Annotated in this window: 195 protein-coding genes, 4 tRNA genes, 3 rRNA genes, 1 other RNA gene and 1 other annotated feature (2 of these 204 running past the window's edge); of the genes, 159 read left to right on the forward strand and 44 right to left on the reverse strand. The window is 42.3% G+C overall.

The features are described 5' to 3' along the window. Positions 1–94: the 3' portion of an IbrB-like domain-containing protein gene (locus ENLAB_RS12040; RefSeq protein ID WP_077453646.1), read on the forward strand. The gene continues 440 nt to the left of window position 1, outside the view; the window shows 94 of its 534 coding nt (coding positions 441–534); its start codon lies off the left edge, out of view; the stop codon is at positions 92–94. 37 nt (positions 95–131) lie between these two features. Here ENLAB_RS12040 and ENLAB_RS12045 read toward each other — a convergent pair whose 3' ends face one another. The 4 genes from ENLAB_RS12045 to ENLAB_RS12060 all read right to left on the reverse strand — a co-directional run bounded on the left by ENLAB_RS12045 (position 132) and on the right by ENLAB_RS12060 (position 4,625). Next, positions 132–284, reverse strand: a complete 153-nt coding sequence (locus ENLAB_RS12045; RefSeq protein ID WP_175632043.1) for a hypothetical protein — start codon at positions 282–284, stop codon at positions 132–134. A 500-nt stretch (positions 285–784) separates the two neighbouring features. Beyond that, on the reverse strand, positions 785–1,651 hold the full coding sequence (locus ENLAB_RS12050) for a LysR family transcriptional regulator (protein WP_144771910.1): 867 nt from the start codon (positions 1,649–1,651) through the stop codon (positions 785–787). A 419-nt stretch (positions 1,652–2,070) separates the two neighbouring features. Next, positions 2,071–3,582: an AcpB/EbpR/MafR family transcriptional regulator gene (locus tag ENLAB_RS12055; RefSeq protein ID WP_244351240.1), complete on the reverse strand. Its 1,512-nt coding sequence runs from the start codon at positions 3,580–3,582 to the stop codon at positions 2,071–2,073. 467 nt (positions 3,583–4,049) lie between these two features. After that, the gene (locus ENLAB_RS12060; RefSeq protein WP_081119030.1) at positions 4,050–4,625 is read right to left on the reverse strand and encodes a recombinase family protein; all 576 of its coding nucleotides are present in this window, start codon (positions 4,623–4,625) and stop codon (positions 4,050–4,052) included. Between the two features lie 406 nt (positions 4,626–5,031). Between ENLAB_RS12060 and ENLAB_RS12065 the strand changes: the two genes are divergently transcribed. Beyond that, a complete protein-coding gene (locus ENLAB_RS12065; protein WP_244351242.1) occupies positions 5,032–6,522 on the forward strand; it encodes an AcpB/EbpR/MafR family transcriptional regulator in 1,491 nt (496 codons plus the stop codon). Positions 6,523–6,732: 210 nt separating this feature from the next. On the opposite strand, the gene ENLAB_RS12070 is transcribed toward ENLAB_RS12065, so the two are convergent. Then, positions 6,733–6,936: a hypothetical protein gene (locus ENLAB_RS12070; RefSeq protein ID WP_244351245.1), complete on the reverse strand. Its 204-nt coding sequence runs from the start codon at positions 6,934–6,936 to the stop codon at positions 6,733–6,735. A gap of 658 nt (positions 6,937–7,594) precedes the next feature. Here ENLAB_RS12070 and ENLAB_RS12075 point away from each other — a divergent pair. The 13 genes from ENLAB_RS12075 to ENLAB_RS12135 all read left to right on the forward strand — a co-directional run bounded on the left by ENLAB_RS12075 (position 7,595) and on the right by ENLAB_RS12135 (position 22,569). After that, positions 7,595–11,203, forward strand: coding sequence for an immunoglobulin-like domain-containing protein (locus ENLAB_RS12075; RefSeq protein ID WP_244351270.1), 3,609 nt, complete (start codon positions 7,595–7,597; stop codon positions 11,201–11,203). A 76-nt stretch (positions 11,204–11,279) separates the two neighbouring features. Then, a complete protein-coding gene (locus ENLAB_RS12080; RefSeq protein WP_244351304.1) occupies positions 11,280–11,774 on the forward strand; it encodes a DUF4352 domain-containing protein in 495 nt (164 codons plus the stop codon). Then, complete coding sequence (locus ENLAB_RS12085) at positions 11,771–13,024, forward strand: nucleotide sugar dehydrogenase (RefSeq protein WP_244351305.1); 1,254 nt, start codon at positions 11,771–11,773, stop codon at positions 13,022–13,024. Before ENLAB_RS12080 ends, ENLAB_RS12085 begins: the two co-directional genes overlap by 4 nt. A 40-nt stretch (positions 13,025–13,064) precedes the next feature. Further along, positions 13,065–13,799 (forward strand): YveK family protein, encoded by a 735-nt coding sequence (locus ENLAB_RS12090; RefSeq protein WP_081119034.1) that lies wholly within the window; start codon positions 13,065–13,067, stop codon positions 13,797–13,799. Further along, positions 13,799–14,440, forward strand: a complete 642-nt coding sequence (locus ENLAB_RS12095) for a CpsD/CapB family tyrosine-protein kinase (RefSeq protein WP_081119035.1) — start codon at positions 13,799–13,801, stop codon at positions 14,438–14,440. Before ENLAB_RS12090 ends, ENLAB_RS12095 begins: the two co-directional genes overlap by 1 nt. Before the next feature lie 13 nt (positions 14,441–14,453). Further along, positions 14,454–15,101: a sugar transferase gene (locus tag ENLAB_RS12100; protein WP_140966643.1), complete on the forward strand. Its 648-nt coding sequence runs from the start codon at positions 14,454–14,456 to the stop codon at positions 15,099–15,101. Next, entirely contained in the window at positions 15,101–15,847 is a 747-nt protein-coding gene (locus ENLAB_RS12105; protein ID WP_195265224.1) for a WecB/TagA/CpsF family glycosyltransferase, read from the forward strand. The genes ENLAB_RS12100 and ENLAB_RS12105 overlap by 1 nt, the downstream gene beginning before the upstream one ends. Then, positions 15,844–17,097 (forward strand): O-antigen ligase family protein, encoded by a 1,254-nt coding sequence (locus ENLAB_RS12110; RefSeq protein ID WP_200126077.1) that lies wholly within the window; start codon positions 15,844–15,846, stop codon positions 17,095–17,097. Before ENLAB_RS12105 ends, ENLAB_RS12110 begins: the two co-directional genes overlap by 4 nt. Before the next feature lie 8 nt (positions 17,098–17,105). Then, a complete protein-coding gene (locus ENLAB_RS12115; protein ID WP_244351306.1) occupies positions 17,106–18,521 on the forward strand; it encodes a lipopolysaccharide biosynthesis protein in 1,416 nt (471 codons plus the stop codon). After that, positions 18,518–19,549 (forward strand): glycosyltransferase family 4 protein, encoded by a 1,032-nt coding sequence (locus tag ENLAB_RS12120; RefSeq protein ID WP_244351307.1) that lies wholly within the window; start codon positions 18,518–18,520, stop codon positions 19,547–19,549. Before ENLAB_RS12115 ends, ENLAB_RS12120 begins: the two co-directional genes overlap by 4 nt. A gap of 31 nt (positions 19,550–19,580) precedes the next feature. Continuing rightward, entirely contained in the window at positions 19,581–20,678 is a 1,098-nt protein-coding gene (gene wecB, locus ENLAB_RS12125) for a non-hydrolyzing UDP-N-acetylglucosamine 2-epimerase (protein ID WP_140966639.1), read from the forward strand. 14 nt (positions 20,679–20,692) lie between these two features. Continuing rightward, complete coding sequence (locus ENLAB_RS12130; protein WP_081119042.1) at positions 20,693–22,153, forward strand: AcpB/EbpR/MafR family transcriptional regulator; 1,461 nt, start codon at positions 20,693–20,695, stop codon at positions 22,151–22,153. 53 nt (positions 22,154–22,206) lie between these two features. After that, on the forward strand, positions 22,207–22,569 hold the full coding sequence (locus ENLAB_RS12135) for a DUF7006 family protein (protein WP_077453629.1): 363 nt from the start codon (positions 22,207–22,209) through the stop codon (positions 22,567–22,569). A gap of 160 nt (positions 22,570–22,729) precedes the next feature. Here the strand turns inward: ENLAB_RS12135 and ENLAB_RS12140 are convergent, their stop codons facing one another. Continuing rightward, entirely contained in the window at positions 22,730–24,217 is a 1,488-nt protein-coding gene (locus tag ENLAB_RS12140; RefSeq protein ID WP_244351309.1) for an AcpB/EbpR/MafR family transcriptional regulator, read from the reverse strand. A 397-nt stretch (positions 24,218–24,614) separates the two neighbouring features. On the opposite strand from ENLAB_RS12140, the gene ENLAB_RS12145 reads away from it, so the two are divergent. Then, entirely contained in the window at positions 24,615–24,998 is a 384-nt protein-coding gene (locus ENLAB_RS12145; protein ID WP_077453627.1) for a DUF7006 family protein, read from the forward strand. A gap of 137 nt (positions 24,999–25,135) precedes the next feature. Here the strand turns inward: ENLAB_RS12145 and ENLAB_RS12150 are convergent, their stop codons facing one another. Continuing rightward, on the reverse strand, positions 25,136–26,644 hold the full coding sequence (locus ENLAB_RS12150) for an AcpB/EbpR/MafR family transcriptional regulator (protein WP_244351311.1): 1,509 nt from the start codon (positions 26,642–26,644) through the stop codon (positions 25,136–25,138). A 198-nt stretch (positions 26,645–26,842) separates the two neighbouring features. Between ENLAB_RS12150 and ENLAB_RS12155 the strand changes: the two genes are divergently transcribed. The 6 genes from ENLAB_RS12155 to ENLAB_RS12180 all read left to right on the forward strand — a co-directional run bounded on the left by ENLAB_RS12155 (position 26,843) and on the right by ENLAB_RS12180 (position 37,877). Then, positions 26,843–29,254: a VWA domain-containing protein gene (locus ENLAB_RS12155; protein ID WP_244351313.1), complete on the forward strand. Its 2,412-nt coding sequence runs from the start codon at positions 26,843–26,845 to the stop codon at positions 29,252–29,254. A gap of 393 nt (positions 29,255–29,647) precedes the next feature. Further along, positions 29,648–31,102, forward strand: coding sequence for a helix-turn-helix domain-containing protein (locus ENLAB_RS12160; protein WP_244351315.1), 1,455 nt, complete (start codon positions 29,648–29,650; stop codon positions 31,100–31,102). Between the two features lie 44 nt (positions 31,103–31,146). Further along, on the forward strand, positions 31,147–31,467 hold the full coding sequence (locus ENLAB_RS12165) for a cell wall protein (protein ID WP_216682276.1): 321 nt from the start codon (positions 31,147–31,149) through the stop codon (positions 31,465–31,467). A 149-nt stretch (positions 31,468–31,616) separates the two neighbouring features. Then, complete coding sequence (locus ENLAB_RS12170; RefSeq protein WP_244351318.1) at positions 31,617–32,396, forward strand: WxL domain-containing protein; 780 nt, start codon at positions 31,617–31,619, stop codon at positions 32,394–32,396. Between the two features lie 169 nt (positions 32,397–32,565). After that, positions 32,566–33,615: a WxLIP family cell surface protein gene (locus ENLAB_RS12175; RefSeq protein ID WP_244351321.1), complete on the forward strand. Its 1,050-nt coding sequence runs from the start codon at positions 32,566–32,568 to the stop codon at positions 33,613–33,615. Between the two features lie 23 nt (positions 33,616–33,638). Continuing rightward, positions 33,639–37,877, forward strand: a complete 4,239-nt coding sequence (locus ENLAB_RS12180; protein WP_244351322.1) for a WxL domain-containing protein — start codon at positions 33,639–33,641, stop codon at positions 37,875–37,877. 112 nt (positions 37,878–37,989) lie between these two features. Here the strand turns inward: ENLAB_RS12180 and ENLAB_RS12185 are convergent, their stop codons facing one another. From ENLAB_RS12185 to ENLAB_RS12195, 3 genes are all read right to left on the reverse strand, one after another. Continuing rightward, positions 37,990–39,492, reverse strand: coding sequence for an AcpB/EbpR/MafR family transcriptional regulator (locus ENLAB_RS12185; protein ID WP_140966592.1), 1,503 nt, complete (start codon positions 39,490–39,492; stop codon positions 37,990–37,992). A gap of 205 nt (positions 39,493–39,697) precedes the next feature. Beyond that, positions 39,698–41,482 carry an ABC transporter ATP-binding protein gene (locus ENLAB_RS12190; protein WP_081119047.1) on the reverse strand — a complete coding sequence of 595 codons (1,785 nt, stop codon included), beginning with the start codon at positions 41,480–41,482 and terminating at the stop codon, positions 39,698–39,700. Then, on the reverse strand, positions 41,475–43,208 hold the full coding sequence (locus ENLAB_RS12195) for an ABC transporter ATP-binding protein (RefSeq protein WP_244351324.1): 1,734 nt from the start codon (positions 43,206–43,208) through the stop codon (positions 41,475–41,477). Before ENLAB_RS12195 ends, ENLAB_RS12190 begins: the two co-directional genes overlap by 8 nt. A 105-nt stretch (positions 43,209–43,313) precedes the next feature. Between ENLAB_RS12195 and ENLAB_RS12200 the strand changes: the two genes are divergently transcribed. The 10 genes from ENLAB_RS12200 (at position 43,314) to ENLAB_RS12245 (ending at position 51,822) form a co-directional block, all read left to right on the forward strand. Then, a complete protein-coding gene (locus tag ENLAB_RS12200; protein WP_200126222.1) occupies positions 43,314–44,117 on the forward strand; it encodes a MerR family transcriptional regulator in 804 nt (267 codons plus the stop codon). Between the two features lie 205 nt (positions 44,118–44,322). Next, positions 44,323–44,958, forward strand: coding sequence for a YczE/YyaS/YitT family protein (locus ENLAB_RS12205; protein ID WP_010748831.1), 636 nt, complete (start codon positions 44,323–44,325; stop codon positions 44,956–44,958). A gap of 139 nt (positions 44,959–45,097) precedes the next feature. Beyond that, the gene (locus tag ENLAB_RS12210; protein WP_194194860.1) at positions 45,098–46,465 is read left to right on the forward strand and encodes an RsmB/NOP family class I SAM-dependent RNA methyltransferase; all 1,368 of its coding nucleotides are present in this window, start codon (positions 45,098–45,100) and stop codon (positions 46,463–46,465) included. Positions 46,466–46,533: 68 nt separating this feature from the next. Next, a complete protein-coding gene (locus ENLAB_RS12215) occupies positions 46,534–46,869 on the forward strand; it encodes a hypothetical protein (RefSeq protein WP_005227636.1) in 336 nt (111 codons plus the stop codon). Between the two features lie 131 nt (positions 46,870–47,000). Continuing rightward, entirely contained in the window at positions 47,001–47,507 is a 507-nt protein-coding gene (gene tadA, locus ENLAB_RS12220) for a tRNA adenosine(34) deaminase TadA (RefSeq protein WP_081119050.1), read from the forward strand. 29 nt (positions 47,508–47,536) lie between these two features. Beyond that, positions 47,537–47,623: signal recognition particle sRNA small type (gene ffs, locus ENLAB_RS12225), an RNA gene on the forward strand. A 698-nt stretch (positions 47,624–48,321) separates the two neighbouring features. Then, positions 48,322–49,704 carry a bifunctional metallophosphatase/5'-nucleotidase gene (locus ENLAB_RS12230; RefSeq protein ID WP_200126055.1) on the forward strand — a complete coding sequence of 461 codons (1,383 nt, stop codon included), beginning with the start codon at positions 48,322–48,324 and terminating at the stop codon, positions 49,702–49,704. 90 nt (positions 49,705–49,794) lie between these two features. After that, positions 49,795–50,415 (forward strand): YutD family protein, encoded by a 621-nt coding sequence (locus tag ENLAB_RS12235; protein ID WP_015509029.1) that lies wholly within the window; start codon positions 49,795–49,797, stop codon positions 50,413–50,415. 1 nt (position 50,416) lies between these two features. Beyond that, a complete protein-coding gene (locus tag ENLAB_RS12240; RefSeq protein WP_061053784.1) occupies positions 50,417–51,187 on the forward strand; it encodes a TIGR01457 family HAD-type hydrolase in 771 nt (256 codons plus the stop codon). Continuing rightward, positions 51,184–51,822 carry a TIGR01906 family membrane protein gene (locus ENLAB_RS12245; protein WP_074536563.1) on the forward strand — a complete coding sequence of 213 codons (639 nt, stop codon included), beginning with the start codon at positions 51,184–51,186 and terminating at the stop codon, positions 51,820–51,822. Before ENLAB_RS12240 ends, ENLAB_RS12245 begins: the two co-directional genes overlap by 4 nt. Before the next feature lie 55 nt (positions 51,823–51,877). On the opposite strand, the gene ENLAB_RS12250 is transcribed toward ENLAB_RS12245, so the two are convergent. From ENLAB_RS12250 to ENLAB_RS12260, 3 genes are all read right to left on the reverse strand, one after another. Then, the gene (locus tag ENLAB_RS12250) at positions 51,878–52,387 is read right to left on the reverse strand and encodes a phosphatidylglycerophosphatase A family protein (protein ID WP_244351327.1); all 510 of its coding nucleotides are present in this window, start codon (positions 52,385–52,387) and stop codon (positions 51,878–51,880) included. A gap of 124 nt (positions 52,388–52,511) precedes the next feature. Next, entirely contained in the window at positions 52,512–53,117 is a 606-nt protein-coding gene (yqeK, locus tag ENLAB_RS12255) for a bis(5'-nucleosyl)-tetraphosphatase (symmetrical) YqeK (protein WP_081119054.1), read from the reverse strand. Positions 53,118–53,122: 5 nt separating this feature from the next. Continuing rightward, positions 53,123–54,100, reverse strand: coding sequence for an NAD(P)/FAD-dependent oxidoreductase (locus ENLAB_RS12260; RefSeq protein ID WP_081119055.1), 978 nt, complete (start codon positions 54,098–54,100; stop codon positions 53,123–53,125). A gap of 140 nt (positions 54,101–54,240) precedes the next feature. Between ENLAB_RS12260 and ENLAB_RS12265 the strand changes: the two genes are divergently transcribed. Continuing rightward, the gene (locus tag ENLAB_RS12265) at positions 54,241–54,828 is read left to right on the forward strand and encodes a peptidylprolyl isomerase (RefSeq protein WP_005227659.1); all 588 of its coding nucleotides are present in this window, start codon (positions 54,241–54,243) and stop codon (positions 54,826–54,828) included. Positions 54,829–54,918: 90 nt separating this feature from the next. Here the strand turns inward: ENLAB_RS12265 and ENLAB_RS12270 are convergent, their stop codons facing one another. Beyond that, positions 54,919–56,100 (reverse strand): MalY/PatB family protein, encoded by a 1,182-nt coding sequence (locus ENLAB_RS12270; RefSeq protein ID WP_081119056.1) that lies wholly within the window; start codon positions 56,098–56,100, stop codon positions 54,919–54,921. A 93-nt stretch (positions 56,101–56,193) separates the two neighbouring features. Between ENLAB_RS12270 and ENLAB_RS12275 the strand changes: the two genes are divergently transcribed. The 7 genes from ENLAB_RS12275 (at position 56,194) to ENLAB_RS12305 (ending at position 63,374) form a co-directional block, all read left to right on the forward strand. After that, a complete protein-coding gene (locus tag ENLAB_RS12275; protein ID WP_008378090.1) occupies positions 56,194–56,574 on the forward strand; it encodes a CvfD/Ygs/GSP13 family RNA-binding post-transcriptional regulator in 381 nt (126 codons plus the stop codon). A 67-nt stretch (positions 56,575–56,641) separates the two neighbouring features. Beyond that, the gene (locus tag ENLAB_RS12280; RefSeq protein ID WP_034871858.1) at positions 56,642–57,004 is read left to right on the forward strand and encodes a hypothetical protein; all 363 of its coding nucleotides are present in this window, start codon (positions 56,642–56,644) and stop codon (positions 57,002–57,004) included. A 566-nt stretch (positions 57,005–57,570) separates the two neighbouring features. Beyond that, positions 57,571–59,130: ribosomal RNA gene (locus tag ENLAB_RS12285) — 16S ribosomal RNA — on the forward strand. A gap of 228 nt (positions 59,131–59,358) precedes the next feature. Beyond that, a 23S ribosomal RNA gene (locus ENLAB_RS12290) occupies positions 59,359–62,273 on the forward strand. 81 nt (positions 62,274–62,354) lie between these two features. Beyond that, a 5S ribosomal RNA gene (gene rrf, locus ENLAB_RS12295) occupies positions 62,355–62,470 on the forward strand. The 16S, 23S and 5S rRNA genes sit together here with 1 tRNA gene alongside, the layout of an rRNA operon. Positions 62,471–62,481: 11 nt before the next feature. Then, positions 62,482–62,555: transfer RNA gene (locus tag ENLAB_RS12300), tRNA-Asn, on the forward strand. Between the two features lie 168 nt (positions 62,556–62,723). Beyond that, positions 62,724–63,374, forward strand: coding sequence for an HAD hydrolase-like protein (locus tag ENLAB_RS12305; RefSeq protein WP_142962922.1), 651 nt, complete (start codon positions 62,724–62,726; stop codon positions 63,372–63,374). A gap of 48 nt (positions 63,375–63,422) precedes the next feature. Here the strand turns inward: ENLAB_RS12305 and ENLAB_RS12310 are convergent, their stop codons facing one another. After that, complete coding sequence (locus tag ENLAB_RS12310) at positions 63,423–63,779, reverse strand: iron-sulfur cluster biosynthesis family protein (protein ID WP_015509034.1); 357 nt, start codon at positions 63,777–63,779, stop codon at positions 63,423–63,425. 391 nt (positions 63,780–64,170) lie between these two features. Between ENLAB_RS12310 and ENLAB_RS12315 the strand changes: the two genes are divergently transcribed. Together ENLAB_RS12315 and ENLAB_RS12320 are read left to right on the forward strand one after the other, a co-directional pair. Next, complete coding sequence (locus ENLAB_RS12315; protein WP_005237544.1) at positions 64,171–64,605, forward strand: universal stress protein; 435 nt, start codon at positions 64,171–64,173, stop codon at positions 64,603–64,605. Positions 64,606–64,963: 358 nt separating this feature from the next. Then, entirely contained in the window at positions 64,964–65,203 is a 240-nt protein-coding gene (locus ENLAB_RS12320; RefSeq protein WP_096742256.1) for a hypothetical protein, read from the forward strand. 95 nt (positions 65,204–65,298) lie between these two features. On the opposite strand, the gene ENLAB_RS12325 is transcribed toward ENLAB_RS12320, so the two are convergent. Next, positions 65,299–65,371, reverse strand: a tRNA-Thr gene (locus ENLAB_RS12325). 194 nt (positions 65,372–65,565) lie between these two features. Here ENLAB_RS12325 and ENLAB_RS12330 point away from each other — a divergent pair. Next, positions 65,566–65,639 (forward strand) — tRNA-Asn (locus tag ENLAB_RS12330). Between the two features lie 92 nt (positions 65,640–65,731). Here ENLAB_RS12330 and ENLAB_RS12335 read toward each other — a convergent pair. Together ENLAB_RS12335 and ENLAB_RS12340 are read right to left on the reverse strand one after the other, a co-directional pair. Continuing rightward, complete coding sequence (locus ENLAB_RS12335; protein ID WP_220426771.1) at positions 65,732–67,120, reverse strand: hypothetical protein; 1,389 nt, start codon at positions 67,118–67,120, stop codon at positions 65,732–65,734. Then, a complete protein-coding gene (locus tag ENLAB_RS12340; protein WP_005225133.1) occupies positions 67,117–67,506 on the reverse strand; it encodes a GntR family transcriptional regulator in 390 nt (129 codons plus the stop codon). Before ENLAB_RS12340 ends, ENLAB_RS12335 begins: the two co-directional genes overlap by 4 nt. 163 nt (positions 67,507–67,669) lie before the next feature. On the opposite strand from ENLAB_RS12340, the gene ENLAB_RS12345 reads away from it, so the two are divergent. The 6 genes from ENLAB_RS12345 to ENLAB_RS12370 all read left to right on the forward strand — a co-directional run bounded on the left by ENLAB_RS12345 (position 67,670) and on the right by ENLAB_RS12370 (position 74,427). After that, entirely contained in the window at positions 67,670–68,686 is a 1,017-nt protein-coding gene (locus tag ENLAB_RS12345) for an acyltransferase family protein (protein WP_244351329.1), read from the forward strand. Positions 68,687–68,805: 119 nt separating this feature from the next. After that, positions 68,806–70,134: a C1 family peptidase gene (locus tag ENLAB_RS12350; RefSeq protein ID WP_005225135.1), complete on the forward strand. Its 1,329-nt coding sequence runs from the start codon at positions 68,806–68,808 to the stop codon at positions 70,132–70,134. Between the two features lie 345 nt (positions 70,135–70,479). Then, positions 70,480–71,868 (forward strand): L-cystine transporter, encoded by a 1,389-nt coding sequence (locus ENLAB_RS12355; RefSeq protein WP_008377011.1) that lies wholly within the window; start codon positions 70,480–70,482, stop codon positions 71,866–71,868. 158 nt (positions 71,869–72,026) lie between these two features. Beyond that, positions 72,027–72,806 carry a tyrosine-protein phosphatase gene (locus ENLAB_RS12360; protein WP_077454043.1) on the forward strand — a complete coding sequence of 260 codons (780 nt, stop codon included), beginning with the start codon at positions 72,027–72,029 and terminating at the stop codon, positions 72,804–72,806. A gap of 16 nt (positions 72,807–72,822) precedes the next feature. Then, complete coding sequence (locus ENLAB_RS12365) at positions 72,823–73,653, forward strand: fructosamine kinase family protein (RefSeq protein ID WP_144771803.1); 831 nt, start codon at positions 72,823–72,825, stop codon at positions 73,651–73,653. Between the two features lie 15 nt (positions 73,654–73,668). Beyond that, positions 73,669–74,427: an acyl-ACP thioesterase domain-containing protein gene (locus ENLAB_RS12370; RefSeq protein WP_244351332.1), complete on the forward strand. Its 759-nt coding sequence runs from the start codon at positions 73,669–73,671 to the stop codon at positions 74,425–74,427. A 50-nt stretch (positions 74,428–74,477) separates the two neighbouring features. On the opposite strand, the gene ENLAB_RS12375 is transcribed toward ENLAB_RS12370, so the two are convergent. Next, entirely contained in the window at positions 74,478–75,446 is a 969-nt protein-coding gene (locus tag ENLAB_RS12375; RefSeq protein WP_086293338.1) for an asparaginase, read from the reverse strand. 88 nt (positions 75,447–75,534) lie between these two features. On the opposite strand from ENLAB_RS12375, the gene ENLAB_RS12380 reads away from it, so the two are divergent. The 3 genes from ENLAB_RS12380 (at position 75,535) to ENLAB_RS12390 (ending at position 77,859) form a co-directional block, all read left to right on the forward strand. Further along, positions 75,535–76,365, forward strand: coding sequence for a DUF72 domain-containing protein (locus ENLAB_RS12380; protein ID WP_244351335.1), 831 nt, complete (start codon positions 75,535–75,537; stop codon positions 76,363–76,365). 8 nt (positions 76,366–76,373) lie between these two features. Then, complete coding sequence (locus ENLAB_RS12385) at positions 76,374–77,234, forward strand: Cof-type HAD-IIB family hydrolase (protein ID WP_244351338.1); 861 nt, start codon at positions 76,374–76,376, stop codon at positions 77,232–77,234. Between the two features lie 94 nt (positions 77,235–77,328). Beyond that, the gene (locus tag ENLAB_RS12390; protein ID WP_220426768.1) at positions 77,329–77,859 is read left to right on the forward strand and encodes a pyrophosphohydrolase domain-containing protein; all 531 of its coding nucleotides are present in this window, start codon (positions 77,329–77,331) and stop codon (positions 77,857–77,859) included. Between the two features lie 71 nt (positions 77,860–77,930). Here the strand turns inward: ENLAB_RS12390 and ENLAB_RS12395 are convergent, their stop codons facing one another. Further along, entirely contained in the window at positions 77,931–79,280 is a 1,350-nt protein-coding gene (locus ENLAB_RS12395) for an aspartate kinase (RefSeq protein ID WP_077454038.1), read from the reverse strand. 358 nt (positions 79,281–79,638) lie between these two features. On the opposite strand from ENLAB_RS12395, the gene ezrA reads away from it, so the two are divergent. The 10 genes from ezrA to ENLAB_RS12445 all read left to right on the forward strand — a co-directional run bounded on the left by ezrA (position 79,639) and on the right by ENLAB_RS12445 (position 91,999). Further along, complete coding sequence (ezrA, locus tag ENLAB_RS12400; protein WP_194195695.1) at positions 79,639–81,360, forward strand: septation ring formation regulator EzrA; 1,722 nt, start codon at positions 79,639–79,641, stop codon at positions 81,358–81,360. Between the two features lie 185 nt (positions 81,361–81,545). Further along, the gene (locus ENLAB_RS12405) at positions 81,546–82,688 is read left to right on the forward strand and encodes a cysteine desulfurase family protein (protein ID WP_220426767.1); all 1,143 of its coding nucleotides are present in this window, start codon (positions 81,546–81,548) and stop codon (positions 82,686–82,688) included. A 47-nt stretch (positions 82,689–82,735) separates the two neighbouring features. Then, positions 82,736–83,944, forward strand: coding sequence for a tRNA uracil 4-sulfurtransferase ThiI (thiI, locus tag ENLAB_RS12410; RefSeq protein ID WP_042890128.1), 1,209 nt, complete (start codon positions 82,736–82,738; stop codon positions 83,942–83,944). Between the two features lie 153 nt (positions 83,945–84,097). Further along, positions 84,098–84,751 (forward strand): redox-sensing transcriptional repressor Rex, encoded by a 654-nt coding sequence (locus ENLAB_RS12415; protein ID WP_005237525.1) that lies wholly within the window; start codon positions 84,098–84,100, stop codon positions 84,749–84,751. Positions 84,752–84,816: 65 nt separating this feature from the next. Next, on the forward strand, positions 84,817–85,308 hold the full coding sequence (tpx, locus tag ENLAB_RS12420) for a thiol peroxidase (RefSeq protein ID WP_008377033.1): 492 nt from the start codon (positions 84,817–84,819) through the stop codon (positions 85,306–85,308). A gap of 57 nt (positions 85,309–85,365) precedes the next feature. Further along, positions 85,366–85,600 (forward strand) — a binding site (T-box leader). A gap of 448 nt (positions 85,601–86,048) precedes the next feature. Further along, positions 86,049–88,694, forward strand: a complete 2,646-nt coding sequence (locus tag ENLAB_RS12425) for a valine--tRNA ligase (protein ID WP_244351341.1) — start codon at positions 86,049–86,051, stop codon at positions 88,692–88,694. Positions 88,695–88,842: 148 nt separating this feature from the next. Continuing rightward, entirely contained in the window at positions 88,843–90,156 is a 1,314-nt protein-coding gene (locus ENLAB_RS12430; protein WP_086293326.1) for a bifunctional folylpolyglutamate synthase/dihydrofolate synthase, read from the forward strand. Then, the gene (locus ENLAB_RS12435) at positions 90,149–90,823 is read left to right on the forward strand and encodes an HAD family hydrolase (protein ID WP_077454034.1); all 675 of its coding nucleotides are present in this window, start codon (positions 90,149–90,151) and stop codon (positions 90,821–90,823) included. The genes ENLAB_RS12430 and ENLAB_RS12435 overlap by 8 nt, the downstream gene beginning before the upstream one ends. 82 nt (positions 90,824–90,905) lie before the next feature. Beyond that, entirely contained in the window at positions 90,906–91,598 is a 693-nt protein-coding gene (gene radC, locus ENLAB_RS12440; protein ID WP_140966238.1) for a RadC family protein, read from the forward strand. Between the two features lie 200 nt (positions 91,599–91,798). Continuing rightward, the gene (locus ENLAB_RS12445; RefSeq protein WP_005225155.1) at positions 91,799–91,999 is read left to right on the forward strand and encodes a cold-shock protein; all 201 of its coding nucleotides are present in this window, start codon (positions 91,799–91,801) and stop codon (positions 91,997–91,999) included. A 55-nt stretch (positions 92,000–92,054) separates the two neighbouring features. Here the strand turns inward: ENLAB_RS12445 and ENLAB_RS12450 are convergent, their stop codons facing one another. Continuing rightward, the gene (locus tag ENLAB_RS12450) at positions 92,055–92,393 is read right to left on the reverse strand and encodes a helix-turn-helix domain-containing protein (RefSeq protein WP_244351343.1); all 339 of its coding nucleotides are present in this window, start codon (positions 92,391–92,393) and stop codon (positions 92,055–92,057) included. A 159-nt stretch (positions 92,394–92,552) separates the two neighbouring features. Here ENLAB_RS12450 and ENLAB_RS12455 point away from each other — a divergent pair, with 159 nt between their 5' ends. The 6 genes from ENLAB_RS12455 to ENLAB_RS12480 are packed head-to-tail and all read left to right on the forward strand — an operon-like array spanning position 92,553 to position 100,062. Then, positions 92,553–92,807 (forward strand): helix-turn-helix transcriptional regulator, encoded by a 255-nt coding sequence (locus tag ENLAB_RS12455; protein WP_244351345.1) that lies wholly within the window; start codon positions 92,553–92,555, stop codon positions 92,805–92,807. Positions 92,808–92,819: 12 nt separating this feature from the next. Then, positions 92,820–93,782, forward strand: a complete 963-nt coding sequence (locus tag ENLAB_RS12460) for an ABC transporter permease (RefSeq protein WP_439711699.1) — start codon at positions 92,820–92,822, stop codon at positions 93,780–93,782. 10 nt (positions 93,783–93,792) lie between these two features. Further along, positions 93,793–94,686: a carbohydrate ABC transporter permease gene (locus ENLAB_RS12465; RefSeq protein WP_244351349.1), complete on the forward strand. Its 894-nt coding sequence runs from the start codon at positions 93,793–93,795 to the stop codon at positions 94,684–94,686. Between the two features lie 39 nt (positions 94,687–94,725). Then, positions 94,726–95,328 carry a DUF624 domain-containing protein gene (locus ENLAB_RS12470; protein WP_244351352.1) on the forward strand — a complete coding sequence of 201 codons (603 nt, stop codon included), beginning with the start codon at positions 94,726–94,728 and terminating at the stop codon, positions 95,326–95,328. Positions 95,329–95,367: 39 nt separating this feature from the next. After that, positions 95,368–96,915, forward strand: a complete 1,548-nt coding sequence (locus ENLAB_RS12475; RefSeq protein WP_244351354.1) for an extracellular solute-binding protein — start codon at positions 95,368–95,370, stop codon at positions 96,913–96,915. 57 nt (positions 96,916–96,972) lie between these two features. Further along, positions 96,973–100,062: an alpha-mannosidase gene (locus ENLAB_RS12480; RefSeq protein WP_244351356.1), complete on the forward strand. Its 3,090-nt coding sequence runs from the start codon at positions 96,973–96,975 to the stop codon at positions 100,060–100,062. 100 nt (positions 100,063–100,162) lie between these two features. Here the strand turns inward: ENLAB_RS12480 and rnjA are convergent, their stop codons facing one another. Continuing rightward, positions 100,163–101,842, reverse strand: a complete 1,680-nt coding sequence (gene rnjA / locus ENLAB_RS12485; RefSeq protein ID WP_244351358.1) for a ribonuclease J1 — start codon at positions 101,840–101,842, stop codon at positions 100,163–100,165. 1 nt (position 101,843) lies between these two features. Further along, positions 101,844–102,056, reverse strand: coding sequence for a DNA-directed RNA polymerase subunit epsilon (locus ENLAB_RS12490; protein WP_244351360.1), 213 nt, complete (start codon positions 102,054–102,056; stop codon positions 101,844–101,846). A gap of 401 nt (positions 102,057–102,457) precedes the next feature. On the opposite strand from ENLAB_RS12490, the gene ENLAB_RS12495 reads away from it, so the two are divergent. The 3 genes from ENLAB_RS12495 (at position 102,458) to ENLAB_RS12505 (ending at position 106,601) form a co-directional block, all read left to right on the forward strand. Beyond that, positions 102,458–104,191, forward strand: a complete 1,734-nt coding sequence (locus ENLAB_RS12495; RefSeq protein ID WP_010747462.1) for an ABC transporter ATP-binding protein — start codon at positions 102,458–102,460, stop codon at positions 104,189–104,191. Beyond that, positions 104,188–105,945: an ABC transporter ATP-binding protein gene (locus ENLAB_RS12500; protein WP_005225159.1), complete on the forward strand. Its 1,758-nt coding sequence runs from the start codon at positions 104,188–104,190 to the stop codon at positions 105,943–105,945. Before ENLAB_RS12495 ends, ENLAB_RS12500 begins: the two co-directional genes overlap by 4 nt. A 62-nt stretch (positions 105,946–106,007) precedes the next feature. After that, entirely contained in the window at positions 106,008–106,601 is a 594-nt protein-coding gene (locus ENLAB_RS12505) for a gamma carbonic anhydrase family protein (RefSeq protein ID WP_439711689.1), read from the forward strand. Between the two features lie 61 nt (positions 106,602–106,662). On the opposite strand, the gene clpP is transcribed toward ENLAB_RS12505, so the two are convergent. Then, positions 106,663–107,253: an ATP-dependent Clp endopeptidase proteolytic subunit ClpP gene (gene clpP, locus ENLAB_RS12510; RefSeq protein WP_005225161.1), complete on the reverse strand. Its 591-nt coding sequence runs from the start codon at positions 107,251–107,253 to the stop codon at positions 106,663–106,665. A gap of 175 nt (positions 107,254–107,428) precedes the next feature. Between clpP and ENLAB_RS12515 the strand changes: the two genes are divergently transcribed. The 6 genes from ENLAB_RS12515 to glnA all read left to right on the forward strand — a co-directional run bounded on the left by ENLAB_RS12515 (position 107,429) and on the right by glnA (position 113,146). Next, the gene (locus ENLAB_RS12515) at positions 107,429–107,947 is read left to right on the forward strand and encodes a hypothetical protein (RefSeq protein ID WP_244351362.1); all 519 of its coding nucleotides are present in this window, start codon (positions 107,429–107,431) and stop codon (positions 107,945–107,947) included. Positions 107,948–108,170: 223 nt separating this feature from the next. Beyond that, positions 108,171–108,920 (forward strand): glycerophosphodiester phosphodiesterase, encoded by a 750-nt coding sequence (locus ENLAB_RS12520; protein WP_016611940.1) that lies wholly within the window; start codon positions 108,171–108,173, stop codon positions 108,918–108,920. Beyond that, positions 108,917–109,834, forward strand: coding sequence for a tRNA (adenosine(37)-N6)-dimethylallyltransferase MiaA (gene miaA, locus ENLAB_RS12525; RefSeq protein ID WP_244351364.1), 918 nt, complete (start codon positions 108,917–108,919; stop codon positions 109,832–109,834). Before ENLAB_RS12520 ends, miaA begins: the two co-directional genes overlap by 4 nt. Further along, positions 109,831–111,075 (forward strand): GTPase HflX, encoded by a 1,245-nt coding sequence (gene hflX, locus ENLAB_RS12530; RefSeq protein WP_005225165.1) that lies wholly within the window; start codon positions 109,831–109,833, stop codon positions 111,073–111,075. The genes miaA and hflX overlap by 4 nt, the downstream gene beginning before the upstream one ends. A gap of 290 nt (positions 111,076–111,365) precedes the next feature. Beyond that, entirely contained in the window at positions 111,366–111,746 is a 381-nt protein-coding gene (locus tag ENLAB_RS12535) for a MerR family transcriptional regulator (RefSeq protein ID WP_005225166.1), read from the forward strand. A gap of 59 nt (positions 111,747–111,805) precedes the next feature. Then, positions 111,806–113,146, forward strand: coding sequence for a type I glutamate--ammonia ligase (gene glnA, locus ENLAB_RS12540; RefSeq protein WP_005225167.1), 1,341 nt, complete (start codon positions 111,806–111,808; stop codon positions 113,144–113,146). 321 nt (positions 113,147–113,467) lie between these two features. Here glnA and ENLAB_RS12545 read toward each other — a convergent pair whose 3' ends face one another. After that, positions 113,468–113,857, reverse strand: a complete 390-nt coding sequence (locus ENLAB_RS12545) for a DUF1093 domain-containing protein (protein WP_005237494.1) — start codon at positions 113,855–113,857, stop codon at positions 113,468–113,470. 234 nt (positions 113,858–114,091) lie between these two features. Here ENLAB_RS12545 and ENLAB_RS12550 point away from each other — a divergent pair, with 234 nt between their 5' ends. Then, entirely contained in the window at positions 114,092–114,694 is a 603-nt protein-coding gene (locus ENLAB_RS12550; protein ID WP_016611944.1) for a LysM peptidoglycan-binding domain-containing protein, read from the forward strand. A 124-nt stretch (positions 114,695–114,818) separates the two neighbouring features. On the opposite strand, the gene ENLAB_RS12555 is transcribed toward ENLAB_RS12550, so the two are convergent. Further along, positions 114,819–115,982, reverse strand: coding sequence for an epoxide hydrolase family protein (locus ENLAB_RS12555; RefSeq protein WP_244351366.1), 1,164 nt, complete (start codon positions 115,980–115,982; stop codon positions 114,819–114,821). A gap of 228 nt (positions 115,983–116,210) precedes the next feature. On the opposite strand from ENLAB_RS12555, the gene nagB reads away from it, so the two are divergent. Then, a complete protein-coding gene (gene nagB, locus ENLAB_RS12560) occupies positions 116,211–116,912 on the forward strand; it encodes a glucosamine-6-phosphate deaminase (protein WP_005225171.1) in 702 nt (233 codons plus the stop codon). A gap of 231 nt (positions 116,913–117,143) precedes the next feature. Next, positions 117,144–117,854 carry an MgtC/SapB family protein gene (locus ENLAB_RS12565; protein ID WP_008377072.1) on the forward strand — a complete coding sequence of 237 codons (711 nt, stop codon included), beginning with the start codon at positions 117,144–117,146 and terminating at the stop codon, positions 117,852–117,854. Between the two features lie 79 nt (positions 117,855–117,933). Here the strand turns inward: ENLAB_RS12565 and ENLAB_RS12570 are convergent, their stop codons facing one another. The 3 genes from ENLAB_RS12570 to ENLAB_RS12580 form a co-directional block, all read right to left on the reverse strand. After that, positions 117,934–119,106, reverse strand: a complete 1,173-nt coding sequence (locus tag ENLAB_RS12570) for a glycoside hydrolase family 5 protein (RefSeq protein WP_244351368.1) — start codon at positions 119,104–119,106, stop codon at positions 117,934–117,936. Position 119,107: 1 nt separating this feature from the next. After that, positions 119,108–120,316, reverse strand: coding sequence for an MFS transporter (locus ENLAB_RS12575; protein WP_244351369.1), 1,209 nt, complete (start codon positions 120,314–120,316; stop codon positions 119,108–119,110). A gap of 254 nt (positions 120,317–120,570) precedes the next feature. Next, positions 120,571–121,470, reverse strand: coding sequence for a helix-turn-helix domain-containing protein (locus ENLAB_RS12580; RefSeq protein ID WP_244351370.1), 900 nt, complete (start codon positions 121,468–121,470; stop codon positions 120,571–120,573). Positions 121,471–121,669: 199 nt separating this feature from the next. On the opposite strand from ENLAB_RS12580, the gene ENLAB_RS12585 reads away from it, so the two are divergent. Further along, positions 121,670–123,340 carry a glycoside hydrolase family 43 protein gene (locus tag ENLAB_RS12585; RefSeq protein WP_244351371.1) on the forward strand — a complete coding sequence of 557 codons (1,671 nt, stop codon included), beginning with the start codon at positions 121,670–121,672 and terminating at the stop codon, positions 123,338–123,340. A 131-nt stretch (positions 123,341–123,471) separates the two neighbouring features. Here ENLAB_RS12585 and ENLAB_RS12590 read toward each other — a convergent pair whose 3' ends face one another. Next, positions 123,472–124,287 carry a DUF92 domain-containing protein gene (locus ENLAB_RS12590; RefSeq protein WP_244351372.1) on the reverse strand — a complete coding sequence of 272 codons (816 nt, stop codon included), beginning with the start codon at positions 124,285–124,287 and terminating at the stop codon, positions 123,472–123,474. A gap of 136 nt (positions 124,288–124,423) precedes the next feature. Between ENLAB_RS12590 and ENLAB_RS12595 the strand changes: the two genes are divergently transcribed. The 6 genes from ENLAB_RS12595 to ENLAB_RS12620 all read left to right on the forward strand — a co-directional run bounded on the left by ENLAB_RS12595 (position 124,424) and on the right by ENLAB_RS12620 (position 132,503). After that, a complete protein-coding gene (locus ENLAB_RS12595; protein WP_223080499.1) occupies positions 124,424–125,731 on the forward strand; it encodes an NAD(P)/FAD-dependent oxidoreductase in 1,308 nt (435 codons plus the stop codon). Further along, a complete protein-coding gene (locus ENLAB_RS12600; protein WP_244351374.1) occupies positions 125,721–127,163 on the forward strand; it encodes an AcpB/EbpR/MafR family transcriptional regulator in 1,443 nt (480 codons plus the stop codon). Before ENLAB_RS12595 ends, ENLAB_RS12600 begins: the two co-directional genes overlap by 11 nt. 131 nt (positions 127,164–127,294) lie before the next feature. Next, positions 127,295–128,815, forward strand: a complete 1,521-nt coding sequence (glpK, locus tag ENLAB_RS12605; RefSeq protein WP_086293308.1) for a glycerol kinase GlpK — start codon at positions 127,295–127,297, stop codon at positions 128,813–128,815. A gap of 3 nt (positions 128,816–128,818) precedes the next feature. Next, positions 128,819–130,648, forward strand: coding sequence for a type 1 glycerol-3-phosphate oxidase (glpO, locus tag ENLAB_RS12610; protein ID WP_244351376.1), 1,830 nt, complete (start codon positions 128,819–128,821; stop codon positions 130,646–130,648). Further along, positions 130,641–131,357 (forward strand): MIP/aquaporin family protein, encoded by a 717-nt coding sequence (locus ENLAB_RS12615; RefSeq protein ID WP_005225178.1) that lies wholly within the window; start codon positions 130,641–130,643, stop codon positions 131,355–131,357. Before glpO ends, ENLAB_RS12615 begins: the two co-directional genes overlap by 8 nt. Positions 131,358–131,447: 90 nt before the next feature. After that, positions 131,448–132,503 (forward strand): alpha/beta hydrolase, encoded by a 1,056-nt coding sequence (locus tag ENLAB_RS12620; RefSeq protein WP_244351379.1) that lies wholly within the window; start codon positions 131,448–131,450, stop codon positions 132,501–132,503. A 59-nt stretch (positions 132,504–132,562) separates the two neighbouring features. Here the strand turns inward: ENLAB_RS12620 and nrdF are convergent, their stop codons facing one another. From nrdF to nrdH, 3 genes are all read right to left on the reverse strand, one after another. After that, positions 132,563–133,528: a class 1b ribonucleoside-diphosphate reductase subunit beta gene (gene nrdF / locus ENLAB_RS12625; protein ID WP_005225180.1), complete on the reverse strand. Its 966-nt coding sequence runs from the start codon at positions 133,526–133,528 to the stop codon at positions 132,563–132,565. Positions 133,529–133,625: 97 nt separating this feature from the next. Continuing rightward, entirely contained in the window at positions 133,626–135,785 is a 2,160-nt protein-coding gene (gene nrdE / locus ENLAB_RS12630) for a class 1b ribonucleoside-diphosphate reductase subunit alpha (protein ID WP_008377092.1), read from the reverse strand. A gap of 97 nt (positions 135,786–135,882) precedes the next feature. Next, positions 135,883–136,107 carry a glutaredoxin-like protein NrdH gene (gene nrdH, locus ENLAB_RS12635; protein ID WP_005225182.1) on the reverse strand — a complete coding sequence of 75 codons (225 nt, stop codon included), beginning with the start codon at positions 136,105–136,107 and terminating at the stop codon, positions 135,883–135,885. Positions 136,108–136,464: 357 nt separating this feature from the next. On the opposite strand from nrdH, the gene ENLAB_RS12640 reads away from it, so the two are divergent. The 25 genes from ENLAB_RS12640 (at position 136,465) to hisIE (ending at position 162,993) form a co-directional block, all read left to right on the forward strand. Further along, complete coding sequence (locus ENLAB_RS12640; RefSeq protein WP_142962983.1) at positions 136,465–136,935, forward strand: FeoA family protein; 471 nt, start codon at positions 136,465–136,467, stop codon at positions 136,933–136,935. Beyond that, entirely contained in the window at positions 136,932–139,070 is a 2,139-nt protein-coding gene (gene feoB, locus ENLAB_RS12645) for a ferrous iron transport protein B (protein WP_244351382.1), read from the forward strand. The genes ENLAB_RS12640 and feoB overlap by 4 nt, the downstream gene beginning before the upstream one ends. Then, positions 139,067–139,198, forward strand: a complete 132-nt coding sequence (locus ENLAB_RS12650; RefSeq protein ID WP_005237465.1) for a hypothetical protein — start codon at positions 139,067–139,069, stop codon at positions 139,196–139,198. Before feoB ends, ENLAB_RS12650 begins: the two co-directional genes overlap by 4 nt. A gap of 429 nt (positions 139,199–139,627) precedes the next feature. Beyond that, positions 139,628–140,074: a PTS sugar transporter subunit IIA gene (locus ENLAB_RS12655; RefSeq protein WP_016620574.1), complete on the forward strand. Its 447-nt coding sequence runs from the start codon at positions 139,628–139,630 to the stop codon at positions 140,072–140,074. A 1-nt stretch (position 140,075) separates the two neighbouring features. Then, positions 140,076–140,441, forward strand: a complete 366-nt coding sequence (locus tag ENLAB_RS12660) for a PTS sugar transporter subunit IIB (RefSeq protein WP_005237463.1) — start codon at positions 140,076–140,078, stop codon at positions 140,439–140,441. 25 nt (positions 140,442–140,466) lie between these two features. Then, on the forward strand, positions 140,467–141,753 hold the full coding sequence (locus tag ENLAB_RS12665) for a PTS ascorbate transporter subunit IIC (RefSeq protein WP_016610457.1): 1,287 nt from the start codon (positions 140,467–140,469) through the stop codon (positions 141,751–141,753). Positions 141,754–141,777: 24 nt separating this feature from the next. After that, entirely contained in the window at positions 141,778–142,443 is a 666-nt protein-coding gene (locus ENLAB_RS12670; RefSeq protein WP_369522118.1) for an SIS domain-containing protein, read from the forward strand. Further along, complete coding sequence (gene dapA / locus ENLAB_RS12675; protein WP_244351387.1) at positions 142,440–143,345, forward strand: 4-hydroxy-tetrahydrodipicolinate synthase; 906 nt, start codon at positions 142,440–142,442, stop codon at positions 143,343–143,345. The genes ENLAB_RS12670 and dapA overlap by 4 nt, the downstream gene beginning before the upstream one ends. 23 nt (positions 143,346–143,368) lie before the next feature. After that, positions 143,369–145,510: a BglG family transcription antiterminator gene (locus ENLAB_RS12680; protein WP_244351388.1), complete on the forward strand. Its 2,142-nt coding sequence runs from the start codon at positions 143,369–143,371 to the stop codon at positions 145,508–145,510. Positions 145,511–145,812: 302 nt separating this feature from the next. Beyond that, complete coding sequence (locus ENLAB_RS12685; RefSeq protein ID WP_244351390.1) at positions 145,813–147,081, forward strand: CapA family protein; 1,269 nt, start codon at positions 145,813–145,815, stop codon at positions 147,079–147,081. Positions 147,082–147,333: 252 nt separating this feature from the next. Continuing rightward, positions 147,334–147,948, forward strand: a complete 615-nt coding sequence (locus tag ENLAB_RS12690) for a helix-turn-helix domain-containing protein (RefSeq protein WP_244351392.1) — start codon at positions 147,334–147,336, stop codon at positions 147,946–147,948. Positions 147,949–148,223: 275 nt separating this feature from the next. Beyond that, positions 148,224–148,880 (forward strand): HAD family hydrolase, encoded by a 657-nt coding sequence (locus ENLAB_RS12695; protein ID WP_244351427.1) that lies wholly within the window; start codon positions 148,224–148,226, stop codon positions 148,878–148,880. 553 nt (positions 148,881–149,433) lie between these two features. Next, positions 149,434–149,817 (forward strand): DUF7006 family protein, encoded by a 384-nt coding sequence (locus ENLAB_RS12700; protein ID WP_077454012.1) that lies wholly within the window; start codon positions 149,434–149,436, stop codon positions 149,815–149,817. A gap of 249 nt (positions 149,818–150,066) precedes the next feature. Next, the gene (locus ENLAB_RS12705) at positions 150,067–150,909 is read left to right on the forward strand and encodes a Cof-type HAD-IIB family hydrolase (RefSeq protein ID WP_081119070.1); all 843 of its coding nucleotides are present in this window, start codon (positions 150,067–150,069) and stop codon (positions 150,907–150,909) included. Between the two features lie 314 nt (positions 150,910–151,223). Next, positions 151,224–152,030 carry a MurR/RpiR family transcriptional regulator gene (locus tag ENLAB_RS12710; RefSeq protein WP_077454010.1) on the forward strand — a complete coding sequence of 269 codons (807 nt, stop codon included), beginning with the start codon at positions 151,224–151,226 and terminating at the stop codon, positions 152,028–152,030. Continuing rightward, positions 152,020–153,465 (forward strand): glycoside hydrolase family 1 protein, encoded by a 1,446-nt coding sequence (locus ENLAB_RS12715; protein ID WP_244351448.1) that lies wholly within the window; start codon positions 152,020–152,022, stop codon positions 153,463–153,465. The genes ENLAB_RS12710 and ENLAB_RS12715 overlap by 11 nt, the downstream gene beginning before the upstream one ends. 88 nt (positions 153,466–153,553) lie before the next feature. Then, entirely contained in the window at positions 153,554–155,392 is a 1,839-nt protein-coding gene (locus tag ENLAB_RS12720) for a glucose PTS transporter subunit IIA (RefSeq protein ID WP_244351453.1), read from the forward strand. Between the two features lie 286 nt (positions 155,393–155,678). After that, positions 155,679–157,238 (forward strand): ATP phosphoribosyltransferase, encoded by a 1,560-nt coding sequence (hisG, locus tag ENLAB_RS12725; protein ID WP_244351455.1) that lies wholly within the window; start codon positions 155,679–155,681, stop codon positions 157,236–157,238. Then, positions 157,235–158,515, forward strand: coding sequence for a histidinol dehydrogenase (gene hisD, locus ENLAB_RS12730; RefSeq protein ID WP_142962992.1), 1,281 nt, complete (start codon positions 157,235–157,237; stop codon positions 158,513–158,515). Before hisG ends, hisD begins: the two co-directional genes overlap by 4 nt. Continuing rightward, positions 158,512–159,570 (forward strand): histidinol-phosphate transaminase, encoded by a 1,059-nt coding sequence (gene hisC / locus ENLAB_RS12735; protein WP_244351457.1) that lies wholly within the window; start codon positions 158,512–158,514, stop codon positions 159,568–159,570. Before hisD ends, hisC begins: the two co-directional genes overlap by 4 nt. Continuing rightward, positions 159,567–160,160 (forward strand): imidazoleglycerol-phosphate dehydratase HisB, encoded by a 594-nt coding sequence (gene hisB / locus ENLAB_RS12740; RefSeq protein WP_244351460.1) that lies wholly within the window; start codon positions 159,567–159,569, stop codon positions 160,158–160,160. Before hisC ends, hisB begins: the two co-directional genes overlap by 4 nt. A gap of 67 nt (positions 160,161–160,227) precedes the next feature. Continuing rightward, on the forward strand, positions 160,228–160,851 hold the full coding sequence (gene hisH / locus ENLAB_RS12745) for an imidazole glycerol phosphate synthase subunit HisH (protein WP_244351462.1): 624 nt from the start codon (positions 160,228–160,230) through the stop codon (positions 160,849–160,851). Beyond that, positions 160,848–161,567: a 1-(5-phosphoribosyl)-5-[(5-phosphoribosylamino)methylideneamino]imidazole-4-carboxamide isomerase gene (gene hisA, locus ENLAB_RS12750; protein ID WP_244351465.1), complete on the forward strand. Its 720-nt coding sequence runs from the start codon at positions 160,848–160,850 to the stop codon at positions 161,565–161,567. Before hisH ends, hisA begins: the two co-directional genes overlap by 4 nt. Then, positions 161,564–162,322: an imidazole glycerol phosphate synthase subunit HisF gene (hisF, locus tag ENLAB_RS12755; protein WP_142962996.1), complete on the forward strand. Its 759-nt coding sequence runs from the start codon at positions 161,564–161,566 to the stop codon at positions 162,320–162,322. The genes hisA and hisF overlap by 4 nt, the downstream gene beginning before the upstream one ends. A gap of 38 nt (positions 162,323–162,360) precedes the next feature. Further along, positions 162,361–162,993, forward strand: a complete 633-nt coding sequence (hisIE, locus tag ENLAB_RS12760) for a bifunctional phosphoribosyl-AMP cyclohydrolase/phosphoribosyl-ATP diphosphatase HisIE (RefSeq protein WP_244351467.1) — start codon at positions 162,361–162,363, stop codon at positions 162,991–162,993. A gap of 130 nt (positions 162,994–163,123) precedes the next feature. Here hisIE and ENLAB_RS12765 read toward each other — a convergent pair whose 3' ends face one another. Then, entirely contained in the window at positions 163,124–163,573 is a 450-nt protein-coding gene (locus ENLAB_RS12765; RefSeq protein WP_244351468.1) for a DUF305 domain-containing protein, read from the reverse strand. A 258-nt stretch (positions 163,574–163,831) separates the two neighbouring features. On the opposite strand from ENLAB_RS12765, the gene ENLAB_RS12770 reads away from it, so the two are divergent. From ENLAB_RS12770 to ENLAB_RS12795, 6 genes are all read left to right on the forward strand, one after another. Further along, positions 163,832–164,308 carry a YehS family protein gene (locus ENLAB_RS12770; protein WP_244351469.1) on the forward strand — a complete coding sequence of 159 codons (477 nt, stop codon included), beginning with the start codon at positions 163,832–163,834 and terminating at the stop codon, positions 164,306–164,308. A gap of 291 nt (positions 164,309–164,599) precedes the next feature. After that, a complete protein-coding gene (locus ENLAB_RS12775) occupies positions 164,600–166,087 on the forward strand; it encodes a helix-turn-helix domain-containing protein (protein WP_077453997.1) in 1,488 nt (495 codons plus the stop codon). Between the two features lie 304 nt (positions 166,088–166,391). After that, complete coding sequence (locus tag ENLAB_RS12780) at positions 166,392–166,772, forward strand: DUF7006 family protein (RefSeq protein ID WP_077453996.1); 381 nt, start codon at positions 166,392–166,394, stop codon at positions 166,770–166,772. Positions 166,773–166,886: 114 nt separating this feature from the next. After that, on the forward strand, positions 166,887–167,240 hold the full coding sequence (locus tag ENLAB_RS12785; protein ID WP_077453995.1) for a RidA family protein: 354 nt from the start codon (positions 166,887–166,889) through the stop codon (positions 167,238–167,240). A gap of 529 nt (positions 167,241–167,769) precedes the next feature. Beyond that, complete coding sequence (locus tag ENLAB_RS12790) at positions 167,770–172,638, forward strand: mucin-binding protein (RefSeq protein ID WP_244351472.1); 4,869 nt, start codon at positions 167,770–167,772, stop codon at positions 172,636–172,638. Positions 172,639–172,889: 251 nt separating this feature from the next. Further along, positions 172,890–173,678 (forward strand): MerR family transcriptional regulator, encoded by a 789-nt coding sequence (locus ENLAB_RS12795; protein ID WP_244351475.1) that lies wholly within the window; start codon positions 172,890–172,892, stop codon positions 173,676–173,678. Between the two features lie 89 nt (positions 173,679–173,767). Here the strand turns inward: ENLAB_RS12795 and ENLAB_RS12800 are convergent, their stop codons facing one another. Continuing rightward, on the reverse strand, positions 173,768–176,389 hold the full coding sequence (locus tag ENLAB_RS12800) for an HAD-IC family P-type ATPase (RefSeq protein ID WP_244351478.1): 2,622 nt from the start codon (positions 176,387–176,389) through the stop codon (positions 173,768–173,770). A gap of 222 nt (positions 176,390–176,611) precedes the next feature. Then, on the reverse strand, positions 176,612–176,932 hold the full coding sequence (locus ENLAB_RS12805) for a DMT family transporter (RefSeq protein WP_077453606.1): 321 nt from the start codon (positions 176,930–176,932) through the stop codon (positions 176,612–176,614). Positions 176,933–177,431: 499 nt separating this feature from the next. Here ENLAB_RS12805 and ENLAB_RS12810 point away from each other — a divergent pair, with 499 nt between their 5' ends. From ENLAB_RS12810 to ENLAB_RS12835, 6 genes are all read left to right on the forward strand, one after another. After that, positions 177,432–178,862 carry a helix-turn-helix domain-containing protein gene (locus ENLAB_RS12810; protein ID WP_244351480.1) on the forward strand — a complete coding sequence of 477 codons (1,431 nt, stop codon included), beginning with the start codon at positions 177,432–177,434 and terminating at the stop codon, positions 178,860–178,862. Beyond that, positions 178,852–179,193, forward strand: a complete 342-nt coding sequence (locus ENLAB_RS12815; protein WP_061053836.1) for a hypothetical protein — start codon at positions 178,852–178,854, stop codon at positions 179,191–179,193. Before ENLAB_RS12810 ends, ENLAB_RS12815 begins: the two co-directional genes overlap by 11 nt. A gap of 85 nt (positions 179,194–179,278) precedes the next feature. Further along, positions 179,279–182,845 carry a Spy0128 family protein gene (locus ENLAB_RS12820; protein WP_244351481.1) on the forward strand — a complete coding sequence of 1,189 codons (3,567 nt, stop codon included), beginning with the start codon at positions 179,279–179,281 and terminating at the stop codon, positions 182,843–182,845. Positions 182,846–183,051: 206 nt separating this feature from the next. Continuing rightward, the gene (locus ENLAB_RS12825) at positions 183,052–183,675 is read left to right on the forward strand and encodes an NAD(P)H-dependent oxidoreductase (protein ID WP_077453601.1); all 624 of its coding nucleotides are present in this window, start codon (positions 183,052–183,054) and stop codon (positions 183,673–183,675) included. 179 nt (positions 183,676–183,854) lie between these two features. After that, positions 183,855–184,445, forward strand: a complete 591-nt coding sequence (locus ENLAB_RS12830; protein WP_077453600.1) for a nucleotidyltransferase family protein — start codon at positions 183,855–183,857, stop codon at positions 184,443–184,445. Positions 184,446–184,769: 324 nt separating this feature from the next. After that, a complete protein-coding gene (locus tag ENLAB_RS12835; protein WP_244351482.1) occupies positions 184,770–185,198 on the forward strand; it encodes a GNAT family N-acetyltransferase in 429 nt (142 codons plus the stop codon). An 84-nt stretch (positions 185,199–185,282) separates the two neighbouring features. On the opposite strand, the gene ENLAB_RS12840 is transcribed toward ENLAB_RS12835, so the two are convergent. Then, positions 185,283–186,110: a LysR family transcriptional regulator gene (locus ENLAB_RS12840; protein ID WP_244351483.1), complete on the reverse strand. Its 828-nt coding sequence runs from the start codon at positions 186,108–186,110 to the stop codon at positions 185,283–185,285. Positions 186,111–186,260: 150 nt separating this feature from the next. Between ENLAB_RS12840 and ENLAB_RS12845 the strand changes: the two genes are divergently transcribed. From ENLAB_RS12845 to ENLAB_RS12865, 5 genes are all read left to right on the forward strand, one after another. Next, entirely contained in the window at positions 186,261–187,229 is a 969-nt protein-coding gene (locus tag ENLAB_RS12845; protein WP_244351484.1) for a TDT family transporter, read from the forward strand. Positions 187,230–187,322: 93 nt separating this feature from the next. Continuing rightward, positions 187,323–188,282, forward strand: a complete 960-nt coding sequence (locus tag ENLAB_RS12850) for an L-lactate dehydrogenase (RefSeq protein ID WP_077453596.1) — start codon at positions 187,323–187,325, stop codon at positions 188,280–188,282. Positions 188,283–188,601: 319 nt separating this feature from the next. Further along, entirely contained in the window at positions 188,602–189,678 is a 1,077-nt protein-coding gene (locus ENLAB_RS12855; RefSeq protein ID WP_142963006.1) for an ABC transporter permease, read from the forward strand. Between the two features lie 5 nt (positions 189,679–189,683). Continuing rightward, positions 189,684–190,385 (forward strand): ABC transporter ATP-binding protein, encoded by a 702-nt coding sequence (locus ENLAB_RS12860; protein WP_077453594.1) that lies wholly within the window; start codon positions 189,684–189,686, stop codon positions 190,383–190,385. A 47-nt stretch (positions 190,386–190,432) separates the two neighbouring features. Continuing rightward, entirely contained in the window at positions 190,433–191,071 is a 639-nt protein-coding gene (locus ENLAB_RS12865; protein ID WP_244351485.1) for a TetR family transcriptional regulator, read from the forward strand. Positions 191,072–191,186: 115 nt separating this feature from the next. On the opposite strand, the gene ENLAB_RS12870 is transcribed toward ENLAB_RS12865, so the two are convergent. After that, positions 191,187–192,614 carry an APC family permease gene (locus ENLAB_RS12870; protein ID WP_005225272.1) on the reverse strand — a complete coding sequence of 476 codons (1,428 nt, stop codon included), beginning with the start codon at positions 192,612–192,614 and terminating at the stop codon, positions 191,187–191,189. A gap of 560 nt (positions 192,615–193,174) precedes the next feature. Next, positions 193,175–193,714 (reverse strand): hypothetical protein, encoded by a 540-nt coding sequence (locus tag ENLAB_RS12875; protein ID WP_244351487.1) that lies wholly within the window; start codon positions 193,712–193,714, stop codon positions 193,175–193,177. Between the two features lie 140 nt (positions 193,715–193,854). Here ENLAB_RS12875 and ENLAB_RS12880 point away from each other — a divergent pair, with 140 nt between their 5' ends. The 9 genes from ENLAB_RS12880 to ENLAB_RS12920 all read left to right on the forward strand — a co-directional run bounded on the left by ENLAB_RS12880 (position 193,855) and on the right by ENLAB_RS12920 (position 204,571). Beyond that, the gene (locus tag ENLAB_RS12880) at positions 193,855–196,332 is read left to right on the forward strand and encodes a vitamin B12-dependent ribonucleotide reductase (protein WP_244351490.1); all 2,478 of its coding nucleotides are present in this window, start codon (positions 193,855–193,857) and stop codon (positions 196,330–196,332) included. Between the two features lie 85 nt (positions 196,333–196,417). Further along, positions 196,418–196,807, forward strand: coding sequence for a DUF4430 domain-containing protein (locus ENLAB_RS12885; RefSeq protein WP_077453591.1), 390 nt, complete (start codon positions 196,418–196,420; stop codon positions 196,805–196,807). 319 nt (positions 196,808–197,126) lie between these two features. After that, positions 197,127–199,901, forward strand: a complete 2,775-nt coding sequence (locus ENLAB_RS12890; RefSeq protein WP_244351492.1) for a sigma-54-dependent transcriptional regulator — start codon at positions 197,127–197,129, stop codon at positions 199,899–199,901. Between the two features lie 83 nt (positions 199,902–199,984). Further along, positions 199,985–200,404 (forward strand): PTS sugar transporter subunit IIA, encoded by a 420-nt coding sequence (locus ENLAB_RS12895; protein WP_077453604.1) that lies wholly within the window; start codon positions 199,985–199,987, stop codon positions 200,402–200,404. A 10-nt stretch (positions 200,405–200,414) separates the two neighbouring features. Continuing rightward, complete coding sequence (locus tag ENLAB_RS12900; protein ID WP_077453589.1) at positions 200,415–200,885, forward strand: PTS sugar transporter subunit IIB; 471 nt, start codon at positions 200,415–200,417, stop codon at positions 200,883–200,885. A gap of 17 nt (positions 200,886–200,902) precedes the next feature. Further along, entirely contained in the window at positions 200,903–201,688 is a 786-nt protein-coding gene (locus ENLAB_RS12905; protein ID WP_074536862.1) for a PTS mannose/fructose/sorbose/N-acetylgalactosamine transporter subunit IIC, read from the forward strand. Then, entirely contained in the window at positions 201,675–202,493 is an 819-nt protein-coding gene (locus ENLAB_RS12910) for a PTS system mannose/fructose/sorbose family transporter subunit IID (protein WP_244353427.1), read from the forward strand. Before ENLAB_RS12905 ends, ENLAB_RS12910 begins: the two co-directional genes overlap by 14 nt. 12 nt (positions 202,494–202,505) lie before the next feature. Next, positions 202,506–203,555 carry an SIS domain-containing protein gene (locus ENLAB_RS12915; RefSeq protein ID WP_244351495.1) on the forward strand — a complete coding sequence of 350 codons (1,050 nt, stop codon included), beginning with the start codon at positions 202,506–202,508 and terminating at the stop codon, positions 203,553–203,555. Between the two features lie 11 nt (positions 203,556–203,566). Next, positions 203,567–204,571, forward strand: coding sequence for an SIS domain-containing protein (locus tag ENLAB_RS12920; RefSeq protein ID WP_244351499.1), 1,005 nt, complete (start codon positions 203,567–203,569; stop codon positions 204,569–204,571). 689 nt (positions 204,572–205,260) lie between these two features. Here the strand turns inward: ENLAB_RS12920 and ENLAB_RS12925 are convergent. Further along, a tRNA-Lys gene (locus ENLAB_RS12925) sits at positions 205,261–205,333 on the reverse strand. Positions 205,334–205,601: 268 nt separating this feature from the next. Between ENLAB_RS12925 and ENLAB_RS12930 the strand changes: the two genes are divergently transcribed. The 10 genes from ENLAB_RS12930 (at position 205,602) to ENLAB_RS12975 (ending at position 216,412) form a co-directional block, all read left to right on the forward strand. Next, a complete protein-coding gene (locus ENLAB_RS12930) occupies positions 205,602–206,168 on the forward strand; it encodes a DUF1836 domain-containing protein (RefSeq protein WP_034872437.1) in 567 nt (188 codons plus the stop codon). Further along, complete coding sequence (locus ENLAB_RS12935) at positions 206,161–207,021, forward strand: DegV family protein (RefSeq protein ID WP_140965716.1); 861 nt, start codon at positions 206,161–206,163, stop codon at positions 207,019–207,021. The genes ENLAB_RS12930 and ENLAB_RS12935 overlap by 8 nt, the downstream gene beginning before the upstream one ends. A gap of 132 nt (positions 207,022–207,153) precedes the next feature. Further along, a complete protein-coding gene (yycF, locus tag ENLAB_RS12940; protein WP_010747607.1) occupies positions 207,154–207,858 on the forward strand; it encodes a response regulator YycF in 705 nt (234 codons plus the stop codon). 3 nt (positions 207,859–207,861) lie between these two features. Further along, entirely contained in the window at positions 207,862–209,703 is a 1,842-nt protein-coding gene (gene walK, locus ENLAB_RS12945) for a cell wall metabolism sensor histidine kinase WalK (protein WP_077453585.1), read from the forward strand. Further along, positions 209,700–211,010 carry a YycH family regulatory protein gene (locus tag ENLAB_RS12950; RefSeq protein WP_200125972.1) on the forward strand — a complete coding sequence of 437 codons (1,311 nt, stop codon included), beginning with the start codon at positions 209,700–209,702 and terminating at the stop codon, positions 211,008–211,010. Before walK ends, ENLAB_RS12950 begins: the two co-directional genes overlap by 4 nt. After that, complete coding sequence (locus ENLAB_RS12955) at positions 211,011–211,865, forward strand: two-component system regulatory protein YycI (protein WP_194193935.1); 855 nt, start codon at positions 211,011–211,013, stop codon at positions 211,863–211,865. It abuts the gene before it with no gap. Positions 211,866–211,920: 55 nt separating this feature from the next. Continuing rightward, positions 211,921–212,727 (forward strand): MBL fold metallo-hydrolase, encoded by an 807-nt coding sequence (locus ENLAB_RS12960; RefSeq protein ID WP_005231151.1) that lies wholly within the window; start codon positions 211,921–211,923, stop codon positions 212,725–212,727. Positions 212,728–212,770: 43 nt separating this feature from the next. Next, positions 212,771–213,508 (forward strand): MurR/RpiR family transcriptional regulator, encoded by a 738-nt coding sequence (locus tag ENLAB_RS12965; protein ID WP_010747610.1) that lies wholly within the window; start codon positions 212,771–212,773, stop codon positions 213,506–213,508. A 155-nt stretch (positions 213,509–213,663) separates the two neighbouring features. Then, complete coding sequence (locus tag ENLAB_RS12970) at positions 213,664–214,956, forward strand: PTS sugar transporter subunit IIC (RefSeq protein ID WP_005225288.1); 1,293 nt, start codon at positions 213,664–213,666, stop codon at positions 214,954–214,956. 25 nt (positions 214,957–214,981) lie between these two features. Next, on the forward strand, positions 214,982–216,412 hold the full coding sequence (locus ENLAB_RS12975) for a 6-phospho-beta-glucosidase (protein ID WP_216682812.1): 1,431 nt from the start codon (positions 214,982–214,984) through the stop codon (positions 216,410–216,412). 42 nt (positions 216,413–216,454) lie between these two features. Here ENLAB_RS12975 and ENLAB_RS12980 read toward each other — a convergent pair whose 3' ends face one another. After that, positions 216,455–217,099 (reverse strand): CPBP family intramembrane glutamic endopeptidase, encoded by a 645-nt coding sequence (locus ENLAB_RS12980; protein ID WP_005225290.1) that lies wholly within the window; start codon positions 217,097–217,099, stop codon positions 216,455–216,457. Between the two features lie 218 nt (positions 217,100–217,317). Between ENLAB_RS12980 and groES the strand changes: the two genes are divergently transcribed. After that, positions 217,318–217,602, forward strand: a complete 285-nt coding sequence (gene groES, locus ENLAB_RS12985; protein ID WP_005225291.1) for a co-chaperone GroES — start codon at positions 217,318–217,320, stop codon at positions 217,600–217,602. A 31-nt stretch (positions 217,603–217,633) separates the two neighbouring features. Continuing rightward, on the forward strand, positions 217,634–219,262 hold the full coding sequence (gene groL / locus ENLAB_RS12990; RefSeq protein WP_005237384.1) for a chaperonin GroEL: 1,629 nt from the start codon (positions 217,634–217,636) through the stop codon (positions 219,260–219,262). Positions 219,263–219,468: 206 nt separating this feature from the next. Here groL and ENLAB_RS12995 read toward each other — a convergent pair whose 3' ends face one another. Next, positions 219,469–219,666, reverse strand: coding sequence for a hypothetical protein (locus ENLAB_RS12995; RefSeq protein WP_016610551.1), 198 nt, complete (start codon positions 219,664–219,666; stop codon positions 219,469–219,471). Positions 219,667–220,065: 399 nt separating this feature from the next. Here ENLAB_RS12995 and ENLAB_RS13000 point away from each other — a divergent pair, with 399 nt between their 5' ends. The 3 genes from ENLAB_RS13000 (at position 220,066) to ENLAB_RS13010 (ending at position 222,736) form a co-directional block, all read left to right on the forward strand. Beyond that, positions 220,066–220,812, forward strand: a complete 747-nt coding sequence (locus tag ENLAB_RS13000) for a YcjF family protein (protein ID WP_142963159.1) — start codon at positions 220,066–220,068, stop codon at positions 220,810–220,812. 98 nt (positions 220,813–220,910) lie between these two features. Next, positions 220,911–221,417 carry a hypothetical protein gene (locus ENLAB_RS13005; RefSeq protein ID WP_142963158.1) on the forward strand — a complete coding sequence of 169 codons (507 nt, stop codon included), beginning with the start codon at positions 220,911–220,913 and terminating at the stop codon, positions 221,415–221,417. After that, the gene (locus ENLAB_RS13010) at positions 221,417–222,736 is read left to right on the forward strand and encodes a glycosyltransferase family 2 protein (protein WP_015509139.1); all 1,320 of its coding nucleotides are present in this window, start codon (positions 221,417–221,419) and stop codon (positions 222,734–222,736) included. Before ENLAB_RS13005 ends, ENLAB_RS13010 begins: the two co-directional genes overlap by 1 nt. 65 nt (positions 222,737–222,801) lie before the next feature. Here ENLAB_RS13010 and ENLAB_RS13015 read toward each other — a convergent pair whose 3' ends face one another. Further along, positions 222,802–223,500 carry a GntR family transcriptional regulator gene (locus ENLAB_RS13015; protein WP_034868333.1) on the reverse strand — a complete coding sequence of 233 codons (699 nt, stop codon included), beginning with the start codon at positions 223,498–223,500 and terminating at the stop codon, positions 222,802–222,804. Between the two features lie 199 nt (positions 223,501–223,699). Between ENLAB_RS13015 and ENLAB_RS13020 the strand changes: the two genes are divergently transcribed. The 4 genes from ENLAB_RS13020 to ENLAB_RS13035 all read left to right on the forward strand — a co-directional run bounded on the left by ENLAB_RS13020 (position 223,700) and on the right by ENLAB_RS13035 (position 227,387). After that, entirely contained in the window at positions 223,700–225,079 is a 1,380-nt protein-coding gene (locus ENLAB_RS13020) for a glycoside hydrolase family 1 protein (RefSeq protein WP_244351501.1), read from the forward strand. Between the two features lie 11 nt (positions 225,080–225,090). After that, complete coding sequence (locus ENLAB_RS13025; protein ID WP_005225308.1) at positions 225,091–226,404, forward strand: PTS sugar transporter subunit IIC; 1,314 nt, start codon at positions 225,091–225,093, stop codon at positions 226,402–226,404. 152 nt (positions 226,405–226,556) lie between these two features. Continuing rightward, on the forward strand, positions 226,557–226,856 hold the full coding sequence (locus tag ENLAB_RS13030; RefSeq protein ID WP_195266012.1) for a MazG-like family protein: 300 nt from the start codon (positions 226,557–226,559) through the stop codon (positions 226,854–226,856). Positions 226,857–226,928: 72 nt separating this feature from the next. Then, positions 226,929–227,387: a GNAT family N-acetyltransferase gene (locus tag ENLAB_RS13035; protein ID WP_081118375.1), complete on the forward strand. Its 459-nt coding sequence runs from the start codon at positions 226,929–226,931 to the stop codon at positions 227,385–227,387. A gap of 345 nt (positions 227,388–227,732) precedes the next feature. On the opposite strand, the gene ENLAB_RS13040 is transcribed toward ENLAB_RS13035, so the two are convergent. Next, complete coding sequence (locus ENLAB_RS13040; RefSeq protein WP_170920126.1) at positions 227,733–227,873, reverse strand: hypothetical protein; 141 nt, start codon at positions 227,871–227,873, stop codon at positions 227,733–227,735. 612 nt (positions 227,874–228,485) lie between these two features. Between ENLAB_RS13040 and ENLAB_RS13045 the strand changes: the two genes are divergently transcribed. Beyond that, positions 228,486–230,129, forward strand: coding sequence for a C40 family peptidase (locus ENLAB_RS13045; protein WP_077453567.1), 1,644 nt, complete (start codon positions 228,486–228,488; stop codon positions 230,127–230,129). A 245-nt stretch (positions 230,130–230,374) separates the two neighbouring features. Continuing rightward, positions 230,375–230,686, forward strand: the 5' portion of a protein-coding gene (locus ENLAB_RS13050) for an oleate hydratase (protein ID WP_008377255.1). It continues 1,461 nt past the right edge of the window; 312 of the gene's 1,773 nt are visible here — the first part of the coding sequence; its start codon is at positions 230,375–230,377; its stop codon lies off the right edge, out of view.

Consider the following 230,686-nt stretch of genomic DNA (forward strand, 5'->3'; position numbering starts at 1 on the left):
CTCAGGATTAAAAAGCGCCTTTTCCAACCATGAATTCAGCAAGTCTTGGATTGAGTTTGAAAAAAGATATTACAAAGGAAAAAAAGAAACCTAGAAGAGCAAAAAAGCTATCTATGGAAGATAGCAATTGATCAATAATTTTTTTTGAATTTTGTATAGGTGTTTTTTACAACGATCACGATCAGATTGACCACCATCGACAAACAAAGTGTCCCTAAGAGAATGGCTAGGATCACACCTAATGTGTCTCTTAGAAAGCTGAAGATCGCTTCAACGATAAACATGGTTTTCTCCTCCTTTTCTCAGCGTCTATCTTTTCAGACAATTGCAAAAATAGGCTCGTTTTTCAATAGCTACCTGCTACTGAAAAATACAGTCGAGCGGTTTACACGTCCAGCGTTTTTGTTCATTGTGTCTTTCCAAAGTAGAGTATACTTTGGAAAGGACAAAAGAGAGTTTCTGTTTTTTACAATCGGTGAAAAATTCTGAAATTTAAGAGTAGCCTTTCTTTTCAGATTCTTATCAATGGTATGAATAATCGTATCAATTTGTATAAAAAAAGTAAAATGATAACACAGATTAAAATTGAGAAAAAGCTATGATTTCATCATTTTATGAGAGTCAGAAATATCCAAAACCTTGCTGTACAACGTCTTTGATTCCATTAGACATTGTACAGCTTGTTTCTTTTCTACAGTGTTGATCCTTTCAAAATAACTACACTTGATTCAAGAAAAAGCAAACGTGCATAAAAAGTCAATGATACATAATCTCCTTTAGATAACTAGAGCAAACGTTTTTTTAATTCAAAGACAAATTCTTTTGTAATACTGGGAGAATGCATTAGGGATTTTTTTGAAAGCAATCCGATCGACATACGAGTATTTGCTAAAGGATTCGCTAAGATTTTTATTCCAGCGTGGGTCTGATCAACGATAGAGCGAGGCACTAAACTGCAATAACCAGTTTGTTCGATCAAGTAAGGAATCGTACTGATATTGTTGACATATTCCCAATGGATCGATGGCACGCAACTGGCAAGATAGCTTTCAACTTTTTTATGTGCTAGGCTGTCATCGTTAAAACGATAGAAGTGACAGCCTTCGAAATCAGCTGGTTTATTGATCGTTAACGGATTGTGGATCGATGTGATGCAGCAAAGCTCTTCTTGGAACAATTCTTCGTAAACAAAATTTTCCTCGTGAGGAAGTGAGCATAGTGCGACATCAATACGATTTTCTTTTACTGCTTTGGCTAATTCCATTGTGGTTCCCACAAGAATCTCGAATTTCACTTTTGGGTATTGCTGAGCAAACATATGGAGCAGTTCTGGCAAAATGGAAATGTCATAGGGCTGAACGATCCCCATCCGTATAGATGAGTCGATCATACTTGAAGCGTTGTGCAACTGTTCTTTTACCTGCTCCCATTGGGCGATCAGTCCAGGGACTTCCTGCTTCAACAATTCGCCTTCCAATGTTAGTACATTGCTTTTCCCTTCTAAAAATAACGCCACTTCTAACTCTGTTTCTAACTTTTTGATATGATTGGTAACCGTTGATTGGGCATAGTTTAGTTTGGCAGCAGCCTTCGTAAAAGTCCCTTCTTCGACGATCGTTTTAAAGGATTGCAGCTCTTTGATAAAATCCACATTTGTTCCCCTTTCTTTTCTCAAATTATACAAAAAAAGGAAAGTGAAATAATTTCTTTTTTTTATCGTAAATCAAAAAAATAGATATAAAAGTTCTTTCAAATATGTGTAGTATTCAGGGGTAAGTCTTTTTATTTTTGGTGACCGTTACTATAACGAATCCTGGAAATAAGTGAGAGGTTGTTTCCATTAAAAAAGGCAGGCAATGGAACCAGCGACTACTTAGATGGCTTCTAGTGATGAGATACCAGGAGCAACACATCGATAAGTTACTGATATAAAGGAATGTGAGGAACCGGGTTTTTGCTTTTCCTGTAGGCAAAACGCAAGCGAAGAGGGGGCAGCAGCACTTGCTTCTTGAACTTCCAAATGAAAGAAGGAAACTGGCGGCTGGCTTTAGTAAAGCGCCGTCAGTTTCCTTACGGTAAATAATCGGGGATGATCTTTGTCTGAACCAATTGTTCAATCGTTTTATGAATGATCATCCAGTCAGATAGACTTGGTACATTCGAAATTCGCAATTGCTGAAAGTGGGGATTACTTTTCAAGTGTAAGTCAAAATTGCTGACGATCAAATCAATTTCCTGATGGATCAATTCATGGGTATCAGGAGTCACTTCGAAAAAGTAACTGACTTCAGTCTGATCATTTTTGAATAGCTCCGCTGATGCGGCTAAGAAAGCATCTAATCCAGCGCCACCTTGAAAAGCAAAGGCCACTTTACGTTGTTTTTTTTGCGGAGTACTAGGTGCCAGTTCGCTTAATAAGGTCAATGTAACTGCGATATGCTCCAAGTGAGTAAAGGAGAAGAAGGCGCTTTGGTCATTGAATTGTTTCAACCACTTATTCCAAGCGAGGTACTCTGTCTTAAAGGTCGATTCAACAAAGGTTTTGATTTGTGGATCAGCAAATTCATAGTTGGCAGAAATCATCGATAACAAGCGGAGGTTCACTAGATAAGAGATGATTTTCTGAGAGACTGCAGAGGAAATAGGTTGTTGGCCTTTTTTTAAAAACAGAACAATTTCCGCAATGATTTCCGGTTTCTCTGTATGGTGAAAAATGTATTTGGCTGCATCTTCTTCAGTAACATCCAATGTACTATAAGACAGACAGTGGAGTGTAGTGAGGAAGAGCCAAAGTAGTTCTTGTTTTGGTAAGTGAATGATCCGGTATTTTTTTAAATAATACTCGTTCAATACTTGCGAGAAAATGCTAAAGCGTTCTTTTTCCAATAGGTTACGCTCTAAAGAAGGCGGCAAGTTCAAAAAGTAAGAATAGCGCCATCTGCGTTTGGCGATACTTAACCACAGGGCCAGTCGATAATGACTATAATGTAACTCTTTCTTGTTGGCTTCCTTGGCTTTTTGGACCAGAAGACGTGCATCCGCCGGGCTATCTTTATCTAAAATCGTGCTGTCACCATAAGCGGAGAAAAAGACAAACAGACAAAAACGAATATCGGCTTCAGTACCAATAAAGTCAAGTTGATTCGTAGCGATCGTCACAGAATAGGTTTGTAAAGACTTGTTCATGTAGCTGATGGTTCGCAACAAGTGACTACGAGAATAGCCAAATTCGATCGTTGCTCGATGAATGGAGTATTTTTTGTTATCAATGATACTCGACATGATTTTAAACTCGAGTGTTTCCATGCTTAAAAGCTGAATCGCTAAATTGATTGAGGCATTTGGTGCATACTTGATTGAAACGATGTTACTTTCAGAAAAGTTGATTTTAATCAGTTCTTCTGGCAAGCTATCGCTTAAAGCATTGAGTTCTTTCGTGATTGTCGGCATAGATAGACCCAGCAACGTTGCCAATTCTTGCGGATGATAACCGGTTGGTGCTGCATTTAGCATCTGTAAAATTTTTACTTGACGGGAAAATGACTTGTCTCGATGCAAATTGATTGATAAATTTTCTAACATTGATATCACCACCTCTTTTGAAATCTTATGGAAGCAATCAGTGCCGAATGTAAATTACGTTGGTTTTAAGTAGATTATATAATACTCTACGTCAATCAAGAAGCTTTATCCTTTGAAACTTAATAGAACCAGATTTAACAAGCGCTACTTATACGTAAAACACCCTTCAATTAACGAAGAAGTGTCCTTCGAAAAGAACGGTACCTGTTTCGGTGCATCTTAGCTTAGGTTCGGGAGAGGACAAATCATCGGAAGTTCCTCTAGAAAAGAGAGCAAAAGAAAAAGCAATGAAGAAGAATAAAGGAAACAATCTGCTAGACGAAAAAAAGCACCGGACGAAGAACTGTAAGTGTCCCTCAAAGCTAACTTAAGATGTTATCTTTGAAGGATCAAACAAATCAGCAAGATCCGTCTGGTGCTTTTTGTTACGGGGAATCTAGGGTCATTAGCAAAATCAGAGCACCTATTCATGAAAGGTGGTTGTTGTTTTCTAAACGAAGATAGCGATAGAAAGTCGATCGTTTTATTCCAGTTTGGGCACAAATATCAACGACAGTTCGACCTTCCTTCTGATAAAGATTCAGGGCGTACTGAATCAGTTTAGGGTCGATTCGTGGACGCCCACCAATATTTCCTCTGGCTCTAGCAGAATCTAGCCCTTCTTTGGTTCGCTCCACAATAATGTCTCGTTCAAATTGACTGAAGGCTTGGAAAACCGTCATCATCAGTTTTCCTTGAGGGGTCTGTGTATCAAAATTTTCTTTGATACTAATCACTTTTACTCCTTTTCTTTCGAAAAAATAGACGAGATCAATCAAGTCTTTGGTGCTCCGACCAAGCCGTGAAAAGCTTTCAATAATAATTTTGTCATTTTCTTTCACTCGCTTTTTTAGTTTGTTTAATTCCGGTCGATTTGTGCGAATGCCGCTAATTTTTTCAGTATAAATTTTGTGGCATTCATATCGTTCAAGCAAGTCTAGTTGACGAGAAAGATCCTGCTGTCTTGTAGATACGCGAGCGTATCCATAAACCATATTTGACATACAATTTCCTCCATTTAAAAATAAGTCTACCTAGAGAATACCTCGTTTGTTCACTTAAGTATACAACCTAAAACCAACGTATTATGAATAAAAGAAAAAGGGTAGTTTTTTTCTGTAAGCAAATAATGTACTATAGAGAGGAAACCTGCGGCGTTGAACGAGGCAGTTCTCAGTCGCTATGGAAACAACGCTTGAGATGTTAGGAAACACAGTGATTCAGGAAATCATCTGAATAAGGTAGATAAACCTATAAGAGCTCCGTTTGACTCCTTTCGATGCAACAGATTCTGAAAGTTACACACTGGTGCAATACCTTTTTCGAGGCATGTGTTAGCCAATCATTTTTAGAGTTAAGACATTTTGAAAGAAAATCGTTAGACAAACTATCGCTTACAAGGAGGGGAACATGAGAGAATTGCAGTTAAGTTTTATGCTGAACAAAACGACCGTTCGCTGGCTTCAAATTTTAAATGCGTTTGAGCGTGAACGTACTTGTTCAATCGCAAGCTTTGCGAACAAACTTGATGTAACTCAACGGACGATCAGCTCTGATATCAAGGAACTGAAAGCCTATTTGCAGGATGCAGCCAAGTTTGTGCATGTGGCTAATGGTTATCATTTTATGGAAACGAACCCGAAAGTATACTTGACCAAAAAAAGAGCGCTGGTTGCAAAAGAAGGTATGTATCAAATTTTAGAAGCAATCTTTCATGGTCAACTTTGTTCTGTTGAAGAGTGGGCACAGCGCTTGTATGTATCAGAAAGCACGATGCGGCGTTATTTGAATAGTGCTTCCCTCACGTTGAGAAAGTATGGTTTAGAGTTGGTGCTACAACCAGTTAATTTGAGTGGAGCAGAAGCGAATATTCGTAAATTTTTCAAAGATTTTTATTATGAATCAGATGTTACTCCTCATACTCTGCTTCCACCTAAAGAGCTGATTGCGGTAGTCAGTGAGACGTTTTCAGAAGTGCCAACTGATGTAGTGAACACGGGTGTTGCTCCTAGTGATTTTTATTATAGTTTGTATATTACAATCAAGCGTTATCAGTCTGGAAAGACCATCCAACTTCCTACTCATTTGGCTGAGATAGTCAAAGACCACACGGCATTTACCGTAATGAAAGACTTAGCACCTAAAATCGAAGCCCTTTACCAGGTGAGACTACCACAAGAAGAATTGGTGTGGCTTTATCTAGTCACGGTGATGAAGCGTACATTGACTGAGCCCGTAAAAGAACAGCAGTTCATTGCATTGTTTGCACTTTATCCTGAACTACAGGCGCTAAGTCAACACTTTGTTCAAGAATGGGGCATCCCATTTAATGATCCCCAACTAATCGAGACGATGATTCACGCCTTTTTGTTATCTAAGAAAATCAATGATCAACTAGCGCCCATTTTGAATCGCTTGCTGACGGAAGTAAAAAATGAGCCCCTAAAGCATAGCTACGTCGCCTATCAAAAAAATCTTGTATTTTTGAAGCAGAATCAAGCAATTCTTGGGGTCAGTAAGGAGTACCTGTCTGATATCTGTGCAGCGCTTACCTTGTATAGTGAGGCGCTCAAGGAACTCTATTATCAAAAGGTCAACCGAATCGCATTGACATTAGAAGGCGACCTTTACACCTGTCACGCTATCCGCGCACGCTTTTTGCGCTATGTTGGCAATGATCATTACGTGTTTTTCCCAAAAATCAATGAATTGACGACTGCCTATTTGAAGGAAAATGCTATCGATCTCGTGGTAACGAATTATAGTGAATACCTATCAGAGTTCATCTTATCCACGGACTATCTCTTACTTAAAACAATCCCGGATCATCAAGATTGGCTAAGAGTGATTGAAAAAATCGATCCTCAGTTGGGGCAAGCATTAAGTGCAACCCCAAGTTAAGTCAAGTGTATACTTTGAATGCAATCAGTGAAGCTATTGCTAGCAGAAATGCTCATGAAAGCAGAATACCTATTAAGCTAAAAAGCCACAACCGTTGAGAAAAATGGTTGTGGCTTTTTTCTCTTAATAAGCAAGGAAGGAATTTCCTTCACTCCTCTTAAAAAAAAGATGGACGCTTCTGAGATGAAGTAGCTTGATCCACGAAAACTCTTACTGTTCATTTGCCAGTTTAGCAAAAATCGCTTCAAAGGATTTGAATGTGTCATTATCTAGTTGGCAAAGCCACAAAAGGTAGCTTTTTTCTTTAAAAGTCCACTCTATTGAAGGGTAAGAGGCAATTAAGGTATGGTATTTCTCCCGTTGTTCACTGGTAGCTAATAGCCACCGCTTCTCAAAAATTTGCTTATCTTCCATATAGCTATCCCCCAAAAAGAAACGTTGCCTGAAACTTCACTAACGGGCAACGTAAATCTAATGATACGCAGATCTCTAATTATTATACCAAGGAAAAATGAATTTTTTTAGAAGATGTGTAAAATTACAACGAATTTCTTTTATTTTGCTTTTTTTGGGACATTTTTTATAGAAAAGAAGCATTCTGTTGAAGAGAACTGTTGTTAACAATGTTTCTGATACTAAGAAGAATTAGTAGGCAGAAACATTGTATCCATCTTAATGAGTCAAGTGGTTTCAGGTAATAACAAAAATGGACGATCCTTTTTAAAGAATAAGGAATCGTCTTTTTTTATAACGCTTTTTTTTGCACAAACTTTCAAAATGCCTTATTTGAAAAGAAAATGAAAATCAATTTATTCATACAGGTTTGCAAATCTTGATTTATCTATTGATGTTCAACCATGTTAAATTTAACCTCGTCAAAAGCAATAAACTTTCGTCAAAAAAACATCATATTTTAGTTCTTATTTAGGTATTTAGAGAGTTTGCTTCGAATAGGTTGTTCCAATAAGGACTAAGACTGATATTTTTCGAGGGAGTAAGAAAGGGTGACTGGTAAAAACGTGAAATGAATCTTTAAAGTACAAGAGAAAGAATAGAGAAAAAGGAGTTACTTATGAATAACAAATTTAGTAAAAAAGTCACAGGTTTATTGTTGATCAGTCATTTAACATTATCGGCGCTGCCAATAAATGCGATGGCGACAGAAAAAGCTTCCGATTCCTTAGAAGCTCCTCAAGAGAGAGTAGAAGCACCCAATCTATTATCGGATGGTGAAACGACGCAAGACTTAGGCAATGAGATCACCGCGACCAATGATCAAGAAAATCAGGAAACCGATAGTTCTTCTATTGAAAGTGAAGAAGCTCAAACAGAAGCATCTACTGAGAACTCTTCAGAAAATAATGAAGCTGCAGAAAATGAGGAACAAACAGACGCATCAAATGGAGAAAATTCCGAAAATAGTTCTGATGACTCATCGGAAAACGCTGCCGAAACTCGTTCAACAAGGGCAAGTGTCCAAGTAACGTCTGATGCTGAATTACGGACAGCATTAGCCAATGCGACCGTTACACAAATCAGCTTAGCCAATAACATCACGATGACTAGTAGTGTGACATGGACAGGGACGACCAAAACGATTGAAGGGAATGGTCATACGTTAACCTTCGGGAATAATGTTCGGTTGTATGGAAATACGGTGAATCAAGGATTAAGTATCAGAAATGTGAGAATCGTAGCCCATGCAACAAATACGATCTATCAAAATAGAACGTCCAGTGTTTCCTTTACAAACGTTACTCATGAAAATAGTCATGCAACAGGGCGTTTACTCTATTTAGCCGCTAGCAATTCTTCAGCTAATTTCTTTGGCGAAAACCGATTAGATGCAGGTTCCTTGATTTGGGCTACTTCGAATGTCCGGATGAATATCGGCAGTGGTGCTTCTGTAGTTGCAAATAACAACGGAACAGCTCGTGCGATTTATCTTGCAAGTGGTGGTCGAATTGATTTAGGTGAAGGCAGCTTATTAGATGTTACTCAAAACAATCCTTCAAATACAGCAAAAGCAGTCTTGATCGAAGGAAGTGCCTCAAGCGTAGTAGTTAATTCGAATGCAACGTTTAAGATCACAAGTGCACCAAATACGCAAAAAACACAAGAAGCCTTGGGATTACGAGGTGCTTTGACCGTATTATCTGGGGGAACACTGGATGTCGTGGGAAGAAGCACGTATTCAACGGTAAACGTTGGACAATCAAGCACTTTCCATGAAGGATCAAATGTTCGAATCCAAAACAATCATACCAATGGAACCGCAATTGGGTCCTATCCAGGAACAACGAACTACACGATTCACTCATCGACAGGAATGCAAACTTGGAGAAGATCAGCTGATTTTTCAGGAGAGCCCAGCTTTAATTATCCAGAGTTTAGACAAGGTTCTTTCTCACTAAATACTTATACGAACAAACAAGTTACTTCGCGAATTGAATCCAATGACTCAATCTTCAACGCAACATTCAATAGTTCTCAAATCGGAAAAATCGCTTTTGGTGACTTTGTGGATACCGCAACGATTCAACAAACGACCATTGACGACTTAACCACAAGCTCAACGCACATTACGGGACGAGCTGAGCCAAATGCCGATTTAGCAGTCACTATTGAAGGACAAGGAAGTTTGACGGGACGCGTTGCAAGTGATGGAACTTATCAATTTGCGATTCCGAACGCACCGTTAGCAGTTGGAACAAAAGTGACTGTTACCGCAACGGCCAATGGTATCCAATCGGTTGCAGAAACAGTTGTAGAAGATAGTGAAAAAGAAACGATTGCCGAAACAACGATTTCCGATCTAAATACTGACTCCACAAGTGTGACGGGAACGGCTGAGCCGAATGCTGAGATTACGATCAAAGCCGGTGACACGATCATTGCGAATGGACGAGTGGGTAGTGATGGTATCTATGCATTGACGATTGAGAAACAACAAGCTGGTACGGTAGTCACCGCCCAAGCAACCTTAAATGGCATTTCATCAAATATTGCGGAAACCATGGTTGAGCGCGCAACGATCGCCGAAACAACGTTGAATCAAGTGACAACCACAGACACGACTGTTAGTGGAACAGCCGAACCAGATGCACATGTGGAAATTACTATAGGCGATTCTGAAACGAAAAATGCCACTGTTGACAGTGAGGGCAATTTTGAAGTAGAGATTGATCAACAAGCAGCGGGAACAATTATTACTGCTCAAGCAAGCATTGACGGATTGCAATCAAATATTGCTTCAACGATCGTTGTCACTGATCCAGCAAACACCGAAGGCACGATCACACCAGATACCTACAATGTTTCTTCTGGCGATCAATTCCTGAGAGGAACGTATACCGGTGATGTTGCTTCTGCCCGTGTGTATGTAAATGGGTCATCCGTTCGTGGTGGGAATTTTGCTGATGGTTCGTTCGAATTCTTTATCGGCAATCGCATCCAATCCGTAGATGATGTCGTAGAAATCGAAGCCTTGGATCAATATGGCAAAGTACTTGATCGGACAACTGTTGAATTGACTAGAGATTTGGCTGGTACGATCACACCGGATCAATACCGAGTTGGTGAAACCATGATTACAGGGACCTTTACGGGTGATGTCAACTTTGCCCGTTTAGTGATCAATGGCACGCCTTCTAATGCATGGGGTGGTACCTTCAATGCCGATGGCACCTTCTCGTTTTATGTAGCGAACCTTGGGATCAAAGCGGGCGACAAAGTTGAGATCCAAGCGCTGAATCGTCAAATCAATGGCAACACGGAAGCCATCGAAGTGCTAGAAACCAAAGAAGTAACAGTGATTGATCAACTTCAAGGGACGATCACACCAGATAAATACAATTACACTGATACCACGATTACGGGAACCTTTACGGGGGATATCAATTTTGCCAACTTGGTGATTGATGGACAATCGGTAGGTAACTGGGGTGGTACCTTCAATAAAGAGACGGGTCGCTTTGAATTCTTTGTTCACGCACAATTTAGAGACCAGATCAGAACAGCAGCGAAAGTTGAATTACAAACTTACCATCGTGAAACAGTCGATGGACAAACGATTGATCATAAGCTGGTGTTGCAGCCGGTAGAAATCGTCAAAGCAACAGGTTCGATTCAACCAGCAGCCTTCAAAGTGACAGATAGTGAAATTACCGGAACCTTTACTGGTAATGTGAATTTCGCCAACTTGATCGTTGATGGGCGTTCAGTTTCATGGGGTGGTACCTTTAACACAACAGACCAAACCTTTACTTACTTTGTCAATCAAGATACACGTAATTTAATTCGCGATGCGGAAACAGTTGAATTGGTTGCTTACCATCGGGAGGTTGTTAATGGCCGTCCAGTGGACACCGAATTGGATCGCAGTGTAGTCACTATCGATAAAGAATTTATTGGTACGATTACACCAGACCCATACAAGCTGGGTGACAGAACCATTACGGGAACCTATACAGGAGATGACATCAACTTTGGACGACTTGAAATTGATGGCATGATTCTGTGGGTAAGTGGTTTTGCGGATGGCACGTTTACCGCTTATTTGAACCAAGAACAAGCCAACCGCGTGACGAAAGACAGCAAGATGACGATCCATGCATTGCATCGCTTTGCTGACCTAAGCACACGAGAAATCGCACAAGCAACCGTTTCGATCACAGAATAAGAAACAAAAACTACGAGAGACCCTTGTACCTTGCCTGTTGCAAGGGTCTCTTCATTGATAGAAAGAGAGAAAGCAAATGAACATGAAGAAAAAAATCGTTACCTTCTTTAGCCTTGCCCTTATGGGGAGTTTTTTAGCGGCTTGCTCGACGGATGACCAAGCAAAGACGGATACTACCCAAGGCAGCGAACCGATTGAACAAATCACGGACCAAAGCAATGCCGAGCCGCAATCGATCATTGGTGGATTAAAGATCATCATCGACAAACAAGAAATCAATCAAAAGAAAACAGAAGATGGGGAACAAGTTTTACATACATTTACCATCACAGCAGAAAATATGGGGTCAGTTGCCGCAGGGGTAGGTTCAATTGATTTCCTGCTAGAAACCGAGGATGGGGAACTTCTTGAACTTGATCATACTATGGCGATGTTTGGCAATGAGATCGCTGTAGGTGAAACCATCACTGGACAAGTTTCCTTTGCTTTAGAAGAAGGGCAAGTGGCGAAAAAATTGATTTATAAGCCTGGAGAAGAACAATTGGCAGAATGGGATGTTAAGAGCGAATGAAGGTAAACGTTATTGGATTGGGGTATATCGGGTTGCCCACAGCACTTACTTTTGCAAACCATGGGATTGAAGTCGTTGGGGTTGATGTGTCAGAAACAGTCGTTCAATCACTTCAAGCCGGTCAGGCACCAATCGAAGAACCCGACATTGATCGCTATCTAGCACAAGCTTTAGCTAAAAAGACATTCAAGGCACAGTTGGTACCAGAAAAAGCGGATGTCTTTATTATTGCCGTACCAACGCCAAATATCGCCGATCAATTTGGTAGTTGCGACTTGTCCTACGTCAAAGCGGCGATGGCTGCTATCCTACCCTATCTTGAACAAGGCAACACTGTCATTGTTGAATCGACCATTCAACCTCGCACGATGGAGGACATCGTTGGACCGTTTTTTGAAGCAGCAGGCTATATCATTGGAGAAGAACTCTATTTGTTGCATTGCCCAGAACGAGTTTTGCCAGGGAAAATCTTTGAAGAGCTGGTGATGAACAACCGAATCATTGGTGGCATGACGAGCGCTTGTACCCAACAAGGCAAACGCATTTATCAGACCTTCGTCAAAGGAAACGTGCTGGAGACTTCTGCAAGTATCGCTGAGCTATCGAAATTGATGGAAAACACCTATCGGGACCTGAACATTGCACTAGCCAATGAATTGGTCCAAATTGGGGATCGCCTAAACATTGATGCACTCCAAGTGATTGCGTTAGCCAATCAGCATCCACGGGTCAATATCCATCAACCAGGACCTGGTGTCGGAGGCCATTGCTTAGCGGTTGATCCATATTTTGTGGTTGCGGCAGCACCTGAAGACGCAAAGTTGATTCAGTTGGGGCGGATGATCAATACAGAGATGCCTGAATTCATTATAAAAAAAGTCGAAGAGATTTTAGCAATCCATGGCGGAAACAAGATCGCGGTCTTAGGGTTGGCTTATAAAGGTAATATTGACGATGCCAGAGAAAGTCCGGCAATTGAGATCGCCAAAAGACTGAAACAAAAGAAAGCACTGCAAGTCACCACTTATGACCCCTATGTCGCCACTTCTGATGTTGCACATCTCGAAGTAGCACTAACAGACAGTGATCTGGCATTGATCCTCTGTGACCATGATGCTTTTAAAGACATAGCGCCAGCCGCCATTCAAGCGATGAAACAAAAAATCGTTTTTGACACGAAAAATATTGTGACAGATAAAACGAGGTTCGATGCTGCCTATTCTCTTGGGGCATTACCAAGCGCCCAGTAAATGGTTTGATTGCTATTTATGTTATTGAAAGGGAAAACCAATGAATAAAGAAATAAACACAAAAAAATTGAAGCAAGTTTTTCAGCAAAGAATAGGCTGGATCCTCATGATCATTAGTGTTCCCTTACTAGCGATGTTGCTTTATCTAACCCTGTTTGCTGAACCCATTTATCAAAAAAGTGCACAGTTGCTGATTAGTCAGTCAGAAACGGCAGCTGGCAATCGTCTGGAAAACCAGACGATTCAGGCAGACCTTCAGCTCGTCAGTACCTATAGCACCATCATCATGAGTCCTCGCATCTTAAATGAAGTCAGTGAGGCGCTAGAGGGAAGCTATGATGTGGCTGAACTGTCAGAGATTTTGAGTGTATCGAATGCCACTAACTCGCAGATCATTGAGATCAATGCCTACCATCAAAGTCCGAAGATCGCAGCGAAGATCGCCAATACGACCGCAAATGTTTTTAGTGAAGAGATCCCTAAGATCATGAACATTGATAATGTCACGATTTTGGCAGAAGGAGCCGTTTTACCGCAAGAAACGCCAGCTCGTCCAAACAAATTTTTGTTGTACAGTTTGACCGCTTTTTTAAGTCTTCTTTTCGCTTTTACGTATGTGTTCCTCCTGTTGGTTTTTGAGCGCAGTTTTGCTTCAAATACTGAAATCGAAGAGGTCTTAGGGGTAAAAGTCATCGGTGAGATAAGCAAAGAAAAACGAGTTGCTTCGTTTAAAACCATCCAGTCGAGAAGCCTTAGAGGAAGGAAGCGTGTGTGATGCGTAGCATGAAGGAAAATTACTCCATCATCAGCGAACAAGTAAAATTGATTCGCGAAAATGTCGACTATTTATGCCAACAACAAGATGCCCAAACGATTTTGATTACTTCAGGAGAAAGCGGTACGGGAAAATCCACGGTCTCAGCAAATTTGGCGGTCGCCTATGCCCAAAAAGGCAACCGAACCTTATTGATTGATGCGGATCTGCGTAAGCCCACCCAACATCATTTGTTTTCACAAGAAATGCATGTGGGTTTGTCCAATTATATTCGACGGGCTGTCTCCATCGAAAGCTGTGTCCAACAAGTGATTTTAGAAGATTGCGAATTTTCAATCATTACTAGTGGAGCTATCATGTCAAATCCCAATGATCTGCTCGCTTCTTCGAAAATGACCGCAGCTTTGCAAGAGGTCAAACAACTATACGATGTGGTCATTATTGATACACCACCAGTCAATGTCGTTTCTGATGCCTTGATCTTAGCCAAGAAAGTTGATGGTGTACTTTTAGTTGTTCATGCGGATAAAACGAACAAGCAATCCGCAAAAAATGCCGTCAAAAAACTGCGCCTTGTCAACGCAAACATCTTAGGTGTCGTCGTGAATGGCACGGATACAGCCGAAAATTACTATTATTAAGGAGGGGAACTTTGTGGAAAGACCCGCTTTAGACAAACAGCCAACAGTTCGGGTTACTGGCTATGTACGTTGGAAACGATCAATAGAAACCATCTTTAGCTTGGGCTTATTAGTCATCCTTAGCCCGCTGTTACTGCTGATTTGTATAGGGATCAAATTTTCTAACTGGCACGCACCGATCATTTTTAAGCAAGTCCGTGTTGGGAAAAATGAGTCCACGTTTGTGATGTACAAATTTCGAACGATGGTACCTGATGCCGATCAATTATTAGGACAGTATCTTGATAAAAACGAAATTGAAGGGGCCATGTTTAAACTAAAAAAAGATCCACGAGTGACGCGGCTAGGCCGTTTGTTGAGAAAAACGAGTCTTGATGAATTGCCCCAACTGATCAATGTCTTGAAAGGGGAGATGGCACTGATTGGTCCCCGTCCTCCTTTAGAAAGAGAAGTCATCAGCTATTCAGAAAAAGACAAGCAACGATTGTCTGTCACACCCGGTTGCACAGGGTTGTGGCAAGTCAGTGGACGAAACGAATTAAGCTTTCAGGAGATGGTCGCATTGGATCTTTATTACATCAATAACCTAAGCTGGTTATTGGACTTGAAAATTATTATGAAAACGATTGGCGTTGTTTTCTTACCCAAAGGAGCATTCTAATGGAGCAACAAACACGTGTGTCACTTTTAGGAAGCAATCTAGATTCTCTAAGTTTTCAAGAAACCATTTCTAAAATCGAGGCAATGATCGAACAAGGGGGCCCCGCACAACATGTTTCAATTAACGCGGGAAAAATAAACTTGATGCGCAATGATCCCTCGTTGCGATCGATCGTCAATCGGGCAGCTTTGATCACGGCTGATGGCCAGTCGATTGTCTGGGCAGCGAAATATTTAGGTTGTCCTGTACCAGAAAGGGTAACGGGCATCGATCTTTTTCGCGAACTCGTCAAGCTAGCAGCAGAAAAAGGCTGGCGGCCTTATTACTTAGGAGCAACTGCGGAAGTCGTAGAAGCCGTCGTCAAACATGACCAACAGCTTTATCCCGACCTCAACATAGCGGGTTTTCACCATGGTTATTTTTCCGAAGACGAATCATTGTATGTGGCAAAAGAGATTGCACGGACGCAACCAGACTTGCTGTTTGTCGCTTTTTCTAGTCCGCAAAAAGAGATTTGGCTCGATACATTCAGCGAAGTATTGCAAGTGCCCTTTGCGATGGGGGTTGGCGGCAGCTTTGATATCGTCGCAGGCAAAACCAAACGGGCACCTTTGTGGATGCAGCGGGCAGGGTTGGAATGGTTTTATCGCTTTGCTCAAGAGCCAGTTAGGATGTTTGATCGCTATATCATAGGAAATTTGCGCTTTTTACAGTATGTGTGGGGAGAAAAAAGAAGAAACGCATGAAATCAAAACAGCAAAGCCATCACCGCTTCTTTCTGGGGATTGTGGCCATTTTTCCGATAATCGACGTCTTAAACGGTTTATTTCTAAGTCTGGGCATTCCTTTTCCCGTTGGCGTGTTCTACCGTCTGCTGTTCTTTTTGTTCTTAGTGATTATGATCGTGACAGAAAAGATTCCCCTTAGCTACTATACGTATTTAACGTATGGGTTTATCGCTGTGACACTTACGCTTTTTCTGTTACAAGCGCTTTTTTTGGAGTACAGCTGGCAATGGGTGATTGAGGATCTATCGGTGTATATCAAATACCTCTTATGGGTACTGATTCCTTATTATGTCTATCAACGAAAAAACGACTTCTCCAAACTGCACTATGACAGCTTGTTTATTTTTATTAGTGTCTGCTTCACCTTGGGGCTACTGATTCCCTATTTTTTAGGGTTAGGCTACCAAACTTATGACAATTCTGATGCTGGGTATAAAGGCTATTTCTTTGCCAATAATGATACGAGCTTTGCCTTTATTGTTTCCATCACCTTTACAGTCCAGGCACTAATTGTTTCGATCAAAGAACAGACCCATAAGTTTTCGTTGTTTTTGGCTAGTTTATTCGCTGGAAATTTCGTCTGTTTGGTCTTGGTCGGTACGAAAACCGGCGTGTTTTATGGTGTCGGTGTCTTGTTCTATCTTTTAATCCGATTGGTGCTAGGTATTGATCGTAAAGCATTCCTGCAACAACTGTTTATCTGGTTTATGAGTTTTATGACGATTGCTTGGCTGCTTATTCAAGGACTACCATTGCTGATCCAAGCCGTCGAAGGAACCTATCTACGCATGGTGTATTTTTATCATCTTTTCGATGGAGACTTGATCCGCTTATTTTCTAGTTCAAGAAGTGATTTTTTGATTGGTGGGATGAACGCCTTCTTAAATGATGAGGCTCGTCACTTTACCATGATTTTTGGCCAAGGCTTTGAATACCGGTTGGCCCACTTTGGTCGTCTTGGCTTAATTGAAATGGACTTCTTCGACACCCTTTTCGGGCAAGGCCTACTAGGAATAGCGTTATTGCTGCTGATGCTCGCCTATTTTGTTTACTTAGCCTTTCAGCCGAAAAAGCGATCGGTTTATAGCTTTGCCTTGATCGTGGTGCTTTTTTATAGTTTTTTTGCTGGGCATGTTTTGTATTCGGCATTGTCTTCCACCTTTTTAGGATTGATTTGTGGAGGCATTATTTTAACAGAGAAAGAGTGAACAACTGATTGAAAAAATTACTTTTGAGGCTGGGCTTCTTCTCCCTCGGTTCGTTAGGTTCGGCGGTTTTAAACCTGGTCCTTTTGCCCGTAACGACCAGCTTTTTGACACCCGCAGAATATGGGAAGACCAGTATGTTTTTCCTGGCACAGACCTTTTTGATATACGTGATCTATCTCGGCTTCGACCAAGCCTTCACGAGGGAATACCATGACCACGAAAACAAACGCGAGTTGCTGCAACAAGCGATGCTCGTCCCGTTGCTCGGATCGCTGATCTTCCAGCTGATCCTAGTGGTTTTTGCCGCACCGTTTTCGCAGCTTTTGTTTGAATCTCCACAGTACACCCGTGCGATTTATTTATTTGCTCTCTCGTCGGGATTACTGATTTTTGAACGGTTTCTTTTATTAACGGTTCGAATGCAAAACAAAGCGATCCAGTTCTCCGTTTACAGTATTTTGGTGAAATTCATGGTCTTGTTCATCACGTTGCTGTTTCTCTTTTTTGGTCCGCCGACGTTCATTACGGTGGTCTATGGCATGCTTCTAGGACAAATCATCGGTGATTGTCTGTTGGTTCTGGCAAACCTGGCGCTTTTTAGACCGCTCATTCGCCAAATCGATCGCAACCTGATCAAGAAGCTAAGTCGTTTTGGCTTGCCAACCGTGGTCGGTACGTTTCTCTATAGCCTATTAATGATTATCGACAAAATGATGCTGCGCTATTTTGCTGATTTTGCCGCTTTGGGGATCTATACGGCGGCATTTAAAGTGGCAAGTGCCTTGATGATTCTACAAGTTAGTTTTGCCAATTTTTGGATTCCCACCTCCTATGAATGGTTCAAAAAAGGCAAACCATTGATTTATTACGAACGAGTCAGTCACTTTATCATGTTCGTCTTGGCGATTTTCTTTTTACTGATGGTCTTTTTCAAAGAAACGATCGTCATCTTATTGTCGCAAGACTACTTAGAGGCCCAGTACTTGTTTCCCTTGTTATGTTTTTATCCCTTGATGATGACGATCAGTGAAACGACCAATCTCGGGATCGTTTTTTATAAGAAAAGTCATTTGAATATTGCTGCCTCTTTGCTGGCGGTCTTAGCCGCATCCCTTGGTCATCTCCTACTCGTACCGACAATTGGCGCCACAGGAGCGGCTTGTGCTACGGCATTAGGGTACTTGGTCTTCTTTTTTGCCCGTACATATTTTTCGATGACCTATTGGCAGGGATTCTCAGTCAAACGCCAAATCAGCCTTTCGATCATGCTGTATTGCTTTGCGCTGTTTACGGCATTCAATCGGACTCTTTGGCTGGAAAAGAGCCTCGTTTTGCTGCTGATGCTCTTCGTCGTTGTTCTTTATCGCAAGGAACTAAAGCAGGTAACTAGATTTGTACAAGAAAGGAAAATCAACAAAGCATGAATATCTTACTTATCGGTCCAGATCCAGCAGCAAAAGGGGGGATCGCAACGGTCATTCATAATTTCCAAAAAGCACAAGCGCCAGAGGACGTGCGTTTCATCATTCATACGACCTGGTCGGAAAAAGGAAAATATTGGACGCAGTTCAAAGCGTTTCTTACCTTTCGTCGGCATATCAAAAAAGAAAGGTGCCAGATCCTTCATTTCCACGTCGCGCAAAAGGGCAGTTTCTATCGCAAGAGTTTGCTGTTGTTGCTAGCACCAAAACATTGCAAGACGATTTTTCATATGCATGCTTCGCAATTTGATCAGTTTTATCAAAACAGTCCTTCATGGGCAAAGTGGTGGATCCGTTTTACGTTATCACGGGTAGATCAGCTTGTAGTACTAAGTAGCAGCTGGGCAGCATTCTACCAAACAATTACGGATACCTCGATCGAGGTCTTGCCAAATGCCGTAGAGGTGCCGGAGGAATCCGTTTATGACCCCACCGCAAAATGGGTCATTACTCTTGGCAGGATCGGGCAAAGAAAAGGCAGTTTTGATCTGTTGGCAGTTGCCAAAGCAATGGCTATTTCCTTCCCTGAGGTTCGCTTTATGTTGTTTGGGGATCAAGAAAATCAACAAGTTGCCCAGCAGCTCCAAGAAGAAGCCCTGACCAATGTGTTCTTAAATGAGTGGGTAGCAACCGATGCGTTACCAGCTGTTTTTCGCAAGGCTGCCGTCCATTTTCTCCCTTCTTATCACGAAGGCTTGCCGATGGCGATTTTAGAAACCATGGCAGCAGGCATCCCCAATGTAGCGACCAATGTCGGGGGAATCCCGGAGTTGATCCACTCAGGTGAAAATGGCTACCTAGTAGCTGCCGGTGATACTCAAGCAATGATCGAGACATTGAGTGAACTGTTACAAAACGAGGAACGACGAACGAATCTCAGTCAACAGGCCAGAGAAACGATCAAAAAAAACTATGCCTTAACGGCGTATATGAAGCGCTGGCATAAGATCTACAAAAAGCAACTTGATTAATACACAAATTGCTGAAAAAAGGAGAAGTAAGATGCAAAAAATAAAGGTATTATCTATTTTTGGTACACGACCCGAAGCAATCAAAATGGCACCGGTCATCAAGAAACTAGCAAACGATCCACGATTTCTATCGAAGATCATCGTGACAGGGCAACACCGAGAAATGCTTGAGCAAACATTAGCGGCGTTTGAGCTGACTCCTGATTACGACTTGGCTATCATGCGAGAAAATCAAACCTTGACCAGTATCACCAGTCGTATTCTAGAAGGTCTCGAAGGTATTTTTCAATCAGAAGAACCAGACGTGGTGTTGGTTCATGGCGATACGACGACGGCAGTCGCAGCTGCGCTGGCCGCTTTTTATCAGCAGATCTTGATTGGTCATGTGGAGGCGGGGCTGCGAACAGGTAACAAGAATGATCCGTTTCCGGAAGAAATGAATCGCCGGTTGATTGATCAACTAGCGGATTTTCTCTTTGCACCGACGGATCAAAGCCGTGCCAATCTCTTAAAAGAAAGCCACCCACAAGACCGTATTGTAGTCACGGGCAATACGTCCATCGACGCTTTGTACCATACGTTGGCACAAAAAAAAGAGCGAAAACCAATCAGAGAGAAAAAAAACCTCTTAGTTACGATGCATCGACGAGAAAACATTGGGCAACCCATGGAACAAGTCTTTCGTGCACTAAAACGCATCGCTGTTGCTTATCCAGATCTGACGATCGTCTTTCCCATGCATAAAAATCCCCGCGTCCGTACACTTGCCCAGCACTATTTAGAAGGGCAGCAAAACATTCAACTGATTGAACCATTGGATGCCCCTGCATTCTATCAGTTACTGGCAGGCAGCTACCTTGTTTTGACCGATTCAGGAGGGATTCAAGAAGAAGCACCCTCCTTGGGTATCCCCGTCTTGATCGTACGTGAAACGACGGAACGCCCAGAAGGGGTGGTAGCAGGGACTTTGAAACTGATTGGCACTCAAGAAGACCGTGTGTATTCAGAAATCGTTCATTTATTGTCAGATAAGGCAGCGTACAAACAAATGGCACAAGCCAAGAATCCCTATGGAGACGGGCAAGCGAGCGAGCGGATCGTAGCTGAATTAAAAAGTTATTTCGAGTAGAGGAAGGCGAATCTATGAGACAATTCCAATCATCTTTTGTCATTAGTAAAACGACGCTAAGGTGGCTACATCTGCTAGAACACATGGAGCATGCCTCTCACGTACCAATTCGTGGGTTGTCAAAAGTGATCAAAAGCTCTAGTCGAACCATTATTGAAGATCTACAAAATATAAAAGATTACTTCGAAGCCTCGATTGAAATGGAGACGACAAATAGTGGGTATCAGTTACAAATTATTGATGCAGAGAGCTACTTAGAAAAAAAGCGGAATTTAATCAGTAATGAACCGTTGTTTCGCATCTTTGAGAGCATTTTCTTAGGTGAAATATTGACAATCAATGAATGGTCAGACATTTTGTTTATTTCTCCTGCCACACTGATGCGTTATTTCAGAAAGATTGATCCCATTTTAGCGCAATATCAATTGACGTTGAACAAAACCACCGTCGATCTCGTGGGAGCAGAAGTCAATATCCGGCACTTTTTTCTGAATTTTTTTTATGAATCCGACAGTACTCCTCATACCGTATTTCCACCGTTGATTATTCATGAGATCGGTCTAAATTTAAAAAAAGAAGAATTCGACAGCAATTTCTCTAATCTCGCCTTTGAGGAAATCAGTTACATGCTATATATCATTTTAGAAAGAACCTCTCATGGGCATTACGTCACGATCGATCCAGCCATCGTAAAACAGTTTCGCAAAGAGTATTATCTCGAGCTGAAAAATTTAAAGACGATGCTGTCGCATCATTTACAAACAACGATCGCCGAAAAAGAAATCATCTACTTTTATGCTTTATCTATGGGGAAGCGGACTGTGTTTGATATTGAGATGGAAAGAAATTTTTGCAACAAGCTAGGCAGAGATTCTCAGATCCTGCAATTAACCCAACGCTATCTAAAGGAAGTAGTGGTACCGCCCTATGCGTTTGAATACAGCACGGTTTTGATTCATTCCTTTTTTGCTACAGTCTTACTAAAGAACAAACTTTCCCCGGTCTTGAATAAAGTGATTCCAGATTTGATTTCATTTGTTAAAAAACAATTTCCCGAAGAGATGGCACAAAACACCACGTTTTTACAAAAGCAATTCAAGCATCTAAAAGGCTTGTCTTTAGAAATGATCGTGGATATCAGCGCAGTCTTAACGATTCACATGGACTGTGTCAAAGAATTGTACTGGGGAAAGCCCAAAAAAATCGCATTTCTATTGGAAGGAAATCAATTTATTTCTCAACGGATTCAAGTCACAGCACGTAAGTATCTTGGCAGCTACCAAAAACTCTATTTTCCTAATGTGTTAGATATTAATCCTGGCTATTTTGAAGCGAACCAATTTGATATTATCGTTACCAATTATAACGAGCATATGTCGAATTTTTCTTGTTCAGGAGTCTATTTATTATTCAATAAAATCCCGAACTCAACTGATTGGCGCAGACTCATGTCACTGATCGATTTTAAACTTTAGCCCTTGTCTATGTGCAAAAATATATTCAGATGAAAGATAGGAATGATGCAATCATGATGAAAAAAGGACATGTGACACCAGAAGCCTATTTGAAAAATTATAGTGAGCTTTGTTACTTACAGGAATATCCTTTGATCAAACAGGTGTGCACCGAGTTGCAGACACGATTCAAAGAAATTTGTTATACAAAATACGAGAATGTTCTCCAACAAATCGCTGATTTGTTAGAGATCGATGCTCAGTTACAAATGTTTTTAGATTTTTTTCGACATGATTTTTTTAAGGAAATCGAATTAGCCGAAGAAGAGATCGTCGAAATGATCAAAAAAGACAAAAATGTTTATTACAGACAAATGGCAGGGATTGGGACGAATCAAAAAGCGCCACATGGCTTGATTTATCTCAGCGAAAAATAGTAAAGATAGACTCTGATCGATCAAGACGGTCAGAGTTTAAATAATATATATCATCGTGTTTGATTGATTTGGAAAAAAGTTAGCATCGTTTGGTATAACTGATTATCTGAAGAGCGTTATGTTGTATACGTATATAGGAAGAAAAATCTAGCGATCTGACTTACACATTGTCTAATACAACCAAACGCAAGATTCGTGGATTGATTTGCTTAAGTAGTCGATTCCAATCGGTAGCGTCAGGAAATGACTTCAACAACACGCATTCCACTTCAAGCAAAAACTCTGTGGTGTATTCGGAATAGTTGGTGACCAGTAGATCGATGTTCTTTTCTTGGAGATATTCTGGCGATAATTCGCCGGCGTCAGGATAATAAAGCGTATGAAAAGGTGCCAAGTATTTTCGGATGATACTTTCCGCATATTCACAAGCATACTCATTTCCTTCGAAAATGATCGCGATCGTTCGTTGCCGCCCCCAATTTTCTTCTTTGATCGCTTCCATATGCAGCGTCAGACTGACGCAAATATCATCTAGGTAAGTCGGATCGTAGAATCGTTTGACAAGTTCATGATGGCTTAAAAAAAATTGGTTTTTTTGGTATTCATCAGTGAATTTTTCCTTGACGAATTGCGTTAAATCATCGATGGAGACATTCATTGTTGGAGAGAGTAGCTCTCTTAATTTCAGTCGGATGAAAAAGCTCTCTAACCATACTAAGTCCTTACTTTCATCAAATGATGAGCCACGAGTTTCTTTATAAAAGTCATGGGCTAGTTGTTTGATTTCAGGCCATTGTTCGCAAACAAGCTCACTTGTTAGTAGGGCAGGTTGGTTGATTTTTTGCCGACAAATCAGACAGATAAATAAAAAGATGACTTCTTCTTCAGGAAACGTACAATCAAAGAAACGTTCAATAATGGCATGTAAAGATTCTAATTGAAAAAATGGCTTGCTTTGGTCGTAAAAGTTTTTCAGCTCTGCAGAAAGATGGACCTGTAAGCCATTTTTGTTGCGTTCAATAGCGATATAGAGAATATAAGAGAAATAGGAAAAGGCGGAAGCCAGTTGGGTTTTATCCTGCCAGCATCGAGTTATTTCTATCACAGTATTTTGCACGTCAATCGAGGGGAACAGTGTGTTTACGTTAATCGCTGATTCATAATAAAAAACAAAAAAGAACTGGCGAACGTTGATTTCCGAACCAATCAATACGACGGGATTTGTGGCGATTTGCAAGTGAAAAGGTGCTAAGTAAGTATTGATTTTTTTAAAGTAATTCAACAGTGCTTGCTCGGATAAGTTTAATGCGAGACTCCAATCAAGTAAAGAATACTTTTCGTTGAAAAAAAAGCTTTCTAGCAGTTGAAAAATGGGTTCGTCTTTGACAAGAAACTGTTTTTGCTTTAAATAACCGTCGGGATCAATTTCTTCAATGGAATAACCAAATTTTGTTGAGTGAATCGCAAGAGAATCTTTGAAGAACTCGCGGAGCGTTTGAATATCAGTGATTAGGGTTCGCTTGCTGCTTTGGGTGATCGTTGCTAGGCCTTTTAAGCTATAAGTATCATTTTTTTCAAATTCACTCAGTAACTGTATTTTTCGAATCAATGATCGATTTCTGAAAAACTTTAATTGAAATTTTTTCATGAAAACCTCTCCTCTAAAAATAGGTGGTAGGTGAAAAAGGGCTTTTTTTTTGTTGCTTTACATATGAAATTTCGTCTCTCTCCTACTGAATAAAAGATGAAGAAACATCATTCTAGTGAAAAATTTCACCGGCTGGTGAAATTTATTATTTTTTTTCACGGACATTTGGCGCTATAGTAATCATATAAATCGTTTCTTGAGCCAATCGCTAGTAAAAAAGGCAAGATTTTTATCGAAACTAAGAGCCAGCGCATGTTAACCAAGTTTTTTGCTTTAGAAGTTAGTCATAAAATGTTCGCTCTAAAGGTAAATACGTAAAATGGAATGCAATGGTTGAAAATAGAGGAAACTTAGTAAAAATGTTTTCTATGAAAGCAAGAACAAAGGAGAAGAAGGTATGCAGGCGAGAAAAATATACAATGCAACAGACTATTTGGCATATTTCCAAAAAGAACTCAATCAAAGAGAGGTGTTTCAACACTTTCCTAAAATATATGTATATTTCCAAGAACTTTCGGAAACGTTTCTAGCTGTGTTTAATAAAAAGTACGAGAATCTTTTTGTTCAGTGGGCCAAACTATTAGCGATCGATGCGCAACTTCAAATTTTATTAGAGCTTTGCAATCATGGGAAAGATGACTTAGTCACTGATCTAGGCCTAACTGAGGAAGAGATCATTGCCATGATTCGGAAAGAGCATCGCTTTTTCTATCGTGAAATCACAGGACTGAAAGTCACTCAAAAACCCAAAGTCGGTTTGATTTATATGAGTGAAGAATAATCGTCTTTCTATTCGTCAAGAAATTCATTTTTTTGTATTCACGAAATAAATTGCGAGAAACAACTAACGGCTAAGTAGCTTTTGAGGAAGCTACTTAGCCGTTTTTGGGCTGATTTTAGGAAGTATCCAATCCTGGGCTATTTTCGCAATACGCCCTCGATGGCTTGGTGGATCGCTAATAGGTCTGGCAAGGTGATCTGTGCATTGATCAATATTACCGGTATTTCTGCCGATGTTGCGGTCAATGGTGATGTACTGATACAAAGATCATAATCATCGTCTTCAAAGTGATCCCGCAGATCGAGGTTATAGAAACCTTGAAAAGGGGTTTGGATCAACTCCTTAATTGCTAAAGAAAGTGCGAAAGGCAGGTCCGTTTCTAACTTGATTCGAATGACTTGCTGAAAGCGAGCTGGAGGTAAAATCAGCGTCCAGGCTGTTGCTACATACAAAGCCAGTCCTTTGCGTTTTTCCAAATCCTCGTGATAGACTTTTAGATAAGCTAGCAATTGTTCGGAATGCAGTTGCAAATTCGGAAAATGTTCGGTAAGGAACTGAGCTGTGTTATAGCCCGCTAGCGTATGAACAGTTTCGCCAAACAGTTCGACGGATAATATCCCATTCAGGATCGTATTCAAAATGACTTGTTTACGTGGTTGGGAAATGACCATCTTTTCAGCTGGTGAAGTCATTGAAGCCAGTGCTTTTTGAATCGTAGTAAGTTGCTGGTCACTCGTTTTTTTCGAAGGAAAATAACAATTCAGTTGCTCCTCTGGAAACGTTCGCTCTAGATTGGACATCAGCCACAAAAAGCAAAACTGACATTCTTTTTCATTCAGAAAAAAGTGAGTCATTAACTCCTGTGACAGTTGGGTAAAAATCGGTGTTTCTGGATTCGTTGATTGTTGAAATAAGGTCAAGTCTAAGCCCTTTAATGGTGGTTGGAGCTGTAACTTTTCTTCGGCAATCGTTTGACCTTGGCGGAAACGCAAACAGATTACGGCTAGTATATAGGTCGTCTGTTTCAATTCAATCGTGTTAAAAGGTATGTGATTGTTGCGATAGAAAGCTCGAGCGATTTCCTCACATTTGCTTTGAGAGAGATGATTGAAAGGCCAATCAACACCTGAAAAAGTACGCCAAAAGAAGGCGACCATAAAATAGCGAATGCGTGCTTCATCACCATTCAGCTGTACATTTCCTTTGGATTTTTTTAATGTAAAGCCTAAAGGTGCCAAGAGATTCTCCAGCTCATAGACTCTTTTGCGCACAGTAGACTCCGAGAAAAAATAATCGTTAGCAAATTGAACCACATTAATCTCATTATGCAGGAGCAATGTTTCTAATAATTGAAAAAAAGGATTCTTTGCTAGTAGTTGTCGTAACAGATGTTTATAGTCTGTTTTGTTTCCGTTAAATTTATATCCAGCTCCATGTTTGGCCAGTAAGATGGGGTGTTTTTCCTCGGCATTTTGCTCAAGCTGTTTTGTTAACGCTATGAAACTTTTTTGGATTGAGCGGCGATCAAGAGCAAGGGTGGCACTGATTTCTTCAATTGGGACAAAACGTTTTTGTAAATACAAGAAACGCAATAAATCGAGGTCTTTTTTCAGACTACTCCCCAAAAAAGTGTAGAATCGTTCCATCAAAGGACCTCCTATCTCCTTACATTATTGGTGATTCATCTTCATCATAGCATAAAAAAGGATATTTTTTTGTATAGGAAATTGACATTTTTTTGTCTCTTTTCAGGGCTGGGATGCTCTATACTGTGGTCTGGTAAAAGAATAAGCTTTTGCGCTAGCAAACGGAAGAAATGATTGGAAATAAGAGGAGTGATAGAAATGGAAGAAAAAAAAGGTTGGTTCCAACAAAACAGTCGCTTATTACTGATCCTATGTACTTTTATATTGAGTATGATCAGTGTCAGCGCGAAAGCGGCGACCTATGATTTTGACTATCAGGAGAACCAAGCGGGGCACTACCTTACCCACGGTACGGCTGCTGGAGATACCTACAATTATGATTATGGAAATGCACCTGGAGTCGAGTTTGATAGTGAGAATTATGTCAATTATGATGATCAGGCGTATTTAAAGAAAAGTGTGCAAGAAGTTGCAGGAAATCAAGGATTGTTTGACGTCACCCTTGATGTTAAAGGAAACCAAACGAACAATGCGGTTGATTTAGTTTTAGTAGTCGATTTTTCTTCTTCTATGACTGGAGAAAAATTGAATAATGCGTTGTTAGGCTTGCAACAATTTGGCACGGAATTGGCAGACTCATTAGCAAATGGCTCTATTCGAATCGGGATCGTGGCCTATAATCGCTATGTTTACTCCACGAATGGTTTTTCAACAGATATCAATTACTTAGAACAGTTTCTACGTCAAACCGCAGAGTCCCATTCCGGAACATTCATGCAAAAAGGGTTATTAGAAGGTGAGCGGCTCTTGCTGGAGGAAAGTCGTCCAGAAGCTGAAAAACTTTTTATCCATATTGGTGATAATAGTGCCAATCGTAGTTATCTTCCTGTAGAGGGAGCGACTACCTATCCTAACACGGGGGAGATCACAGACTATAACGGTTATCACACCCAAAGCTATGTCAAAGATTTTCAAACTGATAATTCTGCGTATCATACGACAAGTTCATCTTCTTCGGATCCTCTTGCAATCCCTGTCAGTACTTCGGTAGTGACAGACGCGACTTTAGGCACGATCGTCGCGATCAAGGAAGCGGGCTTTCCAATGTATTCGGTAGCTACTGCTCCGTCTTCTCGCGGGGAATACATTGGTCGAAACTTAGCTACATCATCAGGGAATTATTTAACGATAGATGAAAATCTGGTTGGCTTAGGTTCAGCGTTGACGGAAATCGCAAATAAAATCGATAAGACAATCTCCAGTGGTACGATCACTGACCCAATGGGTGCAGGAATCTTGCTACAAGGTGCAGGTAGTTTTGATTCCGATAACTATCAACTGGTTGGGTGGCGAAAAGATGAACAAGGAACTTGGGTCGAAGCACCTGACCTAGTGGCAAATGTGCAAGTAGCAGAAGCCGATCAAACCATCACTGTCAGCAATCTTGCTTTGGGTGAGAACGAGCGAGTTACATTGACCTATCAAATCCGCCTTGATACTGAAGACTCTTCATTCCAAGGAGAAACGTGGGTTCTATGTAACGGTCGTACCACATTAGTGCCGGAAGTAGACGGAGAAGCAGTAGATTTTCCAATCCCATCGATTAAAGCGCCAGTGGTTTCGATAAATGTCCTTAAGAAGTGGGTCAATGTTTCTGCCGCCGAGATTCCAGAGCAGATCGAATACCAAGTGCAACGAATGACCACCACCTCGGAACAAGGTTGGCAAATTTCCGATCCACTGACCTTGAGCAAGGAAGACGATTTCCAAGTCACCCTCAGTGAGGTTCCTGTTAATGGTCAACAACTCGTGTTACCCAAATACAATAATCAGGGAGAAGACTTCAGTTATACAGTGACGGAAATCAATGTTCCTGAAGACTTTGAAAGTACGGTTACTAACGATGGTGAAACGATTATTCTAACTAATACCAAGAAAGAGACCGAACCAAGCACAACGGAACCAAGCACAACAGAACCAAGCACAACAGAACCAAGCACAACAGAACCAAGCACAACAGAACCAAGCACAACGGAACCAAGCACAACAGAGCCAAGCACAACAGAACCAAGCACAACAGAACCAAGTACAACGGAACCAAGTACAACGGAGCCAAGCACAACGGAACCAAGTACAACGGAACCAAGTACAACAGAACCAAGCACAACAGAACCAAGCACAACGGAGCCAAGTACAACAGAACCAAGTACAACAGAACCAAGTACAACAGAACCAAGCACAACGGAACCAAGCACAACAGAACCAAGTACGACGGAACCAAGTACAACGGAACCAAGCACAACGGAACCAAGCACAACAGAACCAAGCACAACGGAACCAAGCACAACCGAACCAAGTACGACGGAACCAAGCATAACAGAACCAAGCACAACAGAACCAAGTACCACCGAATCAAATAATGATCATTCATCAACGAGCCAAACGAGTCAATCCAGTGATCAGGTCGGTGGTTCAGTGACTACCACCACTTCTAGTCAAAATAATGGGGGTGTGCTTCCGCAAACGAATGAAAAACGTGCTGCCTGGTTAGTGGTTTTAGGAACGATCATTGTAAGTGGCGTAGCTGTAAGTATTTTCAAAAAACAATAGAACGTAGTGCTAACTTATAATTCTAGATAAACAGCTAGACGAGTGTCTAGCTGTTTTTTTGCGTAAAAAAACCACCACTGAATGCAACTATTTAAAAGGAATATTCTTGCTAGACATACAGTCAGAAAAAAAGATTAGTCACGCATTAAATGAGTTGCTAGCAGTCACATATAAAATAACTAATAGTATTTAACTGTAAGAGACAAGAATCGAAGGGAATTTAAGGAGAAGTCAATCTTTTTGCACCCTTGTGTGCAAATGCTGGTTAAAAAATAGGTGGTAATTTTGTTAGAATCAAACAAGAAACATTGCAATGATTCGAAGGTAGAGCAAAGGAGGGAGACTCAATTTGATTATCAATGGATAGGAAACTTACTAAAGGAGATTTAGCACGTGAACAGTCTTACATTCCAATTAGTAACGAGCTCAGTCAATCGAAGAAGTCTCATTCTTTTGGCACACATGGAAAATGAACACGTTTTAAGTGTCAAGCAGCTTTCAGAAAAAGCAAGTATTTCCCGTCGAACCGTTTTGACCGATCTAAAAGCAATTCGTGCATTTTTTGGAGACACGATCTCTCTTAATGGGACACATCAAGGAATGAAGTTAGTGATCAACGATCATGATGAGTATGATAAAAAACGACGTTCCTATTATGAAAAAGAACCACTTATTTTATTAGTACAGGCTTTTTATGCAGGCCAGACGTTTCCTTTTCTAGCTTGGATTCGTGCCATGCACATTTCGGAATCTACGGCAAATCGACTTTTAAAAAAATTGCAAATGATTCTTGATGACTACGAACTGGTAGTAACAAAGTCTTCGATTGGTTTAGTAGGAGAAGAAATCAATCAGCGGAAATTTTTCTGGGATTTTTATTGTGAAACGCATTATTTTGACTTGCCACCAATCGATCACCAACTTCAAGAAGCTCTTATATTACGAATTGAGCAAGAAGTGGACATCATATCAAAGAAAAAAGTCATTAGTATTATCCGTTTATCTTTTCAGCGATCGACTTATGGCACATTGACTTTTGATAGCGAAATTAAGGCACTGGCGCAACAAGATCCACTTTATTTAGCGATCAACGAGACGATCCAAGAAAGTGGTAGTCTGCAAACGATAGCAAGAAAACGTATTTCTGAAGAGGCTTGCTTTATTTATTTAATGCTATACGCTCAATGGACACTTCGTGGTAAAACAAGGATTCCCCTGAGCAGTATTTTGACAAAGAGTACTCACTTTAACCAATTATTTGTTCATTTTTTGGAGCTGCACCATTCTTATCTTGAAAAACCTTGTTCTAACCAACAAATCGTTGAAGATTTTTTAGTACGTCAGTATGCAAAAGTTGGCTTAGCACCTACTTTTTTAAAGAATTCGGATAGTACAAATCATTTCGTGTGTTCTTTGCCATTCAATCTGTATGAGCCGTTGATCGCATTTATGGAAGTAAATGCGATTCCACATTATTTCGAAAATCGATTTTTCTCTGACTTTTGTTGTTCCTTCGTTCTGTACCTTTTTGGCAATCAATTGATCCGGATTTCTCGAAAAATCGTGGTGTTGCTTGCCAATAATTATGTGATTGATGAATGGATTTGTAGTATCTTTGAGCATCATTTTAGTGGTCGAATGGAAGTCCTGTATGAAGAACAGTTGTCGTTCAAACAAATCAATCAGCTTGATTGCGATACTTTGATCACTAACATCGTTCCGTTTGAATACACCATTGAAAAGCAGCCACAAATCTTTTTTCTACCTAAATACATTGGTTATAAGGAAACGATTAAGATAGTCGTTTCAATCTTAAATGAAGAACTACAGGATTTTTTCTGTGTCTAGCGAAAGTTCTTTTAAAAGGAAGCGTGGCAGGGAAAGGGGGAGTAATGAAGCTTTATAGACTCAGTTATCTTGTTGTATTGTCACTGATAGTATGTTGTTTGTTTCGTGTTGATCCGGTGTATGCCAAGGAAATTGTTACTAGCCGAACAGAAGGGGTCATCCGCTTTATTGGGGATAATAACAAAGAGTCCAATCCAAAGCCGCCGGCAGGTGAATGGCTACCACCTGGAGAAGAAGAAGGAGGTGGAAAAATCGAGGATCTTCCGCAATTAAATAGTCAACAAAGGGAAGTTTATTGGATCGGGGTGCTATTCGTTAGTGTTAGTGTAGGAATTTACGTGAAAAAACAAAGACTCTCCATTTGAAGACAAGAAAATAAGCTGTACTAGAGAATGAAGTCATTCTGAAATTTAAAGTAGGCACAATGGGGTTTAGTCACTCAAATGCATTTCCTATTGGGTTGAAAAGAAATCCGGACCACGCATCAATTAGAAAAAAGAAGAGGAGTATTAGTATGAAACGTATGAATTTAGTAACAATCGGCGTTATGAGTATCACCGTTCTATCTGGAGGAGTGACAGCTTTAGCAACATCAGTCATCCAAGGGATTACGGAAAATGAAGTAGAGTTCATTGCAGGGGACGATGAAGAGATCGATGTTGAATTACCTGAAAAAGAACCGGAAGTAGAAATCGATCCGATTGATCCAGATGTAAAAGGACCCTTTACTCTTGTTCATGTGCCAAAGCGTTTTGATTTTGGTACACAAGCAATCAGCACAGAACATGGGGCAGCGGCGATGCTTGCAGAGATGGAACGTTTGTCTGATGGTACAGGAACCGTTCCATATGTTTCTTTTGCTCAAGTATTGGACACTCGTGGGGAGCATAATGGCTGGACATTAAATGTTGATTTGGATCAATTCATGAGTACAGATGCTAGTTCTAGCCATCTATTACGGGGAGCCTATATTGAATTACGAGATCCGCAGATTCGCTCAAATGCTCTAGATCCTGAGACTTTTCCAAGCGCACCGATCGATCAGTTAAATCGTCAAATCATTGATGCTGGAAGTGAAGACAACACATTGATGACTGCTGCGGAGGGACAAGGAGCCGGAGTTTCGACAGTTCAGTGGGGAAACCAAACACTTCTGAATCAGAAGCATGAGGCTGGAGAAAGTGACATTCTGAATGAAGCAATTTGGCTTCATGTGCCAAAGGGAGCAAACCCTCAAGCGACTACTTATAAGGCGACTTTGACGTGGAATTTAAGTGCTACGCCAGAAAATTAATCGGTTCTGCTAAAAAGCAGTGCATCGAAGCTTCGTTTCGATGAAAAAACTCAGAAAATCACAATAGGTTTCTCTATTAAAACATTCTTGAACGGGAAATAGGAAAGTGGTTCAGGTAATAGGCAGGAGGCGCGTATTTCCTGCCTATTATGGAAGGAGCGGTTCAGTTATGAAAGGATATAACAAAAAATCAAGAATATCTAAGCAAGTGATGGGGATTGCTTTCCTGTTGTTTTTATTCATTGGCGCGCCCGGTATGAGTGGAGCAACAACACAATCGGAACTACCATTTCATGTAGTCCCAAATTTGCCACAAAGCCAACTAGCTGACGGAAACAGTGGTTACTTTGATCTGGAAATGGCACCAGGTACGAGTGATTTATTAGGTTTGACGATTCAAAACCATTCGACAGATGACATTGTGATTGAAGTTTCTGCACATACAGCTTTTACTAACGGAAATGGAGTTGTTGAATATGGCAAAGATGCGACTGAGCCAGATCCAACTTTGCTTCATTCACTAGCTGATCTGATCGATTCACCAGGTGAAATCACACTGTCAGCCAATGAAAAAAAGACGATCGAATTACCAATACATATGCCAGAAGCAGCCTTTGCTGGGAGTTTAGTTGGCGGTTTACGTATCCGTGAGGTGATAGCAGAAAACACCGATTCAGAGGTAGAGGGTGTTGCGATTCAAAATCGGTTTGCCTATATCTTAGGAGTCGTAGTGCGGAATGAGTCTTCCCTCATTGAACCAGAGCTTGCCTTGCTAGACGTCTTTCCTGGTCAAGTGAATTACCGAAATGCATTTCGGGCGACGTTACAAAATCCACAGCCGCGTTTCCTGAATCAGTTAGAGGTAGTGGCGACAGTGCGGCGAGCAGATCAGGAAGAAATTTTGTACGAGGCACAGCGAGAAGGAATGCAAATGGCACCAAACTCGCATTTTCATTTCCCCGTTTCCTTAGCTGGAGATCGCTTTTATAGTGGAGAATATGTAATGTCTTTGACGGCACGATCAGAGGGTGAGGAGTGGTCATGGGAGTATCCCTTTACGGTTGAAGCAGATGTTGCAAAGCATTTGAATCGTGAGGATGTTACCCTTGATCCTGAGGCAAATTGGTGGCTAATCAGCACATTTGGTTTAGTAATGGTCCTTCTTGGAACGATCATTTGGCTGTTATGGAAAAACAAAAAGCCGAGAACGGATACATAAGAAGCGAAAAAGGAGAGCTAGGAATGAAAAAGAAAAGCTTGGAACACTTGCTTCAATGGAGCCTTATTTTGATGTTGATTTGCTTGCCGAATGAGCCTTTCCTCATTGCTTTTGCTGAGACAGGAGAATCCGAGTTGGTGCAAACATTGGAGGAAAGCTCGCTGCTTGAGGAAATTGGCACACGCTCATTGCTCCCACAAGCGACTTTTGAGTTCAAGCAACCAAGATTTTCTGGTACTTTGGGCAACCCCCTCTTACTTGAATTGGTCAGTGATCTAGCGGTGGAAGAAGTGGTCCTAGAATTACCTCCAGAGCTTGAGGTGCTAACAGAGGAGCAACCATCAGAAAAAACAGTAATAAAAAAGGATACTAATCATTGGCAAATCAAGACAAGTCAAAGGCAGCAATCATTTGCTGTTCCGATCATTGCCAAACAGACGGGACGTTTTGTCGTAACAAGTGGAGGAGCAGAAGCCCTGGTCGAAATAAAGGCAGCAAATGATTCGAAAGAAGATACCCAAGAAGATACCCAAAAAGAGGTCGTGGAAACTGGCACTCTTGCATCTCAAGGGACAGATACCGGTGTTTCCGAGCAATCTGGAAGTAGTATAGAAAGCCCTCAAGATTTTTTAGAAGAAGCCGCAAGTGATGCCAGATCAAGTTCTTTTGACGGATCGGTTGTTGAAGTTGCTAGCATGGCCGAGTTCATGAGTGCCTTACAAAATCCAACTGTTTCGATTATTTCTTTGCAAGCGGATCTTACTCAATCTGCTAACAATGTGATGAATATCAATCGCTCCATCATGATTCAAGGAAACGGCCACACGCTGACGTTCAATAATAATAATGCTTATTTTCGCCTAACCACTGTAAACGAAGAAACGACTTTCCGTTTAGAAAATCTGAGCTATCATAAAACAGGAAATACTGCTTTGATCCAAACGACCAATATTTTAAGCCGCGATTGGGTCGTTGAGGTAGCGAATGTTGAAGAAGTCGCTACGAACCGTTCTCCGTTTATTTTGGCTCGAGAAGCAAAAGTTCATTTTACCGGTGGGATCAATCGTTTTGAAGCAATGACTATGGATTCAGATACTTTATTTAATCTCAAAGAAGTGGAAGCAAGCAACCAAGCACAAGTAATCATCAATAAGCCGAATATGTGGATTTTTTATACTGCACCAGATATTTCAGATCCTAGATTGTTGATTGATGAGGGAGCTCAAGTAACTATTGTGACGCAACAAGGGGCCGCGAATACTATCGACCTTCGCGGAGACAACGGAAAAGTCATACTCGACCACAACGCACACTTAGACATTCAAAGCCCCGGTGCCGCTACGAATGCCACGAATGAAGCAAATAATGCCCTTATTCTTTCTGGGAAAAATCCGACTTTTATTGCGGCAGAAAACGCTGTTTTTTCGATCAATGTTACGGAAAGAAAACGAGGACTTGCGCTTACTGGCGATCAGCCAGAATTGAGCATCCAGTCTCGTGCGGATGTATCGATCAAAACAGTGAATGCGAATGCCATACTTTTGAATGGAGGCACGCCATCCATGACGATCACTGGTGATAGAACGTTCCTCCGTGTCACGAATGAGTTTGCTGCAGAGGCTAATGCGATCGACATACGTGGAGATAATGGCGCCTTTTCCATTAGTGAAGAAGGATCGCTTTTCATACAAAGTCAAGGTGCAACGATCGAAGCTTCTAATAATCAAAATAATGCGATTATGATGAGTGGTGCCAATCCAAAGATGATTGTTAGTGAGGCTGCCTTCGTACAGATTGAAGCAACACAAAGGAGACGTGGCTTATTTTTGACAGGGGATAATCCTCACCTGGTGATTCAGTCTGGTTCAAAAGCAAACCTAACGGCAGGAAATGCTAATGCATTGCGAGTCGACGGAAAAAATGCCGATGTCACCATCACTGGACAAGATACTCATGTGTCGATTTCCAGCAAAATTACCGCAGCAGAAGGAGCAGCCTCTTTTGTTTTAACGACTCCAGCGAATGCCTCAGAATCAGGGGTGCTTATGGTCAGTGATTCAGCAGTATTGGAAGTCGAGAGTATTGACTCAAGTGCAATAAATGTCACTAGTCTGGGCTTTACCTTTGAGGTTCAAAGCAATGGGAAATTAATAACTAGCAGTCAATATGCTAATGGGGATCACGCGACGATCCGATTTTTATATTATGGTTTGGTAACTTTTCATGTGACCGATGGTGGTACAGTGAATGTCTTTAAAACAGGTGGCAGCGCTCCTTTGATTCGAATTCCTAGTGGAGGAAATTCGTTTGAAATATCGGATGGAGGCATCGTCGATCTTTATAATCCAGGTACAGGTACTCCTAGTGACGGCAATGTTGCTGGGGGAAACCAAGGGATTTTCTATGCAAGGGGTATCTATGAAAATGGCTCGGAAAATAATTTTTCGATCGTGGGTGTTAATAGTAAGTTTATGTGTGTAGCTAAGAGTGGTCCTGGGATTGATATGCACACTTATTTCAATTCAACGATTTATGTTGAACAAGGGTATTTTCAAGTGGAAGGACACACAAGTACGCCGAATGGAGGTGTCTTTCGTTCAGGAAATCTTTCTGTCATCTTGAACGATCCAGTCTTTTTTGATTTCCGTAACGAGCGCTTCGATGGTGGAAACATCTTCAGTGTCTCCAATCTATCAACATTAACTGCCACTAATAGTGATTTAGCTGTCTGGAGAAATGGTTCGAATCTTTCCGGTGATCCAGATTTAAACTTTCCAACCCTTGATTTTGCTTTTTCAGGTACTGATTTTGGTACATTGGGAGTGACGAATCAGCCAGATATACTGAATCTGGAGACTTTTGGAGACAAAGGATTGACAAACTATTCTCGAGTCAGTTCGAATAATGCACGCTGGGCGATTGCAGATGCTTTACGAGTTCCGACAAATGCCGATAAAAAAATCCATGGTAGAGTTAGTATCCCGGTTGGTTTTGATGGCACTCGCCCAGCGTGGGACAATGAAGCGAAAGTGACTGTAGAAATTGAAACTACTGCTGGTCACAAAGAGCGAGTCACGGCTAGTACGGTTGGACACACAGAGGAAAACCCCGGAATCAGTATTTATGGGGAAGAAGCGCAAGGAGGCGTTTTTGAAATTTCTTTAGCGGCGCCTTTGGAAGCAGGAACGACGGTTCGAATTGTAGCAGTCGAACTAACAAGTGGAGAGTTGACAGAAGGTGCGCTGAATCTAATTTTAGTCGGTCCTGTTGAAGTCTTTCCGATTATTCCCCCAACGCCCGCGGTTGTTTCTTCTTTGACACTTCTTGAAGAATCGACTGAACTACATGGCTATACAGAGGATAGAGAGGTTCAAATAAGCGCAACGCATAATGGCGTGTGGTTCAATACAGAGATGGCTGATATCGATGAAAATGGCCGATTTATCATTGACTTAAGTAGTCGTCAGCTAAAAGATGGAGATGAGATCCAAGTATTTCTGAAAGATTCTGTCGGTTCGGCGAAAGCAGCTGGTGTTCAGCATCCACCTGTCACAAATGATCAGACTGGCAATCAGAATCCTCCTTCAGAATTGTCCTTTCGTGATGCAGTTTTCCCCGCTGCTACAACGATCAAAATTGTAAAATCCGGTCCATTTCCGCCAGTTGATCCATTAGAACCAGAGATGGAAGTAGAGCCAGACAATCCTCCGCTCCTTCCTGATAACCAAGGAATGATCAGTCTTGATTTTGTCTCTCAGTTTCAATTTGGTCAAGTACCGATTCGTAGTACCAAAGGAACCTATTATGCGTTGCCTCAACAAATCAGTCAGGAAGGGACAAGTGACACCGCCGACCGACCGAACTATGTGCAGATTACTGATCAGCGTAAGCTATTGGCAGAAACGAGCTGGCGTTTAGCGGCGACATTTGATTCACAAGGGTTCCGCAATGAGGATAATGATCATTTAATTGGTGCGCAAATCAATTTACACAATCAATACCTTGCGACTGCTTCGACCAATGCTGATGCTAATATGCCAGAGCTTGCTGTGGCTGATGATGGTACCATAACTTTATTGCCCGGGGAAGCTCAGCTGCTGCTAACCGGTGGAAGCCGGAGTACTGGGACATGGATCTATCGTTTCGGCGATCAAGAGACGGCAGCTACCAGTGTTGAATTGGAAGTTCCGGCTGGTGCCAATCCAAAGACAGGGCGGTATCGGGCAACGATCGAATGGTCTTTGAGTAGTGTACCTGAGTGAAAAAATATCGGTACACCAATAGTGCTGTTTCAAGCATCAGAGGATTAAAAATATCCAACGACTGCCATAAGTTAGCTGTTTAAACTAACTCAGGGCAGTCGTCTTAGTATGCTTAGCCGTTTTTTGATTTACTAGGTGCGATTTTTTTGACATCTTGCAGAGTAAAATTATGGATGATTTTTGGGTTGATGGTTTTCAAAAAACTGTTCCAGTCTTCTGCATCTGGAATCGATTTGATTAGGAGGCACTCGACATCCAACAGATAGTCTTCAAGGTATTCAGCGTAATTCGTTACGACAAGATCAACCTTATTTCGTTCAACATAGTCCAAAGAAAATTCACAGGAATCAGGAAAATGCAGTGTATGGTAGCGCCCAAAATATTTGACAGCAAATGCATTAATATGAAGACAGATCAAAGCATCACCTTCTAAGAGAAAGGCGATCCGTCTAGGCGTGCCCCAATACTTTTCCTTCAAGCCTTCAAAATATAAGGTGAAACGGGCGCTGATTGCTTCTGTTGCAAAAATAGACTGGTTGAGAAGAAACTGTTTATTTTCCTCATACTCCACTGGGTATTGATTTTGAGCGTAGACCGTGATTTCTTCCATACTTCGATTATAGGTCGGAGAAATCAGTTGTTTGATTTTTTCTGTAATGAAGAAAGAGTGCAGAAAAACGAAATCGCGTGTCTTTTCATGGTCTGATATTTGTTGGAGCTGGCAAAACTGGGTCGTTAGCCCTTTTAACTCAGGCCAATGATCAAAGCGGTTGACGAATGAAATCTCAGCAAGATAGTTTTTTATGCCACGGTTGCTTGCCACAAGTGCAAAAAGATAGACCAACTCATCTAATGGTAAAGTCAAGGAGAAGGTGGTTTGTATACGCTGATTGAGACGTTGGAACTCTTGGAAGAATTCATCTGCTAAGACGATTCTTTTTAAATCTTCCGATAAAGCAACGGATTCCCCAGCTTGATAGCGTTCAAGGATAATATACAACCAATAACTGATATACCAAAAGGAAGAGGTGTTGTTGGTTTCACCACGAATCGTTTGAAAAAAATCTAAGACAATATTTTGGACAGCAATCGTTGGGCGAACGGTATGAGGGGTAGCGTCAGACTCGTAATAAAAGGTATGAAAGAATTTGCGAATATCTGTTTCTGATCCAATGAGGCGGAAATTTTTATGATCGACTGACAATTGAAAGGGAACCAGTGCTTTTTCAAAAAGTGATAAATAGCGCAAAAGTGAACTTTCAGAAACGTAAAAATACGCTGCCCATTCAGAAACGGACCGATACTCTCCTTTAAATTGATGCTCGAGAATAGCGAATAATGGTTCATTTTGAAGGAGTGCTCGTTTTAGTTCAATGTATTCTTTCGGCCGAACTTCATGAAAAGAATAGCCATTCGGGGTGGACTCGATCATCATCGTATCCCCAAAATAGCTCCTCAACTCCTCAATATCATAAATGATCGTGCGCCGAGAACGCTGCACAGCTTCTGACAACTCACGATTGGAAAGGGTCTTGTGTCGTTCCAAAAGATTTAATAGTTTCAACCAGCGATTTGTAGTAGCAGAGGTAATAAATGCCATTTGAAAATTTTTCATGATCAGCACTCCCATATGGTCTGTTTGATGGATCGTTTCTCACGTCTGATTATCAGATATTGGTAGGAGCAACGCAAGGGAAATGATTTTCTGGAGACCTATCATGGGCGATTCTTGAGAATGAACAGAAGTTCATTTTGCAATATAAGTAAAAGGGACAGTGCAGCGATTTGTTTTCAAAATCGTTGCATTGTCCCTTTTTTCATCAAGCAGTTGCAAACTGGCTGTTATATAGTTGGGCGTAAAGTGACTCTTGTGCCAGCAATTCTGTATGGGAACCTTTTTCGACGACAGAGCCGTCTTTCATTACTAAGATCAAGTCGGCATTTTTGATGGTAGAAAGACGATGGGCGATGATAAAGCTGGTTCGTCCTTGGGTCAAACGATCCATCGCCGTTTGGATCATTTGTTCCGTCCGTGTGTCGACACTGGAGGTGGCTTCATCAAGGATCAGGATCGTTGGGTCTGCTAAAATCGCCCGGGCGATCGTCAATAATTGTTGTTGTCCTTGAGACAGTTCGCTTTCGGAGCCAATGACGGTATCATAACCGTTGGGCAGGGTCCGCACGAAGTGGTCGCATTGGGCGGCTTTGGCGGCAGCCAAGATGTCTTCTCGAGTGGCATCGGGATTGCCATAAGCGATATTTTCAGCGATGGTTCCTTGGAACAGCCACGTATCTTGCAGCACCATACCGAATTTTTTCCGTACTGCCGGTGCCGAAAAGGACATCATGTCTTGATCGTCCAGCAAGATCTTCCCACCATTCAATGGATAAAAGCGCATCAAAAGATTGATCATGGTGGTTTTTCCAGCACCTGTTGGTCCGACGATCGCGACCGTTTGTTTTGGTTTGACGGAAAATTCGACGTTTTCCATCAGGAGTTTTTCCTTGTTGTAGCCAAAGGAGACGTGTTGAAAATCGATTTTTCCTTTGATGGTTTGTGGAACTGGCAGTTGCTGGGTCGCTGTTTCTTCTTCAGGATAATCAAGGATCTCAAAAATTCGTTCGAGAGATGCTAAGGCACTTTGCAAGGTATTCATAATATAAGAAGCTTGCGTGATCGGTTCAGACACTTGGTTGATGTATTGCAGATAGGCTTGTACGAGACCAATGGATAATTGCCCTTGCAACACCATCAGACCACCAACGACGGCACTTAAGATAAAGCCAATTTGATTGATAAAGCGCACGAAAGGATTGATCGCTGCACTGACGAACTGTGCTTTTCGAAAGGCTTTAAATTGGGCTTCGCTCAATTCCGCCATTTCCGCTTCAACGGCAACTTGCTGGTTGTAGGATTTGATCAGCGGATTTGCGGTATAAAACTCTTCCGCACGACTGCTGACAGCACCTAATGTTTCTTGGTTTTTGGTAAAGTAGCTCAAGTTTTTTCGTGCGAGAACGGTAGTCACAAAAGCACTCAAAAGCAAAATCAGGACCACACCGATCGTCAGTAATGGGCTGAGATAAAGCATGGCGATCAAGCCGAAGGTAATGCTGATAGTTGCCGTGATCAACTGCATCAAACCGACTTGCAAGACTTCGGATACTTTATCTAAATCGAGAATCACTCGGCTTAAAATATCGCCAGTATGATGTTTGTCGTAAAAACTGATAGGCAGGCGATTGAATTTGTCACTGATTTGTTTGCGTAAAGTCAAGGTCAGGGTTTCACTGACACTGGCCATCGTATACTCTTGCAGCAAGGAAAAGAGACTGATCAAAAGCCACGTTCCCGCTAATAGGACGACTGGACCTAAAATACTTTGCCAAAAATCATTGATCTGCCAGCCTTCTTGTTGAAACAAGGCAATCAGATTATCCAGTCCACGCCCCAAGATCAAAGGGGCGATGGACATCAGTAAGGAAAAGAACAAGGCGGAAGCGATAATCAGTAGAAAGCGGGCTTTTTGTTCCATCAGCAAACGCAGCAAACGTCGGCTTGTATGTTTCATGTTTTTTGGTGTATCCATTGTTTGTTTACTCATCCTTCATTCCTCCCATTCCTTGAGATGAGGCAAACTCTTGATAAGTTTGGCAATTGCGTAATAATTCTTCGTGGGTTCCTTTACCGACCATTTTGCCGTTATCCAAGACAATGATTTGATCGGCATTTTTGACGGTCGATACCCGTTGAGCCACGATAATGACGGCGGCATGTTTCGTGTATTCTTTCAATGCACGCCGCAAGTTGGCGTCTGTTTGATAATCCAAAGCAGAAAAGCTGTCGTCAAAGAAGTAGATTTCTGCGGGCTTTGTCAGCGCTCGGGCAATACTCAATCGTTGCTTTTGACCGCCAGAGAAATTGCTGCCTTTTTGAGCAACTGGACTTTCATAACCTTCAGGCAAGCCTTCGATAAATGACTTGGCTTGAGCAACTTCAGCAGCTTTTGCCATCGCCTCATGGGTTGCTGGACGATTGCCGAAACGCAGGGTTTCTTGAATCGTGCCGCTAAGCAAGAGCGCCTTTTGCGGGACATAACTAATTTGGTCCCGTAATTCGGCTTGTGAGATCTCTTTGATGTTGCGGTCAAAAAGCGTGATCGAACCAGCAGTCACATCTTTGAAACGCAACAGCGCTTTGGCGATGGTGCTTTTGCCAGAGCCAGTTCCGCCAACGATTGCTGTCGTTTTGCCTCGGTGGATCTCAAAGCTGATATCTTCTAAGACAGGTTCTTCGGCGCCTTCATACGTAAATTGCACCTGATTGAAAGCGGCGATCGTTTCTGACTCGGCGGTCTTGTTTAAGGTTTGGTCACCGTCGATCAAATCAATTGGTTCTTCTAATACTTCTTCGATCCGTTGCAAGGAAGTCAAGCCTTTAGGTACCATCACGATCACCATCGCTGCCATGGTCAAAAACCAAAGACTCAGGATCGTGTATTCGATGATGGCAGTAATACTACCAATAGCAAGGTGGCCCTGCAGACTTTGATAGCCGCCGTAGACAAGGATGGTCGAAATAGAGAGTCCCATTACTAAATTGACGGTCGGATTCAAGACAGCAAAGAGGCGATTGACTTGGATCATGGTTTTCGCATATTCCGTCAAGGTTTGATCTGTCCGTGCTTTTTCGTAAGCTGCTTTGTCGAATGCTCGAATCACCCGAGCGCCGGTAAAGGTTTCTCGTAAGATCCGCATCATTTTATCGACTAGCTTTTGCGTGATTTGTGATAATGGGATCGCTTTGCGGATCACTCCATAAGCGATCAATGAAAAACATAGGATCGCTACGATTGGGACCCAAATCATCCGTAAAGAGACGGTGCCGGTTAGAAAAATCGAAGCTGCGACGATCATTGGGGCTGGCAAAATCATTTGCAGCGCCATCATCAAAATTTGTTGGATGTTGTTGATGTCGCTGGTGGTACGTGCCAGCAAAGTGGGCGTACCATAGCCATCAACAGCGGATACAGAGAGTTCCTGTGTTTTTTTGAAAAGGCGCATCCGCAAAAAATGCCCGAATTTTCCTGAAAGGTGGGCAGATAAATAACTACCGCCTACCGAGACGATCACGGTGCCGATGGCAATGGCAAACATCCACCAGCCATTGTGCCAAATGGCTGTCGTGTCGACTTTCAAGATCCCTTCATCAATGATTTTTGCCAAAAAATACGGCAACAGGAGTGTGCCGAAGGATTGGACCAGCATCAAAAGAAATAAACTGAAAAAGAAGCGTCGTTCTTCTTTATAAAATAACTGTAATTGTTTCATGATTTCCCTCCAAAAATGTTGTTCTATGGTAGAATAAACTGTAACGTAACGTTACAGTCAAGCAAGGAGTGAAATTTTTTGAAAAAACAATTGACCATCAGTGAGATGTCCGCTTATGCCGGTGTGAGTCGGCGTACATTGATTTATTATGATCAGATCGATCTGTTCAAACCTCATTCAATAGGTGCCAATGGCTATCGCTATTACGGCTTTGAACAATGCCTTGAGTTAGACGTGATTTTGATGTTGCGTTCTTTAGACATGCCCTTGCAAGACATTCGCCAATTTTTGAAAAACCGCAACCCGGAATACACGCAAAAGGAACTTGTGGAACGGCGAGGAGAAGTCCGTGACAAAATCGCAGCGCTACAAGAATTGGAACGAACTTTTGATCGCTATATTCAACGCTATGAAAAAGTACAGGAAGCTGATTTTGAGACCTTTACGATAGCGCATCATAAAGCAGAGGCGTTTATCGTTTCTGAAGAGATCGCCGGCGATGATCCAGAATCTGCTTATCAAGTGTACGCTCGTTTTTATCCATTAGTGGATTATAAAGATGCCTTCAGTGGCTACCCCATTGGCTTTTTAAGTGCCGGAACGACGTTGGAGGATCAGACTTTTCACGCATCTCCTTATCGGGCATTGATCTTGATTCCCCAAGATCGGCTACATCTCTATCCGGAAAAGCTGATTATCACCCGTCCCGCTGGTACATATGTTTCTGGGTTTGTCAGTGAAGGAGAGGAACAAATTGCCGCTTTTACCCACCGCATCCGAGCCTTTCTAAAAGAGAAGCAGTTGAAGATCGATGGCGATGTTTGGGAATTGTTATGGCAAGATGAAGTCTTTACCACACAAAAAGACTTGCAGATATTTGAAGTGATGGTTCCAGTGAAGCCAGAGTAGTGGAACGTGCAACCTTAGTATGAAGGAAACGAAAATCAAAATACTTAATAACAATGGTTGTTGCCACTGGCTTTTCAATAGAAGCAAAGGAGATGACTAAGGCAGATCCCTTCCCTACAAAGGGCCCTGTGAAGCGTTGAAATTCCCATTTTCCTTTTTTCTCGTTATACTTGAAAGAACAGATGAGAAAAAAGGAGAAATTTTAATGAAAAAAGAAACAGGATTACGCTCGCTGTATGCGTTGATTGGTGTCGCCATTTTAGGATTTGGGGCGGCATTGCTGCGGGTCGGCGGAGTGGGGCTAGACCCATACACGGCAGCCAATATCGGTGTCGGTGAGTTGCTAGGGTTATCCCTTGGGGTCTATCAATTGATGATCAATATCGCTGTCCTAGTATTGATTTTTATCTTTGGCCGTCGCCATATCGGTATCGGCACGGTCATCAATATGGTGCTCACAGGATTCTTCATCGACTTTTATACCAATGTTTTTGATTGGTTATCCGTCGGTCCGAATAATTGGTGGCAGCAAGGTTTGTTCTTGTTGATCGGGATTATCTTCTTTACCTTCGGAGCTTCATTTTATATGTCAGCGAATTTGGGCAGCGCCCCCTATGACGCGATCGCCCCAACCATCGTCGATCAGACGAAAGCTAATTATCGAGTGGTGCGGGTGATTCAAGACGTTGCCTTTGCCTTGATTGGACTCTTTACAGGCGGACCAATCGGGATCGGAACCTTCATCAGTGCCTTTTTAGTAGGCCCACTGATCAAATTCTGGGACAACCGTGTCTCTCAGCCATTCATCGAAAGCAGTGTCAAAAAAGCGATTTTTAAATAAAAAAGGTCTGCAGCAAAGAGAAGTCGAAGCGATTTAGTCGCCCACTTCACTCAGCTGCAGTTTTTTTGCCATTTGATCAAGGAATTCTTGCATAATTGCTTCTCAGTCGCTAGAATAAAAAAGCCGAGGAGGGGTAAGTATGCAATTACCAACACCATTTATTGAAAAATACCAACGGTTGTTAGGAGAAGAAGCACCAGCTTTTTTTACCGCTTTGACCGATAATCAGCCAGTCAAAGGCTTTCGCTTGAATGTTGCCAAGCCGCACGCACAAGCGATGCTGGCAAAATATGGACCAGCCGCTGTACCCGCCCCCTATGCAGAAGCTGCTTATATTGGCGAAGTCAAAGGCCGTTCACTGCTCCATCAAGCTGGCTATGTCTACAGCCAAGAACCTAGTGCGATGATCGTAGCAACGATCGCAGCCGCTCAACCAGGGGAGCGGGTCTTAGATTTATGTGCGGCACCAGGGGGCAAAACAACGCAGCTGGCAAGCCAATTACAAGGAAAAGGGCTGCTTGTAGCAAATGAGATTTTCCCCAAGCGTGCCAAAATCTTATCAGAAAATGTGGAGCGTTGGGGCTTTCCAAATGTAGTCGTCACCAATCAGGCGCCGCAAGAATTGAGCCGCCATTTTCCTCAGTTTTTTGACAAGATCGTGGTGGACGCCCCATGTTCTGGTGAAGGGATGTTTCGTAAAGATCCCGTCGCCTTAGAAGAATGGCAAGCAGATACACCTGAGCAGTGTGCGATCAGGCAAAAAGACATTTTGGCACAAGCCGTTGCGATGCTAAAACCGGGGGGCCAGCTGATCTATTCCACCTGTACCTTTGCCCCAGAAGAAAACGAAGCGATGATGGCTTGGTTAATGGAGGAGTATCCCTTCGCGATCGAAGCGATCGACTTGGACAATGTATCTCATGGGCGCAGCGAGTGGGGAGAGGCACCAGGGATTGAGAAAACGATCCGCTTATGGCCGCATTTAAACCAAGGAGAAGGTCATTTCGCTGCGAAATTGACCTCCCAAGCAGAAGCAGCGCCAGTGAAAAAGAAGAAAAAAGGCAAAGGAGCGACAGCTAAGAGCCCATTAGATGCAGCGACTCAAAAGTTGTGGCAAGCCTTTCGCAAGGGTTTTCCTTTTTTACAGGCACTGAATGCGACGCCACAGCTGCTAGGTGAAAACCTCTGGCTCGTTCCTGAAGAAATGCCTTCTTTAAAAGGGATCAAGTTTATGCGCCCAGGTTTGCATGTCGGCGTCGTTAAGAAGAATCGGATCGAACCAAGTTATGCGTTGGCATTGGCGATCCATGCAGAAGAAGGGGCACCGATAGTGCCGATCACTTTGCCGCAATGGCAACAGTATGTGGCAGGTGAAACCTTGAGCGTGTCAGGAAATGCTGGGTGGGTGATTTTGACAGTCGATGAGATCCCCGTCGGTTTTGGAAAACAAGTCCAAGGAACCGTGAAAAACTTCTTTCCTAAAGGATTAAGATTCAAAGCGATTTAAACGAAATAGTGTTTTTATTTCAGTCCTCGTGCTATGATGGAAGTAGCAAAATAAGGGAGCTGATCGATATGAAAACATCATCAAAAGTAACGATTGGATTAAGCATTGCAGCGATCGCTGGGATCACTACTGCCGTCGTTGTATCAGACAAAGTATTCAATAAAGTACGCTTCGCTTGCAACCGACACAAAGTAAAGAAATTTGTCGATGACAAATTCAACGGCAATGAAAAATTGCTGGATGTCGTAGACGGCTTGTCTGACAATGAATTGGATTCGTTGTTAGGTGTGATGAAAAAAGTCAATGAGGGCCGCAACAAAATCTCTGTTTACGGAGACAATATCAAAGATTCGACAGAACATGTCAAAGACAAGTTGACGAGCTTTGTTGATTCCGTCTTTTAAGCCAATCATTCCATTTGAAACTCGCAGGGACATCGGTCTTTGCGAGTTTTTCTCGTCTTTCTAAGCGTTTTTCGTTATACTAACAAGGAAATGCACGAAATGGTGCGAGGTAGAGGAGTGAAAGAGAAGTCGTGGAAAAAACAAGTACCTTGACTGCCGAGGAAAAAGCCTTTTTTATGGAAGAAGCAATCAAAGAAGCCCGAAAAGCAGAAGGTTTGGCAGAAGTACCGATCGGTGCTGTTGTCGTCTTGGATGGCAAAGTCATTGGTCGTGGGCACAATCTACGAGAAACGCAGCAACAAGCCGCAGCGCATGCGGAGATGTTTGCGATCGAAGAAGCCTGTCGCACGGTCGGAAGTTGGCGCTTAGAACAAGCGCAGCTGTTTGTGACCTTGGAACCATGCCCGATGTGCAGTGGAGCGATGTTATTGGCACGGGTGGAAGAAGTGTATTTTGGTGCCTACGATCCCAAAGGCGGCACTGCCGGTACATTGATGAATCTATTGGAAGATGAGCGCTTCAACCATTGGTCCTATGTGGAAGGCGGCATTTTAGAAGAAGCATGTGGACAGCTGCTAACAGATTTTTTCCGAGCATTACGAGAAAAGAAAAAACAAAAAAAGGCTGGCAATCTCTAACGAAATACGTTATACTAAGTTTTGCCGAAAGGCTAGGACAATGGAGGTCTTGTGAAGCGTGTCAGATCCGGAAGGAAGCAGCACTAAGCAGGATTCTCCATGTGTCTGATTGAAAAACTGCTTGTTTAGAAGAAAGCAGTAGTACTAAATGAATCGATGACCATTCAAACCTGAGACAGACTGTCTTAGGTTTTTTTATTTTTTAAATTCTTTGTGAAACCAAGGGCTGTTCTAATTGTATTCTGCTTTAAATTTAGGCAATCGATAGCAGCTCTTAGAGGGGTAAGTTGTATTTTTGATACAAAGGCTTTATTCCTGTTGAGAACCTTACTCTGATAACTTTTCCGTTGGCGATTTTTATACTCTCAAAAACTAATAATGGTACATATCATAGGGGTGAATGATGATAGAGAATATCTTTTTTTTTGCTCTCAAAGAATCAGTAGTTCTGACGAACTGAAACATGGATTACCTCCTCTTGGTATTCGATAGAATCTTCGTTTCAAGAACTCTTCATTTTCGCTTCAACGAATTGCCGTGGCCGTGTTATCGATAGAACTTCCCCAAATTAATCAGAAAAAATCGCTTTCCTTTTTACAGTTAGAAAAGTGATTTTTTCTTTTGAACAACTGTCACTGCAACTGTTTCTTTTTTATAAAAAGTCACCATTCTTTTCCAAGCATTCCAATGGTTTCCCAGAGATTTTATGCTATGCTTATTTTGTAGAGAATTCCGTCGTCTTTCTGCTGGCAATCCTTGATGCCAAGAGAAATGGATAGTGATTTCAGGCGACGTATTTGAAAAGAGGCGCACAATGGAGAAAATTACGATTATCCATACGAACGATCTGCATTCCCACCTAGAACATTGGCCGAAGATGCGGCGTTATTTGGATCAAAGAAAACGAGAAGCGGATACGACCGAAGAGACAGTGATCGCGGTCGACTTAGGCGACTTTGTCGATCGCTGGCATCCTTTGACAGAAGCAACTGACGGCAAGGCGAATGTCGATTTGATGAATCAAGGACATTACGATGCGGTGACGATTGGGAACAATGAGGGAGTCGGCAATCCCAAAGAGGTCTTGCAACATCTGTATGACCAAGCAGAATTTCCTGTCATTTTAGGCAATTTATTTGATAAACAGGATTTGCGTCCACCCAAATGGGCACAAGAATACAAAATCATGGAAAGCAATCAAGGCGCCAAAATCGGCTTGATCGCTTTTACGGCACCTTTTCCGCTAACATATGCCCCCAACGGTTGGGACATTCGCGAACCCTTGGAGATTTTGCCTTCATTGGTGCAGCATTTGCGCCCCGAGGTCGATTTGCTGGTCTTGATGAGCCATCTAGGCATCAATGCTGACCGCCAGATTGCGAGGGACTTTCCAGAGTTAGATGTTATTTTAGGTTCCCACACGCACCATTTGTTTGAAAAGGGCGAAGTCATCAATGGGGTCCAAATTGGCGCAGCTGGCAAGTTTGGTTTTAACATTGGCGAAGTCGAAGTGGTCTTAGATGATCACCACCGCCCAATCAAGCATCGCGCCCGTGTGATTCCGACCGATTCGTTGGTGGCTTTTCCGCAAGATGAGGAAGAGATCGCCGAATATCTATCGATCGGTCATCGCTTGTTGCGGGCAAATCAGGTGGCAGAAATTCCAGCAGCGTTTACGAGGGATTGGCAAAGTCAACATTCCTTGGTTCGGGAGGCGCTTTTGGCATTATGTGCCAAAGGACAGACGGAGGCCGCCATCTTAAATACGGGGCTATTTTTAGATGATTTGCCGCAAGGACGGGTCGATCAAGATCAGCTGCACACGATTTTGCCTCATCCGATGCATTTGATTCGGGTGACGCTGCAAGGCGCGGATGTCATTCGATTGGTCTTAGAGATGGAAAAAAATCGCAACTTTTTGCGCAATTTCCCAATTATGGGAATGGGTTTTCGAGGGAAGATTTTTGGTGAACTGGTTTATGAAGGCATCCGCTTTGATGAAAAAAACCACCAAGTATTGTGGAAACAAGAGCCCGTCGATCCTGCTCAAAGCTACACGTTGACCCTTGTGGATCACTACTTGTTTATTCCGTTTTTCCCGACGATCGAGATTGCTGGAACCGTTGAGTTTCTTTTTCCAGACTTTATTCGCACAGTGGTCGGAGATTACCTGAGTCAGAAATACCCCATTCAGTAGTTCGTCACTTCTCCAGCTGGTTTTTGCGAGAAAACCGCGACTATCATTGGGGAATAAAACAAGGTATAATAAACAGCAGGTGGTGAAAAAATGACCGAAAAACAAACGATCACAGATGAAATGACATCTGTACTAGAAGAAATTATTGAAGAACCAGCGAAACAACCGCAAAAAGGCGAGTTGGTGACTTTGTTAAATGATGAAGAATTAATGATTGGCAATCGACAATACAAACTGGTCATGGATTATCGTGAAGGCTTCAATCCAGAAAAGCTTGGCGAGCGTTACAGTGAAGTGTTGGCACGTTATGACTATATCGTAGGGGATTGGGGTTATGAGCAGCTGCGTTTGAAAGGCTTTTTTGAAAAAGATAACCGCAAAGCATTACCCGATCAGCGTATTGACATGCTGGAAGATTATTTGTATGAGTATTGCAACTTCGGTTGTGCCTATTTTGTGATCCAACGAGTTGGCGGCAAGAAAGAAAAAAGTACCTCCCGCCGACGCAAGAAAAAGCCAACCCAAAACAATCAAAATCAAAATACACAACAAAACGCCCATATAGAAGAAAAGCGTGACACAGTACCGCAGAAAAAAAGCAAACCAACGATCAAAAATCGTAAACCAAAAGAAAAGAACGTCAAAAAAACCGAAACAACTACGGTGAAAAAAGGCAAAAAAGAGTTTACGATTCGACAAAGGGAAGAATAAGATGAAATATAAAGGCTATTTGATTGATTTAGACGGCACGATTTACTTAGGAAAAGAGCCGATCCCTGCTGGGAAACGCTTCGTAGAGTCCTTACAAGAAAAAGGACTGCCCTATTTATTTGTGACCAATAATACGACCCGCAGTCCCGAAGTCGTGGCGCAGCGATTGGCGGATGAATTTTCGATCCATGTGGCACCAGAAACGATCTATACCGCAAGCTTGGCAACGATCGATTTTATGAAAGACCATGGCAAAGGCCGCAAAGTGTTTGTGATCGGCGAAGCGGGGTTGATCGATTTGATCTTAGCTGCTGGGTTTGAGTGGGAAGAAACCAATCCGGATTATGTCGTGGTTGGTTTAGACAACCATGTGACCTATGAAAAATTTGTTTTAGCAACGTTAGCGATCCAAAAAGGAGCTACCTTTATCGGGACCAATCCAGACAAAAATATCCCGACGGAAAGAGGCTTGTTGCCAGGTGCGGGTTCACTGATTGCAATGGTGGAGACTGCCACCCAAACGCAACCGATTTTTATTGGCAAACCAGAAGCCATCATTATGGAAAAAGCGGTGGCACACATCGGCTTATCAAAAGAAGAGGTCTTGATGGTGGGGGACAATTATGAAACGGATATTCGCTCGGGGATCCAAAACGGGATCGATTCTTTGCTCGTATTATCTGGCTTTACCCCGAAAGCGGCAGTTCCGACATTACCAGTAGCACCAACCTATGTGGTTGATTCTTTAGATGAGTGGGATTTTGAACAATGAAAAAACAAGTGTGGCTTGAACGCTTAGGATTTGTCTGCTTGTTTTTGTTTTTGGTCAGTCTAGCGATCACCCTAACGATCAATTTTCGACCGTTATATTGGTTTGATGTCGATCACTTGAATCTGCTGGATTATACCTCGCTAACAAGAGAAGAGTTGTTGAAGAACTATGGCTTATTGTTAGATTTTCTAAACAATCCCTTTGCAAGTACGCTCGCCTTGCCCGATTTTCCAATGTCTGAAGCTGGCGCTGGGCATTTTTACGATGTGAAGCAGTTGTTTCTATTAAATTATGCTGTGATGATCGTCACGGTGCTGCCGAGTATCTGGTTCGTCAATCGGTTACGGCAAAAACAACAGCAATGGCGCTTGATTCGTCCCTTTCAATGGGGGATGATTTTGCCGCTGATTTTCGGGTTTTTGATGGCTGTCGGCTTTGACCGCTTTTTCGTTACGTTCCATGAGATTTTCTTCAGTAACGACGATTGGCTCTTTAATCCAGCCACCGATCCGATCATTAACGTGCTGCCAGAAACGTTTTTCATGCATTGCTTTATTCTCTTTTTCGTCTTGATTGAAGTCTTCTTTTTTGCCTTCTATTGGTGGGGGAAACGAGGCTTGAAAAAAACAGCGTAATGAAAAAAGATCAACGATCCACTTCCTTTGAGAGAGGTGAATCGTTGGTCTTTTTTTATTGCGTAATGTAATGAGATTTACTTGGGTGTTGATGGGCTAAGCGACTTGCGGCAGAAGCGGCGATGGCACCTACGATATCATCTAAAAAGGTGTGAACGCGGGGACCGTCGTGCTTGTTCAGTTCTTTCAAAATGCCTGGTTTGACTTTATCAATGTATCCGTAGTTAGTAAAGCCGATGGAGCCGTACACGTTGACGATGGATAGTGCGAGGATCTCATCGATCCCATAAAGCCCTTCGTCTTCTTTGACGATTTCTTGCAGTGGATGCAGCAGTTGATTTTCTTCTGCCAAAATATCTAACTGAACACCCGTTAAAATCGTGTTGTGGACTTCCCGCTTGCTTAAGACAGCGTTGACGCTTTCGATACACATCTCCAAGGTGATGCCTTCAATGTAGTCTTTTTGCAAAAACACCACCAATTCGCCGATGTCTTGCAGTGAGACACCGCGGTCGGCCAACAATTCTCTTGCTTTGTCTTCAAGTGTTTTGCTTTCTAATACCATATAGTTCCCCTCCATGTAAAAATAGTTTATTCAAAAGTCAACATGCGACTGATGGATTGCAATCATAAGTTGTGCCCTATTCCAGTTGCAGCCCATGCCGTTTGGGTTTAGTCCCTTCTGACATTTAGGTGTTTGCTAATTTTGCTTTGGCTGCCACTGCCCAAGGATGGGGGACCACTAAGTCACCGGCAAAGAGCCAGTCCATATAATAGCCAGCGGCAGATTCCAAGGAATCATCGAGGCGCTCTAATAAACCGGTTAAAAAAGGTGCTTGATCTTTGCGATCCCATTTGATTTTGTCGGCTAAAAAAACGATCAGATCGAGACGACTATATTGGGCCTTTAAGGTGGTATGACAGCTGATGGCGGACAGAATCTCTGGGTCAGACACCTGAAAAACCGTTTTTGCCAACAAAGCGGATTGCTGCTGATGCAGCAAAAAAGGTGCTTGCCGCTCCGCGTCTAAGATCGGTTCGCCTACCGCTATCTGCAAGGCGATTCGCTGGTCATTAGGGATGACGACGCTGACATCGTGCAGCAGTCCTGACAAGTAAGCTTTGTCCGCGTTGACTTGAAACCGTTCTGCCAATCCTTTGGCTTCTTGGGCAACGGCTAGATTGTAGCCCGCCGTTTCGGCATGATCGAAGGCTTCCAGATACTGAACCATTTGCTCAGTGAGGGTCTTCCCCTGTAAAGGGAGAGTATAGGTGGCAAGACCAACTTGTTTCATCTCAGCTACTCCTTAAAAAGACTCGTACTGTGGGCGGGTTGCGTCCGCGTTTTGGGATCAATGTAATGGAGTGCATTGTTCACCGCAGTTGGGGCTTCACCGAAACCAGTAGCGATCAGGTCGACTTTTCCATCGTATAAAACGACATCCCCACAGCCATAGATCCCAGGAACAGACGTGCTCATATCTGAAGAGACGAAGACTCCTTGGCGGCTGCTTTTCATGCCCCAATCCTTGATGTTCAATGTGGAAGAAAAACCGTAATTGACGATCAAAGCATCCAATGAAAGGCTGACCGTTTCATCACCCTTGACTTGCTGCAACGAGACACCAGTCAAACGTTGCTCTCCTTGGAGCTCTTGAATCACATAAGGAGTCAAAATGTTGACGGCAGAAGATTGTAATTTGCTGACGCTATGTTCATGAGCACGAAATTCAGGACGGCGATGGATCAAGTAGACTTCACTAGCGATCGGCTCCAGCATCAATGCCCAATCGATGGCAGAATCGCCGCCACCGGCGATCGCTACTTTGCGTCCGGCATACTTCATCAAATCGGTGACAAAATAGTCTAAGCCGTATCCTTCAAACCGCTCGCTTTCTGGCAAAGTCAGTTTGCGCGGCTGGAAGGAGCCGTTTCCTAAAGCCAAAATCACGGCTTTCGAGTAATGGATTCCTTTGTCGGTGGTGACTTCGATATAGTCTTCTTGTTTTTCGACCGACAAGACGGTTTCTTCTAAACAATATTGGTGATTGAAGGTCGTCAACTGTTTTTCCAGGTTTTGGACAAGATCGCCCGCTTTGATTTTCGGATAACCTGGGATATCGTAGATGTATTTTTCTGGGTATAAAGTAGCAAGCTGACCGCCTAATTGCGGCAAGCTGTCGATAATCTTAGTTTTGGCGTTACGCATGCCGGCATAGAAAGCAGAAAACATCCCGCTAGGTCCGGCGCCGATAATCGTTATATCAAAAATATCCATGTTATTCCTCTTTTCTAACCACGTTGGGGTGAAGCGTGTTCGTGTTGTACGAATAGCTTCATTATAGCAAAAATTATCCAAACTAGCATTTTTTCAATTTTCTGCTATCATGGATTTATGAGAGAGAAGGAGGAGTTAATGTGTCTGAATTTCCACAGTTAGCATTAGAAAAACAAACTGGCCATAAAGCAGTCATCAAAACCAATCGTGGGGATGTAGTTGTACAATTGTTCCCAGAATTGGCACCAAAAACAGTCAAAAACTTCGTTGAATTAGCGAAAAAAGGGTATTACGATGGGATCATCTTCCACCGTGTCATTCCTGATTTTATGATTCAAGGTGGCGATCCAACTGGTACAGGAATGGGCGGCGAAAGCATCTATGGCGGCAGCTTTGAAGATGAATTTTCAAAAGAATTGTTCAATCTTCGTGGCGCTTTATCCATGGCAAACGCTGGTCCGAATACTAACGGCAGCCAGTTTTTCATCGTAAACAATCAAAATGTTCCTAGCAACATGTTAGGTCAATTAGAAGGTGCTGGTTATCCAGCTGAAATCATCGAAGCGTATCAAGCAGGTGGTACTCCTTGGTTAGATTTCCGTCACACAGTCTTTGGTCATGTGATCGAAGGAATGTCAGTCGTTGATGAAATCGCTGGCGTGCAACGGGGACCACAAGATCGTCCAGTGCATGATGTAGTGATCGAAACGATCGAAATCAGCGAATAAAACAAAAGAACCCCAAAGCAGTTTCAACGGTCATCCACAAGGAGATCGTTGAAATGGAAGCTTTAGGGTTCTTTTTTTCATAAGAAAGAGTTAACCGATCGGTTGGTCTTTAAACGCAGCGGCGATTTGATTGAGTGCTTTTTCTAATAGCTCTTTAGGACAGGCAAAGTTCAGCCGCATATGGTGACTGCCGTGGGGACCAAAGATATTTCCTTGATTCAATACGACATTGGCTTCTTTAATCAGTTTTCTTTGTAGCTGATTATCCGTTAGGCCATAGGCAGAAAAATCCAGCCAGATCAAATAAGTACCTTCGGGCTTTTGAAACGTCACTGCTGGGAGTTGTTCAGTCAAAAAGTCGCAGACAAAGGTGCGATTTGCTTCTAAGTAGGACAATAGTTCTTCTAACCATGCTTCAGATTCACGATACGCTGCTTCAGTAGCGACCAAACCAAACGTATTGATTTCCCCTTGAACGTTACGTTCCTGTGTTTTTGCAAATTGGCTGCGCAAGGTTTGGTCTTTGATAAATACCATCGAATTTTTGATCCCAGCTAAATTAAAGGTCTTGGTTGCTGAAGTCAAAATGATCGAAAAATCGGCAAAGCTTGGCTCGACTGTTTGGAAAGAGACAAAGTGATTTGGCGCAAAAACGATGTCTTGATGGATCTCATCACTGACAACGACCACCTGGTGCTTTTGACAAATACGGCCGATCGTCAGCAGTTCTTCTTTTGACCACACGCGACCGCCAGGATTATGAGGATTACATAGAAGAAACAATTTTACCTTCTTTTCGATGATGGTTTGTTCCATCGCCTCAAAATCGATGACGAAGTGGCCATCTTTTTCCAGTAACGGTTCTTGAATTAAGGTACGCTGATTGTTTTTGACAACCTGGGCAAAGGGATGGTAGACCGGATCGTGGATCAGTACGGCATCTCCTTCTTGGGTGTAACTTTGGATCGCCAGGGCAATACTAGGGACGACACCGCTATTAAAAAGAATCGCTTCTTTATTGATGGTATAGCCATGACGTCTTTGCTGCCAATCAATGATGGAATCAAGCAGCGAATCAGGAACGATGGAATAGCCATAGATCCCTTGGGCAACTGCTTTTTCTAACGCTTTTTTCACAGGTTCTGGTGCCAGAAAATCCATATCCGCTACCCAAAGTGGCAGCAGGTTTTCTTCCTTGTAGGTTTTTGCAATGGTGTCCCATTTAACGCTATTGGTGTTTAAGCGGGGATGGACTTTGTCAAAATTGATCATGCGTTTCCCTCCTATATTGTGTAACGTTGTTTCTGATGCTTCAAATCTACCACTAGTTCAAGTATAATGAAAGTGGAAAAGAGAGGAAAGACTATGAATTATCAAATCGGGAACATTATAGAAGGAACAGTCACTGGGATTCAACCCTATGGTGCATTTGTTTCGTTAGATAAAGAAACGCAAGGCTTGATCCATGTTTCAGAGATCCAATCCGGGTTTACTAAAAATATCCATGAAGTCTTACAGATCGGCCAAAAAATCCGTGTACAAATCATTGATATTGACGAATACAGCCAAAAGATCAGTTTGTCCCGCCGTACATTGGAAACAAGTTTTGTTCAGCCACCCTTTAAGCGTAAACGCTACTTTACAAATAAGAATAAGCGGATTGGTTTCCGTACGGTTGGAGAAGCTTTACCAGTGTGGGTGAAAGAAGCTAAAGAAATGTTAGAAAAAGAAAACAGCAACAGATAATCGTGCATATTTTCTGAAAATGTGCTAAAATTAGTTTACAAACAGATGAATAACTGAGGTGGGTATTTTGGGATCCAAAAAAGTAGCGGGTACAGTTATGATGCACTTAGCAAATGGTTCGAAACGATTTTTGATGCAAATACACGAAGGCACTGCGGAATTAGCGTCAACGGATTTTTCTGAAGATAAAACCGGCTTGGCTACGATCTTACAATTGTTTAAAGACCGTATCCACCTTGATGTGACAGCGATCGAACTCGTTGAACTCACAAATGGCAACATTGATACGCAAAACATTCCTTTATTTGTTTTTGAAACACAAGAAGCAGGACAAACGCAACAGCTGCCAGAAGGGTATGCGTGGGAAGAGCCTAATATCTTTCGTAAGATCATCGAAGACTATAAGATTGAAGGCGTTCCGTTCTTTTAGCACCTGTATACTAGTGAAAAGACTGAAGACCGTTATGACGGTCTTTTTTTATTGAAAACTTTTTGTAAATAAAATGAAATATTTCCTTGACCTGAGTCAAGAAGAATGGTAAATTAGTCAACGTTGGCAAATGAGTCAGCGGGTCAAAAATGCTTTTGAAAAAACTTCAAAAAAAGACTTGACCAAAAATGAAACAGATGATATTATAACGAAGTCGCAATTTTAAAACAGTTAATCAATGTTGATACATCAATAAAATTAATTGGAAAAAGTTGTTGACAAATAACAAATCATTTGTTATTCTAATAAAGTCGCTGAGACAGCCGCTACGAAGTTGAAAAACAACGAGCGAAAAAAGCTTTTGAAAAAAGAGTTGACAATCAAACGTCGCTCTGATATGATATAAAAGTTGCTAACACAGCACGGTAGACCTTTGAAAACTGAACAAAGCAAGCAAACGAACCAATGTGTAGGACGTTTCAATTTATTGAAACAAATACATGCAAGCAATAGCTAGCAAAGTTAATTTTTATGAGCTTAATGACCATCTGGTCATTCAAACAAATCATTATGAGAGTTTGATCCTGGCTCAGGACGAACGCTGGCGGCGTGCCTAATACATGCAAGTCGAACGCTTTTTCTTTCACCGGAGCTTGCTCCATCGAAAGAAAAAGAGTGGCGAACGGGTGAGTAACACGTGGGTAACCTGCCCATCAGAAGGGGATAACACTTGGAAACAGGTGCTAATACCGTATAACACTATTTTCCGCATGGAAGAAAGTTGAAAGGCGCTTTTGCGTCACTGATGGATGGACCCGCGGTGCATTAGCTAGTTGGTGAGGTAACGGCTCACCAAGGCAACGATGCATAGCCGACCTGAGAGGGTGATCGGCCACACTGGGACTGAGACACGGCCCAGACTCCTACGGGAGGCAGCAGTAGGGAATCTTCGGCAATGGACGAAAGTCTGACCGAGCAACGCCGCGTGAGTGAAGAAGGTTTTCGGATCGTAAAACTCTGTTGTTAGAGAAGAACAAGGATGAGAGTAAAATGTTCATCCCTTGACGGTATCTAACCAGAAAGCCACGGCTAACTACGTGCCAGCAGCCGCGGTAATACGTAGGTGGCAAGCGTTGTCCGGATTTATTGGGCGTAAAGCGAGCGCAGGCGGTTTCTTAAGTCTGATGTGAAAGCCCCCGGCTCAACCGGGGAGGGTCATTGGAAACTGGGAGACTTGAGTGCAGAAGAGGAGAGTGGAATTCCATGTGTAGCGGTGAAATGCGTAGATATATGGAGGAACACCAGTGGCGAAGGCGGCTCTCTGGTCTGTAACTGACGCTGAGGCTCGAAAGCGTGGGGAGCGAACAGGATTAGATACCCTGGTAGTCCACGCCGTAAACGATGAGTGCTAAGTGTTGGAGGGTTTCCGCCCTTCAGTGCTGCAGCAAACGCATTAAGCACTCCGCCTGGGGAGTACGACCGCAAGGTTGAAACTCAAAGGAATTGACGGGGGCCCGCACAAGCGGTGGAGCATGTGGTTTAATTCGAAGCAACGCGAAGAACCTTACCAGGTCTTGACATCCTTTGACCACTCTAGAGATAGAGCTTCCCCTTCGGGGGCAAAGTGACAGGTGGTGCATGGTTGTCGTCAGCTCGTGTCGTGAGATGTTGGGTTAAGTCCCGCAACGAGCGCAACCCTTATTGTTAGTTGCCATCATTTAGTTGGGCACTCTAGCGAGACTGCCGGTGACAAACCGGAGGAAGGTGGGGATGACGTCAAATCATCATGCCCCTTATGACCTGGGCTACACACGTGCTACAATGGGAAGTACAACGAGTTGCGAAGTCGCGAGGCTAAGCTAATCTCTTAAAGCTTCTCTCAGTTCGGATTGTAGGCTGCAACTCGCCTACATGAAGCCGGAATCGCTAGTAATCGCGGATCAGCACGCCGCGGTGAATACGTTCCCGGGCCTTGTACACACCGCCCGTCACACCACGAGAGTTTGTAACACCCGAAGTCGGTGAGGTAACCTTTTTGGAGCCAGCCGCCTAAGGTGGGATAGATGATTGGGGTGAAGTCGTAACAAGGTAGCCGTATCGGAAGGTGCGGCTGGATCACCTCCTTTCTAAGGAATATTTCGGAAGACTACACATCGTTTGCCTTTGTTCAGTTTTGAGAGGTTTACTCTCAAACAAAATTTGTTCATTGAAAACTGGATATCGAAGAAAAATCAAAACAAGTAACACACACCGAGTTGAAATGTTAAAAGAGTTTTTTAATAAGTTCAACGCTTATTTTCTTGAGCAACCTTCTATCGCTAGAAGAAGTACTCAAAACCGACCGTAAGGTCAAAGGTTAAGTGAATAAGGGCGCACGGTGGATGCCTTGGCACTAGGAGCCGATGAAGGACGGGACTAACACCGATATGCTTTGGGGAGCTGTAAGTAAGCTATGATCCAGAGATTTCCGAATGGGGGAACCCAGCATCTTTTATAGGATGTTACGTCTGCGTGAATACATAGCGCAGTCGAGGTAGACGCAGAGAACTGAAACATCTAAGTACCTGCAGGAAGAGAAAGAAAATTCGATTCCCTGAGTAGCGGCGAGCGAAACGGGAAAAGCCCAAACCAACAAGCTTGCTTGTTGGGGTTGTAGGACTCCGATATGGTAGTCTATTCAGATAGTCGAAATACTTGGAAAAGTATGTCAAAGAGGGTAAAAACCCCGTAGGCGAAATTTGGATAACACCTAGGAGGATCCTGAGTACGGCGGAACACGAGGAATTCCGTCGGAATCCGGGAGGACCATCTCCCAAGGCTAAATACTCCCTAGTGACCGATAGTGAACCAGTACCGTGAGGGAAAGGTGAAAAGCACCCCGGAAGGGGAGTGAAATAGATCCTGAAACCGTGTGCCTACAACAAGTTAGAGCCCGTTAATGGGTGATAGCGTGCCTTTTGTAGAATGAACCGGCGAGTTACGATAGCATGCGAGGTTAAGTTGAAGAGACGGAGCCGCAGCGAAAGCGAGTCTGAATAGGGCGAATGAGTATGTTGTCGTAGACCCGAAACCATGTGATCTACCCATGTCCAGGTTGAAGGTGCGGTAAAACGCACTGGAGGACCGAACCCACGTACGTTGAAAAGTGCGGGGATGAGGTGTGGGTAGCGGAGAAATTCCAAACGAACTTGGAGATAGCTGGTTCTCTCCGAAATAGCTTTAGGGCTAGCCTCGGAATTGAGAATGATGGAGGTAGAGCACTGTTTGGACTAGGGGCCCATCTCGGGTTACCGAATTCAGATAAACTCCGAATGCCATTCATTCATATCCGGGAGTCAGACTGTGAGTGATAAGATCCATAGTCGAAAGGGAAACAGCCCAGACCACCAGCTAAGGTCCCCAAATAACTATTAAGTGGAAAAGGATGTGGGGTTGCACAGACAACTAGGATGTTGGCTTAGAAGCAGCCACCATTTAAAGAGTGCGTAATAGCTCACTAGTCGAGTGACCCTGCGCCGAAAATGTACCGGGGCTAAATAGTTTACCGAAGCTGTGGAGTGCACCATCAGGTGCATTGGTAGGAGAGCGTTCTAAGGGCGTTGAAGGTAGATCGTGAGGACTACTGGAGCGCTTAGAAGTGAGAATGCCGGTATGAGTAGCGAAAGACAGGTGAGAATCCTGTCCACCGAATGACTAAGGTTTCCTGGGGAAGGCTCGTCCGCCCAGGGTTAGTCGGGACCTAAGCCGAGGCCGACAGGCGTAGGCGATGGACAACAGGTTGATATTCCTGTACCCGTTGTTTTTGTTTGAGCAATGGAGGGACGCAGGAGGCTAAGAAGTGCAGACTGATGGATATGTCTGTTCAAGCAGTAAGTCTTGGTAGGAGTCAAATGCTTCTACCTATACGGACAAGCTGTGATGAGGAGGGAAATAATAGTACCGAAGCTTCTGATGTCACACTGCCAAGAAAAGCTTCTAGTGAGAAAACAACGGCCCGTACCGCAAACCGACACAGGTAGTCGAGGAGAGAATCCTAAGGTGAGCGAGAGAACTCTCGTTAAGGAACTCGGCAAAATGACCCCGTAACTTCGGGAGAAGGGGTGCTGCTCTAACGAGCAGCCGCAGTGAATAGGCCCAAGCGACTGTTTATCAAAAACACAGGTCTCTGCAAAATCGAAAGATGACGTATAGGGGCTGACGCCTGCCCGGTGCTGGAAGGTTAAGAGGAGTGCTTAGCGTAAGCGAAGGTACGAATTGAAGCCCCAGTAAACGGCGGCCGTAACTATAACGGTCCTAAGGTAGCGAAATTCCTTGTCGGGTAAGTTCCGACCCGCACGAAAGGCGTAACGATTTGGGCACTGTCTCAACGAGAGACTCGGTGAAATTTTAGTACCTGTGAAGATGCAGGTTACCCGCGACAGGACGGAAAGACCCCATGGAGCTTTACTGTAGTTTGATATTGAGTGTCTGTACCGCATGTACAGGATAGGTAGGAGCCGTAGAGATCGGGACGCCAGTTTCGATGGAGGCAATGGTGGGATACTACCCTTGCGTTATGGCCACTCTAACCCGCAGCCCTTATCGGGCTGGGAGACAGTGTCAGATGGGCAGTTTGACTGGGGCGGTCGCCTCCTAAAAGGTAACGGAGGCGCCCAAAGGTTCCCTCAGAATGGTTGGAAATCATTCGAAGAGTGTAAAGGCAGAAGGGAGCTTGACTGCGAGAGCTACAACTCGAGCAGGGACGAAAGTCGGGCTTAGTGATCCGGTGGTTCCGCATGGAAGGGCCATCGCTCAACGGATAAAAGCTACCCTGGGGATAACAGGCTTATCTCCCCCAAGAGTCCACATCGACGGGGAGGTTTGGCACCTCGATGTCGGCTCGTCGCATCCTGGGGCTGTAGTCGGTCCCAAGGGTTGGGCTGTTCGCCCATTAAAGCGGCACGCGAGCTGGGTTCAGAACGTCGTGAGACAGTTCGGTCCCTATCCGTCGCGGGCGTTGGAAATTTGAGAGGAGCTGTCCTTAGTACGAGAGGACCGGGATGGACTTACCGCTGGTGTACCAGTTGTCTCGCCAGAGGCATCGCTGGGTAGCTATGTAGGGAAGGGATAAACGCTGAAAGCATCTAAGTGTGAAGCCCACCTCAAGATGAGATTTCCCATTTCTTTAAGAAAGTAAGATCCCTGAGAGATGATCAGGTAGATAGGTCAGAAGTGGAAGGCCAGTGATGGTTGGAGCGGACTGATACTAATCGATCGAGGACTTAACCAAAAAGAAAAAGCACGTAAACTCGGAAGAGTTTTGATTTCTTCGATCCAGTTTTGAGTGAGCAACACTTACTCAATTGAATAGTGTGGTGGCGATAGCAAGAAGGATACACCTGTAACCATGCCGAACACAGAAGTTAAGCTTCTTAGCGCCGATTGTAGTGAAGGGTTTCCCTTTGTGAGAGTAGGACGTCGCCACGCATTTCAATTTTTCCGGCATAGCTCAGTTGGTAGTAGCGCATGACTGTTAATCATGATGTCGTAGGTTCGAGTCCTACTGCCGGAGTTGCTTGATAGCATCTGCTATCTTTTTTTTTCGCATAAAATGAGAAAATAAAGACGTTGCCTTTGGTGGGGCAGCGTCTTTTTTATTTAGATGAGATCAGAACGAAAAGGAAGAAGTGTTGCTTGTACTGTTGTTTTTTTCTATACTATGAGAAAAGGAGACGATGGCGTGAGAAAAAAAGTACTTTTTGATTTAGATGGAACGATCATTGATTCAAGTGAAGGAATCTATGGATCGATTCAATATGCGATGGAAAAGATGGGAAAAGAGCAATTAGCGCAAGACATACTACGGAGTTTTGTGGGACCGCCTTTGATTGAATCCTTCCGTGGCTTGGGCTTCGATGAAGCAGCTGCCCAGCAAGCTGTTGCCTTTTACCGTGAAAATTATCGTCAAGCGGGTATGTTTCAAGTCCAACCATATCCGTTGATCGAAGAAACATTGCAGGAGCTGGCGCAGGAGCACGATTTGTATATCGCTACGTCGAAACCAGAAGTTTTTGCAAAAGAGATCCTGACCCATCTCAAGTATGATGGCTATTTCAAAGGAATCTATGGGGCGGATCTTGAGAATAAACGTGGCGAAAAAGCGGCGGTTATCCGCTACGCACTTACTGAGATCGAAAAGGAGCAAAAAGCGCAGCAAACCATCATGATCGGCGACCGTGAGCATGATATTTTAGGTGCAAAAGAAAACCAGTTACCGGCAATCGGCGTTTTATATGGTTTTGGGTCAAAAGAAGAATTGCTTGATGCTGGTGCGATCGCTTTAGCCGCTGAGACACAAGAACTCTTAGCGTTGATTCCAGATTCATTATAGAGAAAAAGAGCTAACAAGCACCTTACAAGGCGTTTGTCAGCTCTTTTGTTACGCATTCGTTTGTTTCAACTGTGGAGAGGATTCCAATAAAAGATTGGTATCCAAATAGCCGCTTTCGTTTTTCAAAATCAAGGTTCCTGAAGTTGGGTGAACATCTAGAATCAGATGACCAGTCAAGAACATTTGATCATAGGTTGATGTAAAGAAAGTAAACTGATTGCTTGAGACTAACTCATTGTATGGGTCTAGCGGTTCATCGATCGGTGTGATCAAAAAACGTTCGCCGATCATACAGCATCCAGCTGCTGAAGAAAATTGGTTCGATCCGTCATTACTCGTCAGAATATATAAGTCGTGTCCTTCTGGAAAGCGAGCAGCGGCAGTAGGGGTAATATGTAAGTCCATTTTGCATGATCTCCTTTTTGAAACGAATGAGCAACAAGCTGTTTCGTTTCGATATTTGTTGATAAACCAAGTGTATCACTCCTCTCAGGGATGTGACAGCAACTTGCTTTTCAACCAACCCAGCTTAAAGTTTTAGCAAGAAAAAGGCGATAATACCGATTATCAGCAAGAAAAGCCCTAAATACAAGAGCATAGTGACTGCAGCATGGAAAAAAGAGCGCATTTCTTTCACCTCGAATCATTGTTCTCCTTATTTTACTGCATAATTGCGGAACCAAGTAAGGACCTTCACAAATCTTAAAGGAAGTTTTAGGTCTCTTAAGAGTAGATCTCGTCATTTTTGTAACGCTTCCATTTTTTGTGGTAAAATAAAGAAAAGGAGGCGATTTGGATGTTACGTAATTCTCAAAATGTACTTGTTGCCTTAGATGGGTCGGATCAGTCAGAAAAAGCGTTCCAAGAAGCACTCGCGATTTGTCGTAGGAACAAAGCCAAATTGTATGTCCTCTCTGTTATCAACAATGCTGAGTTATCCACAAGTGCCTATGCTTTTGCGAAAATTTTTGATCAAGAAAAATTACGTGTGGAAACGGATATGTTGAAAAAAATCTATGATGCCAATCAACATGGGGTGGAAGATGTTGAGGTGATCGTTGAAGTCGGCGATCCAAAACGTTTTATCATTCATGCAGCGACTGAATTGTATCCAATTGATTTGATCGTTATCGGTGCAACTGGTAAAGGCACATTGACCCGAGCTGTCGTGGGCTCAACCACCGATTATGTCGTCAATCATTCGAAATGTACGGTGCTGGTCGTGAAGTAAAAATTTAAATTAAACGGAAAAAATATGTTATTTTTTAAGTTAGCACCAGGCATCTCCTTTCAAAAAAATTCAGTTTAGTTGAAAAATCTGCTCTCTTAGCTTTAGGAGAGCGGGTTTTTTGTTGTAAAAAAGAAGTGCCTAAAACTGAGCTGTGAGTAACGATTGAAAACCCATTTTAATCTTTTTAACAAATAATAACTATGTAAATTGAACAATTTTGACCATTAGAAGAGAAAGCTTGTTACACTTTTCATAAGCAAAGGCTTTAGGAAAAGTATTGAAGAGAGGGGCTGATAATTTACTGAGTTTCCACGATTCAGCTGGTTGCAAGTGTTCTATCATTGGAAAGGAGAATGAAATGAAACGTGTTGCAGAAAACTATTTGGTTGTTTTTTCGATTCTTTTGCTGATTATATGGTTAGGCTTGATTCAAGTGAAGGAATATTCGCAAGAAGTAGTCCTGTCGATCATTTACTTTATTAATCTATATACGCTCTTGTTTAAATTTAAAGATGCAGCGAGGATGGTGAAAGCCGTTGTATCTGTCCTACTATTGGGTTTTACGATCTTATTTCTTTTGTATATCGCAGGGAATTAGGGGCAATACGAATGATTAAGTTAAGAAAATATCGCTATATTTGGGGAATTAGATGCACAAAAAAAGACAACGTCCGACAAACGCTGTCCTACCAAAGCCACTTGACGGGCTTGAACCGTCGACCTCATCCTTACCATGGATGCGCTCTACCAACTGAGCTAAAGCGGCGTGTTATTTAACACAAGATATAGAATACCGTAAAGGCGCTACTTTGTCAATGAAATTTTCGGATATTTCTTGAGAAAAACACTTTGCGGGAAGGGAAGTTTCTAAAAGGGGATTTTCTTGAAAAAAAGGAACAAAAAATTGATTTTTGCTCTTGCTAAATTATCTGACTATTTGGTATAGTACAGATAGATTCTTCCGGCATAGCTCAGTTGGTAGTAGCGCATGACTGTTAATCATGATGTCGTAGGTTCGAGTCCTACTGCCGGAGTATCAAAAACGACCTTCTTTTTGGAAGGTCGTTTTTTTTTGATTGTGGATAGCCTGGAGATAATGGGTTCCCCAGTTTTTTCTCCAGAACTCTCACTTCGCTGAGGAAATCTTCTGTACTAGTTCCTCATATAAGTCCGTCGTTTCGGCGGCTTTTTTATTTGTGTAAAAAACGGTTGGGCCATCCTTGGTGGTGACTTTTAAAATAGGTATCGAGTTTATGTCCACGAACATTCTGGCTGGTTCACCGGCAACGGTAAACTTACCGATTTGGTAACTGGCGGTTCCTACACCCATGGTACGAACACGAGGCGATGGCAAAGCTTCGATCAATTCCACCGTTTCTATATCTGCCAAAGAGACCGTTGTTTTCCCGGTCATTGGTGCATCAAAGGTGACTTCTTGTCCTTGCACTTCGCCGGTGATCGCATCAGGAGCGAAATCTAAGCGGTACATTGGAATGATGGTACCGACCATTAACACAAGTAAGAAGACAGCGGTGATACCTGCGACGATTTGTCCGCTGCGTTTGCCTAGATTGATGCCGATATTCATCCCAACACGGTCAGGAACGAACAGTCGCGCATCATTAGGATTGATGTAAAAACCATATCGCCAGTAAGCATCTTCGCCATAATAGCGCGGTTGTGCTGCTGGTTCTAAGAGCTGATCTTGTTTTTTACGCAGATCTAGCAACAAGAAGAAGGTAAAGACGATCAAGAAAACAACCAAAACAACAAAGAGCACTAAGAGGATAGTACTGAATGCTCCAGTCGCGGACATGGATGCCAGCGGGACAGTCAACAAGAGCAGCGTAATGGTACAAGTGACAGCGATCAATAAGGACCAATAGCGCTTTGTTAAATCATTGATGTGCTGGTCGATAGCTGAATCACCACTGATCCCACGAACGGGTAAGCGGCTGATGATCACCCAGAGATAGACGAACAGCGCAAAAATTGCTAAGGAGACGCCGCCCATCAAGTATCCTGTAGAAAGATCAGGCAACTGCCATGCTTGGTACAAACTGATCATTAACAAAATCCCCGCAGGAACGAGGCTATACCACGGCAACATCCGTTTATTTTTGGCTTGAACGAGTTTGGTATCGATCCGAATCGGATCGATGGGTAGTTCCCATCCATTGGCAAGGATCAATTGCCGCATTTTCCCGATGTAATGCACTTGCACCAGGTAAGCTGTTCCCAGCAAAGCGGCCATATAAAGCCAGAACAGGGTAAGGATGATGGAGTCAGATAAATTGAACAAAAAAAGGAGACTTGCTACACTAAATGTACCAACGATTTGTAAGATACGCTTGCGAAATTCTGTGATCAAGCTGTGGACGCTAGGATCATCCAGATGCTCAGGAGCAAGGGTATTTTCGAGTAAAACATTTTTGTGGGGTTTACTGATCAAGCGTAAACCAAAGGCGGTCGTCCCACAGAGGACAAGAGCAATAATGAAAAAAAGATAGGTCATTTGCATTCATTCCTTTCAGGAAATTGGTCCAGCAGTTGTTGAACATCCGTTAAAAGCGCTTGCTTGCTTTTGCCGTGTAAGAGAGCGGTTGCTAGCTGCAGCTGCAAGTTTTGGCGATACTCCGCTTCTTGTCCAGAAGTAAACGGTGGTGGCGCGGCAACGGCGGTTCCTTTGCGGCGATCTGTGACTAACAAGCCTTCTTCTTTGAGGGAATTGTAGGCTTTTGAGATCGTCATGGTATTGATGCCGATCTCTTCGGCTAATTGACGGACGGATGGCAGCAATTCGCCAGCGGATAAATCGCCTTTTGCGATACCGACAATGATCTGTTCCCGCAACTGCTGGTAGATCGGTTGGTTGCTTTGGGTTTGAATATCAAATATCATCGAAAACAGCTCCTTTGTATTATATATATTAATACAAAACATACAAAATAGCAACTGGTAATCAAATGAACAAGAATCGTTAGGAAAAAGTAAATAGCTTGTTACAGTTCTGTTTCATGGATCAGGTATCCTTTGACAGATACAACTTAGAGGAGGAACTTTTATGAGCCAATCGCAAAGAACGGCTTACTTTGATAATGCAAAATTTTTACTGATGATCTTGGTCGTCTTCAGTCACTTACTACAGCCTTTTATTGGCGATCAGAAGTTTTATCATGACCTATATTATTTTATCTTCACTTTCCATATGCCAGCTTTTGTTTTTCTGGCTGGGTACTTTGCCAAACCGTTGACGAAGGGACACAAGCTTCGTGAGCTGATGAAAAAGTTCTTGCTGCCTTATGTCTTCTTTCAGGTGTTTTACACCGTCTATTACTGGTTGATCGGTCTAAGGGAGTCGTTAAAAATCCAACTGTTGAATCCGCAATGGGCACTTTGGTTTTTGCTTAGCATGTTCTTTTGGCAGCTCTCCTTGTTGGTCTTTCAAAAAATGTCCAAAAAGCAGGCGATCTTGCTGAGTATCGGCTTGAGTATCTTCGCTGGCTACGTGCCGTTTTTAAATCAAGTGTTGACCTTGCAGCGGACCTTTGTCTTTTTGCCGTTTTTCATCATCGGGTTATATTTTCCCAAAAATGAGATGCGCTTTTTATTGAAACCAAAGATTCGGACCATCAGTTTGCTTTTCTTACCGATCATCTACACCTTTATCGCGTTTTTTCATGGGATGAACAAGTACATGGTTTTTGGTTCCAAGCCCTATGACGATTACTTGAGCTATCCGTTGTTTGGCGGTCCCTTGCGTGCGGTCTTTTTCGTGATCGGGCTGATGGGGATCATCGGCTTTCTGAGCCTCGTGCCCAGAGAGCACTTGTTTTTTACGAAGTGGGGCAAAAACACTCTGCTGGTCTATCTTTTACAAGGGATCTTCATCAAGGGCTTGCGGGCATTAGCGATCACCGACTTGAATCTATCGGTTTTAGGCTTTGTGACGTTGGTGTTAGCCAGTGTTTTACTGACGATCTTGCTAGCCAGTCGCCCGATCCGCTTCCTGTATGCACGATTTGAACGAGGACTATCCTTTGTTTTACTTGGCTTTTTGCTTTTGATGCTCACCCTTTAAATCCTTGATACGAGCAACCGCTCTTAGAAAGATGATCCTTTCATTTTTCTAGGAGCGGTTGTTATTTGAGAGGCAGAGGCGTAAAATGGAAGGAACGGAAAGTGAAAGGATGAAGAAATATGTCAGAAATTTCAAAAAAGACCACCGCTGCCTTTGCGCAAGCGTATCAAGACAACAATAAACAAACGGCACTACAACGAAGTGTGGTGAAAAATGGGATCACCGCTTCTGCAGAAAACGTGTCAGCAAAAGTCAACAATGTGCCGGTTTTCTCAGTCGATGTGACAACAGGGAAAGTCTCAAACCAAAAACAATCAGGTCGCTGCTGGATGTTTGCCGCATTGAATACATTCCGTCATAAGATGCTGAATGATTTCAATTTAAAAGAATTTGAATTGTCGCAAAACCATACCTTCTTTTGGGACAAATACGAAAAAGCCAACTATTTCTATGAAAATATTTTAGCAACTGCCAACGAGCCTTTGACAAGTCGCAAAGTTGCTTTCTTGTTGCAAACCCCACAACAAGATGGTGGGCAATGGGACATGATCGTTTCGATTTTCCAAAAATATGGTGTCGTGCCAAAAACAGTCATGCCAGAAAGCAGCAACTCTTCTAATTCTCGTGACCTAAACAATTACTTAAACAAAAAACTGCGTAAAGATGCGGTTGCTTTGCGTCAGCTAGTAGCCGAAGGCAAAACAGCTGAAGACATCCAAACAGCCAAAGAAGCGATGTTGGAAGACATTTATCGTTTCTTAGCGACTTCTTTAGGCACACCGCCAGAAACCTTTGATTTTGAATACCGTGATGAAGACAAAAATTATCACATTGATCGCAACTTAACACCACAAAGCTTTTATGAAAAATATGTTGGTGTTGACCTTGACGATTATGTCAGCATCATCAACGCACCAACTGCCGACAAACCTTACAATCAATCGTATACCGTAGAAATGCTCGGCAACGTGGTTGGCGGCAAAGAAGTCAAATACTTGAACGTCGATATGCCGACCTTCAAAAAATTAGCGATCGCTCAATTGGAACAAGGGGAGTCCGTGTGGTTCGGTTGTGATGTCGGTCAATCTTCTACCAGAGATACTGGGATCATGGCATTAGATGCCTATGATATTAACGACTTATTTGATATCGACTTTACGATGACCAAAGCAGAACGCTTAGATTTTGGCGAAAGCTTAATGACCCATGCGATGGTCTTGACTGGCGTTGACTTGATTGACGGCGAATCAACCAAATGGAAAGTCGAAAACAGCTGGGGGGAAAAAGTCGGAACGAATGGCTTCTTCGTCATGAGCGATGCATGGATGGATGAATACACCTATCAAATCGTGGTTCGCAAAGAATTCCTGACAGCTGAACAATTGGCTGCCTTTGAAGCAGAACCAACGGTCTTAGCACCTTGGGACCCAATGGGGGCATTGGCGTAAGTCAGCAATTTCTATTGACCTCTTGAATATTCTCTGAATTTTTTCAAAAAGACGAAATGAAAAAATAACGAACCAGTTGCCGCAATCCAACCGTTAGGAAAGCAGAAATCCTAGCAGCAGGGGGGTGTGGCAACGGTTCTTTTTTTATTTTCTGACAAAAAAGCGGTACCATCGCAGAAAACTGGAAACTTATTTATTGTAAGATGAAGCAAACTTCTTTAAAATGGAATAGTCACTAATGATGCCACACGTCTCATTAGAGTGAACTGTTGAAGAATGGTCACTGGGAACCTTTACTTCCTCTGACAGACTTTGTCATGTTTATTGAACAAAAGGAGGATTCAAATGACAAATCTGTTAACTATTATTGTTGTTCTACTTTTTGCTGCCCTTATTTATGGGTTCTACTTATTGCAAAAGCGTCACCTGAAGTTTTCAACGCGGGTCTTTGCGGCGTTGTTCGTCGGGATCGTTTTTGGTGGTGTGCTGCAGCTGATTTTTGGGACAGGCTCTGACGTTGTCACGCAAGCTCTTGACTGGATCACGATGGTCGGTAGTGGCTATGTGGCCCTCTTGCAAATGCTGATCATGCCCTTGATCTTCGTTTCGATCGTTGGTGCTTTCACCAAGATGAAAGAAAGCGAAAAAATCAAGAAGATCAGTTTTACGGTTCTTGCAACTTTGCTAGGGACAACGGCGATCGCTGCCTTGATCGGGATCGTGATGGTCATGGTCTTTGGTCTTGACGGTGCCAGCTTTACCGAAGGGGCAACGGAAACAGCACGGATCGCAGAATTAGCGGAACGTTCGACACAAGTCCAAGATCTATCGATTCCACAACAAATCGTTTCCTTCATCCCAAGCAATGTCTTCGCCGACTTTGCTGGTACTCGTTCGACAAGTACGATCGGGGTCGTGATTTTCTCAGCCTTTGTTGGGATCGCCTTTCTTGGTGTCAAACGTAAATCACCGAAAGAAGCGGAAACTTTTGCGAATTTGATGGACAGCTTATATAAAATCGTGATGCGTATCGTCACGTTAGTTTTGCGCCTGACACCTTATGGGGTTTTGGCATTGATGACTAACGTATTAGCTTCAAGTGATTTTGAAGCCATCTTGAACTTAGGGAAATTTATCATCGCCTCTTATGCGGCTTTGATTTTGGTCTTACTCGTTCATTCATTATTGCTGATCGCTGTTCGGGTCAATCCAGTAACGTATTTCAAAAAGGCCTTTCCAGTCTTGAGCTTTGCCTTTACTTCTCGTTCAAGTGCGGGTGCCTTGCCATTGAACATTGAAACCCAAACCAAAGCGTTAGGTGTTGATGAAGCCACGGCTAACTTTGCAGGCAGCTTTGGGTTATCGATTGGTCAAAACGGCTGTGCGGGTGTTTATCCAGCGATGTTGGCAACGATCGTTGCACCAACGGTTGGGATCAATGTCTTTGATTGGCAGTTTATCCTGCTGCTAGTTGCAGTAGTTACGATCAGCTCATTCGGTGTTGCCGGTGTCGGCGGTGGCGCAACTTTTGCTTCATTGATCGTCTTAGGCTCAATGAATTTGCCGATCGCCATCGTAGGCTTAGTTATTTCTGTTGAACCATTGATCGATATGGCACGGACACTCGTTAATGTCAGCGATAGTATGGTTGCAGGAATGGTGACCAGCAGCCGTATCAACGAACTGGATCGTTCGATCTTAGATGATTCCGCCGCCGTGATCGAAGCCGAATAGAAACGTTTTGTAACAAGCGAAAGCAAAGAAAGACTGCGTGTGGTCTTTCTTTTTTTTGTCCGTTAAAGCTCAGCTCATAGAAAAATCTAGGTTTCAGTGCCCTTAATAGCGAAGTTTCTGCTATACTTTTAACTAGAACATCGCGGGAGGGATAAGCAATGACACAATTGATTCAACTAGAACGAGCAGCAAACGTCAGAGAACTTGGCGGCTATCAAACGACAAACGGCACGACGATCAAACGAAATAAATTGATCCGCAGTGCGGCGATCAATGAATTGACTGCTTCAGATCAAGCAGTACTGGCAAACTATGGGGTCAATCAGGTCATTGATTTTCGCTCCATCGCTGAAGCCAATGCACAGCCTGATCGACCGATCGCCACAGCAAAGCAGCTTTTTTTACCTATTTTCAAAGAAGACGAAACGATGGTTTCCTTGTCGCCAGAAAGCTTGAAGCAGCGCTTGGAAGATGGGGAAGATGCCGAAGAGCAGATGAAAAAAGTCTACCGTCACTTTGTTGAAAGCGACTATGCCCGCCAACAATATCGGCAGTTCTTTGATCATGTGATCGACAATGCGGAAGGCGAAGGAGCAACCTTGTTCCACTGTACCGCCGGCAAAGATCGCACAGGCTTTGGCGCCTTTTTATTGCTGCATGTGTTGGCGGTGGCACCAACGACGATCAAAGAAGATTATTTAGCGACCAATCGCTATCTAGCCCCAATGCTAAAAGAAAAATTTGCCCCAATGACCCAGCGTTTGCCGCAAGAGCTGTTAACGGCGATCACGGTTTTGATGAGTGCCAAAGAGAGTTTTCTTGATGAAAGTTTGGCAGCGATCGATCAGCATTTCGGTTCGGTCGATCAGTATCTTTCGCAAGGACTAGGGGTGACGAAAGAGGAACAAGCGTATTTGACTGCCCAACTGACTGAGTAAAGAAAGGGAGATCCGTATGGAGGAAGCATTGTTCGCAGCAATCGGGATGACCGGCTCGCTGACGCCCATCAGTGGTGGGGATGTCAATCAAACCTATCGTTTCACTACAGCGGAAAATCGCTATTTTTTAAAGACCCATCCTCATGTTTCATCGATGTTCTTTCAAGCAGAGATCAACGGCTTAGCTGAATTAGCCCCTTTCGTGCGAGTGCCAAAAATCGAACGTCTCGGTCAGACCGAAGAGGGGGCGTTTTTATTGATGGAATGGATCGATAGTGGGGAAGGACAGCAGCGACGCTTAGGCCAAAGCTTGGCTCGGCTTCATCAGCAGACGCAGGAAACTTTTGGTTTTTACGAAGACAATTACATCGGCTTTTTGCCGCAAGTCAATCCGAAAACCACCGATTGGCTTGATTTTTACACAGTCTGCCGTTTGGATGTGCAAGTCGAATTAGCGAAGCTGGGTAATCGCTGGCATGCTAAACGGGAAGCCGCTTATCTGCGTTTGAAAGATTTTTTGCATGAGAATTGGCGTGATCGCAGCGTCACACCTGCTTTATTGCACGGTGATTTTTGGCGGGGGAATGTGCTGTTCGATCAACAAGGAGAACCAGTGTTTCTTGATCCAGCAGTCGCTTATGGGGATCGAGAAATGGATATTGCGATGTCCCAGCTCTTCGGCGGTTTTCGTCAGGAATTTTTGGAAGGCTATCAAGAAGTCTACCCATTAGATGAGGATTGGCAAGAGCGACTGCCAGTGTATCAATTGTATTATTTATTGGTCCATTTGAATCAATTTGGCGAAAGCTATGGATCCAATGTCGATGAACTATTGAGTCGTTTTTAGGAGGCAATTAGAACTATGGCAGCAAAGTATCAAACCACGCATGAAGTGGCGTATTATGAATGTGATATCAACCAAACGATGACGTTTCCAGCCATGCTAGGCATCGCCATCAAGACATCAGAAGAACAAAGTGCGGCGTTAAACCGCGGACCGGAAGTCATCGCTAGTTATGGCTTGACCTGGATCATTACCAGCTATCACATAACGATGACTCGTTTGCCGCGCGTAGGGGAGCAGATCCAAGTGGCGACCCAGGCGAGAGAATACAATAAGTTTTTCTGTTACCGTTACTTTTGGTTATTGGCAGAAGACGGAACGGAACTGGTCAAAATCGAGGCGGTTTTTGCGTTGATGGACCCGGAGACGCGCAAAGTCAGCAGTGTACCAGATGAGATCGTGGCGCCTTTTGGCAGTGAAAAAATCAAGCGAATCAAACGCTATCCGAAGATCACCCCTATCACACAAGGACAATTTTTGCCGTATCGGGTGCGTTTCTACGATATCGATAGCAATCAGCATGTTAACAATGCCATGTATTTCAATTGGCTGATGGACGTCTTAGGCTATGAGTTTTTAACAAAACATGAAGTGACACAAGTGACGATCCGCTTTGATCGGGAAGTGGCTTACGGCCATTTGATCGAAAGCCATTTTCAAATCAATGAGAAGACAGTCGATGAAGCCGGCGAGGCTGTGCCGCTGCAAACGATCCACGAGATCAAGATTGGTGAGGATACTTACTGCGAAGCCATCTTTACTTGGCGAGAAAAATAAAACAACCCTTTTGCCTCCATTAGCGGAATGGCAAAAGGGTTTTTGTTTGGTTAATTCTCCATGAAATCAGGCAGTTCATCCATGGTCAACCCACGGTTTTTTGCTATCAGCAATTTGATGCGGGCTTTTTGGCTATTGATGCTATTGCAGAAAATCACCCCAAGAGCCTGCAATTCGATCCCGCCGCCTAAGTAGTCATAGACCGGCTCGGCAACTCCGTTGAAGCAACGAGAAACTAAGACGACTGGAATGTTTCTAGCGATCAGTTTTTTCAAAGGTTCTATGGTTTGCGGCGGCAGATTGCCAGCGCCTAAAGCTTCGATCACTAGTCCATCGATCAGCGAGTCGGCTAAAGCATCGAACAATTCCCCAGTCATCCCCGCATAGGCTTTGACGATCGGAAACAGACCGTCGACACGATCAACATCCAAATGGCGGTTATTTAACAGCTCTTGCATAAACAAGATACGGTGCTTTGTGACTAAGCCGATCGGACCTAATGTCGGGGTGCGGAACGTCGCAATATTGGTGGTGTGGGTCTTCGTAACATAACGTGCGGAATGGATCTCATCGTTCATCACGACTAAGACACCTTTTCCTATGGCATCGGGGGACTTGGCGACCCGAATCGCACTTTCAAAGTTATAAAGTCCGTCACTGCCGATTTCATTACTTGAGCGCATGGCACCAGTCACCACGATCGGTAATTGACCGCCGATCGTGGTATCTAAAAAGAAGGCTGTTTCTTCCAGCGTATCGGTTCCATGAGTGATCACGACCCCATCGACACCGCTTAAATGCGCCAGCTGGATACGTTGTTTCAGCTGCAGCATCTCTTTTGGCGTCATATGAGGACTGGGAATATTAAAAATATCTTCGACGATCAATTCAACATCGTCGTCAATGTGGATCGGTGCATCCATCAGTGGATTGCTGACATCAGGGCTGACGCCGCCAGTCAGGGTGTCTTCTTTCATGGCGATGGTGCCGCCAGTGTGCAACACGAGAATTCGTTTCATTTTTTCATCACCTGCAATGATTTATTTACTCTTAACTCAAAACTATTGTATACTATTAAAATAAGAAAACAAGGAGCGATGGGAAAAAATGATTCGAATTGGTTGTACCACATTTAGTGAACATGGCAGTCTCGTGCAAAGAAAAAACTCGAAATTATTTGAGTATGCCCGTTATTTTCCGTTAGTTGAGCTGGATACCACCTATCATTTTTTGCCAAAAGAAAAAGATGTGCGCAACTGGTTGACCCAGATTCCCGAAAATTTTCGCTTTGTGTTGAAAGTCCATCAAAGTGTGACCACCCAAGGGGATTTACCAGATCCGTTGACCATGACTGAAGCGCTGCAGCTTTACAAAGAAGCGATCGCGCCAATGATGGAAGCGGGCAAACTGTTTTGCCTACTAGCCCAGTTTCCCAACAGCTTTAAATGTACGAAAGAAAATGTTGCCTATTTAGACCAAGTGCGAGAATGGTTTGCGGGTTACCCCGTGGCGATTGAGCTGAGAGACAGCAGCTGGTATCAGCCAAAACTGTATCCGGGCATGATCGATTATATGAAGCGAAAACAGTTTTCCTTAGTAGTCGTTGATCAGCCGAAAAAGCTATCGACCACGATTCCCCTTGATCCAACCGTGACCAATCCCGAGTTTGTCTTGTGCCGTTTTCACGGACGCAACGACAGCGGCTGGACAGCGACAGGACCAGACGCCAAAAATCTGCGGACCTTGTATCGCTATGACCAAGCCGAACTAACGGAGTTAAAACAAGCGGTCCAAGCCATCGAAGCCAATGCCAAAGAAGTCGCAGTGGTCTTCAATAATAATGCCGGTCGTGATGCCGCTGACAATGCCCGCGCATTGATCGATGCGCTGCAGATCGATTACGAAGCATTAAATCCTAATCAGCTGAAATTATTTTGAGGAGTCATATGATAAAAGCAATCTTTTTTGATATTGATGGCACACTGATCGCCAGCAACGGCAAGGCGCTTGCCAGTACCCGTGAAGCCATCAAACAAGCCCAAGCCAATGGCGTCCTCTGCGGCATTGCCACCGGACGTGGTCCGGTTGATTTAGAGAAGGTGATCGATTACTTGTCGTTAGACATGTTTATCACCTATAACGGCCAATATGTCTACACGAAGGAAAACTTGATTTATGCCAAACCATTTCCAAAACAAACATTGGAAGCGATCGTAGACTACGCCGATGAAAATTACCGTCAAGTCATGTTTGGCGGAGAAACCCAAGTGGCTGGTAGCTTGACGATCCGTTTAAGCCAATCACCCGTCACGCAGCGCTACTTGCGCTATGTGCCCAAAAAATTTCCCGTCGGTTTTTTAAAGAAAGTTTTGCAGCGCTTCAGTCCCAATCGCAACGCCAAGCGTTATGAATCATTGGACATTTTACGAGAGCCCATCTATCAGTGCATTATGCTGAGCCCTGAATCAGAGCGCGAAAAATTACGCTCCAAGCTGCCGCAATGTGATTTTAAGCGATCCAATGCCTATTCTGTTGACATCGTGCCGAAAAACGGTTCAAAAATCAAAGGCATCAAAGAGTTTTTGGCCTATGAAGGGATCGCGATGGAAGAAGCGATGGCCTTTGGGGATCATTTTAATGATGTGGAAATGTTAGAAGGCGTGGGGATCGGGGTTGCGATGGGCAATGCCCAGCCCATCACTAAAGCCAGTGCCGACTTTGTGACGGATACCAACGATCATGACGGCATCAAGAAAGCCTTGATCCATTTTGGCATCATTGCCGAGGATGCCCAAGCAAGGGAATAAAAATTAAGCAAGTAGCCAATCCATGAAGTAACATAGGAGACAGCGCAGAACCATGAAACAGAACCATGAGAAAAAGCAGAAAGAAGCGAGTAAAATGAGTCCATTTGAAATGACGGAAGAGTTTCATAAAACCTTTGATCCAACGCGACCGCCATATCCACAAGCTTTTTCAGCGGAAAAAGCCCAGTTTCGTGCTGGTTTTAAAATTGAAGAATTAGTTGAGTTCCTTTATGCTGCCAGCAACAATGACGAAGAGACCTTCCAATCAGGTCTGGAGCATTTGCATCAAGCGATCGATCAAGCCCAAGCCAAGCTGGCTGCCAAAAAACAGCCTGTCAGTGATTCTCTAGTAGAACAAGTCGATGCGCTCTGTGATCTGCTGTATTTTACCTATGGCTCTTTTTCACTGTTAGGGGTCGATCCAGCGCCGATCTTGGCTATCGTTCATGAAGCCAACATGGGGAAACTTTTCCCAGATGGGCAGCCCCATTATGATCCTGAGACCCACAAAGTCATGAAGCCGAGCGATTGGGAAGAACGGTATGCTCCTGAACCGCGAATCAAGGCAGAAATCAACCGCCAATTGGCGCAAAAACAAGCGCAAGCCCAAGAATCGTCAGAATAAAAACCAAACGTGCCAGTTGCACCACTCCTTTTGCTGATAAGCAATCGGAACGGGCAACTGGCACGTTTGGTTTAATCAAAGAACGTGTAGTAAAGGGTTCTGACAGCGGCTTTTTCTTGTTCTTTGTGGATGCCGAACATGATGCTGACCTCAGAGGACCCTTGGTTGATCATCTCTAAGTTGATATTTTTTCGCGCAAGGGCAGCGGTACTGTCGGCAGTGATCCCGACTCTTTGACGCATTCCTTCACCAACAACGACGACCATGGAGAGATCGTGGGTCATTCGCAGTTCATCGGGATCGATCTCGTAGGCGATTTTGCGCAGCAGCTCTTCTTCCAATACTGGATTCAACTGGTTGGAGCGCATAATGATCGAGATATCATCGATTCCTGAAGGCATGTGTTCATAATTTAAATCAAAATCACGAAAAATCTCTAAGACTCGTAGCGTGAAACCAACTTCGCGGTTCATCAAGTATTTGCGGATATAGATCATACAAAAGCCTTCGTCACTGGCAACGCCGATCACCGGCTGATCCAAGTTGTCTCTTTGGTTGGTGATCAAGGTACCGGGATGACTTGGGTTATTGGTGTTTTTGATCACCACGGGAATTTTTGCATGGTATGAAGGCATCAACGCCTCATCGTGCAACACAGTAAAGCCGGCATAAGACAGCTCCCGCATTTCTCGGTAAGTCACTTCTTTGATGGACTCTGGATGATGAACGTAGCCTGGATGAGCAGAAAAAATCCCATCGACATCGGTAAAGTTTTCGTACAATTCTACTTGCAGGCCAGCCGCCACGATGGCACCAGAAATATCTGATCCCCCTCGAGAGAAGGTACAAATCTCGCCGGCTTCTGTGTAACCAAAGAAGCCAGGAATCACTAAGATTTCAGAACTATCGCGCCATTGTGCGATCTTGGCGTACGACTTGTTCAAGATACGGGCGTTTTGGGGTTCATCCGTCACTAGCAACCCAAGTTCTTGTGGATTCATGTAGCGAGCAGCTAACCCACGACTTTGTAAAATCCCTGCGATCAATTTGGCATTGTTGTCTTCGCCGCTTGCCAAGACCGTATCATAAAGATGCGGATTGTCTTGGGTAGGCAGCGTTTGAAAAGCCGCCAATGATTGCCAGATGCGATCTAAATGGATCTGTTCGATATTAAAAGGGGCGGCGATCGCGGTATAGCGGGCATAGATTTCTTCGATTAAATCAGTAATTTCTTCTTGAGCACACAGACGGGTACAGACTGCTAGTAACAGATCGGTGACTTTCTGATCGTCACTGGAACGCTTACCAGGCGCTGAAACAACGACAAACCGTCTTTTAGGATCACTTTCAATTATCGCAACAACTTTTTCGACTTGTTCGGCTGAGGCAAGGGAACTGCCTCCGAATTTCGCTACTTTCATTTGACATTACTCCTGTTCAAGCTTTTTACTAGAGTACAGTTTCAATAGGGAGAAATCAAGCGGTTTCTTGAAAAAAATCGGAAAAATCAGAAAAAAAGTCACTTGTTGATGTAAATTTCACGATTTGTTTTCATTATCGCTGGAAAAGCCGTGAATGATTTTATTCAATGCGAAAAAAGTCGATCTTTTTTGCCTCAATCTAATGCTTGATTTTTTTCTTTATGCTATAATCTAGCGTAGATGCTTTTTTATAAAGGGACTGTCTGTCCTTTTTATACTCAACGAACTTATCAATCAATCTGCTGATCAGCAGGTTTTAGACGAAACATGTATATTTGAAAATTGGAGGAACCACAAAATGGGAACTAATATCATCTTTGGAATTGTCATTGCCATCATCATCATCGCAGCGGTCTTGTATGCAATTGGCTTTTTCATGCGGAAGAAAAACCAAGAAAAGCTAAATGACTTGGAAAAACGCAAAGAAAATCTGTTTGACTTACCGGTGATCGAAGAAGTCGATGAAGTAAAAAGAATGCACTTGGTTGGTCAAAGTCAAAACACCTTCCGTGAGTGGAACCAACAATGGACAGATATCTCCACAAAATCTTTTGCTGAACTTGAGAGTCAAATCTTTGAAGTGGAAGAACTAAACGAACGCATCCGCTTTTTCAAAGCAAAAGGGGCGATCGTCCAAGCCGAAGCGACCATGGATGAGATGGAACGTCAAGTAGAAGAGATTCGCGCCGGCTTGAAAGAATTACGAGAAAGTGAAGAACGAAATTCACTAGAAGTCCAAAAAGCGTTGGACGTTTACGAAGACTTGAAGAAGAAGCTACGGGATCAAGGCGAAGAATTCGGTCCTGCCTACAATGAGCTGCAAAAACAAATCAAAAACATTGAAATTGAGTTCACCCAATTTGTTACCTTAAATACTTCAGGCGATCCTGTGGAAGCACGGGAAGTGTTAGACCAAGCGGAAAAACACACCTATGAAGTGGAAGACTTAATGAAACGGATCCCAGCGGCGTACGAAGAATTAAACCGTACCTTCCCTGATCAGTTGAAAGAGATCCAAGATGGCTACAAAAAATTATTAGAACAAAAATATGTGTTCCCAGAAGCAAACTTCCAAGAAGAAATCAACCGTGTGAAAAAACGAGTTGAAAACTCCATGAACGATCTAGCGAAAACAGAAGTCGCTTCCGTTGAAGTGGCAAGCCGTGATACTGCAAGTGATATTGATGCCTTGTATACGGTGATGGAACGTGAGATCAATGCCAAGAAATATGTCATGAAAAATCGTCAGATCATCGAAGACTACATTGACCATGCAACGAAGAACAACCGTCAGTTGTTGATCGAGTTGGATCATACGGCACAAAGCTATACTTTGAATCATAATGAATTGGGTCGCGTCCGCGGCTTCCAAACCGAAGTGGACGAATTGGCTCGCCGCAACAACGAGTACTTACCGAAATTGGAAAAACATGAGATTCCTTATTCAGAAGTGCAAAGCTTCTACAAAGATGCCTACAAGATTTTGGATGATGTGGAAAGCCAGCAAGTTGAAATCGATGATTCTCTTGCGGAATTACGTCGTGGCGAAAAAGTTGCACAAGAAAAAGTGGAAAGCTTCGAATTCCGTCTACGCAACTTGAAACGGTTTGTTGAGAAACAACGCTTACCTGGTTTGCCAGGCGAGTATTTAGAATTCTTCTTCGTGGCAACGGATCGGGTGGAAGAATTAGGCAAAGAATTGAACAAGATTCGCATCAACATGCAAGAAATCAATAAATTGGTTTCTGTCTGTGAAGAAGATCTTGATCTTTTAGATGAACAAACAAAAGACTTAGTGGATGCTGCGGCATTGACTGAGCAAATGATGCAATATGCCAACCGCTATCGTCATTCTCATCCAGATATCAAGGCAGCGATCGACAAATCACTTTACTTGTTTAGTAAAGAATATCGCTATCAAGATGCGCTAGATGAAATCGGCACAGCGTTGGAACGAGTAGAACCAGGTGCCTTCAAACGGATCGAAAACTTCTACTTCAATAACCGCGACTTAGTATAATACGAAAGCCAGCAGTGAAAAACTGACTGGCTTTTTTCATGGAAAGAATGGCTCGTTGCATGAGTACCGCTTACGAAGGAAGGAAAAGTTTCCTTTAAATAAGGGCAAAGCCAGCGAGTCACCTTGAAACTCAGCCCAAGAGCAGTTATAATGGGAAAGAATTTTTTAGAGAAAGGGTCCTATCATTGATCTATTTTGACAACAGTGCAACAACCGCTATTTATCCACAAGCTTTAAATACATATGTCCAAGTCAGTCAGCGAATCATCGGCAATCCCTCAAGCCTGCATGATTTAGGAAATCAAGCCAATCGCCTGCTGCAGCAATCACGTCAGCAGATCGCCGATCTGTTAAACGTTTCTTCCAAAGAGATCGCATTTACCAGTGGGGGAACTGAAGGAGACAACTGGGTCATCAAAGGGACTGCTTTAGCGAAAAAAGCCTATGGGAATCACCTGATTATTTCCAGTATTGAACACCCTGCCGTCAGTGAAACAGCGGCTCAATTAGCCGAGTTAGGGTTTGAGGTCAGTGTTGTGCCTGTCGATGCCCAAGGCTTTGTCAACGTGTCTGAATTAGCAAACATGATTCGCAAAGAAACGATTTTGGTTTCGGTGATGGCGGTCAATAATGAGGTAGGGTCGATCCAACCGATCCATGAGATCGCAGCTGTGCTAGCGGACCATCCAACGATCCATTTCCATGTAGATGCCGTCCAAGCCATCACAAAGGTGCCGCAAGAACAATGGTTCAATGAGCGGGTCGATTTTGCCGTGTTCTCTGCGCATAAATTTCACGGACCTCGTGGCGCCGGCTTTATCTATTGGAAACAAGGCCGTAAGTTGGCGCCATTGATGACCGGCGGTGGGCAAGAGCAAAATCAACGCAGCGGTACCGAAAATGTACCAGGGATCGTTGCTATGGCAAAAGCCCTGCGTTTAGCGACCGAGCAAAAGGCTGAAAAGCCGAACCATGTTCAATTATTAAAAGGCTATTTGCAAGAAGCACTGGCTGGGTACGAGAAAGTCACGCTTTTTTCTGGCACTGAAGGGTTTGCGCCACATATACTTTGTTTTTCATTAAAAGGGATCAGAGGAGAAGTCTTAGTCCATGCCTTTGAAGAAAAGCAGATCTATCTTTCGACGACAAGTGCTTGTTCCTCCCGTAAAAAGATGGCCAGCAGTACGCTTCATGCGATGCACGTTCCAGAACAGTTAGCAACATCGGCTGTTCGTATCAGTTTAGATGAGAGCAATACGATGGCTGAAGTCGAGCAGTTTCTGATTGTCTTCCACCAGTTGTACCAAAAATTTTCGAAAATCAATTAAGCACGACAGACCACTATAAAATCAATCCAAATCAAAGGAGTTTTCTCGTGAATTATTCAGAAATCATGGTTCGTTACGGCGAACTGTCAACAAAGGGCAAAAATCGTCGTAGTTTTATTATGCAATTAGCTTCAAATGTTAAACGTACCTTAGCAGATTATCCCCATGTCAAAGTTCATGCCGAGCGAGATCGCATGCACTTGCTATTGAACGGTGAAAACAGCCAAGAGATCATTCCTAAGCTGCAAAAAGTCTTTGGTATTCAAAACTTTTCCCCTAGTATTCGGGTTGAAAAAGACATTGAGGTATTAAAGAAAGCCGTTCAAGACGTCATGGCAGAGATCTATACGGGAGTTGAGACCTTCAAAATCACAGCCAAACGCAGTGATCACTCGTTTGTGCAAGATAGCAACCAGTTGAATTTGACCTTAGGTAATGCGGTGATCGACCGTTTTCCTGATATCAAAGTCCAAATGAAAAAACCAGACATCAATTTGCGTGTAGAAATACGGATCGATGGCGCTTATTTGTCCTATGAAACGATCCAAGGAGCCGCTGGGCTGCCAGTGGGCACCAGTGGAAAGGGAATGTTGATGCTTTCTGGCGGTATTGATTCGCCAGTCGCAGGCTACTTTGCCATGAAACGCGGCGTTGAGATCGAAGCGGTCCATTTTGCAAGTCCTCCTTATACGAGTGAACAAGCGTTGCAAAAAGCCAAAGATTTAACGAAGAAGCTTGCGCCTTATGTAGGAAGCATTCAATTTATCGAAGTTCCGTTTACGGAAATCCAAGAAGAAATCAAAAACCGCGTACCGCAAGGTTATTGGATGACCATCACCCGTCGGATGATGCTGCGTTTGACAGATGCGATTCGTGAGGCTCGTCACGGTTTGATCATCTTAAATGGTGAATCATTAGGACAAGTCGCTTCACAAACTTTGCATAGTATGGTCGCCATCAATGAAGTAACCAATACGCCGATCGTGCGCCCAGTGGCAACGATGGACAAATTGGAGATCATTGAAGTTGCAGAAGCCATTGATACCTTTGAATTGTCGGTTCAGCCCTTTGAGGATTGCTGCACAATCTTTGCGCCTCCTCAACCAAAGACGCGCCCAAGACTGGATAAAGTACATCAATATGAAGAGCGTCTCGATATCGAAGGGATGATGGAACGGGCGATGGCTGGGTTGAAACTGGAAGTAATCACGGCAAATCAAGAAAAAGCAGCAACTGAATTCGCTGAATTCTTATAATAAACTCTCTTTTTTAAACTACGACCACAACTGTTATGGAATATTTGTGGTCGTTTTTCATCGTGTGAGAGAGTTTGTGAATATTTTCTTGCTATTGAAAATGGAACATGCTACACTCGATATGTGAATCATTTAACAAGGAGGGTGGACAGGATGGAAGCATTAAGAGATAAAAAACTTCCGAAAGCAACGGCAAAACGTTTGCCAGCTTATTTACGACACTTAAAATTACTGGATGCCTCAGGTATTCAGCGAATCAAATCAAAAGAGTTTGCAGAAATCACGCAAGTTCCTTCAGCCACGATCCGCCGGGATTTTTCTCATCTAGGAGAATTGGGTAGAAGTGGCTATGGCTATGATGTTCCTTATTTGATCGAGGTATTGAGCTATATTTTAGAAACCAATGAGGAGAAAAAAATCGCCTTGATTGGTTATGGAAATTTAGGAAAAGCGTTAGCTAACAACAATTTTCGCAGAAATGAAAATCTTTCCGTCATCGCGGTTTTTGACAATGATCCAGAAATGATTGGCCAGACCATTAGTGGACGTTATGTCTATGGAATGGACCAATTGGCGGAAGTCGTAGCAGAAAAAGGGATCACCGTAGCGATTTCGACTGTTCCTAGTCGCTATTCGCAAATGGCGATCGATGCGATCGTGGATGCTGGGATCACAGCAATCCTGAATTTTGCCCCTGATCCCGTCATCGTGCCAAAAGATGTCAATATCCAATACATTGATTTGACGACAGAATTGCAAACCTTGATCTTTTTTGATACGACCTACTCGCAAAAATCGAAAGTCTGAGCAAATCCTTTTCGTTTTTTGACAATCTTTCTTATACTGGGAGAAAATGCTATAGGAGAGATGTTATGCAAGTTACACGCAAAGAAACGGTTTATGAGATGCCCGGCAACCAACCAAAAGTAGGGGATAAAGCAGCTGATTTTCGCTTGAAAAGTTTAGAGGACAAGGAATACACACTGACTGATTTTTTAGGAAAACCAACGATCATCAGCGTTGTTCCCGATATCGTGACACGCGTTTGTGCGTTGCAGACCAAGCGTTTCAACCAAGAAGCAAGTCAATTGGATGATATAAATTTTGTAACGATCTCTAACAATACAAAAGAAGAACAAGCACAATGGTGCGGCCAAGAAGGCGTCGACATGATCATGCTTCATGATCCGGCGAATACCTTCGGTGAGGCCTATCAAATCATGATCCCAGACTTCGGTCATTTTGCCCGAGCAATTTTCGTTTTGGACCGTGAAGGCGTGATTCAACACGTTGAGATCGTTCCTGAGATCTCCCACGAACCGGATTATCAAGCAGCCATTGATGCGGCGAAAGCAAACCTCTGATTGACTTTCAAAAAAGTTCATTGTAGAATGTAGCAAGATGAAACAAGAATCTATGATAGCAAGACAATGTTCAAGAGGAGTATCAGTGACCCTGGCGGTCAGAGAGAAGTCGGTCGGTGCAAGACTTCCCCAGACACTGAAAAGGTAGCTTGAAGGTCTTTGATCCGAACCACGGTTTGTTTCTTGCAGACAAAGCCGCACAGTAAGATCAAGCGCGTCGTGAACGTTACCTCACGTCAAAGTGGCAGAGCAATCTGCAATTTAGGTGGTACCGCGTATCAGCGCCCTAATGCCTCGGCATTAGGGCGCTTTTTGCTGTGAATCACTGCGACTGGCCCACAAGTGGGACAGAGCAGATGATGAACAGTACTAGGCGACCGTAGGGAGCGTAGTAACCGTACTAGGAATCACTATGATTGGCCCACAAAGAGGGACAGAGCAGATGATGAACAGTACTAGGCGACCAAAGGGAGCGTAGTAATCGTACTAGGAATCACAGCGACTGGCTTGCGGAGCAAGACAGAATAGATGATGAACAGTACAAGGAGTCACCAAAATTGGTTCACGAAGTGAGCCATGACCTCTGTAAGCAACATTTTTTACCAACAATAAACAGTTAATAATTACCACCGCACTCATCCTGAACGATTCAAACATTGTCACGCTTTACTTGGCAACTGGCACCAAAAAAACCACACCAACCATTACGCTTAAAAAACGTAACTTTAGGAGGATCAACTATGACAGAAACTGAGAATCTATCCACCAAGTACAATCCCCAAGAAGTAGAAGCGGGGCGTTACCAAGATTGGTTAGAACATGACCGTTTTAAACCAAGCGGCAACAAAGAAGCAAAACCTTATTCTATCGTGATTCCACCACCAAACGTAACAGGAAAATTGCACTTAGGTCATGCCTGGGATACCACGTTACAAGACATCATCATTCGTCAAAAACGGATGCAAGGGTATGATACCTTATGGTTACCAGGAATGGACCATGCAGGGATCGCTACCCAAGCCAAAGTAGAAGAAAAGCTGCGGGAACAAGGAATTTCTCGCTATGACCTTGGTCGGGAAAAATTTGTTGAACAAGTATGGGATTGGAAAGAAGAATATGCCGGTCACATTCGGGAACAATGGGCGAAACTAGGCTTATCTCTAGACTATAGCCGTGAACGCTTTACGTTAGATGATGGATTATCCGAAGCGGTTCGTAAAGTTTTCGTGACGCTCTATGAAAAAGGCTTGATCTATCGTGGCGAGTACATCATTAACTGGGACCCTCAAGCCCGCACGGCACTATCTGATATTGAAGTGATCCACAAAGACATCGAAGGTGCTTTTTACCACATGTCTTACGAATTAGCAGATGGCAGCGGTGTGGTGGAGATCGCAACGACTCGTCCAGAAACAATGTTGGGGGATACAGCAGTCGCGGTTCATCCAGAAGATGAACGTTATCAAGCATTGATTGGTAAAAAAGTGATTTTGCCTTTGGTCAATAAAGAGATCCCAATCATCGCAGATGAGTACGTGGACCAAGAATTTGGAACTGGGGTCGTAAAAATCACTCCTGCCCATGACCCGAATGACTTCGAGGTCGGTAACCGCCATGACCTACCGCGGGTCAATGTCATGAATGATGACGGAACAATGAATGACTTAGCAGGTACCTACGCAGGCATGGATCGTTTTGCTGCTCGCAAGCAAATCGTGAAAGACTTAGAGGCGTTAGGTCGTCTGATCAAGATCGAAAAAATGGTCCATAGCGTAGGTCACTCAGAACGGACAGGCGTAGTAGTCGAACCTCGTTTATCGACACAATGGTTCGTAAAAATGGAACCATTAGCAAAACAAGCCATCGACAACCAAGAAACCGACGATGCGGTGGACTTTTATCCGCCACGTTTCAACCAAACATTCTTACGTTGGATGGAAAATGTCCATGACTGGGTGATCTCTCGTCAGTTGTGGTGGGGCCATCAAATCCCAGCTTGGTACCACAAAGAAACGGGAGAAATGTATGTAGGACTTGAAGCGCCAGCGGATGCCGAAAATTGGCAGCAAGATCCAGACGTATTGGATACATGGTTTAGTTCTGCTTTATGGCCGTTTTCAACAATGGGGTGGCCAGATGAGACCAATGAAGATTTCCAACGCTACTTCCCAACGAATACATTAGTGACTGGCTATGACATTATCGCATTTTGGGTAAGCCGTATGATCTTCCAAAGCTTGGAATTTACTGGTAAACGACCATTTGAAAATGTCTTGATCCACGGATTAATCCGTGATGAACAAGGTCGCAAAATGAGTAAGTCTCTTGGAAACGGGATCGATCCGATGGAAGTCATTGAACAATACGGTGCCGATGCATTGCGTTGGTTCTTATCAAATGGCTCTGCACCGGGGCAAGACGTGCGTTTCAGCTATGAGAAAATGGATGCCGCTTGGAACTTCATCAATAAAATTTGGAATGCTTCCCGTTTCGTCTTGATGAATGTCAGCGAAATGACTGCTGAAGACATTGATTTTTCTGGTGAAAAATCAGTGGCGGATCGTTGGATCTTGACGCGCTTGAATGAAACGATTGAAAAAGTCACTGATCTTTTTGAACGCTTCGAATTTGGGGAAGCGGGTCGTCAATTATACAACTTTATCTGGGATGATTTCTGTGACTGGTACATTGAAATGTCGAAAGAAACCTTATACGGTGACAATGAAGCAGCGAAACAAGTCAATAAGAGCATCTTAGTCCATGTTCTTGATCAAATTTTACGCTTGTTGCACCCAATCATGCCATTTGTTACAGAAGAAATCTGGAGCAAACTGCCGCATACAGGGGAATCATTAGTCGTTGCTGAGTATCCACAAGTGGCTCCAGAATGGACCGATGAAAAAGCGGCGCAAGGGATGGAAGTGTTGAAAGAATTGATTCGTTCGGTTCGAAATATCCGAGCAGAAGTAAATACACCACTTTCGAAACCAATTACTTTGCTGATCCAAGCAAATGAGCCTGAGATCGAAGAATTCTTGATCGCCAACAAAAACTATATCGAACGCTTCTGTAATCCAGAAGAACTAGAAATCTCTAACAGCTTGCAAGCTCCTGAATTGGCGATGTCAGCCATCCTATCAGGTGCGACGATCTACTTGCCACTAGCTGGGTTGATCAACATTGAAGAAGAAATCGCGCGTTTGGAGAAAGAACTAGCGAAGTTCACTCAAGAAGTTCAACGGGTACAAGGCAAACTGGCGAACGAACGCTTCATTGCCAATGCGCCTGAGGAAGTCGTGGCACAAGAACGCAGCAAAGAAGCCGATTATCTTGAAAAACAAAAAGCCGTTCAAGAACGGATCGAACAATTACGCACAATCCAATAGGATGAGCACATCACGCGCAAACAAGCATCTCTCGAAGATGCTTGTTTTTGCTTAATCAATAGAAACAGGGCGAATAATTTTCTCGTTTAAAGGAAAGAAAATGGGAAAGCCGTTCATTTTTTGTTAAAATAGGAGCGAGGTGAGCGAGATGACAAGCGAAGAAGCAACAGCGTGGATCCATTCGCGTTTGACATTTGGGCAAAGACCCGGATTGATGCGTGTCGAAGCATTATTAAAACGGATGGGGAATCCTGAAAAAAAGGTGACCATGATCCATATCGCCGGCACGAATGGCAAGGGATCGACCGTCAGTTATTTGCGCAGTCTTTTAGAAGAAGCTGGGCAGCAAGTGGGGACCTTTACTTCCCCACACATTGAAGCGTTCAATGAACGAATCGAAATCAACGGACAATTTATATCAGATGAGGACTTGGTCGCTTGGGTGGAAAAAATCCAGCCGCTGGTTGCTGAAATTGATCGCGATGAAACGTTGACGGGCATTACCCAGTTCGAGATCATTACCGCTATGGCATTAGGCTATTTTGAAGAAAAAAAGGTCGATGTTGCGATTATTGAAGTTGGCTTAGGGGGACTCTTAGATAGTACCAACGTTATTTCTCCTATTTTGACCGCGATCACGACGATCGGCATGGATCACATGGATGTCTTAGGGGATACCATTGAAGCAATCGCTGCCCATAAGGCAGGGATCATTAAGCCACAAACACCCCTTGTTACTGGCAATATCGTTGAAAGTGCGCTTTCGGTGATCGATTTGAAAGCTGCAGAAGCACAGGCACCTGCGTATCATGCAGGGCAAGAGTACCGTGTGACCTATCGTCATCCTGATGAAGAGTGGGGCGAGTTGTTTGATTTTGAAAATGAGCATGGCAAAATCAAAGGCTTGAAAACGCCGATGTTAGGCCGCCATCAACCAGAAAATGCCGGTGTGGCGATCCAATTGTACAGCCTGTATTGCGACCTACGACAACTGCCGTTTTCAGCCAAAGAGATTCGCAATGGCTTGCGAAAAGCCTATTGGCCCGCCCGAATGGAACGAATCAGTAGTGAGCCACTAGTGATTATCGATGGTGCCCATAACGTACACGCCATGGCTCGTTTAGTAGATACAATGAAAGAAGAGTTCAGCGACTATCGCATCCATGTGCTGTTCTCAGCCTTAGAAACTAAAAACGTCAATGAGATGCTTCAGCAATTGCTGGCGATTCCCCAAGCCGAGATTTATTTAACGACCTTTGATTTTCCCAAGGCACTGCATTTGGCAGACGGCTATCAGGAACTCGATAACAAACGAATCTCGACGGTTTCTTTATGGCAGTTTGGTTTGGCAGAGTTATTAGAAAAAATGACCAATGAAGATTTGCTGCTGGTGACAGGATCCTTGTATTTTGTTTCAGAAGTTCGTGAATTGTTGTTGGCAATAGGAGGAAGAAATGGCTAAGTTACGTGGTGTGATTTTCGATATGGACGGCTTGATTTTTGACACGGAGCTGCTCTACTACCAAGCAACTCAAATCGTGGCGGATCAAATGGGTATTCCCTATACAAAAGAGTTGTATCTAGCCTATGTAGGTGTTTCGGATGAAGAAGTTTGGGCCGCCTATCATGAACGGTTCGATGAGGCCTTTGGTCATCAGATGATTGAAGAATTTATTCAAGCGGCTTTTCAGCAAACGTTGGAAATGTTCCAACGGGGCGAGGCTGAATTGAAGCCAGGGATCCATGAGTTATTGCATTATCTTGATGAGAAAAAGATTCCTCGAGTGTTGGCGTCAAGTAACCAGCGCAAAGTGATCGACACCTTGCTGGAAGCAGCGGACTTAACGGCGGAATTTCCTGAGATCGTCTGCTTTGATGATGTCACACGGGCAAAACCAGATCCTGAGATTTTTGAAAAAGCCCACGCATTATTGGCGGTACCAAAAGAAGAATTGGTGATCCTTGAGGATTCGGCTAACGGTATTCATGCTGCTCATGGGGCAGGGATCTCAGTCATTATGATTCCCGATTTGATCGCGCCGACGACCATCATTGAAGAAAAAGTCTTGAAAGTCTTGCCTTCACTAGAGGATGTCCCAGATTTTTTAGAAACGGCTTTTTCTTTCTAATGGCGATTTTTTAAAAAGCATCGGAATCAAATAGTTTCTCCTTTGCGTATTTCTTATTAGACCGACGCAAAGGAGTTTTTTTATGATCAATGAAACAGTAATTCCCCAAAGCTCGTTTCCACGAGAGCGCTTAGTAGAATATGGAGTTGATGCCCTATCGAATCAAGAATTATTGGCCATTTTGTTGCGAACTGGCTCACGGCCCCTAAATGTCTTGGAATTAGCGGCTAGTGTCTTGAATCGTTTTGAAGAATTGTATGAATTAAAAGAAGCGACAATCGATGAATTACAAGAAATTCGTGGCGTCGGACAAATCAAAGCCATTGAGATCAAAGCGATGGTTGAATTAGGCGTGCGAATCCAGCGGTCTGTTCAACCAAAGTACGGCAAGATCAACTCCAGTATGGCGATCGCTCATCAGCTGATCCAAGAATTAAAAGACTTTCGTCAGGAGCACTTGCTAGGAATTTATTTGAATACCAAGAATGAGATCATTCAAAAAAAGACGATCTTCATCGGATCGTTGAATCAGTCGATCGCTCACCCACGGGAGATTTTTCATTGGGCGGTACGTTATAGCGCCGCACGTGTGATCGTCGTTCACAACCACCCAAGTGGAAGTCCTCAAGCCTCGGAGGCAGATCTACTGTTTACACGCCGCTTGATCAAATGTGGGGACTTGATGGGGATCGAACTACTAGATCATTTGATTATTGGCGACAATGCCTATGTTAGTTTGCGAGAAGAAGGCCTCTGGCAACAAGAAAATTGCTGACACAACGGCTAATTTGCGAACATTATTAAAAATAAAGGTGAATTGTCTAATCGTCTGTCTTGCAAAAAAATACGGGCAAGTGTAAAATATTATTGTAATTTTGTTTGCTGAATAGATGTTGAAACGCACGTTAGGCCTCTATCGCACAAAGGCAATGTTACACATAATTAAGTGCTTATGCACGAGGAGGTTTTTTTATAATGGAACAAGGTACAGTAAAATGGTTCAATGCTGAAAAAGGGTTTGGTTTTATCTCTCGCGAAGACGGTACAGACGTATTTGTACATTTTTCAGCGATCCAAGGTGAAGGATTCAAAACTTTAGAAGAAGGTCAAGCAGTTACTTTCGACGTGGAAGATTCTGATCGTGGACCTCAAGCAGTTAACGTAAACAAAGCGTAAGCTTTTAAACAAACTGCCAGTAAGAACACTTTGAAATCAAAAACCCAAAAGACCATCAATTGATGGTCTTTTTTTTCTGTTCCCGTGATTTAATGTAATCAATAAAAGATAGGATTTCTTGAATCCCTTCCGGAGAAATCGAGTCATCTATAGCTGAAGCAACGATCCAACTATTTTCTGAAGCAAATGGAGCAGCAGCGGACTCTCTTCCTAAAAGCTGATCTGTGGATACACCAAATAAATCGGCTAACGCTTGTAATGTACTGAAATCGGGCTCTCTTTTTCCCAATTCATAAGCGGTATACGCAGGGCGTGTGATGCCGATTCGTTCTGCTATTTCTTGTTGTGTAAAATTTTTTCTCAATCGTAATTCTTTAATAACACAGGGAAACATAATGACACCTGCCTTCTCAGTGATAGTAACATAGCGTTACGAAGAAAAAAAGCTTCATGCTGGTTTCTTTTTGTTACATTTATGATATTGACAAGTAACGAAAGGTTACCTATAATTAAAATGTGTCATATCGATACATAATAAGGAGGGAGTGAAGTTATGCGGGAGTGGTTGATAAAATCAAGAGAGGAAAGGGGAATGACACAAGACCAAGTTGCAAAAGATGCTGATATTGAGCGAACGTATTACAATATGATCGAGCGGGGCAAACGTAGACCAAGTGTCGATGTAGCTAAGCGGATCGGGCAAGTCCTCCAGTTTGAATGGACTTCTTTTTTTACTCCTGAATGTAACGAAACGACACGTATAGGAGAGCAGAAGAATCTCGTCCAGCACAAGGAGGGAACACAGTAGATGTCTGAAAACATGTTTGTAAAAAGCCGTCAGCCGGCACCATCAGGAGGAACTAAAAAATCCGACTATTTTTCTACATTAAAAAAAGACTTGAAAAAACACAAGTGGCTATATGTCATGCTGATCATTCCAGTTATTTTTGTTTTGATTTGGAATTACTGGCCCATGTATGGAGTGATGATCGCTTTTAAAGATTACTCGCCGGCATTTGGCATTTTGGGGAGCCCGTGGGTGGGATTGAAACACTTTGAACGATTCTTTGCTTCCTATTTTTTTGTAGAAATTTTAGTCAACACGCTGCGCTTAAGCTTATACAGTTTACTCGTTAGTGTGCCGCTGCCGATTATTTTAGCGTTGCTATTTAATGAATTGAACCGTAAATGGTTTAAAAGTACTGTACAGACGATTTCCTACATTCCTAATTTTATTTCGGTTGTAGTAGTGATCGGAATGGTCCAGTTTTTCTTTTCAACACAAGACGGCATGATCAACATGCTACTAGAAACATTTGGTTTTTCTGCTATTGATTTTCTAGGAAGTCCGAAGTGGTTTCCGCATATTTATGTTTGGTCCGGGGTTTGGCAAAGCGTTGGCTGGGGAACGCTGATTTATACAGCAGCTATGTCAGGAATTTCGCCGGATCAATATGAAGCCGCTTACTTAGACGGTGCTTCGAGGTTACAATGTATCAAAAATATTACGATTCCTTCCATCATGCCGACAATCATTATCTCTACGATTTTAGCGACAGGAAGTATTCTATCTGTAGGATTTGAAAAAACCTTTCTACTTCAAAATGCATCTAATCTTGCGGCATCGGAAGTACTTTCGACGTATACCTATAAGATGGGGATCATTAATGGGGAATATAGTTTTTCAGCAGCAGTAGGATTGTTTAACAACGTGATTAATTTCATTGTTTTATTCGCAGTGAATAAAATTGCTCAAAAAACAAATGAGTCAAGTTTATGGTAGGAGGAAACAGATGAAAAGTGCAGTAACGAAAGGAGATAAATTATTCACGATCATAAATATTATATTAGTCAGTGTGATTTCTCTCATTATTCTATACCCATTGATTTTCGTGGTCAATGCTTCCTTTAGCGATCCGACACGGATCTATGAAGTGCCGTTGCTATTGTATCCCCGTGGATTCAATATTGAAGGCTACAAAGAGGTTTTGAAAAGCACCGATATTTGGGTTGGCTTCAAAAATGCCGTACTTTACACAGTACTAGGGACGATAATCAATCTAATTGTGACTACAGTGGCAGCCTACCCGTTATCTCGACCGGGTTTAAGAGGAAAACGAATTATAACATTATTTTTCACCATTACGATGTTTTTTAGCGGCGGATTGATTCCCACGTATTTGGTCAATCAGCAATTAGGAATTATTAACAGCTTATGGGTGATGATCTTGCCAGGGGCTCTGGGTGTCTACAATATGATCTTGATGCGTACGTATTTTAGTCAAAACATCCCTAATGATTTGATTGAAAGCGCTTATATCGATGGTGCTAATGACCTTTGGCTTTTGTGGAAAGTTGTTTTGCCACTGGCAACGCCGATTATTGCGGTAATGGCCATGTTTTATGGTGTTGGCCGCTGGAATTCTTACTTTGATGCCTTGATCTATCTGCAAGATCGTGCGCGTTATCCTTTGCAAATCATTTTAAGAGAGATTTTAGTGCAAGGTCAATTTGGTCAAGATATGAACCAAGTAATTGCAGGAAGCGCAGAGTCAGAATTGTTGATGCTGAAAATGACCTTAAAATACAGTGTCGTCATCGTCTCCAGTCTACCGGTCTTGTTGTTTTATCCTGTCGTAGCCAAGTATTTTGAAAAAGGTATCTTAGTCGGATCAATCAAAGGGTAACTCTTTTATTGAAACCTTCTTAAGAGGAAAGGAATAAGGATGAGTCAAAAAATCTATACCCTTTGCGAGTTGCTTTTTTATATGATGATCCTGAATTTTTTGTGGCTACGCTATGTGCTGTCCGGAGGCATTCTTCTAAGTATTATCCCAGCAACAATCTCTGTCTATGATTGTCTTCGCCAACGGCTTTTGCGCAAGGATGAATCACCCACCAGCCCGATGTTTCGCAAATACTATCGACAGAATAAAAGAAAAAATAATAAAGTCTCGTTGATTGCTTTCGCTCTGTTGACGCTGCTTTTGATCAGTTATTTTCTAATGAGAGAAGCAATTGTAGTAAATATCTTCTTTGAGTTTACCGTCCGTGCTAATTTCTTGCTGTTGTTTTTGCTGCTTCTGGTCTTTTTTCCGGTTCATGCCTATTTTTCTTTGGATAAATTCAGAATACTGCTACAGCCGCTAGCCTTCATTTTTATTTGTCCACTTCAAACCTTGATGGGTGTCATGATTGTGGGAACTATTGGTACGATTTATTTTTTGTATCCATTTCTTGGTTTATGTCTGGGAATTGGATTGCCCGCTTATTGTATTGGGTATGTATTTTTTTTAAAATTCACCAAAATGAAAGATGTTTATTTTTAATGTTGTCTGTTGTGGGAATAGTATAAAAGGAGTGTTTTTTTGAAAAAGAGAAAACTGTTGTTTTTGTTGCCTTTGTTTTTTTTACTAGCCGCTTGCGGATCATCTGACGGTGGGGAGGAATCCGCTGGAGATGAAATGCCAAAAATCCATTTAATACGAAATGATTTCACAGATGTTCGTCCGAAAAGCGAAGATTTATGGATGTGGCAAGAGTATGAGAAGAAATCAGGAATCAAAGTGGAATGGGAAGAAGTAAAAGAGTTTGGTGAAAAGAAAAACTTGATCTTATCTGGGGATCTCCCAGACGCATTTTATCAAACTGGATGGAGTAACGATGAGATCGTTAAGTACGGCAAGCAAGGACTCTTTATTCCTCTAGAAGATCTGATTGCTGAACATGCACCAAACTTGCAAAAGATTTTAGATGAAAATCCGGTCGTCAAAAAAACATTGACGGCACCTGATGGGCATATTTACTCTTTGCCGTATATGTCATTAGACCCAATGAGTGGGGGACGGACTGTTCGACTGTATATCAATCAAAATTGGTTGGATGAATTGTCACTGGATGTACCACGAACAACAGAAGAACTGCGAGATGTTCTGAGCGCATTTGTCAACAGCGGAGATGGTCGTGAAGGATACTACATGCCTAGTGGCTGGTTAGCTGGCGGTTTTGAGAAAATTATCATGGCTTCTTACGGACTAGGAACTGGTGGACGTCAAGCGATGGGCAATATGTTATTCGTAGACGACCAAGAGGAACTCCAACTAACGATCAATCATGAACGGATGCGAGAAGTTTGGATGTATCTGCAAGAACTATACGAAGAAGGACTGGTTTCCAGTCAATCATTTGCGGGAGTTGATGATGATAAGTGGCGTGCAGATGCAGCTCAAGATAAAGTAGGGTTATTCCAATGGGTTGACCCGGATTTTATTGGACCTTTCGGACCAGAAACCTATACACCAATTAATGTGATCGAAGGACCTTATGGCGATAAGACTCTTTACACTGAACCACCTGTCTCTGGTACAGCCTCGTTTATCGTAACGAAAGATGCGCCAGACCCAGGACTTCTTTTGGAATGGGTCGACTTCTTTTATAGCCCAGAAGGTCAGATCTTTGCTTACCTGGGGGAAGAAGGCGTGACGTATGAAGTTGATGAAGACGGAAATATGGTTTACGTTGATGAAATTTTGAATTACCACAATGGTCCGCAACTAGGAGCCTTCCAGTGGGTGGACAATGTCTATGGTGGATTTTTCCCTTATGCAGAATTGGATCAAGAGATTCGTGATATTGCCTTTGGCAAAGAGCCGGTTGTTTATGATGATGTCAAAGAAGAATATATGCCTGAGTATTTGCTGCCGAACTTTATGGCAACAGAAGAAGAAGCCGCGGAACTTTCCACGCTTTCGACCGATATTTCAACCTTCGTCGAGCAATCACGAGTAAAATTTGTCACAGGTGAATGGAATTTTGATTCTAACTGGGACGATTATATTGAACAGCTTGACCGAATCGGCGCTCAGCGTTTATTGGAAATCCGTCGTGAGCAATTCCAGCGTTTCTTAGCAGACTAGTCTGCTGAGAAACGGTCAAGAGATATAGGTGAAGGGACTTAAAACAGGAGGACAGCAATGGATTTTTTTATGCAAGAAGTCAAACTAATGCGGCGTATCCAAGAAATGGAGACATTGCGCTACCGAAACAAACAAGTGATTGAAACGTGGTACGTTCAAGAAGATCACATCAAAAGCGAAACCGAGCCGCCAGTTGATTTTTTAGGAAATCGAACCCTGCATATCGGGGATCGCTGGCAAGGAAGAGACCGCTATTTGTGGTTGCAGACAACCGTTAAGGTTCCGAATCAAGGATGCAACGCACTGGTATTAGATTTTGGGAAAACCGGTGGCGGGACGAATTCAGGATTTGAATCCCTGCTTTACATTGATGGTCAGCCAGTCCAAGGAATCGATTCAAACCATCAAGAATACCTATTAGAACCGCAAGAGTGCGGAAAAGCGCTGCAACTGAGTGTAAAATTATGGTCAGGACTTGAAGGCGGCGGAGAAGAACGGCTGTTGACTCATGAATTGAACCAAGCATTCTTAGGCTATCTAGATGCGAATACGAATGATTTTTATTATCTTTCAAAAATGATATTAGAAACTGTGAAACAGCTGGCTGAAGATCATGAGTACAGATATCGTCTGCTGTCAGTATTAAACGAGGCATGGTTGCTTGTAGATTGGCGAAAAAAAGGATCTGAGACATTTTATGAAAGTGTTCATCAAGCATTGGCATTTTTGCAAGAACAAATTGACCAACTGCCAAAAAATGATTTGATCCAGGTAACAGCTATCGGTCATACGCACATCGATTTGGCATGGCTTTGGCGGTTGAAACATACTCGTGAAAAAGCCATTCGCAGTTTCTCCACCGTACTGAAGTTAATGAAAGAATTTCCTGAATACGTCTTTTTACAAACTCAGCCGCAGCTGTATCAATTTTTAAAAGAAGATGCACCGGCCCTTTACCAGCAGATCAAAGAGCGGGTAAAAGAGGGACGTTGGGAAGTTGATGGTGCCATGTGGGTCGAAGCCGATTGCAACATTCCTAGTGGAGAATCATTGGTCCGCCAAATTTTGTATGGAAAAAAATTTATTAAAGAAGAGTTCGGGCAAGACAGTACGTATCTTTGGCTGCCTGATGTATTCGGGTACTCGTGGGCGTTGCCGCAGATTTTGAAAAAAAGCGGGATCAAAACGTTTATGACTACGAAGATCAGCTGGAATCAGTACAACCGGATGCCGAATGATACGTTTTTATGGAAAGGATTGGATGGTTCCGAAATTCTGACCCATTTTATCACGACACCGGTTCCCGGCGGTGGAAGTTGGACTGAAAAGTCTAATTGGTTTTATACGTATAATGGCACTTTATCGCCGGAAACCGTTTTAGGTTCTTATCGAGCATATCAAAACAAACCGTTGAATCAGCATTTGTTGATTTCCTATGGACATGGGGATGGCGGGGGTGGTGTAACCCGCGAAATGTTGGAAAATCGCCGAAAAATGGCTTCCATTCCAGGATTACCTACAGTCGAAACCGGCCGAGCAGATGCCTATTTTGAAACGCTCCATCAAACCATTGGAGCGAAAAAAGATCAGCTGCCGCTTTGGGATGGAGAATTGTACTTGGAGTATCACCGAGGGACATATACATCTCAAGCGTATATTAAAAAAATGAATCGCTTCTTTGAGATCAAGCTTCGGGAATTGGAGTGTTTGTATAGTCTCCAGTCCTTGACTGCCAACCGTCTTTACCCGGCAGCTGAATTTGAGCAATTGTGGAAAAATGTTTTAAAAAATCAATTTCATGATATCATTCCCGGCTCCTCCATTAAAGAAGTCTATCAAGATTATCAAAAAGAAGCACAAACAGATTATGCCCATCTGAAGCGGCTGCAAGAAGCGCTTCATACAGAAAACGGGCAACACGTGTTAGTGAATACAGCTGGCTGGCAACGAAAGACATTAGTGAAGATGACGCAGACGGAAAATGGGCAGACTGCAGAAGCGGGCATTGTTTCCGATTCTTGTATCTACAAATACGCAGAAATACCAGCTTTTAGTGTACGTCCGCTTGAAGAGTGCTTCCTTGCGCTTCCATCAAAAAAAGCAGTTGCGTATCACACTGACAGCCGCAGTTTAGAAACAGATTTCTATCAAGTAGAATGGAATAATGCTGGCCGTCTGATCCGTATTTTTGACAAAGAGTCCAAACAAGAAGTTCTTTCTGGTGAAGGAAATGTCTTCCAATTGTTTGAAGATAAGCCAATCAACTTTGATGCTTGGGACATTGATCTGTTTTATCAGGAAAAAATGACCGAGTTAAGCAGCAGTACTCTGAAGATGATCGAAAACAACGCCTTGTTTACGATCCTCGAGCATCAGTGTGAAATCGGAGAGTCGGTACTGAAACAGAAAATCTTCTTTTATCAGCACACCAAACGGATCGATTTTGTTACAGAAGTCGATTGGCAAGAACGGCAGCAGTTGCTGAAAGTCAAATTTGATGTAAACATTCGTACTTCAGAAGCGGTCTTCGATATTCAGCATGGCAATGTTAAACGCCCGACCCATTGGAATACAAGCTGGGATATTGCCAAGTTTGAAACCGTTGGCCATCAATGGGCGGATCTTTCTCAAGGGGATCGCGGTGTAGCACTTTTGAATGATTGTAAATATGGGTATGATATCAAAGGCAGTCAAATGCGTCTTTCCTTACTAAAAGGAGCAATCTATCCTGATCCGACGGCGGATATTGGCAAGCATCAGTTCACCTATAGTTTATTTCCTCATAAAGGCGATTTTGCTTTTGGAAAAGTTGTGGAAGAGGCATGGGAAATCAATGCACCGTTAACACAAGCGCACCTTAGTCATGATATTCTGCCGTTCGAATTAGATTCACAAGAAGGACTTGTCATTGATACATTGAAACAAGCCGAAGATCAAGAAGGGTGGATCTTGCGATGTTATGATCATCTCGGTGCAGATCGACGCTTCTCTTTGAAGTATCACGGATCAGGAACAATCCAGTGGCAGGAAACCAATATGATGGAAGAAGCAGCAAGTACTTGGCAATCCGCACCAATGGATGTTACCTTAACACCATATGAGGTGAAAACGCTTCGTATTCGGCGAATTGACGATAAAACGGTATAGTTGATGATTCTCAAACCTGGGTATTGACTAAAGCACTCATCATTAAAATATACGAAAAAAAAAGCATTTCTCAGTTGTTAGAGAAATGCTTTTTTTGTGACTATAAATCATCCGGCGTCATGATCATTGAAAGGATCATTGGATGACGTTCGGTTTTTTCAAATAGGAATGGCTGTAAAGCCGATGACATCGCTTCTCTTAATTTGTGCTCTGTTGGGTCTGGTTGGTTCAAGACTTCCCGCAACGCACGGAAGAGGATCTGCTGTGCTTCGTTGATCATCTCGCCGGATTCTCGCATGTAAACAAACCCACGCGAAAGGATATCTGGTCCAGCAAGGACTTCTTTCTTCGCCACATCGACTGTCGCTACTGCTAAGACGAGGCCTTCTTCTGAAAGAATGCGACGATCTCGTAAGACGACATTTCCGATATCACCGATACCGCTGCCGTCAACATAAACATCATTGGCATTGAAATGACCAGCCAAGCGAGCGGTATCCGCCGTTAAGGCCAACATGTCACCATTTTCCATAATGAAACAATTTTCTTTTGGTACACCGACATCTTGTGCCAATTGGGTGTGGTTGTTCAGCATCCGAAATTCCCCGTGGACAGGCATAAAGAATTTTGGTTTCATTAGACGCAACATCAGTTTTTGTTCTTCTTGGCCACCATGACCAGAAGTATGGATGTTGTTCAATTTTCCATGGATCACGTTTGCGCCAGCTTCCAACAGCAAGTTGATCAGCTGATTGACACTCGTGGTATTTCCTGGGATCGGTGAGCTTGAAAAAATCACGGTATCATCTGGATGAATTTGGATTTGACGGTGGGTCCCATTGGCAATCCGACTCAAAGCAGCCATTGGCTCTCCTTGTGAACCCGTACAAAGGATCATGGTTTCGTTTGCAGGCAAACGATTGATCTCATGAGATTCTACAAAGGTTCCATCCGGCACCTTGATATAGCCAAGGCGCTGTCCGTTGACGATCGCATTTTCCATACTGCGTCCAAAAACGGCGATTTTACGTCCAGTCGCAACCGCCGCATCTGCAGCTTGTTGGAGACGGAAAATGTTGGAGGCAAAGCTGGCAAAAATGATCCGACCATCGATTTTTTCAAAAATCTTTTGGATCGAGCTGCCGATCGTTTTTTCTGATTTGGTAAAGGTTGGAATTTCTGCATTGGTACTATCGGAAAGGAGGCAAAGGACACCTTCTTCACCAATTTTTGCCATTTTGTGCAAGTTTGCTGGTTCGCCCACAGGCGTAAAGTCAAACTTGAAATCGCCAGTTGCGACGATATTGCCAGAAGGCGTTTTGACAACGACACCTAAAGCATCAGGGATACTGTGGGTCGTTCGGAAGAAGCTGATGGACGTTTTACGGAAACGAATCACCGTATCTTCATTGATTTCGTGTAATTCTGCGTCTCGCAATAAGCCATGCTCATCTAATTTGTTGGTGATCAAAGCAAGTGCCAATGGTCCCGCATAGATCGGGATATTGGCTTCTCGCAACAAGTAAGGGATTCCGCCAATATGGTCTTCGTGACCATGAGTGACGATCAAGCCTTTGACTTTCGGTAAATTTTGAACGATGTAGCTATAATCGGAAATGACATAGTCGATCCCAAGCAGTTCATCTTCGGGGAATTTGATTCCCGCGTCAATTAAGATGATCTCATCTTGAAATTGAACCCCATAACAGTTTTTTCCGATTTCGCCAAGTCCACCGACGCCGAATACGCCAGTCTCATTATTTTTCAGCGAAACTTTCATCTTAAAACTCCGCTAATTTGAAATCAGCGTTTTCTTTTTCGTAAGATAAATGTTTTTCATCTAGTTCTTGAACGAACTCGATGTTGTATGGGGTATTTTGTTCAACCAGACGGCGTGCGATCACTGCATCGTCTGCTTCAATGTACAAAGAGTGGGTTTGTTCTCTCTTTGGGTTGCGGTCTTTTGTTTCTTGGTAATAAATTTTGTAAATCATATCTTTTCTCCTTTATCTGCTTTTCGCAGTAGTCTATTTGGTTGATGAATTCGCTGCATCACAAAATCGAGGTCCGAATAAAGTGACCTGAAAAGAAGGCTTCGAGAGCCGCTGCATGCTTTTTTCAGACAATCGTTGTGAGAAAAAAGAGAAAGCCTCGTCTTTGCTTTCCAAATGTCGTCATAAAAAATTCACCGGGTTTGTAAGTCGTTCCACTACAAGTATCCCTAGTTTATCACAGAAAAACGAATAAGTATAGAAACACGTCATTTTGAAAAGGCTTACTGAAAGAAAATGAAAGGACTATCCTCGAAGTTTACTTTTTTTCGCTGATAGTGCATTACAATAAGAATATTCCTATGCTATAGTAGAAGTAATGAAGTAAAAAAGGAGGGGATTTTTTGAAATTAATGTGGCACTATACGATGAGAAACAAAAAACTGCTGGTTTTTAATTTCATCTGTGTTTTTGGTTTTATTTTGATTGAATTAGGTTTGCCGACGTTATTGGCAAGAATGATCGACAAAGGGATCGCCGCTGGTGATCGCGACTACATATGGAAAATGGGTGCGGCGATGATCGCGATCACCATTGTGGGGATCACGATGAACATTTTGTTAGGCTATTTCACGTCACGTATCACCACTAACATTGTGGCAGATATTCGTGACGATCTTTTTGAAAAAGTCCAAGGCTATTCACATACTGAATATGAAAAAATCGGGGTTTCATCATTGATCACCCGTGTGACCAATGATGCGTATCAAATCATGCTGTTTATGCAAAGTATCTTACGGACGGGTTTGATGACACCCATGATGTTTGTGGTCAGCTTGTACATGGTCATGCGGACAAGTACACAACTAGGGTTGTATGTCTTGGGGGCATTGCCGATATTGCTGATGGCCGTCATCGCCATTGCCAAAATCTCGGAACCCTTATCCACCAAACAACAAGCCAATCTAGATAAAATCAATGGCATCTTGCGGGAAAATCTCTCTGGTTTACGAGTGATCCGTGCCTTCGTCAATGAAAAATTTGAAGAAAAACGCTTTGGCAAAGTCAACCAAGCCTATGCGTCTAGTTCTCGCAGTTTGTTTCGCTTGATGGCAACGGCACAACCGGGCTTTTTCTTCTTATTCAATATCGTGATGATCTTGATTATTTGGACGGGAAGTATTCAAATCGATCAAGGGCAGCTGCAAGTCGGTGACTTGATTGCATTTATCGAATACATCTTCCATGCGCTGTTTTCTTTCATGCTGTTTGCGACCGTCTTTACGATGTATCCACGAGCGGCGGTTTCTGCTCGCCGAATCCAAGAAGCGTTAGATGCGACTTCTGAAATCAAAGAGCCAGAACAGCCAGTGACAGAAACTAAGACGAAAGGCTTCTTGGAATTTAAAAATGTTACCTTTGCTTATCCAGGACATGCCCAAAGTCCAGTGATCCGTAATGTTAGCTTTACCGCTTCACCAGGGGAAACCGTGGCGTTTATCGGTAGTACCGGGAGCGGGAAATCAACCTTGATCCAATTGATCCCACGTTTTTACGACGTCAGTGAAGGCCAAGTCTTGGTGGATGGCGTTGACGTTCGGGATTACAGCTTAACGACGTTGCGCAACAAGATCGGGTTTATCCCTCAAAAAGCGTTGCTATTTACAGGGACGATCGCAGAAAATCTGCGCTATGGGAAAGAAGATGCCACGCAAGCAGAGCTGGAACGAGCGGCCGAGATTGCGCAAGCGGCAGATTTCATTTCTCGCACACCAGATGGCTTTGATGCTCACTTGGCAGAGGGCGGAACCAACTTCTCTGGCGGACAAAAACAACGTCTAGCGATTGCCCGTGCGGTGATCCGCCAACCAGAGATCTATATTTTTGATGATAGTTTTTCTGCATTGGATTACCAAACGGATGCAAAATTGCGGGCACGCTTGAAAAAAGAAACCACAGAATCGACCGTTTTGATCGTTGCTCAACGAGTAGGTACGATCATGAATGCCGATAAGATCGTCGTCTTGAACGAAGGCGATGTGGTTGGCATCGGCACCCACAAAGAACTGCTGCAAACTTGTCCAGTATACTACGACATTGCGGCGTCACAATTATCAGAGGAGGAGTTGGCACAATGAAAGCAATCTCTTCTTTAAAACGGTTAGGTGCTTACATCAAACCGTACAAAGTACAATTTATCCTAGTCTTGCTGTTTACTGTTGCCACCGTCGGCTTCAATGCGGCAATGCCATATGTTTCTGGATTGCCGACGACAGAGATCAGCCGCAACATCGCTGCAGGCGAAGGCGTTAATTTTGATTACGTGATCCTTTGCTTGATCTGGATCGCAGTCGTTGGTGTCGGTTACTGTTTCTCACAATTGATGTCAGGGCTGCTGATCACCAACGTTGTCCAATCGGCGATGCGAGATCTGCGGCAAGACATTGAAGAAAAAATCAATCGTTTGCCCGTTTCTTACTTCGACCGCAACCAACAAGGGAATATCTTGTCACGGGTGACCAATGACGTGGATGCCGTCAGCGGTGCAATGCAGCAAGCCTTGATCGGTATCGTCAATGCCTTCTTAGGAATCGTTATGGCGGTTTCCATGATGTTTTACATCAATACCTACATGGCATTGGTTTCATTGATCATGATCCCAGCCTCCTTATTGATTTCTCGCACGATCGTCAAAAAGTCGCAAAAAGACTTCCAAGGCATGCAAAATGCGTTAGGGGATCTGAACGGCTACGTACAAGAAAACATGACTGGATTCAGTGTCTTGAAAGTGTATGGACGGGAAAAGCAAACACTTGAAGGGTTTAAAAACGTTAACCACCAGTTGCGCTATTACGGCTTTCGTTCTGCCTTTGTGTCAGGATTGATGATGCCACTGGTGCAAATGACCGCGTACTTTACCTATATCGCAATGGCAGTCATGGGTAGTTTTTACGTAATCAGCGGTGTGATCGTTGTTGGTCAGCTGCAAGCGTTCATTCAATACATCTGGCAAGTCAGTCAGCCAATGGGGAATATAACCCAGTTGTCTTCTGTCTTGCAAAGTGCCTCAGCAGCAGCAAAACGGGTCTTTGAAATATTAGATGAGGAAGAAGAGCCAGTCAATCAAACCGATATCCAATTGCCAGAACAAATCAGAGGCGACGTGACCTTTGAACATGTCGGCTTTGCCTATGATCCGAAAAAACCGTTGATCAAAGACTTGAACTTTGAAGTCAAAGCTGGACAAACCGTGGCGATCGTGGGACCAACAGGTGCTGGGAAAACCACCTTGATCAATTTGTTGATGCGTTTTTATGATGTCAATGAAGGGGCCATCAAGATCGACGGTATCGACACGAAGAAGATGGAACGTCATGATGTCCGTTCATTGTTTGGGATGGTTTTACAAGATGCATGGTTGTATGAAGGCACGATCGGCGACAACATTCGCTTTGGGAAATTAGATGCCACCGATTATGAAGTCGTTGATGCAGCGAAAACCGCCAATGTCGATCACTTCATTCGTACGATGCCGGATGGCTACGAGATGATCATCAATTCTGAAGGCGATAATGTCTCTTTGGGACAAAAACAATTGTTGACCATCGCCCGGGCAGTCATCTCTGATCCAAAGATTTTGATTCTCGATGAAGCCACCAGTTCGGTGGACACCCGCTTAGAAGCGCTGATTCAAAAAGCAATGGATAAAGTGATGGAAGGTCGTACCAGCTTTGTGATCGCCCATCGTTTGTCAACGATTCGTGAAGCAGATCTGATCTTAGTAATGGATCAAGGATCGATCATTGAAAAAGGCAATCACGAAACCTTGTTGGCAGCTGGCGGCTTTTATAGCCAACTGTATCAAAGTCAATTTTCAGAAGAAGCCGAGTAAGCCGAAAAGAGCGTCCAGTCTGACTGGCGCTCTTTTTGCATTGTCGCAAGGGTGGTGCTATAGTGAAAAAAGAAAGCGCAGATCCCTTTATGGATTGGAAGGAGAAGTTGATGGACAAAGAACAATCAGGGAATGAAACCCACAAAACAGTTTCGCCCGCCTCGTTGCAAAGAACACCTTGTTTTGTGGCAAAAAATGCGACGATCGTAGGAAACGTGACTCTAGGAAAAGAGAGTACGGTCTGGTTTCAAGCAGTGATTCGAGGCGATGCCAATCGCATCGAAATCGGCGCGCGTACCAATATTCAAGATGGAACGATCATCCACGTTGATCACGATGCCCCGACGATCGTGGAAGACGATGTGACTGTTGGGCATCAGTGTATGCTTCATGGCTGCACCATCAAAAAAGGGGCGCTGATCGGCATGAGCTCGATCGTTTTGAATCATGCAGTGATCGGCGAAAATAGTTTGTTAGGTGCCGGTTCGTTAGTGACGGAAGGAACCGTCATTCCGCCTAATGTGTTGGCGTTTGGTCGTCCGGCACGAGTGATCCGCCCGTTGACAGAAGAAGAAATCGCCAAAAATCAGGCAAACATCACGCATTACGTGGAAAATGGGTATGCTTACCAACAAGGCCAATATGGCGAAGTCTGACGCCGAATCCAAAGACGCAAAAAGGTGTACGAATTGCTTCGTACACCTTTTTTATGCAAGCTTATTTCAATTTGTTTGATTCCATGATCTCGTCGATCAAGCCGTAGTCTTTGGCTTCTTGTGCGGTCATGAAGTTGTCGCGATCGGTGTCACGTTCAATCACTTCGATTGGTTGACCAGTACGTTCTGACAAGATTTTGTTCAGACGTTCGCGGGTTGCCAAAATGTGGCGGGCAGCAATTTCAATCTCAGTTGCTTGACCTTGTGCGCCACCTAATGGTTGGTGAATCATGATTTCGGCATTTGGTAACGCAAAACGTTTGCCTTTTTCACCAGCGGTCAATAAGAATGAACCCATAGAAGCAGCCATCCCCATAACGATGGTTTGAACATCGGCTTTGATAAAGTTCATGGTATCAAAGATCGCTAGACCAGCAGTAACGCTTCCGCCCGGCGAGTTGATGTACAAGTAGATGTCTTTTTCAGAATCTTGCGCGTCTAAGAATAAAAGCTGAGCAATGATTGAGTTTGCTAAGTCATCGGTTACTTGACCACTCAACATAATGATCCGGTCTTTTAATAGACGAGAATAGATGTCATACGCTCTTTCACCGCGAGATGATTGTTCAATGACTGTAGGAATTAAATTCATAGTGATAGTCCTCCTAAAAATCGTTATAGATATAGTTTAGCATAAAGTTTTCGCAATATCTAAGAGATAGTATACCGATTAGGTCAAGAAAGGTCAAATAAAAAGTTCGTTATCTTTTTTGCGAAACTTTCAAATATGATACAATATGAAAAAAGGAATGAGGAAGGATCGAAGAATGGCAGTAGCAATAGCAGGTTTGATCGGCGTCTTAGTGGGCGCATTGTTAGTAACCATCATTTTTAATTTACGCATTCGGTATGAGGAACAAAAAGAAAAACAACGCCGTTTGTTGGAGCATAAAGTCAAAGAAATCGAAACGCTGGTTTTATTGAATCAAAAAATCAGTGAGATTCTACAAAAACGGGTCATGCTGATGGATGAGTATGTCAGCTTTGATGCCTTTGACGACTGTTATATCACCATCGATGATTTTGCCTATCTACAATCTTTTGCGGCGCAAAACAGTTTTTATCTACCGAATTTTTTCTTGGAAGAATTTTTCAAAAAAATCGGGACACGTCGGGTGATTTTATCCCCAGAGGAAATCGTTAAGATCGGTGGGTATACCTATAAAGGCGGTCGGATCATTATGGAAAATTTCCTTGATCAATTGGTTGAAATGGTCAATGAGCGTAAAAACCAAATGAAAAACATGACGAGCGAACCGTTGACGTATTTTTCAAAAACGATTTGATCCTACTGGTCAGCCATTTGCCTTGGTTAAGGCAACCGTACCAGAGTATCGACGGTTGCGCTTTTTTAACTGATCACACACACTCTTACTGCGATCATAGTAAGGGTGTTTTTCTTTGACCGAAACAAAGCGCTATTATTTATTAAGAGGTTCGAAACAAACAGAGGCTTTTTGGTTCTAGCAGATTCCATGGTAAAATAAAGAGTGAGAATGGAGTGAAAGAATGATGGTACAAATCGTTGCCCACCGCGGGAGTAGCGGCAACCGACCTGAAAACACGCTACCAGCATTTGCGGAAGCGGTGCGGGTCAAAGCTGATATCATTGAGTTAGATGTACATCTATCAAAAGATGGCGGCTTGATTGTCATGCATGATGAAACGGTTGATCGAACGACCAACGGCAAAGGTCGGATCTGTGACCTGACGGTTGCTGAACTAAAAGAACTCAATGCTGGCAGCTGGTTTTCTGAGGAATTCCAAGCCGCCAAAGTCCCCACGCTAAAAGAAGTGTTGGATTTACTTGCAGCGAAGAATTATCGTGGTATTTTGACGATCGAATTAAAAACCGATCATTATGAGTATGAAGGAATCGAAGCCAAAGTATCCGACTTATTGAATAGCCAAGAATGGCCCTTTACTCATTGGTATTGTTCCTTCAATATCGAGACTTTGGATCGGATGCATGCGATCGAACCGGATGCGATCCTTGATTTTATTATGGGACGCGGGGAAGACAAACCACCGTTGGCGCTCAGCCGACCGTATATCGAAGGAATTCATCCGGCCTATCGCTGGGTCCAAGAGACAGCGACGGTCTTGACTGATTTTCCGATTGCGATCCGTCCGTGGACTGTCAATGAAGAAGCGGCGATTCGCACCTGCTTGGCTTTGGGGTTGACCGGGATCATCACCGATTTTCCAGAAAACGCTCGGGCAATTGTGCAGCAGGTCCGCGAGGAAACAAAAGGATGAAAAAAGTCTTAGTGATCGTGGGACCGACCGCAGTCGGTAAAACCGCCTTGAGTATCCAATTAGCTCAAAAATACCATGGGGAGATTATCAGCGGGGATTCCATGCAAATTTATCGACAATTAGATATCGGTACCGCCAAAGTGACGAAGGAAGAAATGGCAGGGATTCCTCATCATTTGATCGATATTCGTGCAATGACGGAAACGTATTCTGCCGCTGATTTCCAGCAAATGGGACGTGAAGCCATTGAGACGATCCAGCAACAAGGAAAGTTGCCGATCGTTGTGGGGGGGACAGGACTATACATCCAAGCGCTTTTGTATGACTTTCGTTTAGGAGTAGAAGAAGGCGACCCAACGATTCGTCAGCGCTATGAACAAGAAGCAGCAGCCATCGGCAAAGAAGCTCTATGGCAAAAGTTGCAGGCGGTCGATCCCTTGGCAGCATCGAAGATCCACTACAACAATGAGCGGAAAGTGATTCGTGCGTTGGAGGTTTTTGAAATGACTGGCGAAAGTATTGCTGCACCAAAAGAAACACCGCAAGTTTTGTACGATTTCTTCATGATTGGTTTAACCACTGAGCGAGAAGTGTTATACCAGCGAATCAATCAGCGAGTGGACTTAATGATGGATCAAGGCTTGATCGAAGAAGCAAAAGCTGTTTTGCAGTATCCAGAAACGCAAGCCGCCAAAGGGATCGGCTACAAGGAATTTTTGCCCTATTTTCACGGGCAGGCCACATTGGATGAAACCATTGAGCAAATCAAGCAAAACTCACGCCGCTACGCCAAGCGGCAGCTGACGTGGTTCAATAACCGAGCACAGCCCCGATGGATTGATTTAGTGAGACAACCTGAAGAACAACGTACCCTTGAAACAGAAATCGACCAATGGTTGGAGGAGAAAAGATGAGCCAAGAACGTGTGATTCTTGTCGGAGTAGAAACGGAGAAAAACTATCTTCATTTTGATTCGTCAATGAAAGAATTGAAAAGCTTAACAAAAACCGCCAATGGCGAAGTTGTTTTTTCACTGGTGCAAAAACGGCAGCAAGTCGATCGACAAACCGTGATTGGCAAGGGGAAAGTTGCGGAATTGCAGCAGTTGGCAGAAGCACATGAAGCAGATCTAGTGATCTTCAATCATGAACTGACACCAAGGCAAAGCCAGTTGATTGGTGATGCGCTAGAAGTGCCAGTGATTGATCGCGTCCAGCTGATCCTCGATATATTTGCGATGCGTGCCCGTTCCAAAGAAGGAAAGCTGCAAGTAGAATTGGCGCAGCTGGATTATTTGCTTCCACGCTTGATAGGGCAAGGAAAGAACATGTCTCGGCTAGGGGGCGGAATCGGAACGAGAGGGCCAGGGGAAACCAAGCTGGAGACTGATCGTCGACACATCCGCAACCGCATCACCATCATCAAACGGGAATTGAAGGAAGTGGCAGCCCATCGAGACCGGACACGCCAAAAGCGCAAAGACAGCCAAGTCTTTCAAATGGGCTTGATTGGTTATACCAATGCTGGAAAATCAACTATTTTAAACATTTTGACCAGTGCGGATACGTATGAGCAAGACCAGTTGTTTGCGACACTCGATCCTTTGACGAAACGCTGGCGGATGCCAGAAGGATTCGAAGTCACCATTACCGATACGGTTGGTTTTATCCAAGAATTGCCGACTCAATTGATCGATGCGTTTCATTCCACACTGGAGGAAAGTCAAAACATGGACTTCTTGCTGCATGTCGTCGATGCCAGTTCCGAAGAACGGGTCCAGCAAGAGGAGACGGTCTTAAAATTAATGGAGGAACTTTCTTTGACCCAATTACCGATGTTGACGGTCTACAATAAGGCGGATCGCATCGACGCCGATCAGTTTGTCCCAACACTATTTCCCAACGTCTTGATCTCGGCAAAGAGTACCAAAGGCAAAGAACGCTTGACTCAGGCGATCAAAATGGAATTGATGCAGATCATGCAGCCTTATCATCTAGTGCTGCAAGCCGATGAAGGCAATGCGCTGAATCGCTTAAAACGGGAGTCACTAGTGTTGAGTAATGCCTTCGATGAAGCAACACAGACCTATCATATCAAAGGATTTGCGCTGGAGGATACCTATCCACTACGCAGAATGGCGCAAGAACAGGAATAAGCAGAAACGGTGCAGCCGATGCACCGTTTTTTTTTTGGTGACAAAATTATGGGAGCATAAGTGGTTTGGCTTCCTTCGAGTGCAAAACCCGAACGTTTTTGGCTAAAGCATCATTTCTTCCAGAAAAAGGACTGCTTGAACATGCGATCAAATCAAGGACCTAATGAAAAAATCAAAAAAATTTGCATTCATGTCACTTTTTCTAACATGAGGGGTTGACACGCAAAAAAAGAATTGGTATAGTTTCCATAAAGTTACGCAGCATCATTGAAACGGAGGGGAGCCAAGTTATGCGGGAAAAAGAATTGCGGCGCTCAATGTCAGTCTTTCCTATCGGAACAGTCATGAAATTGACCGATCTCACCGCCCGTCAAATTCGTTATTACGAAGAACAAGAATTGATTCACCCGGAACGCAGCGATGGCAATCGACGTATGTATTCGCTGAATGATATTGATACCTTGCTAGAGATCAAAGACTATCTTTCCGATGGACTGAACATGGCTGGGATCAAACGAGTTTATGAAATGAAAGTTGCCAAAGAAAAAGAAGCGAAGAACAAACCGCCGCTGACCGATGAAGATGTTCGTCGAATTTTTTATGATGAACTCTTGGCTCAAGGTGGATTGAATCAACAACAGCCATACCAGCAAAAAGGTCCACGAATGTAGAACACTTGTAGATCATTGCTGTGATATAAAAAAAGAATTGGGAAAAAGGAAGGGATACTATGCCAAAATTTGAAAGAACTGCCGAAGACATCAAACAAATCGTAAAGGATGAGAACGTGCGCTTTTTACGCTTGATGTTTACTGATATTTTAGGAACAAACAAGAACGTTGAAGTACCTGTAAGCCAATTAGATAAAGTACTGGAAAACAAAATGATGTTTGACGGTTCTTCTATTGAAGGATTTGTCCGTATTGAAGAAAGTGACATGTATCTATATCCTGATTTGTCGACCTGGATGATCTTCCCTTGGGAAAGTGAACATGGCAAAGTGGCTCGCTTGATCTGTGATATCTACAATCCAGATGGCACCCCATTTGCAGGCGACCCTCGCGGCAACTTAAAACGGGCATTAGCGGACATGCAATCCCTTGGTTTTACTTCTTTCAATCTTGGACCAGAACCAGAATTTTTCCTATTCAAATTAGATGAAGCAGGCGAAATCACAACTGAATTAAACGACAAAGGCGGCTACTTCGATTTTGCCCCAACCGATCTAGGGGAAAACTGCCGTCGCGATATCGTATTAGAATTAGAAAGCCTTGGCTTTGAAGTTGAAGCGTCTCACCATGAGGTGGCACCAGGGCAACACGAGATCGACTTTAAATATGCGGATGCAGTGGAAGCATGTGACAACATCCAAACCTTCAAACTTGTCGTGAAAACTATTGCTCGTAAACACGGCTTGCATGCAACCTTCATGCCAAAACCATTATTCGGCATCAACGGTTCAGGCATGCACTGCAACATGTCCTTGTTCAAAGGCGATGAAAATGTCTTCTTTGATGAAGAAGGACCAATGCAATTAAGCCAAACAGCGTATCACTTCTTAGGCGGTTTGATTGAACACGCCCGTGCTTACACAGCTGTCTGCAATCCAACTGTCAACTCTTACAAACGCTTAGTGCCAGGTTACGAAGCGCCTGTATACGTAGCGTGGTCAGGACGCAACCGTTCACCACTGATCCGGGTACCAGAATCAAGAGGCTTGTCAACGCGTTTGGAATTGCGTTCGGTTGACCCATCAGCCAACCCATACTTAGCCATGGCTGTTTTACTGCAAGCTGGACTTGATGGCGTTAGACGTGAGTTGACACCACCACCAGCTGTCGACCGCAACATCTACATCATGAACGAAACAGAACGGGCAGAAGCACAAATCGAAGATCTGCCATCAACGATTCACAATGCCATCAAAGCATTGCGCAAAGACCAAGTGATGATCGATGCCTTAGGCAAACACATCTATGCCAACTTTGTCGAAGCAAAACGATTAGAATGGGCAGCCTTCCGCCAAACAGTCTCCGAGTGGGAAAGAGAACAATACTTGGAACTCTATTAAAATCGAAAAAAAAGCCGCTAGAGATAAACAATCTAGCGGTTTTTTTATGATGAACTCAGCTTTTATCCTAATGATTCTCGGTTTATTTATTTCCGATAGTCAATAGCTACTTGATCAAAGCTTGAGCAGAAAAAACCTTGCGAAGCTAAAGCGGTTCTGTCTATAAGAAGCGTAAATCTTGCCTGACCATTGAGAAAAAATAAAAAATACCAGTCGGGCGAGGACTGGTAAGAGGAAGAAAAATAGTTTTGGTATAACGTTAGCATAGACCGTCAAAGTAAAATGAACCTTAAAAAGTAGAAAGTTTCTTGTAAGAAGTCTTTATTCGTCAAAGGTTTCCAGCTCAGACAGTATTTTTGCTGGGACTTCTGATTGAGGGACTTCATTGGGACCCGAGATGACACGGGTTTTACTGATCTCTGCTTTGACTAAGGTATTTGGCGCGAATGGCTTCACATTTTCACCAGAAAGATCATAGGTCATGAGTTCTTTCTCGCCGTTTTTCTTAACAAACTCAAACGTGTACTTATACGTAAAGGAGCCATCGATTTTTTCACCGGAATCGCTGTACGTTTGGGTCTTTTCTGGGACTTTGTTGGGCGTGATGGCATAAGCCGTTATCCCTTGATAAGTTGTTGTATAGTACGTATAGCCAAAGTAGCCACCTACTGCTAAAATCAAAACGCCAAGCGTCAAAAGTAGTTTTTTCATGTGCATCGATCCTTTCAATTACTGGGTTTACTATAGCATGATGGAGCCAAAATCATTCATCGAAATGGATAACAATATTGTAAGTTTACTGATTATCAACAAAAAGCTTGTAACTTTCTGTTTAACAATTGTGATAATGAAAAATATTTCTGAAACCTTCTTGCAATATTGTAATGTTATTCTCTTACTTGTGCCCGATAGCGGGACAAATAATCAAAAGAGAGGTTTTTTCATTTGAAAAAATTTGCATTTACAGTTGTTGCAGGATTTGGTTTATTCGTTGGAGGAACAGTTGTTTCAGCAGCAGAACAAACCCATGTTGTCGAACCAGGAGACACCCTATCTGGGATCGCTGCTACTTATCAAACAACGGTCGAAGATCTTTTAGCTTTGAATGATTCGATCGAAAATCCAAATATGATTTTTGATGGCGAAACATTGTTGGTTTCTAACGATGGCCAATCAGTAGAAAACAAAGAAACAAGTACGAAAGAAAGCACAGAAAAAAGTGAATCTACAGCGACTGCTAACGTGAGTCAAACCCGTTCAAGCATTCCTGGTGCTGGTTCTGGTGTCTTGAATCCAGTGGACGGTATCAACTACTTCAATGGTGTGAGAGAATCGTACTACTCACAAAAAGTCTTGCCAGGAGGCGGGTTGAACATCCCTGGACGACATGTAGCATCAGACGGGACCATCCGTGATGCCGATGGGTACATCGTTGTTGCCAGCGACAATCAACCGAAAGGTTCGACTGGTCAATCATCCTTAGGTGCCTATAAAGTCTATGACACAGGTGTTGGTCATAGCGGTATTGATGTTTATACGAATTGGTAAGCAAGTAAAACTTGATCGAAAAAACTACTATACTATAACTGAAGCGAGCATTTAGTTTTGAACAGCTCGTCGCAGACGCTAAAAAAGCTGCGCCCATCAACTTTTAGGGCACAGCTTTTTTTATTTACTCCTTTGTTGTATCAGTTACTGTAGAAAAGAAAGCGCGGATATGGCTCGCAAGCAAAGCTGGACATTCAGCAGCTGCGAAATGCCCACCAGTGTTAAGCTCTTCCCAACGAAGGATCTTCGGGAAAAGTCTTTCTACGTACTCTTTTGGCGGACGTTCATGAGCTTGGGAAGTTAGTAAAACACCTAAAGGTACAAATGAACGGTCGAATTGGTTAGGCCACTGTGTATATTGGCCTTCATAGTAGAAGCGATTTGAAGAATTGATCGTTTCGGTGAACCAGTAAATAGACACATTGGTTAAGAGTGTGTCCAAGTCAAAGTGATAGTGGGTGTCTTCCTCATTCTGCATTGACCATAAATGCCATTTTTCAATAATGAAGGCAGCTAAACCTACAGGTGAATCATTGAGTCCATAAGCATACGTTTGTGGTTTTGTACTTAAACTATGAGCATAGCCACCTTCTTTTGCATACCAACGTTTACAAAGTGCCAAATATTCTGTTTCTGCTGTGCTCATAGGCGTTTCATCTGTTATAAGAGGACTAGGGTTTCCCGGTGAGGTGGTATGGTAGCCAATCACATTGTCTGGGTGATCCAAACATAGGAGACCGGCGATACTTGCTCCTAAATCATAACCATGAATTCCGAATTGATCATAGCCCAACCTCTTCATAAGTTTTAACAAAATCTGCCCAGCCTTGCGATCTTCAAAATGTCCCTCTTTTGGGATGTCAGAAAATCCATGTCCAGGAATCGAAGGAATGATGACATCAAAAGAAGCTTCTGGTGAACCACCAAAGGATTCTGGATCAGTTAGGAAGGGAATCAAATCCAAAAGCTCATAAATAGAACTCGGCCAACCATGGGGGATCAACAATGGTGTTGGATTGGGACCATGCCCACGTTCATGAATAAAATGAATCGTAATTCCATCAATCGTAGTTGTGAAATTGGCAAAAGCATTTATTCTCTTTTCTGCATTACGCCAATCAAATTCGTCTTGCCAATAAGAAATAATCGTTTTCATATCATCTAAAGGAATACCATAATTCCAGCCAGCATTGGCGGGTTCATCGGGATACCTTGTTAGCGCCAGGCGTTTTTTTAAGTCACTTAATGCTTTTTCTGAAATCCGTACTTCAAAAGGGCTAATTTCCATGGGACCTCCTAATAAAAATGTACTTGTTAAGAATTAGGATACATGAACGTATGTTCTTTTTACAGTTTTTCGCTTATTGAGTCAAAATTGAACCTGATTTTTAGGATGAAGAAGACAGATTCGGCTATCAAAATAGTAAAAATCGTCATCTGGTCTAGACTAATTATTGTAATCAAACACAACCTGTGGTATTATTGGACTATACCAAATAGAAACGGAGCGCTGATCATGGAAATTATTCGCGTTAAAGATGCTGCTCAAGGCGGAAAGAAAGCTTTTGAATTGATACAAGAAGGTATGGCAAATGGCGCCAAGGTGCTAGGTTTAGCAACAGGAAGCACGCCAGAGACCCTTTATGCAGAAATGACTGCCAGTGAAGTTGATTTTTCAGAAATGACTTCAGTCAACTTAGATGAATACGTAGGACTAGGCGGCGAAGACGAACAAAGCTATCGCTACTTCATGAATGCTCATTTATTCAATAAAAAACCATTCAAAGAAACCTTCGTACCAAACGGCAAAGCGGAAGACTTAGAAGCAGAATGCCAACGCTACGATAGCGTGATTGCGGATCACCCAGTTGATATCCAAATCTTGGGTATCGGTCAAAACGGACATATCGGCTTCAACGAACCTGGTGCATCCTTTGAAGGAACGACCTCAGTCGTTGATTTGACTGAATCGACCATCAATGCCAACAAACGCTACTTTGATAAAGTCGAAGACGTCCCGACGACGGCAATTTCAATGGGAATCGGTTCAATTATGCAAAGCAAAAAAATCATTTTGATGGCATTTGGCGAAGTCAAAGCGGATGCAATCCAAAAAATGATCGAAGGACCCGTAACCAACGAATTACCAGCTTCAGTTTTACAAAAGCATGATGACGTGATCGTGATCATCGATGAGGCTGCTGCCAGCAACCTGTAAAACAAAATCAGCCCTTTTCAGAAATAAGTCAGAAGGAAAACGCGCCATCCTTGCAGCTTCCCCCTGCGCTTGTGCAGTAATGCCAGCGCAGCTGCGAGCGATGGTTCGGATCTATCTTGCTTATTTCTGAGGAGGCTTTTTTTTATTTGGCCGCTCTAGCGATGTTTTTTCCTTTTTTCCATCAGAGATGCTATAGTTAAAAGAGAGAATACGAAGAAAAGAGGGATGCAAATGGTTGATATGCATTTATCCATTCCTGAAGTAGCACTGAGGTTGCTGTTGGCGATGGTCATGGGTGGCGCGATTGGGTACGAGCGGCAGTACAAAAGCCGACCAGCTGGTCTTAGAACCCATATCTTGGTTTGCATGGGGGCTTGTGTCATTGCTTTGATCCAAGTGGAGATCGCCACAGGTGCCATGCGAGATGCGCTGGATCATCCAGATTTAGCAGGCGTGATTCGTTCGGACGAAGCACGATTGATTGCGCAAGTCGTCAGCGGGGTCGGTTTTCTAGGCGCCGGAACGATCATTGTGACGAAGCGCTCGGTGACGGGGTTGACGACGGCTGCTTCCTTATGGGCGATCGCCGGTTTAGGAATTGCCATCGGGATGGGCTTTTACACCATCGCATTAAGCAGTTTTATCGGGATCTTCTTTGCATTGACGATCGTTAAGCGGATCGTCCGCGTACCAACAGCAAAGAAATTAGAAATCCAGTACATCCACCGCACCGAGACCAAAGAGTTTTTGACGGAGTACTTCCAAGAGAAAAATATCGTGATCGAAGATGTCAATTTTGATGTCAAATTCATGGAAGACTATCGCATTTATACCAACATTTATACGATTGATCTCCCGCGAGGACTAGGCTTTTCTGAAGTGATCGAAGAATTGTCTGTCTACAAAAATGTCACGAAGATCCGCTTAGTGGATATTGCTTAAAAGCAACAAAAAAGCGAGATTGAAACGTAACGCAAACAGGTACCGTTTGCTTCGTTCCAATCTCGCTTTTTGTTGTGTTTTAGAAACGTGGATCGATCCAGTTTTTTGCCATAGAGCGACTAGCATCCCAGGAATCCCAGCCATACCAAGCAGGCTCATTGATCGTATCAATGGATAACTTATAGGTCCAGTACATATGTCCGGCTCCTTGGTTCCAAGCTGTAATTGAAGCACGCCACAAAGTTTGATAAACTTCTTCTAATTCACTTTTTGTCAAACTACGGTTGCTACTGAATTCCTCTTGTGTGGGATTGATACCGCCTTTGGTATCTGTACCAACAGCATAGGAGTTGAACAAGGACCATTCTCCAACAAAAACCTCGACATATTGTGCAACCGTGGCGATCTCTTGGGCTAAGCCATCAATGAAAGACATGTATGCTTCCAAGGATTGCTCTGTGCCGGCCATTTCTGCCATCATAACGTATTGGTGCGTATCTAGCATGACATTGTGAAAATCGTTTTGTGTGAAAAACTCTTTCCAAGCATGCAATTGGAAGCCATCATGAAAGACGATCACTTTGTCATCGCTTAAATAGTTACGCATTCTTCGATAGGCATCTTGATAAAAAGTTCTCAAAAAGTCTAAAGAGATCGGTGCACTACCTTTTGCTAACGCAAGATCACGAGGTGGAAAACGATCCATGGGATTCATGCTGTGCCATACTTCACCATCTGTGATCGGTTCGTTTAATACTTCAATGCCCCACAATGCTTCGTGATCTGCATATCTTTTCGCCAAACGTTCCAAGACCGTTAATTCGAACGCCACTTCTTCGGGCATTTGTGCCCATCTGACTACACCCGAGAGACCACCATTGTCAAAACCATTTTGGCTGAAGGGAGCGGTATGCAGATCGATCAAGATTTTTAGGTCATAAGCCTTCGCCCAAGCGAAGGCTTTATCCAAATAGTCGATACAGCCAATAAAGGGGGCACGATCACCAAAAATAAAATAAGGGACAGGTATTCGAACGGTATTGAAGCCAGCTGCTGAAATGCGCAAGAAATCAGCTTCAGTGATGAATGTTTCACGATGAATCAACAGCCGTGCTTGGTATTCAGCTTCAGGTAGATCATAGGCTAAATAATACTCGTCATCGGCAGGTGTTCCTTGAAAGAGACTAGGTGCCATCCATTTTTCTAATACAAGCCAACCGCCTAGGTTGACGCCTCTAAGTTTTTGTTCCATCTTATAGTTCCTCCTTACTAATAGGTGTGGTTGTTTTATTGAAAGCGAGAAATAGAAAAATCAGAGCAATGATTGCCATGATTCCGGCAGCGATTCTGACTTGCATGACCGCCGTTGTCATGCCAAACAGTTGACTGATAAAGTTTATGACATAGGGGGAGGAAAAAGCACCAAGATTACAAGCGACCATTGCCAAAGAAACAACTAAGTTATTGGCTTCTGGATCTACATCGCTAAGAATGACACTGTATACATAAGGAACTACAAGATTGGCAAGATAAACCACTAATAGACCAATGAAAAAGACGGTCATCGTAGGTGCTAAAGTTATCGTGAAAAAACCAACCATTGCGAAACTGATGACGACAACTGGTGTAAAGCGCTTTAATAATTTGGTGATTTGACCAAAAGCTAATGCGACCAAGCTGCTAAAAATACCGGCGATCGCTAGTGCGGTGGAAAGAAAGCCTTGATTCGTCAGCGCCAATTCTTGAATCAGTAGTGCGGAAGAAGTAATGACGACCATCAAACTAATGAAGAATAAAAAGAGAGTCAAAATACCTAAAGTTACGCTTAATGGCAGCTTTCTTCTTTTTGTACCGATGGTTGATGACTGCGTTGTTTCAACTGGATTTTCATTGACGTTACGATAACCGAAAAGAAAAAGAAACAGAATCGGTAAGATGACCAAGTACACTAAGAATGAAGCTTGCCACGAGATCGTTAACAGTAAGCCCGCAGCAAACGTTGCTAGGCTATTTCCTAAAGTCATCACGGCTGATTGAATACCTAATAAGTTTTTTTGATCGGCACCTGTAAAGTTGTCGCCGATCAAGGAGACGGTCATTGAGTTAAAGAGCCCCAGACCTGCGCCAAACAAAATACGGGCAAATAAAATCAAGCCAAAGTTCATTGTAAATGCCGGTAAGATACCACCGACTAAAGCGATCATCAAGCCTAAACAGACCGTTCGCTTTTTGCCAAGTGCTTTGATAAACCATGAACTTAGCAGAATGAAAATCAAGATTGCCATTGATGGCAGTGTCAAAATAGATTGGACTTGTGCGGTGGTTCGGTCAGAAAAATCGTTCATAATAAAAGGTACGGCTGCTGCTACTGCACCAGCAGCTTGTACGACCAATGAAAGACTCAAAATTCCGATTTTTAACGGCAACCGACTTTTGATTGACATTGAATTTTCTGAAAGCATACATATTCCCCTTAATGTAGTGCAAAGCAAGTGTGCTGAGAATATCTCCCATCTTGCTATTTTGCAACTAACTATTTTTATTCCTGCAAACGATTTCTTGGTATTAATCATAAAGAATGCAGACAGGACTTGAAATATCAAAAAAAAGGGGAAATTTACCATTTTTCATTTATTATGCGAAAAAAAAGCTTTTTTTCGCATCCTCAGAGGAAGAAGTAGCAGTCGCTTTTCTCGAATTATTATTTGTCGATTACTTATTTTGTTGCTTCTAACTGGAACTTACGGTATTTATTCGGCGATATATTTGCCCATTTTTTGAATTGTCTCGTAAAGTGGGCGGCATTTTGATAGCCAATGATCTCTGCGATTTCGGCGATGGTCAATTTGGGTTGATGGAGATAGAATTTTGCCTGGTTGAAACGTAATTGATCTAAGTACTGTTTTGGACTACTAGCATAAACTTTTTTGAAAACCGTCAGCATCGTACTATTACTAATGTTCAATGAATTGGCTGTATAACTCATGGAAAGCAAGGCCTTGTTTTCTTCCGTTGGGCATTGTGTGTACGTACGAAAATTTTGTTGGATCGATTCTGCGATCGCTTTTGCTAAAACAAGGGAAGTGTTATCTGTATGCGCTAACTGATTTTTTTCATCTTCGACATAGTCTAGTAAGGCACGCATCAGTTCTAACAGTAAGATCTCAATGGCGATTTTTTCTTTCATTCCAAAGTATCCGCTTGCCAAAAACGCAATGTATTGCTGAAGGATCGCAACGATCGCTTGGTAAGCGGGATTTGTCTTTTTTAGTAGTAAAGGACAATACATCAACAACTGTTGCTGAATCTCAGGATCATCAAGATCGAAATGCATACAAAAATACTCTAAACCTTCTGCTACGAGACAAGTATTTTCATGAGCGGTACCAGGCGGTATCAGGATCACATCATTTGCCACAAAATCAAACTGCCTGCCTTCAAATATTGTGCGCTGCTCTCCATCAATGATCATCATGATCTCAAAAGCAAAGTGGGTCTCTTGCGGTGCACACCATCCTTGGGAAACACGTTGCTTGTGTCCACCAAAGGTTTTTAAATTGATATCGATATCGGGCAATTTGACCAGCTGCTCTAGCCATTTAGGTGTTGGGTTCATTCAGAACGACCTCCTTAAAAATGAAAAATGGTAAGTATTGGCTTTTTTTTGATATTCATTCTACCCTAAAAGTTTCGTAAGATAAATGTAGCAACCAAATAAAACGGTTTCACTTTATCGCATTCGCCTGCAAACGATGATAAAAAAACTGTCGTTTGGTTGCAAAACGAATAAAAAGTTAAGAATAGGAAGGAAGCTTATGACAATCATCAAAAATCCAGTTATTCCTGGAATGGCGCCTGATCCCTCTATCATTTGTGTGGATGAGCGTTATTATATCGCAACTTCAACCTTCCATTGGACACCTGGGATTCAACTTTTCGAATCAAAGGATCTTGCGAATTGGCAACTTGTTGGCTATGCCTTGAACAATGAAGAAGTGAATTTACGTGGAACCAATACACCAGCTGGTATTTGGGCACCGCATTTATCTTATGATCCACAAACAAAACGATTTTGGCTGGCGTATTCACATATGGTCAACATGGCAGGACGTGAATTTAATGCTGATTCCTATGCCATTTGGGCGACTGACATCCGAGGACCATGGTCAGAACCGATTTATTTTACCTCAATTGGCTTTGATCCAGCGCTGTTTCATGACGAGGATGGGCGGCATTATTTAACGATTTTGGAATGGGAAACAAGAGAAGGTTATCAAGCGCCGGGGCATATCGTTCTTGCGGAGATCGACTTGCCTTCAGGTAAATTACTGTCCCCTTGGCATCGCGTAACGCAAGGATTCACCACCAGAGGGTGTGCGGAAGCACCCCAAATCTACAAGCATCAAGGGGCGTACTTTTTATTGCTGGCATCTGGAGGCACGGGCTATGCTCATGGCGTGGAAGTCGGTCGCGCAGAAACTATTTTTGGCCCTTATGAAGCACATCCTTCAGGCGAACCGATCCTTACTTCTTCTCCAAGGCATCTGTTTTCTTTGGGCGACCCTGATGCTGGGCATTTTGAAATGGTCAATCCTCATTCAGTGATGCAAAAAGCAGGACATGGTTCGCTCGTCCATACCCATACTGATGAATGGTTCATGGCTCATTTAATGGCAAGACCCTTAGAGGGGCAGCTGTTGAATCCTCTTGGAAGAGAAGCTTCTATTCAAAGGATGCACTGGACCGAGGACAATTGGTTGGAAATGGAAGATGGAAGCAATTTGGCAAAAATGACTTTTAAAGGATTAGCTGGTGTTCCAATTGACAATGAACCAAACACTGATTTATTTGATTCATTTCAAGAGCCGCAGTATCTGTTAGAATTTATGACACCGTATCGCCAACAGCATCAGTCATGGGTCAGTACGCAAAAGCGGCAGGGGTTCTTACGGATCTATGGGGGCAATTCCTTGTTTTCACAGATGAATCCTGCCATCATGGCAACACGAGCAACCTCTTTCACCTATGAGGTGGAGACCTTGTTGGAGTTTCAACCGAACCATTATTCACAAACAGCAGGACTTGGGCTTTATTATGATTCAAACAATTGGTTATATGCTCATGTTACCTATTCAGAAGAAAAGCGATGTCCTTATTTGACTCTCTTACAAGCAAAATTAGGACAAAGGATCGAATATGTAAATACGCGCGTCATCGTTCCCGAAGGAAATATTCAGCTGAAAATTGGATACGACCACGGGATCGCAAATGTCTACTATCGATTAGAGGAACAAGAGACTTGGCAAATTTTGCTCCAAGATCTGTCAGTGGCTTACTTATCTGATGAAGGAGTTAATGGAATGCCTGGAGAAATAGGTGGCTTCACAGGATTGTTTACTTTTATTGGTGCCGTGGATGCACATCAACATCAATCCTATGCTGATTTTGCTTATTATAAAGTGACGAATCATTCGCCTGCGTCTTAATCAGGCTCCTTATGGAGTGAGCACCGTATCATACTTTCACTAAACAAATAAAAACCTTCAAGAGAAACACAAACGTGTAGCTCTCGAAGGTTTTTTGTATGAAGGAATTGTCATCGCAGTGGATTGCCTGATTACTTGAAAAAAGAACCAGTTAGCAAGACCGATACAATAACGATCACGATTGAAGTCAGCAAATTGACCCCTTCATTCGTTACAAAGGAAAGACCGCCGACTTGCTTGGTCGCAACGTCGTGGTGGACTTTTTTTTCGGTGTATTGGTGACAGACAGGACATTGATAGCGCACCTGAATCGTTGCGCCTAGTAAGCTGTCCAAAAGACTACCGCAAAAGCCTAAGACAGTCAAGGTCAACCAGAGATCAAAGGAGAACGGCTTGCCGTTCAACCATAAAGCTGTTGCGAATAAACCAGTGATGGCGAGACTCCCTGCTAGGGAAGCGGCAGTTCCCAACCAACTGACACCGCCGGAAAGTCCCGGTGGTAATTTTTTTCCCGTTAGTAAGTGACGCGGTGCACTTGGACTCAGCACGCCGATTTCTGAGCCCCAAGTGTCAGCCGTACAGCTAGCGACTCCCGCCACAAATCCCCAAAGGAATAGCGGTTCTTTCGTCCAAAAGGCAAGCAGTAGAGCAAAGATGCTTGGTGCGATGTTCGCAAAGACTTGTTTTGCATCACGGCGAGCACCTTTGGCAAGCACAGCTGACTCTGGCTGACTGCGCATTTTCTTTAAAAGACCAATGATGCCAGAGCTGGCAAAGAAAAAGCCAATCAAAAAGATGCTGTACCACGGACCAAAGCCAATGACTAGTGTGCCGCAAAGAATCGCAGCCAGTGCGCCAGAAATAGTCAGCCACTGAAAGATGAATGCTGCCGCTGCAACGAATGTACTGGCAAACAAGCCCAGCATGAATTGATAGAAGAAAACCATTTGAACACTCCTTTGCGTATAGTGTAGCATAGGTCTCATTTATTTTATCGCAGTTAACAAAAAAATAGTAAGGGAGATAGCTTTTTACTCGTCAAATGAGAGCGTTTCATTTAAGCTAAAGGAGAGAGGTGATCCAATGAAAATCATAATTATAGGTGGGTCTTTTGGTGGTGTCAGCTGCGCCCGTGAAGCACGTCGATTATACCCTGACGCAGAGATTCTACTGATAGAAAAAAAAGCCCATCTTGGGTTTGTTCCAAGCGGCTTGTTATTGCTGATCGAAGGCAGGATCGCTTCGCTGGAAGAAGCATTCTTTTGTACGAAGGAGCAGCTGGAGGCAGAAACGATCGACGTAGCTTTAGAAGAAACCCTTCTAGAAGTCTTTCCTTCGGATCATCGGATTCGAACGGATAAGCGAGAACTAAGTTATGATCGACTCGTCTTGGCAGCAGGCTCTAGTCAGGATTCCACTGTTTTGCCGCAACCAGAAGAAGCACTGCTGACCTACAAAGAATATGAAGCAGCGAAGCATTTCTTGCAGCAATTGCCCCAAGCAGAGTCGATTACCATCGTAGGTGCTGGTCAAGCGGGGATGGAAGCGGCGAATACCTTGACTGCGATCGGAAAAAAAGTCAGTGTGATCGAATCAATGTCATATCCTTTGTTCAAGTACTTTGATCGCGATTTTTTGCAGCCCTTTTTAACGGAGATCGAAAAAAGCCCCAACTTGCAGCTGCATTGGTCGGAGCCAACCTTGGCAGTCGTTAAAACGGAAACAGGCTTTCGGATCGAAACCGCCGATCAAGGCTATGAAAGTGACCTTGTATTGACGACAGTTAACGTTCATCCTCGCTTGCCAGAGGCATTTGCGGTCTTTGAATTACACAGTGATCAAACCATCTGGACAGATGCCTACTTGGAAACTTCTGCCACGGATATTTTTGCGGTCGGCGATTTGATTCAAATTCCAAATGCTATTACGAAAGATACGGTCTACATGCCCTTAGTCAACAATGCTGTTCGATCAGGGATCGCGGCAGCTCGCAATCTAGCAAGCAAAACAACTCCTTTTCGTGGTGGATTGCGGACAGTCGGTACACAATTGTTTGAGTGGTATTTAGCCAGTACTGGTTTGACCGAGTCGGATCAGTTTTTCTATGAATCCCCGATCGTCTGTCACACTTTTACGGCTGCCGCTTCCCTTTTTGATTCGACGCAGGTTCATGGAAAAGTGATGATCGATCAAGCCAGCGGCCGAATCGTTGGTGCGCAGCTATTATCAAAAGCCAATATTTTGGAAAAAATCAATTTACTAGCGTTTGCGATCGAGCAGCAGGCAACGATGGAGGAGCTGACCCAAAAAGACTTTTTCTTCCATCCACGGTTCACGAATGTGTTGGATCAAACCTTCATATGGTCGGGAAGTGATGCCGATGAGACTTGATCAGTTATTAGAAAAAAAAGAAGCAAAGCAATTGCAGCTGCTCAAAAAGCTTTTACTGGTGGGCGGAAAAATGGAGACGCACGAGCTGGCGAGCTATCTTGGTATCAGTAAGCCTTCCTTGGAAAAATATGTGGAGGAGTTGCAAGATGAGCTGGCTCACTACCAAGAGCAGTGTCGATTGTATTACCGAAATGGTTCACTGGTTTTTGAAATGAGTCCCACCTTTTCTCTTAACCAAATTGAATGGGCATTTTATCGTTCGGCATTGAAATTTCAAATTCTCGAGCATCTTTTACAACATCAAGAAGTGACGACTGTCCAGCTGGCACAAAAATTAGCGGTCAGCGAGTCATCCTTGTTTCGCAAAATCAAAGAGCTAAATGGCTTGCTAGCAGAATTCGAGTTAGAGATCTGGCAAGGAAAGCTGATTGGGGAAGAAACGCAAATTCGTTATTTCTATTTTGAACTCTTTTGGTATGTTCATTCTTTTGACAGTCAGCCATTGCCGATCGATGAGAAATATGTCGGTCTGATCACTCGCGGCCTGAACATGCGTTTTACGAAAGAAGCCCAACAGCGCTTGTCCTTATGGCTGAGGATCATGAAGGCGCGACTGAAAATTACTACTCAATCCTTTCAAGTCTTACGGGAGAAAATGGTACCCTACACGAAAGATCCTTTGTTTCAGCAATTACGGGAGTTAGTATTTCGTGGGTTTGGCCATTATGCATTAGAAGTCAGAGAAGAGGAGGCGATGCTGCACTTTGTCTTTTTACTGTCGTTCTCGGTGTTATCAGAACACGATCTGCAAGTGTATATGCTGCAGCGTTCTCGGTTTACGCCAACTGCCTTGACGGATACCTTGATTTTGGAACATATTTTGCATCTCTACCGCCCATCGTTTGTTCCCCGTGAAATCGAAGCCACTTGTTATGGTCACCTGCTGCAGATCCACAGCCGCGTGTATTTTTTCAAAGGGGATGTGGAGGTTTTTGATCGAGAAAATATTTGGCAGTTAGAAGCGCAGCTATCCAGTCGTAACATCCAGCAAATCAGTCACGAACTATTGGATAAGGCTTTAGCAGAGCTTGATATCAAGCCATCTGATAAAAATAGTTTGTTGATGATGACGATGGTCAAATACTTGAGCGTGATCACGATCATCGATTATCAAATCAATCGGGAGTTTCGCGTCGGGATCGCTTTGAAAATGGATGAACTGTTTAAAGAAGCCCTCTACTACATGTGGCTGCTGTATCTCAAAAATTTGAATGGCGTAGTCGTGGAACGCTATCGCCCGGAACAAGAATATGATTTGATCTTGGCAAATTATGCTATCGAGACGAAAACACCGACTTATCGAATCAGTGAACTAGGTACCGCTTATGATCGGGAAACGATCAAAAAAATGATCCGCGAACGCTTTCAATAGTGGATTTCGTCAATTTATTAGAAATTTGAAAAAAAATTGACGAACCACATAGCGAAAGTTCGGCTAAAATAAAAGCAAGTCAGAAAGCGCTAACAAGAAGAGCGTATAAAAAACTAAAGGGAGCGAATCAAATGGCAGAAAAAAATTATGTAATGGCGATCGACCAAGGAACCACTAGTTCAAGAGCAATTATTTTTGATCGTAACGGGAAAAAAATCGGCAGTTCACAAAAAGAGTTTCCGCAATACTTTCCAAAATCGGGTTGGGTAGAACACAACGCCAATGAAATTTGGAACTCTGTCCAATCAGTCATCGCAGGGGCATTTATTGAATCAGGTATCCGACCAGAAGCAATCGCCGGCATCGGGATCACTAACCAGCGTGAAACGACAGTGGTTTGGGACAAAACGACAGGCCAGCCGATCGCAAATGCAATCGTTTGGCAATCCCGCCAATCTTCACCGATCGCTGACCAATTAAAAGCAGATGGCCATACAGAGATGATTCATGAAAAAACTGGGTTAGTCATTGATGCGTATTTCTCAGCGACCAAGGTGCGCTGGCTTTTAGACAATATCGAAGGGGCACAAGAAAAGGCGGATAATGGCGAGCTACTTTTCGGAACGATCGATTCATGGCTTGTGTGGAAACTGACAGATGGGCAAGTCCATGTCACCGATTACTCCAATGCTAGTCGGACGATGCTTTACAACATTCATAAATTAGAGTGGGATCAAGAAATCTTGGATCTTTTGAACATTCCAAGCTCGATGTTGCCAGAAGTCAAAAGCAACTCAGAAGTCTATGGTCACACCCGCAGCTACCATTTTTACGGCAGTGAAGTACCAATCGCCGGAATGGCTGGAGACCAACAAGCCGCCCTCTTTGGACAAATGGCCTTTGAAAAAGGTATGATCAAAAATACTTACGGCACTGGGGCATTTATTGTCATGAATACGGGTGAAGAACCACAATTGTCTGACAATGACCTACTGACGACCATCGGGTATGGTATCAACGGCAAAGTCTATTATGCCTTAGAAGGAAGTATCTTCGTTGCTGGATCAGCGATCCAATGGCTGCGGGATGGTCTACGCATGATCGAGACTTCGCCACAATCAGAAGAAATAGCTGCCAAAGCAAAAGGTGATAATGAAGTGTATGTGGTGCCTGCCTTTACTGGATTGGGTGCGCCTTACTGGGATTCAGATGCAAGAGGAGCCGTCTTTGGCTTGACTCGTGGGACGACGAAGGAAGATTTTGTTCGGGCAACATTGCAAGCTGTTGCGTATCAATCAAAAGATGTCATCGACACGATGAAAAAAGATTCCGGTATCGATATCCCATTGCTGAAAGTCGATGGCGGGGCAGCCAAAAACGATTTATTGATGCAGTTCCAAGCGGACATTTTAGACATTGACGTACAACGAGCAGCGAATCTGGAAACAACCGCATTAGGTGCAGCTTACTTGGCAGGGCTAGCGGTTGGCTTCTGGAAAGACTTGGATGAATTGAAATCAATGGCAGAAGAAGGGCAAATGTTTACGCCAGAAATGCCAGCAGAAGAAAGAGACAATTTGTACGAAGGTTGGAAACAAGCGGTGGCGGCTACTCAGACCTTCAAATTCAAAGCGAAGAAAGAAGGCGAGTAAGCCATGACCTTTTCTCACAAAGATCGGAAGCAAACCATTCAAGAAGCGGCAAAGACCACCTATGATGTATTGATCATCGGTGGTGGGATCACTGGCGCAGGGGTTGCTGTTCAAACCGCAGCCGCTGGGATGAAGACGGTTCTTTTGGAAATGCAAGACTTTGCCGAAGGGACGTCTTCGCGGTCCACGAAACTCGTTCATGGCGGTATTCGTTATTTGAAAACCTTTGACGTGGAAGTGGTCGCTGACACCGTGCGGGAACGGGCAATCGTCCAACAAATTGCTCCCCATATCCCGAAACCAGATCCGATGCTTTTACCGATTTACGATGAACCGGGGGCAACCTTCTCTTTGTTTTCTGTCAAAGTGGCGATGGATCTTTATGATCGCTTAGCAAATGTGACAGGCAGTAAATACGAAAATTATCTGTTGACGAAAGAAGAGGTCTTAGAACGCGAACCACAGCTGCAGGCGGAAAACTTAGTTGGTGGTGGAGTCTATCTTGATTTTCGCAACAACGATGCCCGCTTGGTGATCGAAAACATCAAACGAGCACAAGCCGATGGGGCAGCAATGATCAGTAAAGCCAAAGTCGTCGGCATCTTACATGATGAGCAAGGCATCATCAATGGGGTAGAAGTGGAGGATCAACTGACAAACGAGCGCTTTGAGGTTCACGCCAAAGTCGTGATCAACACGACCGGCCCTTGGTCAGACATCGTTCGTCAATTAGACAAGAATGATGAGCTGCCGCCACAAATGCGTCCGACGAAAGGTGTCCATTTAGTGGTCGATCGGGAAAAACTAAAAGTGCCGCAACCAACCTATTTTGATAATGGGAAAAATGATGGTCGGATGGTTTTCGTGGTTCCAAGAGAAAACAAGACCTATTTTGGCACAACCGATACGGACTATACAGGCGATTTTGCCCATCCGACGGTCACACAAGAAGATGTCGATTATCTACTGACCATCGTGAATGAACGCTTTCCACATGCACAAATCACCCTTGATGATATCGAAGCGAGCTGGGCTGGTCTACGTCCATTGATTACGAATAATGGTGGTTCGGATTACAATGGCGGCGGTAAAGGCAAACTATCGGATGAAAGCTTTGAGCAGATCGTTGAAAGCGTCAAAGAATATCTTGCAGATGAGCGGCAGCGACCAGTTGTAGAAAAAGCTGTAAAACAAGCGCAAGAACGAGTAGAAGCCAGCAAAGTGGATCCATCGCAAGTTTCTCGCGGCAGCAGTTTGGAACGCTCAAAAGACGGACTATTGACGTTGGCAGGCGGAAAAATCACCGACTATCGTTTGATGGCGGAAGGAGCAGTCAAACGGATCAATGAATTGCTTCAAGAAAGCGGTGCTTCCTTCGAGTTAGTGGATTCAACCACGTACCCAGTTTCTGGTGGGGAGCTTGATGCAGCCAATGTAGAGGAAGAATTAGCGAAGCTGGCTGACCAAGCGCAAGCCGCTGGGTTCAATGAAGCAGATGCGACGTATTTGGCTCATCTTTATGGGTCGAATCTTCCCCAAGTGTTGAACTACAAGACGAAGTTTGAGGGCTTAGATGAAAAAGAAAGCACTGCCTTGAACTATTCCTTGCATGAAGAAATGGTTCTGACGCCTGTCGATTATCTATTGCGTCGGACCAACCATATCCTATTTATGCGAGATACCTTAGATGAAGTCAAAGCCGGCGTCGTTGCAGCTATGACCGACTTCTTTGGCTGGGACGAGGAAGAAAAAGCAGCCCATGTAGCAGAATTGAACCAAGTGATCGCAGAATCAGATTTAACAGCCTTAAAAGGAGGAAAAAAAGATGAATGAGACAACCCAGATCTTTAGTGAATTTCTAGGAACGGCTATTTTGGTTTTGTTAGGGGATGGCGTGTGTGCGGCTGTCAATCTGAAAAAGAGTAAAGCAGAAGCCTCTGGCTGGATCGTGATCGCGATGGGCTGGGCAACGGCGGTAACGATTGCCGTTTACGTTTCAGGGTACATGGGACCTGCTCACTTGAATCCAGCCGTTACATTAGGCATGGCGATGACAGGGAATTTTTCTTGGAGCTTAGCTGTACCGTTTATGCTGGCGCAGATTGCTGGTGCGATCGTAGGGGCAATCCTCGTTTGGCTCAACTACTTGCCATTATGGGATGAAACAAAAGACCAAGGCGCGATTTTAGGCACCTTTGCAACAGGGCCTGCAGTTCGTAATTTAGTATCGAATACGATCACTGAAGTAATTGGTACCTTTGTCTTAGTCTTTGGCTTATTGGCTTTTGGTGCCAATACCTTTACGGATGGATTAAATCCCATCGTTGTTGGGATCTTGATCTTAGCGATCGGACTGTCTCTTGGTGGACCAACAGGCTATGCCATCAACCCGGCACGGGACTTAGGACCACGGATCGCTCACCAAATCTTACCAATCAAAAACAAAGGGACTTCCGATTGGGGCTATGCGTTAGTACCAATCATCGGTCCAATGATCGGTGCAGCGATCGCAGCTGGTTTGTTTATGATGTTGCCATTATAAACGATGTTATTTTAAGGATGGTGCCTATTGGTATCATCCTTTTTTAATCTTTAGCGATTGTCATTGAATTTGCTAAAAAAACATGGTTAAATGAAAAAGCTGAAACAGAACGAAGGAAGGAGCTTTTGCGTGAAAAAAATTCTGCGCTTTTTCATGTGGGTGGCGATTGTCCTGATCGGACTCTTAGCTGCCGTTTTTCTGGCTTTTCAACTCTCCCCACGACCGGGGGCTTTTTTGATCGGTCATCTGTTTAACCAAGAAGTGACCATCAAGGATGAGGCAGCTTATCAAAAAAGTTTGCCGAATGTGACGGTCAAACAGGACTTGACGTATCAATCGGATTATCAACGCAGTACCTTTGATTTATATTATCCCAAAGAGGCACAAGGCCCTGTTCCAGTCATTTTTTGGGTCCATGGGGGCGGCTATGTCGGGGGAGACAAAGAAGGCGTCAAAGAGTTTGCGACCTATGTCGTCGATGAAACCAAAGCCGCTGTGATTTCGATTAATTATGAATGGGCACCAAGTCTGCATTATCCGGGACAGGTCAAACAGTTAGCCCAAGCGGTTGACTCGATCAAAGCAGATGCCCAAGCATACTCCATGCTTGATTTCGATCAACTCTTCTTCGGTGGAGATTCTGCAGGTGCCCAAATTGCCGGGCAATATGTGGCGCTGCAAACCAATCCAGCGTATGCGAAGGAAATGTCCTTTGATCAAGACATTCCTGCATCGGCCCTGAAAGGGTTTATTTCCTATTGCGGCCCCCTTGATTTGAAGCAGATCGTTGGAACTTCTTCGGATGATCGTTTTATGAAATTCTTTGTTAAAACGGTGGCTTGGTCGTTATTAGGCAAAAAAGAATGGCAAGATAGTCCCCAACTGCAGGAGATCTCACTGGTGGATAAATTGACGGCTGATTTTCCACCAACGTATATTACTGATGGCAACGCCTATTCCTTTGAAGACCAAGGCATTGCCTTTGCCAACCAGCTGCAAGCTCTTGATATTCCCGTGACAAGTCGTTTTTACAAAGGGAATTCGGAAACAGTGACCCACGAATACCAATTTGATTATAGCTTGCCGCAAGCACAGGCCTGTTTGACAGAAACGTTGACCTTTATCAAAGACCAGCTGGCTCACTAAAAAACACCTTGTTTCTCACTCTCTATTGGCGAGAAACAAGGTGTTTATTTGTAAGCAAATCAATCAAGTCCGATGAAGTAGTCATCGTCTTTCATCGCTTCTACGGAACCGAGCAGATACCCGTTCCCAACTTGTGAGAAGAAGTCGTGATTGCTGGTACCAGTTGAAATACCGTTCATGACGATTGGATTGACATCGTTGGCGGTGTCTGGGAAAAGTGGGTCTTGTCCTAGATTCATCAAAGCCTTATTGGCATTGTAACGCAAGAAGGTTTTGACTTCCTCGGTCCAGCCGATCTCATCGTATAATTCTTCGGTATAACGCTCTTCGTTTTCATACAACTCATACAACAAGTCGTACATCCAGTCTTTCAGCTTTTGCTGTTCGTCTTCTGGTAATTCGTTGAAACCTAATTGGAATTTGTAGCCAATATACGTGCCATGAACGGATTCGTCACGAATGATCAATTTGATGATCTCCGCTACGTTCGCTAGTTTGTTATTGCCTAAGTAGTAAAGGGGTGTATAGAAACCTGAGTAGAATAAGAAGGTCTCTAGAAACACACTGGCGATTTTTTTCTCTAACGGTGTCCCATTTTTGTAGATCTCATTGATTCGTTCGGCTTTCTTTTGCAAATATGGATTGGTGTTGGTCCATTCAAAAATATCAGCGATCTCCGCTTTTGTATTCAAGGTGCTGAAAATCGATGAATAACTTTTTGCATGGACAGATTCCATAAATTGGATGTTGTTCAAGACCGCTTCTTCATGTGGGGTGCGGACATCTTTACGCAGTTGATCCATACCGCTTTCTGATTGAACGGTATCTAATAAGGTCAAACCGCCAAAGACGTAGCCTACCGTCGTTTTTTCTAATGGTGATAGCGTCCGCCAATCATCAAGGTCATTTGATAAAGGGATCCGCGTATCTAACCAGAATTGCTCTGTTAATTTTTCCCAAGTGGATTTATCGATGATATCTTCGATCTCATTCCAGTTGATTGCTTCATAGTAAGTCTTACCCATAGTCGGTTCCTCCAATAATCGTATCAAGACAACAGCCGACCCGCTGTCAAGAAAGAGCAGGGGCAGGCGGTTAGTTCGTTTTCAGGCAAAAGTTGGATTAGATGACACAGCTTTCACATTGGTTGCTGCCGATCTCTTCTGCATCATCTGTAAAGGTCCGTACATAGTAGATCGATTTGATGCCTTTGTGGAAAGCGTAGTGACGCAAGATGTTCAAATCACGGGTGGTTTGTTTTGTCGTTTCTTTCCATTCGTAAAGACCTTCTGGAATATCTGAACGCATAAACAAGGTCATACTCATCCCTTGATCGACGTGTTTTTGAGCAGTTGCGTAAACATCGATCACTTTGCGCATATCCATATCGTAGGCTGATTTGTAGTAGCCGATCGTCTCATTGCTCAAGTAAGGTGCTGGATAGTAAATCTTGCCGATTTTCTTTTCTTGGCGTTCTTCGATCATCCGAGTGATTGGGTGGATGCTGGCACTCGTATCATTGATATAAGAGATCGAACCATTTGGTGCAACGGCTAGGCGGTTTTGGTGATACAAGCCGGTTTCTTTGACGGTTTGTGCCAAGGCTGCCCAATCTTCACCAGTTGGTAAAAAGACGCCTTCAAACAATGCTTTGACTTTTTCCGATTTTGGTTGGTAGTCACCTTGGATATAATCGGTGAAGTAGCTGCCATCTGCATAAGCTGATTTTTCAAAGTTATGGAAAACTTCGCCTTTTTCTTTGGCGATGGCATTGCTTTCAACCAATGTCCAATAGTTCAACAACATGAAATAAAGATCAGTAAATTCAAGAGATTCTGGTGAACCATATTCCATTTGATTTTTTGCAAAATAGGTATGCAAGCCCATTGCGCCTAAACCGATCGTGTGGTTCAAGGCATTCCCATTTTGGATCGATGGTACCACGTCAATGTCAGACGCATCAGTAACGAAGGTCAAGGCACGAGTCATTGCTCGAACAGATTTCCCAAAGTCAGGGCTGTCCATCAAGTTCACGATATTGGTGGAACCTAAGTTACAGCTGATATCTGTTCCTAAAACCTCGTATTCTTGTTTGCCGTTGATCTCAGATGGTGCTTGGACTTGAAGGATCTCGGAACAAAGATTACTCATGATGATCTTGCCATCAATTGGGTTGCTGCGATTTGCGGTATCGATATTGATGATATAAGGATAACCAGACTCTTGCTGCAATTTAGAAATTTCATTTTCTAAATCACGGGCTCTGATTTTAGTCTTGCGAATCCGTGGATTCATAACTAAGTTGTCGTATTCCTTGGTGATATCGACATAAGAGAAGGGTACGCCATATTCTTTTTCGACACTGTAGGGACTAAAGAGATACATTTCTTCATTTTTACGCGTCAATTCGTAAAATTTGTCAGGTACGATCACGCCTAATGATAAGGTTTTGACACGGATTTTTTCATCCGCATTTTCTTTTTTCGCTGATAAAAAGCTGATGATGTCTGGGTGGAAGACGTTCAAGTAGACCACGCCAGCCCCTTGCCGTTGACCCAATTGGTTTGAATAGCTGAAGCTATCTTCAAACAATTTCATTACAGGCATCACACCACTTGCTGCACCTTCGTAGCCTTTGATAGGCGCGCCGGCTTCCCGCAAGTTTGATAATGTGATCCCGACACCGCCGCCGATCCGTGAAAGTTGCAGCGCGGAGTTGATCCCACGACCGATCGCGTTCATGTCATCAGTGATTTGGATCAAGAAACAAGAAACCAATTCACCGCGACGTTTGCGTCCTGCATTCAAGAAAGAAGGAGTTGCTGGTTGGTAACGTTGGTAGATCATTTCATCTGCCAAGCTCATGGCTAACTCTTCATTGCCATCCGCAAAGTAAAGGGCGTTGAAAGCGACCCGATCTTCGTAACGTTCTAGATACGCGGTACCATCATTGGTTTTTAGTGCGTATTGTGAATAAAACTTGTAAGCAGCCATAAATGATTTGAAAGTAAAGTGTTGCTCGTCTAAGAATTGATACAAGTCCTCAATAAAAGCAGGACGGTACTTTTTGATAAATTCTTCTTCTAAATAATCATTTTCAATCAAATAATTGATTTTGTCCATTGCAGTCGCAAAGGTTAAGGTGTTTGGTTCAACGTTTTCTTTAAAGAATGCCGCTAGGGCTTCTTTGTCTTTATTTAATGGAATTTGACCATCTACTGGACGGTTGATCTCATTATTCAATTTGAAATAACTGACATCTTTGATTTCTTTCAAGCTCATAAATGGCTAACCTCTTTTCTTGTTTTGTTCGTATAAAAAAGGACTTGCGGTCTGGACGACTGACAAATCCCTCAAAAGCATCACATTGAGAAAAATCTTAGCTCGCTAATTGACGTAGTTGATCTGGACGGAAACCGATGATCGTTTGCGCATCAGAGGTAATGACTGGCACACTTTGGAATCCTTGTTCTTTCAAAAATTCTAATGCTTCAGGCTCATTATCGATATTGATTTCTTCAAAGGCAATCTGATTTTCACTTAAAAAGCGTTTCGCCATTTTACATTGCATGCAGTTGTTTTTAGAAAATAGTTTGATATTCATAATTGTTTCCTCCGAGTTGTAATAGTTATAAACCTAGTATAAATAAGTCTCGGAGAAAGTCAACGAAAAAACACTATATCTTGTGCTTGTGAATTCGACATACACAATTTATAGTGTTTCTGTGTTTTTTATGCAAATGAAAAAAGCGGAAAATACGTAGAATTACAAGGTTTTTGCGTAATTATTAGAGGGGATATGCAATCAAAATGAGTAAAAAAAATCTCCATTGTGAAGGAAGATTCAAAGTTAAGTCGAAAACAGATTGACTTCCTGTGGAAATGGCTCTATTATAATGATAATCATTCTCAATTAAAGTGGGTTAATTAAAACAACACTTCACAAAAGGAGTAAGAACCAATGAAAATGGCGCAAACTCGGGCTTCTGGGACATACAAAATCGACTCGTTCGCAACAACCAAAGAAATCACGGTTCATTTAAACGATCTTGGCATTCGCACGGGCGTTGAAATCGTTGTGATACAAAAAGATCGCAAAGGCGGCATCATTTTGCACCAGGGAACGCGGATTGCTTTAGATGCAAGGGTCATGGAACAAATCGATGTCACAGAGATCCAGCAGCAAACCGTCATTACCTCTTTGGATCAGCTACAAGTCGGTGAAAGCGGGAAGGTCAATCAGATTGGTGCAAAAGGTGCTTTGCGCCGTCGTTTGATGGATATGGGTCTTACGAAAAACGTTCATTTGGAAGTAGTGAAACTGGCTCCATTGGGTGATCCAATGGAGATTCGGCTCCGCGGCTATGAATTGTCTTTGAGAAAGCAAGAAGCAGCGTTGGTTTTTGTCGAAAAAGGAGTCGAAACGTTATGACCTATCACTTTGCATTAGCAGGAAATCCCAATAGCGGGAAAACAAGTACTTTCAATCAATTGACTGGTGCCAAACAAACAGTGGGCAATTGGCCGGGTGTCACCGTAGAACGTAAAGCGGGGAGACTGCGAAAAGACCGGCACGTGTTGATCCAAGATCTGCCCGGGATCTATTCCTTGTCGCCTTATACGCCGGAAGAACTGATTTCCCGCGATTATTTGATGGAGGCATCGCTGGATGCGGTAATCAATATTATTGACGGAACTAATCTTGAGCGAAATCTGTATTTAACCTTGCAATTATTAGAAATGAATGTTCCCACCGTGGCAGCCATCAACATGATCGATCTATTAAAGAAAAAAGGCTTGCAGATCAACTTCGAAAAATTGGCTTACGGATTAGGGATTCCGGTAGTGGGGATCAGTGCTTTGAAACAACGTGGTTTAGCCAAAATGATCGAGGCAGCGAAGCACGCAGTCAACACACAACAGCTCCCTCCCCGCTACGATGATCGTTTAGAAGCTGGCTTGACCGAGATTATGGCGATTTTGCCAGAGACGATCCCTCAGCAGCAAAAACGCTGGTTTGCCCTAAAACTCTTTGAAAAAGATGAAGCGATTCAAGCAATGTGTAAACTGACTGATTCCCAGCAAGCAGTCCTTCAGGAGACGATTTCGATTTTAGAGATGATCTTTAAAGACAGCAGTGACGCCATTCTCGTTAATGAGCGCTATGGCTTCATTGAAGAATTGTTGGCGCTGGCAGTCATCAAGGAAACAGATCAGCACTTAGCCTTCAGCGACAAAATCGACCGCGTGTTGACCCATCGCGTATTGGCGCTACCAATTTTTGCCTTCATTATGTGGGGAATCTACTATTTATCGATTCAGACGATTGGCACGATCGGCACCGATTGGGTCAATGATGTATTATTTGGCAGCTGGATACCCGAAACAGCAGCGCACTGGCTAGAACAGCTGCGGGTCGCCCAGTGGCTGCAAGAATTGATTTTGGATGGCATCGTGGCAGGGGTCGGTGCGGTCTTAGGCTTTTTGCCGCAGATTTTCGTGTTGTTTTTTTGCTTGGCTATCTTGGAGGATTGTGGATACATGGCACGGGTGGCATTTGTCATGGACCGGTTGTTTCGCAAATTTGGTCTATCCGGCAAGTCGTTTATCCCTATGTTGATTGCCACAGGCTGCGGCGTGCCGGGGGTGATGGCAAGCCGAACGATTGAAAACGAAAAGGATCGTCGGTTGACGGTTATGGTCACGACCTTCATGCCTTGTTCTGCCAAATTGCCGATCATCGCATTGATCTCCGGAGCCTTTTTCCCTCATTATAGTTGGGTCGCACCATCGGCCTATTTTGTCGGCATGGGTGCTGTGATTTTTTCAGGGATCGTCTTGAAAAAAACGCCGCTTTTTGCAGGTGATCTGGCACCATTCATTATGGAACTGCCAGCGTATCATTTGCCGCAGCTCACAACGATTTTGAAAAGTGCCTGTGATCGAGCCGTTGCTTTTGTAAAAAAAGCCGGTACGATAATTTTTGTAGCTTGTATCTTTGTCTGGTTTACCTCCAGCTACAACTTTGCCTTGCAGCGGGTCAGTGAAGACCAAAGCATTTTGGCCTTTTTCGGTCGACTTTTGGCGCCGCTTTTTGCTCCCCTAGGCTGGGGAACCTGGCGAGGCGCCGTGGCGACGATCACTGGCTTGGTGGCCAAAGAAAATGTGATCGGCACATTCGGGATTCTCTACGGACAAACCGGTGAGTTGTCAGAAAGTGGTACGGAGATTTGGCAAGTGTTGCGCGGCGATTACACTGCTGTGGCGGCATACTCTTTCCTCGTCTTTAATTTACTATGTGCCCCCTGTTTTGCTGCTATCGGTGCGATCCATCGTGAAATGGGGGACAGCAAGTGGACATGGTTAGCCATTGGCTATCAATGTGGCTTGGCGTACTGCGCCAGTTTGTTGGTCTACCAATTCGGACACGTCATCTTTGAAGGCGGACACCTCACGCTAGGTGTTTTCGCGGCAATAGTCGTTACTGGTCTATTGGTATTTGCTCTGGTGAAGAAACCATTCCGAGGGAGTGCGCCCTTGATCCAAGTCGTAGGAGGCGAAAAATGATTGCTACAGTAATTCTAAGCGGACTGATCTTTGGCTATGGTGGCCGTGTGGTTTACCGTATGGTGAAAAAGGATCATTGTTCTGATTGCCACAGCAGTTGTCCTGTGAAGCATGAGGAAGCAAAGTAGAAAATAGCAGTTGCAAGTAAAAATTCGTGTGAAAATACCTACGGCTAGAAATACAATTAAAACGGTAGATCTATAGCCATGAATAGAGTGTTTGCCTTAAGAAGTTCTTAGTTTATTTAAGAGCTTCTTTTTTTGTGGATGCAAGCAAAAGATCTGTCCATTTTTGGTTCACTTTTTCCTTGATAGAATAAGTTTTGTGAACTGCTCAAGAAGGTTATCGAGAAAAACTGGAGGCAAATAAAAAAAATAGCCAGTATACCTGGTCTTTTTGAGAAGAGCAGTTCACTTAATCTGGGAGCGTGTACAAACATGTGGTCTAAAATCGTCTATTCAGGCCGAAACTTTTCACTTATAGTGTGTGTATAGGAATTATCTCGAGAAATTCTTTACTAAGACCTAAAGAAATTTTTTTAGAAAGGAAATTGTCGTTTGCAAACTACATTATTAACAAAAGAAAACATTTTACTTCAGCAAGAGAGTACCAGCTGGCAAGAAGCAATCAAAAAAGCTGCCCAGCCGTTATTGAGGAATGGCAACGTTACAAAACAGTATGTCGAAGCGATGATTCAATCCGTCTTAGATGCCGGGCCGTATATCGTGCTTATGCCTGGATTTGCTTTGGCGCATGCCCGATCAGAAGATGGGGTTTGTCGCTTAGGACTAAGTGCGATGACATTAAATACCCCCATCTCATTTGGTTCGCCCAATGATCCAGTGAAAGTCATTTTCTGTTTGGCAGCGATAGACCCGACCAGTCATTTGGAGCTGATGGGTGAGTTAGCAGAAGTTTTAGCAAGGGACAGTATCATTGATCGTTTAGCAAATGTGGAGACACCAGAAGCATTTATACAACTATTAGAAGAAACGAGGAGTTAAGATGGGATTCTTTCAAAAAAAGAAAAATGATGCATCGATCCAATCAGATGCAAAACCTAAGGCGAGTAATGGCAAGAAATTTTTGATAGCGGTTGCATGTCGTGCGGGGATGGGAAGTTCAACGCTGCTTCACATAAAAGTAAAATCAGTGATTGAAGAAAACGGCTATCCCATTGAAACGATTCATGGAAATCTAGACGTTCTCATTGGTTTTACCGGCGATGCCTTTATGAGTATGGCAGATATCGCAGCGGAACCTGATTTTCAAAACAAACCTTATGAAGTCATAGGCATTCAAAATATTATGAGTAAAGAAGAGATCCAAGGAAAACTAGAAACATTTCTTGAAACGATGCAAACAAAATAAATTGATGGAGCGAGGAATAAATTGAATGGCAATTTTAGTAATGAACCAATTCAGAAATACTGCTGTGTTGCTAATGATTTTGGCTTTGATCGGGTTACTTGCACAAAGAAAGCCTGCGAAGGAGACTCTGAGCGGTGTCCTCAAAGTGGGCATTGGGTTTATGATTTTTAATATTGGTGGAGGTCATGTAGGAACGATTGCTGCAAATTTCGCCACGTTGTTTCAGACCGCATTTGGTGTTCAAGGGACGGTTCTAGCAGTAGAGCCTGCTACAGCGTTAGCTATGGATGTATATGGTTTTGAAATATCAATGATTATGGGGCTAGGGTTCATATTCGGATTAGTTATTGCGAAATTGACGCCTTTAAAATCAATTTTCTTAACCGGTCAGCATTATCTTTTCTTTGCTGCTGTCATTGGGTTGATTTTTATTTCGAATGGTATGCCCACTTGGGTAACAGTTATCTTTGGTTCTTTGGTGCTAGGTTTTGCAGGAGCAGGGTTGCCCAAATTGGCTCAGAAATATACAGATGAGCTGACAGGTAATGCAGGGGTTGCACTAGGTCACTTTAACTTGATTTTTTACTGGTTCTCAGGTGTCATCGGCAGTGTCATTGGCGGGAAAAATTGGCAAGCAAAGAAAGAGAAAGCAGCCAATCGCGAGCTTCCTGATTTCTTCTCCGTATTCCGAGATTTTGTCTTCTCTGTTGCATTTTTCATGATTATTCTTTTCTACATTGCAACGATCGCAGCAGTTTTAAGTGGTCATATGGATGTCGTTCAAGAAATGGCTGGCAACGACTTATGGTTCTTGTATCCGTTGATTCAAGGGTTGCAATTTGCGGCGGGGATGTCTGTACTGATTTATGGTGTGCGTCAATTTATTGCTGAATTAACAGCTGCCTTCGTAGCGATCTCTGAAAAATATATCCCAGGATCAATGCCGGCAGTAGATGTTCCTGTGTTTTTCCAATATGCGCCAACCATGGTTCCTGTCGGTTTTATTACCTCGTTTATAGGTGGGTTAACAGCGACGTTTGCCATGGCTGCTATGGGTTCTCCCGTTGTGCTTTTGCCAGCAGCTGGGATCGCTTTTTTCTCGGGTGGAACCATGGGTGTCTTTGGTTCAATAAGAGGCGGGTTGAAAGGGGCGATCATCGCATCCTTCTTAGGCGGTATTTTGCTGACTGCATTGCCTTTGGTACTTTTCCCAGCTTTTTCTGAATTAGGCATCACAGACGCTGGATTTCCTCAAATCGACTACAATATTATCGGAATTTTACTAGACAAAATCTTAAAACTATTTAGTTAAACAGTATGATTAGCAAGGAGAAGGATGAATACCATTTCTCCTTGCTATAAGAAAGGAAAATCTGTATTGAATGAAAAAAACGTTTTGTTTGCATATAGTACGAATTTAAAAGCCCAAAGCGATGCTCAATTTTATCGGCTTGAAGACGAAGAAGTCTATCAACAGATGATGAAGGCCAAAGAACTTATTCTCCATGCAGAAAAAAATCATAAGCGCGTTCATGTAACCGGCGTGGGAAAATGTTCCTATGTAGCAGGCTATGCAGCTTCACTTTTCTCATCTGTCGGTACACCCGCCTATTTTTTAGACACAACCGAAACCGTGCACGGATCGGCAGGACAAGTCGTGGCTGGCGATGTAGTGATTGCGATAAGTAATAGTGGGAATACCAAAGAATTAGAATATGCGCTTGCTACCTTAAAAGCTAATGGCGCTGTAATTTTAGCGGTAACAGGAAATGAAGATTCTTCCCTAGCTTCCTGTGCTGAAGTCACATTGTCTTCTTATGTTTTCCAAGAAGGGGACTCATTGAATAAACCACCACGTTCCTCTGTGATTGCCCAAATGATCCAGCTGCAGATTCTGTCGGTGTTGCTGCAAGAAGCAAAAGAAATCAATTTAGAAGATTACCTTAAATGGCATCCAGGGGGAAGCTTAGGAGCAACGACAAAAAAGGAGCTTACACAATGAAAATCAGAGGAATTATACCAGCAATGGTCACACCATTAAATGAGAACGGCATCAATGAAGAGGGCACCAGAAAGCTTGTAAGGCATTTGATTGCTGGTGGTGTCCACGGGTTGTTTATTTTAGGAACCAATGGCGAATTTCATACCTTAAGCAAAGAAGAGAAAATCCAGTTTGCCAAAATCGTTGTCGATGAAGTATCGGGCAGAGTACCAGTATTTGCAGGTGCCGGAGACATCGCAACGAATAAAGTGATTGAATTAGTAAATGAGTTTACAAAAATCGGCGTTGATGCAGCTTCCATCATAACGCCATATCTTTTGAAGTATACCGATGAGGAGCTGATTCATCATTACCGTGTGATTGCTGAGCAAACGACATTACCAATCATTTTGTACAATATTCCGCCAAATACTAGAAATTTCATCAATCGTCATGTTTTCTCGGAATTACTCAAAATTGACTCGATTATTGGGATAAAAGATTCAAGCGGTGATCTAGAAAACTTCAAGGGCTATCTTGAATTAAATCATCGAGAGGATTTCTCTTTGCTGATGGGAAGCGACTCTAAGATTTTAGAAGCGCTACAGTTAGGAGCAGATGGCTCTGTGGCTTCAACCGCAAATGTTGTGACGAAAACAGATGTGGCGATCTATGAACAATTTGTAGCTGGAAACATAGAACAAGCGCGGCAAGCACAAGCAAGTATTGATGATTTTAGAGAGGCCTGCAAATGCTCAACGATTCCGTCTGGGCTGAAATACTGTTTGCGGGCAATCGGACAGGATGTTGGGTTACCGAAACTGCCTGTTCTAGATCTTACTAAAGAAGAAAAGCAACAGGTGGATCAAGTGCTTCAAAAATATGTACAAGCGGAAGGATTTACATTGAAAGTAGAACAGTAGGCTGCAGAAATGGGGGAATATTGATGGTAAAAATTGACTATAGGACGAGAAAGATGATGATGGCTCTGATTGAAAAACCGACCATCAGTTACGATTATCTTCAGCGGAATTATTCTATGAACCGCACTCAAATAGAGTATACCATTGATAAAATCAACCAGTTTCTATCTGCCCAAAAACTACCACTTAGCGTGAATAAGGAAAGTGTGATTCGACTTCCTGAAAAAAGCAAGGAATATTTGTTGGAGTCATTTTTACGTGAGCGTATGTTTAAGTATTATGAGATGAGTTCAAAAGAACGAGGAAAATATATCTTTTTGACGCTCTTTTACTACGAGAAAGATTATCTGTCGGTCAACCATTTTTTAGATGCGTTAAAAATCGGCAAAACAACCTTTATGAGTGATCTGCGCAAATTACAAGCGGAATTACATGGGTACGATATTTCAATCAGTTATTCGAGAAAAGAGGGGTATCACTTAGCAGGTGATGAACTGATGATTCGTTACGCTTTATTTCGAATGATTTTGGAAGATGTGACTAGCAAGGACGATGATTTTATTTACCGTTACTTTATTCATAACGAACGAATACAATTGGCGGATGAGCAGGACACCTATCTTTCTCTTCTTTTAGAAAAACATGCGATAGAGTTAGTTGAAAATAGGTTGATTGAATTGAACTATATCCTTATTTTTTTATACCCAAGAATGGGCTTGAATGAATTTGATCTAAAGCCCTTTTCTAATGATCATGAGTTAGTAAAAATGAAGGAGTATCGCTTTGCTGAAGAAGTTTTAGAAAACGCAGGGGTGATGAATAGTATAGAAAAAAACTACCTCTGTGGGTGGGTCCTGGGAATGGCATTAGGAAATGAAAAGGAATGGCTTCAAGGAAATTTGGTCATCATTGACTTGGTAGAAAGAATCGTCGAGCGATTTGAATTGCTTTCAGGTATTCGTTTCAAGGATAAACACTCTGTCATCAAGCAATTATATAGTCATTTTCGACCGACCTATTTCCGAATGCTGTTTCGATTACCGATCATCAATCCTATGCAGGAGAAAATTTTTGAAAAATATAATGATCTTTATCAGATCGTAAAAGAAACCTTGAGACCAATCAGTGATAGCTTTGATTCAAAGCTTCCAGATGAAGAAGTAGCCTTTTTAACAATGCACTTTGCGCTTTTGATCAGGAATTCTGAAGAATATATGGTGCAACAAAAAGTGGGGGTCGTTGTTTGCCCCAATGGTATTGGAAGCTCAGCAATCATTTACAATGAATTAAAGGAAATCTTTCCCTCTTTTATCTTATTGGGACCGATTGAAACAAGCGAACTACATTCATTTGATCAGTCGTACGATATCATTTTTACGACAAAACCCAACTTTCAACTTTATCCGTTAAAAAAACCGATTTTTGTAGTAAACCCGATCATGTCTTACGAGGAACGAACCCAGTTGTTTTTAGATGTCAAATTCGAAACCAGTACAAGTATCAAGCCCAATACTGTTACGATCGACGGCTTGATACAAATTATTCAACAATATTCAACAGTTACTAGCGAGTCAGCTCTGCGGCAACATTTAGAGAAATTCGTACAAGAGACCTGCTCGCCAACGGCATCTATCATGTCTCAAAAAGAGAAAAAGTCAAAAGAACCTGCAATGTTGTTGGATATGATGCGTCCAGAATTGATACAATTAAACAAAAAAGCCAGAACGTGGGAAGAGGCCTTTTATCTTGCAGCCAATCCATTGATTGAAAGAAAGATCATCACTAGAAATTACATCGATTCGATCATTCAACAAACCAGATCAGAAGGTGCTTATATGGTGATATTCGATCAAGTTGCCTTACCGCATACGGTTCCTGAAGCAGGTGCAAAAAAACTTGGCATGGGATTGACAACATTAGAATCTGAAGTATATGTCTTAGGAACGATTCCTGTAAAGTACATCTTTACTCTTTCTGCGTTAGACAGCAAGCAGCATCTAAATGCGATGACTCAGTTTATTACCCTTATTGAATCCAAAGACTTTTTTCGAGAATTAGAAAAACATGAATGTCCTGAAACAGTTTATCACTGGTTTGCTGAGATTTTACGTACAGTGGATACGGAGTCCATATATGATCGGAAGTCTATCATCCATGATGAATGAGAAGAATCCTTAGCTAAAAATCGCAGCCTAAGATACTAAATGATACAAGACCTTAGACAACACAGACCTGCAGGAATGATTTTAGAGGAATCCACTGCTAAGAGATGTGTGAAACAGTTCGATTACGATCGGGCTGTTTTTTTATGCTTTGTAAAATGACCTATTAAAGGGCTGATAAGTATAGTATAATTATTTAATAAAAAGATAATATTTAGTAGGGGTCGCAGGAAAAGGAGAAGGGAATCTAGTTAGAACGTAAATGAAGATAGGTTTTTGATAAAGCAGAGTGAAAGGGTGAGGGCATGAGACAACAACGAAGACAGGAACGTCAGAAACGCCAGCGGATCATTGCGGGGTTAAGTATAGCGCTGCTGGCAATCACACTTGGAGTGATTTATCTAGTGATTCAAGCGATAGGTATCCCCGAACAGCGTCTTACAGCAGAATCGACAAAACCGACAAAAACAATGCAAGAATCAAGTAGTTCTACCGAAACAAAGTCAGAAGTAAAAACCATCACAGTGACAGCTAGTGGTGATATGCTTTATCATACACCTGTTTATTTAAGCGCTTACGACGGAAAGCGTTATGATTTTGACAACGATTTTGAGCAGGTCAAACCGTTGATTGCATCGGCGGACCTTGCTTTAGGTGATTTTGAAGGAACCATCAATCCTAATAAACCGCTTGGCGGTTTTCCCCTATTCAACGCCCCTATCGATGCTGTTGCCAGCATCAAAGACGCGGGCTTTGATGTGATCGATCTTGCCCATAACCATATTTTAGATACGGGGATCGAAGGAATCAAAACGACGGCGGCTGCTTTTCACGACCAAGGCTTGGCAACGATTGGTGTCACGGTCGACAACAGTGGAATCCTGGTCAAAGAAGTCAACGGGATCAAAGTTGCTCTCTTGGCCTATGCCTACGGCTTCAATGGCCTTGAAGAAAGCTTAACTCAAGCAGAGTATGATACCTACTTGAAAGACTTGTCGTTAGATAAAGTGGAAGCAGAGATCAAAGAAGCGGAAAGCTTGGCGGATATCACCATCGTGATGCCTCAGTCTGGTGTTGAGTATTCTTTAGAACCAACGGAAGAACAACAAACTGTTTATCGGAAGATGATCGATTTTGGTGCTGATATTATCTTCGGCGGCCATCCGCATGTAGCAGAACCAACCGAAATCATCGAAAAGGACGGCGAAAAGAAATTTATCATTTACTCAATGGGGAACTTATTGTCGAATCAACGTTATGAAACCGTCAATGACAACTATTGGACCGAACGAGGCGTCATTCCAGAAGTTGAAATCTCCAAAGAAGGGCAGCGAACCTATTTAAGCCAGATTGCCTTGCATCCAACTTGGGTCTCCAAAGAACCAATCCCTGATCGTACCTATTATGATCCAGAATACGGCGTCTTGCAGGCCTTTGATTTTCAAGTCTGCCTTGCTGAAGATTATCTGCCAGATGGGCGATATGCCAAAAAGGTCCCTGAAGAAAAGCGCCAGCGAATCGAAACCGCCTACCATGAAATGCTGGAACTGTTGGATTTGAAGTGGGAGCAGTGATGAGAAACTCAAAATGGCAAATACGGCAATCTGACAACGGTTGTTTTTTATAGGTTATCGAAAAAACGAATTATGAAATGAACGCTGATCCTTCCCACAAAACATGACACCATATCAGCATTTATGAACAAAAAATGACACCTCAAGCGGACAAAAATAAGTAATAATGTCAACATAAAGCATTCAGAAATGAGTCCGAATGGATTCAGTAAATGATTTCTGAATAAATGGGGAATGAAAGCAGGATGTGTCATGAGAATTATTATACTGACAAAAAACATATCATATGAGATTGATTTGCAGCGGGAGCTACAGATGTTGAGTCATGAAGTATTCGTAGGGAGAACTACGAAAGAGGAAGAGTGGTTGATAGAAAGCGCCAAGTTATTTGACTGTTTATTTGTCAGTGAAACAATTGCTGATCCAGAATTTTTATTGATCAATCAGACATTGGCTCCTCATTATCAACAGCGGATCGTCCGCATCTTGGCAGGGAATCGTGAACAAGAAGGTATGATTGCAAAAGCTGAGAATGCCACGTACCTGAATCGCTCTTTTGTCGAGCTGAGAGAATTTTTAGCAGCTTTACCACCAAATAGTCGTAAATTAGAAAAAGCATCCGTTACAAAAGAATCCTTTCCTAAGTTTCTTAGTCTGCAAGAACAGATCTTTTTTAACAATTTAGGAGAAGAACAATTCATCAACCGGGAAGATTTGTGTTGGAAAATTTGGGGAAATGGTGGAACGAACTCAAGAAAATCCCAGTTGTCGATATTAGCGAAACGCATCAATGAAAAACTAGATGAATACGACTATACTGAAAAGCGGGTGCGAACCGCTTGGGGCAAAGGCTATATTTTACAATAAAAAGAACCAATGTGTGGTAAGAAGTGTATTGAAGCTTTTTCTATCACGAGTACACCTCTTTAAATCAGTCTATTTTGTAGAAGCGACTCTGTTTTCAAATTGAGTCGTTTTTTATATAAAAACATTAGTATTAAATGAGTGATGGTATTGAAAATTATGATAATGCTTTTTTTTAGTGTTAAAATAGAGATAATCAGTAATGAAAAGGAATACTGCAGGATTTAAAAAGTGCTTGGTAGAAAAGTGTTGTAGTATCTTTCAGAGGAGGAAATGGCGTGAAGAAGATTGAGTGTGTGATATTTGATTTGGACGGAACTTTATTGGATTCAAAAGAGTGCAGTGTTAAGGCAACAAAAGCAGCTTTTACAGAGATGGGACTCAAAGTACCCAGTGAAGTAGTCATTGAACACTATATGGGGATACCGATCGAAAAATCATTTTTTAAAATGTCAGAACAGCCATTAGATCAAGAAATCGCAGCGGAATTGATTCGGATTTTTCGTGCCTATTACCAAACATATGAAGAAAGTACCTTGACAGTATTTCCTGAAATTCCCCATATCTTAGAGAGTTTAAATAAACGAAAGGTTCCTTGTTTCGTTGTTTCAAGTAAGAAGACAGCAGTCGTCAAACGAAACTTGGCTGCTCAGGATCTTGTGGATTTCTTTGAGGAAATCATCGGCTCAGATGCGGTGTCCCACTACAAGCCTCATCCAGAAGGAATCAATCAATTAGTAACGCAGTATCAGTTTGATCCGACCAAGACGATCATGGTAGGAGATGCTATTTTTGATATTCAGATGGGCAAAGCAGCTGGTGTCAAAACCATTGCCGTAACGTGGGGCAGCCACAATGCAAAAAAACTTTCTGCCGAAAAACCAGATGCTGTGGCAGAGACACCGCAGGAGATTTTAGATTATATTTATGCTTGATCCATTTTTACTGACACTGTCCCAAAGTCCATTCTATTTTTGACCTGTAGCGTGATAAAATAGTATGGACTGAACGTCTTCTTCCAACAAAATATTTAAGGTTTCGACCAATGATCGATAGATTCGATTATTGGTTTTTTTTGGTATGGATAGGAGGTGTCTTTGTTCCTTGAAGCAACAACTTTAACTATCTGTTGATTTTTATCGATATTGTAGTCATTTTCTTTTTACTAGAACCGATCTAGTTTCGTTCGAGCACTACTTTTTAGTAGAAGGAAACGAGTTGTCCGCCACTTTTTCACTCTTATTTCTCTTATTTAATAAAAAGTAATTATAAGAGGACACGAAAGGGAAACTATAATAGGAGTAACTGATTTTCTTAACGTGTCTGCACTGGTAAGAGCTAAGGACCCAATCACTTTTAGTCGTTTTTGGACAGCTAAGCTTCAATTTGTCTGAGCGAATAAAAACACCTAGTGGAAGAAAATCAAAGCGAGCAGAAGTGATAGCGCTACTTTCACCGAAAAAAACATAGATGTAAAGGAGTAAGGATATGATATCAGAAAATATCAAGGAACCGAAAGACTATTTGTGTTATTCAAAAGAAGTGTTGCTAAGTGTAGGGGTATTGACTGATTACCCAAAAATCTTCCATTATTATCAAGAACTCTGTGATGAATTTGAGCACATTTACTATGATCAATCAAAGAGTTTATTTGTTCAGCTCAAAGCACTTCTAGCAATAGATGCGCAGATTCAAATTTTACTGGAACTTTTTGAAAATAGTAGAACAAACTTATGCCAAGAGTTTTGTATGGATGAGCATGAAATAATTTGTATGATCAAAAATGATAAAAAATCATATTATCGCGAGCTTACAGGCCAAAAAAACAATCAACTACCAAAATGGAGCTTAATTTATTTAAGTGAGGAGTAAGCACAATTTAGGAAAATTCAACCATCTCAAGAAAAAACACATGGAGTAATAGCGCGATGAACACGGAGTAAAGGAATAGAAAGAGCGACCACAATAACAGAATCCCATCTTATGATCAATTAAAATAGTCTAGCGCACTTTCCTTGTGATTTGTTATACTAAATCTAAGTAGCTGATCTTGACACCTTGTATTCGGCAAGTACGTTCATGTGAGCGCTTTATTGATTGAGTGAGAAAAGAGGGAAAGAAATGACGAAAAAAATTGTCTTTTTAGATGTAGATGGAACATTATGTGATGACGCGGGGAACGTACCAGAAAGTGCACGCCAAGCGATCACAGCGGCACATAAGAAGGGACATGAGTTTTTCTTATGTACCGGTCGTTCAAAAGCCGAAATCACAGAGGATGTACTGACGCTGCCCTTAAGCGGAATGATTGGTGCCGGCGGTGGTTACTGTGAAGTACACGATGAGGTGATTTTACACAAAGTTTTTGAAAAAGAAGCTTTATTAAGATTGGTCGATTTCTTAAAAGAAAACCAAATCGAATATTATTTAGAATCGAATCAAGGATTATTTGCAAGTACCAATCTACGAAAACGCTTGCTGGAGATCGTTTTGGCAGGTGAGCCTGTTGAAAGTGAAGCAGGAAAACAACGCGTTCAAACTATTCAGTGGTTCCTTGACTTACTGATTGAGGACGAAGCGAAAATTGATTATGATGACGTGAACAAAGTTTCCTTTATCAATCATTCGATTCCTTATGAACGGGTCCATGACCAATACCACGATCAATTCCAAATGATTCGCAGTACGGTACCTGTTTTTGGCAAAGACAGTGGCGAGATCGGCATCAAGAATATCCATAAGAAAACAGCTATCGATTTTCTCTTGAACCATCTAGGAATCGATAACAAAGATACATTGGCGTTTGGTGACGGCCATAATGATGTCGAAATGTTTGAAGCTGTTGCGACAGGAATTGCGATGGGCAATGCCTGTGAACAGCTATTGGCAGTAGCTGACGAGGTGACGGCTCGACCAGAAGACGGCGGGATTGCGCAAGCGTTACAAAAGCACGGTCTTGTGTAGCCACCAAAAAGCATGTCTAGCACATGCGTTTTTATGCTAGTCAGGTTTCATAGTGACAAAGTTCAGACGACCTGCGAAATGACCGATAGAGTAGTTTTTTGCTCCATTATTGTGAAGAAGACTCTGATTAGAAAGAAGTACTATCAGTGACGCTAGAACATACCATAGGTAGAAGGGGACAGAAGCCGAATTCTGTGCCTCTTTTTTTATTTCTAGATAAGATTTAACTGGGGACAAGACATGCACCCCAACTTTGGAAACGGATACGTTATAATTTAGATACAATCAAACTTGGCCAAGGGAGATTAAAAAAAATGGATAATAATCGATTGAATTTCATTTATAAGCTTAATCATATTGTGAACGAAAATGAAGTAGGGACGGTTGAATTTGAACTTGCTAAATTTTTCTTAGAGAACTTCAAAAGCGTGACTCGCTGGAACATTTATCAGATTGCAGAAGAACAGCATGTATCACGGGCCTCCATTCGACGATTTGCGAAACAATTGGGTTACGAGAACTTTTTAGATATGAAAAAAAACGCGGAAACTTTTGATGATGGAATCAATGAATTTCTAAAGTTTTACGGCTACTCTGATTTTTTGCCTAAGCTTCAAGCCAATATTACTTCGCTAATGGAAGAATTAAGTCTGCGGTTTAACACACAAGAAGTCGATCGTCTTGTCCGATTAATCAATGATAGTCGAGAAGTTATGATTTTGTGTTCAAGCAATATTACCGGTAGTGTAAAAACTTTCCAACAGCGAATGGTTATCTTCGGCAAAAGAATTACTCTATTAACGTCAAAGAGCGACCTGACATTAGCCTTGGAACATTGCCAAGATCCCTTGATCATTGTTTTTTCGCTATCGGGTCTCTTCGTCTCTTCCATGCTTGAGATACTAAAAGAGGTCAAGGCACCAACGATTTTGTTTACAAATAATAGAAACCCGATCTATAACCGCTATTTTGATAAACTGTATCATTTAAGTTCACAAACACATGAAAAAGAAATCAATGAGCTGCTTTACTATACGTATGGCATTGATTTCGTGCTTGATCTACTATTCAATGGTTATTTACTTAAATTTAAGAGAGAAGGCAATGGGCATGCATTATAAAGATAAACCACTATTTCCAAAGGATTTTTTATGGGGGGCTTCAAGTGCGGCGTGGCAAGTTGAAGGGGCTGTAGCAGAAGATGGGCGTTCAACTGCGATCATCGACTTAAACAGTAAAAAGAAAAAGCCCTATACAGATAATTCGATCGCCGCTGATCATTACCATAAATACAAAGAAGATGTCCAATTAATGGCTGATGCGGGCTTTACTTCCTATCGCTTTTCGATTGCTTGGCCTAGGATCTATCCTGATAATTCAGGGGTGCCCAATCAATTAGGAATTGACTTTTATAATCAGCTGATTGATGAATTAGTTGAACATAGCATTACCCCAATCGTCACTTTGTATCACTACGATATGCCAGTCTGGGTTGACGAAGAATTCAATGGCTGGTACGACCGAGGTATTATTGATGCATTTGACCAATATGTTAGAACCTGTTTTGAGTCATTCGGCGATCGTGTGAAATACTGGCTGGCAATTAATGAGCAGAACATGCAAATTGTCTATGGAGACTGGTTAGGTGTATGCAAATACCCAGAGACTTGGTTTGAAGACAAGTGGAAAGTCAATCATATTATGAACCTATGTCATGCAAAAGCGGTGATTGCGTGTCATGAGTTGGTTGAAGACGGCAAGATCGGCCCGGTTCCTGGGATGGTTCCGTTTTATCCTGAGTCAGCAAAACCAGCAGATCAGATTGCAGCGATGAATGCAGAAGAACTGACGGAAAAAATCTGGAATGATTTTAATGCAAATCGTGAATACAATGGTTTTATAAAACGTTATTGGAAAGAAAATAATATTGACCCAGATATTCGCCCTGGGGATATGGATTTGGTTGCACAAGCAAAAATCGACTTTTTCGGCATCAATTGTTACCGTAGCAACGTAGCGAAGGAGTCACCAGTGGCATCCGATCATCAAGAAATTGGGTTGAACAAATCGGGGAAAAAAGGGGAATTTGTTTACCCAAATTATCCAGGGATTTTTGCGCAAACGGTCAATCCTTTTGTCGAGACAACCGATTGGGATTGGGAGATCGATCCAGTTGCTATGCGTTACTTGTTACGGTATATGGAAGACCACTATCATTTACCAATGGTGATTACTGAGAATGGCTACGGGGCGCATGAGACGCTAGGTGAGGATGGACAAGTACATGATCAAGAACGAATCGATTTTTTAAATGATCAGATTTATCAAGTCGGATTGGCGATTGAAGATGGCGCAAAAGTCTTTGGTTATAATCCATGGTCATTTACTGATCTTTTGAGTACGGGCAATGGGATGGCGAAACGGTATGGACTTGTCTATATCAATACAACTGATGAAGAGTTACTGGATTTACGTAGAATCCCGAAAGATTCTTACTATTGGTATAAAGAAGTGATCCGATCAAATGGTCAAGCGTTAGCACGTCCAAAAGGATGAGAAATGAGCGATAGAAGAAAGAGCTTCTATCGCTCCAAAAACTACTTCAGTGAAAGCGGTTTATTAAATAAAGTGAGGATGAATCACTATGTCAAACTATCATGAACTGGTTGCGTATATTATAAAAAATATCGGAGGAATCGAAAATGTTCAAACAGTCAATCACTGTGCCACTAGGCTTCGTCTGCAGTTGAGTGATCCAACCGCTTTTGATGACAAGCAATTAAAAGAAAACAAACTCATTTTGGGCACAGTGAGAAGAGGACATGAAGTTCAACTGATCATCGGTCCGGATGTGCCAAAAGTGTATGCAATTTTTACAGAAAAGCGAAATCAAATGAATGGTCAGACAAAGGAGGAACGAAAAACGAAGCGCACCCTCAAAGACTACGGCTTGCTGGTTGTCGATTTTATCAGTGGAACCTTCGTTCCAGTTCTGCCCGTATTGGTAGCTGCTGGGCTGGTATCGGCGGTATTGAATATTGGTGTGACCTTTTTCGGACTTGCAGCTGACAGCGGGACCTACACGATTTTAAATGCCATCAATGATGCGGGTTTTTATTTTCTACCGATTTATATTGGGTATAGTGCTGCTAGAAAACTTGGTATCAATGGTTTGATGGGTATGTTCCTAGGTGCGATCCTCGTCCACTCATTGATCAATGGCGTGGAAGGATTGAATTTCTTAGGAATCGCTATCCCAACGATGAGCTATAATACAACGACTATTCCTGTAATATTTGGTGTTTTGTTTATGGCGGTAATGGATCGAATCGGGGATAAGTTTATTCCGCAATCGATCAAGTATTTCGTCAAGCCATTATTAGTTATTTTAATTACCGTACCTGTCACACTAATCGTATTAGGGCCAATTGGAAATGCAGTGGGCGGATACATTGCTAGTGGTTTGAGCTTTTTATACGACAAACTCGGCTGGTTTTCAGTTGGTGTCTTAGGAGCAATGACTCCGCTATTAGTCATGACCGGCACTAATCAAGCGTTGTTTCCCTTGGTCTTTGCTATGTTAGGAGACTACGGCTATGATTCATTTGTTATGCCAGCTATGCTGGCAGCTAACGTTGCCGTGGGTGCATCAGCCTTAGCTATTTCTTATACGGAAAAAAATACTGAAAAAAGAGCGTTGGCTCTTTCTTCAGGACTGACTGGTGTGATGGGGATCACCGAGCCGGCTATTTTTGGCGTCTTGATCAACTACCGAAGTGCTTTTATAGGGGCGATTCTAGGTGGTGCAGTAGGTGGGATCATGGCAGGGTTTGTTCAACTAAAACAATATGCAGTTGTTTCACCAGGTCTGGTTGCGATCCCGACTTTTATCCCGACAGATGGTTCTGGATTCAATAGCAATTTTTGGTTTGCAATTGTCGTCATTCTTCTAGCTGTATGTGTCTCTTTTACTACAACGATTCTCTTAGAACGAAAACGAGTTCAAGTAAGCCAAATGAGTAAAGCCGAAGATGCTTTGAAGGTCAGCAGCCCAATATCGGGAAGTGTTATTTCTCTTGAGGCAGTCAAGGACCCGATGTTTTCGGAAAAAATGATGGGGGATGGAGTGGCGATCATTCCTTCTGATGAAATTATAGTCGCTCCTTTTGATGGCTATGTGATTATGACTACACCCACCAAGCACGCGATTGGCTTAAGAGGAGAGAATGGTGTCGAACTTTTGATCCACATCGGGATCGACACGGTTCATTTAGATGGAAAAGGATTTACTCTTTATGTAGCTGAAAATCAATACGTTAAAGCTGGAGAAAAACTGATTTCTTTTGACGAAGAAGAAATCAGTGCAGCAGGCTATGATCTAACGATCCCCATCATTGTCACAAATACAGCTGATCATGAACCCTTTGCTCAGACGATACAGCAAAAAGTAAATAGCAGCGATTATTTATTTTCAGTTCAATAATGGGTTCCTAATTACTTCTTTTTCAAGCTCCTAGGCGCGGACGTCAACTATACCTTCAAGTGAAAGCCCTGTCCTGAATTTGCGGCAGGGCTTTTTTATTTGATGCCCTTTCTTTGTTTCTACAAATAAATTGTATTTAAAAAATCCAGAATATTTCGAAAAATACCATTGCTTATTTATGGCAAAACCATTAGTATTATTAGAAAAACTGATGGTGAACCGATGAAAAAGTTTAGTTTTAACAACGGAAAAGCCGGATCAGTGGCATGAAATAGGAGTGATAAGTGTGGAAGAGTTATGGAATGTATTGAAACCAGCCGAACAAGTCGAACTGAAATTAAGAAGATTGTACACGCAGCATCATTTTTCCCCTTATCACTCGAACAACTTTGAAGAGTATCGCAACTATCAGCAAAATGATCAGTTCTTGCGTGGTTCTTCCATCATCACGTTTACAGGCACGGATGGCAGGACGATGGCGCTAAAACCCGATGTCACCTTGTCGATTGCCAAAAATACACCGTCTGGAGAAGCCCGCAGAGTGTATTATGTGGAAGATGTCTATCGACAGGATCGTCAAGCAGGGGAATACCAAAAGATCGATCAAATCGGTTTGGAGCTCATTGATCAAATCACGTGGGAAGATCAACTGGAGGTTGTAAAACTGGCTTGGGAAAGTTTGGCTCAGGTGGGAAAAGGGACCTTAGATCTGTCCCATATGGGGATTTTGGATGGCATCTGCCAACGCTTTCCCGAAGCGGATCGACAAAAAGTACTGCACTGCCTGCGAGACAAGAGTTCTCATGGCATGGATGCACTGACTGAAAAAGCTGGCTTGTCAGCAACAGAAGCTGAAAAATTAGCGAAACTGGTACGTTTGTCAGGTGATTTTGAAACCAAGTATCAAAAGGCCAAAGAGCTGCTAGCAGAATATCCCCAAGCTCAAGCTGGGCTAGCAGAACTGAAACAACTGTATCAAGCATTGCAAAAAGAACAACTGTCAGCCTCCATTCGGATAAGGCTGGATTTTTCGATTTTAAATGATGCCGATTATTACAGTGGTTTGCTGTTTCAAGGATTCATCGAAGAAGCAAGAGAGACGATTTTATATGGGGGCCGTTATGATCGCTTGATGAGTCGCCAAGGCAAAGAGCAAGGGGCGATCGGGTTTGGTATGAAACTCAACCATGTAGGGCAAAAGGTGCCGACTGACAACGAAAGTTCAGGCTATTTGAACATTGCGCTACCTAAAGGCCGCATGGGGGATGCCGTATACGACTTATTCACCAAAGCCGGTGTGGCTGCGCAAGGCGTCTTCAAAGACAATCGCCAACTAATTTTTTGTGATGAAGAAAACAAGCTGCGCTTTTTCTTAGTCAAGCCTAGCGATGTAGCGATCTATGTGGAGCACGGAGTGGCGGATATCGGTGTCGTAGGCAAAGATATTTTAATGGAAAGCAAGGCAGAAGTCATCGAATTTCTTGATTTGCATATGGGGGTCTGCCGTTTGGCAGTAGCGGCGCGTATGGATTTCGAGGAAGATTTCTCCCGCCCGCTGCGGGTCTCCACAAAATATCCGCAGATCACCCGCCAGTTTTATCAAGGGTTAGGTCGCTCGGTGGAATTGATCCAACTGCATGGATCGATTGAATTGGCTCCTTTGTTAGGTCTCTCCGATGTGATCGTTGACATCGTCGAAACGGGGACGACACTAAAAGAAAATGATTTGGAAGTGATCCAAGACATCGCGCCGTCTTCAGCGCGCTTAGTGATCAACCACGCCACGTGGCGTTTCAAGCAAGAACGTATTCAAACAGTGATTGAGAAGGTGAGGGAGCAATTATGAGAATTTTTTCGACCCAAAAAGATACAATCGAAACGATTGTGGCAAGGAAACAGTCGGAAACAAAGGATGTTTCAACCGTTGTCGCCCAAATCATTGCCCGTGTTCAGCAGCAAGGAGATCAGGCGTTGTTTCAATTAATTGAGGAAATCGATCAAGTGACCTTGTCTTCCTTAACCGTCAGTCCAGGGGAGATAGACGCGGCTGTCCAAGCCGTCTCCCCTGAGCTACTTGAGGTGATGGAACAGGCGAAAGAAAACATTTTGGCATTTCATCAAAAGCAAGTCCAGCAAGGCTTTGTCTTAACGAAGGAAAATGGCGTTGTGATGGGGCAGCGGGTCTTGCCACTAGCAAAAGTCGGGGTCTACGTTCCTGGCGGAACAGCAGCTTATCCCAGTACGGTTTTGATGGATGTTCTGCCGGCAAAAATCGCCGGGGTCAAAAAAATCGTTATGATCACACCGACGGACAGCCAGGGAAAAGTTCCGTCTGCTATCTTAGCGGCAGCTTCCGTTGCCGGAGTGGATGAAATCTACAAAGTCGGTGGGGCCCATGGCGTAGCGGCATTAGCTTATGGAACAGAAACGATTCCCAAAGTCGACAAAATCGTCGGACCAGGAAATATCTATGTTGCCACAGCGAAAAAAATGGTGTACGGCGAAGTTGATATCGATATGATCGCAGGGCCTAGCGATGTGCTGATCATCGCTGATGCCAGTGCAAATCCTCGCTGGCTGGCAGCGGATCTTTTGGCACAAGCCGAGCATGATCCCTTAGCGCAAGCCATCTTAGTCACAACAGAAGCAGCCTTGATTGAACAAGTCCAAGTAGAGCTTGACTTGCAGCTGAAGCAACTGCCCCGTAAAAACATTGCTGCTGCGGCGCTTGAATCTAGCGGAAAGCTGATCCTGGTCAAAGATTTGACCGAAGCACTTACCATTGCCAATCAAATCGCCCCAGAACACTTTGAATTAGCAGTGGCAGATCCTTTTGCTTTGTTGGGACAAGTAGAAAATGCGGGCAGTGTCTTTTTAGGACATCATACACCAGAAGTGCTGGGAGATTATTTTGCTGGACCAAATCATACCCTACCAACAGAAGGGACCGCCCGTTTTTACTCACCGTTATCAGTGGATGATTTTATTAAGAAAAGCAGCTACTTGTATTACCCAGAAGCAGCCATGAAGGCGGCTGGTCCAGCCGTAGCGTTGTTCGCAGAAACCGAAGACTTGATCGGCCATGCCCGTTCGATCAATGTACGAAGAGAGGGAGATAAATGACCTTTTTACATCAAAAGTATCACAAGCTGACTCCTTATACACCAGGGGAACAAGTAGACGAGCAAGCCGTTATTAAACTGAACACCAATGAAAGTCCTTATCCGCCAGCGCCAAGTGTTCAAGCAGCGGTTGCCGATGCCGCCCACAAGCTAAATCGTTACTCGGATATTGCTGCTGAAGTGGTGACAACCCCTCTGGCTGCTTATCTTGGCGTTACACCAGCCCAGCTGTTTCTCGGTAATGGCAGTGATGAAGTCTTGTCCTATCTCTTTCAAGGCTTCACGGAAAACGGCATCGCCTTTCCCGATGTGACCTATGGGTTTTATCAAGTGTATAGTGCCTTGTACCAAGTCGCTGCCACCGTTGTTCCGCTGCAAGAAGATTTCTCGATCGCGTTAACGGACTACGATCCGCTCAAAGGGACTGTCATTTTTGCCAATCCCAATGCGCCGACTGGGGTTTATCAAGAACAAAGCGAAATTTGTGCCTTTCTAAAACGGCATCCCGATCGCTTAGTGATTGTCGATGAGGCCTATATCGATTTTGGCGGCTCTTCAATGGTTTCTTTGATCGATCAATACCCAAATCTCTTGGTTGTGGGGACGTTTTCGAAATCTCGGCAGCTGGCAGGGGCACGCTTAGGCTTTTCGGTTGCCAATGAAGGACTGATCCAAGACTTGAATCGGTTGAAATTTAGCTTGAATCCATACAATGTCAATAGTTTGACCCAAGCCGCAGGTGCAGCCGTTTTGCAGGAACAAGCGTATGTCGATGAGAAGATCCAAGCAACGATCCAGGTGCGTGAGTGGAGCAAGCAAGCCCTAGCGAAACTCGGCTTTGAGCAGACCGACAGCCAAGGGAATTTTTTGTTTGCAAGGCACCCTGCGATTGCTGGGGAAGAGTTGTATCAGGCACTGAAAGAGCAGAGAATCTTCGTCCGCTGGTTTAATCAGCCCCGCATCAAAGAGTATTTGCGAATTACGGTAGGAACGAGGGCCCAGATGGAACGATTGATGACGGTGCTAACAACGATCATAGAAGAGGTGAAGGAATGAGAAAAGCAGAAGTTACCCGCAATACGACTGAAACCAAGATCCACTTGCAGTTGACAATCGATGGTACTGGTCAGCAATCAATCAAGACTGGTGTGGGGTTTTTAGACCACATGCTGGAATTATTTGTCCGCCACGGTCGCTTTGATTTGACGTTGGTTTGTGATGGCGATACGGAAGTAGATGCCCATCACACAACAGAAGACGTTGCCATCGCCATTGGCCGAGCGTTTTCAGAAAGTCTTGGGGAGCGACGAGGCATCAAACGTTATGGTAGTATGCTGCTGCCGATGGACGAAGCCTTAGTCATGACAGCAATCGATATTAGCGGTCGCGGCATGGCAGTCGTAGAATTGGCGATACCGAGTGAAAAAATCGGGCAGCAGTTTGATACGGAATTGGTTGAAGAATTCTTCATTGCTTTTGCCCGTGAATTAGGTGCTACGATCCATCTCCATCAAATCGCTGGCAAAAACAGCCACCACATTGTTGAAGCGTGCTTTAAAGGCTTTGCGCGTGCTTTAGGTGAAGCAGTAGCGATCAATCAAGCAGCCCCAGATGAGATCCCTTCAACCAAAGGGACGATCCAGTGATTCATGAGGGGGAAAAATGATTACGTATCTTCCACACAGAGGGATGAGACAAGGAAAGGGGCGTATTATGTTAGCAATCATCGACTATGGTGTCGGCAATTTGTTCAGCTTGTCTCGTTCGCTGGACTACTTGGGTGTTGAGTGCCAAATCACGCGTTCACTAGCAGAATTAAAAGCTGCCGACCGCATTCTTTTACCTGGCGTAGGCGCTTTTGGCGATGCCCGCCAAAAGTTGGTAGAGTTGTCGCTGATCGAACCGATCCAAGAATTGGCAGCAACTGGCAAACCCTTTTTAGGCATTTGTTTAGGGATGCAGCTGTTGTTTGATAGTAGTGAGGAGTTTGGCACACATGCGGGGCTCGGTTTGATTCCAGGAAGGATCGTTTCCATGCAAAGCGCCTTTGAAGAAGCCAAACTGAATTTGAAAGTGCCACAGATTGGTTGGAATCGTTTGAATGTCAGAAAGGAAAGCCCCCTCGTCAGCGGGTTAGGGGAACAAGACTTTGTCTACTATGTCCACAGTTATTTTGCTGCTGATTGCCAAGAGTATGTCGTGGCAGACAGTGACTATGGTCTGGCGATTCCCGGTATCGTGCAAAAAGACAATGTCTTCGGCACTCAGTTTCACCCAGAAAAAAGCGGGGCTGTCGGGTTGAAGATTTTAAAAGCATTTACGGAGGTGCCGCTATGAAAATTTTTCCAGCAATCGATCTGTTAGATCAAAAAGTGGTCCGTTTGTACCAAGGAGACTATGAGCAAAAAGAAGTGTTTGGAGACGATCCAGTAGCATTTGCTCGTTCATTTGAAGAAGCGGGTGCCAACTATCTACACCTCGTCGACTTAGATGGTGCCAAAGCGGGCAAACTCCATTACTTTGATATCGCAAAAAACATCATCCAGCAGACCAATCTGTTTGTCGAAGTCGGCGGCGGAATCCGTGAGGAAGAAACGATCCAGCATTGTTTGGCAGCAGGCGTTCATCGGGTGATCCTCGGCACGATTGCCCAGAAAGACCCAGCATTCACAAAAGCGATGCTCAAGAAATACGGCGATAAGATCGCCATTGGGGTCGATGCCAAGGATGAAAAAGTGGCAGTGGAAGGTTGGCTCGAGAAAACGGCAACAGACGCGTTTACTTTTTGCCAACAATTGGTGGCATGGGGAGCGCAAACGATCATCTTTACCGAAATCTCCCGTGACGGTACAGGAGAAGGCATCAATCTGCCGCTATACGAAAAACTCAATCAATTGGATTGCGACATCGTGGCATCTGGCGGCGTGGCTTCATTGGCAGATATCAAAGGCTTAAAACAGTTGGGCATCTCTGGCGTGATCGTCGGGAAATCCTTATATAACGGCAGTCTCCAATTGGCCGATGTCTTAGCAGCAGGGGAGGCAGAAGCATGATCGCCAAACGAATCATTCCTTGCCTTGATGTGCGAGATGGGCGAGTCGTGAAAGGGGTCAACTTTGCTGGCTTAAAAGATGTCAATGATCCGGTGACTTTGGCGCGCTTTTACAATGAACAAGGCGCCGATGAGCTGGTTTTTTATGACATTACTGCTTCTGCAGAAGAACGCGGCTTATTCACGGACATTTTGCAGCGCGTAGCGTCAGAAGTGTTTATTCCCTTGACGGTGGGCGGTGGCATCAATCAAGTAGCAGATTTTGAGCGAGTCTTAAACTGTGGCGCCGACAAAGTCAGCGTCAATTCGGGAGCGCTTCGCCGACCAGAGCTGATCGCAGAAGGCGCGAAACGCTATGGCAGCCAGTGCGTTGTTTTATCCGTTGATGTTCGCCGCGTCGGGGAGAACTGGCATGTGTTTGCCAAAGGCGGACGGGAAGATACAGGCTTAGAAGCATTGGCGTGGATTCACCAAGCTGAGCAGTTAGGTGCTGGTGAACTAGTCATCAACAGCATGGATACCGATGGCGTGAAGCAGGGGTTTGATCTCGACTTGCTGAAAGCTGTCAGCGAAATCACCAAATTACCGATCGTCGCATCCGGTGGTGCTGGCAAAAGTGCCGATTTTATCGAGCTGTTTCAATTGCCAAATATTGAAGCAGGGTTGGCAGCCTCGATTTTTCACTATGGCGAGGTAAAAATCCCAGATCTGAAAAAACAATTACAGGCCGTCGATATTCCCGTACGAATCGTATAGCGTTGGCGTTTTGATAGGCAATAGAAGGAGTGGATAATATGGTGCAAGTACGATTTGATAAACAAGGATTGGTTCCAGTGATCGTGCAGGATGTGGAAACGAATGAAGTTTTGACCTTGGCTTATATGAACCAAGAAAGTTTGACCTTGACCTTGAAGGACCGATTGATGACCTTTTATTCCCGCAGTCGCCAAGAATTATGGCGCAAAGGAGAAACTAGCGGCAATTACCAGCATTTAGTATCATTGACCGCAGATTGCGATCAAGATGCCTTAGTCGCCAAAGTAAAAAAAGAAGGACCTGCTTGCCATACAGGCACAGAAAGCTGCTTTACAGAGGTGCTTTATGGTACAGAATCCTCTCCGACCATTGATGCGTTATATGAGCTGATAAAAGGTCGTAAAGATACCCCGCAAGAAGGCAGCTATACCAGCTACTTGTTTGAAAAAGGCAGTGAGAAAATCTTAAAAAAAATCGGCGAGGAAGCAACCGAGGTCGTGATTGGGGCGATGAAGGAAGACCGTCAAGAAACCGTTTATGAGATTGCTGATTTGGCGTACCATACATTGGTTTTAATGGCAGAAATGGGGATTGAGTTAGCTGCTATTCGCCAAGAACTTGCCAAGCGTCATGTTGTGGATAAGAAAGTCAAACAAGAACGGATGCAATAACGGTCAGGATTTTTCAGTAGAAAGAAAGCAGCTGACGATAAAAAAGAAGCCCTTCAGCCATTGCTTGAAGGGCTTTGCATCTGTGTGATAAAGTTGATCTGCTAGTACTTTGAGTGAGCACACAAAATGGCTATTTGTTTTCCAACTCTTCGATCAATTCTTTCATTTCCTTGATTTCTTTTTCCTGTGCGTCAATGATTTTTTCTGCAAGTTCTTTTACTCTTGGATCAGACAAATCGGCATTTTTACTGGTTAAAATCGCAATCGAATGATGGGGAATCATGGTTTTCATCCAGGCCGTATCTCCCACGGCAGTTTGGCTTCTGACCATAAACAGTGAACCAAAAAAGAGTACAACACTGACAACTAGAATGCCGATATTCATTTTCTTGTTGTCATACATCTTCCACATAAATAACAGCATGATGATCGCCATCATCGCGCCCATCATAAGTGCCATAAATAGGCGGGTTTGGCTGAAAAAGATATGATCGAGGGCGTAGACATTGAAATACATCATACAAAACATAATCACCGTCGATACCCCAATCATCACCAAAAATTTCCCGTATTTCTTCATTTCTTTCCTCTCCTTTTTGTATACAAAATAAAAACAATAAAGCAATCCAAAACATCATTGTAACTGATGCTTTTTTTCGTTTATTGTTCTGTTAGAAGAAATTTACTCCCTAAATCAAGTATAGCGGAGGAAGTGGAAGGAGAGAAGCGATATACATCTGAACGAGAACAATGGATTCTCAGAGTAAAAAAGCGAAAACAGGATTACTCGTCTAGGTTTATTTGTTATAATCAACCTAAGAAATGGATGGTGTATAGAATGAATCACAATGATCGCTTAACGCGTTTACGCTATGCTTTGGATATCAAGGATACCGACATGGTGAAAATTTTTGAACTTGGCGGCGCTTCTTTCGCAAAAGAAGAAGTAAGACAATTATTGAAGAAAAAAGATCCTGAGACCTACGAGATTGAGTGTACCAATGAAGCCTTTGAGCGTTTCTTAAATGGTTTGATTCGCTCGCAACGAGGAACAAAGCCAGATGCTGCAGAACCTGTCTTAGAGCTAAACAATGGCAATGTGAATAATTTGATGTTGAAGAAAATAAAAATTGCCCTTTCCCTCACCACGGATGAAATGCTGGACATTTTCCAGCAGGCTGGAGTTACGGTTTCAAAAGGTGAACTAGGCGCCATTTTACGCAAAGAAGGCCATCGCAATTACAAACCATGCTTAGACAAATATGCCCGCAACTTTTTAAAAGGATTGACGATCGAGTATCGGAGCAACAAGTAAAAATCTAAAAATAGGATGAGCTTACAAAATGGCCGTTAAAGAGATGCATTTTATGTGTCTTTTTTTTTTGAAATCTCATAGTATCAGCTCTTGTTGAACAATTATAAAACTGATGGGGTTCATACAAGGAGTAAAAATGAGTAACTCAACTGACAGATTATTCTTTTCAATTCTTTTTGTTGGAACTTGACGTACTCATTCACCACTGATACGAGAATTAATACCTACTAAATGAAAATACATGTTTAAAAGAGTATAATTACCTTAAAAATAAAGTTAAGAGGTAGTGCTATGTATAAGTTTCTTTTAACTAAATTAGACCAAGATGTCTATGAACTATTTGCGTATTTTTTTGAACAGGCGATTGATCGTGAACGATTGAGTGACCTTGCTGACAAAGTAAATCTGTCAAAAAGAAGAATAGCGCTAGTTTTTGAGCGGGCCAGAGACTTACAAAACTCCTATCCTTTTTTTGAGATCGATATGCATGAGGGGAGGGAGTTGGTGCTTTATTTTGCTCCTAATTTTTTATTATCCAAGCTCTATTCGGTCATGCTCTCAGAGAGTATGCCATTTCAAATTATAGACAGACTCTTTAGTGATAAATATGTGTCCTTAGAAGAAACCGCCCAACAACACTATGTCAGTAATCGCACCGTTCAAAGAAAACTCAAGGAAATTGAGAGTATTTTAGAAAATTACCAAATCAAACTTAACTTAAAAAGGAAGCCACTATTCGTGGGAAAAGAATACCGCATTCGTCATTTTTTCCATATTATGTATTGGCAGATCTATGATGCAACAAATGTCCGTCATTTCGGATTGTCGAAACAGAGCATTCGTTCCTTTAAGGACAAGTTAACGAGTTACCCCAGCTGCTATCGCGGTATTGATCAGGAAAAATTTGTTCAGCTGCTTGCGATAAGTCTTTATCGTTTAAAAAGAGGGTTTCCTGTGAATGAGATTCCTCAGGAGATGAAGGAAATGGTCCATCTCACGATTTCCTTTGAACAATTCAAAGAAGAGCTTATTAAACCATTGTTAAGAGATAACTTGATTCTAAATGACGTTCCAGAAGCAGAATTTCTTTTCTTATATTACATGTTCTCTGTAATGACGACGTATTTACCTGAAGAGATTCCTAGCCATCCATCAATTGACGATCATTTCTCAGAACAAGCACTAGCAACAGCAAGATTATTTGCGGAAACTGCTCAGAAGATCTTTCTTGTACCAGAAGGTGAGACTGACTATCTTCTTATTAATGCTTTGTACATTCATTCTGTTTCTGTTGTTTTTCCATCGAAAAACAAAATCGATGCTTTTGGAAAAACGACAACGGATAAGGACTATCGCAGAGTGTTTCCAAAGATTTTTCCACTTGTTCAGGAGCTGTATCAAACCCTTACCCAACAAACACCACTCTTTGCTAGTATGTACGCTGGCAATAATCGCTTGTTATTTCAATACAGCATGCTTCTTTCAATTGTAGCAAAGATCGATCGATCGACCGTGCGGATTTTTCATGAATCAAAATTCGGAAAAATCCAAGAAATCAGGCAAAAAGAACGGTTGAAACGCTGGTTTGGCTATACCCTATCTTTCGTTTCTGAGAAACCAGATTTTGTTGTGACCGATTATCCAGTCGATCGGCAAGCCTTTCTTGATCAAAATCCGAACGTCCAATTTTTTAAATGGAATAGCTTTCCAACTGGCGATCGTTGGCTAGAACTAATTGAGGCGGTGGAAACATTTCAGAATAGGTCCAATCAAAAATAAAAAAGTGATTGATTTATCCAAGTTTCAGCAAACAGTCAGTATTCTCAAATCTGAGAGTATTGACTGTTTTTCTTTATACCCAGAGGATATAAATTCGTTGAACAGGAGTGTTTCAGGTTCTCTTGAATGCCAACGAAGTTTGGAGGTAAATCAATTAGCTGTATATAACAGGACGTATTTTGTATTTAATCAGTCACATATTGACGCGTTTCCAGCTAAAAACCGTGTGATAATACAGACATACAATGCTAGAACAATTCCTTTTACATAAGAATCAACAGCTAAAATAAAGGAGGTGCTTACGATGGAGGAACCATTTAAGATCCACACATTGCAAGAATATTTGAACTTTTATATTGAGGAATCTGAACGAATTTTCAGTAAGTATGGGTATTTAAAACTCAAAGAAAAGATTCAAAAAAATTGTTTAGAAGTTCGCAGAGCAATTCAAGAAGTCAATCAAGAAAATTTTTTCGAACAGTTTGCAAGAATCAATACGCTTGAAGCAGAAATTTTGATTATTTTGGAGTGTATTGAGCTGCGGGGAAGTGATAATGTTGTGCCTTTTACTGAAGCGGAAATCTTGCAAGTGGCAAACGAAGACAGCAAGACTTACTTTAAAGAAAGATGTGGGCTGACTTTGACCGCCCCAACCCCGCACTCTTTGCATTTTTCGGTGGATTAGGAATTCATCAGTTGGTATGCCATGGTTGACGATTGAAGTCATACAAGGTCAAGAATAGAACAAGGCAAGTATTAGACAGCGTCTATTACAAAAAGAAATATAAAGGAGAAGCGAATGAAACGATATGATATCAATGAGGATTGGGCACTTTCAGGCGTGATCGAAGCAGGGAATTTTGTTTTTGTTGGCTACTGTGTGGGAAATATCGGACAGTCTATCGAACAACAGATTGTAGGAGCACTGGATCAATTGGAAGAACGCTTGAAATTAGTGGATTTGTCATTAACAGATGTAGTCAAAATGGATGTACTTTTTAAAGATGTTTTTGATATCCCGATTATGGAAAAGATTCTGAAAGAAAAATTCCATAGAAAATTTCCGGTGAGAAAATCGATTCAGACAGCATTTGCTCATTCGGGTGAGGTAGGGATCCTTTTTCAAATCGACGCCATTGCTTTCAAAGGATAACATGTCTGGGAAGCATGGAGGATTCAAAATTCGGTTTAGTTTTTCACCCTTAATCGCAGGAGAACTTGAAAGAACAGGGATTTTTGGCTGTTCCTATAAAAAGGAGTAATAAAAAGGAGGCTGAATATCCAGTCTCCTTTTTTAACCCTCTGTAACCATCTTTTCCTTAGAAATAATTGGAGTGTTCGATTGTTTCAAAGTTTTTTCATTAGGTACCCAAATAGTTTATAAAAATGGTGCACATCAATTTTAGGTAACAAATTATGTGATATTTTTTTATTTTATCAATGCTTTCAGAAACAGATGTATTTATATTCTTTTATTTTCGCTTTATAAAATAGGACTTATTTTGTCTTTTTCGTGACGATTGTTGTCGTGTCCGCACTTGAAAACCATGCAATAATGCAATCATAAGGAATGAGACTACGAACGCATTACATAGCTGTAAGACGGAGTTGTCAAAGGGCAGCTTTTTTTTAATTGGAAAGAGTGTCGTTGATTTCATTTACTTAAACTGAAAGAAGGAAAAATGATGATACCAGTGAAGAGAGAGCTTTTATCACGTATTTTGGTCAGCTCTTCTGTTTTTATATTAGGCAGTCCCTTGATTACCCAAGTATTTGTCAGTATTCCGGCAGCAGCGGAAACGATCACTACATCACCGACAGAAGAAACAACACTAAGTACTAACGAATTAGTACCTGAACAACAATCAGTCACAGCCGACCAAGCAGTAGTCGAAGAAACCGTTGATTCAGAAACACAAATAGAAAAAAGCGCAGAAGAACAAGCGTTAGCGGAATCATCAACAGCAAATGATTCTCAATCAGAATCATCCGCAGAGCAAATAGTAGAACAATCCACTGAGGCAGAAGTAACTGAGAGTGGTACAACATCTGATGAGGAGTTGAAAATAAAAGCAGCGGAATCAGACAATTTCCTTTGGTCAGGCAATTGGGGGACGGCGCCAGCAACATTAGATATCGAAGGTGTATTAACTGTAGGAGCAGGCACACTGTCTACCACCGTGGATCAAGTGATCCCATTAGATGATTCTCTCAAAAACATGGTCATCAAAAAAGTTGTTCTCACTGCGCCAGTCATTTTGCCAGCAAATGTGCCTGGTCTGTTTGAGAGCACCTCTCATTATGGAAAAGTTCCATCAGAATTGGATGAGATTGTTGGGCTGACTTACCTTGATACGAGTCAAGCAACGACAATGAATAGTATGTTTTATGGCTTTCGAGGAACAACGCTAGATTTGTCGAACTTTGATAGCAGTGGTGTAATAAGTTCTTTAGGAGCTGGGATGAACCAATTTTTAGCCAATGTTTGGTACTTAAAGGAATTGAAGTTAGGACCAAATTTTAGTTTTGTAGGATGGAACAATTGGTCAAGCAATCCCTATCCAGTGAACTTAGTTGACCCTAGTGGAATGTATGGTTTTCATTCCAGTTACTATACCGGCTATTGGCAAAATGTTGGGACTGGTACCGTCGAAGCGCCATATGGTGAAAATATATTGAAGTCACAGGAGCTAGTGTTGACCTATGATGGAGCAACGATGGCGGACACCTATGTGTGGCAGCCTCGGTTTATTGAAGGCGCACCAGTCACTATCAATTACTTAGATGAAGATGGTCAGGAATTATTGCCTCCGAATGTACTGACTGGTGGAAATATTGGCGATTCAATTGAAGTTGTTCCTGAAGATATTCCTAACTATACATTGAAGGAAGTACAAGGGGAAGAAAAAATTATTTTTAGCAATATTCCGCAAACGGTCACGTATATCTACAGTCCCTTGATAGAAACCAGGGAAGAAAGAAAAATTGTTGCACGAATCATTCACTATTTGCATGAAGACGGTATGGAAGCTGCCCCAGACCATGTGGATACAGTCGAATTTATTCGAGAAGTGATAACGAACCTAGCCACTGGCGAAGAAACGCTTGGTGAATGGCAAGCAAGAGATGATGATACAACCTTTGACTTAGTCAAGAGTCCAGAAATAGACGACTACTTTACAGATAGGGAATTTATTGATGAGGTCATGGATGTAAAGGCCGATTCAGAAGATATTGAAGAATTTGTCATGTACTCGCCAAAGATAGTTGAATCTACGGAAACCAAAGAAGTCAAGCGAATGATCCATTATGTGTACGAAGACGGCAAAGAAGCAGTGCCAGACAAAGTAGATACGGTTACCTTTACACGCACAGTGACAACGAATGAAGCAACAGGGAAAAATACCTATGGAGAATGGCAAGCTAAAGATGATGATACGACCTTTGACGAAGTGTTAAGTCCAGAAATTGACAAATACAATGCGGACAAAAAAACGGTTGTTAAAGTCACAGGTCTGACTGCAGAATCAGAAGATCGTGAAGTGACTGTCACTTATTCGCCAAATATGATCGAATCTACGGAAACCAAAGAAGTCAAACAAACGATTCATTATGTATACGAAGATGGCAAAGAAGCAGCGCCAGATAAAGTAGACACGGTTACCTTTACACGCACAGTGACAACGAATGAAGCAACAGGTGACAAAACTTTTGGTGAATGGCAAGCCAAAGATGATGATACGACCTTTGACGAAGTGTTAAGTCCAGAAATTGACAAATACAATGCGGACAAAAAAACGGTTGTTAAAGTCACAGGTCTGACTGCAGAATCAGAAGATCGTGAAGTGACTGTCACTTATTCGCCAAATATGATCGAATCTACGGAAACCAAAGAAGTCAAGCGAATGATCCATTATGTTTATGAAGACGGCAAAGAAGCAGCGCCAGATAAAGTAGACACGGTTACCTATACACGCACAGTGACAACGAATGAAGCAACAGAAGAAAATACCTATGGAGAATGGCAAGCTAAAGATGATGACACGACGTTTGACGAAGTGTTAAGTCCAGAAATTGACAAATACAATGCGGACCAAAAAAGGGTTGATAAAGTCACAGGTCTGACTGCAGAATCAGAAGATCGTGAAGTAACTGTCACTTATTCGCCAAATATGATCGAATCTACGGAAACCAAAGAAGTCAATCAAACAATCCATTATGTGTATGAAGACGGCAAAGAAGCAGCGCCAGATAAAGTAGACACGGTTACCTTTACACGCACAGTGACAACGAATGAAGCAACAGAAGAAAATACCTATGGAGAATGGCAAGCTAAAGATGATGATACGACGTTTGATGAAGTGAAAAGTCCTAAGATCGAAAACTACGCACCAGATAAAGTAAGTGTGGAGGAGGTTTTAGGGGTAAATGAAGATGATAAAGATTCTGAAATCACTGTCACCTATGCAGCAAAAATGGAAACAAAAATTGAAACAAAGACAATCAGAATAGTCGTCCATTATAATTATGAAAATGGTGATTCAGCAGCAGAAGATCATACTGATGAAGTAACCTTCACGCGGACGGTTACCACAAACTTGGCGACAAATCAAACAACTTATAGTGAATGGCAAGCCAAAGGTGATGATACAACGTTTGATGAAGTGAAGAGTCCTGAAATCAAGAACTATCACGCAAACAAAACAAGCATTGATAAAGTCACAGGTTTGACAGCAGAATCAGAAGATCTTGAAGTAACTGTCACTTACTCACCAAACATGATCGAATCTACGGAAACAAAAGAAGTCAAACAAACGATCCATTATGTGTATGAAGACGGCAAAGAAGCAGCGCCAGACAATGTAGACACGGTTACGTTCACACGCAAAGTGACAACGAATGAAGCAACAGGTGACAAAACTTTTGGAGAGTGGCAAGCCAAAGAAAACGATACGACGTTTGATGAAGTGAAGAGTCCTGAAATCAAGAACTATCACGCAGACAAAACAAGCATTGATAAAGTCACAGGTTTGACAGCCGACACCAAAGACCGCGAAGTAACTGTCACTTACTCACCAAATATAACTGAGTCAACAGAAACCAAAGAAGTCAAACAAACGATCCATTATGTGTATGAAGACGGCAAAGAAGCCGTGCCAGATAAAGTAGACACGGTCACGTTCACGCGGACGGTCACCACCAACGAAGCAACTGGTGACAAGACCTATGGCGAATGGCAAGCCAAAGATGATGATACGACATTTGATGAAGTGAAAAGTCCTGAAATCAAGAACTATCGCGCAGACAAAGCAAAAGTCGAAGAAGTCACTGGGCTGACAGAAAAATCAGAAGATCGCGAAGTGACGGTCAATTACTCGCCAAACATGACCAAATCAACAGAAACCAAAGAAGTCAAACAAACGATTCATTATGTATACGAAGATGGCAAAGAAGCTGCTCCAGATAAAGTAGACACGGTCACGTTCACGCGGACGGTCACTACCAACGAAGCAACTGGTGACAAGACCTATGGCGAATGGCAAGCCAAAGATAACGATACGACATTAGATGAAGTGAAAAGTCCTATGATTAAGAACTATACCGTCGATAAGGAAACAATCGAAGCAGTTACAGGAGTAGCGGTTGATAATCAAGACATCGAAGTCACCGTTATGTATATGCCAAAAATGCAAACCGCAACAGAAACTAAGGAAGTTAAGCAAACCATTCATTATGTGTATGATAATGGCAGCAAAGCGGCGGACGATCATACCGATAAAGTCACGTTCACCCGTGAGATCACAAAGAATTTGGCAACTGGTGTAGTTACCTATGGCGAATGGAAGGCAAAAGACAACGACACGACTTTTGCCGAAGTTTCCAGCCCAATGATTGAATATTGCACACCAGATAATGAGTTGATCAAAGCAGTTACAAATATTCAACCCGATGTAAAAGATACCGAGTTGACTGTGACTTATAAAGCGAATACGGAAACGAAAGAAGAAAGCAACGAGGTTTCTCGGACGATTCATTATGTCTATGAAGATGGCAGCAAAGCGGCAGAAAGTTATACGGAAACTTTGACCTATACACGTAATGAAACAACCAACCTGTTGACGGGTGAAATCGTATATAGTGACTGGGCAGCCGCAAACGATGACACGACATTTGATGAGGTGAAAAGCAAGCAAATTGAGGGTTACACGGCAGATCTTACGACGGTTAAAGAACAAACAGGAATGACTGCAGAAGATGAAGATACAGAGCTGATTGTGACGTATACAAAAAACACAACAGACGAAGTCGATCCGACAGACCCATCAAAAGAGTCAAGCAACACGCCAAATGATCAGACAAAACCAGAGGATGAAACACCATCTATTGGTGAGAAAACAACGACTAAAGTACAAGAAACAACAAAAACAGCAACTAGTGAAAAAATTCTTCCGAAAACTGGAGAAGAAGCCAATCCCTTCATATTATACGCTGGAGTGACTATGGCGGTATCATCCCTGCTAGCATTTTTCTTAAGACAGAAACGAAAATAAGGAATCAGAAATAGCTTTCTTATGAAATGGAATAGAGTACTGACGAAGTAGGAGACTACTGATAATTTCCAATACTAATTTTGGAAAATTATCAGCAGTCTTTTCATTATGATTTGAAGCTTGTTCAAGTACTATCACACACCAAACCTTCTGACCACTTCAATAGAAAAACTCCTTCGTTTTCTGAAGAAAATTATGATATGATTTTGTGACAGAGACACGCTATGAAAGATAAAGGGAGGGATGGAACGATGAAGATAAAACAAGTGAGTGAAAATTATGATATTACCCCGCATACTCTTAGATACTATGAACAGATTGGTTTATTGTCACCCAACTATACTGAGAATGGCTATCGAGATTACTCATACGAGGATATTGAGCGATTAAATACTATTAGAGATCTGCGTTTTTTCGATGTGTCACTTGAGGAAATTAAGAACTACTTGGATACAAAGAATAAAGCGTTGACCAAAGAAATCCTGCATTTCGAGATGGAGCAATTAGAAGACAGAATCCATGCGTTAAAAGAGAAACAAGATTTGTTAAAAGAGCGAATTGACTTGCTTGTCTATGCTGAAAAAAAGCAAAACCATGAAATTGAACGTACTTTTTATGAAGAACGCTACCTTGTTTTAAGTCAAGAAAAAGATACGTTGGGGAAAGACCTGTACTTTGAACTTAAGCGCCTGCACAAACAATTTGAAAAAGAGCTCCATGCCAATAATCAAAATGTTTTCGGAACGATTTTACTGCCGCACGAAGACGCATTTAGGCATCAAGTTTTCTATTGTCTGACAAACGATTTGGCAGATGAGAAGGCATTTACAATGCCTGCAGGAGAGTATCTCGCTATTTATTATACGGGCACATATAAGCAGCGTTTAGCTGCTTTAGCAGAACTAAAAAGTTACCTAAAGAAAAATAGACTAATCGCGAAAGGGAATTTTTATGAGTTCTACTTGATTGATTTTCATGAGACGAATTTACCAGAAGAATACGTGAGTAAAATAGAAATTCTCCTTGATCAACCCGATTAAAACGGGATCGATCAAGGAGAAACGTATCTATTGGTACTTAGTGATTCAGCAAGTTTATCGATAAGATGACTTATGAAATAGAACTGTTCTTATTTCTCTACTTTGGTATCCATTGAGTAGGCGGGAACATTTTCCTTTAGAATGACTCGTGTTACGTGCTTTTCGGATTCTACTAACAAGAAAAGGAGAGTTGCTGGGAGAACACTGATAAGCAATTCGGATACAGTTAAAGAGGTGGTCTGTAGGATACTTTGCAATGGTGAAAAGTAGACCATTCCTAATTGGAGAATTGCCATAACAAGTAATGAGTAAATCAAGGCTTTATTCTGCTTGATTTTGTTACTGAAGGCTGAATCCGTGATCTCACGACAGTTAATCATGTAAAAAGCTTGACCGAAAACGATCGCATTGATCAAAACGGTTTGTCTGACAGCTTCGTCGCTGAATGCATTCATCGTTAGAAAGCCGAAGAAGGTCAAGAGTAGGCCAACATAAACGATTCGAAAGAGTGTATAGTTGGAAATGATTTTTTCTTTCATATCTCGAGGTGCACGATTCATGATCATTTTGTGAGCTGGTTCAAAACCTAACGCATAGGAGAGTGTAATTGACGCAACTAGATTTAACCAAAGAATCTGCACGGTACTTAGTGGTAAAGGGAGATTTCCCAACATAGAGACGATCAGCAAAAGCCCCTGGGCCAGACAGGTTGGCAAATAGAAGAGGATCGTCTTTTTTAAGTTATCAAAAATTCGACGGCCTTCTTTGATTGCTTTTGCAATTGTTTCAAAATTATCGTCAATGAGGATCATGTCGGCAGCTTGTTTACTAACATCGCTTCCTTTAATCCCCATTGCGATCCCTACATCTGCTTTTCTAAGTGCGGGTGCGTCATTGACCCCATCACCAGTCATTCCAACGATTTCGCCTTGTTCTTGTAAATAAGTAACGATCATAAGCTTATGCTCCGGTGTCGTTCGGGCAAAAATATTGGTATTTTTTACCACTGTTTGCCACTCATCTGTGGATAAACGATCCAGTTCAGTTCCAGTGATTGCTCGTTCAGAATGGTCGATTCCTAATTTTTTGGCAATCGCTTTTGCGGTCGTTGGGTGATCTCCGGTGATCATTACGACTCTGACACCGGCTTTTTTACAATCTGCTACCGCTTCGATCGCTGATTCTTTTGCTGGATCGATAATGCCAGCTAATCCGATGATTACGAGTTCGTCCATCTCCTCATGAGTCAATTCTGTCGTTGTATCAATATCCTTATAAGCAAACGCGATCACTCGTTGTCCCTCTGAAGCAAAAGCCAAGTTGATCTTTTCCCACTGTGCATGATCAAACTCCGCTATCTGCCCATCAATATGTGCAGCAGTTGCTTTATTTAAAACGATATCTGGAGCACCTTTTACAAAAATCCGCTTTTTCCCATTGATCAGGTGGCTTGTTGCCATATACTTATATTTTGAGTCAAAAGGTAATGTTTCTAGACTCTTGATCCGCGGTGTGCCAATACGATTGGTCCAACGTAATAACGCTAATTCTGTTGCATTTCCGGTCACTGGACAGTGGCGATCATCGAAACTCTGTGTTTCTTGACAGTTTTGCATGATTTGGGCTAGTAGTTCATTGTTCGAAAGATCTGTTTGGTCTTCATGATCAATCACTGTTACCTGATTATTAGAAAACACATTGGTAAGGGTCATATCGTTTTTGGTCAAAGTACCTGTTTTATCAGAACAGATGACTGTCATTGAGCCAAGTGTTTCGACAGTAGGCAATCCCTTTACGATCGCATTTTGATCCGACATATTTTTCACGCCGGAAGACAAAATAATCGTCAAAATAGAAGGCAATCCCTCAGGAATAGAAGAAACGATCAAAGCAATGATTGCTGATACGATATACATCGGACTCATGCCATAAATGAAGTAGCTGATCAATCCTAATAAGAAGATAAAGACGCCGATCCCTTTAAAAATAGCATGATTCATTTCGTTCACTTTTTTCAATAGAGGGGTTTCTTTCACTTCAATGGTTGCTAAAGAAGCATTGATTTTACCAATCTCAGTGTCCGAACCAATTTCAACAACGATCCCTTTTCCAGTTCCTGACTGAACTTGGGTACCCGAATACGCCATATTGGTTCGTTCAGCAAGTGCTATTTGCCCCTCTAAATGAGCAGTTGTTTTTACGACTGCGTCAGGCTCTCCAGTTAGAATCGATTCATCGATTTTTAGTTCATTCACGGTTTCCATACGCAAATCAGCAGGAATAATATCACCCGGTGCTAAATAAACGCGGTCCCCTGGAATCAAATCTTCTGCATCAATTGAAAGACGTCCGTTTTCAGATTCGATTGTCGCCTTTGAACTAAGCAATTTTGAAATGCTAGATAGTGAATCATCTGCTTTTCTCTCTTGGTAATAACCAATCATTGCGTTTAAAACGACAACGAGTAAAACGATCGCTCCTTCAATTAGACTTCCCGTCATAAATTTTAAAACAGCTGCACCGATCAAGACATACATTAACGCATCATGGAAGTAAGATAGAAACTTCTTCCATTCGGGTGTCTTTTCTGATGCTTGTAATTTATTTTTCCCGTGTTTTTCTTGATACGCTTTACGAACCTCATTTGTGACAAGCGTCTCACTTGTCGCTGACTGCACCTTGTCAATATCCAAATTATGCCATTGTTTCATTATTTTCCCTCCGTTTTCTTTACATGAATAGCATAAAGGTTAGAGTGACTATAAGGTCAAATGTTTTTTGAAAATATTTTGTACCTATAGGCTAATTTCAAAAAAATCTTTAGATGGGCTGAAAAAGGCGATTTGGATCCGTGTTTCGTTATAGGAGTCAAGGCGCTTGATTGATGAAGGTACCTACAAAAAGGCTAGCAAAACTATTATCAAAGGGCTAAATCAGTGGCCACTGGTAAACTTGATGCCCAAAATACCAACTATTAATAAGATGACGAAAACCCAAGTCAGGAGAGACAGCTGGTCTTTAAAGAACACGACCCCCACAATAATCGATCCCACCGCGCCGATGCCTGTCCAAACAGGATAAGCGATACTTAATGGTAGATTTTTGACCGCTAAAGCCAAGAATCCAAAACTGAAAATCATTCCGATGACCGTTGAAAAACTGTACCAAAAGTGGCTAAACCCGTTGCTCAGTTTCATGGTAGATGCCCATACGACCTCAAAAAATCCTCCTAAAAATAAATAAATCCATGTCATAATTTGTTCTCCTCCTCAAAAAAAATAAGCATTCAGTAAACTCTTCAAGGACCTAATGAGTTTACCAAACACTTCTATCACCCGGTGGTGGTTTGGATATTCAATTAATGTAACAATAATAAAATATTAGTTGAAAAGAGGCGAAATGTCAACGATAAGCGAAGTCAGCTATCAAGTTTTTTTCAAGAACGAAAGGTAATTTTGTCGTCTAGATAGCCAAGGAAATCAAGGTTCAATCAGTTTGTCTTTGACTAGCCATTAAGTTATATTTTAGCAAGTAATTAATAATAGTTGTAAAAAGAAAAGATGTTAGGAAAACTAGTTATTAATCATACGTAAAGTTATATTATCAATTCTTAATTTAGATTCTAATCAAAAGATCCAATTCAAAATTACTATATTTTTCTAATAAATAAAAAAAATAAGCAATTTTGTTTAAAAAAGCTTATACTACTTTTTGACTAATCTTGTAAACTTATATATGGGAGGGCGTATTTCTATGTTGTCAGAAGAACTATTGATTGATAGGTATCGTTATGAGTGGGTAATTCTTAAATACATAGAGAATTATAAAAATCATTATTGTACAGTTTCAGAATTAAGTAAGATTTTGGCTATTTCTAGCTATAAAGTTGAAACTTACATAGATGAATTGAATACGTATTTGAGCTTAATTTCCAAGGATACTGCAATTTGTATCAAAAAATCAGGAGAAATCACTTGTGCTAATCTCGACTACGTAACGGTAAAGAAAATAAGAATTAAGTTTATGAAAATTTGTGAACTTTTTAATATTTTGGATAATTTTTTCATTAATGAGATTCCTATGAAAAAGCAAGTTGCTTTGCTTCACAGCAGCCAGACAGCTAGCTATGTGAAGTTTCGCCATTTAAAGTCTTTATTAAATGAAGAAAACATTTTGATTAAAAAGAGCAGAATTATTGGGAATGAGTTGAGCGTACGCAGTATATTTTTTAGTACTTACTATGAATTATTTAACGGCATTGAAAATCCTTTTCCAAAAGAAATCCGTCAAATGACCGATAAAATTATAAAGCAATTTTCATCACAATATATAGTAACTATCCCCAGAACAAAAGAAATAAAACTAGCAATCTTTATTAGTATTTGGTTCATTCGAATAAAAAATAAACATTTTATACAAGAGAATTATGTGGACTATGTGAAAAATGATTTCACGAAGTGGTTGAAAAAAGCGATAAACAGTGACTCTTCGATCGACGATGAGCAGTTAGAGAATGAAATTGGTTATTTTTTGATGTTCTGTCATTTTGAAATCGACAATGAACAATTCGTTACGAAGTTTAGGACATTTGATTTGTATCGAGAAGCAGTTAAGTTAACTCAAAAATTTATTTCTATGTTTTTTGACACATTCAGTTATGAAATAAAAGATGATTTTATAGAGAAGGAACTAACAAATATACATATTAAATGGTTAGTTTATCGCTTTAAAAATCAGTCATTCATTATCAAAGGGAAGTTTAATTATTTTCAGGAAACCAATCCAGCAATTGATAAATTTATTCAGGATTTTTTTCGGGAAATAGAAAAATCCACTTTTTTCCAATCTGATTCCGAGAAAAACAAGCTTTATTATGACTATCTTTTCTTATTAGTTACGCAGCTACCCATGGAAAAAATTGAGACACCTTTAAATATCTGTATTGATTTTTCTCATGGGAATAATTACAACAGCTATATAAAAATGATGCTACAGTCGTTACAATCGATGAATCTTATCTTTGAAGCCAAAATTAGTAATAATACCAAGTTATTTCTTTCGGACTGTGCCATGGATAAATTGAACTGTGAACAACTTATTTGGAAAAAACCGCCAACATCTAATGATTGGAAGGAACTGGGAGAGTTGCTAGTAAAACTAAAGGAGGTAGCTTTTGAAAGATAAATATTTTTCATGGGTAGTTTTGCCCTTTTTTCTAATCAATCAATTGAGTTTTTTGCCTAGCGAACATATGAAAGAAGAAGAACCTGTATACGCGTTTGAAGTAGGTTCCAATGAGAATGAAATCGTCGTTGAGAATGATTCAGAAAAATTAGCAAAATACAGAAAACAAAAGGAAAATTTCCTCTCAATTGAGCAACAATTAACAATGTTAACGGAACAACCTTATTTGCCTTCAAATGAGAAACCCATTTATTTAGGAAAAATTTTAGAAAGCATGTCTGGAGGAATTTTATATGGAAGAAAGTACACGGAATATTTACATAAAAGATAGTAGTTGAAATAGATGAATCTTATAGCGACGGTATAAAAATGTCAGTATGCAACACATTAATAGTATAGAAAAGGAATCGGTGAATATGAAAAGAAGAATTTCTACTTATTTTAGCCTTTTAGTAATTGTAACATCTATCTTAGTTGCGCCATTGCACGCGATTGCTGAAATGAGTATTGGTGAAACCCAAGCTACACAAGCCACAAGTGAGACGAGTGATGTAACAAATAGAACAAGTGAGTCTCAAAGTGAAACATCAACCACCATATCAAGTGGATCGGTAGAATCTACAGATTTACAGAACACAGAGGTACAATCAGATCTTAAATCAGAAACTTTACAGACTTCGGAGAAACAATCAAGAGCGCCAACCATTGCTCCATTTTCAGCAGTTGATGATGTGATCACTTCCTTTAGTATCACGGATGAAAATGGAGATCCTCTGACGGAAGCTGTTGGACAGTGGGAGACATTTCGAATCAATGGGACGTTTGATCTACCAAATAACCAAGTAAAAGAAGGAGATACGACAACGATCACCTTACCGTCTGAACTTAGATTTGGTAGTAACGAATCGTTTGAACTAAAAGATTCGAATGGAAACATCGTCGCCAATGCAACCGTTCTGTCAGATTCAAAACAGATTATTCTGACCTATACAGATTATGCAGAAACCCATTCAGATATACATGGCTCTTTTTATTTTTACGCGGGCGTTGATTCAACAATTGTTCAAGAGGAACAGACAATCACGACGACGATTGATGTTGAAGGAACGACCTTTCCAATTGAAATTGATTATGCTGGTATAGATACAACCACATATCCTTTAACGAAATCTGGTTGGTTTACAGACGGAAGTGATCAAACGATTCAATATTATGTTGCAATCAATCGAAGTAGCGGTAATTATCCTGATGCTACGATCACCGATGCGATAAATAGTCAGGCTGTCACTTATGTTCCAGGTTCGTTCATTATTTATAAAGGAAAGTGGCAATTAAATGCTGCTGGAAATGATTGGGAATTAGTAAATCGTGTCAACGTGACTGGAGATTATGAAATCAATATTTCTAGTGATCAACGATCATTCTCAATAGATTTTGGAGATATTGGTAGTGAAGATCAATATGCAATTTACTATAAAGCAGAACTAGCCTATACACCTGTTGATGGAGAGAATGTCGTTAATACGGCTGTATTGACATCAAATGACGTAGTGATAAAGGATGGCATTGCCTATACAAATTACCAAAAAGGAGGAGGCGAAGCCGAAGGATATAATTACACGGTAAGTATTATTAAAACGAATGAATCAGGGGAAGTTCTTTCTGGTGCACAATTTGAAGTTCTACGTGAGTCAACGGGACAAGTTGTAGGAAAATTGACAACAGATGACGAGGGGCGAGCTTCTATCAATGATCTTCTGAAGGATAATTATACGATAAAGGAAATAAAAGCTCCTGCGGGTTATGAATTATTGGATCAGGTACTAACTGTTACCCCAAGCGACTTTGGCAACGATAAAGAAGTGACGAAAACTGTTGTAAACAAGAAAATAGAAAAACCTGTCGCTTTGACTCTAGAAGCAAGTAAAGAACTAACTGGCAAAGCACTAAGTGCGGATGAATTTCAATTCCAACTGTTGGATGAGCAAGGAGAAGTGCTCCAAACTAAGAGCAATGATGCCAACGGAAAAATTTACTTCGATGCAATCGACTATGACCAAGCAGGAACATACAAGTATACGATCCGAGAAGTCGCAGGAACAGATAGCACGATCACCTATGATGACACAGTCTATCATGTAACGGTAAATGTGGAGGATCAAGCGGGGCAATTAGTGGCAAGTCCAAGCTATGAAGGCAGTGCTATTTTTAAAAATAGCTACAATCCCGCAAAAGGGAGTGCGGTTCTAGAAGCAAGTAAAGAACTAACTGGCAAAGCACTAAGTGCGGATGAATTTCAATTCCAGCTGTTGGATGAGCAAGGGGAAGTGCTCCAAACCAAGACCAATGATGCCAACGGAAAAATTTACTTCGATGCAATCGACTATGACCAAGCAGGAACATACAAGTATACGATCCGAGAAGTCGCAGGGACAGATAGCACGATCGCCTACGATGACACAGTCTATCATGTAACGGTAAATGTGGAGGATCAAGCGGGGCAATTAGTGGCAAGTCCAAGCTATGAAGGAAGTGCTGTTTTTAAAAATAGCTATAATCCCGCAAAAGGAAGTGCGGTTCTAGAAGCAAGTAAAGAATTGACTGGCAAAGTACTAAGTGCGGATGAATTTCAATTCCAACTGTTGGACGAGCAAGGGGAAGTGCTCCAAACCAAGACCAATGATGCCAACGGAAAAATTTACTTCGATGCAATCGACTATGACCAAGCAGGGACATACAAGTATACGATCCGAGAAGTCGCAGGGACAGATAGCACGATCACCTATGATGACACAGTCTATCATGTAACCGTAAATGTGGAGGATCAAGCGGGGCAATTAGTGGCAAGTCCAAGTTATGAAGGCAATGCTGCTTTTAAAAATAGCTATAATCCTGCAAAAGGGAGTGCGGTTCTAGAAGCAAGTAAAGAACTAAGTGGCAAAGCACTAAGTGCGGATGAATTTCAATTCCAACTGTTGGACGAGCAAGGGGAAGTGCTCCAAACTAAAAGCAATGATGCCAACGGAAAAATTTACTTCGATGCAATCGACTATGACCAAGCAGGAACATACAAGTATACGATCCGAGAAGTCGCAGGAACAGATAGCACGATCACCTATGATGACACAGTCTATCATGTAACGGTAAATGTGGAGGATCAAGCGGGGCAATTAGTGGCAAGTCCAAGCTATGAAGGCAGTGCTATTTTTAAAAATAGCTACAATCCCGCAAAAGGGAGTGCGGTTCTAGAAGCAAGTAAAGAATTGACTGGCAAAGCACTAAGTGCAGATCAATTTCAATTCCAGCTGTTGGACGAACAAGGGGAAGTGCTCCAAACCAAGACCAATGATGCCAACGGAAAAATTTACTTCGATGCAATCGACTATGACCAAGTAGGGACATACAAGTATACGATCCGAGAAGTCGCAGGGACAGATAGCACGATCACCTACGATGATACAGTCTACCACGTGACCGTGAAAGTGGAAGACCAAACGGGGCAATTAGTGGCAAGTCCAGCGTACCAAGAATCGATTATTTTCAAGAATACTTATGTATCACCAAAACTTGGGAAAGTAACTCTGAAAAAAGTAGACAGTGAAACAGGAAAGCTACTGGCAAATGCAGAGTTTGAGCTGCGAGATTCGAAAGGAAATATTGTACAGAAAAAAATAGTTACAAATAAAGATGGAAAAGTTGAGATAAGCAATTTAGACATAGGAGAATATCAGTTAGTTGAAACTAAAGCGCCAGATGGGTATCAAATCGATAAAACCCCTATCAAATTTTCAATAAATGATCGTTCAATTAAAGCAACCAGGGAAAAAGTGTTGGAGAAAGAAAATGATAAACTGAAGAAATCGAATAATGAGACATTACCTAAGACAGGAGAGGTTTTCAATCCATTATATGGTTTAATTGGATCAATTTTGATCTTTATTTTCGCACTGTTGGTTTTAAAAAATAAAAAAAGTAAGAACTAGTTTTACTCGTGTTTGATTAAACACATACGAAGAATTGAATTCGTATAGAGTTAATACCAATAACTTTGGAATACAGTTCTTTGATAGATAGGTACTATTTTTAAGGAAGAAGTTGATAAATTCACTTCTTCTTTTTTTACTATATGATCTTTCTTTAAGATATGAGATGATTAGTGAACCAAAAAGTTTACACTAAGGAGCATAAAATGAAGGTATTGATTGTTAATGGCCATCCTGATAAAGCAAGTTTTTGTTCAGAGATATACAAAGTGTATAAAGAAAATATTGATGCGAGTAGTCACGATATTGCTCATTTAAATTTAGGAGAACTATTTTTTGATCCAGTATTACGCTATGGTTACCGCACACGTATGACTGTTGACCCAATCATAGAAGAATCGCAAAAACTGATTCAATGGGCTGATCATCTTGTTTTTATATATCCTATTTGGTGGAGCTCCATGCCGAGCCTCCTAAAAGGATGGATTGACCGAGTCTTCACACCAGGTATCGCTTATTCCTCGAATTACTCTGGATTTTTCTTAATGAACTACATACGCGGAAGACAATTCAAGAAGCTTTTAAGTGGCCGAACTGCCGACATTATTGTAACGAGTATGGCTCCTACCTTTTTCTATAAAATATTTAGCGGTCCAATTAGCGTTCCTGATAGTTACGGTATATCTGTATTAAAAAATGCAGTTCTGAGTCATTGTGGAATAAAAACAAAAAAAATTCTTGTGCTGGGAAATATGAGAAGAGAAAGTAATACGATAAAAACAAGGATGAAATTTTTACAAGCAGTTGAAAAAAGAGCAAAAGGTCTATAGAAGTTAAGTAGATGGTATGCTAATTCCAAATTTAGCGGAGGCAAATCTTTTTATGAGTTACATTTATAATTCAATAGTGCTTTGTGCAACCAATATGTATTAAGTGAAATTTAATGTGAAAAACCGAAACGAAAAGATTAGGATAAACAGTTTAGAAAACTTCAGATAGGAGAAGAACAATGTATCAGTATGAGGCTCTGAGCATCCAAGAAACGGAAATAAACAAAATTTTGGAAAAAGATAATGCACTTTACAAGATCATTAGAAATGTTTCGGCTTTAGGTATTCCAAACCTTTATGTTGGCGGAGGAAGTGTCACGCAGTCTGTATGGAATCATCTTTTTTCTAAACCCATCGGTTACGGAATAAGTGATGTGGATATTGTTTATTTTGACACAGATTTGAGTCTAGAGAAAGAACGAATGGTACTAGAACAAATAGTGAAAACTACTAAACAAAATCAATATGCGCTGGATGTAAAGAATGAGGCAAGGGTGCACCTATGGTATGAAGAAGAATTCGGCTTTTCTATTCCCGCATATACCTCTACTGAAGAAGCAATCAGTACTTGGCCCAGTACTGCAACTTCGATCGGTGTTTTTTTCGATCAGGAAAATAAGCTCCAGATTTTTGCTCCTTATGGCATGTATGACCTCTTTTCTGGGGTAGTAAGACCAAACAAAGCGATGATTTCTCGGGAAGTTTATGAAAAAAAAGCTGAGAAGTGGGGGGCGAAATGGCCAGGACTTACGGTGATTGGCTGGCAGTAATGAATGCTTAGAAAAAATTTTTTTCGATTGTTTCTACTATAGCATCATCCGTCCCTATGCTCACTAAGCAATAACATATTGAATACTATTAGCTAATTTACATCTGATCCCTCCCTTACAAGATGTGTAATAGTCTCTCCGTTGTTTCAGTAAAAAAGGGTGAAACTAAGAAGACTGTTTGCCGTTTTTCATTCATTTCTTGTTTGAATCTCAGTTCGTGTACTTTTATCGTGTTTCACACTAGCAATGCAGAACGAGCGTTTCTTGACAAATAAGCATTCAAAAAATATAGTTGAGTCAAAAGCTGTAAGACGGGAGAATATCATGAAAATTAGAGCCGCAGCATTGTCTGATCGTAAAGAACTAGCTCATTTATCGAAAGTACTAGGCTATCCAATCGAAGAAGAAGTATTGATCGAGGGTTTAAAGAGGATCTTAGCTGAGGAGGACCATCTCTTACTGGTCGCTGAAATAGGGGGAAAAGCAGTTGGAATGATTGAAGCACAGCCGTATTCAACAGTTTATTCTGCCGGGCGATTTTTTAATGTCCTAGGTTTGGTAGTGGACGATCAAGTGCAAAAGCAAGGGGTTGGCGGGAAACTACTGTCGGCAATTGAAGAAGAAGCCCGACAGCGAGGAATGCAAGGCATTCGATTAAATTCGAATGTTAAACGCCATGCTGCTCACAGGTTTTATGAAAACCATGGCTATCATAGCAGTCATGAACAGAAACGGTTTATCAAGGAATTATAAAAATACAAAGACGCTGGAGGAGTGACAAACGACACTCCAGCGTCTTTTTTTGTATTCACTTTAATTGGTTCAAAAGACTAATATTTATGGAATCAATGCCAACAACAGTCGTTTAATCTCCTCATAAACCTTTCCGATTTCCGGCGTCACACGCTGACGATTCTGAATGATAAAAAGATCACGATAGCGGTACTCTGGATCAAGTTCCTGCCAAGGCAACTCTTCTGGTAATGAGAGTTTCGAAATGATCGATTTGCCGATGTTTTGTTTTAGTAGGGACAAAATCACTTCACTGTTATTGGCTTTGATGATTTGCGGATTTAGGTGCTGTGCGTATAGATAGGTTTCGTTAATGTAGTACATCCCCGAGTCATTTTCCCGCAAGACCCAAAAATCAGAAGCGAGGTTGCCTGCTAACACCAATTCATCACGATAAACGAATTCTTTTTGGATCAATGGCGAAACGATTGATTTTTCAATCAGGCCGATATGGGCTTTGTTTGATTCGACGGCATCGATCACTTCTTGCGAATTCATGATTTTGATTTCAAAGGCAAATGTTGGAAATTCTGCAATCAGCTGTGCCATGATGCTGGGCAGTAAGTAAACGGCGGTGGTATTCGAACAAGCGAGCACACACTCTGTTTTAAAATTTTTGGCGTCTTTGGCTTGCGAAAAAATAGTGGACAATGAGCGGAGAGACTCGACCACACGAGGATACAAAAACTCCGCTTGGCTGGTGGGTAAAATCAATTGTTTTCCTTTACGTTCAAAAAGTTTGAAGCCAAGTTCCGCCTCTAATCGTTGGATTTGCAAGGAGATCGTTGGCTGAGTTTTATAGAGCTGTTTTGCGGCAAGACTAAAGTTTCTCGTTTCATAAACAACAATGAAGGTTTTGAGCAATTCAATCATTTTGCGGACTCCTTTATTATTAATAAAATTTATAATTAGTATTTAAAAGTACAATTTTACAAATAGTTATCAGGTGATTATAGTATAAGTGTAGAGAAAAAAGAAAGCAAATTTAATTGAAATTTTCATACGTTTAGAAAGGATGAGTTGATGAAAACATCGATCCAGCATTTTTTGCATTCATTGCCAATCCCGATTTGTGGCTTGATCTTAGGCACTGTGTCTTTGGGGAATTTATTGTATTCAGAAGGAATGGAGACGGTTGGAAATGGGGTTTGCACCCTTGGTATTTTCATCATGGGGCTCTTCCTTCTGAAAGTATGCTTTACATTTAAGCACACGATGTCAGAGTTACAAAACCCAATCGTTGCTTCGGTGGCGCCAACCTTTACGATGGCGCTGATGGTGATTTCCACTGTGTTTGAACGGGTCATTCCCGATGCAGTGGTGAATGATCTGCTCTGGTGGGGGGCTATCGGCTTACATTTTGCTTTAATGATCTATTTTGTTGTCGTGCATATTTTGCCTGTCGACCTTTCGCTGGAATACATTTATCCAAGCTGGTTTATTACCTTCGTCGGGATTGGCGTCATTCCCAATACTTCTGCTGTCTTTTTTAAAGAGCTAGGAGAAGTGATCGTCTGGATCGCATTGGTATTGTATTTTGCGCTTTTGCCGATTATTTTAAAGCGAATCGTCCATCAAAAGCTGACGGAACGGGCGGCAGTTCCTTTGATCACGATTTTAACAGCGCCAGGTTCTCTTTGCTTAGCAGGTTACCTTTCCGTATTTGAACAAGGCTCTGCTTGGTTTGTCGCCTTTATGCTGTTATTGTCACAAACGATTTATTTCTGTGTCGTCGCTTATATGAAAAACATGCTGGCCGTCGGCTTTTACCCAAGCTATGCGGCATTTACGTTTCCTCTTGTGATTTCAGCGACTGCTATGTTCAAATCAGCGCTGTTTTTTGCGAATCACCCACTGATATTTGGGTTTCTACAAGCCTTAACGATTATTGAAACAAGCTTTGCCGTGATTGTCGTCAGCTATGTGTTAGGAAAATATGCTGTTCATTTGTATCAGCAAACCAAAGCGCTGATTGCCGGTCATAGTTACTAAGGAAGCACAAAAGATCATCCATTTTTTAAGAAAATGCGTAATCTACGCAAAACAATAGCACAAGTATTTGAAAAGAAAAGGAAGGGATCGCACATGAAAAGTACACGCAGAAAAGTTGTCGTTGTCGGAACAGGTTTCGTTGGAACGAGCATTGCGTATTCCATGATCAATCAAGGACTGATTAATGAATTGGTCTTGATCGATGTCAACCGGGACAAAGCAGAAGGAGAAGCCCTCGATTTGTTAGATGGTATGTCATGGGGGCAAGAAAACATCAAAGTTTGGGCGGGAGAGTACTCGGAATGTAAAGATGCTGACATCGTCGTTATTACCGCAGGGGTCAACCAAAAGCCAGGACAAACACGGCTTGAATTGATCGATGTGAACGCCGAAATTATGGCAAGCGTCACAAAACAAGTGATGGCTTCAGGATTTGATGGCGTGCTTGTCATCGCTTCAAACCCAGTCGATGTCTTAACTTATCAAGCATGGCGTGTGTCCGGTTTGCCAGCCAATCGTGTCGTTGGTACGGGAACGACCCTCGATACCACAAGACTTCGAAAAGAAGTGGCAGCAAAATTAGCCATCGATCCACGGAATATTCATGGGTATATCATTGGGGAGCACGGTGATTCGGAAGTCGCTGTCTGGTCCCATACAACGATTGGTGGGCAACCGATCGTAGAATTGATCAAGCAAAAGGATCGTTTGACCGTTGCCGATCTAGCGGTTCTTTCTGAACGAGTAAAAAATGCCGCCTATGAAATCATTGATCGAAAACAAGCAACTTTTTACGGAATAGGGATGAGTGTCGCAAGAATCGTTCGAGCGATCTTAAATGATGAGCAAGCGATTCTACCGGTTTCTTCCTACCTTGATGGAGAATATGGCATCAACGATTTATTCACAGGGGTTCCTGCAGTTGTGGACCAAAACGGTGTTCGCGAAATTATTGAATTGACGCTTACTCCTGAGGAAAAACGGCAGTTTGATACTTCGTGTCATCAGTTACGAGCAGTAATTTCCACAATTGGACAAAGCAAAGTCAGCTGATCTCTAGAACACCAGTAATGAAATCCTAGGGTTCGTTTTTGCCAAAGCATGGTTCGACTATTTACGGTCGGCCATGCTTTTTTTACATCTAGCCAAGAATGTTAAAAGGAAATGACGTATTTTACGCGAAACGCCCAATATTCAACTCTCTTTTTTCTCACTCCTTTAGAAAAAAACAGCCTCAGTGAATGACAGAAAAAGAATGATCGATCAACCTTACAAACTTTCCGAGTTGTAAAAAGTGACAAAGTGTCACCTTGTGTGGTATTCTTCAAAAAGTGACACTTTGTCAATATTTGGAAAACAGGAGGAAAGAGCAATGTTTCTGGCTATAAAAGAAATGCGTTATTCAAAATTAAGATATGGGCTGATCGTAGGAATCATGTTTTTGATCGCCTATGTTGTTTTTATATTGTCTGGCTTAGCAACCGGACTTAACTGGGATTTTAAAAAGGCCATCGTCGATTGGGATTCATCCGCGATCGTTTTATCAGAAGATGCGAATGACACATTTGCGGCTTCGCAATTGACGAGAGGGGATGTAGACCGTGTAGAAGGGACCCAAAAAGCTCCGATTGGTTTATACAGCAGTGTCATCACGGTCAACGATGAACAAGTCAATGTGACTGTTTTTGGTACACAAGACGATGCGTTCTTGTTACCAGAAGTTTTAGAAGGCAAGTCATTTTCAAAAGAAAATGAGATCACGATTTCAGAAAACTTAGCAGAAGAAGGTATCAAGGTCGGGGATCAAGTGAAAATCGGGCGTTCAGATGAAACCTTCAAAGTCGTTGGGATCACCCCAGAAACGTCTTATACGGTGTCACCAGTGATTTATACTTCCCTCGATACTTGGACAAAAATGAAGTTTGCTAATCAACCATTTGCATCTGAAAAGGAGCAGCCAATCAATATCATTGTGACCAAATCAAGTGAGCCAAAAGTCGATAACCAAGAAGGAACACCGCTCAAAGTGTTGGCAACGGAAGACTTTATTGAAAAGCTTCCTGGATTTTCTGCCCAAAACTTGACCTTAAACGCCATGATCTACTTCTTGTTTGTTGTTGCAACGGCAATCGTGGGAATTTTCATGTATGTGATCACCCTACAAAAAACGGCGATTTTTGGTGTGATGAAAGCCCAAGGGATTCGGACCAGCTTTATTGCTAAATCAATTATTGCGCAAGCATTTATGGTCGGTGTGATCGGGGTAGCCCTAGCCTTTGCGGCGGCATACGGCACCAGTTTATTTTTACCAGATGCCATGCCATTTTTCTTTGAATTAAAGCAATGGCTGCTTTACAGCGGCATCTTGATTCTCGTGGCAGTTCTAGGCGGCTTATTCTCCATTCGGACGGTCACAAAAGTCGATCCAATCACGGCAATAGGAGGGTAACAAAGATGAAAGACATTTTAGTAATGAAGGATATTATAAAAAAATTTGGCAAGCAACATACGGAAGTAACGGCATTAAAAGGACTGAATTTTCATGTTCAAGAAGGGGAGTTTGTCAGTATCATCGGCCCTTCTGGTTCAGGGAAAAGTACCTTTTTGACCATCGCTGGCGGCTTACAAAGTCCAACATCGGGAGAGATCATCATCAACCAGGTGAACTTTTCCCAATTAAATGAAAAGCAACGAGGGAAGTTGCGTTTTAAAGAGATTGGGTTTATCTTGCAAAGCTCGAATTTGATCCCTTTTCTAACGGTAAAGGAACAATTTTATTTGGTCGACAAAGTTTCAGGAAAAGCCAAGGAAAAGGAACGGATTGATGAATTGCTTGCTTCATTAGATATTCTCGACCTTCAAGACAAGTTTCCCCGCGATTTATCTGGTGGGGAACGTCAACGAGTAGCGATCGGCAGGGCGTTGTTTAATGACCCAAGCTTGATTTTAGCGGATGAACCAACTGCCAGCTTAGACACCGATCATGCGTATGAAGTCGTGAAGTTATTGGTGAAAGAAGCACATGAGAAAAAGAAAGCGACAGTCATGGTCACCCACGACGAGCGAATGATCCAATGGAGTGATCGCATTTTCCGAATGGAAGATGGCAATCTCATCGAACAAAACGCCCCATCAAGAGAAACTGCACAAGTCTGAGTGGAAAAGTAGAGGGATTTGTTTATAATAGAGGGAGTAGATTGCGAATGATGGAGGAGAATCCCTTGCCAAGTACAACATTTTTTCATTTAAAACAAGAGAAAAAAGAAAAAATCGATGCCGTGCTTTTAGAAGAATTTTTCAGCAAGCATATCAGTCAAGTCAAGGTCTCTGCCATCGTCGAAAAATCGCACATTTCTAGAGGGGCGTTTTACAAGTACTTTCAAAACTTAGAAGATGCCTATGACTATGCGATCACCAACTATTCCAACCAAATCCATTCTGCGATTTTTACGTTTATCAATCGCAACAAAAATGATTTTTTCAAAGGGATCGAAGAATACTTGGCTTGGTGCAGTCAATGGTCACCTGAAGATGATCATTGGAAAATGATCCACTTATGTACTCAAAGCAATGCCTGGACGAAGCGCGATGCGATCCCTGACGATTCGCCCATGATTCGCCAGTGGTTGGAGCTGTTGGAAGAAAATCGCTTCACGATCCATGATACGCAAGAAGCCGTCAGTTTCCTTTACTTTATTATGGCGATCGTGATGGATAGTCTGACAGATTTCATTTCGAATGAATGGACCGCAAAAGAGCTGATCAAAGATTTTCGCTATAAGGTGCAATGGATCAAGTATGGAATCAAAGAGCACAACAAAGAGGACAATGAAAAAGAATGAATGCTTCGGCAAGAGGATGGACCAAATACCGCACGCGGCGAAGAAGTTCATTTACAAAGAAAGAGGTGCCCGACAACCGAAGTAGTTGTCGGACACCTCTTTTTTGAGGGAATGATTATTTTTTATTTACACGTTTCGCAATGATTGGCAAGATCAAGCCAATCAAAAGAAAGGCGATCGGTGTAATGATATTTAAGGCCAATTGGAAGAACCAAGCTTGCGGATCTGCCGCATAATCAAGCTTAGGAACCATCCCTAAAATGCAGGCAAAGGCCGTGAACAAGAAGCACCATAAGCCGATCCCAAAGCCAACCTTGGTGTTTTTCACGAATTTATAATCGGAAGTAAAGCGATTGGCGTGTTTGTTGACTAGCATAAAGGCTAAGAAGACCCATAAGTAACGCAATGGCATGACAACTGAATTCAAGTTCAACAACCAACGATACAGTTCGGTCATATTGCCGATTCCTAGTGCTGGAATGATGATCAAAATGCTGACTAGGATACCAGTCATAATATACCCATTTACTGGTGTTCCTTTTTTGTTTAGTTTTGCTAAGCCATTTGGTACAAATTCTGAATCAGCATCAGACAATAATATTTTCAATGGGGCATCAATTGAAAATGCCAACGCAGAAATTTGCGCCAACGCATTGGCGATGGAATAAAGAATGACAAAAAAGTTGCCAATTCCGTAGAAGTTTCCTAGTCGTTGAAAGGCTTCATAAGCGCCGTTGACCATCAAATCTTCTGGAATATGGTTGGCATCAAAAAGCATCCCCATTGCAATCGAGCCGAGCAAGGCACATAATGCCACCATACCGGCTAAAAAGATCATGCCTTTTGGAAATTCTTTGGCAGGATTTTTTGTGTTATTTACGTAAGGCGAGATTTTTTCACAGCCACCTACCGCAAATACCAGCATCGAGATCGTAGTTAAATAGGTAAAGTCAAATTTAGGGATATAGGTTGAAACAGATGACATGTTTGGTGTAGCAATTTCAGCACCAGTCATTGCTGGAGCAGTCACTGCTAAAAGGATAAAAAGAATCGACATCACGAACATGGCTGTTCCGGCGATGTTCCCAATCATTTTTAAGGTCGTCAATCCTTTAGAGGCAATCCATAAAAAGAATAGAAAAATAGCTAAACAAATCAACGAGACTTCCATGGAACCCATCGTCGATACAAATGTACCATTTCCTTTAAATAACCAACTCAATGATACTAAGATTCCTTGGGGTTTTTGTGCCAAATAAGGCACGTGAACGACCCAATAAGTCCAAGCAGCAAAGAAAGCCAACCGCTTTGTTGAAGTTTCTTTGATCCATGAGGAGACCCCACCACTGGACTCTTTGAAGGTCGATCCTAACTGACCAACACTTAATGCATAGGGTACAAAATAAAGAGCCATAATTAATAGCCACGAAACAACAACAGTCAATCCTTGTTGAGCGTAGTTGTTTACAACATTTCCCAGTCCCCAAACAGAGACGAACGCCATTAGCGCAATATTATACCAGCGTAATTGTTTCTCATTCATCGCTTTCTCCTTCTTAAAAAATAATTTTCTGACTGGTTAAAATAGAGCGTTTTTTGAAATTTAGTGAGAAAAAAAGTTTCTTTCCATAAGCGCTTGATCACTATCAAGTTTCTTATGCACTTTTTCACAAATGTCAAAGGTCAAATTGAATAAAAAATTTCACTTGCTTCTTTTTTATCCAGTCGTCGATTTTCCATAGTTAGGATAAACCTCTGAATTCTTTTGGTCAAGAAAAATTAAATTGTTATTTAAAAAAAATAATAAATTTCTGATGATAGCAAAAGCAAACATCATCATTCATTAATAATCTGAAAGAAATCCAACTACATTCGGTCAAGGGCATGGATGAAAGAGGGAGTGTTTCATTTAAATGAATGGATGCATAAAGATGGAATAAACCCTTTCGAAAGGCTTTTCGTTGGTACTTTTGGGTAGTTTTTTAAGTAAAGGAAGCAGGAGAGTAGTCGTAGTTTTTTTGTTTTTCTAAGAAAAATTTTACGCGAACATTCTTTCAAAGAAACACGAAAACAAAGATAGCCGAATGCTTCGTTCCATCGAAATCACTTGGTTTTTTTCGCCAATTTATAGGATGTGGGTGTTATTCGCTCAAACACTGGCCATAAAAGCAGATAAAAGACGAAGTTTTCACTGGCATGGAAGAAATCGAACAGTAGTCCTTGAAGGTAATAGGCAAGAAACGAAGGAAACTGATAAAGCCAAACCTCCATCAACGAAACGATCAAGCCATAAAGAAGTCCGCAAAGTAAGGCAAAAAAAGCTTGCAAGAAGCGGTTTTTCTTGATGATCGGTACTTTTCCAAGCTGATGAAAAAGAACGATGGTGACAGTAAGTGCAGCCAATTGACTGATCGTCCAGGGACCCATACCTAGATAGATATTTGTTCCGAGCAAACTTAGCAAGGCAATCATCAATGCATCGGTTAAGCAGTAAGAAAAAGCCACTAAAAATAAAAGGGCACTCATAGGCTGAACGTTAGGGATAAAGACAAAAACCAACCGTCCAACGATACACGCTGTAGTGAGCAGTGCTAAATGAGAAATTCTTTGAACCGAGAATACCTTGGATTGGGGAGGAAGCATGAAAATCGCCGTCTTTCTAATTGATAATCATTCTCATTATACATGAGAAATAATAAAATTCAAGATTGAAATACACAGTATATAGTACGGTAATGAAAAACAAGCACAATATGTTGTGTTTTAGAAGGCGAGGGAAAGAAATGGACTACAAAAAACAAACGATTGAGAAATTGAACGAGGATATCAAGTTGTTCCAAGAAGTTTCGGCGATCACACCAGAAATGCCCCAAACATTTGAGGGAATCGCTCGTTTGATTATGCTGGATCGTTATTCATACAAGGATCAAACCCATCAAACATTGCGTAAGGATGATTTGGTGATTTTGACAACGAAAGCTGATCCTAAATATCCTGCGCGAGGAATCGGTGTTGTGAAAGCAATCGATGGGGAACTAGTCTCTATCGAAGTGGAAGAGGCCTATCGCTCAGCGTTAGAAGATATTGATGAACAAGCCAATGGACTTGTTAAAAGAAGAAAAAGTGACATTGAAAAACCGTTAGAACTCTTTTTTGAGCAAGTGGCGTATCGTGTAGCCAAAGGGATTTCTGCCAACGAGTCCCATGACCAGGAGCGCTTCTTCGAGGCGTTTTACCAACAAATCGTGGCGCAAAACCTAATTCCCGCAGGCAGAGTACTTTATGGAGCAGGAACAAATTCTCAAGTTACCTACTTCAATTGCTTTGTGATGCCTTTCATCCATGATTCCCGAAAAGGGATTGCTGTTCATCGACAAGAAGTTATGGAGATCATGAGTCGAGGTGGCGGGGTTGGAACCAATGGGTCGACCTTGCGACCAAAATCAAGTGTGGTCCACGGCGTCAGTGGTCGATCTTCTGGAGCAGTTTCTTGGTTGAACGATTTGGCGAACTTGACGAACCTTGTCGAACAAGGTGGTAGTCGCCGCGGAGCGCAGATGATTATGATGGCAGATTGGCATCCAGATATTTTTGCGTTTATTCTTTCTAAAATTCAAAATCCTGCTGTATTGCTTCACCTGAAAAAAACAGTCTCGAATACAGCAATCAAACAACTAATCAATGAAAAACTGCAATTTGACCCTTTGACAAAAATGGAAGAAAGAATGTTCACTTATCTAGCACAACTGCCTGAATCGTCAGATAAGGAACATAATGACATGATCCAAAAGGCCAAAGAAAAATTGCGAATAGGTGGCAGCTATGCGGTAAAAGAAAGTGATTTCTTAACTGGCGCGAATATTTCAGTCTGCTTGACAGAAGAATTCATGGAAGCAGTGAAGACAGATGGATGGTATGAGCTGCGCTTTCCAGATATTGACAATTATTCGGAAACAGAGATGGCGCAATATGATGCAAAATGGGCGGAAGTTGGTGATGTGCGAGAATGGGGAGCTGCTGGTCATAAAGTCAAAACCTATCAAAGGATCAAAGCTCGTGAGTTATGGGATTTGATTACTTTTTGTGCAACGTATTCTGCTGAACCTGGTATTTTCTTTATCGATAATGCCAACAAGATGACGAATGCTACAGCATACGGACAAAAAGTCGTGGCAACCAATCCGTGCGGTGAACAGCCCCTAACCCCTTATGCCGTCTGTAACTTGGCAGCCATCAATCTCGCAAACATGGCGGATCGTCAAAAAGGAACCGTCGATTTTGCCAAACTAAAAGAAACCGTGAAGACAGCGGTTCGTTTCCAAGACAATGTTATTGACGCAACGCCTTACTTTTTTGACAAAAATGAGCAGCAGGCGAAAGGGGAAAGACGTGTTGGGTTAGGGATTATGGGCTTGGCAGATTTGCTGATCTACTGTGGGAAAAAATACGGATCAGCAGCAGGAAATCAATTCGTTGATCAAATTTTCGAGGCAATGGCAGTCACGGCCTATGAGGCATCCATTGAATTGGCGAAAGAAAAAGGCAGCTTTCCCTTCCTGATTGGAAAAAGTAACCAAGAGACGCAAGCGTTGCGGAAGAAATTTATCGATACAGGATACATGAAAAAAATGCCAGCGCACATCCGCGAAGGCGTGCTGCGATTCGGCATTCGCAACTCTCATCTTTTGACCGTTGCGCCTACAGGATCGACTGGCACGATGACGGGAGTTTCAACCGGTTTAGAACCTTACTACTCCTTTTTTTATTTTCGAAGCGGTCGACTAGGTAAGTTTATTGAAATCAATGCGGAGATCGTTGACGAATACCTGATGGATCATCCTGAAAGCACCAAAGCTGAGTTGCCGGCTTGGTTCATTTCCGCTATGGAGTTGACGCCCGAAGAGCATGTCGGTGTGCAATGCACCATTCAACGTTGGGTGGATAGCTCCATTTCAAAAACGGTCAATGCACCAAAAGGATATACAGTAAGCCAAGTAGCCAAGGTTTATCGAGATCTATATGAAGGAGGAGCCAAAGGTGGGACCGTCTATGTAGATGGCAGCCGAGTTTCACAAGTACTAACATTAGAAGCGGTAGAAAATGAGCTGACCGCACAAGTTGAACCGCTGCCTGTCGTTCAAGTAGATGAACCGGTGGCCTCTGGTGAAATCTGTCCCATCTGCCATGAAGGAACCATTGAGGAAATCGGTGGTTGCAGTACCTGCACAAATTGTAAAATTCAATTAAAATGCGGACTCTAAAAGGATACAGGATTGATAGAGCAAGTCTTATCCGCATATTGGAAAAAAAAGATTTGTATTTTGACTATTGGAGAGGAAGAAATAGATGAAAAAAGTATTTGTCGTATTTATGCTAGTGAGCACATTACTCGTCGCTACAGGATGTCAACAGGCAAGTGTAACGTCAGAAAGCACGCAGCAAAGTTCCTTGAAGCAAGCACAAGGAACAGCTACGATCGTCATCCAAAATCAAGAAGCTGTGACCTCAAAAGAAGTAACGTTCCGAGAAAATGAGTCGTTGCTGGAAGTAATGAAAGAAAACTTTGCGATCAAAGAAAAAGATGGCTTTATCACCTCGATTGACGGCATCAGTCAAGATCAAAAAGCCAATCTATTTTGGGTCTATACCGTCAATGACGAAATGACCGATAAAGGGGCACAAGAGTTGTTTTTAAAAAGCAATGATATCATTACATTTGATTTGAAAGCATTCTGATTTGTTCGCTGAACAAGTGAGGGAGTATAAGTTTCTGTTAGTACAATGGTATAGGGGAACGTGGAAGTAAAAGAGGTGAATAGCGTTGTCATATGGGAATTAATAATTTTTGGCAAATAGAAATGAATCAGAAATAGTGATTGAATGATTTGCTATTGGTCATAGAAGTATTATATAGATAAAATAAAAAGCGGCAGCTGACATTAAGGATGCTGCTTTTTTTGTGTTTAGAAAGGACAATCACTCTACGAAAAGTTCTATAGCATCTCCAAGCTTTTTAAGTTATGATAATCAGAGAAAGCGGACAAGGAGAACGACAATGAAAGAACAATTACTCGCGTATTTGCAAAATCAAACAGCTTTTTTCTCTATCGAAAATGTAAGCGATATCTTTACTGCGAAAGATATTGCCGAGAAGTTTTCCGTCAAGAGAAATACCATCAGTCACTACTTGAATCAGTTAACGGAAGAAGGTCGCCTTGTGAAAATTGCGACCCGACCCGTTTATTTTTTTCATAAGCAGGCATTTGAAATCCAAAATTATCCTTTAACAAAAAACGTGTATGATAGTCTGGCTGCGGTGGCGGAAGAAAAGCCTTTTTTTGATCAAAAAGAAGATTTCTTTTCCAGTGTGATCGGCAGCAAAGGTAGTCTGGCAGAAATCATTGAACAGATCAAGATGGCAGCCTTCTATCCGAATGGCGGGCTTCCATTCTTATTGACGGGAGAAAGTGGAACTGGGAAGAGTTTTCTCGTAAAAATGTTCCATCATTATTGTGTGGCAAATGAATTACTAGAAAGTGATGCGCCGCTGATTACGATCAATTGCGCACAGTATGCCAATAACCATGAGCTATTGACGAGCAATTTATTTGGACATGTAAAAGGAGCCTTCACTGGCGCAGAAGAAGATCGCGAAGGTGCATTTGAAGCAGCAGACGGTGGAGTCCTCTTTCTTGACGAAGTTCATCGACTGAATGCTGAAGGACAGGAAAAATTATTCACTTTTCTGGATCAGGGAGTTATCTATCGAATGGGGGATACGGGCCGGCCAATCTCAGTTGATTGTCGGTTGGTGTTTGCGACCACCGAAGATTTGAAACAAACATTTCTAACAACCTTTATACGGCGAATTCCGATCCAAGCGACATTGCCCGCTTTGGAAGAACGGACGGTTTCCGAAAGGAAGCAGTTGATTTTGCAAGCATTTATTGAAGAACAAAAGCGTATCGGTTTGCCGTTAGAGCTCTCACCTCAAGTAATCGAAATTTTAACGACCAGTCATTTTCCTGGGAATGTCGGCGAATTAAAAAGTACAATCAAAATTATTACAGCCAAAAGCTATACAGCCAGTTTAAAACGAGAAGTAAAAAAAATAGCAGTCACTGTGTATCATTTGCCAGAACACTTACTGCAACTGACAGAAGAACCTAATGAAATGGGGACAATGCAACCGGTTCTTATTGATAGCCAAACTCAAATCCAGCAGCTAACTGCGGAAAGTGAACCTGAACAACAAAAGATCATTCAAACGTATGAACAGATCTTACTTAATTATGTCCAAGCAGGGCAGGACTTTGCGGCGGCAGCCGAGCCTATTTCAAAAGTGATCGAAAGGCTTTTCGAAAATTTATTGTTTGATCATAAACAGGAACAAAAGCAGCGGACAATGATTTTTGTGACAGAACATGTTCAGCGAATGATGGAGCAGATCGAGCATTCTTTTCAAATCAGTTTTAATGGTAGCATGGTTTATACAATCAGTTATTATTTATGGTTGCGGAGAAATGTGGAGTGGCTGCCGGATGATCAAGACAAACTTTTATTGACAGAAAATCTATTGAAAAGTGTGAAAAAGCATTATTCTACAAGTGATCGTTACACCGAGAATTTGTTAGGCCTAGTGCAAAAAGCATTGGATATCGAGTTAACAAGTATGGACCGAATCATTTTTACACTTTATATCAATGATATGGGGTATTCCAAAGATTCATCGCTCCCCCGCAGCATCATAGTAGCCCATGGTTACGCAACCGCCAGTAGTATCGCGAATGTTGCGAACCGCTTATTGAATGAATCGGTTTTTCAGTCTTTCGATATGCCATTAGAGGTCACGCCCAAACAAATTGCGGAAAGGGTTACCACCTATATTCAGAAAAACGATGTATCTAATGGACTCGTTGTCTTGTTCGACATGGGATCTTTGAAAGAAGTCTATCAATATATTCCAGAATTGGCGGTTCCAATTGTTATGATGAACAATGTAACGACAAGTGTAGCCCTCGCTGTGGGGGAGTGTATCCAACAGAATATTTCCTTGAGAGAAATTCCAGAGCGAGTAAATACCTTTCACCAAAACGAATGGGAAATCATTCTTCCAAAAGTGAAAAAAGAGAAAGTTGTCATTACAACTTGTTCAACCGGAATTGGAACTGCTGTTCAAATCTCTACCTTATTAGAAAAGAGTATTCCTGATCATTTACAGATTCGGATCCTTCCTTATGAATTCAACCAGCTGGAAAACAGTGAACATATAAGACAGACATTGGCAGCGTATGACATTGTTGGTGTTGTGGGAACCACTAAACCTCGCCAAGAGCTGGCTCCTTTTATTTCTTTAGAAGAACTAATTTCGGGTGCTGGGACAGAGGTGCTATTAAGTTGGCTAAAAGAAGAATTGGATGAAGAGATGATTGCCTATGTGAACAATCAATTAGTAAGAAACTTTTCATTGGATCGAGTGATTCAATCGGTAACGATTCTAGATACAGAAAAAGTGATTTCTCAAATGGAATTTTTCGTGGGAAATCTGGAGCGCATGTGGCAGCAACGGATCGCCAATGATCGCAAACTCGCGTTGTTTGTCCATACGAGTTGCTTAATTGAGCGTCTTATTCGAAATGAAGCCATTGATACTTATCATGCCAGCGACACATTACTCCAGTGTCATGAAAAGCAGCTGAATGAGATCAAAAAAGCATTTAGTGTCATTGAAAAGGTTTACAGTGTCGCGATACCGGAATCTGAAGTTTGCTACATCTATGATGTTTTGTTTGGAAACACTGATTCTTCAATGGTTGAAGCGGATTTTTAATCGATAAGAAAAGCGTGCCACTTTTTTTGGCACGCTTTTTGCGTTTAGTAAGATGTAACTTGGAGCAAAGTGAGGTGAAAGCAGTGGAACGACTCGTTATTTTAGCATCCCACGGACGATTTGCATCAGGAATCTTGCATTCGTTAGAACTTATCTGCGGTAAAAAACAATCAGTCCTTGCGATTGACTGTTATGTGGACGAAGCATTTGATCTAACGACAACGGTAGATACCCTGATGGAAACATATAAAGAACATGAAGTGATCGTTATCACAGATATTTTTGGCGGCAGCGTGAACAATGAATTTTTGCGTTATATCCAACAACCCAATTTTTATTTAATCGCAGGTTTGAATTTGCCATTGTTGATTGAATTAACGACACAACTTCAAGGGGGAGGTGCAATTTCAGAAACGATCCATCAAGCGCTGGCAAATTCGAAAGATATGATCCAGTTTTGCAATGATAGTGTAGCAAAAGAAATCGAAGAAGAAGAATTTTAGGAGGGACGACATGATTATTTTGACACGAGTCGATCATCGTCTATTACACGGCCAAGTCGCATTTTCTTGGACCCAAAATTTAGGCGCAGATTGTATTTTGATTGCCAATGATGATGTACCGACAAATGATATTCGTAAGACAACGATCAAATTAGCAAAACCGCAAGGCGTAAAACTGGTGATCAAATCAATTGAGGATTCAATTCATGCCCTGCAAAGCGGTGTAACGGATAAATACAAATTATTCATCGTAGTTGATTCCATCAAAGATGCGTATAAGTTAGCAGAAAACTGTCCAGAGATCGACAAGATCAATCTCGGTGGGATCAAAGCCAAAGAAGGCTCTAAAAATATTGGCAAAGCAGTCAATGTTTTACCAGCAGAAGAAGAACTCTTGAGAAAAATGGTTGCAAAAGGAATCGCTGTCGATATCCGTCAAGTACCTTCGGATAAAAAAGTCGCTGTCGAAGATGTATTATAAAGAAAGGAGCAAAAGAGATGCTGCAAGCAATATTACTTGGAATTGTTGCATTTATTGCGCAGTCTGAATACGCATTAGGAACGTCATTACTGTCGCGTCCGATTGTCACTGGATTGTTTACAGGAATCGTATTGGGGGACATAAACACTGGAATTATTATGGGTGCAACACTAGAGTTAGCGTTTATCGGCTCATTTTCTGTCGGTGCTTCTATTCCGCCAGATGTCGTAACTGGAGGGATTCTGGGTACAGCTTTCGCAATTACGGCAGGAGCGGGAACCGAGACGGCTTTACTGTTGGGACTTCCAATCGCCACATTGACCCTTATCTTGAAAAATGTTTACTTGGGGTTGCTTATCCCAATGATGAACCAAAAAGCCGATTTATACGCGGCAGATGGAAACTACAAAGGTGTAGAACGAATGCACTTATTAGCAGGTTTTGGCCTATCTCTGATGTTAGCCCTTGTAGTGACGATCTCCTTTATGGTAGGCAGCAATACGATTAGTAAGTTATTGGCTATGATTCCAGCCTTTGTACAGAACGGCCTATCAGTTGCAACTGGTTTGATTCCAGCCCTTGGGTTTGCCATGTTGGCTAGGTTACTGATTAACAAACAAGTTGCACCGTACTTCTTTTTAGGTTTTGCATTAGCAGCTTATTTAGAGATTCCTGTTACAGGGATTGCAATCTTCGGAGCAATAACGGCTGTTGTAGTCGTGAATTTAAGAAACATTCGTGGACAAGGGCAATCTATTCAAATGACTTCAGGGGAGGTACTAGATGATGATGAAGACTTCTAATGAGAAATCCGAAATTACCAAAAAAGAGTTGAATCGTGTCTTCTGGCGTTCATTTCAAATGGAGTTCTCATGGAACTATGAGCGACAGATGAACCTAGCTTATGTCTATGCGATGATTCCGATTTTAAAGAAACTCTACAAAACAAAAGAATCGATGGCCGATGCGTTGAAACGGCACCTGGAATTTTTCAACACGACCCCGCATATCGTCACGCTTATTTTAGGAATCAATGCGGCGATGGAAGAAGAAAATGTCAATGATCCAAATTTTGATTCTTCAGCGATTGATAACATCAAGACCTCTTTGATGGGCCCTTTAGCGGGAATCGGAGATTCCTTCTTTTGGGGAACGTTGCGGCTAATTGCTACTGGGGTAGGAACTTCATTGGCATTACAAGGAAATATCTTAGGTCCGATTCTGTTTCTAGTGATTTTCAATGTTCCTCATCTACTACTTCGTTATTTTGCGACTGGTTGGGGATATAAACTTGGGACAGGATTTTTAAAGAAAATTCAGGAAAACGGTTTGATGGAAAGTTTAACCTATGGCGCTGCAATCATTGGTTTGATGGTCGTAGGAGGAATGACCGCTACGATGATCGATATCAACATTCCGTTGCAGATTGGTTCAGGAGAAAATGCAGTTACGGTTCAAAGCATCTTTGATGATATCGTTCCGAAAATATTGTCATTGGGTGCCTTTGGGGCTGTCTTTTATCTTTTGAAAAAAGAAGTCAAGCCGCTAATTATTTTGCTGGGATTAGCAGTCGTAGGTATTTTAGGATCCTTGATTGGACTCTTTTAAGGAGGAATTGTTGTGGCAACGATGATGGACTATATACAAGAAGAGCAAGCAACACTAGTTAAGATCTTGCAGGGGTTTGTTCCTAAAAAAGAAGAAAAAAGAGCTGCAATCGAGAATTTACTGATTTTGGCAACGGGCTCTTCTGCCAATGCCTGTTTAGCAGCAAAGTACGCAATGGAGAAATTAGCGCAGATCACTGTCACGATTGAAGAGCCATACCACTTTAATCATTACGGCCATCTTTCTAAAGAAGTCGAGACAGTTTTGGCGGTTTCTCAAAGCGGAAAAAGTGCTTCTACGATAGATGCAGTGGCGCAGTTGTCCAAGCAAGATATTTATACGATCGGTTTAAGCAGTGATCCTGAAAGTCCCCTTGCTCAAAAAGTTAACGAAAGCATTGATCTAGGAACTGGGATCGAGACCGTTGGATTCGTGACCAAAGGATATGTAGCTACAGTATTGCAACTCTATTTAATGGGGGTATCTATTGGTTACAGCAAAGGTATATTATCCGACGACCAAGTGTCGATGATCAAAAATCAGTTAGAGGAGATGATTGAAGCCATTCCTCAGGTCATTGCTAAGACAATTGATTTTTTTGAGAAAAACGCAAGTATTTTTAAACTAGCGAATCGGTTTGTGGCAGTCGGTTATGGACCAAACTGGGGAACCGCTAAAGAATTTGAAACGAAATTTACGGAAACGATTCGAGTGCCTTCGCAAGGATTTGAATTGGAAGCGTATATGCACGGGCCGTATCTTGAAGCCAACCATGAACATGTGCTTTTCTTTATTGAAGCACCAAGCCCGAATCAATCAAGAGCCCAACTGTTGCATGATTATTTAGCATCCCATGTGGGAAAAGCTTATACGATCACCACAGCAGCGGCAAAGAATCCCGATACACTTGGGTTGGATGTTGCATGTGAAGAAACATTTTCTTCTTTGCTCTTAGTTATTCCGTTCCAAATTTTCTCCTATCTCGGGGCTGCTGCTAAAGGGATCGATTTGCGTAAACGTATTTTTGATGACTTTGATCAAGTGCTAAAAAGTAAAATTTAGAGGTGGAAAAGATGCTGAAATTTAATGAACAACAACAAATTGACGATATTCAAGGAATGTTAGATCTACGTCCAGAAATTGAAAAATTAGTCGATGCCCTTGACGAAAAAGGCTTTGACGCCATCTATTATCTAGGAATTGGCGGTACCTATGCTTCTGCGATGCAAGCTGTCACTTACATTAATGGAAAAAGTGACTTACCGGTTTACGTCCAACATGCGGCAGAATACTATACAACCGGCAACCGTCGTTTGACCAAAGACTCGTTAGTCATCTTGTCCTCTGTTACTGGAACGACACAAGAAGTGGTTAAAGCAGTTGAAGAAATCAAAAAAGTAGGAGCGACATTACTAGGATTTATTGATTCAACAGGCAGTATTTTGGCGGAACACTGTGACCATGTCATCACGTATCCTGCACCGGGAACCGAACAAATCAAATTCTTTATGGTTGCCGATCGATTGATGAAAAACCATGGGGATTTTCCTGATTACGACGCCTACTATCGAGAATTGGATCAATATTTAGCAAAAGGAATAGTAGAAGCTGAAAAGCAGGCGGATGAATTTGGGCGAGCATTTGCGGAGCAGCATCGTCATGATGCGATGCATTATTTCATCGGTGCAGGAAATCAATGGGGCGCAGTCTATTCTTACGCCATGTGCTACTGGGAAGAACAAAGCTGGTTGCGTTCAAAATCGATCCATGCTGCTGAGTTTCTTCACGGAACGTTGGAAATCGTTGACGAAACCACACCTGTCACAGTGTTTTTGGGAGAAGACGAGCAACGTCCATTATCAGAAAGAGTAGCTAAATTATTGCCAAGAATTTGTGGAAACTATACATTGATCGATACCAAGGATTATCCTGTTTCAGGAATCAGTGAGAAATATCGCGGCCGAGTGCTGTCCCACTTATTGATGCATTGTGTGACGCAGCGCATTGATGCTTATGTCGAACAAATGAATTGTCACCCAATGGAAATTCGGCGCTACTATCGCCAATTTGAGTACTGATAGAAAACCAAGAGGAATAGGATCGATAGAAAGATAACCCAAAAGAACACTGAAATATAATGTTTCTATGGAGTGGATAGGGAAGCTACCTTAATAAGAAAAAGTGATCTATTCTTAAACTTCATAAATGAAGAACACCTGAATTCATAATTTAACAATGTATAGAGCGTTTCGTTAACTAAATGTTGATGGAACGCTTTTTTTGGTATTTTTTGGAGGAGCAAAAAGAAACGAAAAGAAAAAGGATTTGAAGGGACTTAAACAGTTACTAAAATCTAATACTTCCTTGTTGATAACAAACTAACGAAAGGCAATTAAGTTAGTTTAAAGTTAACGGGAAAAAGAGGGAGGCTAAATCAAAAGGTTTCTAATATTTGTAATAAATGGCAGCAATCTATCATTGAAAAACGTCTGAGAAGTGGAAATTCTTCCTAAAAAGTTAGACCGAATTACTTTGATTTTTGAAAAGAGCATAGCTGAACTACTTAGAAGCGAGGTGTTTTTTGGGGATAGAGATAAGTGTTAAGGATAGTCATATAAGTTTCTGAATGATCAGCAGTGGAGAAGGAAACCCTGGTACATCTTTTCAAGGTGACCAAAAAAGACTTAAACAAAAAAATGGAACAGCATAAATGTTTTCGAAATGCTTTCGCACCAACATTTACCTGTTCCGTGGGTTTGGCACCCAATGGGCCGTGAGGGGCTCGAACCCGCGACCCGCTGATTAAGAGTCAGCTGCTCTACCAACTGAGCTAACGGCCCGTACCAAAAGTACTTCATTATCTTAGCACTCCGTTGTTTAAAAATCAATCATTCTTTTGAAAAAAATGTGTGCTTTTTCAGTTGGAAAACAGAGGTTATCTTAAAAAAATACCATTCATTCCCCAATTTCAAATGATAGGAAATTCTTAAAAGGTTGATCAGAATGCTTTAAAAACTCAGAAAGCCGTGATAAAATGTATCTAGTTATCGAAACTAGATGATTAGTTTGTGATAATCTAACCTTCTGTTAGTCAAAATGGAGGATGACATGGAAAAATTACAATCGGACATGAAAACATGGGGCGAATCGCTGCTGGAATTCCATCTGCCTAGGTGGGAAGAATTACCGACCCTGGAACTGTATATGGATCAGGTAATCACTTTGATTGACCAATATTTATCACCAGTGATCCAAACAGAAAAACATCCGCTATTGACCTCGTCTATGGTCAATAATTATGTCAAAAAAGGGATGATCCCCGCACCAGAAAAAAAACGTTACAACCAAAAGCATCTCGCATTTTTGATCGCGATCACGATGCTGAAGCAAGTGTTGACGATTCCAGAAATAAAGACAGGCATCCTTTTTCAAGGGAAAGCTGTCGGAATCAGAAATGCCTATAATGTATTTTGTGAAGAACAAGAAAAAGCAATCCATCTTGTTGGCAAAGAAGCAATGGGAGAGCCCGAGCAAATGGCATCGGAACCAATCCCGATTGAATTAGTGGCCATGAAAGGTGCAACGCGTTCCTTTGCTAATAAATTGTTGGCAGAAAAAACAATCGAATTAGAAGTCATTTATTTAGAAACACATAAAGGAGAAGCCCATGAATAAAGAGAAAATTGCCCTATTAGTTGATTCAGGTACCGATGTTCCCGCACAGATCATGGAGCAATACGGCATGTATATGCTGCCATTGCAAATTATTTACAAGGATCGGACCTATACCGATAAAGTTGATATTACTGCCGAAGAAATTTACGAACGTTTGCCGCAAGAGATTCCTAGTACTTCATTACCTGATGGCGCGGCGATCGGGGAAATCTTTGATCGGATCAAAGCCGATGGGTATGAAAAAGTCTTTGCTGTAACCATCTCCAGCGGATTGAGTGGAACGTTTAATGTTGTTCGCCTGTTAGGTGAACAACGGACCGACCTTGAGGTTTTTGTACTTGATACGAAAAATATCGGGATCGGTGCAGGGCTACAAGCGATTCGTGCGGCAGAGCTGTTAGAAAAAGGCGTGACCTGGGAAGAATTGCAGGCACAACTAACGAATGAAGTCCCGAAAAACAAAGTCTTTTTCAACGTAGCTACCTTAGAGTATTTACAAAAAGGCGGCCGGATCGGTCTTGTCGCATCCATCTTAGGGAATGCTTTAAAATTGAATCCCATCATTTCTTGTAATGAAGAGGGAATCTACTATACGGTCGCAAAATCTCGTGGACGGAAGAAAAGCTTGGACAAAACCGTCGACTTGATCAAGCAATTTATCGGTGATCATCGCCATGTGCGTTTAGCTGTGGCCCAAGGTGATGCACTACAAGAAGCCAAAGAGATGAAGGCAAGATTAGAAGCCGAATTTCCAAAGGTCAAAGAAATCTTGTTTGGGCAAATCTCTCCCGCATTAGTTGTCCACACGGGTCCTGGGTTGTTAGGGATCGGTATCCAGCTTTTAGAAGAGTAAAAAAGAAAGGCCCCGTGCCTTTCTTTTTTTGTGCTTTCCTTAAGAATGAGGCGGCGGTTTTTGGGAAAGATGAAAAGCCTGTTTAAATAATGTATAATAAGTAAGAAACCAAAAAAAATTGAGGTGACATTTTTGAAAAAGATCCTAGTCGTGGACGATGAGAAACCAATTTCTGATATCGTCAAATTTAATTTAACCAAAGAAGGATATGAAGTATATACCGCCTATGATGGAGAAGAGGCATTAGAAAAAGTAGCTGAGGTCGATCCTGATCTGATTTTACTTGATCTGATGTTACCAAAAATGGATGGGTTGGAAGTTGCACGGGAAGTGCGCAAAACCCATGACATGCCGATCATCATGGTCACAGCCAAAGATTCTGAAATCGATAAAGTACTAGGCCTTGAGCTTGGTGCGGACGATTATGTAACCAAACCATTTTCAAACCGGGAATTGGTGGCCCGCGTCAAAGCCAATCTGCGTCGCGGCTCGGCAGCTGCGAAGGAAGCAGACGACAATGCCAACAGCGAATTAACGATTGGTGATTTAACGATTCATCCGGATGCCTACATGGTCACTAAAAATGGTGCAGCCATCGAATTGACGCACCGGGAGTTTGAATTGATGCACTACTTGGCGAAACATCTTGGTCAAGTGATGACCCGAGAACATTTATTGCAGACTGTCTGGGGCTATGACTACTTTGGTGATGTCCGAACCGTTGACGTGACGGTGCGCCGTTTACGTGAAAAAATCGAAGACAGCCCGAGCCATCCAAACTATTTGGTTACTCGTCGCGGAGTGGGCTATTACTTGCGGAACCCAGAACAGGAATAAGCTATGAAAAATAAGGTTCGCTTTTTTCAATCGGTGAACTTCAAAATCGCCCTGACTTTTATCTTGATCTTATTGATTGCGATCCAGATTATCGGGGCGTATTTTATTCGCGAATTGGAAAGAACAACGGTCGATGCCTTCAAACGCGACATGGAGGCACGGGCCAGCACGTTAGTGGTGACATTAGGCTCTGAATTGAGTCGCATGGATAATGATGACGGTTTGGATTGGGATTCCATGAATGCTTCCTTGAATCGAATCTTAACGAGTACCAACTCTTCGGAAATTTTGGAGATGCGGGTGGTGGATGAGCAAGGGATTATTCGTGCAACCACCAATATCAATGATCGTGGATCGGTGGGAGAAAAAAATGATTACCGTGATTACGATACGAACCGTAGTGAAGTCCTTTATGATGAATCCAGCGGCCAGCGGGTGTTCAATATCGTACAGTCGATCCAATCACCGACAGGGGATACCGTCTTAGGAACCCTTTATTTACGGAGTAATCTTGAGTCAAAATACAATGAAGTTAGTACAACAGCGGTCATCTTCGTTACCGCTTCGCTGATTGCGGCAGTGATTTCGATCATTGTGGCACTATTGGTCTCTCGTTCCATTACCCAACCAATTGGAGAGATGCGGGAACAAGCGATTCGTATCGCCAAAGGAGATTATAGCCGCAAGGTCGCGATTCATGGAAAAGATGAATTGGGGCAACTGGCGGAAACCTTTAATCAATTAGGGGAACGAATCGAAGAGACCCAAGAGGCGATGGAGTCCGAGCGAAACCGCTTGGACAGCGTCTTGTCTCACATGACAGATGGGGTTGTTGCCACCGACCGACGAGGCAAAGTCATTACCATCAATGAGATGGCGATGTCCTTATTGAATGTCACTAACGAAGAAGCGATCGGGCAGTCGATTTTGACGTTATTGGAAATCGATGAAGAATACACGTTACGAAAGCTTTTGGAAAACCCTGAAGACATGCTATTGGAGCGTCCTAGCAATGATTCGACGGGAACAAATCTGATTTTGCGCATTGATTTCTCCATGATCCGTCGAGAGTCCGGGTTCATTTCCGGTCTAGTTGCCGTAATGCACGATGTCACGGAACAAGAAAAGAATGAGCAGGAACGGCGAGAATTTGTCTCCAACGTTTCTCATGAGTTGCGAACGCCTCTAACGAGTATGCGCAGCTACATCGAAGCGCTGAGTGAAGGGGCTTGGAAAGATCCAGAAATTGCACCGAACTTTCTGAAAGTGACCTTGGATGAAACGGATCGGATGATTCGCATGATCAATGATCTGTTGAGTTTGTCGCGGATGGATAGTGGCAATTCGCAACTGCAGTTGGAATATATCAATTTCAATGAAATGGTTAATTTCGTGTTGGATCGTTTTGACATGATGGTGACGAATGAAAGTAAAAAATATTTGATTCGCCGCGAGTTTACCAAACGAGAATTGTGGGTGGAAGTCGATACGGACAAAATGATCCAAGTGATCGACAACATCATGAATAATGCCATCAAATATTCCCCAGATGGTGGGATTATTACGGTGAAATTGATGGAGACTCATAACAACATCGTCCTTAGCATCAATGACCAAGGACTAGGAATTCCGAAAAAAGATCTCACGAAGATCTTTGATCGTTTTTACCGAGTCGATAAAGCTCGAGCCCGCCAACAAGGAGGCACCGGCTTAGGGTTGGCGATCTCACGTGAAGTCATCAAAGCTCATGGCGGTGCGATTTGGGCGGAAAGTCGAGAAAATCGCGGGTCAACATTTTACATCATGTTGCCGTATGAACCGTATGAGGAGGATTGGTGGGTATGAGAATCTCAGAAAAAATCATTCGTGTAGGCTTGATCGTGATGATCGCCTTGAGTTTTTATTTCTCCTATATGATTTGGCTAAATCCGACCGGGTTCAACAATGCCAGCACGGAAACAGACACTGGCGTCAATCCTTCGGTTCAAACCTACAAACAAAAAAGCGATTTGTTTTTGCCCCTATATCTGACTTGGAATGATGAAGAGGATATCAAAGAAACCAATTCTGAAGCGGTGATTCGAGAGATCCAAGAGGTGATCAACGAGGCAACGATCAGTGATTTGACCCTGCGGACCTATGGTGAGGAACAAGCTTTTTCAAAAGCCCAAGAAGTCAATCAAGGAATATCCTTAAACTACTATACGACGTTTTACTTGAAAGACTACGAGAAAACCTTTGATAAAGAACTATCCTTAGAGGACGAAAGTGAAACAGAGGATTTTCCGTTTTCTCGCATCCAGTTTGATCTCGAAGAAAATACGATCCAATTTGTTGACTTTACCCATCAACGAGTAGTTCGAGGCAAGATCGATTGGGATAAAAGCCAAGTAAAACATTTATTGGCAGATAATCCTCGGGAATGGACGACAATGGTGGCAGATAAAGAACGAACCAGCAATCAATATTATACGCAAGATTCGATCAAGCTGAAAAAATACAGCTACTATTCTTCGACACAGTCTCAGAGTTTGTTCCGAGAAGCCTTTTTCAACAATCCTAAAAACGTCAAAATCAATGATGAAAGTGTCGATACCTACTATTATGAAGGTGGGCAAAACATGACGGTCTTGCAAGATCAACAGCAAGTCAAGTTTGAAACCACCACAGATGGTTCCGATGAAACGGATCTGGCGATGTTGAGTGCGGATTATATTATTCGTTTAGGCAACAATTTTGGGACGATCCGCTATTTTGATCAACAAGACAAGCACTTGGATTATCGGGTCTTCGTTGAAGGTTATCCAGTCTTTAGTACTGGTGGTCAAGGGGTGATCAGTGTGGCTTTTTCAGAAAGTGGTCAGACCGGCAGTCGGGAAATGACGATTTCTGCCAGTTTGAACGCGATTCAAGTGCCGATTCCTTCTGAAACCGAGATTGAATTACCCTCTAGTTTGTCGGTCAAAAATGATCTGATTGCGGCAGGGGCTGATCCTGAATTATTGCAACAGATCATCGTTGGCTATCAATGGGGGGAGATCAAAGATGCACCACTCGTTGATTTGACGCCTGCTTGGTATGTCAATTATGACTCGTCTTGGATCAGTTATGATGCATTAATGACAAAATTAGCAGAAACGGAGGAGAATTAATTGGATTTTAAACGAATCGAATGGATTTTTTTCCTCGCTTTTCTTGGTCTGAACGTCTTTTTATTCAATGTTTACAGTGAGGCTCGCAGCGAGCATCAGATGGTTTCACAATCAAACCAAACGATTCCTATCGAACAACGCCTCGAGTCTGAGGACATTCGGTATTCTGGCGAATTATCAGATGAGGTCTTGAGTGGCTATTATTTGAGCGGTGAACAGACGGATTTTGATGTGGAGCTACGAAATCCGCAACTCAATACGCAGTTCAAAAGAGGGTCGACGGTCAAAGGGCAGCAGTTGATCCATGTCTCAACCAATGGCTTTTACATCAGTGATGATTCCCAAACGGAAGAAACCGTCAATGGTTTTTTGCAACGAAAAGATCAAGTCCTGTTTGGGGATGAATATGACTATTTGGAAAACCTCTCTGTCTTGAACGCCAATCATCCGACCGTGGTGGCGGTTCAATCCTATGAAGGCATTCCTTTCAATGACAGCTCAAGTCGAATCGATATCACCTTAGAACAAACGGATGATCTATTGCAGATTGCCCGTTACACCCAAACACATATCGCCAATATTACGCCTCTAAGGGAAAAGATGACGGTTTATTCAGAAAAAGAAGCAGTAAATACGCTTTATCTAAACAACAAGCTGCCGAGTCACTCGAAAATTCTCTGGACGGAATTAGCCTATACGATGATTTTGAAGGTTAGGGAAAAAAATGTGTATATTCCTGCATGGTTTATTGCGTTCCAATTAGATGGCGATGACACCATCCAAATCGAAACGGTCAATGCCTTCAGCAATCGGATCATCACGAATAATGCCGTTCAAAAGGTAGAAAATCCATAAAAAAGCGGGTATAATGGAACTCGTTGAAACAACCAGAGAGGAAGTCACGTAAACCATGATGAAGGAAAATGCCTTTCAAGTAAGTATTCTAGCCAGCGGAAGCTCAGGAAATTCGCTCTATATCGAAAGCAATAAAAAGCGGATCTTAGTGGATGCCGGTTTGAGCGGCAAGAAGATCACTTCATTATTGGATGAAGTAGGGCGTAAACCAGAAGACTTGGACGCCATTCTTGTGACCCACGAACATCGAGATCATATCCACGGTGTCGGAGTACTGGCGCGAAAATACAAACTTGATGTCTATGCGAATACAAAAACATGGCAAGCGATGGATCCAATGATCGGTAACGTCGCTGTCGAACAAAAACATATCTTTGAAATGGGAAAAGTGCTGACCTTGGGTGACTTGGACATTGAAAGCTTTGGCGTCTCTCACGATGCTGCAGCGCCGCAATTTTATCGTTTCCATAAAGACGGCAAATCATTCGTGATGTTGACGGATACCGGTTATTGCAGCGATCATGTACGAGGCATTATCAAAGGCGCCGATGCGTACCTTGTGGAAAGCAACCATGACCTAGAAATGCTGCGAATGGGCCCTTACCCATGGAGCCTCAAACAGCGAATTCTTGGAGATCGTGGTCACTTATCGAATGAAGATGGCGCTCTGGTCATGACGGATATCTTGACCGACAATACCAAACGGGTCTATCTTGGTCATTTAAGTAAAGAAAACAACTTGAAAGAGTTGGCGCACTTAACGATGGTCAACACCATGAAAGAACATGATCTAGGTGTTGGAGAAACATTTGAAGTCTATGATACCGATCCTGACAAAGCGACGGAGTTATTTGCAATCTAATCGATCAAACAAAGGATAAAATTGTCGGGTGGAGGCAGCAGGTATGTTTGATGAAGAAAAAATCAAGCGTCTGAACGAGCTTGAAATGGCTGTTTATAAGTACATTGTCCAGCATTTTGAAGAGATCGATCAGTTGACGATCCGCGAATTGTCAGCTGCATGCCATGTCTCGACCTCGACGATTTTACGATGTATCACGAAATTAGGCTATCGCGGGTATTCAGAGTTAAAGTATGCGATCTGTCAAAAAAAGGAACAAGATGCACGAGCGTTTGATCTTTTCTATGATGCAACGATCCAAGTCAATACATTCTTAAAAAAAGTCAATAATGAAGATTACCGTAAGTTTATCCAGCCAGCGGTAGAACTGATTCTTTCCGCACGCCATGTGGCGTTTTCAGGTATCGGCACAAGTGGCATTCTGGGCACCTATGGCAGCCGCTATTTTGCTAATTTAGGCATCAATGCCTATAGCATCGTCGATCCCTTTTTGCCAGTACCGCCTCGTGGGATGGAAAATACGTTAGCGATCATTTTATCAGTTTCGGGAGAAACCATTCAAATGATCAAGCAAACGGAGGACTTCAAACGGTATGGGGCAAAAGTACTCAGTATCACCAATGATGAAAAATCGACGATCGCCCAAATGGCAGATTACAATATTTCCTATTATATGCCCGTCGTCAGTGGGGGAAAAGAAGTCGATTTGAACCTGACGACGCAAGTCCCGGTGATTACACTGATCGAACTTTTAGCCCATCAAGTCTACAAGCAAATCTAAGTGATCGTAAAAAAACAGCTTCGGCTGTTTTTTTTGTTGGAACATGTTTCATAACTTAGAAAAGCTATAGGCAAGGGGAATATTATCCATTAAGATTTATTTGTAAGCGAATTCACTGGCCGGTGGATAGAATTTTATTTTAGGAGTGATGTGAGATGAACGAATGGATCAATGAGAAATTATTACCCCCAATATTAAAATTTGTCAATACGAAAGCAATCACTGCATTAAGAAACGGTATGCTCTATACGATGCCCTTTTCAATCGTAGGATCGATTTTCCTGCTATTAGCAAACTTTCCCGTCCAGTCGATTGCGGATTGGGTAACGAATAGCGGCTTAGGTGAATACTTCAACCAAGCCTATGGCGCCTCTTTTGCAATTATGGCCTTTTTCGCCGTAATGGGCATCGCCTATTCATATGTAAAAGCAGAAGGTTACGAAGGACTCCCTGCAGGAATGATTGGTTTAGTTATTTTCTTATTAACTATGGAGTCAAGTGTGACGGATGCTGAAGCAAATGTGACCATCGCAAATGTCATTGATAAGACGTGGACCGGTGGACAAGGAATGATCAGTGCCATCTTAGTGGGACTTTTTGTGGGTTGGGGCTATACGTGGTTCTTGAAACGCGACATCCGAATCAAACTGCCAGAGCAAGTACCCACCAATGTCGCAAACTCATTTACAGCATTGATTCCAGCCGCTGTTTTGACGACCATCGCATTAGGCATTTATATTTTCTTTGATAAAGTTTTTCAAACAACCGTGGTCGAATGGATCTACACCGTGATTCAAAGTCCGATGCAAGGGGTGACGGATTCCCTTGGTGGTGCAATGATGTTAGGCTTCTTAGTGCCATTCTTGTGGTTCTTTGGGGTTCACGGTTCGACGATCGTGGGCGGGATCATGGGACCAATTTTACAAGCCAATTCACTAGCCAATACGGCTATTCTTGAATCTGGTAAAGCATTGACATTAGAAAATGGCGGACACATCGTGACCCAGCAGTTTTTGGATCAATTTATGACGGTAACTGGCGCAGGAATGACGATTGGGATCGTGCTATACATGGTGGCTTTTGCCCGTTCGGCGCAGTTCAAACAATTAGGACGTCTTTCCTTGATCCCGGCATTCTTTAATATCAATGAACCAATTATTTTTGCGACACCGATCGTCATGAACCCAATCATGGTATTACCATTTATTTTGACACCGATGGTTTCAGGCGTGATCACGTATTTTGCACTTTATACCGGTATCGTACCGCTATTTACTGCTGTGCAAGTTCCATGGACGACCCCGCCGATCATTTCAGGTTTTCTAGTAGGTGGCATTCGGACCGCTATTTTACAATTTGTTGTTTTAGCAATCGGCTTCTTTATTTACTATCCTTTCATTCGTAAAGTCGATAGTTTGAACTATAAACAAGAAACAGAGATCGTTTAATACCAAGGAAGCAGGTTGAATAGAAATGAATAAACTAAGAAGCGATTTTTTATGGGGTGGCGCAGTCGCTGCTCACCAATTGGAAGGCGGCTATCGTGCGGGTGGAAAAGGCGTGAGTGTTGCTGATGTCATGACTGTCGGAGGCAACGGAATTCCTCGCCGAATCACGGAAGGTATCCAACCGGGCGAAAGCTATCCCAATCATGAAGCGATCGATTTTTATCATCGGTATCCTGAAGACATCAAGCTTTTTGCCGAATTAGGGTTGAAGTGCTTCCGAACATCGATTGCCTGGACCCGTATTTTTCCAAAGGGGGATGAGCGCGAGCCGAATGAGGAAGGCCTGGCCTTTTATGATCAATTATTCGATGAGTGTTTACGCTATGGCATTGAGCCAGTCATTACCCTGTCTCACTTTGAAATGCCTTATCATTTAGTGACCGAATACGGAGGTTGGCGTAACCGTAAATTGATCGATTTGTTTGTCCGCTTTGCAGAAGTTTGTTTTACGCGCTATCAAAAGAAAGTGAAGTATTGGATGACCTTCAATGAAATCAATAATCAAGCAAACTATAAAGAAGATTTTGCGCCATTTACCAATTCTGGTCTGTTCTTTACGGAAGGAGAAGACCGAGAAAAAGTCATGTACCAAGCAGCTCATTACGAGCTCGTTGCCAGTGCAAAAGCGGTGGCGCTAGGACATGCGATCAATCCTGCGTTTCAAATCGGATCGATGATCGCGATGTGCCCAATCTATCCGTATTCTTGCGATCCCAAAGACATGATGGCAGCCACGGTGGCCATGCAGCGGCGCTATTGGTTTTCAGATGTTCATGCCCGTGGGCACTATCCGAGTTATATGCGCAGCTATTTTGAAAGAAAACAATTTGATTTAGATATCACCCATGAAGATGAAGCAGCTTTGGCAAAAGGCTGTGTTGACTACATTGGTTTTAGCTACTATATGTCTTTTGCGACCAAAGGCAAGGAGAATGATCCAACCTATGACTATGATGAGAGCCAAGATCTGGTGGACAATCCTTATGTCGATGCTTCTGAATGGGGCTGGCAGATTGATCCCGTAGGCTTGCGCTATGCCATGAACTGGTTTAACGAACGCTACGAATTGCCGCTTTTCATTGTAGAAAATGGCTTTGGTGCGGTGGATACGGTGGAAGAGGATGGACAGATCCACGATGACTACCGTATTGACTACCTAAAAGCCCATATCGAAATGATGAAAGAAGCAGTAGCTTATGATGGCGTCGACTTATTAGGTTATACACCGTGGGGCATCATTGACTTGGTTTCTGCGGGGACAGGGGAAATGAAGAAACGCTATGGTGTGATCTATGTGGACAAAGACAATGAAGGAAATGGAACCCTTGCTCGTCGGAAGAAAGATTCATTTGCATGGTATCAGCAAGTGATTGCGTCCAATGGCACGAAGGTCTAAAGAAAAAAACGTTACGCAAAATTTCTGCGTAGCGTTTTTTCTTTAGGGCATTTGGATATAGCCGTAATGAAGCAATAACTGAATAATAATCACTAAAGTGTTCATTCCCACATGGGTGATCATGGAAGTCCAAATACTGCCGGTCAAAGCATACAGCCCAGAAAAGAACAGTCCTAAGAAAATATAGACTAAGAGATGATTGTCATTGTGGGCAAAGGCAAAGGCTACGGCGCTGACCACTACACCGACCCAAACATTGCTGTATTTCCCAATGATGCCAACTAAGGCTCTGCGGAAGACAAATTCCTCCATAATTGGCCCACCGACCATTGCTGCGAGAGCAAAGAGTGGGTTTTGCACCACGATGGCAATAATGTTTTCGGTATTTTGCGAAGCGCTGACTTCTCCGAAAAAGGATTCGATAAAGATGGCTAGATTTTGCAACAAAATCGCTGCGACAATGCCTGTTAGCCCGTAAATAAGAATCGCTGAGACTTTGGTTTTTTTGTGTTCAAACGATAGCGGTTCTGTTTGTTTGAAATACAAGAAAAACATGATCGCTGCACCAGCTAAGTAACCGATCGTTGTTGCTGCTACTTGATGTCCGCTAGGGACGAAAGCGATCGGTAGAAAAAAGACGATGCCGTAAGTAAGAATCGTGGATAAAGAATATTTTGATAAAGACATAGTTGTTTCCTCACACTCCTTTGCTTCATTATAGACTAGGTTGCTTCTAGAAACAAAAAATCCTACTATTTTTATCAATCAAATAGAAATGCAAAAAAAAATTTAGCAAAAGGCTTGCAAAAATGAGGGAAAATGAGTAATATTGAAAATGTAAGTTAGCACTCGACATAAGAGAGTGCTAATACTAAATTCTATAACATTCATTGGAGGGATTTATCGTGTTAAGACCATTAGGTGATCGTGTGATTATCGAAGTCGCAAAAGAAGAAGAAAAAACTGTAGGCGGAATCGTGCTTGCATCAGCAGCAAAAGAAAAACCACAAACGGGTACCGTTATTGCAGTCGGCGAAGGACGCACGCTCGAAAACGGTGAAAAAGCTCCTGTTGCTGTCAACGTTGGCGAACAAGTTATGTTTGAAAAATACGCTGGCACAGAAGTGAAATATGAAGGAACAGAATATTTGATCGTTGCTGCAAAAGATATCATTGCAGTAGTAGAATAAGAAAAATAAAAATACTTGAGGTGATGAAATCATGGCAAAAGAAATCAAATTTGCAGAAGACGCACGTGCAGCAATGCTTCGTGGGGTAGATAAATTAGCAGATACAGTAAAAGTAACCTTAGGCCCTAAAGGTCGTAACGTGGTTTTAGAAAAATCTTACGGTTCACCATTGATTACAAATGACGGTGTAACGATCGCTAAAGAAATCGAATTAGAAGATCATTTTGAAAACATGGGCGCAAAACTTGTTTCTGAAGTGGCTTCAAAAACAAACGATATCGCTGGTGACGGAACAACGACTGCTACGTTATTGACACAAGCAATCGTTCGTGAAGGATTGAAAAATGTCACCGCTGGTGCGAACCCATTAGGTATTCGCCGCGGGATCGAAATGGCAACAAAAGTGGCTGTAGAAGAGCTACACAACATTTCATCAATCGTTGATTCAAAAGAAGCGATCGCACAAGTTGGTGCTGTTTCTTCTGGTAGTGAAAAAGTTGGTCAATACATTGCTGATGCAATGGAAAAAGTCGGTAATGACGGCGTTATTACTATTGAAGAATCAAAAGGGATCGAAACAGAATTAGATGTCGTGGAAGGAATGCAATTTGATCGTGGGTACTTATCACAATACATGGTAACTGACAACGATAAAATGGAAGCAGCGTTAGAAAATCCATACATCTTGATCACTGACAAAAAAATCTCTAACATCCAAGATATTTTGCCATTGTTAGAACAAATCTTACAACAATCAAAACCATTATTAATCATCGCTGATGACGTTGATGGCGAAGCATTACCAACACTTGTATTGAACAAAATCCGTGGAACATTCAATGTTGTCGCAGTGAAAGCACCAGGATTTGGTGACCGTCGTAAAGCAATGCTAGAAGACATTGCGATCTTAACTGGTGGTACAGTGATCACTGAAGACTTAGGCCTTGAGTTGAAAGATGCAACCATCGATAACTTAGGTCAAGCAAGCAAAGTGGTTGTGGATAAAGACAACACAACGATCGTTGAAGGTGCTGGTGAAAAAGAAGCGATTGACGCACGCGTTCAATTGATCAAAAACCAAATCGCTGATACAACTTCTGACTTTGACCGTGAAAAACTACAAGAACGCTTAGCAAAACTTGCTGGTGGGGTTGCAGTGATCAAAGTTGGGGCACCAACTGAAACTGAATTGAAAGAATTGAAATTACGTATTGAAGATGCATTGAATGCAACACGTGCCGCTGTTGAAGAAGGCATGGTCTCAGGTGGGGGAACTGCCTTAGTCAATGTCATCAACAAAGTTGCAGAAATCGAAACAGATGGCGATGCAGCAACAGGTGTCAAAATCGTTTTACGTGCCTTAGAAGAACCAGTTCGTCAAATTGCTGAAAATGCAGGCTACGAAGGTTCAGTCATCATCGACAAATTGAAAAACGCTGACTTAGGCGTTGGTTTCAATGCAGCAACTGGCGAATGGGTAAACATGCTAGAAGCTGGGATCGTTGACCCAACAAAAGTGACGCGTTCTGCATTACAAAACGCAGCTTCTGTTGCCGCATTATTATTAACGACTGAAGCAGTCGTTGCCGACAAACCAGAACCAGCAGCGCCAGCAGCTCCTGCAATGGACCCATCAATGGGTATGGGCGGCATGATGTAAGCAAGCCTTGAGAACTCCTCTTTTGAGGGGTTCTTTTTTTGTGCGATCAAAAAATACTTCAACACAGAAAAAGACAAAAAACCTTTCTTCTTAGTATTCTAAGCACCAAAGAATTGGTTCATTGCTTGAATCAAAGGAGAAAGGATTGGTAGATATAAGCTATCTATTTGTCTTGTAAAGGCAGCGAGTTTTGTAAGGAACGTCAATCACAACCGTTCCCAAAATCCCTGCGCAAAACCAGTAATAAATTCGTAGAGAGCCGGCAGTATCACCGAAATACATAAAACGACAAAGACCATTTTCTGAACAGCAGTTAATTGTTTGAGGAAATGGTTTTTTGTGAACAATAAATACGCGATACAGATAACGGCAAGCAGCTGCAATAGATCAAATAAAATGGACAAGAAAATCACCTTTTCTGATTAGATTGAATGGACGATAGAATGATGGATTCTCTTAACATAGAGCAAAGAGTTGAATGATATGGTTCTGAGAAAACGTGAAGATCAACGTTTATAAAGAAACGGTATTTCGACGCCAAAGAATGCGAAGATCCCGCTTAAAAGAAAGTAAGTCAATAAGCCTAGATAAAAAAGGACTTTCCAATTCAATTTCTTTTTCATTCGATCCACTCCTTTTGTGTATCATAGCATAAAAAAACGATAATATAAATAAATAATCTGAAGATGCAAATTTGCATTTTTTAGCAAGTGTAAGCTCTCTCAAGCTACATTTTCGCTATCTTGAAAAACCTGAGCTAAAATAGAAAGAGGAACAAAATCATGGCTCACTTTGATTTTTAAATGAACAACGAGTCGAAAGAAGGAGACATTTCTTTGAAAAAAACATGGATAAAACGCAAAAAGAAGCAAAACGAAAATGAATTATTAACGGAACAGTCCGTTCAAGTCGAGCAAAGTCAAACGAGAGAAGAGCTGCAAGAAGAAGCGGAGTTTACTTCTTTTTTTGCGGATGTCATGAAGCGAATGCCGAAAAAATCGGCTGCCCTGGTGATGAAAGGCTATGACGGATCAAAAGCTCAGGCGGAAAAAGTGTTAGCGAAAAGCAAGGATCAATTTGATCAGGTGTTTGAGGAGTTTTTAGTTGGCGTAGATGATGAAACACGAAAAAAAGCCCACCGCACGATCCATGCGGCTTCTTTGACGGCGGCGATCATCGGCTGTTCACCGATTCCCTTTTCAGATGCAGTGTTACTTGTGCCAGTTCAAATGACGATGATGGCACGTTTGTATCGTATTTTTGGGCGAACATGGCGTGAAGGGTTAGCGAAAAGTATTTCGAAAGAGCTAGTCGTTGTGAGTTTTGGTCGCAGTGCCGTTGGCAATATCTTGAAATTTGTCCCAGCAGTCGGCACCGTTGCTGGAGCTGCAATCAATGCCAGTGTGGCTAGTGGTATCACCGAAGCATTAGGCTGGGTGACTGTCAAGATGCTGAATGATGGGGAAGATGTGTTTGAGCAAGTGATGTCCTTTAAAGGCCAATTTCACACGCTGTTCAATGCGTTGAAAGTTGGCAAGAAATCTAAGTGAAACAAACAGAAGAAGAACGAAGCAGGTCCAGACGATTTGCTTTTGTTGCTTCTTTTTCTTCACAGCAAATAAATAGTTATTTTAAAGGAGTGAGTAAAATGAAACAACGAGTGACACGGGAAGAAGTCAAAGAACGGTTGGTCACCGATGCGTATTTTCAAAAAGGTCGTTCTGCTTTGAAGACCCGCCAAACGATTTTGACGATTCTTGCTTGGCTGATGGTCTTGGTTCCCTTTGTCTGGCTGGCCATCCCGCTGACTTTACCGAATCTGGCGGATCGGATCGCCTTTCGGACATATCTGGAAGAAGCAGTGACTTTTGATTTTTTGGCGTTGTTCTTAGGAATTTCTTTTTTGGTCTTGGTTCTGACGTTTACTTTGTTGACCTTGAGGAACAACCGCCGCTTCAAACGATTGCTGCAAAAGCAATCGATGCATGATGAAGCTGCCTTGGAAAAACGCAAAGAGTTGCTAGAAGCATTTTATGAAGAACGCTTTGGGACGAAAGAAGAACGCCACGGGGCAAAATACTACGCGGTTGCACCGGAGCAAAACATCGGAGAAAGAGAGATCCAAGAACTTTTCCGTAGAAACGGGGTGGGCTGATGGTTGTCAATTTTGATACTGGGTTCCCGTGGTTGGATACATTTTTAACAGTCGTTTTAATGATTCTCTTTACGTATCCAATTTTAGGTGGCTTTGCTTGGTTCATCGGGGTGATCTGCAATCGTTTTTTGTTCCGTTATCGTCAATTAGAGTGGATACCGATCCCCGAAGAGATCGAGCCGATGATCACGATTATGGTACCAGCTCACAATGAAGAAATCGTTATTGAAGACACGATTCATTATTTAATGAACAATCTGAACTACAGCAATTATGAGGTGTTGGTGACTGATGATGGCTCAACGGATCAAACCCCTGTGATATTAGACCGATTGATGGAACAGTACCCAAATCTAAGAGTGTTGCGCATCGAAAAAAACCAAGGAAAGGCCCATGCCTTTAATATTGGGGTAGGGTTTGCCAAAGGGGAATTGATCTTGAGCAACGACGCAGATACGGTTCCTGAACCTGATGCGTTATGGAAATATGTCAATTATTTCATCCGCCAAGATTCCATCAATATCTCTGCCATTACGGCGAATATGGATGTTCAAAATCGCACAACGATCGTAGGGAAATCACAAACCGTTGAATTTTCAAGTATCGTAGGAATTATCAAACGGACCCAGCAAGCCGTTTTCGGCGTCATCTATGCCTATAGCGGTGCCAATACGATGTATCGCCGCGCGGCATTGATGGACGTGGGTCTGTTTCGACAAAATCGAGCTACAGAAGACATCAGTATTGCCTGGGACCACCAATTCCGAGGTTGGCTGTCTTTATTTGCTTCACGAGTGATGTTTTTCATGGAGGTGCCAGAAACACTCAAGATGCTCTACCGACAACGGAAACGCTGGGCGAAGGGCGGTACAGAAGTATGGCTGACCAACTTTAAAAAGGTCTTTTTGCATCCTTTTGAAAACATTGGTCGAACCGCTATGTTTGTCGATCAAACATTAAGTATCATCTGGTCATTCTTTTTCTGGCTTTCATCTGCCTTGTTTGTCTTTTATCTGATCTATTATGGTGCAACTGGGAATTACGAACGGATCTATCATATGTTTACGATGGCCTTTCTCTTCGTTTGTTTCGAGATGATTGCGGGGGTCATGCAGCTATTCACCAGCCTCTTGGCGGATGATAACCGCAGCAAGCTGAAGTATTTCCGTTTTGCTCCTTTTTACATGCTGTTTTACTGGATGATCAATGCCATAACGATCGTCACTACCTTTATTCCAGCCGTCAAGACCATCCTTGGCTACGGCAGCGGCGTTTGGGTCAGTCCAGAGCGAACCGCGAAAAAAACCGAAGAATCTTAACGAATACACCTTCCCTGGATAATAAAAAACAAGTCTGAGTTTTCTTCAGACTTGTTTTTTTGCCATTAAGGTTCAGAAAGATAGTAAATCTCACGATTTTGGTATGGATAACGAGTTTGCGAAAATTCGAAAGGTCGTCCGTCGGAGAGACGAGCAACTTGTTCTAATTCTAAGATCGGATCATTGGGATCGACTTCTAAATATTTGATATCATAGGAATCCGCTTTGTCGGCACGGATTTTACGTATGGCGGGACCTATTTTGAGATGTAAGGAATCAGTGATATATCGATAGATCGAGTGTTCAAGGATCGCCATATCAATATCGGGAATGGTTTTGATGGGCATGATCGTGTATTCCAATTCAAAGGGTTCGTTATCAACATAGCGCAGTCGTACGATATCATAAACAGGTTCGTTTTCTCGCAAAGACAAGTAATCCATTTCGTTGGCTTCTGGAAAACGTACATTGAAACTAATGATTTTACTTTGCACTTTATGCCGTCCGCCATATCGGTTGACTAAACCGATATACTCATTGATCTGTCCTTGGTAGGTCGCTGAATTGACATAGGTGCCATGACCTCTTTTGGTAGAAATCAGGCCTTCTTGCTTCAATTGATTTAGCGCTTTTTGGATCGTCATTCGCGAGGTTTGAAATCGTTTGGCTAACGCCGTTTGTTCCGGTAGTTTTGATAAAGCTGGAAAAACACCTTCATAAATATTCGTCCGCAACTGATCAACGATCTCTTTGTATTTTGTCATAGTCATCACTCCTTATGTAAAGAAATTCATGGACTTGAGTTTTGTTTGAAGGGGATAAAAACAAGGTCTATCACTAAAGAATCAGCTGAAATTCACATGTATAGAAAAAGCTTTGCATATGTTTTTGAAAAATTTACATGCCTATTTCACCTAATTATAATAGGTTTTGTAAGCGAATACAAACGATGGAGGAATCAATATGATAAAATTTTATTGGGGGAACAGTGTCAGCAGTATGCAGACAGAAGGTGGTTGGAATGAAGGCGGTAAAAGCTTATCCGTTTATGATATACGGGAAGCTTCGGAACAGGCTAGCGATTGGCATGTAGCAAATGATAACTATCATGTGTATACAGAAGATTTTGATTATATGCAAGATTTGGGGATGAACATGTATCGTTTCCAAATTTCTTGGTCAAGGGTCGTTCACGATGGAGATGGTGCCTTTAATGAAGAAGGGATCGCCTATTACGATCGTTTTATTGATGATCTGTTAGCTCGAGGGATCGAGCCTATGATTTGTTTGTACCATTTTGATATGCCTCTGCATCTGGCGAAAACCTATAACGGGTTCATCAGCAAAGAAGTGAAGGACGCATTCATTCGTTTTGGAAAAGAAATGGTGGATCGTTTTGCGGATAAAGTCCATTATTGGTTAACCTTTAACGAACAAAATCTTTTCCACCAAGACCATGGTTTTAAGATCAGCGGCTATTTAGAAGGGGAAGAAACGACAGAAGAATTGTATCAGATTTTCCACAATGTCATGGTTTGCCATGCAGAACTCTGTAATTATCTTCATGAAACAACAAATGCGAAGATCGGCGGCATGCTGGCGTATTCTGAGGCGTATCCAGCGACTTGTCGTCCACAAGACATCAAAGCAGCAAGAGAGTTTGATGAATTTGCGAACTTTACTTTATTAGATTGCTATGCGCACGGCAAGTATTCGGCAGCACAAGACCGATACGTGAAAAATCATCAACTCAATATGAATATTTTACCTGGGGAATTAGAAGCGATCGCAGCGCAGAAAAATGATTACATTGCCTTTAGCTATTATGCTTCTTCTACCTTGAATGCTGAAAAAATTCCTGAAGGAACGCCGCCGAATCGGTACATGACTTTTGGAAAACAAGACAATCCGTATATCGAAACGACGGAATGGAATTGGCAAATTGATCCGCTCGGCTTCCGTGATGTCTTAAATAAAGTCTATCAGCGGTACCGCTTGCCAGTGTTTCCGATTGAAAACGGGATTGGTGTCAGAGAGCATTGGGATGGCAAAGAACCGATTCAAGATGATTACCGTATTGCCTATCATCAAGAGCATATTCGAGCGATGTTTGAAGCGATGGTGGAAGATGGAGTGGTCTGTCTTGGGTATCTTGGTTGGGGGCTGATCGACATTTTGAGCTCGCAAGGTGATATGGAGAAACGATACGGACTCGTGTATGTCAATCGTGGCAACCATGAGTTGCGAGATATGAAACGTGTACCGAAAAAATCGTATGAATGGTTCAAAGAAGTGATCAAAACGAATGGTAGTACGATCTATACAAACCCATATACAGAATAGGAGGAACAAAAATGGCAGCAGAAAAGCGCACGTTTTTAGATAAATTTACAGAGTTTTCGGTCCGTCTCGGCAATCAGGTTCATCTCAAAAGTCTTCGTGATGCGTTTGCGACCTTAATGCCTGCCTTTATTATCGCAGGGATCGCTGTGTTGTTTAATAATGTCTTCTTTCCATGGTTTTTAGAAGGGGCTGCCTTGGCGCGAATGCAAGTGTTTGGCAATTCCATCACCAATGGAACATTGAATATCGCCGGTCTGCTGATCGCCCCGATGATCGCTTATTTTCTTTGCCGCAACAAAAACAATCCGAGCGCCATCAATGCAACCTTTGTGGCAACGACTTGCTTAGTGGTCATGTTGGCGATGGTTCATGCCGTGATGCCAGAAGGCGCTCAAGCAGAAGTGACCATCAGTGGTGTGATGCTATTTGACGATGTCGGGACCAAAGGGATGTTTTCTGGAATCATTTGTGGGTTAGTTGCCACGGAATTATTTATTCGACTGTCAGAAAACAAGCACTTAAAAATCAATTTAGGGGATCAAGTTCCTCCTGCCGTCAGCAAATCCTTCAGCACGTTGATCCCTGCTATTTTGGTGATTTCCTTCTTTGCCGTAGTTGCGACCGTGCTAGCAGCCTTTGATACCGACCTGATTCAAATCATTTCAACAGTGATCCAAGAACCACTGCGTTTGTTGAACACATCGATTTTTGGGTTCTTGATCATCTATTCAACGGGCAATTTTCTGTTTACTTTAGGCATTCACCAAACCGTCATCAATGGCACCTTGTTAGATCCATTGCTGTTAGTCAATATGAATGAAAACATGCAAGCCGTGCAAGAAGGCGCTACGCCACCCAATATCTTAAATTCAGCATTCGTGACGGTTTTCGCACAACTAGGCGGGACTGGATTTACGATCAGCTTGATCATTGCAGTGCTCTTATTCGTCCGCAATTACCAACCTTTTCGGGATGTCGTCAATCTATCCCTAGCTCCGGGTATTTTTAATATCAACGAGCCAATCATCTTTGGTTTACCGATCGTCTTCAATTTACCCATGATCATTCCCTTCGTTGCAAGTCCAATTGTTGCGACGTTGATTGGCTACTTTGCTACCGCAGTAGGATTCATTGAGCCGCTTTCTGTGATGGTTCCTTGGACGACACCACCAATTCTTAGTGCATTGTTGGCATCAAAAGGGGATTTTAAAGTTGTTTTGGTTCAAGTGATCATCATCGTCGTTTGTGTAGCAATCTATTTTCCATTTTTAAAAATCGCTCAACGGGTTGCAATCAAATCTGCTGAATTGGAGCGGGCAGAATAAACAAAACAGGATGAATCCTATACTAGAGTGACCTACAAAAGTTAGAACAAAATTCTAACGTTTTGGGGGTCACTATTTTTTGAGGTGATTTTTTTACTAAGTTTCTATTTTGAACTTTAATTAAATGGTATACTATCCCAAAAGGAGCGACTATGAAACTATCAGAAATGCAAAAAGCGATCTATCAAAACAAAATCGATCACCAATTCAATGTCACAAATATTGAAAAAGAGTTTTTGGCTTTATATGGTGAAATAGGGGAAGCCTTTGACGCGTATCGGAAGCAACAAGAGGTAGGAGAAGAATTGGCGGATGTGGCGATTTATCTTCTTGGGTTAGCGGAAATCCTTTCCATCGATCTTGAAGCAGAGATTCATAAAAAAATGGCCGTCAACCAAAAGCGCCGTTATACCAGTTATGGCAATGGCTATGCAAAACGAATCGATGATTGATACACGCAGAAAAATTAGTGGATTCTACGAGTATAGGCTCTTACCGAAATAGAAATGGAAGCAGGAGATAGGATGGAAAAGAACGTAAGCATGCGTGAATTAACAACGGCAGATTTAGCAGAAGTCGTGGACCACTATATTGCTGTATTTTCAGCAGAACCATGGAATGACCAATTGACAGTGCCGCAAATCACCGACTATGTATCATCAATGATGGCAATGAATACTTTTATTGGTTATCGACTAACAGATCGAGCATCGAATGAATTGATTGGTCTTTCTTTAGGCTTTATCAAGCCCTGGTATCAAGGAAAAGAGTATGTGATCGATACCTTTTTAATTACTGGCACGCACCAAGGAAAAGGCTTAGGTTCCACTTTTTTAGAAAGGATCAAAGAGGATCTACTCAAGAAAGAGATCCCAACGATCCTGTTAGATACTGAAGAAAGTATGCCCGCAGCGGATTTTTATAAAAAGAATGGCTTTAAACCGCTACCAGATAATGTGAGCTATTATTTATCTCTAGATTAATTCAAGCATGTCAATAAATAAAAAAGTCTGCGAAAAAAATCGCAGGCTTTTTAGTTATGCACAGTTTCAACAGGTTTATCCACAATATGTTGTAGGAACGTGTTTTCGCCTACTAAATATTGTGCTTGATCCCCGTTGAAATAAGAAACTGTCGCTTCTTTGAGGAAGTATTTCCCTTTACTGCATTGATGGTAGTCATTCGGTGATTTTCAAGGTGACTTGGCAATGGTTGAGATAGAAAGTATCATAGCCTGCTTTTTTTCGATTACAATAAAGACGAGACTCGCAACCCTTCGGCGAAGCCTCGTCTTTTTACAGATCAACAGAAAAAGAAAACGCAGGAGTCTACGCTTTCTTTTTCTGTTCTTCTTTTTTCTTGTCTGTGGTCTGTACGGAATCTAGGGCTTTTTTGAAAATCTCTTCTTTTTTCGTTTTATAGTTATGTTGTCGTTCAGCATAAACTTTTTCTTTCGTCTTTGTTTTCATACTCGGTCACCTCTTCCTTTTTTTTAAGTATAGCACGATTTCACAAACTCATGCAAATGCTTAGTTTTATCCTTGGTATTATAATCTTTTGAATAAAATAAATTGTGAAAATATTTCTTTCGGTAGAAGTGAGTGACTTCTCTATCAAATAATTCGTATCCAGTTGGAAGCGATGTAACAGGATTTCATCATAGCGTCGATCACACTGGTGAAAGAAGCATTCTTTTTGAAAAAACTTTTTCACAGGATCCCTTGTGTAAAAAAGGAATGATAAATGGGTGATTTTAGTATCGATTTTTGAAGAATGGGATAAGAAAAGAAATGTTATTCAAATAACAGTCTTGTTTTTCAAAAAGTGGGTTTGTTTGCAAAAAAATTCCTGTTTTTATTCGCGAATTAAAATAACGTTGAATGAAATAGCGTTTTTCTGTAGTTTATAGAAATCTTTGTAAATAGAGTGCCATTGAGCAACACCAAAGAGAAAGTGATCAAAAAGAATAACGCAGGAAAATAAATGACACGTTTTATTAAACGTAAAGTAAAAAAATACAAAACGAAAACAATATCAAAAAATATTAATTTTTGTTAAAATGGGGTACAGGGGGTGTTTTATTGGAATCTCGGAAAATCAAACGTAAGCGTTTAGTGAAACAAAAACGGTCCCTTTTCGTACAAAAAGGATTGGGTATCACAGCAGCGTTAGCATCAACATCAGGTGTCTTTACGTCTCTTGCTCATGCGACCGAAACGACGAACGCTTCGTCATCAACCAACACAACTGCTACTCTTGCCAGATCGTCAGCTGAAACGGCGATCAATCGACAATTTAAAACAACAGCTTCACTGAATGTTCGTTCAAATGCTTCAACAAGTGCCTCTATCGTAAGTGGTGTAGGAGCAAATACAACAATCACTGCGGTGGCTCAAAAGAACGGTACCTCAGTGAATGGCAATACAACATGGTATAAGCTATCAACAGGCGGCTGGATCTCAGGGGCTTATGTGAAGAGCACCTCAGGCTCCTCTTCTGCCAATACAGGCTCGTCCAATTCGTCGTCTTCTTCATCGGAAAAAGCAATTTCGAAATCAGTGAAAACGACTACTGCATTGAACGTCCGTTCAAATGCAACGACAAGTTCTAGTGTCGTACGCGGTTTGAGCAGTAATGCGACAGTACAAGTCGTTGCACAAAAGAGTGGTACATCGGTGAATGGCACGACCACTTGGTACAAATTGTCCACAGGCGGTTGGATCACGGCAGCCTATGTCAAAGATGTGTCCAGTAGCTCCACAGGCAATAGTTCTTCTGGCGGCAATACAAGTGTTTCTGCAGAAACGGCTATCAGCAAGAACGTGAAAACAACAGCGGCATTAAATGTTCGTTCGAGTGCCTCAACAAGCGGCAGTGTCGTTGGCAGCCTAAGCAACAGCACGACGGTGAAGGTCGTTGCCCAGAAAAATGGCACATCCGTTGGCGGCACCAATGTTTGGTACAAAGTATCGACCGGTGGCTGGATCACAGCGGCATATGTGCGTGATGTCACGTCTAGTTCTGGAAATACAAGTAATAATAATAATTCAAACACAGGTTCAAACAATACTGGCTCATCAAACGGCTCAAGCAATGCGAGTGAGCAAGCCATCAATAAGACGTTCCAAACAACCACTGGTATGAATGTCCGCTCAAATGCATCAACTTCTGCAAGTGTAGTCAGCAGTTTGGGCAGCAATGCGACCTTCAAAGCAGTTGCTCAAAAACAAGGCACGTCAGTCAATGGCAATACCACTTGGTATAAGTTATCAACGGGTGGCTGGGTATCTGCAGCATATGTCAAAGAAGTCAGTGCAACGACTCCTGGCAACAATAACAACGCAGGCAATACCAATGTTCCAATGAGCGTGGATGGAGCAGCGATCGTTGCAGAAGCTAGAAAACATATCGGCACTCCTTATCAATGGGGAGGCAAAGGACCAGATGTCTTCGACTGTTCTGGGTTTACACGCTACGTCTTCTTAAAAGTGACGGGCAAAAACATCGGTGATTGGACAGTCCCACAAGAAAGCGCAGGGACGATCATTCCTGTCTCGCAAGCACAAGCTGGCGACTTGCTGTTCTGGGGTCAAAAAGGGAATACCTACCACGTAGCGATCGCTACAAGTAATACAAGCTATATCCATGCGCCAAGCACGGGTTATACAGTCACCGAAGCACAATCAGGCTTTTCGACTGCTAGCTTCGCTCTACGTGTGAAATAAATATTTCATTGAAAAGGCAAAGGGTTTGTCCTTTGTTAGAAACGCCCCTAAGAAAGCTGCAATCAGTTTTCTTAGGGGCGCTTTTTGTGCTGGGCGCAGATCTTCTAAAAGATGGGACATTGCCCTTGTTTTTTTTGACAAAAAGGCCGATTTGTCAAAATATCTTGTTTTTACTAGTACAAATTTTTGTCAAAAAAAAAAGTTACTGATACCATAAAAACGTACCAATATTAGGAGGGATCTACATGAGATATACGAACGGAAATTACGAAGCTTTTGCAAGAAGCAGAAAACCGAAAGATGTCGAAAAGAAAGAAGCCTATATTGTTGGTGGGGGATTAGCAGGACTTGCTGCGGCAGTCTTCTTGATCCGTGACGGCCATATGGCGGGTGAGAAAATCCACGTCCTTGAAGAACTTTCTTTATCAGGCGGTTCATTAGACGGAAAATTCATTCCCCATGATGGATTTGTGACCCGCGGCGGTCGCGAAATGGAAAATCATTTTGAGTGCCTGTGGGATCTATTTCGCTCGATTCCATCCTTGGAGGTGGAAGAT

It is taken from the genome of Enterococcus innesii (genome assembly GCF_022846515.1).
Lineage (GTDB): Bacteria > Bacillota > Bacilli > Lactobacillales > Enterococcaceae > Enterococcus_D > Enterococcus_D innesii.

Coding starts and splice junctions, on each gene's coding strand:
- ENLAB_RS12045 (WP_175632043.1), bottom strand. CDS start 284: ATGTTTATCGTTGAAGCGATCTTCAGCTTTCTAAGAGACACATTAGGT.
- ENLAB_RS12055 (WP_244351240.1), bottom strand. CDS start 3,582: ATGTTAGAAAATTTATCAATCAATTTGCATCGAGACAAGTCATTTTCC.
- ENLAB_RS12060 (WP_081119030.1), bottom strand. CDS start 4,625: ATGTCAAATATGGTTTATGGATACGCTCGCGTATCTACAAGACAGCAG.
- ENLAB_RS12065 (WP_244351242.1), top strand. CDS start 5,032: ATGAGAGAATTGCAGTTAAGTTTTATGCTGAACAAAACGACCGTTCGC.
- ENLAB_RS12070 (WP_244351245.1), bottom strand. CDS start 6,936: ATGGAAGATAAGCAAATTTTTGAGAAGCGGTGGCTATTAGCTACCAGT.
- ENLAB_RS12075 (WP_244351270.1), top strand. CDS start 7,595: ATGAATAACAAATTTAGTAAAAAAGTCACAGGTTTATTGTTGATCAGT.
- ENLAB_RS12080 (WP_244351304.1), top strand. CDS start 11,280: ATGAACATGAAGAAAAAAATCGTTACCTTCTTTAGCCTTGCCCTTATG.
- ENLAB_RS12085 (WP_244351305.1), top strand. CDS start 11,771: ATGAAGGTAAACGTTATTGGATTGGGGTATATCGGGTTGCCCACAGCA.
- ENLAB_RS12090 (WP_081119034.1), top strand. CDS start 13,065: ATGAATAAAGAAATAAACACAAAAAAATTGAAGCAAGTTTTTCAGCAA.
- ENLAB_RS12095 (WP_081119035.1), top strand. CDS start 13,799: ATGCGTAGCATGAAGGAAAATTACTCCATCATCAGCGAACAAGTAAAA.
- ENLAB_RS12105 (WP_195265224.1), top strand. CDS start 15,101: ATGGAGCAACAAACACGTGTGTCACTTTTAGGAAGCAATCTAGATTCT.
- ENLAB_RS12110 (WP_200126077.1), top strand. CDS start 15,844: ATGAAATCAAAACAGCAAAGCCATCACCGCTTCTTTCTGGGGATTGTG.
- ENLAB_RS12120 (WP_244351307.1), top strand. CDS start 18,518: ATGAATATCTTACTTATCGGTCCAGATCCAGCAGCAAAAGGGGGGATC.
- wecB (WP_140966639.1), top strand. CDS start 19,581: ATGCAAAAAATAAAGGTATTATCTATTTTTGGTACACGACCCGAAGCA.
- ENLAB_RS12130 (WP_081119042.1), top strand. CDS start 20,693: ATGAGACAATTCCAATCATCTTTTGTCATTAGTAAAACGACGCTAAGG.
- ENLAB_RS12135 (WP_077453629.1), top strand. CDS start 22,207: ATGATGAAAAAAGGACATGTGACACCAGAAGCCTATTTGAAAAATTAT.
- ENLAB_RS12140 (WP_244351309.1), bottom strand. CDS start 24,217: ATGAAAAAATTTCAATTAAAGTTTTTCAGAAATCGATCATTGATTCGA.
- ENLAB_RS12145 (WP_077453627.1), top strand. CDS start 24,615: ATGCAGGCGAGAAAAATATACAATGCAACAGACTATTTGGCATATTTC.
- ENLAB_RS12150 (WP_244351311.1), bottom strand. CDS start 26,644: ATGGAACGATTCTACACTTTTTTGGGGAGTAGTCTGAAAAAAGACCTC.
- ENLAB_RS12155 (WP_244351313.1), top strand. CDS start 26,843: ATGGAAGAAAAAAAAGGTTGGTTCCAACAAAACAGTCGCTTATTACTG.
- ENLAB_RS12165 (WP_216682276.1), top strand. CDS start 31,147: ATGAAGCTTTATAGACTCAGTTATCTTGTTGTATTGTCACTGATAGTA.
- ENLAB_RS12170 (WP_244351318.1), top strand. CDS start 31,617: ATGAAACGTATGAATTTAGTAACAATCGGCGTTATGAGTATCACCGTT.
- ENLAB_RS12175 (WP_244351321.1), top strand. CDS start 32,566: ATGAAAGGATATAACAAAAAATCAAGAATATCTAAGCAAGTGATGGGG.
- ENLAB_RS12180 (WP_244351322.1), top strand. CDS start 33,639: ATGAAAAAGAAAAGCTTGGAACACTTGCTTCAATGGAGCCTTATTTTG.
- ENLAB_RS12185 (WP_140966592.1), bottom strand. CDS start 39,492: ATGAAAAATTTTCAAATGGCATTTATTACCTCTGCTACTACAAATCGC.
- ENLAB_RS12190 (WP_081119047.1), bottom strand. CDS start 41,482: ATGAGTAAACAAACAATGGATACACCAAAAAACATGAAACATACAAGC.
- ENLAB_RS12195 (WP_244351324.1), bottom strand. CDS start 43,208: ATGAAACAATTACAGTTATTTTATAAAGAAGAACGACGCTTCTTTTTC.
- ENLAB_RS12200 (WP_200126222.1), top strand. CDS start 43,314: ATGTCCGCTTATGCCGGTGTGAGTCGGCGTACATTGATTTATTATGAT.
- ENLAB_RS12205 (WP_010748831.1), top strand. CDS start 44,323: ATGAAAAAAGAAACAGGATTACGCTCGCTGTATGCGTTGATTGGTGTC.
- ENLAB_RS12210 (WP_194194860.1), top strand. CDS start 45,098: ATGCAATTACCAACACCATTTATTGAAAAATACCAACGGTTGTTAGGA.
- ENLAB_RS12215 (WP_005227636.1), top strand. CDS start 46,534: ATGAAAACATCATCAAAAGTAACGATTGGATTAAGCATTGCAGCGATC.
- ENLAB_RS12230 (WP_200126055.1), top strand. CDS start 48,322: ATGGAGAAAATTACGATTATCCATACGAACGATCTGCATTCCCACCTA.
- ENLAB_RS12235 (WP_015509029.1), top strand. CDS start 49,795: ATGACCGAAAAACAAACGATCACAGATGAAATGACATCTGTACTAGAA.
- ENLAB_RS12240 (WP_061053784.1), top strand. CDS start 50,417: ATGAAATATAAAGGCTATTTGATTGATTTAGACGGCACGATTTACTTA.
- ENLAB_RS12245 (WP_074536563.1), top strand. CDS start 51,184: ATGAAAAAACAAGTGTGGCTTGAACGCTTAGGATTTGTCTGCTTGTTT.
- ENLAB_RS12250 (WP_244351327.1), bottom strand. CDS start 52,387: ATGGTATTAGAAAGCAAAACACTTGAAGACAAAGCAAGAGAATTGTTG.
- yqeK (WP_081119054.1), bottom strand. CDS start 53,117: ATGAAACAAGTTGGTCTTGCCACCTATACTCTCCCTTTACAGGGGAAG.
- ENLAB_RS12260 (WP_081119055.1), bottom strand. CDS start 54,100: ATGGATATTTTTGATATAACGATTATCGGCGCCGGACCTAGCGGGATG.
- ENLAB_RS12270 (WP_081119056.1), bottom strand. CDS start 56,100: ATGATCAATTTTGACAAAGTCCATCCCCGCTTAAACACCAATAGCGTT.
- ENLAB_RS12275 (WP_008378090.1), top strand. CDS start 56,194: ATGAATTATCAAATCGGGAACATTATAGAAGGAACAGTCACTGGGATT.
- ENLAB_RS12310 (WP_015509034.1), bottom strand. CDS start 63,779: ATGGACTTACATATTACCCCTACTGCCGCTGCTCGCTTTCCAGAAGGA.
- ENLAB_RS12315 (WP_005237544.1), top strand. CDS start 64,171: ATGTTACGTAATTCTCAAAATGTACTTGTTGCCTTAGATGGGTCGGAT.
- ENLAB_RS12320 (WP_096742256.1), top strand. CDS start 64,964: ATGAAACGTGTTGCAGAAAACTATTTGGTTGTTTTTTCGATTCTTTTG.
- ENLAB_RS12335 (WP_220426771.1), bottom strand. CDS start 67,120: ATGACCTATCTTTTTTTCATTATTGCTCTTGTCCTCTGTGGGACGACC.
- ENLAB_RS12340 (WP_005225133.1), bottom strand. CDS start 67,506: ATGATATTTGATATTCAAACCCAAAGCAACCAACCGATCTACCAGCAG.
- ENLAB_RS12345 (WP_244351329.1), top strand. CDS start 67,670: ATGAGCCAATCGCAAAGAACGGCTTACTTTGATAATGCAAAATTTTTA.
- ENLAB_RS12350 (WP_005225135.1), top strand. CDS start 68,806: ATGTCAGAAATTTCAAAAAAGACCACCGCTGCCTTTGCGCAAGCGTAT.
- ENLAB_RS12355 (WP_008377011.1), top strand. CDS start 70,480: ATGACAAATCTGTTAACTATTATTGTTGTTCTACTTTTTGCTGCCCTT.
- ENLAB_RS12360 (WP_077454043.1), top strand. CDS start 72,027: ATGACACAATTGATTCAACTAGAACGAGCAGCAAACGTCAGAGAACTT.
- ENLAB_RS12365 (WP_144771803.1), top strand. CDS start 72,823: ATGGAGGAAGCATTGTTCGCAGCAATCGGGATGACCGGCTCGCTGACG.
- ENLAB_RS12370 (WP_244351332.1), top strand. CDS start 73,669: ATGGCAGCAAAGTATCAAACCACGCATGAAGTGGCGTATTATGAATGT.
- ENLAB_RS12375 (WP_086293338.1), bottom strand. CDS start 75,446: ATGAAACGAATTCTCGTGTTGCACACTGGCGGCACCATCGCCATGAAA.
- ENLAB_RS12380 (WP_244351335.1), top strand. CDS start 75,535: ATGATTCGAATTGGTTGTACCACATTTAGTGAACATGGCAGTCTCGTG.
- ENLAB_RS12385 (WP_244351338.1), top strand. CDS start 76,374: ATGATAAAAGCAATCTTTTTTGATATTGATGGCACACTGATCGCCAGC.
- ENLAB_RS12390 (WP_220426768.1), top strand. CDS start 77,329: ATGAGTCCATTTGAAATGACGGAAGAGTTTCATAAAACCTTTGATCCA.
- ENLAB_RS12395 (WP_077454038.1), bottom strand. CDS start 79,280: ATGAAAGTAGCGAAATTCGGAGGCAGTTCCCTTGCCTCAGCCGAACAA.
- ezrA (WP_194195695.1), top strand. CDS start 79,639: ATGGGAACTAATATCATCTTTGGAATTGTCATTGCCATCATCATCATC.
- ENLAB_RS12415 (WP_005237525.1), top strand. CDS start 84,098: ATGGAAGCATTAAGAGATAAAAAACTTCCGAAAGCAACGGCAAAACGT.
- tpx (WP_008377033.1), top strand. CDS start 84,817: ATGCAAGTTACACGCAAAGAAACGGTTTATGAGATGCCCGGCAACCAA.
- ENLAB_RS12425 (WP_244351341.1), top strand. CDS start 86,049: ATGACAGAAACTGAGAATCTATCCACCAAGTACAATCCCCAAGAAGTA.
- ENLAB_RS12430 (WP_086293326.1), top strand. CDS start 88,843: ATGACAAGCGAAGAAGCAACAGCGTGGATCCATTCGCGTTTGACATTT.
- ENLAB_RS12435 (WP_077454034.1), top strand. CDS start 90,149: ATGGCTAAGTTACGTGGTGTGATTTTCGATATGGACGGCTTGATTTTT.
- radC (WP_140966238.1), top strand. CDS start 90,906: ATGATCAATGAAACAGTAATTCCCCAAAGCTCGTTTCCACGAGAGCGC.
- ENLAB_RS12445 (WP_005225155.1), top strand. CDS start 91,799: ATGGAACAAGGTACAGTAAAATGGTTCAATGCTGAAAAAGGGTTTGGT.
- ENLAB_RS12450 (WP_244351343.1), bottom strand. CDS start 92,393: ATGTTTCCCTGTGTTATTAAAGAATTACGATTGAGAAAAAATTTTACA.
- ENLAB_RS12455 (WP_244351345.1), top strand. CDS start 92,553: ATGCGGGAGTGGTTGATAAAATCAAGAGAGGAAAGGGGAATGACACAA.
- ENLAB_RS12460 (WP_439711699.1), top strand. CDS start 92,820: ATGTTTGTAAAAAGCCGTCAGCCGGCACCATCAGGAGGAACTAAAAAA.
- ENLAB_RS12465 (WP_244351349.1), top strand. CDS start 93,793: ATGAAAAGTGCAGTAACGAAAGGAGATAAATTATTCACGATCATAAAT.
- ENLAB_RS12470 (WP_244351352.1), top strand. CDS start 94,726: ATGAGTCAAAAAATCTATACCCTTTGCGAGTTGCTTTTTTATATGATG.
- ENLAB_RS12480 (WP_244351356.1), top strand. CDS start 96,973: ATGGATTTTTTTATGCAAGAAGTCAAACTAATGCGGCGTATCCAAGAA.
- rnjA (WP_244351358.1), bottom strand. CDS start 101,842: ATGAAAGTTTCGCTGAAAAATAATGAGACTGGCGTATTCGGCGTCGGT.
- ENLAB_RS12490 (WP_244351360.1), bottom strand. CDS start 102,056: ATGATTTACAAAATTTATTACCAAGAAACAAAAGACCGCAACCCAAAG.
- ENLAB_RS12500 (WP_005225159.1), top strand. CDS start 104,188: ATGAAAGCAATCTCTTCTTTAAAACGGTTAGGTGCTTACATCAAACCG.
- clpP (WP_005225161.1), bottom strand. CDS start 107,253: ATGAATTTAATTCCTACAGTCATTGAACAATCATCTCGCGGTGAAAGA.
- ENLAB_RS12515 (WP_244351362.1), top strand. CDS start 107,429: ATGGCAGTAGCAATAGCAGGTTTGATCGGCGTCTTAGTGGGCGCATTG.
- ENLAB_RS12520 (WP_016611940.1), top strand. CDS start 108,171: ATGATGGTACAAATCGTTGCCCACCGCGGGAGTAGCGGCAACCGACCT.
- miaA (WP_244351364.1), top strand. CDS start 108,917: ATGAAAAAAGTCTTAGTGATCGTGGGACCGACCGCAGTCGGTAAAACC.
- hflX (WP_005225165.1), top strand. CDS start 109,831: ATGAGCCAAGAACGTGTGATTCTTGTCGGAGTAGAAACGGAGAAAAAC.
- ENLAB_RS12535 (WP_005225166.1), top strand. CDS start 111,366: ATGCGGGAAAAAGAATTGCGGCGCTCAATGTCAGTCTTTCCTATCGGA.
- glnA (WP_005225167.1), top strand. CDS start 111,806: ATGCCAAAATTTGAAAGAACTGCCGAAGACATCAAACAAATCGTAAAG.
- ENLAB_RS12545 (WP_005237494.1), bottom strand. CDS start 113,857: ATGAAAAAACTACTTTTGACGCTTGGCGTTTTGATTTTAGCAGTAGGT.
- ENLAB_RS12555 (WP_244351366.1), bottom strand. CDS start 115,982: ATGGAAATTAGCCCTTTTGAAGTACGGATTTCAGAAAAAGCATTAAGT.
- nagB (WP_005225171.1), top strand. CDS start 116,211: ATGGAAATTATTCGCGTTAAAGATGCTGCTCAAGGCGGAAAGAAAGCT.
- ENLAB_RS12565 (WP_008377072.1), top strand. CDS start 117,144: ATGGTTGATATGCATTTATCCATTCCTGAAGTAGCACTGAGGTTGCTG.
- ENLAB_RS12570 (WP_244351368.1), bottom strand. CDS start 119,106: ATGGAACAAAAACTTAGAGGCGTCAACCTAGGCGGTTGGCTTGTATTA.
- ENLAB_RS12575 (WP_244351369.1), bottom strand. CDS start 120,316: ATGCTTTCAGAAAATTCAATGTCAATCAAAAGTCGGTTGCCGTTAAAA.
- ENLAB_RS12580 (WP_244351370.1), bottom strand. CDS start 121,470: ATGAACCCAACACCTAAATGGCTAGAGCAGCTGGTCAAATTGCCCGAT.
- ENLAB_RS12585 (WP_244351371.1), top strand. CDS start 121,670: ATGACAATCATCAAAAATCCAGTTATTCCTGGAATGGCGCCTGATCCC.
- ENLAB_RS12590 (WP_244351372.1), bottom strand. CDS start 124,287: ATGGTTTTCTTCTATCAATTCATGCTGGGCTTGTTTGCCAGTACATTC.
- ENLAB_RS12595 (WP_223080499.1), top strand. CDS start 124,424: ATGAAAATCATAATTATAGGTGGGTCTTTTGGTGGTGTCAGCTGCGCC.
- ENLAB_RS12600 (WP_244351374.1), top strand. CDS start 125,721: ATGAGACTTGATCAGTTATTAGAAAAAAAAGAAGCAAAGCAATTGCAG.
- glpK (WP_086293308.1), top strand. CDS start 127,295: ATGGCAGAAAAAAATTATGTAATGGCGATCGACCAAGGAACCACTAGT.
- glpO (WP_244351376.1), top strand. CDS start 128,819: ATGACCTTTTCTCACAAAGATCGGAAGCAAACCATTCAAGAAGCGGCA.
- ENLAB_RS12615 (WP_005225178.1), top strand. CDS start 130,641: ATGAATGAGACAACCCAGATCTTTAGTGAATTTCTAGGAACGGCTATT.
- ENLAB_RS12620 (WP_244351379.1), top strand. CDS start 131,448: ATGAAAAAGCTGAAACAGAACGAAGGAAGGAGCTTTTGCGTGAAAAAA.
- nrdF (WP_005225180.1), bottom strand. CDS start 133,528: ATGGGTAAGACTTACTATGAAGCAATCAACTGGAATGAGATCGAAGAT.
- nrdE (WP_008377092.1), bottom strand. CDS start 135,785: ATGAGCTTGAAAGAAATCAAAGATGTCAGTTATTTCAAATTGAATAAT.
- nrdH (WP_005225182.1), bottom strand. CDS start 136,107: ATGAATATCAAACTATTTTCTAAAAACAACTGCATGCAATGTAAAATG.
- ENLAB_RS12640 (WP_142962983.1), top strand. CDS start 136,465: ATGAAAATGGCGCAAACTCGGGCTTCTGGGACATACAAAATCGACTCG.
- feoB (WP_244351382.1), top strand. CDS start 136,932: ATGACCTATCACTTTGCATTAGCAGGAAATCCCAATAGCGGGAAAACA.
- ENLAB_RS12650 (WP_005237465.1), top strand. CDS start 139,067: ATGATTGCTACAGTAATTCTAAGCGGACTGATCTTTGGCTATGGTGGC.
- ENLAB_RS12660 (WP_005237463.1), top strand. CDS start 140,076: ATGGGATTCTTTCAAAAAAAGAAAAATGATGCATCGATCCAATCAGAT.
- ENLAB_RS12665 (WP_016610457.1), top strand. CDS start 140,467: ATGGCAATTTTAGTAATGAACCAATTCAGAAATACTGCTGTGTTGCTA.
- ENLAB_RS12670 (WP_369522118.1), top strand. CDS start 141,778: ATGAATACCATTTCTCCTTGCTATAAGAAAGGAAAATCTGTATTGAAT.
- dapA (WP_244351387.1), top strand. CDS start 142,440: ATGAAAATCAGAGGAATTATACCAGCAATGGTCACACCATTAAATGAG.
- ENLAB_RS12680 (WP_244351388.1), top strand. CDS start 143,369: ATGGTAAAAATTGACTATAGGACGAGAAAGATGATGATGGCTCTGATT.
- ENLAB_RS12685 (WP_244351390.1), top strand. CDS start 145,813: ATGAGACAACAACGAAGACAGGAACGTCAGAAACGCCAGCGGATCATT.
- ENLAB_RS12690 (WP_244351392.1), top strand. CDS start 147,334: ATGAGAATTATTATACTGACAAAAAACATATCATATGAGATTGATTTG.
- ENLAB_RS12700 (WP_077454012.1), top strand. CDS start 149,434: ATGATATCAGAAAATATCAAGGAACCGAAAGACTATTTGTGTTATTCA.
- ENLAB_RS12705 (WP_081119070.1), top strand. CDS start 150,067: ATGACGAAAAAAATTGTCTTTTTAGATGTAGATGGAACATTATGTGAT.
- ENLAB_RS12710 (WP_077454010.1), top strand. CDS start 151,224: ATGGATAATAATCGATTGAATTTCATTTATAAGCTTAATCATATTGTG.
- ENLAB_RS12715 (WP_244351448.1), top strand. CDS start 152,020: ATGCATTATAAAGATAAACCACTATTTCCAAAGGATTTTTTATGGGGG.
- ENLAB_RS12720 (WP_244351453.1), top strand. CDS start 153,554: ATGTCAAACTATCATGAACTGGTTGCGTATATTATAAAAAATATCGGA.
- hisD (WP_142962992.1), top strand. CDS start 157,235: ATGAGAATTTTTTCGACCCAAAAAGATACAATCGAAACGATTGTGGCA.
- hisC (WP_244351457.1), top strand. CDS start 158,512: ATGACCTTTTTACATCAAAAGTATCACAAGCTGACTCCTTATACACCA.
- hisB (WP_244351460.1), top strand. CDS start 159,567: ATGAGAAAAGCAGAAGTTACCCGCAATACGACTGAAACCAAGATCCAC.
- hisH (WP_244351462.1), top strand. CDS start 160,228: ATGTTAGCAATCATCGACTATGGTGTCGGCAATTTGTTCAGCTTGTCT.
- hisA (WP_244351465.1), top strand. CDS start 160,848: ATGAAAATTTTTCCAGCAATCGATCTGTTAGATCAAAAAGTGGTCCGT.
- hisF (WP_142962996.1), top strand. CDS start 161,564: ATGATCGCCAAACGAATCATTCCTTGCCTTGATGTGCGAGATGGGCGA.
- hisIE (WP_244351467.1), top strand. CDS start 162,361: ATGGTGCAAGTACGATTTGATAAACAAGGATTGGTTCCAGTGATCGTG.
- ENLAB_RS12765 (WP_244351468.1), bottom strand. CDS start 163,573: ATGAAGAAATACGGGAAATTTTTGGTGATGATTGGGGTATCGACGGTG.
- ENLAB_RS12770 (WP_244351469.1), top strand. CDS start 163,832: ATGAATCACAATGATCGCTTAACGCGTTTACGCTATGCTTTGGATATC.
- ENLAB_RS12775 (WP_077453997.1), top strand. CDS start 164,600: ATGTATAAGTTTCTTTTAACTAAATTAGACCAAGATGTCTATGAACTA.
- ENLAB_RS12780 (WP_077453996.1), top strand. CDS start 166,392: ATGGAGGAACCATTTAAGATCCACACATTGCAAGAATATTTGAACTTT.
- ENLAB_RS12785 (WP_077453995.1), top strand. CDS start 166,887: ATGAAACGATATGATATCAATGAGGATTGGGCACTTTCAGGCGTGATC.
- ENLAB_RS12790 (WP_244351472.1), top strand. CDS start 167,770: ATGATGATACCAGTGAAGAGAGAGCTTTTATCACGTATTTTGGTCAGC.
- ENLAB_RS12795 (WP_244351475.1), top strand. CDS start 172,890: ATGAAGATAAAACAAGTGAGTGAAAATTATGATATTACCCCGCATACT.
- ENLAB_RS12800 (WP_244351478.1), bottom strand. CDS start 176,389: ATGAAACAATGGCATAATTTGGATATTGACAAGGTGCAGTCAGCGACA.
- ENLAB_RS12805 (WP_077453606.1), bottom strand. CDS start 176,932: ATGACATGGATTTATTTATTTTTAGGAGGATTTTTTGAGGTCGTATGG.
- ENLAB_RS12810 (WP_244351480.1), top strand. CDS start 177,432: ATGTTGTCAGAAGAACTATTGATTGATAGGTATCGTTATGAGTGGGTA.
- ENLAB_RS12820 (WP_244351481.1), top strand. CDS start 179,279: ATGAAAAGAAGAATTTCTACTTATTTTAGCCTTTTAGTAATTGTAACA.
- ENLAB_RS12825 (WP_077453601.1), top strand. CDS start 183,052: ATGAAGGTATTGATTGTTAATGGCCATCCTGATAAAGCAAGTTTTTGT.
- ENLAB_RS12830 (WP_077453600.1), top strand. CDS start 183,855: ATGTATCAGTATGAGGCTCTGAGCATCCAAGAAACGGAAATAAACAAA.
- ENLAB_RS12835 (WP_244351482.1), top strand. CDS start 184,770: ATGAAAATTAGAGCCGCAGCATTGTCTGATCGTAAAGAACTAGCTCAT.
- ENLAB_RS12840 (WP_244351483.1), bottom strand. CDS start 186,110: ATGATTGAATTGCTCAAAACCTTCATTGTTGTTTATGAAACGAGAAAC.
- ENLAB_RS12845 (WP_244351484.1), top strand. CDS start 186,261: ATGAAAACATCGATCCAGCATTTTTTGCATTCATTGCCAATCCCGATT.
- ENLAB_RS12850 (WP_077453596.1), top strand. CDS start 187,323: ATGAAAAGTACACGCAGAAAAGTTGTCGTTGTCGGAACAGGTTTCGTT.
- ENLAB_RS12855 (WP_142963006.1), top strand. CDS start 188,602: ATGTTTCTGGCTATAAAAGAAATGCGTTATTCAAAATTAAGATATGGG.
- ENLAB_RS12860 (WP_077453594.1), top strand. CDS start 189,684: ATGAAAGACATTTTAGTAATGAAGGATATTATAAAAAAATTTGGCAAG.
- ENLAB_RS12865 (WP_244351485.1), top strand. CDS start 190,433: ATGATGGAGGAGAATCCCTTGCCAAGTACAACATTTTTTCATTTAAAA.
- ENLAB_RS12870 (WP_005225272.1), bottom strand. CDS start 192,614: ATGAATGAGAAACAATTACGCTGGTATAATATTGCGCTAATGGCGTTC.
- ENLAB_RS12875 (WP_244351487.1), bottom strand. CDS start 193,714: ATGCTTCCTCCCCAATCCAAGGTATTCTCGGTTCAAAGAATTTCTCAT.
- ENLAB_RS12880 (WP_244351490.1), top strand. CDS start 193,855: ATGGACTACAAAAAACAAACGATTGAGAAATTGAACGAGGATATCAAG.
- ENLAB_RS12885 (WP_077453591.1), top strand. CDS start 196,418: ATGAAAAAAGTATTTGTCGTATTTATGCTAGTGAGCACATTACTCGTC.
- ENLAB_RS12890 (WP_244351492.1), top strand. CDS start 197,127: ATGAAAGAACAATTACTCGCGTATTTGCAAAATCAAACAGCTTTTTTC.
- ENLAB_RS12900 (WP_077453589.1), top strand. CDS start 200,415: ATGATTATTTTGACACGAGTCGATCATCGTCTATTACACGGCCAAGTC.
- ENLAB_RS12905 (WP_074536862.1), top strand. CDS start 200,903: ATGCTGCAAGCAATATTACTTGGAATTGTTGCATTTATTGCGCAGTCT.
- ENLAB_RS12910 (WP_244353427.1), top strand. CDS start 201,675: ATGAAGACTTCTAATGAGAAATCCGAAATTACCAAAAAAGAGTTGAAT.
- ENLAB_RS12920 (WP_244351499.1), top strand. CDS start 203,567: ATGCTGAAATTTAATGAACAACAACAAATTGACGATATTCAAGGAATG.
- ENLAB_RS12930 (WP_034872437.1), top strand. CDS start 205,602: ATGGAAAAATTACAATCGGACATGAAAACATGGGGCGAATCGCTGCTG.
- ENLAB_RS12935 (WP_140965716.1), top strand. CDS start 206,161: ATGAATAAAGAGAAAATTGCCCTATTAGTTGATTCAGGTACCGATGTT.
- walK (WP_077453585.1), top strand. CDS start 207,862: ATGAAAAATAAGGTTCGCTTTTTTCAATCGGTGAACTTCAAAATCGCC.
- ENLAB_RS12950 (WP_200125972.1), top strand. CDS start 209,700: ATGAGAATCTCAGAAAAAATCATTCGTGTAGGCTTGATCGTGATGATC.
- ENLAB_RS12960 (WP_005231151.1), top strand. CDS start 211,921: ATGATGAAGGAAAATGCCTTTCAAGTAAGTATTCTAGCCAGCGGAAGC.
- ENLAB_RS12965 (WP_010747610.1), top strand. CDS start 212,771: ATGTTTGATGAAGAAAAAATCAAGCGTCTGAACGAGCTTGAAATGGCT.
- ENLAB_RS12970 (WP_005225288.1), top strand. CDS start 213,664: ATGAACGAATGGATCAATGAGAAATTATTACCCCCAATATTAAAATTT.
- ENLAB_RS12975 (WP_216682812.1), top strand. CDS start 214,982: ATGAATAAACTAAGAAGCGATTTTTTATGGGGTGGCGCAGTCGCTGCT.
- ENLAB_RS12980 (WP_005225290.1), bottom strand. CDS start 217,099: ATGTCTTTATCAAAATATTCTTTATCCACGATTCTTACTTACGGCATC.
- groL (WP_005237384.1), top strand. CDS start 217,634: ATGGCAAAAGAAATCAAATTTGCAGAAGACGCACGTGCAGCAATGCTT.
- ENLAB_RS13000 (WP_142963159.1), top strand. CDS start 220,066: ATGAACAACGAGTCGAAAGAAGGAGACATTTCTTTGAAAAAAACATGG.
- ENLAB_RS13005 (WP_142963158.1), top strand. CDS start 220,911: ATGAAACAACGAGTGACACGGGAAGAAGTCAAAGAACGGTTGGTCACC.
- ENLAB_RS13010 (WP_015509139.1), top strand. CDS start 221,417: ATGGTTGTCAATTTTGATACTGGGTTCCCGTGGTTGGATACATTTTTA.
- ENLAB_RS13015 (WP_034868333.1), bottom strand. CDS start 223,500: ATGACAAAATACAAAGAGATCGTTGATCAGTTGCGGACGAATATTTAT.
- ENLAB_RS13020 (WP_244351501.1), top strand. CDS start 223,700: ATGATAAAATTTTATTGGGGGAACAGTGTCAGCAGTATGCAGACAGAA.
- ENLAB_RS13025 (WP_005225308.1), top strand. CDS start 225,091: ATGGCAGCAGAAAAGCGCACGTTTTTAGATAAATTTACAGAGTTTTCG.
- ENLAB_RS13030 (WP_195266012.1), top strand. CDS start 226,557: ATGAAACTATCAGAAATGCAAAAAGCGATCTATCAAAACAAAATCGAT.
- ENLAB_RS13035 (WP_081118375.1), top strand. CDS start 226,929: ATGGAAAAGAACGTAAGCATGCGTGAATTAACAACGGCAGATTTAGCA.
- ENLAB_RS13040 (WP_170920126.1), bottom strand. CDS start 227,873: ATGAAAACAAAGACGAAAGAAAAAGTTTATGCTGAACGACAACATAAC.